Here is a 222,979-nt window from a genome sequence, read left to right as displayed (position 1 = left end):
CATGAGCTTGGCCATCGGCGGAGCCGAGATCTCGCCCCGCGCAAGCGCCCCGAGGTAGTCGATGCCCGCCATGGTGGCGCCCTGACGAGCGCCGGCGACGGGGTCGTCCCACTCGACGAGGCGGCTGCGGTGCACGGCGTCTTCGCTCATTCCCTCAGGCTACGCCCGCGGTGACCGGGGTGGCTCGTCGCCCGCGACGTCGGCCGGATGCCGGGCGGCACCTGCGGTGAGGTGGTTCCCGTCACCTCGGATCGCGGTCTCGAACCCGCGCTCAGACCACGTCGGCGATGAGGTCGCTCGGTGCGACGGGGCCCGTGGTCACCGTGCGCCAGGCGGCGGCGAGCGCCTCGACGCCCCGCACCAGTTCGGGGTTGCCGTAGCCGATGGGGATGCGGAGGAACCGCTCGAACGCGCCATCTATTCCGAAGCGCGGCCCGGCCGTGATGAGAAGGCCGTGGCTGCGCGCGGCGAGGGCGAGCTGTGAGCTCAGCGGGGCCCCGAGATTCGCCCACACGGCGAGTCCCCCGTTCACCCGTGGCACCTTCCACTCGGGAAGATGGAGCGCGAGCAGGCGCTCGAGTTCGTCGCGCCCGGTGCGCAGCTGCTCGGAGCGCAGGCGGATGACGGGTTCGAAGTCGCGCAGCAGCTCGGCGACGACGAGCTGCTCGAGCACGGGTGTGCCGAGGTCGCCGGCGAAGCGCTGAGCAGCGAGCTTGCGGATGATCGCGGGGGTGGCCCTGATCCACCCCACCCGGAGGCCTGCCCACACGGTCTTGCCCACCGAACCCACGAGGATCGCCGAGTCGGCTGTCGACTCGTCGCCGTAGGCGGCGAAGGGCAGGTACTCGCCCGGCCGGTCGATGTCCATCTCGGCGGTGGTCTCGTCGGCGATGACGAGGGAACCCTGCCGGGCGGCATCGTGCAGCACCCGCGCCCGCAGTTCAGCGGGCATGGACTCGCCGGTCGGGTTGTGGAAGTCGGGCATGAGGTAGGCCAGCGCGGGACTGGTACGAGCGAAGGCCTGCGAGAGGCCGGCGGCGTCCCACCCGTGCAGCTCGTCGGGCTCCTGGCCGCTGCCCGCGGCCGCGACGGTGACGGGAACCAGCCGCGCCCCGGCCATCCGCAGCGCCTCGTACGCATGGGGGTAGCTCGGCAGCTCGACGACCGCCCGGTCGCCCCGGGCCATGAGCGTGCGGGCGAGCAGGAAGATCGCGTGCTGGGCGCCGATGGTGATCATCACCTGGTCGACGCTCGTGGGCAGGCCGCGGGCCGTGTAGCGGGCGGCTACCGCCTCGCGCAGCACCATCGAGCCGAACGGGTCGATGCCGGTGCCGCCGAGCTCGGCGGCGTAACGTTCCATCGCGGCCTGGGTGGCGGCGAACAGGCCCGGGTAGCTCGCCGAGGTCGCCTTCGCGAAGTCGATGAAGTCGCCGGGAGCCTCCTGCCCGCTCACCGGGGCGCGACCGGGCAGCCGCGTGACGCTTCCTGAGCCGCGGAGGCTCGTGGTGTAACCGGCGTCGCGCAGCTCGCGGTATGCGGCCGACACCATGGTGCGGCTCACACCGAGGGCCTGGGCGAAGTCGCGTTCGGCCGGAAGGCGGGTGTCGGTGGGGATGCGCCCGTCGAGCACCAGCAACCGGATGCGATCGAACAGGGCGAGGTACGACGGCCCGGCCGACGAGACACGCCAGTCGCCGAGGAGTGCCATGAGAGCCCGGGTTCCGATTCGCGCGTCAGCCATGACGCCACTCTAGCGATATTGGCCGCTTGATTTGAAGCCAATCGTGAAATTGGATTGGCGACATGACGCACCGGCTCGCCCTCCGCATCCCCCAGCTCGTCGTGGGCCTGGTGCTCTACGGCTTCGCAGACGCCCTCATCATCCGTGCCGCCATCGGCGTCGCGCCGTGGACCGTTTTCGCCCAGGGGCTGTCGAACGTGACGGGTCTCGGCATCGGTCTGCTCACGAACATCGTCGGGCTGTGCGTACTGGCGTTCTGGATCCCGCTGCGACAACGACCGGGCCTCGGCACCGTGCTCAACGTGCTCCTCATCGGACCCTCGATCGAGCTCGGGCTCTGGTTGCTGCCGACCGTGAGCGAGCTGTGGCAGCAGGCGCTGCTCTTCGCGGCGGGCCTGCTGCTGCTCGCCGTCGCGAGCGGCATCTACATCGGCGCGAGGATGGGGCCGGGGCCGCGCGACGGACTCATGACGGGGATCCACTCCCGGCTCGGGTGGCCCATCTGGCGCGGTCGCGCGCTGGTGGAGGGCTCCGTGCTCGTCGTGGGCTGGCTGCTCGGCGGGAACGTGGGGGTGGGCACGGTGCTGTTCGCGGTGCTCATCGGGCCGCTGTGCGGCGTCACGCTGCGGCTGTTCGGGGTGACAGGGAAGCGCGAGACTCAGCCGGCGGCGCGCGCCTTCGCCGCTGCCTTCGCCTCGCGCTTGGTCTCGCGTACGCGGGTGAGCGAGTCGGCGTCGACGATGTCGGCGACCGAGCGGTAGGAGCCCTCCTCGCCGTAGGCACCCGCGGCGGCGCGCCAGCCCTCGGGCGTCACGCCGTACTGCTTGCCGAGCAGGGCGACGAAGATGCGCGCCTTCTGCGCGCCGTACCCGGGCAGACTCTCGAGGCGCCTGAGGAGGGTCTTTCCGTCGGGGTCGCCCTCCGTCCAGAGCGCCGAGGCGTCGCCGCCCCAGTTCGCGACCAGCTCGGCGCAGAGCGCCTGCACACGCGCGGCCATCGACCCCGGGTAGCGGTGCACCGCGGGGGTCTGCCTGAACACCTCGACCAGTGCATCCGGATCGTAGGAGGCGAGGTTCTCGGCGTCGAACGGGCCGCGGATGCGGTCGGCGATCTTCTTCGGGCCCTCGAACGCGGTCTCCATGGCGATCTGCTGGTCGAGCAGCATGCCCACCAGCAGGGCGAGCGGGTCGGTCGAGAGCAGCTCGTCGGCGTCGGCGTTCCCGGTGATGTGGAGCTTCGCGGTCATGTGTCCATTGTGGTGGCAGGATCGCCTTCGGCCCAGAGGGCGGCTCGCGTGAGGCTGCGATCGACGATGGCGCGGGCGTCGGCCGGGATGCTCGCGAACAGGCTGTAGAGGCGGTCGAACTCGAGCTGCAGCAGGGTGTCACGGATGCGCCTGGTCACCCGGGCGGGCATCGGGATGTAGTTGGGGTAGCTGCGCATGATCCCCACCGAGGCGCGATCGGCTCCGATGGTGACGGTGTCGCCCGTGAACAGCACCCCCCGGCCCTCGGCGCCCGCTGCCCAGTGCGCGACGGCGCTGCCCGGGAAGTGGCCGCCGCAGCGCACGAGCCGCACCCCTGGCACGGGTTCGAATTCGTCGTGCCAGAGCCTGATGGCCGGGTCGGGCCTGCGCACCCAGCGCTCGTCGGGGGCGGCGACCCACACCGTGGCGCCGAAGGCGTGAGCCCACTGGATCGACGAACCGGTGAGGTGCGGGTGGCTCGACGCGACGGCGGCGACCCCGCCGAGGGCTCGCACCGCCGCCACTCCCTGGTCGTCGAGGAAGCCGGGCGGCTCCCAGAGCAGGTTGCCGCCGCCCGTCTGCACGAGGAGGCCGCGCTGGCCGATCCCGAGCCGGTGGTCGGTCTCGACGGCGTGCAGCCCCGGTTCGAGCTCGGTGAGCGTGATGCGGTACCCGTCGGCGGCGAGCTCGTCGCGGGTCGTCCAGCGCTGCCCACCCTCGGGCACCCACTGCCGCTCGTCGGTGCAGATCTCGCAGACCGCCGGGGGCTCGTCGGTGTCGGGATGCTCGATCGCGCAGGTCCAGACCGTCATGGGTTCCGTTCTACCGCGGCGCGTAGACCGAGCGGAAGGCCCGCGCGCCCGCGAGGGCCTTCGCGTCGATGCGGGCGGGGTCGAGCACGGCGGGGTCGAACAGCGCGCGATCGAGGGTCGCGCCCAGCACCAGATACGCGAAGTGCTCGGCGGCGAGCTGCGGGTCGGGCACCTGCAGGTGCCCCTCGTCGGCGAGACGCCCGAGCATCGAGGCGATCGCCGCGATGACGCGGCCGGGCACGCGCTCGACGTACTCGACGGCAAGCTCGGGGAAGCGTGCCGACTCGCCGATCAGCATGCGCCGGGTGGCGAGCACACGAGGGGTCAGCACGGCCCGGGCGTGGGCGACGGCGAAGTCGTCGAAGTCCGCCGCGAAGGTCGCGCCGGGCGTCTCGAGCACCTCCACGTGCTCGGCGACGAACGACTCCGCCGTGGCAATGGCACGCCCGACCGCGGCGCGGAACAGCTCGTCCTTGCTCTCGAACAGGTTGTACACGGTGCGCTTGGCGACCCCGGCCTCGGCGGCCAGCACGTCGATGTTGCCGGCCAGGTAGCCGTGACGGAGGAAGTGCTCGGTCGCGGCGTCGAGGATGAGGGCGCGGGAGCGCACCTGCCTGGGGTCGAGGCGAGGGGTCGGATGGGTTGCGGTGCGGTCGTCCACGATGCCATCATGCACTCACCCGTGCAGTAATGCACTCACGGGTGCAGTGCGTGTCGTCACCCCCGGCACCCGACCGGCCCTGGACCACCCGGAGGATCACCATGAGCGCAGCCCCCGCCGACCCCGCCGACCCCGCCGACCCCGCCCCCGATGCTCCTGAGCTCGACAAGGCGGCCGCCGTCACCCGGTCGATGCTCGGCTGGGGCGCCGTCGCGGGGCCGTTCTACCTGGTCTTCGGCCTCATCCTCGCCCTCACCCGGCAGGGATTCGACCTCGGTCGCGATGCCCTCAGCCTGCTCATGCTCGGCGACGGCGGGTGGCTGCAGATGCTCAACCTCGCGCTCGCGGGGGTGATGACGCTGGTAGCGGCGATCGGCCTCGCCCGCACACCCGCCTGGTCGCGGGTGGCAGCCGTGCTGGTCGGCGTCTACGGGGCGTGCCTGGTGCTGAGCGCGGTGTTCCCGCCCGGCGCGACCGCCTCGTTCCCGCCCGGCGCCGGCGGGGGCGGGTCGTTCTCGGTGTCGGGGCTCCTGCACCTGGCCTTCGGCGGGCTCGGCTTCGTCGGCCTCGGGGTCGCGGCCATCGTCGCGGGGTCGTGGGCGGCGCGCACGGTGTCGCCGGCCGCCGGTGCGCTGTCCCGTGTCGCGGGGGTGGTCGTCATCGTGGCGTTCGCGGCCGGCGGCGCGTTGTCGAACGGACCCGCCGGGGTCGCACTGCTGTGGCTCGCGGTGGCCGTCGCCTGGCTCTGGCTGGCGCTCGCGAGCGTCGCCGCCTATCGGGCTGTGCCGCATCCGTTGTACGCCCGACGCTGAGGTGCACGCCCGACGCTGAGGTGCACGCCCGACGCTGAGTCCCCGCACCTGCGCGAACCCTCCCGGTGTGCTCCGTCGACGGGCGGGTCGGTGGAGGTAGGGGGACACTGGGCGCAGCGAGGGTCCGAACTGCGGGCCGCAGGGATGGTGCGTCATGAAGGTCGTGATCGTCGGGGCATCCGGCAACCTGGGAACGGCGCTGCTGAGGCGTCTCGGCGCCGAGGCCGGAGTCGAGGTGGTGGGGGTGTCGCGGCGGGTGCCCGACCGGTCGGCGGGTCCCTACGACCTGGCAGCCGAGTGGCACCGCCTCGACATCGGGGAGTCGGGGGCTGACGCCCGGCTCGCAGCCGTCTTCGGTGGGGCGGATGCGGTGGTGCACCTCGGGTGGGCGCTGCAGCCGAACCACGACGAGGGCGCGATGGCGCGCACCAACGTGGCGGGAACGCGCGCGGTGCTCGAGGCGGTCGCGGTCGCCGGTGTTCCGCAGGTGGTGGTGGCGTCGTCGGTCGGCGCCTACAGCTTCGGCCCGAAGTCGCGGCGCGTCGACGAGCGGTGGCCGACGGGCGGCATCCAGACCTCGCACTACGGCAGGCACAAGGCGATCAACGAACGGGAGATGGACGCGTTCGAGGCCGCGCATCCGTCGGTCGTGGTGACCCGCATGCGTCCTGGACTTGTCTTCCAGCCCGACGCCGCGCGCGAGATCGCGCGACTGTTCGCCGGGCCGCTCGTGCCGGTGCCCCTGCTCGGGCTGCTGCGGCACCTGCCGGTGCTGCCGCTGCCGACGTCGCTGGTGTCGCAGGCGGTGCACGCCGACGACGTCGCCGACGCGTTCTGGCGGGCGATCGAGCGCCGAGCGGGCGGCGCGTTCAACCTCGCCGCCGAGCCCGTGCTCGGCCCCGAGCAGGTTGCGGAAGCGCTCGGGGTGCCGCGCACGGTTCCGCTGCGTCGGCAGGTGCTGCGTGCCGTGGTCGACGTCAGCTGGCGGCTGCGGGTGCAGGCCACCGACCCGGGTTGGATCGACATCGCCACCTCGGTACCCCTCATGTCGACCGATCGTGCCCGATCCGAGCTCGACTGGGTGCCGGCGGTGTCGTCGACCGAGGCGTTGCGCGCGATCGTCGAGGCGTTCGCATCGAACCGTGGCGTGGGGGCCTCGCCGTCGCTGCACCGGTGAGGGAGACTCGTCACCATGACTCAACCCACGCATGACCAGCTCGAGGCGTCGCAGCACACCGAGAAGCGCACCGTCGGCGGCGAGCTGCGCTACTACCTGAAGGATGCGGCGTCGCACCTGAAGAAGCTGAACGAGCCGTTCGATCCCGACGGCCTCGAAGCCTGGTTCACCCCCGACGGCACCTTCCACGCTCAGGGCCTGAACGCCAACGCCGGGCTCTACGCCACCATGGGCGCCGCCGCCGGCGCCGCCATCGCCGCCGGCTGACCCCGACCCGCTGCCGCGCCGCCGGATTGCGCCTACCTCACACTCGGCGGGGGCTCGGGATGGGGTGCGGATAGGCTCGGCGCCGTGGGGACGCGCGGAGGGGTGGGGCGGCCGGGCGACGGCGACGCCGGGTTCGCGCGCGCCATGGCGGAGGCGCGGCGGCCGACGGGGATCGCGCTCGGCACGGTGGTCGCCGTCGCGGTGACCGTGGCGATCTTCCAGCTCGGGCCGGTGCTGCGGTTCGTGCTGCCGGCGGAGCTGCTCGAGCAGGGCGGCATCGTCGCCCTCGCCCCCGCGTTCCTCGTCGCATGGCTGCTGCTGTGGGCGTGGCTGCGGTTCAAGGAGCGACGCGCCTTCGCGAGCATCGGGTTCCGCGAGCGGTCGAGCGCTGGCGGGCGCATCGCCCGCGGGGCCGGAGTCGCGCTCGCCCAGATGGGCGTGTACCTCGTGGTCGGCGTCGCGACCGGCAACCTCGTCTTCGTCGCCACCCCCGCCGGCTCGCTCGTGCACGCGCAGGCGCTCGGCTGGGCTGCGCTCGCCCTCCTCGCCTTCGCGGTGCAGAGCGGCGCCGAGGAGATCGTCGCCCGCGGCTACCTCGTGCAGGTCTGGTACCCGCGCACCGGCGTCGTCGGCGCCGTGATCGTCTCGGCCCTCTACTTCACGGTGGCGCACTCCCTCTCCGACGAGTTCAGCATCCTCCCACTGGTCGACATGACCCTCTACTCGGTGCTCGCCGTGTTCTGGGTGCTCACCGAGCGCTCACTCTGGGGTCTCATCGCCTACCACGCCACCTGGAACTGGGCGCAGGGCAGCCTCTTCGGCGTCTCGGTGTCGGGAACCGAGGTTCCGAACTCCGTCTTCGTCGTGAACCCCACGCCCGGCGCATCGACCCTCGTCAGCGGCGGCGACTACGGCGCAGAGGGCAGCCTCGTCGACATCGCGGCGCTTCTGGTGCTCACAGCGATCGCCGCCACCGCGTACCGCCGCGGTCGCGGTTCCCGGGGTCTCCCGAGAACACCGGATGCGCGCACCAGCACCAGCACCAGCACCAGCACCAGCACGGACACAGAGATGACGAGGCCATGATCGACCGACCACCCCAGCCCACCGTCCGCACCCGGCGGCTCGAGCATCCGGGCGCCCTGCTCGCCCTTGTCTTCACGCTGGCCTTCGCGCTCGTGGTGGGTGCGCCTTTCGCGGTGAACGCGGCGATCGTCGACCCCCGTGTGCACGACATCCCCGCCGACGGCGCCACCATCTCGTATGATCCGCCCGACGGCACTGCTGGGGTGGAGTACCGCGCGCCCGGCGGGTGGTTCTACCGGGAGTCGGAGCTCGACAGCGACCGCCAGGTGTTCAACGCCCCCGACGACTCGGCGACGATCGAGGCGAGGTTCGTGCCCGCGGGCACGTCGGCCCGGGCGACGCTCTCGGCTGCGCTCTCGACCGACGACGCGGGCCTCGTGCTCGGCCCGGTCGACCCGTCGACCGAGGCACCGGCCGACGCCACGACCGGCGCGACGGGCGAGCGCCTCTGGGGAACCAGCGGCGACGGCGGCGTCGTGGGAGTCGCCGTGGTGCCCGGCACGACGATGGCCGTCGTGGTGACCGCTCAGGGCACGCCACCCGGCGGCAGCTGGGCCGCGGTCGAGAGGCTGCTCGGCAGCGTGACGGCAAAGGCGGCGGCATGAGCACCGCATCCGAGCTCGACACCCGCACACCGTGGTGGAACCCGGTCTGGCGCCTCGCCCAGCCGATGAGCTGGCTGCTCGTCCCGCTCACGCTCGCGGGCGTCGTCGCCCTGCTCTGGTACCGCCTCCCGAGCTTCGTCGCCGATCCGGTGGTGACGATCGCCGCCGTGCTGGCCCAGGTGGTGCTGGGGGGCCTGCTGTTCCTGCTGCTGCGGGCCGTCGACCCGTTGCGTTCCCTCGGCAGGCCGCGCATCCTCTTGGTCACCGCGGTGGCCTGGGGCGGCGGGCTCTGCGTCTTCCTCTCCGGGTTCCTCAACGAGCAGATCGACGCGATCGGGGCGAAGCTCGGTCTGGCGAGCGGCCTCATCCTCTCGGCACCGATCATCGAGGAGGGCGTCAAGCTGCTCGGGGTGCTCGCCCTCATCGGGGTGGGGCGGCGCTGGGTGCGCGACCCGATCGACGGTCTCGTGCTCGGCGCGGCGGTGGGCATCGGCTTCCTGACGGTCGAGAACGTCACCTACGCCCTCACCGCGTCGAGCGACGCCGTCGCCGCCGACTTTCCGGTGTGGGAGGCGGTGACGCAGAGTCTGCTCGTGCGCGGCGCGCTCGGCGTGGGGTCGCACTCGCTCTACGCGGGGATCGCCGGGTTCGGGCTGGCGGCGCTTATCGTCGGCCACCAGCGCCGACGCACGGGGCGCGGGGTGCTCGTGTTCGCGGCGTCGCTCGTGACCGTGCTCGCCGCCCATCTGCTGTGGGACGCGGAGTGGGGCCTCGCCTCGCCGGCGAACGTCGTCCCGCCGGCGATCATCGCGGCCGCCCTGGTCGTGATCGCCGCGGTGCTGCTCGTGCGGGCGCGCCGCCGGGTGCGCGAACGCGGCCTCGTACCCGCCGCCGACCGGGCTGCCCGGGCGGGAGACACCGTCTCGGAGTAGCGTCGCACCCACGGGGCCGACCGGAGGGAGATCGCGTGGACGAGTCGACGGATGCGAAGACGGCGAACACCCCGGATGCGCGTGCCGACACCGCAGATGCGGCCGCGGTCACGATCGGCGAGACGGATGCGGAGCGCTGGCTGGTGATCGACGGCCGCCGCTGGCGGCGCACCGACCCCGAACTCCCTCCCGAGCTCGTCGACGCGCTCAAGTCGGAGCTCGGCCGCGGCCGGGCCGGGGTGCGCGCAGCGCGCCGCTCCGACGACGGCACCCGGCTGAGCGCGGCGCGTCGGCGGGTCGACCTCGCGAAGCGGGGCCTCGGCGAGCGGGGGCCCGCCTGGTGGGATCTCTCCCCCATCGACCGGCTCAGCCGCGCCGAGGCCGCACTCGCCCAGCTGCGCAGCTCAGGCGTCAGCGGAGCCGGGAACGGGAACGGGAACGGCGGCAGCCACTCGTGACGAGCCTGGCCGCCGACGACCTCGGCACCCGCCTCGAGTCGACAATCCTCGACCTCCTCGCCCGGCGCGCCCCCTCGACCATCTGCCCCTCCGACGCGGCCCGCGCCGCGGTCGAAGGAACCGACGAGCCCTGGCGCCCCCTCATGGAACCCGTCCGCGACGCCGCCCGTCGCCTCGTCGCCCGCGGTGAGGTCGAGGTCACCCAGCACGGCGAGGTCATCGACCCCACGTCCCCGAAGGGCCCCATTCGCATCCGCCTCACGGAGCGCTGAGGGCCTCACGCACCAGGCGACTGAGGAGGGGGACGGTGTCGGTCTCGAACCAGGGATTGCGCAGGCGCCAGCCCTGAGTGAGGGGGGACGGGTGCACGATCGGGAAGTACGGCAGCCGGGTGCCGGCGGCGCGCACGGTCTCGGTGAGCGAGAGCGCGGGCCGTGAGGGGAGATAGCGGCGCTGGGCGTAGGCGCCCACCAGCACCGTGAGCCGCACCGAGGGCAGCAGCTCGAACGCCCGCGGGTGCCACTGGGCGGCGAAGCCGGCGCGCGGGGGCGCGTCGCCGCTGGCCGCCTTGCCCGGGTAGTAGAAGTCCATCGGAACGATGGCGAGCCGGTCGGGGTCGTAGAACTCCTCGTCGCTCACTCCGAGCCAGGAGCGCAGGCGCACACCGCTCGGGTCGTCGAAGGGGATGCCGCTGGCCTGGGCCCGCCGTCCGGGCGCCTGGCTCACGATGAGCACCCGTGAGCGCTCAGAACCCACCACGAGCGGCGCGTACCCCCGCTCGCGCGCCCAGTCGTTCGAGGGGTGGGCCGCCACCTCGTCGCGGAACCGATCGAACTCCATCACCCCACCATCCTGCCCCGACCCGCTACCCTGGTGCCGCGGCGCGGCCACGGTGGGCGCGGGCAGCGACGGGGGTGGGGATGCCTGAGCAGACTTCGACGGCACGGGTGACGGCGGCGCGCCTCTGGTTCGGCGCCATCGCGGTGATCGTGTTCGCCGCCCTCGTGGTGCAGATCGTGCTCGTGTTCACCGGCGGGCAGGACGTCAACTCCACCCAGCCACAGGGCAACCAGAGCCTCGGCGAGAAGTTCGTGAACCTGTTCAGCTACTTCACCATCCAGAGCAACCTGTTCGTGCTCGGCACCTCGACGGCGCTGGCGCTGAACATCCACCGCGACGGGCGGCTCTGGCGCATCCTCCGTATGGACGCGATGCTCGGCATCATCATCACGGGCATCGTCTACGACTTCGTGCTGGCACAGCTGGTGCACCCCACCGGCTGGGCGCTGGCCGCCACCATCGGGTTCCACTACATCTCCCCGTGGGCCACGGTGCTCGGCTGGCTGATCTTCGGGCCGCGCCCTCGCATGGGCTGGAAGACGATGGCACTCGCCTTCGTCTGGCCGATCGCCTGGCTGCTCTACACCTTCATCCGCGGCGCGATCACCGGCTGGTACCCGTACCCGTTCCTCGACGTCGACCTCATCGGCTTCGCCGACTCGGTGCGGAACTCCGCGGTCATCCTGCTCGTGGCCATCGGCATCGCCGCCGTGCTCGTCGTTCTCGACAAGCGGATGCCCGCCCTCGTGCGCGAACCCGTCACGCGCGACTGAGCCCGGGTTCCGCAGCCGCGCCGTCGACCCGTTCGAGCAGGTCGTCGATGGCGGCGGTGGCGAGGATGCGGTCGACGGTGATGAGCGCGAGCCCCGTCACCCCCGCCACCTCGCCGAGGTCGGAGACGCCGATGACGAGGTTGCGGGTGGCCAGCGGCTGCGAGCGCTGGTAGACCCGCTCGCGCACCCCACTCAGCAGCACCTCGCCGCACTCGGCGAGCTGACCCGAGATGACGATGGTCTCGGGGTTGAGGATGCTCACCAGGTCGGCGACGGCGTCGCCCAGGATGCGGCCCGCCTGCCGCACCAGCCGCACGGCGCCGAGATCGGCCTGGCGCACGAGCGCGACCACCCCGGCCACGTCGACCACCTCGCGCCCGTCGAGCTCGAGGTCGCGGATGAGCGCCCAGCCGCTGGCGTAGGCCTCCACGCATCCGGTGTTCCCGCAGCGGCAGGGCAGCCCGTCGGCGGAATCGGCGATCGCCGCCCTGGTGTGGCCGATGTCGCCCGCCGCCCCCTCTCCCCCGCGGATGATGGAGTTGTTGAACACCAGCCCCGACCCGATTCCGGTGCCCACCTTGAGGCTGATGAGGTTGTCGTGGCGGCGCACCCGTGCCTCGGCCACGGCGCGCGAATTCGCGTCGTTCTCGACGACGACAGGGGCCCCGCGGGGGGCGAACCAGCCGGCGATGTCGAAACGGTCCCACCCGGTCATGATGGGCGGGTTCACCACGCGCCCCGCGGCGAACTCGACCGGCCCGGGCACACCCACGCCGATGCCCCACACCTCTTCGCCGTCGAGCAGCTCGTCGAACGCCTCGTCGACGAGCGAGAGCACCGGATGCGGGCCCTCCCACACGTTCACCGCTCGCGAGGTGTGCCGGAGGGGCTCGCCCGCGAGATCGCAGACGGCAGCGACGAAGCCGGTGGCCCCGATGTCGGCGGTGAGGATGACGGCGCGCGATCGATTGAGGGCGAAGCGGCTCGAGGGGCGACCCCCGGTCGACTCGCCTCCGCCGATCTCGGTGATGAGCCCTGCGTCGTGGAGGGCGCCGAGGCGCTGGTTCACCGTCGAGCGGGAGAGACCCGAGAGGTCGATGACCTCGGTGCGCGACAGCTCGCCGTGCTCGCGGAACAGCGCGAGGACTTCACCGACGTGGGTTCGCACATCCTTCACTTTACGCAGAGCTCCATCGCTGTTGTGACCGTCATGGTCGGGTTCCTGGCTCAATTCAAACACATGTTGGAGAGAAGTTGGGTCACTTTTGGTTTGCAATAAATCAAAAGTGGGCGTAGTTTCAGATCGACGGCACGTAGTGGTGCCCCAACCCGCCAAGGATCACAATGTTCAGCAAAGACGCAACGTGGATGCGCTCAGCGCGCATCGCCCTCCCTCTCGGAATCGCCGCCCTCGCCCTCGCCGGTTGCGCGGGCAGCGGCTCGGGCGACGGCGGTGACGGCTCCTCGTCGAGCAAGGTCGCCGCGGTCATCAAGGGTCTCGACAACCCGTTCTTCCAGGCCATGGAGTCGGGAATCCAGGAGACCGCCGACACCGACGGCGTCGACGTCACCATCCAGGCCGCCGCCGACATCGGCGACACCACCGGCCAGGCCGACAAGCTCACCACGCTCGCCGGGCAGGACTTCGGCTGCTTCATCGTCAACCCGATCTCGGGCACCAACCTGGTGCAGGCGCTCGCCACCATCGGCACCTCGGGCAAGCCGATCGTCAACATCGACAACCCGATCGACTCGGATGCCGCGAAGTCGGCGAACCTCGACATCGCCACCTACATCGGCACCGACAACGAGGCGGCCGGCGGCAAGGCGGGCGACTTCGTGAAGGAGAAGGTGGCAGCGGGCTCCGAGGTCGCCATCATCGGCGGCGTCGCCGGCGACGTCACGAGCGCAGCCCGCGTCGACGGCTTCAAGGCCGCCATCGGCAGCGACCTCGACGTCATCCAGGAGTCGGCGGCCGACTGGAAGCGCGAGGTGGCGCTGACCACCGCGACCGACATCATCGCGGCCAACCCGAACGTGAAGGCCTTCTTCGCCGCCAACGACGACATGGGCCTCGGCATCGTCAAGGCCGTCGAGAACGCGGGTCTCACCGGCCAGATCGTCGTCGTGAGCGTCGACGGCAACAAGGATGCGCTCCAGTCGGTGAAGGACGGCGGGCTCTCCGCCACCGTGGCGCAGTACCCCTACGCGATCGGCACCCTGGGCCTGCAGGCCTGCGAGGTGGCGACCTCGGGCGGCGAGCTGCCCAAGGAGATCGAGTCGCCGACCGCCCTCGTCACGCCCACCGAGGCCGACGACGCCATCTCCGCCTTCCCCCAGCCCTTCGCCCCCTTCGAGAACCCCCTCGAGCCCCTCCTCCCCACCAACTAACCCCCCTCCCTCTCTACCGGCGGTGCACCTGCCCTGGTGGGTGTCGATTCCGGTCTGAGGCGCCTTTGAGCTCCGCTCAACCCCTAGCCTCAGACCGGAATCGACACCCGCCGGGGCCCCGCCTCCACCACAGAAACGTGACCTCATGACCAGTACCGCCACCCCCAGCCCCACCAGGCTGCAGGCGATCGGCCAGAACGTGCGCCAGATCTCGTTCTGGGCCGAGAACGCCGCCCCCATCGGCCTCGTCGCCCTGGTGATCGTCTTCGCCAGCCTCAGCCCGACCTTCCTCACCCTCGGCAACATCAAGGCGATGCTGGTCGCCGCCGCCATCCTCGTCATCCTGGCGATCGGCCAGTCGTTCGTCATCACGACCGGCGGCATCGACCTGTCGATCTCGGCGACGATGACGTTCGGCGCCATCGGCTTCGGTCTCGCCTTCCAGGCGGGCGCCGGCTTCTGGCTCTCCGCCCTCGTGGCCATCGTCGCGGGTCTCGCGATCGGCCTCATCAACGGGCTGCTGATCGCGAAGGGCAAGGTCACCGACTTCATCGCGACCCTCGGTACGCTCTCGGTGGCCACGGGCCTCGCGCTCATCGTCTCGAACGGCAAGCCCATCACGGTCACCAGCCCCGAGCTGCTCACCCTCACCTCGGGCTCGCTCGGCATCTTCGGCTACCCGATCATCCTGGCGGCGATCGTCGCCGTGCTGGCCTGGTTCTTCATGTTCCGCACCCGCTTCGGTCTGCACGTGCAGGCGGTGGGCGGCAACGAGGAGAGCGCCGTGGCCAACGGCATCAGCGCCACGCGCATCCGGATGGCCGTCTACCTCATCTCGGGTGGCCTGGCCGGGCTCGCCGCCCTCCTCCTGGTGGCCCGAGTCGGAGCCGCGGAGCCCGCCATCAACACGCAGTTCCTGCTCAACTCGATAGCCGCCGTCGTGCTGGGCGGCGTGAGCCTCACGGGCGGCAAGGCCAAGATCGTCGGCCCCGTCATCGGCGCCCTCCTGCTCACCGCCCTCACGAACGGTCTCACCCTGCTCGGTGTCTCGCAGTTCTACCAGCCGCTCGCCGTCGGACTCGTCGTGGTCCTGGCCGCCCTACTCACGAGGTTCCAGAAGAAATGACCGATCAGTACAACAGCCGCCCCGAGGGCTCGCCCCATACCGGCACCACGCAGACGCGCGACTTCATCCTCAAGGCCACCGACATCAAGAAGTCGTTCGGCGGCGTGCACGCTCTCAAGGGCGCGTCGATGACCATGCGCCGCGGCGAGATCACCGCGCTCATCGGCGACAACGGCGCCGGCAAGTCGACGATGGTGCGCTGCCTCTCCGGCATCCACCGCCCCGACTCCGGCAGCATCGTGCTCGACGGCGAAGACGTCACCTTCGAGACGCCGAACGCCGCTCGCGAGCGGGGCATCGAGACGGTGCACCAGACCCTGGCGCTCGTCGAAGACCTCACCGTGTGGCAGAACTTCTTCCTCGGCCGCGAGAAGACCCACGGCGTGGGCCCGTTCCGCACCCTCGACCGCAAGCTGATGAAGGCGACGGCGGGCGACCTGCTGAAGAACCTCGCCGTGAACGTGCCGCCGGTGACGAGCAAGGTGCGCCGCCTCTCCGGCGGTCAGCGCCAGGCCGTGGCCATCGCCCGTGCGGCGGGTTGGGGCTCGAAGATCGTCATCATGGACGAGCCGACGGCCGCGCTCGGTGTGCAGGAGACCGCGCGTGTTGAGGGCGTCATCAACACCCTCCGCGACTCGGGGGTCGCGGTGCTGCTCATCAGCCACAACTTCGACCAAGTGATGCGCCTCTCCGACCACGTCTGGGTGATGCGCGCCGGCATGGCCGTGGCGGAGCGCCGCACCGAGGAGACCGACGGCGACGAGCTGGTCGCCCTCATCACCGGCGCGAAGGCCTCCTGACATGGTGGTCGACAGCCGCATCCCGTTCCGGAGGGCCGCGGCGCTCCCCGCCGTGCCGCTCGGCGTGCACGCCGGGGTGTGGGTGAAGGACTGGTCGCCCGCCTCGGCGCGGTTCGCGTTGGAGGGCAGCGCGGCTGCGGGATTCGATCTGGTCGAGATCCCGGCTCCGGCCCCGGTCTCCGAGGGTTCGCTCTCGGCGGCGGGCACCGTGGCCCTGCTCGACGACACCGGCCTCGACGCCGTGGTGTCGCTCGCGCTCGACCCCGCCTCCGACATCAACACCACGGATGCTGCGGCCTCGGCCCGCGGCGAGCGCCGCCTGCTCGACGCCGTCGAGTTCGCGCACGCCATCGGGGCGGGCTACGTGGGCGGGGTGACCTACTCGGCGATGACCAAGTACGACCGGCCCGCCACCGCCGCCACCCGGGCGAACGCCCTGGCCGTGCTGGAGCGGGTGGCCGCGGCGGCCCGTCAGGCCGACGTGCGCATCGGCCTCGAGTACGTCAACCGCTACGAGAGCAACCTGCTGAACACCGCCGCGCAGACGGCCGAGTTCATCGGCGAGCTGCAGGCTCGCGGCGTCGACAACGCGCTGCTGCACCTCGACACCTACCACGCCAACACGGAGGAGCTCTCGCTCACCGACGCCGTGCACGACGCGGGCGAACTGCTGGCGTACCTGCACCTCTCCGAGAGCCACCGCGGGCGGCTCGGCACCGGGTCGCTCGACTGGGCCGGGCTGTTCCGGGCCCTCGCCGACACCGGCTTCCGCGGCCCCCTCACGGTCGAGTCGTTCTCCCCCGCCGTCATCTCGGCGGCGACCCGCGACGAGATCGGCGCCTGGCGCACGCTCTGGAGCGACCCCGTCGACCTCTCCCGCTCCGCCGCCGCGTTCGTGCGCGAGCAGCTCACCGCATCCGCTCTACTCACCCCCATCGACTGAAGGACCACCGCATCATGACCACGAACAAGCTCGGCGTGCACGCCCTCGTCTTCTCCGGCGGCACCACGCCCGCCGAGGTCGAGTACATCATCGCCCAGACCAAGGCCGCCGGGTTCGACCTGCTCGAGCTCTCGCTGCACGACGCCGCGAACCTCGACGTTCCCGCCGCCCGCGCCGCCCTCGACGCGGCGGGCCTCGGCATCGTCACCTCGCGCGGGCTCGCCTTCGAGGCCGACGTGTCGAGCGACGACCCCGAGGTGGTGGCGCGCGGCGCCAAGCTGCTGCACGACTCGCTGCAGATCACCCACGGTCTCGGCGGCACCCACTTCACCGGGGCGCTCTACAGCGCGCTCGGCAAGTACGGTCACGCGCTCTCGGCCGCGGGCCGGGCGAACGTCGTGGCGACGCTGAAAGACCTCGCCGTCGAGGCGCAGGGACTCGGCATGACCCTCGGGCTCGAGATCTGCAACCGGTACGAGACCAACGTCATCAACACGGCGGCGGATGCGCTGCGACTGGCCGACGACATCGGTCACGACAACGTGCTCATCCACCTCGACACGTACCACATGAACATCGAGGAGGACGACCTGGTGCGCCCGGTGCACCTCGTGGGCGACCGCCTCGGCTATGTGCACATCGGCGAGAACCACCGCGGCTACCTCGGCTCGGGGCACCTCGACTTCGGCGCCTTCTTCCACGCCCTCGCCGACATCTCCTACGACGGGCCGATCACCTTTGAGTCGTTCTCGTCGGCCGTCGTGTCGCCCACGCTCTCGAACGACCTCGCGATCTGGCGCAACCTGTGGAACGATGGTCCGGCTCTGGCGGCGCACTCGCACCGCTACCTGACGAACATCATCGAGGGAACCCGTGTCGCACTCTGACCCCACGCTGCCCGCTGCATCCGTCGCGCCTGCCGAGATCGCGGGGCTCGACGAGCTGGCGCGTCGCGCGCTCGCCCTGGTCACCCCGGGTTCGCGCGCCATCCTGGGCATCGCGGGCAGCCCCGGCGCGGGCAAGACGACGCTGGCGAGCCGGCTCGCGGCGCGCGTGAACGAGCTGAACGAGGCGGCGGGCGGTGCCGGAGCACCGTTCGCGGCCCACGTTCCTATGGACGGCTACCACCTCGCCGAGTCGACCCTGAAGCGCCTCGGCCGCATCGACCGCAAGGGCGCCATCGACACCTTCGACGGCTGGGGGTTCCTGGCCCTGCTCGGCCGGCTGAAGGCCGAGACCGATCACACGGTGTACGCGCCGAGCTTCGACCGCGCCATCGAGGAGCCCATCGCCGGCGAGATGGCCGTCGAGCCCGAGACGCAGCTCGTGATCGTCGAGGGCAACTACCTGCTCGTCGACGACGGCCCGTGGTCGGGTGTGAAGGCGCTGCTGTCGGAGTCGTGGTTCTGCGAGACCCCCGACGAGGTGCGCGTGTCGCGCCTCGTGGTGCGGCACGAGATCGGCGGCCGCTCGCACGAGGCCGCGCTGGCCTGGGCCGAGACCGTCGACGGCAAGAACGCCATCCTCATCGAGTCGACAGCGCCGCGCGCCGATCTCGTGGTGTCGGGCGTGACGGGAGCCGTCGTCTCGGGCGCGTGACGCCGGGTACGCGCTGGCGGGAGCACTCCGCCGGGGACGCTCCGTCGAGGGCGCTCCATCGGGGCAGAATGGCCCCATGGATCACGCTGACGCCCGACAGACCGTCTTCGCCGGAGGCTCGTACTTCACCGCGGGGATGACCCGGAGCGTCGACGGCGCTGTGCTGGTGCGCGAGGGCCGCATCCTCGCCGTGGGCTCGTCGGCCGAGGTGGAGGCGGCAGCACTCGCCGCCACCGCCGACGGGCCCGCGCCCTCCCGCGGCGAGACCCGGCGCGTCGACCTCGCCGGCGGTCTCGTCGTTCCGGGCTTCCAGGACTCGCACGTGCATCCGGCACCCGCGGGGCTCGAGATGCTGCAGTGCGACCTCAGCGCGGCCGAGTCGGCCGACGAGGCACTGGCCATCGTGCGGCGCTACGCCGCCGAGACCCCGGGCGAGTGGCTGTTCGGGGGCGGGTGGAGCATGGACCACTTCGCCGGCGGCACCCCCGACCGCCGTCTGCTCGACGAGGTGACGGCGGGCCGGCCGGCGTACTTCATGAGCCGCGACCACCACAGCGCCTGGGTGAACACGGCGGCGCTCGAACGGGCGGGAATCACCGCAGCGACCCCCGACCCCGCCGACGGGAAATTCGAGCGCGACCCCGACGGCACCCCGAGCGGCACCGTGCACGAGGGCGCCCTCACCCTGTTCGAGACGGTCAAGCCGCTGCCCGACGCCGACCTCGCCTACCGGGGCCTGCTGGCCGCGCAAGACCACCTGCTCTCCCTCGGCATCACCGGCTGGCAGGACGCCCTGGTCGGAGAGGGGCTCGGCTTCGGCGATGCCCTCCCTCTCTACCTCAGGGGCGTCGACGAGGGTCGGCTGCGCGCCCGGGTGACCGGAGCGCTGTGGTGGAACCGCGACGCCGGCCTCGAGCAGCTCGACTCCCTCATGGAGCGACGGCGGCGCGCCGCGGCGCTCGGCCGGCCCGAGCTGTTCGCGGCCGACACGGTGAAGATGATGCTCGACGGCATCGTCGAGAACCACACGGCGTCGATCCACGGACGGTATGCGGTGCCCGGGCTCGCGCCCGAGGTGGCGTCGGGGCTCGACTTCGTATCGCCCCCGCACCTCGCGGAGTACGTCGCGGCGCTCGATGCTGAGGCCTTCTCGGTGCACTTCCACGCCCTGGGCGACCGGGCCGTCAGTCAGGCCCTGGATGCGCTGGCGGGGCTGGCGAGGTCGGCCCGGGCCGCGGGGGCCGACGCCCCGTCGCTCCGGCCGCCGCGCCGGCACCAGCTGGCCCACCTGCAGATGGTGGCCGACGCCGACATCGCACGGTTCGCATCCGTCGGCGCCATCGCGAACCTGCAGGCGTTCTGGGCGCGCACCGACGACCAGCTGCGCGACCTCTGCCTGCCCATCCTCCCTGCGGGGGCGCGGGAGCGGTCGTACCCGTTCGGCAGAATCGCGCGGGCCGGTGCCGCCCTGGCGTTCGGCAGCGACTGGCCCGTGTCGAGCGCGTATCCGCTCGACGCCGTTCAGGTCGCCGTGACACGCACGGGTTTCGGAGCCGAGCCCGAACCGCTCGGCGGCGACCGCGACAAGCTCGATCTGGCCACGGCTCTCGCCGGGTACACCGCGGGCAGCGCGCACGCCAACGGGCGGGGCGACACCACCGGCCGTCTGGCACCCGGCCACCTCGCCGACCTCGCGGTGCTCGACCGCGACCCGTTCGACTCAGGGCCCGAGCGCATCGCGGAGGCCCGAGTGGTGTCGACGTGGATCGGCGGGGTGCGCGTGCACTGAGCTCGCGCGGCCGGGTCACACCGGCTGGTGCCGGGCGGCGAGGCGCTGGGCGCCGAGCACGGTGAGCAGGGCGAGCTTGTCGGCGCTCGGAGTGCCCGGGGTGGCGGTGAACACGAGCAGCGATTGCCACTGGTCGGGGTCGAGCACCACCTGGCAGTGCAGCGACAGCTCGCCCACCTCGGGATGCACGAAGCGCTTCTCATCGGTGTACCGCAGGCCCACACCGCCGAGCTCCCACATCGCCCTGAACTCCGCGCTCTCGTCGAGCAGCCGGTCGACGAGAGCGGCGACCTCCGATCCCGGGCCGGCCTGGGCTGCCGCGGCGCGCAACTGCGCGGCACGCACCCTGCTGTGGTGCTCGTGGTCGTCAGCGGGGTAGATGGAGCGTGAGGAGGGGTCGGTGAACCACCGGTAGTAGCCGCTCCTGGCGGCGCCCGTGTGCTTGGTCTGCTCGCCGAGCAACGCGACGGCGGAGTCGGTCTGCACGAGCGTGTCGCCGAGCGCTCCGAGAATCTCGGCCGGCGTGTCGGCGAGGCGGTCGAGAATGCGCATGAGCCCCGGGCTCACATGGTCGCTCGAGAGCGCGCGCCCGGGCGGCCGGTGGCCGGCGAGGAGGAAGAGATGGTCTCGTTCGGCGAGCGTGAGCCGCAGCCCGCGCGCGAGCGCCGCCACCATCTGCTCGCTGGGCTGCAGTCCCGAACCGCGTTCGAGGCGCGCCAGGTAGTCGGCCGACATGCCCGAGAGCTCGGCGACCTCTTCGCGCCGAAGCCCGCTGGTGCGGCGTCGCGGGCCGCGGCGAAGGCCCACGTCTTCGGGCTGGAGGGCTGCCCGGCGAGTGCGTACGAAGTCTCCGAATGCGGCGGTGTCCACTCCTCCACCTTGACCCCTCGAGCGCGACTTATCCACTGATCGTCGATCAGCGGATGCCCCTGTCCTGGTTCGGCTGGAAGATCGGAGGTGTACTCGAATCACGGATGCTCCACCGCGTCCGTGAGAGATCAGAAAGCGAGAGCCGTGAACATCCAAGGACACACGATCTTCATCCCCGGTGCGACCTCGGGCATCGGCCTGGGGCTCGCCCAGCGGCTGCAGGCAGCGGGCAACACCGTCATCGTGGGCGGGCGCCGCACCGAGCTGCTCGCCGAGATCGTCGAGCAGAACCCGGGGCTCGAGGCGCAGCTCATCGACACCACCGACCCCGACTCCATCGACCAGGCCTTCCGCGCGGTCACGTCGGCACATCCCGAGCTCGACGTGCTCGTGGCGATGGCGGGAATCATGCAGCCCGAGAACCTGCGCGACCCCGGCTTCCTCGAGGTCGCCGAGCGTACGGTCGCGACGAACCTGCTCGGCCCGATCAGGCTCGTCGCTGCCTTCCTCCCGCACCTGCTCGAGCAGCCCTCGGCGGCGGTGCTCACGGTGTCGTCTGGCCTCGCATTCGTGCCGCTGCCCGCCACACCCACCTACAGCGCCACGAAGGCGGCGATCCATTCCTTCACCGACTCGATGCGGGTGCAGCTCGCCGGCACGTCGGTGCAGGTGATCGAGCTCGCTCCCCCGGCCACCCAGACCACCCTCATGAACCTCAAAGACAACCCGCATGCCATGCCGCTCGACGACTACCTCGACGAGACGATGCACCTGCTCGAGACGCAGCCCGAGGCGCAGCAGATCCTCGTCGAACGCGTGAAGCGCCAACGCTTCGCCGAGGCGGAGGGCCGCTACGCCGAGGTGCTCGAGGCGCAGAGCGGCCGCGCCAACTGACCTCCGCTCCGGCGGAGCTCCCGCGTGGTCGTCAGGGTGCAGCTGAGCGGTGTCGGGCCGGGCGAGGGCGGGCCGCAGGCCGGCGTCGTAGAGTCGAGGCATGTCGCAGCGAGGGTTCGAGGTGAGGCGCACCACCGAGGACGACTGGGCCGAGGTGCGGGCGTTGCGGCTCGAGATGCTCACCGACACCCCGCTCGCCTACCTCGAGACCCTCGAGCACGCGCACCGCCGTTCGGAGGCCGAGTGGCGGGCGTGGGCGCGCGAGGGCTCGTCGGCATCGTCGATCACGGTTGCCGCCATCGCCGACGACGGCCGCTGGGTCGGCACGATGCTGTCGAAGGTTCCCGTCGGCTCGCCGGGCGCGTTCCTCTACGGCGTCTACGTGGCGCCGAGCCACCGCGGGCGTGCGGCCGGGGTCACCGATGCCCTGCTCGACGAGATCGAGGCCTGGGCAGCCGGGCGCGGCGACACCCTCAGCCTCGAGGTGCACGAGCACAACGCCCGCGCCATCGCCGCCTACCGCGCCCGCGGCTTCACCGAGACCGGCACCACCCGCCCCTACCCCCTCGACCGCACCACCCGTGAACTCGAGATGCGCAAGCACCTCACCTCACCAGCCCGCTGACAGCCCCGAGTTCTCCACCCCTCCCGCCGACCGACACGCTGACGCCACGCTCCGGCGCGAAGGTCGGAGAGTCCGCCCGGCCGGACAATGACCACCGTGACCCCCAGCCGCGACCTCAGGGCGGCAGTCAAGCCGTGGTCGAGCAAGCCGTGGTCGAGCGATCGCGCACGACCCGCTCAGTAGCGGATGGCGTCGATCACCTTGACCCGCACGGCGACGAGCGCAGGCAGCAGCCCCGCCAATGCGCCGACGGCGGTGGCGGCGATGAGTCCGAGCACGGCGGCGTCGACCGGGAACGGCGGGAAGTCGGTCACCATCCCCTGCCCGACGAAGTCGTGCATCATGGGCGACTGCACGATGAGCACGGCGGCGACCACCCCGGCGGCTCCCGCCGCGACGGTGGCGACGACGCTCTCCATCATCACGGCGAAGAACACGCGCCCCGCGGTGGCGCCGAAGCTGCGCCTGATGCCGATCTCCCGCACCCGCTGCTTCACGGTCACGAGCGCGATGTTCACGAGCCCGAGCGCGCCGAGCAGCAGCACCAGCACTGCGATCCCCCCGACGATGAGCTTCGTCACGAGGAACGGGTCGTCGCCGTACTGCGCGTAGTCCTGCCGGTTCACGTCGACCTGCACCCCCTCCCCCAGCGCCGCGCTGAAGTCGCGCTTCACGAGCGAGGTGAGCTGATCGGAGATCTCGGGCGGCACCCACATCTCGTACTGCGTCTGACCACCACCGCCGAACGGGTCGGACGACGCGCCTCCTCCGGACGGGTCGGCCGCCTGGATCGCCTGCAGCTGATCGGCGAGCATGTACATCGACGGCTCGGTCTCCCACGTGGCCACCGGGTACACGCCGACGACGACGGCCTTGGTGCCTTTGTCACCGCCGAGCATGACGGTCGGATGCGTGCTGAGGTCGGGCCGGCCCAGCCTGTCCCAGAAGATCTCGTTCACCACCAGCGCGGGGGCGAGCCGTTCGGTGTCGGCAGCGGTGAACCACGACCCCTCCGTGATGCGCACCCGGTGCATCTCGCCGTAGGGCTGGTCGACCGCCTGGGCGCCCACCTGCACGCCTCCCGTCACGAACGGCACCAGCTGGCTCGTCTGCATCACCCGGCTGGCGTAGTCGACCTTGTAGCGCGAGATCGTCTCCGCCCAGGTCGCGTCCATCGTCTCGGCGTCGATCTGGCTGCCGTCGTCGGTGTACGCGTACACGTAGAGGGTCGCGGGTCGCCCGCTCGACCGCTCGCTCAGCTCCTCGTTGGCCTGCTGCACGATGGCGCCGAGCGCCACGACCGTGGTGAGCGAGCAGACCGCGACAGCGACCCCGATGAGCGAGAGCAGCACCCGGGTGCGGTGCACCCTGAGCTCCTGCCACGCCTCGAGCACCGCGCCCACGAGGCTCGTCAGCGCGCGCTTCATGCAGCGCCCCCTGCGACAGCCGACGGATGCGCTTCAAGGGCCCCGGCATCCGTCACCCCCGCCCGGGTGAGCACCCCGCGGTCGAGCAGGTAGTGGTCGCGCGAGCGCTCGGCGATCGCGGGGTCGTGGGTGATGACCACGAGTGCCGCACCGGTGCTGGTGGCCACCTCGTCGATGAGCTCCATGACGCTCTGCCCGGTGTCGAGGTCGAGCGCGCCGGTCGGTTCGTCGGCGAGGATGAGGCTCGGCCCGCGCACGAGCGACCTGGCGATCGCAACGCGCTGCTGCTCACCTCCTGACAGCCGGTCGGGCATGCTGTCGAGCCGGTGCCCGAGACCGACCTGCTCGAGCATCTCGGCGGCGAGCGCCTTGCGGCGCCAGAACTGTCGTCCTTCGGCATAGTGCAGGGGCATCGCCACGTTCTCGAGCGCGGTGCGCCCTGCAAGCAGGTTGAACTGCTGGAAGACGAAGCCGATGCGGGCTCCGCGCACGCGGTCGCGCGCGGCGCCCGAGTACGACTTCACGGGCTTGCCGTCGAACTCGAGGGTGCCGCTCGTGGGGATGTCGAGCAGGCCCATCAGGTTGAGCAACGTCGACTTGCCCGAACCCGATCGGCCGACGATCGAGATGCGGTCGCCGGGTTCGACGGTGAGGGTCACCCCGTTGAGGATGGTGAGTGCCGGCTGATCGGGCGGCAGCACCGTTCTGGTCACCTCGTCGAGTCGCAGCAGGCTCACGAGATCGAGCCGCACATCATGCTGCCGTCGGGCATCGCGGTGCAGTCGCCCATGTCGCCGCCGCCCGGTACGGCCATGGCACCCGGGGCGAACTCGAGGATCTCCTCACCCTCGCTCAGCCCGCCGGTGACCTCGACCTGGGTGCCGTCGCTCAGCCCCAGTCCGATTGAGCGTTCTTCCGTCGCGCCGTCGGCGGTCGTCACCCACACCGTTCCCGTCTGGGCGGCGCCGCGCACGGCGGTGGTGGGCACGACGAGCACGTTCTCGGCTTTGCCGCCCGCGATGGTCATCTCGGCGGCAAGGCCGGGGAAGACGGTGACGTCACCGGGAATGGCGCAGCTCACGGTGGTTCCGCCGCTGCCGCCGCCCGTGCCCCCTCCGCCCGCGCCGCCTCCGGTGCCGCCCGTCCCACCGCCGGTGCCGCCGTCGCCGCCCTCGCCCGCCCCGGCCAGCGGGGTGGTGATGCGCAGGTCGCCGCAGGTGAACGGTGCGGGCCCACCCGTGATGGCGATGCTCGCCTCGGTGGGCCGGTCGAGCAGGCGGTACTGCTGAGCGGGCTGGAGGCTTCCCGACACCGAGAAGCTGGGCGGCGCGATCTGACCCGCCACCATGCCGATCGTCACGTCCTGCCCTTCGATGACGCCGAGGGAGCTCAGGGTTCCGGATGCTGCTGCCGTCACCTCCACGTAGGTGAAGATCGCGGGCAGCGGCTTGCCCTCGGCGTCGACGCTCTCGGAGGGGTCGCGCACGATCGGCACCTTCACGTCGAACACCGTGTCGCCGGCGGCGACCTGGGCGCCCTGGGCCACGAAGATCTCGTCGACCGTGCCGGCCGCCGTCGACTTGAGCGGCACGGCGGGGTCGGCCGAGACGGTCGCCTGCACGACGACGTCGTTCGTGATCGACCCGAGGGCGACGACGGTGTGGGGCTCGACGATCTCGCCGGTGGGGACGGCGGGGTTCGCCTCGGTCGCCTGGTCGGGGAAGAAGGCCAGCTTGCCGAGCGCGACGGCGATGGCGGCGATCAAGACGATCCTGAGGATCGGGAAGACCCAGCGACGCGCGATACCCACAGACACTCTCCAGACTGCTCGACGACAGTCGTCGAGCGCACGCAGCCACCCTAGGGGATGGGTGTGACGGCCGGATGTCCGGCACGTCAAAGCTGTCCTTCGGTACGAGAGGAACGGCACCCAGGTACCAGGCTCCCGCCGCGCTCTGCTGTTGCCGGCTCTCCCGTAGGCTGGGCCGAATGGGCGCAAGGAGCAGGCGCACCCCCGTGGTGGCCATCGGTTCGCTCGTCGCGGCGACCCTGTTCTGGGCCGGCAACTACGTGGTGGGGGCCGCCGCGGTGGCGGAGCTCGACCCGGTGAGCCTCGTGCTGCTGCGCTGGGCGTTCGCCGCGCTGCCCCTCGTGCTGCTGGCCCAGTTCATCGAGCGGCCCCGCTGGCGCGAGGTGCTGAGGGCCTGGCCGTGGCTCGTGGCACTCGGCGCAACCGGCCTGCTCGGCTACACCCTGCTGCTCTACTCGGCGTTGCAGTTCACCGACCCGTTCAGCGCCTCGCTCATCAACGCCTTCAATCCTGCGATGATCAGCCTCGCCGCCGTGGTCGTGCTGCGACAGCGGCTCTCGGCGACTGCGATCGTCGGCATCGTCGTGGCGCTCGTCGGGGTGCTCATCGTCATCAGCCGGGGTTCTCCCGCGGCACTGTTCACGGGCGGATTCGGACTCGGCGACGTGCTGATGCTCTGCGCCATCCTCAGCTGGACCGCCTACACCGTGCTCGGCCGGAAGGCCCCCGCCCTGCCGCCGATCGCCTCCACGGCGGCGCAGGCGGTCATCGCGACGCTCGTGCTCGCCCCCGTCTCGTTCCTCACGGGTGGCCCCGCCCTGCCGCAGAGCACCACCGTGTGGGGCGCCCTCGCCTTCATCGTCGTGTTCCCCTCGGTGCTGTCCTACCTGCTCTGGAACCGGGCCCTCGACGTCATCCCGCCCGCACGAGCCGGCGTGTTCCTCAACCTCATCACCGTCTTCACAGCGGTGCTCACCCTGCTTCTCGGGCATCCCTTCAGCCTCGCGCAGATCGTCGGCGGACTGATCGTCGTGGGCGGCATCGCCCTTGCCAACGCCGCCGCGTTCCGACCCCGGCCGACCCCCAGCGCGTTCGGAGGTCAGCCGGGCACCGGTGGGTAGTAACGTCGAAGGATGGCACGGTTCAGCAGGAAGCCCACACCCGCGGCGCCCGACGCCGAAGGTGCCGTGGCCTCGCGTCGCGCCTTCCTCAAGGCGGCGGCGATGGGCGCGGCAGGCGCAGCGGCGGGAGGCGTCGCCGGTGCTGCCATCGGTGCGGGCGTCTACGCCGAGGAGTCGTCGCTCGACTTCGCCGCCGAGCAGAAGGAGACGAAACCCGGCTTCGACCATCTGGTCGTGCTGATGTACGAGAACCGCTCCTTCGACAACGTGCTCGGCTGGCTCTACAAAGACGAGGAGCTGAAGAAGGGCCAGAGCTTCGAGGGCCTCCACCAGGGCGATCATTCGAACCCGGTGCCGGGCACCGACGAGGTGATCAAGGCCCACGCCTACAGCGGGTCGACCGACGAGATCATGTCGAGCCCCGATCCCGATCCGGGCGAGGAGTACCCGCACGTCAACACCCAGCTGTTCCAGAAGGTCGACCCCGAGCAGAACCGCGACCTTCACGCGAACGGCCTGCAGTATCCGTACAACGCGCCCGGCCCGAACGCGCAGCCCACCATGAAGGGCTTCGTCGAGGACTACATCATCAACTACCGGCACATCACGAAAGACCGCAAGGAGCCGACGCGCAAGGAGTACGAGGTCGCCATGGGCGGCTTCACGCCCGAGATGCTGCCGGTGTTCAGCACCCTCGCGAAGAACTTCGCGGTGTTCGACCACTGGTTCAGCGCCGTGCCCTCGCAGACCTTCTGCAACCGGCTGTTCTTCCACGCCTCCACCTCGCACGGCTTCGTCACGAACAAAGGCGACGGCGGGTACCGCAAGTGGCTCGACGTGCCGCCCGAGGAGTCGACGACGATCTTCAACCGCCTCGAGGAGGCGGGTCTTTCGTGGCGGGTCTACTACGACGCGGCGCAGCTGGTGTCGATGACCGGCGTGCTCCACGCGCCCGCCCTGCAGCCCTACTGGAAGTCGAACTTCCGCGTCATGGAGCAGTTCTACGACGACGTCGAGAACGGCGACCTCCCCGACTACGCGTTCATCGAGCCGCGCATGATCTACAACCACAACGACATGCATCCGCCGCACGGGGTGCTGCGCGAGAGCGACGACCCGTCGGGTGCCGGCGACGTCATCGACGGGGCGGTGTCGGATGCGCGGGCGGCCGATGCGCTCTTGCACGCGGTCTACTCGGCGATCAGGCGCAGCGACAGCCCGTCGGGCTCGAACGCGATGAACACGATGCTGTTCGTCACCTTCGACGAGCACGGCGGCACCTTCGACCACGTGCCGCCGCCGGCCGCGATTCCGCCGCGCACCGGCGACGCGGGCGAGATGGGCTTCACCTTCGACCGGTTCGGCTGCCGGGTGCCCGCTATCGCCATCTCGGCGTACACCGCGGAGAACACGATCGTGAACGAGCAGATGGACCACGGCTCGGTCATCGCCACGCTGAGCAAGCGGCACGGCCTCAAGCCCCTCACCCGGCGCGACAAGGAGTCGCGTGACATGTTCGGTGCGATCACGCTCGACAAGCCCCGGCCGGTGAGCGACTGGCCGCAGACGCTGCCGCAGTACACGCCGCCGAATCCCGAGGTGAGCTTCGACGACACCTCCGACGCCGAGCGGGTGAAGCCCATCAGCAATCCGGCCAAGGGCCTGCTCGGTCTCCTCATCGCGAAATACGGCGTGCCGGGCGAGACCGAGCCCTCCACCTACGCCGAGGCGTACGCCGCACTCATGCAGACGCAGGACGAGAACGGTCAGTTGTTCGGAACCCTCGACTCGGTCGACGGCACACCGACCCCACCACCCACGCCCGCACCGTCACGATAAGGTCGATCGTCGCTATAAGATGGCGCAATGAACGACGTAAGTGGGGCCCGTGACGCAGGAAACCCGGCCAACACCAGCGATCTGTTCCAGATCATGCGTGACGGGCAGGCGCGCACGCGCTCCGAGCTGTCGGCCCTCACCGGCCTCGCCCGTTCCACCGTCGCCCTGCGGGTCGACGCACTGATGAAGCTCGGCCTCCTCCGCCCCGTGAACGACGCCATCTCCACCGGTGGACGGCCGTCGACCCAGTTCGCACTCAACTCGACCGGCCACAGCGTGCTCGCCGTCGACGTGGGAGCCTCGCACGTGCGGGTGGCGACCACCGACCTCGGCGGAGCGGTTATCGCCGAGGAGCTCGAAGAGCTCGACATCGCCAGCGGCCCGACGGTGGTGCTCGACCGCGTCAGGGCGATCGGCTCCGCCCTCGTCGAGTCGACCTCCGCCTCGGCGGGTCACCTGCTCGCGGTCGGGGTCGGCCTCCCGGGCCCGGTCGAGCACGCGACGGGGCGCCCCATCAACCCGCCGATCATGCCCGGTTGGGACAGGTACGACGTCGCCGGGTCGTTGGGCGAGCACTTCGGGGTGCCGGTGCTCGTCGACAACGACGTGAACATCATGGCGCTCGGCGAGCGCGAGCTCGCCTGGCCCGAGGTCGACGACCTCATGTTCGTGAAGGTCGCGACGGGAGTCGGCGCCGGGGTCATCTCGGGCGGGAGCCTGCAGCGCGGCGCCCAGGGCACCGCGGGCGACCTCGGGCACGTCTACGTCTCGCGCGGCGCCGAGATCTTCTGCCGCTGCGGCAACCGGGGCTGCCTCGAGGCCGTCGCCTCGGGCTCCGCCGTCGCCCGTGCGCTCAGCAGTGCCGAGCGCAGCGTGCGCTCGAGCGCCGACGTGGTGGAGCTGGTGCGACGGGGCGACATCGAGGCGATCCAGGCGGTGCGCCAGGCGGGGCGCGACCTGGGCGAGGTGCTGACCACCTGCGTGAGCCTGATGAACCCGTCGACGATCGTCATCGGCGGCAGCCTCTCCGCGGCGGGCGAGTTCCTCATCGCCGGGGTACGCGAGGCCATCTACACGCGCGCGATGCCGTTCGCCACGCAGCACCTCGAGATCACCCGGTCGCGCATCGGCGCCGACGCCGCCATCGCGGGGGCCGCGGTGCTCGCCATCCAGTACGCCCTCTCGGCCGAGCGGGTCGAGGCGATGGTGGGCTCGCTCAACGATCGCTGATACGGTCGCTGCCGGGCTCAGCGGGCGCCGACCGGGAGCACGGCGCCGAGCAGCGCCGCGCCGTCAGACCTCAGCGCGTGCTGAACGCCGCGTCGAAGGCCGCCGCAGGGGCGTCGAACGCGAGCCGGCGCACGAACCCGAGCGCCTCGGGTGCACCGACCAGCCGATCCATCCCCGCATCCTCCCACTCCACCGAGATGGGTCCGTCGTAGCCGATGGCGTTGAGCGCCCGGAAGCTCTTCTCCCACGGCACGTCGCCGTGCCCGGTCGAGACGAAGTCCCACCCGCGGCGCAGGTCCGCCCACGCCAGGTGCGACCCCAGCCGCCCGTTGCGCCCGTTGCCGACGTTCAGCTTCACGTCCTTGCAGTCGACGTGGTAGATGCGGTCGCTGAACTCGAGCAGGAACGACACCGGGTCGAGCTCCTGCCAGACGAAGTGCGAGGGGTCCCAGTTGAGGCCGAACGCCTCGCGGTGGCCGATGGCCTCGAGGGTGCGCACCGTCGTCCAGTAGTCGTAGGCGATCTCGGAGGGGTGCACCTCGTGTGCGAACCGCACGCCCACCTCGTCGAAGACGTCGAGGATGGGGTTCCATCGGTCGGCGAAGTCCTGGTAGCCCGCGTCGACGAGCTCCTGCGACACCGGCGGGAACATCGCCACGTACTTCCAGATGCTCGAGCCGGTGAAGCCGACGACGGTCTTCACCCCGAGCGCCGCGGCGAGCCGCGCGGTGTGCTTCATCTCCTCGGCGGCGCGCTGCCGCACTCCCTCGGCGTCACCGTCGCCCCACACCCGGTCGGAGAGGATGCCGCGGTGGCGCTCATCGATCGGGTCGTCGCAGACGGCCTGGCCCTTCAGGTGGTTCGAGATGGCCCAGACCTTCAGCCCGTACCGGTCGAGCAGATCGAGCTTGCCCTGCGCGTAGCCCGGCTCGTCCCACCGCCAGGGGTCGAGGTGGTCTCCCCAGCAGGCGATCTCGAGGCCGTCGTAGCCCCACTCCGAGGCCAGTCGTGCGACCTCTTCGAAGGGCAGGTCGGCCCATTGCCCCGTGAACAGGGTCACCGGTCGTGTCACAGTGCCATCTCCTTCTCGTCGATCTCGGTCCAGGCGCTCCGTTCGGCGGAGCTGCGTTCCACGGCCTCGAGCACGCGCTGCACCCGCAGCCCGTCACCGAAGTCGGGGCTCGGGTTCTCGCCAGAGGCTAGCGCGATCACGAGGTCGCGCACCTGGTGCGAGAAGCCGTGCTCGTAGCCGAGGCCGTGGCCCGCCGGCCACCAGGCGTCGATGTACGGATGCTCGGGCTCGGTCACGATGATCTTCGAGAACCCCTGCACGGCCGGGTCGAGGGTCGCGTCGTAGAACCGCAGGGAATTGAGGTCTTCGAGATCGAACGAGAGGGCGCCCTCAGACCCCGAGATCTCGAAGCGGAGGGCGTTCTTGCGCCCGGTGCTCATGCGCGTGGCCTCGAAGGCGCCGAGCACACCGTCGTCGAAGCGCGCCGAGAAGACGGCCCGGTCGTCGACGGTCACCGCTGCGGTGCCCGCGTCGCCGCCGCTCCCCGACGACGACAGGCCGCGCCCGTCGCCCGAGAGCGGACGCTCGGCCACGAGGGTCTCGAGGGTGCCGCTGACCGAGGTGATCGACCGGCCGGTGACGAACTGTGCGAGGTCGATGGCGTGGGCGCCGATGTCGCCGAGCGCCCCCGACCCGGCGAGCTGCTTGTCGAGCCGCCAGGTGAAGGGCGAGAGCGGGTCGACGAGCCAGTCCTGCAGGTACGACACCGAGAGCTGACGGATGACGCCCAGCCGGCCGGCGGCCACGAGCTCGCGGGCGAGGGCGACGGCGGGAACGCGGCGGTAGGTGAAGCCGACCATGGCCCGCACCCCCGTCACCGCCGCCTCCTCGGCGGCCCGTGCCATGGCCTCGGCCTCGGCGGTCGTATTGGCGAGGGGCTTCTCGCAGAGCACGTGCTTGCCCGCCTCGAGGGCAGCGATCGCGATCTGGGCGTGCAAGTCGCCCGGAGTGACGATGTCGACGAGGTCGATGTCGTCGCGCTGCACCGCCGCCCGCCAATCGTCGCTCGACTCGCTCCATCCCCAGCGCTCCGCAGCGTCCGCCGCACGACCGGCGTCACGACCGACGAGGAGTGTCATCTCGGGTGCGAGCGGGAGATCGAAGAAGCGGGGGGCGGTGCGCCAGCCCTGGGAGTGGGCGGCGCCCATGAAGCCGTTGCCGATCATGGCGACACGGAGTGGTGCGGTGGGAGACACGGGGCTGATCTTTCTGTCGACGGGACGAGGTGGTGGGTTCCGGGCGGGCGCACCCGCCCGGAACCACTCAGGACTCGAAGGCGGTCGGCAGGTAGATGTCGACGTTCTCCTTCGTGACGACCGGGGCGTCGAGCTGCACGACCCGCGGCACCGACGACTCGACCAGGTCGCCCAGGCCTTCGCCCTTCACCAGGAGCCGAGCCAGCGCGATGCCGTCGGCGGCCTGGGTGGAGGGGTAGATGACGGTGGCCTTCAGAACGGTGTCGTCGGCCTGGATGCTGCGCATGACGTTCGCCGAGCCGGCACCGCCGACCATGAAGAACTCGTCGCGCCCTGCCGCGTCGATGGCGGCCAGCACGCCGACACCCTGGTCGTCGTCGTGGTTCCAGATGGCGTCGATCTTCGGGGCGGCGGAGAGCAGCTGCGACGCGGCGGCCTCGCCGCCCTGCACGGTGAAGTCGGCGGCGACGCGGTTGGTCACCTCGAGGCCGCAGTCGTCGAGGGCGTCGGCGAAGCCCTGGCTGCGGTCTTGCGTGAGCGGGAGGCTGTCGATGCCGGCGATCTCGGCGATCACCGCATCCTTCGTGTCACCCAGCTGCTCGCAGATGTAGGTGCCGGCGCTCACACCCATGCCGTAGTTGTCTCCCAGCACGGTGGTGCGGGCGGCGAAGGTGCTCGAGAACTCGCGGTCGACATTGATGACGGGGATGCCCGCCTCCATGGCGCGCGTCGCCACATCGGTGAGTGCGGCGCCGTCGGTGGGGAGCAGCACGATGGCGTCGACGCCGTCGTTGATGAAGGTCTCGACCTGGCTGATCTGCAGGTTGGCGTCGTTCGTGCCCTCGGCGACGATGAGGTCGACCTCGGGGTACTTCTCGGCCTCGGCGATCGCCGCGGTATTGATGGCGCCGAGCCAGCCGTGGTCGGCGGCGGGGCCGGAGAAACCGATGGTGATGGTGCCGTCGGAAGCACCCGAGCCGCCTGAACTCGACTCGCTGCCGCCCGAGGTCGCTGCGGGAGCCGCGGGTTCGGGCGAGCTCGAACCCGGCGTGCAGGCGGTCATGAGAGCGAGTGTTGCCGCCGCGCCCCCGGCGGCGAGGATGAATCGCTTCGTGTGCGAGCTTCGCATGGTGTTCCTCCTGGTCGGTGCTGCTGCTGCGGGAGTCAGCTGAGACCGCTGCAGAGACCCAGGGGTGCATCCGCTCGTCCGCGCTGACAATCGAAACAGTAGCAGAAGTAGTTCGATGTGGATCAACTTATTTTTGTCAATCGACGTAAGTGGAATCGAAGGCCGTCTGTTATGTTGATGCCGTGATCAAAGTCGACCATGAATTGTCATTACTCGAGGTGAGGGGTCTCGAGAAGTCGTTCGCGGGCGTGCGCGCCCTGCGCGGCGTCGACCTCGAGGTGCGGCCCGGAGAAGTGCATTGCGTGCTCGGCCAGAACGGCGCAGGCAAGTCCACGCTCATCAAGACCCTCGCAGGCATCCACCAGCCCGACGGCGGAGAGATCTTCTGGAACGGTCAGCCCATCGCGCTCGCCGACCCCGTCACCGCCATCCGCACCGGAATAGCGACCATGTACCAGGAGCTCGACGTCGTCGACGGGCTCTCCGTGGCCGAGAACATCTTCCTCGGCCACGAGCACGCGACAGCCGGCGTCACCCGTCGTCGCACCACGGCGAAGGATGCGGCGGCGCTCATGCAGCGGCTCGGCCATCCCGGCATCGCTCCCGGGCGCGAGGTCGGCACCCTCTCGGCGGCCAACAAGCAGATCGTGAGCATGGCCCGCGCCCTCTCGCACGACGCGAAGCTCATCATCATGGACGAACCCTCCGCCGTGCTCGACTCCGAAGAGGTGGAGAACCTCTTCCGGGTGGTCGGCGAGCTCACCTCGGCGGGCATCGCCGTCATCTACATCTCCCACCGCCTCGAGGAGATCCGCCGCATCGGCGACCGCATCACCGTCATCAAAGACGGGGCGACCGTCGCGACGAACCTGCCGGTGGCCGAGACGCCCACGAGCGAGCTCATCCGGCTCATGACGGGCCGCTCGCTCGAGAACGTCTTCCCCGACCGTGTTCCCCTCGCCGCCGACGCCCCGGTCGTGCTCACCGTCGAGGGCCTCGGCCTCGACGGGGTCTTCGACGGCGTCGACTTCACCGTGCGCGCCGGCGAGATCGTCGGGCTGGCCGGCCTCGTCGGCTCCGGCCGCTCCGAGATCGTCGAGACCCTCTACGGCGCGCGCAAGAGCAGTCGCGGCCGGGTGTCGGTCGACGGCAAGGCGCTGCCCGCCGGCTCGGTGCGGGCCGGCGTGCACGCGGGCATGGGGCTCTCGCCCGAGGAACGCAAGAGCCAGGGACTCATCCTCGACGAACCGGTCTACCGCAACGTCACCCTGGCGAGCTTCGGGCGCTGGGCGCGCGGTGGCGTGCTGCGCGAACGCGCCGAGCGCGAGGTGGCGCGCGCGCAGCTCGAGGCGCTCGAGCTGCGGCCCGCCGACCCCGACCGGCCCGCGCGCACGCTCTCGGGCGGCAACCAGCAGAAGATCCTGCTCGCCCGCTGGCTCGTGCACGGCACGCGCGTGCTCCTCCTCGACGAGCCCACCCGCGGCGTCGACGTCGGCGCCCGCGCCGAGATCTACTCCCTCATCCGCGCCCTTGCCGCCCAGGGCACCGCCATCGTCGTCATCTCCAGCGAGATCGACGAGGTGATCGGACTCTCCGACCGCGTGCTCGTCGTCGCCGACGGCCGCATCATCGCCGAGAGCCCCGCCGACTCCATCGACGAGCACCGGGTGCTCGACCTCGTCATGAAAGGAAGTGCCGCATGAGCACCCAGACCGCCGCACCGCACACCGAGGGCGCCCGCTCCACCCTCAACCGCGTGCTGGGAGGCTCGGCCGGGCGCAGCCTCGGGCTCGTCATCGCCCTGCTCGTGCTGTTCGCCGTGGGAACCATCACGGCCGGCGACCGCTTCGCGAGCTGGGAGAACATCCTCACCATCGTGAGGTTCGCCTCGATCATCGGCGTCATCAGCATCGGCATGACCTTCGTCATCACCGCCGGCGGCATCGACCTCTCGGTGGGCTCGGTGATGGGCCTCGCGACCGTCGTCGCCACGCTCTCCTGGGTGCAGCAGTTCGCCTCGTCGACGAACTGGATCGTGATGGTCGTCGTCGCCCTCGCCGTCGGCGGCGCGGCGGGCCTCATCAACGGCATCGTCATCGCCTACGGCAACGTCGTCGCCTTCATGGCGACCCTCGCCATGCTCGTCGCCGCGCGCGGCCTCGCCGAGGTGCTGGCGAACCGCACCACCCAGATCGTCATCGAGCCGGGCTTCCTCTCCGCCATGCGAGGCGAGTTCATCGGCGTGCCGGTACTCATCTGGATCTTCGTGCTCGTCGTCGTCGCCGGCTGGTTCCTGCTCAACCGCACCACCTTCGGCCGGCGCACGGTCGCCATCGGGGGCAACCTCGAAGCCGCCCGCCTGGCCGGCATCAAGGTGAAGCGCCACCTCATGTACGTGTACATCCTGTCGGGACTCACCGCCGGCATCGCCGCCGTCATGATGCTCGCGCGCACCACAGCGGGCACCTCGACGCACGGCACGCTCTACGAGCTCGACGCCATCGCCGCCGTGGTGGTGGGTGGCACGCTGCTCATCGGCGGGCGCGGCACCATCATGGGCACCGTGCTCGGCGTGCTCATCTTCTCGACGCTCACCAACGTGTTCACGCAGAACAACCTGTCGACCTCGGTGCAGGCGATCGCCAAGGGCGTCATCATCGTCATCGCGGTGATGCTGCAGCAGCGCTTCGCGAACCGCGCGAAGCGCTGAGGCCCGGACAGAAACACGAAGACGCCGGATGCGCGTGGGAGTTTCCACGCGCATCCGGCGTCTTCGTCGTCGTGAGGGCTCAGGCGCCGACGAGCCGCTCGGCGAGGTAGCCGGTGAGGCGGTCGAGCGAGATGCGCTCCTGGCCCATGGTGTCGCGCTCGCGCACGGTGACGGCGTTGTCGTCGAGGGAGTCGAAGTCGACGGTGATGCAGAACGGGGTGCCCACCTCGTCTTGACGACGGTAGCGGCGGCCGATGGCGCCGGCGTCGTCGAAGTCGACGTTCCAGTTCTTGCGCAGGTCGGCGGCCAGGGTGCGCGCGAGCGGCGAGAGCGCCTCATTGCGCGACAACGGCAGCACCGCGGCCTTCACCGGCGCGAGGCGCGGGTCGAGCTTCAGCACGGTGCGCTTGTCGACACCGCCCTTCGTGTTGGGCGCCTCGTCTTCGTGGTACGCGTCGACGAGGAACGCCATGAGCGACCGGGTGAGGCCGGCGGCCGGCTCGATGACGTACGGCGTCCACCGCTCGCCCGTGGTCTGGTCGAAGTACGACAAGTCGGTGCCCGAGGCCTTGGAGTGCGTCGCGAGGTCGAAGTCGGTGCGGTTGGCCACACCCTCGAGCTCACCGAAGGCGCTGCCGGTGAAGCCGAACTTGTACTCGATGTCGACGGTGCGCTTGGAGTAGTGCGACAGCTTCTCCTGCGGGTGCTCGAACAGGCGCAGGTTCTCGGGGTCGATGCCGAGGTCGGTGTACCACTGGAAGCGCTGGTCGATCCAGTACTGGTGCCATTCCTCGTCTTCACCCGGCTTCACGAAGAACTCCATCTCCATCTGCTCGAACTCGCGGGTGCGGAAGATGAAGTTGCCCGGCGTGATCTCGTTGCGGAAGCTCTTGCCGATCTGCCCGATGCCGAACGGGGGCTTCTGACGGCTGGAGTTCAGCACCGCATTGAAGTCGACGAAGATGCCCTGCGCCGTCTCGGGGCGGAGGTAGGCCATCCCCGACTCGTCGTCGACGGCACCGAGGTAGGTCTTCATGAGGCCGGAGAAGTTCTTCGGCTCGGTCCACGAGCCGGGCTGACCGGTGTCGGGGTCGCGGATGTCGGCGAGCCCGTTCACGGGCGGGTGACCGTGCTTCTCCTCGTAGGCCTCGAGCAGGTGGTCGGCGCGGTAGCGCTTGTGGGTGTGCAGCGACTCCACCAGCGGGTCGGTGAACACCTCGACGTGACCCGAGGCCTCCCACACGGCGCGGGGCAGGATGACGGCGGAGTCGAGGCCCACGACGTTGTCGCGGCCCTGCACCATGAACTTCCACCACTGGCGCTTGATGTTCTCCTTGAGCTCGACGCCGAGGGGCCCGTAGTCCCACGCGGAGCGGGTGCCGCCGTAGATCTCTCCCGTCGGGAACACGAAGCCTCGGCGCTTGGCGAGGGCGATGACGGAATCGAGACGGGATGCAGGCATGTAGTGGCTCCGATTTGTCTCCGCGCGGCCGGCTGCTCGCGCTGGATCAGCGACAATTCTACTGGGAGCGACCGGCCGCCCCGACGACCGAGGAGGGCGAGATGGGAGACGCGCTGCTCCACCTCCGTATCGTCGACGGCCCCTTCCTCTGGGGCACCTACGTGCTCGCCGGAGCCGTCTTCCTCTTCCTGCTGCTCCGGCGGCCGACACGGGGCTGGGTCGTCACCGCCGCATCCGCCCTGCTCGGCGGCACCCTCGCGTCGCTCGCCGCCACCTTCGTGGTGCAGGACGTGCTCGACCTGTTCAACTCGCCGATGACGCTCACGGCGCGGCTGTGGATCGTCGCGGCCGGAGCATCCATCGCCCTCGCCGTCGTGAATCTCTGGCGCTCGCGGTGGTGGCGCAAGGCGATCGCGGTATGGGCGATCGCCCTGTTCGCGTGGACGGCGACGCTCGGCGTCTCGGCCGACTTCGGCATCTTGAAGAACCTCGGCGACCTGCTCGACATCGAGGTGGAGCAGCCGATCGACCTCGCCTCGCTCGCGCCGCACTCGGTGAACCCCGACGGCCCGTTCACCGAGTGGTGGAGCGCTCCCGTCTCGATGCCGACGGAGAGCACGCACGGCACGGTCGCGATCCCGGCGAGCGACCCCGACTTCCACCCGCGCGACGCCGTCGTGTACCTGCCGCCCGCTGCGCGGCTGGCTGATGCACCGGCTCTGCCCGTTGTCGTCTTCTTGAGCGGGCAGCCGGGAGCCCCCGACGTCGCCGACATCGGCGAGGTGCTCGACGACTTCGCCGCGGAGCACGACGGGCTCGCCCCGATCGTGGTGTCGATCGATCACCTCGGCGGCGACGGCGGCAACAACCCGCTGTGCGTCGACGGCTACCAAGGCGACGCCTTCAGCTACGTGAACGTCGACGCCCCCGCGTTCATCGAGTCGCACTTCAACGTGCTGCCAGGGCGCGAGAACTGGACCATCGCCGGGTTCTCGAACGGCGGCGAGTGCGCCATCGCCTCGGCGGCGGCGAACCCCGAGACCTGGGGTGGCGTGATCGACATCTCGGGGGAGCTCGAGCCCGACCTGGGCAGTGAGCGGGAGACCCTCGAAGAGGGCTTCGGCGGCGACCAGCAGGCCTACGACGCAGCGAAGCCGGTGACGATCCTGGCGGCGGGTGCCGCCGACCCCGCGACGGCAGCGCTCTACGCCGGCACGCTCGCGGTGTTCGCCGACGGGTCGGAGGACGAGCCCTACCTCACCGCCACCCACACGCTGTTCGCGGCGGCGGGCGAGGCCGGCATGCGCTCGAACCTCGTCATCTCCGAGGGCACCGGGCACGAGTCGGCGACCATCGAGTACGCCTTCGAGCACGCCTTCGAACTCTTCTACCCGCGCTGGGGCTTCGCGCCCTGAGAATGGATCCCGCGTGCCCCGATCTGGGGGCGGGGCACAGCACGGACCGCCGCTAGTGTCGGATTACCCGACCCCCCGAAGGATTCCCGTGCCCGGACTGTCTCGGCGCCAGTTCATCGCCGCCGTCGGCGCGCTCGCCGCGGCGAGCGCCATCCCGCGTGAACTGCTCGGCCCGGCGCTGGCGGGCGAGGCCTCGCCCTTCGGCGCAGGCGTCACCGCGCAGCATCCGCTCGCCTCCGCCGCGGTAGTCGACCCCGCCGCCGCCGCGGCCACGGCCCCGAACACCCTGCAGCAGACCATCCTGCAGGGGGCGGTTCAGAAGGGTTCGTACCGCACACTGGTCACCGGCCCGGGCGAGCCCTACCTGACCCGCCTCGACGTGCTCGGCCGGGCACCGGATGCGGGCAGGGCGGCGGCACGGCGTTCACTGCTCTATCTCGGCCACCTCTCCGACATGCACGTCATCGACGCCCAGTCGCCCGGGCGCATCGAGCCGATGATCGTGCAGGACCACTCCGCCTGGGGCTCGGCGTTCCACCCGCAAGACCCGCTCAGCCCGCACGTCACCGCCTCGACCGTGAAGTCGATCTCCGACCTGCGCTTCAGCCCGCTGACGGGGGCGCCCATGGGCGCCGTCATCGTCACCGGTGACAGCGCCGACATGCACTCCCACCGCGAACTGCGCTGGTACATCGACCTGCTCGACGGGCTCTCGGTCGACCCCAGGACGAGCAGCATCTTCGAGGGGGTGCAGGCCTGGGCCGAAGCCGTCTGGGCCTATCGGCCGGGCGACCCGGCGGGTGGGTCGTTCGGCGACTACGGCTTCCCGACCCTGCCCGAGCTGCTCGACCAGTCGATCGCCCAGCCGGTGCCCTCGGCCGGCCTCCCGGCGCCTTGGTACACGGTCTACGGCAACCATGAGACGCTGCTGCTCGGCACCTTCGGCCTCGACTCGCAACTGCGCGACCTCGCCGTCGGCGGTCAGAAGTCGTACACGCTCGAGGGCACCGCGAGCGCCGCCGTCGCCGGCTACGCCGCCCAGACCGGGGCCGCTCAGCGTGCCCTCGACGCCCTGGGGCTCGCGCTCGGGCTGCGCCCGGGGTTCAAGAGCGTTCCCGCCGACGCCTCGCGCGCCCTTTTCAGCCAGCAGGAGTTCATGCGGGAGCACTTCGAGACCGAGACGGCCCCCGGGCCGGTGGGCCACGGCTTCACCGATCACAACCTCGCGAGCGGCGAGACCTGGTGGAAGGCCGATCTGAGCCCGACCGTGCGCGCCTTCGGCCTCGACACCTGCAACCAGGTGGCCGGGCCCGACGGGGCGGTGCCCGACGACCAGCTTCGCTGGCTGCGCGGCGAGCTCGAGACGGCGACCGCCGAGAACAAGCTGGCCCTGGTGTTCAGTCACCACAACAGCGACACCCTCGAGAACCGGGCCCAGCGTCCGGGTCAGCACGAGGTGCTGCACGGCGCGGAGGTGTTCGTGGCGATGCTGCTGGAGTTCCCGGTCGTGGTCGGGTGGCTGAACGGGCACACCCATCTCAACCAGATCCTCGCCCATCGCGCGCCTGGCGGGGGGCGGGTTCTGGGAGATCACCACCGCATCCTGCATCGACTTCCCGCAGCAGCAGCAGGTGGTGGAGCTCGTCGACAACCGCGACGGCACGCTCTCGATATTCACCACCGTGGTCGACCACGCGGCGGATGCGGTTCCCGGCGCATCGGGGTCGTACCTCGACCTGGCCTCCCGCAGTCGCGAGCTCGCGTCGAACGACTGGGCCGAGACACCGCTCATGCGGCGAGGCTCGCCGCTCGACCGCAACACCGAGCTTCTGCTGCCCGCGCCGTTCGATCTCGGCAGCATCAGCGACGCGCAGCTGGAGCTGCAGCATCTGGTGGAGCGCACGCGCATCCTGCAGCACGAGACGCGGCTCGCCCAGGCGGAGGGGCGCTCGTGAGCGCGGGCGCCGCGGGCGTGGAGGTCGCAGGCGGGGCCGTCGCGGGCGGGGAGGTCTCGGGCGGGGCCGTCGCGGGCGGGGTCGCCGTGAGCGGGGCCATCGTGAGCGGGGCCATCGTGTGCGGGGCCATCGTGAGCGGGGCCGTCGTGAGGCGGGCCGTCGTGAGGCGGTCGGTCTTGGGCGGGGCTGGCGTCGGTGGGGTCGCCCGAGTCGCTGCGGCCGGGGCAGCGGGGGTGCTCGCGGTGGCGGCCCTCACCGGGTGCTCGCAGCTCGCCGCCCTCGCGCCGGTCGGCGGCGATCAGCTCGCCGAGGTGCGCTTCGCGGCGGTCGACGTTCTGCTCGAGAACGACGTCGACGTGCTCGAGGCACCAGTGTGCTCGCTCGACGGAACGGCGATCTCCTGCACGGGCAGCACCGTCGGCGGCGGGGCGATCGAGGTCACTTCGAGCACCTCCCTTAGCGCCGAGCTCACGGTGCTCGTCGGCGGCGATCAGCTCTTCTCGGGCCCGTTGCAGTCGGTGCTCGACAAGGCGGCCCGGCCATGACGGGGGCGCTCGGCGAGTGGGGGCCGGGCGAGTCGACGCCCGGCGCGACGGCGCACGACGGGTCGACGCCCGGCGGCCCGGCGGAGGGCGAGTGGGGGCCCGGCGGGTGGGGCACGCTGTGGCGGGCCGGCGGGTGGCTGGCGTCGGTGGTGGTCGTGCATGCGGCGGTGCAGGCGGCACTGGTCGCGCTCTCCCCACCCCTCGCCCTCTCGACGGTGGGCGTGCTGCTGGCGGCGGCGTCGGCCGTGGCGCTGCTGGTCGCGACCGGCGCACTGTGGTCGCTCGCGCGCCGAGTGCACCCCGGGGTGTCGCCGAGGCGCACACTCGGGTGGGTCGTCGTCACCGGGATCGTCGGCGCCCTCGCCGCCGTCGTCTCCCCCTACCTCGTGCCGGTCGTCGCCGCCCTCGGGTGTCCCTTCATCGCCGCGGGAAGCCCGCGCGGCGTCGCGCGCCTCGCGCGAGCCCACCCCGTGCGGATCATCGCGCTCCTCGTCGTGACCGCCGTGGTCGTGGTCGGGGCGTTCCTGCTCTCGCTGCTGCTCGGTCTGTTCGTGACCGGCTGGCCCGCCGCGGCAGGCACCTGGCTGGGCGCGGGCGTCGCTGCGGCGGTGCTCGTCTGCCAGTGGGTGGCGCTGGCGCGCCGCCCGGCCAAGCCCGAACGCGCCGACCGGGGGTGATTTCTCCGCAGCCTTCGCGAGCACCGGCCGTGCGCCCGGGTGACAGAATCGAGGAGGAGGGGTGCGCATGACCGGGCAGGGCGATCGGGGAGCCGAACGCGAGGTCGAGCGCTGGCTGCGGCGCGAAGGACTCCCCGCGTTCGTGCGACGCGAGTCACGGGGTGACCTGCTGCTGGCGCGCACCCTACCGTTCCTGGTCTTCCTGCTCATCACCTCGGTGGTGACCTCGGGGCTCGTCCGGGGCCGCATCACCCTCGAGGTGAACAGCACTCCCCTCGGGATCGCGCTCGGCCTCCTCGTCCTGTTCGCCGCACTGGTGGCGCTCGCCCTCCCCATCGTGGTCGGCGCGCTCACGGCCCGACTGCTGCACCGCTCCCCCGGCGCCGCCGTGCCGATCGCGGTGGCGGCCGGTGCGCTCTACCTCGTCGCGGTGCCGATCGCCGTGGCCGTGTGGCAGTCGCCCACGGCGGGCGCGGCGACGGCGGCCTCGCACATCGCCCTCACCGCGCTCAGCCTCGCGCTCACCTGGCTCGGTGCCGGCTCGCTCGTCGCCTCGGCCCTGACCACCGCATGGAGGCAGACAGCGGCCGTGGGTCTCCTGGTGACACGGGCCCTGCCCATCCTCATGCTCGTCATCGTCTTCGCGTTCTTCTCCCGGCCGGTGTGGGAGGTGACGAGCACCATGTCGGCGGAGCGCCTCCTCGCGGTCGCGGTGTTCTTCGGCCTGCTCGGACTGCTCTTCGTCGTGCCGATCAGCCGCAGCGAGATGCGCGAACTCGAGAACGCGCCGAGCGAAACGGATGCACCGGGCCACACGGATGCATCGGCCGGCACTCCACCCACCGGCGCGCCCCCGCTCTCCCGCGGGGAGCGCCTCAACCTGCAGGCAGGGCTCGTGGTGGCCCTGGTGCTGCAGACCGTGCTGTTCTCGGTGATCGTGTGCCTCATCCTGCTGCTGCTCGGCGTGCTCGCGCTGTCGGAGGAGGTGCTTCACGAGTGGGTGGGCGACCGGCTCGTCTTCGTGCGGATCGTAGGCATCGAGGTTCCGTTCACCTGGGCACTCGTGAAGACGGCGGTGTTCCTCAGCTGCATCTCGTCGCTCAACTTCCTGGTGTCGGCGACGACCAATACGAGCTACCGCGAGGCCTTCTTCCATCCGATGGTCGATGGCGCCCGCACTGCGCTCGGCGTGCGGGCGGCGTACCGCGCCGGACGAACGGATGTCGCGCTGCCGCGCCGCGTCGTGACCCCGCCGGGGCGCAGGCGACCCGGGCACTCCGGCCGGCCGGCCGACGAGCAGCCCGACGCCGAACCGGGCATGGTGGAACCCGGCGCGGGCAGCGCGGGTTGACGAGGCACATGATGACGATGACGATGCACACGACGACGGGCGACACCACGGTGGAAGAAGGAGAACGATGAGCCAGTACACACCCGGTCAGCGCCCCCCGGTGGGCCCGCCGGAAGACCCCGACAAGACCCTCGGCTTCGTGGGCCTCGGCCTCTCCTTCGTCGTGAACATCGCCGGGCTCATCGTCTCCGCGGTGGCCCTGCAGAACTCGCGCAAGGCGGGGTACCGCAACTCCCCCGCCCTCGCGGGGCTGATCGTGAGCGCGTCGACCCTCGTGCTGGGCTTCGTGATGGCGATCGTGATCACCGTGCTCACCTTCACCATCACCTTCGGGGTGCTCGCCATGGCCGCAGCCTCGGCGGTCGCCTCCGACGGCCTGCCGGGTGAGACGTCAGAACCGTACGACCCCGCCGTCCCCCCGAGCCCGCTGGGCGAGGGGCCTGGCGACCCGGCCGGCGGCCCGTTCGCCTACGACATCGGCGACTGCTTCCTCGAGCCCGAGCCCGGCTCGAACGACGTCGACGTGGTGGACTGCGACGAGCCCCACGACTACGAGGTCTACGACGAGTTCGAGGTGCCCGACACCTCCGACGGGGCCTACCCGGGCGACGACCGCATGGACTACGCCGCCGACGAGGGCTGTCTCGAGCGCTACGAGGACTTCACCGGTATCGCCTGGGAGGACTCGATCTACGACTTCACCTACGCCGCGCCGACCGAGACCACCTGGACCGAAGACGACGACCGGCTCGTGCTGTGCGCCGCGTTCGACCCCGAGGGCCCCCTCCGCGGCAGTCTGGAAGGCGTCGAGGAGTAGAGGGGCCGCCAGGGTCAGGAGGCTTTGGTCGTCTTCTTCGCCGGGGCCTTCCTGGCGGCCGTCTTCTTCGCCGGCGGCTTCTTCTCCTCGGCGGAGGCCTTCGAACCCGACCCCGACGACTTCGACCCCGACCCGCCCGAGCGGCTCTTGTCGACCGAGCGCCGCAGCGCCTCCATGAGGTCGAGCACCTCTCCCCCGCCGTCCTCGTCGCCGGGCTTGCGGCCGAAGGTCTCGTCGGTGTCGACGGCGTCGCCGGCCTCGAGCTTCGCCTCGATGAGGGTGCGCAGCTGCTCCTGGTAGTCGTCGGTGAACTTCTCCGGCGCGAAGTCGCTCGAGAACTGGTCGACCAGCGACATTGCCATCTCGAGCTCCTGCGACGACACGCGCGTGGGCTCGTCGAGCGACGGGAACGCGGCCTCGCGCACCTCGTCGTCCCAGAGCAGCGACTGCAGCACGAGCACGTCGCCGCGCACGCGCAGCGCACCCAGCCTCGTCTTCTGCCGCAGCGCGAAGTGCACGATCGCCGTGCGGTCGGTGGTCTCGAGCGTCTTGCGCAGCAGCGCGTAGGCCTTCGGCGACTTCGAGTCGGGCTCGAGGTAGTAGCTCTTGTCGAGCATGATGGGGTCGATCTGCTCGCTCGGCACGAACTCGACGACTTCGATCTCGCGGCTGCGCTCCTCGGGCAGCGACGCGAGATCGTCCTTGGTGAGGATGACCGTGCGCTCACCGTCGTCGTAGGCCCGCGCGATGTCGGCGTAGTCGATGATCTTGCCGTCGATCTCGCACCGGCGTTGATATCGGATGCGCCCCCCATCCGCTTCGTGCACCTGGTGCAGCGAGATGTCGTGGTCTTCCGTCGCACCGTAGACCTTCACCGGCACGTTGACCAGGCCGAAGGTTATCGCGCCCTTCCAGATCGATCGCATATGCCATTCAACCCCGATCCCGGGCCAGGATGAAAGCATGGCCCCGAAAGGCACAGGCTCGAACGGATCGGCGCAGACGGTCACCGTCGGCGGCCACCGCCTGCGCATCACGAACCTCGACAAGGTGCTCTACCCCGAGACCGGCACCACCAAGGCCGACGTGCTGCGGTACTACGCCGAGATCGCCACCACCCTCATCCCGCACTCCCGCAATCGCCCGGCCACCCGCAAGCGGTGGGTGCACGGTGTGGGCACCGCCGACGAGCCCGGCGAGGTGTTCTTCCAGAAGAACCTCGGCGAGGGCACGCCCGACTGGGTGCGCCGGGCGAGCATCCAGCACTCCGACCACGTCAACGTCTACCCGCTCGTGAACAACCAGGCCACCCTGGCGTGGCTCGCCCAGATCGCGGCGCTCGAGATCCACGTGCCGCAGTGGCGGGTGGATGCTCACGGCCGACCCAAGAACCCCGACCGTCTGGTGATCGACCTCGACCCGGGTGACGGGGCCGGCCTCCCCGAGTGCGTCGAGGTGGCGAAGCTCGCCCGTGGCATCCTCACCGACATGGGTCTCGACCCGGTGCCGGTGACGAGCGGGTCGAAGGGCATTCACCTGTATGCGGCGCTCGACGGCCGGCAGAGCTCCGACGAGGTCTCCGCCGTCGCGCACGAGCTGGCCAGAGTTCTCGAGGCCGACCATCCCGAGCTCGTCGTCTCCGACATGAAGAAGGCGCTGCGCACCGGCAAGGTGCTCGTCGACTGGAGCCAGAACAACGCGAACAAGACGACGATCTGCCCCTACTCGCTGCGCGGCCGTGCGCGGCCGACCGTCGCCGTGCCGCGCACCTGGCGGGAGCTCTCGTCGGCGTCGTTAAGGCAGCTCGAGCTGGACGAGGTGCTCGATCGCATGAAGCGGCGGGCCGATCCCCTTGGCGCGGCGTCGGATGCGCCCGGCTCGGTCGAGGCTCCTGGCGGCGAATGGCACTCGAACAGAGGGGGGACCGAACCGAGCCGCTCTCGCTCGAGCTCAGACACCTCCCCCCGCGACCGTCTCACCCTCTACCGCTCCAAGCGGGACGGTTCGAAGACCCCTGAACCCGTGCCCGACGTCACCCCCGCCGCGACCGACGGCCGCTCCTTCGTCATCCAGGAGCACCACGCGTCCCGGCTGCACTGGGACTTCCGCCTCGAACACGACGGCGTGCTCGTCTCCTGGGCTCTCCCGAAGGGCGTACCCACCGACACCGGCCAGAACCACCTCGCGGTGCAGACCGAAGACCACCCGATGGAGTACGGCAGCTTCGAGGGGTCCATTCCGAAAGGGGAATACGGCGCGGGAACGGTTTCCATCTGGGACTTCGGCAGCTACGACCTCGAGAAGTGGCGCGACGGCGAGGAGATCATCGCCACCCTGCACGGCCAGCCCACGGGGGGCCTCGGAGACCCGAAGCGCCTCGCCCTCATCCACACCGGTGGCAGTGGAGGCCGTTCGAACGACCAGTGGCTCATTCACCTGATGAAGGATCAGACGCCCGTCGACTGGGATGCAGAACCCGGTTCCCCGGGCGGCCCACCGGCGAAGAACGGGCGGGCGCAGAAGCCGACGAAGAGCATCCGCGCGTCGATGGCTTCCGCCGACGCCTCCCGTCCCCCCAAAGCCATGCTCGCCACCCTCGCCGAGCAGACCCCGTCGGGCTACCTCGGAATCGACGACGAGAGCGACTGGGCGTTCGAGATGAAGTGGGACGGCATCCGTGCCCTGGTGCAGAGCCACGACGGCGCCGTCACCCTCACCACCCGCAACGGCAACGACGTCACGGCCGCCTACCCCGAGCTGGTCTCGGCGGTCGCGCACCAGCTCGACGGCCGCGACGCCGTGCTCGACGCCGAAGTGGTCGCCCTCGACCGCAGCGGCCGCCCGAGCTTCGGCCGGCTGCAGCAGCGCATGGGGCTGTCGAAGCCGCGCGACGTGGAACGGGCGCAGAAGGAGGTACGGGTCGACCTCATGGTGTTCGACCTGCTGCGCCTCGACGGCGAGTCGCTCGAACGTCTCGGCTACGACGCACGGCGCGAGGCGTTGCTCGAGCTGCTGCCCGAGTCGGCGGGTGCTCTGCATGTGCCGCCCGCCTTCGACGGAGGCCTCGCCCACGCGCTCGCCTCGAGCCGGGAGCTCGGTCTCGAGGGGGTTCTGGCGAAGCGGCGCGACAGTTCCTACGCGGCAGGGCGGCGCTCGTCGCTCTGGCTGAAGATCAAGCACCACCTGGCGCAGGAGGTGGTGATCGTGGGCTGGCGGCCGGGCAAGGGTCGCCGCGCGGCCCAGGTGGGCTCGCTGCTCACGGCGGTTCCGGATGCGCGGGGGGAGCTCCGCTACGCCGGTCGCGTCGGCACGGGGTTCAGCGATCGCGAGCTCGACGACGTCGCCGCGAAGCTCGCGCGGCTGGAACGCGCGACCGCGCCGCTCGACGACGTGCCCGGGGTGGATGCGCGCGACGCGCACTGGGTGACGCCGAAACTCGTCGGCGAGGTCGAGTTCGCTGAGTGGACAGGCACCGGACGGCTCCGCCAGCCCTCTTGGCGCGGTTGGCGCACCGACAAGGCGCCCGGCGACGTCGTGCGCGAGGGGTGAGCCTGGGGAGAACGGGTGCGTTCTGCACATCCGTGCGCAGCTCTGGTCCGTCGTTCGCGCGAGTGGTAGCTTCGCGACGAGACCGCAGTAGAGCCACGACATCGAGGAGGATCTCATGACCGAACGACGCGGAGAACGCGACGGCGAGTACACCGACACCGAGGCCGACGACGTCGACGTCCCCGAGCCCGAGGAGGGCGAGTACACCGACAGCGACATCCCCGGGGAGAACTGACCCCGGAGACCGGGAATAACGCCGCTCCCTGCCGACTTGACTCTGGGTTGGCAGGGAGTAGTGTTCTCGCTCGTGGTCAACGAAACCCGCTCGCCGAAGCGCTGGCTCATCGGCGAACCGCTCCCGAGCGACAAGCTCGAGGGGCAGCTCCTCCCGAAGCGCCTCGCCCTCCCGATCTTCGCGAGCGATCCCCTCTCCTCGGTCGCCTACGCCCCGCAAGAGCTGCTGATGATCCTGCTCATCGGCGGGCTCTCTTTCCTCACCTTCGCGCCCTGGGTCGCTGCGGCCGTGGTGCTGCTCCTCATCGTGGTGGTGGCCTCCTACCGCCAGCTCGTGAAGGCCTATCCGAGCGGCGGCGGCGACTACGAGGTGGCGCACAAGAACCTCGGTGAGAAGGCGGGCCTGGTCGTCGCCTCCGCCCTGCTTGTCGACTACGTGCTCACCGTCGCCGTGTCGGTGGCCTCCGGCGTCGACAACATCATCTCCGCCCTACCCGAGCTCAACCCGTTCCGCGTCGAGATCGCCATCGGCTTCGTCGTCCTTCTCATGGCGGTGAACCTGCGCGGTGTGCGCGAATCGAGCAAGGCGTTCGCCATCCCCACCTACCTCTTCGTCGCGAGCGTCGCGGCGATGATCGTGATCGGCCTCGCCCGCACGGCCCTCGGCGACGCCCCGGTAGCCGAGTCGGCGGCCTTCGAGGTGCGGGCAGACGAGCTCACCCAGGCGGCGATGGTGCTGCTTCTGCTGCGGGCCTTCTCGAGCGGATGCTCCGCGCTCACCGGCGTCGAAGCCATCTCGAACGGTGTGCCGGCGTTCCGCACCCCGAAGATCAAGAACGCCCAGCGCACCCTCGTGCTCATGGGCTCGATCGCGATCTGCCTGTTCGCCGGGCTCACCGCCGTTGCCCTCATCTCGAACGTGCACTACGCCGAGAACGCCTGCCACCTCATCGGCTTCGCGAACTGCGAGACCACGCCGCAACGCAGTCTCATGGCACAGGTCGCGGCGGCGACCTTCGGCAACAACTCCATCATGTTCTTCGTCATCCAGGCCGCCACCGCCGCGGTGCTGCTGCTGGCGGCCAACACGGCGTTCAACGGCTTCCCCCTGCTCGGCTCGGTGCTCGCCAAAGACTCCTACGCCCCGAAGGCGATGCTCACCCGCGGCGACCGCCTCGTGTTCTCGAACGGCATGATCGTGCTGGCGCTCGCCGCCACCGCCATCCTGCTGGTGTACCAGGCGAACCTGACCCAGCTCATCCAGCTCTACATCATCGGCGTCTTCGTCTCCTTCACGCTCGGTCAGACCGGCATGGTGAAGCACTGGCTCACGATGCTGAAGAACGGATGCGCCGACCGCGGCGCCGTCTACCGCTCGCTGGCCATCAACGCGGTGGGCGCGGTGTTCACCGCCGTGGTGCTCATCGTCGTCACCATCACGAAGTTCACCCACGGCGCGTGGCTGGTGTTCGCGATCATGCCCGTGCTGTTCATCCTCATGATGGGGGTGAACCGCTACTACCGCGACGTGAACAAAGAGGTCGAGGTCGACCCGCACACCACCTTCGGCTCCACCGGCGACCACGCGATCGTGCTCGTCGGCCGCATGCAGAAGCCGGTGCTCAAGGCCCTCGACTACGCCATCGCCGCCCGGCACGACTCCATCGAGGCGGTGCACCTGTCGATCGACGAGGAGCAGACCCAGAAGCTCGAGGCCGACTGGCAGGCCATGAACATCGAGGTGCCGCTCAACATCATCGAGTCGCCCTACCGCGACGTGGCCGTGCCCCTCGCGAAGTACATCATGAAGCACCAGGCCGAGCACGGCTCAGAAGTCGTGACCGTGTACACGCCGATCTACATCGTGGGTCACTGGTGGGAGACCATCCTGCACAACCACAAAGCCAGGCGCATCCGCAAGAAGCTCATGCTGGTGCACGGTGTGACCATCGCACTCGTGCCGTGGCTGCTCGATTCCTCGGAGCTGCTGTACGGCAGACGCTCGCGGCCGCTGCCCGGCCAGGAGCGCCGCGGCGAACCCGTGCGACCGGTGCCGCGGCGCCCGCACCAGAGCCCGGCGGCCGGCCACCGGAGGCACCGGGGCTGAGAGTCGTCGGCGCACTTCGCTCCCCGGCCGAAGCCACGGGCGACTCGCAGGGGGGCGTCGACCCCTGCGTGCTAAACTGACCCAAGTTTTCGTAGTTGTTCGTCTCATCCGGGTGGCGTGGCCCCCGGCCCGAATCGTGAGGGGGTCTGGCATGGGGCGTGGCCGTCAGAAAGCCAAGCACACGAAGGTCGCACGCGAGCTGAAGTACTTCAGCCCCGACACGAACTATTCGGCACTCGAGCGCGAGCTCACGGGCAGCCAGTCGAGCGAGCCCGACTACTCGAAGTGGATCGACGACGACGACGAGAACGACGACGTCTACGAGCCGAGCGACGAGCAGAAGCGCGCCTGATCGTTCCGGTGGCGCGCCGATGCCGCGCGCCGCGACGAGGTGGAGGGTCTGACCGAGGTCAGGCCCTTTCCTCTTTCGCGGGGTCAACCGCGGGGGCGTCGAGCGTGGGATTCGTGGCGGGGGCGGGCGCGTCGCGCTCGACCACATGTTCCATGGCGACAGTGCGGGCTCGCCGACGGCTCACCCGGTCGAGCACAATGGCCACCAGGGCCCCGAGCGCCACGCAGATGGCGACCACGAAGATGCCGGTGAAGCCGAGCACCTGCAGCTGGCTGAACTCCTCGTCCTCCTGCTGGGGGAACGAGTAGGTCGCGACGACCGTGATGATCACACCGACGATGAGTCCGACGGCCATGAATCGGTAGTACCGCGGGGCCCGCCGCACCGTCACCGAGTCGACCGACTCCCTGACCACCCGCTCGGCGGGCAGGGCAGCGCTGTGGTCTCGGGCGGGGTCGTGCTGATCGCTCACCCCTCCATTGTCGCGCACCCGGCTGGGGGATGGATGCGCGTTCGGCGCTCGCCAGATCGACCCGTCGTGGAGGTGGCGGGCGTACACTGTCGTCCGTGCATCCGTCAGCTGTGCCCTCGGGGCGTCTGGAGGTCGTCGGCGGTTCCCACGCCGACGGCAGAGAGTAGCGCGCGCTCGCGCACCTCTCCATTCCTCCATTTCCCGACCGCGCTCTGCGGTCGGTCCAGACCGACAGATTCGGATTCACCATGCTCCCCTTCAGCGATGCCGCCATTCGCGCATCCTTCATCAACGCCTCGCAGCGCGAGCGCCGCGACCTCTCCCTCCCCGCCGGCTTCGACGAGCTCGACTGGGAGTCACTCGACTACCTCGGCTGGCGCGATCGCAAGTTCCCGCAGCTCGGCTACGTCGTCGCCGCGATCGACGGCGAGCCGGTCTCGGTGCTGCTGAGGCAGGCCGAGGGCCGCATCCGTTCGCGCCCCCAGTGCGCCTGGTGCGAAGACGTGCACCTGCCCAACGACGTCGTGCTGTTCAGCGCGAAGCGCGCCGGCAAGGCCGGGCGCAACGGCGACACGGTGGCGGCACTCGTCTGCGCCGAGTTCCAGTGCTCGGCGAATGTGCGCAAGCGCCCGGCCGTGGCCTACGCGGGCTTCGACGTGGAGGCCGCACGCCGGCAGCGCATCGATGCCCTGCGCGCGAACGTCGACGCGTTCGTGCGACGCCTCGCCGTCGGCGGCGACGGGGCCTGACGCGAGCTGCGGGTGCCCGACAGGTGCCGGGGCCGCCGCGCGCACTAGCGCGTCGTGCGGCGGCTCTGGCACCCTGACATCCATGACGAACGACACCACCTCGCGCCACGTGCGCTCGCTCTGGGGCGCCCCCGCCCAGCACCGCAGCGAGCTGGGCAGCATCACGCGTCTCACCGCCGACGAGTTCCCCTTGCTGCGGGGCCTGTCGATCAAACGGCTGGTGCTCGCGCCGGGCAGCATCCGCGAACCGCACTGGCACGCGAACGCCGATGAGATCGGCTACTGCATCGCGGGCGACGTGCTCGTCTCCATCCTCGACAACGCCGACGTATTCTCCTCGTTCACCATCTCGGCGGGGCAGATGTTCACCATCGGCTCGGGCTCGTTGCACTACATCGAGAACCTCGGCGACACCGAGGCCGAGATCATCGTGGCGTTCTCGCACGAGCGACCCGAAGACTTCTCGCTGCACGCCGCCTTCGGCACGATGACGGATGCGGTGCTCGGCAACACCTACGACCTCGCCTCAGCAGCCTTCGCCCCGCTGGCCCGCGACACCGGGTCGGCCGACATCGTGGCGCGCACGGGGCCTGCTGTGGTTCCCGACACCGCGGGGTTCGGCAACCCCCACAAGTTCGACGTGGAGGGCCAGAACCCACCGCTCAGCTATCCGTTCGCGCACGTGAAGCTCGCTCGCAGCCAGTTCTGGCCGGCGCTCGAGAACCTCTCGATGTACTCCCTCACCATCGAGGAGGAGGGGATGCGCGAGCCCCACTGGCACCCGCGCACGGCCGAGATGGGGTACGTGCACAAGGGGCGGGCGCGCATGTCGGTGCTCGACCCCGACGGCAGCGTCGACACCTACCTGCTCGAGCCGGGAGACGTGTACTTCATCCCCAAGGCCTACCCCCACCAGATCGAGGTGGTGGGCGACGACGAGATCCACTTCCTCATCTTCTTCGACCAGCCCACGCCCGGCGACATCGGCTACCGCGCCTCGGTGTCGGCGTTCTCCCGCCCCGTTCTCGCGGCCACCTTCGGCGTCGGCGTCGACGAGCTGCCCGAGTTCCCGTTCACCCCGATCGACCCGCTGCTCGTCGCCCGCCGCAACCCGGTCGACCCGGTGGCGTGAGGGCTGGGGCGGGCCGCCGCGCCCGCCGCTGCACGTTCTTCCGGACAAAGTCCGTTCAGAACGCCGTGATGACGGACTTTGTCCGCACGAAACGAGTCTCAGGGGCGAGGGAGGCGGAGGATCGGGAGGTGGGCCGAGAGGTCGGCGCGCTGACCGGAGGCGTGCACCCGAGCGGATGCGCGGGCCTCGTCCCACGAGAGGGTGCCGGTGGCGAGGGCGAGCCAGGTCTGCGCATCCGTCTCCACCACGTTGGGCGGGGTGCCGCGGGTGTGGCCCGGACCCTCGATGCACTGAACGGCGCCGAAGGGCGGCACGCGCACCTCGACCGAGTTGCCGGGAGCGGCGTCGCTGAGGCACTGCAGGAGGAAGCGCACGGCGGTGGCGCGGAGTTCGCGGCTCGCGCCGTCGAAGTCGTTCGCCACGGTGGTGACGGCGGAGGTGCCGGCCGCCGCGTCGATTCTCGCCTTGCCCATGACTCCACGGTACCCGTCACTTCTCCACAACGCTCCCGGCCGCTGAGTCCTTCACAGATCCGTTCCGTTCGGGGGTGCCCTGCCGCCGCTCGGTAGGCTGGGCAGCGTGAAAATCCTGGTTCTCGGTTCCGGCGCTCGTGAGCACGCCATCATCACCGCTCTACTCAGGGAGGGCGACGTGCACGAGATCGTCGCCGCGCCCGGCAACGCCGGCATCGCCGCCGACGTGCCCGTCGTGGCTCTCGATGCGAACGACCCGCAGGCGGTCACGAACTACGCGCTCGCCGAAGACGTGCAGTTCGTGGTGATCGGCCCCGAGGCTCCCCTCGTCGCCGGAGTCGCCGACGCCCTGCGCACTCGGGGCATCCCGGTGTTCGGGCCCGGCAGGGAGGCCGCCGCACTCGAGGGCAGCAAGGCCTTCGCGAAGCGCATCATGGATGCGGCGGGGGTTCCCACCGGCCGCGCCACGAATGCCGGCACTCTCGCCGAGGCCGAAGCGGCGCTCGCCGAGTTCGGCGCGCCCTACGTCGTGAAGGCCGACGGTCTCGCTGCGGGCAAGGGCGTGCTGGTGACAGCCGACCTCGCCGAGGCCACCGAGCACGCGCGCCAGTGGCTGCAGCACGGCGACGTGCTCGTCGAGGAGTTCCTCGACGGCGAGGAGGTCTCGCTCTTCCTGCTCTCCGACGGCCACTCCGTGGCGCCGCTGTCGCCGGCGCAAGACTACAAGCGCCTGCTCGACGGCGACGCCGGGCCGAACACCGGGGGCATGGGCGCCTACTCCCCGCTGCCCTGGCTCGACGAGGGCTTCGGCAGCGAGAAGGCATTCGTCGACGAGGTCATCGAAACCATCGCGCTGCCCACGGTGCGTCAGCTCGCAGCCGAGAGCACGCCGTTCATCGGGCTGCTGTACTGCGGCCTCATTCTCACGCCGAAGGGCATCCGGGTCATCGAGTTCAACGCCCGGTTCGGCGACCCCGAGACCCAGGTGGTGCTGCCGCGCCTCGAGACCCCGCTCAGCGGACTCCTGTTCGCCGCGGCCACGGGAACTCTGGGCGAGGTGGCCCGGCCGGAGTTCTCGAACGACGCTGCGGTCACCGTGGTGCTCGCGAGCGAGAACTATCCGGGGTCGCCGGTGACGGGGAGGGTGGTGTCGGGCCTCGAGTCGACGGTGGGTATCGAGGGTGTCAGCGTCATGCACGCGGCCACCGATCGCGACGGCGACGTCATCAGGGCGACGGGCGGGCGCGTGCTGAACGTGGTGGCGACCGCCCCCACCTTCGAGCTCGCGCGCGACCGCGTGTACGGCGCGCTGGCCGGCATCAGGCTCGAGGGCTCGCAGCACCGCACCGACATCGCGGCCAAGGTCGTCGGAGAAGCGTGGTGAGCGGCGCCGACTCCGGCCTCCCCGGCGGCGGGGTGCAGCTCGAGGGCTGGCGACACGTCTACAGCGGCAAGGTGCGCGACCTCTACGAGCCCGCCGCTGCGCCCGGAGACGACCTCACGTCGAAGGGGCTGCTCGTCGTCGCCAGCGATCGGGTGAGCGCGTTCGATCACGTGCTCGAGCCGGGCATCCCGGGCAAGGGCGAGCTGCTCACAAGGCTGTCGCGCTGGTGGTTCGACCGGCTCGGGGTGGCGAACCATCTCGTGGCCGACGCCTCGGCCTATCCGCCGGCGCCCGAGGAGGTCGCCGGCCGGGCGATGCTCGTGAGGTCGCTCGAGATGTTCCCCATCGAGTGCGTGGTGCGCGGCTACCTCTCCGGCAGCGGCTGGAAGGAGTACCAGGAGACGCAGAGCGTGTGCGGGGTCGCTCTGCCCGCGGGGCTCCGCGACGGCGACAGGCTGCCGGAGCCGATCTACACCCCGGCTCACAAGGCGCCGTACGGCGAGCACGACGAGAACATCAGCTTCGAGAAGACCGTCGAGCTCGTGGGTGCCGACGACGCCGAGGCGCTGCGCTCGCTCTCGCTCGAGATCTACCGCACGGCGGCGCAGATCGCCGAGGCCCGCGGCGTCATCCTCGCCGACACCAAGTTCGAGTTCGGGCGCGAGCCCGAGACCGGTGAGATCACCCTCGCCGACGAGGTGCTCACGAGCGACTCCAGCCGCTACTGGGATGCAGCGGCCTACGACTCCGGCGAGCGCACGGCGAGCTTCGACAAGCAGATCGTGCGCAACTGGCTCTCCGCGAACTGGAACCAGCAGGGCACCCCGCCAGAACTCCCCCCGGCCATCGTCGAGCAGACCGTGGCCCGCTACCGCGAGCTCCTGGAGCGCCTCACCGGCGAGTGACCGGTGGTGTCGGTGGTGCGGCGTAGGGTCGGGGCATGAACGTCACCGTGGTCTTCGTCGCAGGGTTCTGGTTGCCCGGTTCGTCGTGGGAGGAGGCGGTCGCACCGGTGCGGGATGCCGGGTACACCGTCCTCACGCCCACGCTGTCGGGGCTGAACTCGGTCGACGACGATCGGAGCGGGATCACCCTCGCGACGCACGTCGCCGAGGTGCGCGAGCTGGTCGAGGCGATCGACCCGGCCGAGCAGGTCGTGCTCGTCGGCCATTCCGGCGGTGGGGCGATCATCCACGCCGTCGTCGACGCCCTGCCGGGTCGCATCGCCAGGGCGATCTACGTCGACAGCTGGCCCACCGCCGACGGTGTCGCCATCAACGCCGAGCTGCCCGCCGAGGGCGACGGGGTTCCGCTGCCCGACTGGGATGCGTTCGGCGAGGTCGACCTGCGCGACCTCGACGACGAACTGCGCGAGCACTTCCGGCAGATCGCCGTCCCTCAGCCGGTGCGCGTCGCGCGCGACGAGCAGCAGCTCAGCGACACTGCCCGCTACGAGGTGCCCATCACCCTCATCGCCACCACGTTCACCGGGGAAGAGCTCGACGGTTATATCGAGTCGGGCCACCCGATGTTCGCCGAGTTCCCGCCGATGAGGTCGGTGACCGTGATCGAACTCCCCACCGGCCACTGGCCCCAGCTGACGAGACCACGAGCGCTCGCCGACGCTCTCCTCACTGCTCTCCCGGGCTGAGTGTCCCACCCGCCGCACGTGCCGGCGACACGCGCCAACGGTAGGAGAATCGCACCACCGAGCGCAGAGGAGCTCGAGTGCGCGATTCCCATACCCGACGACCCCGCACCGAGCGCGGCGAGAAGCGGTCAGCTCGCGCTGCCCTCGCCGCCGCTCGGGGAGTACAGCTGGCCGATGCGGATGGCGTTGCCGAACGGGTCGCGGATGCCGAAGTCGATCCCGTAGGGCCGCTCGGTGGGCTCGTCGGTGATGTCGACGCCCTTCGCCTTGAGGTCGGCGAACGCGGCGTGGGCGTCGTCGGTGGAGATGCACAACCAGCCGCCCATCGCCCCCTTCGAGACGAGTTCGCGCACCTGCTCGGCGGTCGCCGGGTCCATGGCGGGAGGGCCGGGCTTCTCCAGCAGGATCTGCGGATGCGGATGCCCGGGCACGTTCACGGTGAGCCAGCGCATGAAGCCGAGGTCTTGGTCGACGCTCACTTCGAGGCCGAGCGTGCCGACGTAGAAGTCGAGCGCCTCATCCTGGTCGAACACGAAAATCTGGGACTGGGTGATCTTGTCGAGGTTCATGGTGCTCATGCTAGAAGCGCCGCTCAGCGCTGCGCTTCTCCGAAACTGCTCGCCTGGGCGGGATGGCCGAGACTGTCGATGGCGACCGACGAAGCGAGGCTGCTCGGGCGTGCCCAGGTCTTCACGAAGCATGTCGGCACGTATCCGACCGGCCCGCGGCGTCGGCACTCCGTCGCGTCTCGCCCGCGATGTCGCGGAAGGTGCGGCCGAACGTGCCGAGGCTGGCGAAGCCGACCTCGAGGCAGATGTCGAGGATGGGCCGGTCGGTCTCGCGCAGCAGGAACATCGCCCGTTCGACCCGCCGGCGCTGCAGGTACCGGTGCGGGCTCTCACCGAACGCCGTCTTGAAGGTGCGGATGAAGTGCGCCTCGGAGACCAGCGCGATACGCGCGAGCGTCGCGATGTCGAGGGGCTCGGCGTAGGAGCGGTCGATCGCGTCGCGGGCACGCAGCAGCCGCCGGTTGCTCTCCTCGCGCTCCTTCGTCATGCGTCCATGCTGCCACGCGCATCCGTCACCGTCGGGCCCGCGTCACCACGCGCATCCGCGCCGCCCCTACCGCGCGATCTCCGGCGGGAAGTTCTCGTACCAGTGCCGCGCGATGTCGGAGCGCCGCGCCCACCACACGGCCTCGTGCCCGCGGGCGTAATCGAGAAAGCGAGCGACCCCGGCCGAACGCCCTGCGTGGCCGCTCACCCGCGGGTGCAGCGTGACGGTCATCATGCCCGGCGAGCGCTCGCCCTCGGCGTAGAGCACGTCGAAGGTGTCTTTCAGGGTGGTGAACAGGTCGTCGCCTGTCGCCCACCACCCCTTAGAGAACTTGTCGTCGTTGGCGGCGTCGGTGTTCGGAATGACCAGGTGCTTGCGGCCGCCCACCGCCGACCAGTAGGGCAGCTCGTCGTCGTAGGCGTCGGAGTCGTAGAGGAAGCCGTGCTCGACGAGCAGTTCGCGCGTGACCTCGCTCGGCCCGTAGCGGCAGTACCAGCCGTCGGGCTCGGCCCCCCAGATGCTCTTGAAGCTGGCCAGGGCCATCTTGAGGTGCGCACGCTCCTCCTCTTCGTCGAGCAGGTAGTGCTTCGTGTAGCGGTAGCCGTGCCCGAGCAGGTCGTAGCCCGCGAAGCGCGCGTGCACGGCGATCTGCGGGTTGTACTCCAACGCCACCGCGCACGCCGCGATGGTGGCGGGCAGCCCCCTCTCCTCGAGCAGCCGCTGCAACCGCCAGAAGCCGACGCGGCTGCCGTAGGCCATCATCGACTCGGCCGTGAGGTCGCGGCCGGGAACGTCGGCGCCCGCACCCTCGGCATCGGTGAGCGGCGCCTCGCTGTGCTCGAAGCCGTCTTCGACGGAGTCTTCCGCCCCTTCCTCCACGGCGAGGGTGATGTTCACGGCGAGGCGCGCACCGCCCGGCCATTGCGGGTCGGGTCGGTTGCGGCCGTAGCCCACGAGGTCGCGCACGGAGTCCTCCGTCGGGTTCGGATGAGAGCGGATGCCGGGGGCCGGGTGAGCCTCCAAGCTTCCTGACCATACCGTCTCCAGGCCGCATCGCGGGTGAGGCTGGAAGTCACGATCGACTCCGGAGGAGGCAGTCATGCAGCAGCTGACCGAGCTGTTCCCGATCCTGTTCGTCGTCGCCGCGGCGATCATCGCGGTGGTCATCGCCGTCATCGTGGTGCAGGCGGTGGCCAACGCCCGCGCCGTGCGGCGGGCCGGCCACAACCCGCTCACGCTGCAGGCCGACCTCGCCACCCGGCTGCTCGACAGTCAGGCGCTGAGCGCTGCGCGCAGCACCGAGGAGCGCCTGGACGCCCTCGACCGGATGCGCGACGAGCGCTCCATCAGCGACGACGAGTACCGCGAGGCGCGCGCCCGCGTGTTGAGCGACCATTGAGCGGACCGGGGAAGGCCGGGCCTGGTGAGGACCGGCCGGGTGCGCCCGGGCCGGGCGAGGCCAGGCCGGGTGCGACCGTGCCGGGCGAGGCCAGGCCGGGCGACGCCAGGCCCGGCGAGGTCAGTGCCGGCCGCTCCCGTCTCTCCGACTGGACGGAGGCGCTGGCCGAAGCGCACGGCGACCCCGGAGGCGGCGCGGCATCGGCGGTGATGCTGTCGATGGCCGCGGCGCTGACGGCGATGACCGCCGGGTACTCCGCCGCCGGCCGGTTCGGCGACGCCCCAGACGACCCCGAGTGGGAGCGCCGCCGGGCGGCGATCGAGCACGACGCGCGGCGACTCCGCGCCACCGCCCTCGAGCTGGCCGACACCGACGCGGCCGTGTCCGGAGCGTTCGCACCGGCCTACGCCCTCGACGACCGGCAGGAGCGGCGAGAAGCCGTGGCCGAGGTGAGCGCCGCCGCGACCCGCACCTCGCAGCTCATTGGCGAGGCGGCACTCACCCTTCCCGACCACCTCGACTGGCTCGCCCGCCACGGCAACCCGGCGCTCCACGCCGACGTCGCCGTGGCCCGCGCCGCCCTGCGAGGCGCCTTGAGCGGGGCATGCACCAACCTCACCGCCGACGGCGGTGACGAGCTCACCGGTGACGAACGCGCATCCCTCGCCCGTTTCGAGGAGGCGATCGCCCGGCTCGACGCCTCCGCCGGCTGAGCAGGAGACGCCGAGCCACGACGAGCCCAGCGCGAGCGCGAGCGCCTACCGCGCCCCGAGCAGGTGCTCGAGCGCCAGCTGCTGCAGGCGCACGAAGCCGAAGCCCTTGCCGTCGAAGTAGGCGTTCGCGTCGAAGTCCTCATAGGAGGCGGTGTCGGCGAGCAGCTGGTCGTACGACTCCCCCTCGCCGAGCGTCGGCTCCGACAGCTCGGGCACGCGGGCGGCGGCGAGCGCCTCCTGCACCTCGGGGTCGGCGCGGAACGCCGCGGCGCGCTCCTTCAGCAGCAGGTAGGTGCGCATGTTCGCTGCGGCAGACTCCCACACGCCCTTCTCGTCTTCGGTGCGCGAGGGCTTGTAGTCGAAGTGGCGGGGGCCGTCGTACGAGGGGCCGCCGTTGGGTCCGCCGTTCTCGAGCAGGTCGACGAGCGCGAACGCGTTCTGCAGGTCGCCGTGGCCGAAGACGAGGTCTTGGTCGTACTTGATGCCGCGCTGGCCGTTGAGGTCGATGTGGAAGAGCTTGCCCTGGTAGAGCGCCTGGGCGATGCCGGCGGCGAAGTTGAGCCCGGCCATCTGCTCGTGGCCGACCTCGGGGTTCACCCCCACCAATTCGGGGCGCTCCAGGCTCTCGATGAAGGCGAGGGCGTGGCCGACGGTGGGGAGCAGGATGTCGCCGCGCGGCTCGTTCGGCTTCGGTTCGATGGCGAAGCGGATGTCGTAGCCCTTGTCGGCGACGTAGTCGCCGAGCATGTTCACGGCCTCGCGGTAGCGCTCGAGGGCGGCGCGGATGTCTTTGGCCGAGTCGTACTCGGCGCCCTCGCGGCCGCCCCACATGACGAAGGTCTTCGCGCCGAGCTCGGCCGCCAGGTCGAGGTTGCGCAGCACCTTGCGGAGCGCGAAGCGGCGCACGGCGCGGTCGTTCGAGGTGAAGCCGCCGTCTTTGAAGACGGGGGCCGAGAACAGGTTCGTGGTGACCATCGGCACGATGACGCCGGTGTCGGCGAGCGCGCCCTTCAGGCGGTCGATCTGGGTCTGGCGCTCCGCATCCGTCGAACCGAAGGCGAACAGGTCGTCGTCGTGGAAGGTGAGGCCGTAGGCGCCGAGCTCGGCCAGCTTCTCGACGGCGTGCACCACGTCGAGCGGGGCGCGGGTGGGGCCGCCGAAGGGGTCGGCGCCGTTGTAGCCGATGGTCCAGAGACCGAAGGAGAACTTGTCGGCGGGGGTGGGCGCGTCGGCCATGATGACTCTCGTTTCAACGTCGTCGGTGATATGTTCTGGCTCACAACATATTCGAGGCACCGCCCGGTGTCAACGGGCTCGCCCGCTGCGTATAGGTTCGTCGTGGCGGTGATGGGCGACGGAGGGAGCGTGATGGCGGGCAACGAAGACACCCGACGGCAGAACCTCTCTGCGCTCCTGACGAACCTGCACCGCGACGGCCCGCGCTCTCGCGCCGAGCTGACCCGGTTGCTCGGCCTCAACCGCTCGACGGTCTCAGCCCTGGTGGGCGAGCTGACCGCTCTCGGCCTCGCCTATGAGACCGCCCCCGCCGAGAGCGGCGGAGTGGGCAGGCCCAGCCCGATCGTGCACGCCGACGACACCGTGTCGATCATCGCGGTCAACCCCGACCTCGACGCCGTGACCGTTGCGCTCGTCGGGCTCGGCGGGATCGTGCACGACCGTGAGCGCGTGGCGACCCAGGGCGTCCCCACGGCCCGCGAGGCGGTTGAGCTCGCCCGGGTCGCAGCCGAGCGGATGCGCGCCAGAGCCGCCACCACGTACCGCGTCGTCGCGGTGGGCGCGGCGGTTCCGGGGCTCGTGCGCGTCGACGACGGCACCGTCGTGCTGGCCCCGCACCTCGGCTGGCGCGACGAGCCGTTCGCCGCGATGCTGGCCGAGGCGACGGGCCTCCCCGCGGTCGCCGCGAACGACGCCAACCTGGCCCTCCTCGCCGAGTGCAGCCGTGGCGCCGGCCGCGGCCTCCGCGACGTCGTCTACCTCAACGGCAGCCCCTCGGGCATCGGCGGAGGGGTGCTGGTGGGCGGAGCGCCGCTCGTCGGCACGCAGGGCTTCGGCGCGGAGCTCGGGCACACGCTCGTCGAGCGCGGCGGTCTCGCCTGCGACTGCGGACGGATGGGGTGCCTCGAGACCGAGGTGCACCTGTCACGGCTGCTCGCGGTGCTGGGGCGCGACGCCATCGACTCCGACGAGCTCGACCGCCTGCTCACCGGCCCGCGGGAGCCCGCGGTGGAGGCCGAGGTCGACCGCCAGATCGGGGTGCTCGTCACGGCCCTCGCCGGGCTCGTGAGCGTGTTCAACCCCGAGCGCATCGTGCTCGGCGGGTTTCTGGGGTCGCTGTTCGACGCGCATCCGGAGCGGTTCCTGCAGGGTGTTCCCGCGGCGTCGTTCGCTCCGCTGGCCGCGAGGCTCACCATCGAGCGGGCGCGCCTGCGCTCGCGGGTGCTGCTCGTGGGCGCGGCGGAGGCCGCCTTCCGGCGCCTCCTCGACGACCCCGCCGGCGCGAGCGCTCTGGCCGGCGCGAGCACGCCGCCAGCCGCGACCACCCCCGCCGCCGCGAGCATCCCGGCCGCCGCGCCCGCCGCGAGCACCTGAGCAGCCCGCCCCGCCCCTCCCGGCCGGCCTCAGCCCGCCAGATCGTCGGGCGCCGGGATGGCGCGGGTCTCGATGAGCCGCTTCAGCCACAGCGCGCTGTCTTTCGGCGTGCGCTCCTGCGTGTCGTAGTCGACGCGCACGATGCCGAACCGCTTGGAGTAGCCGTAGCCCCACTCGAAGTTGTCGAGCAGGCTCCACACCTGATAGCCGCGCAGGTCGACACCGGCCTCCCGCGCCCGATGGGCCGCGGTGAAGTGGCGCTGCAGGTAGTCGACCCGCAGCGGGTCGTGAACGCGCGGGGTGCCGTCCGCATCCGTCGTCACGACGTCGTCGAACGCTGCGCCGTTCTCGGTGATCATGAGCGGCTGCTCGGGGAACTCGTCGCGGAGCGCCAGCAGCAGCTCGTACAGCCCCGACGGGTCGATGTTCCAGCCCATCGCCGTGTACGGCCCCTCCTGCGGCAGGAACTCGACGTCGTCGGCTCCCGGCCAGGGCGAACCGCCCATGTCTTTGTGCCCGTCGGCCATGAGGCGAGGAGAGCTGCCGTCCCACCGGCGCACCAGCGTGGTGGCGTAGTAGTTCACCCCGAGCACGTCGAGCGGCTGCCGGATGCGCTCCAGGTCGCCGTCGAGCACGAACGACCAGTCGGTGATGCCCGCCGTGTCGGCGAGCAGATCGACCGGGTAGGCACCGTGCAGCAGCGGGCCGGTGAAGGCCCGGTTGGCGAGCGCATCGATCTGGCGCAGCGCATCCGCCCCCGACTCCCCCGAGCCGGCCTCGGCCCGCAGCACGTGGAGGTTGAGGGTGATCGAGTACTGCGGGTCGTTCGTCACCACCTCGCGGAGCGCCTCGATGGCGAGCCCGTGGGCGAGGTTCAGGTGATGCACCGCCTGCAGGGCTCCGAGCGCCGTGGTGCGGCCGGGCGCGTGCGCCCCCGAGCCGTAGCCGAGGTACGCCGAGCACCAGGGCTCGTTGAGCGTCGTCCACACGGCGATGCGGTCGCCGAGCGCCTCACCCATGATGCGGGCGTAGTCGGCGAAGGCTAGCGCTGTCGAGCGCACCGTCCAGCCGCCCTCGTCTTCGAGCGCCTGCGGCAGGTCCCAGTGGTAGAGCGTGGCGATGGGGGTGATGCCGCGCGCGAGCAGCCCGTCGACGAGCCGCGAGTAGAACGCGATGCCCTCGGCGAGCGCCGGCCCCCGGCCGGTGGGCTGGATGCGCGGCCACGCGATCGAGAACCGGTACGACTCCAGCCCCAGCTGCTGCATGAGGTCGAGGTCGGCCTCCCAGCGGTGGTAGTGGTCGTCGGCGACGTCGCCGGTGTCTCCGTTCCAGACCTTGCCCGGGGTGCGGCTGAAGGTGTCCCAGATCGACGGCCCGCGGCCGTCTTCGTCGTGGGCGCCCTCGATCTGGTAAGAGGCGGTGGCCGAGCCGATGACGAAGCCGGGCGGGAATGTCAGGCCGGTCTCGCGGTAGTCGTCGCTCATGCCTGTGCCTCCTGGGCGGTGCGCAGCGTGAACGTCACGTCGGCAGCATCCGTCGTCACCTCGACGGTACCGTCGTCGCCCCGCGTCACGTCGAACGACACCGTGCGCCCCTCGGGCGAGGTCACCGACACGGTCGACGGCCCGCCCTCGCCCGGGTAGGTGGTGAAGGTCAGCGACTCGAAGTAGTCGTGGTCGGGCCGGTCGACGCGCGAGGTGGTCGGCAGCACGGAGCCGCCCCGCACCCACACCGGCAGGCTGAACACGTCGTGGGTCTCGCGGCGCCAGGTGCCGACCGGCTGGGTGACGGTCTCGCCGGTGAGCAGCTGGGTCCAGGTGCCCGCGGGGAGGTAGTACTCGACAGCGCCGGAGGCCGAGAACACCGGGGCCACGAGCAGCGACGAGCCGAGCATGTACTGCCGGTCGAGGTAGCGCACGGCGGGGTCGTCGGGGAACTCGAGCAGCATCGGCCGCATGAACGAGACGCCCGTCTCGGCGGTCTCGAGACCGAGCGAGTAGAGGTACGGCATGAGGGAGAGCTTCAGGGTCGCGAAGCGCCGGGTGACCTCGACTGCCTCCTCGTCGAAGGCCCACGGCACGCGGTAGCTGGTGGAGCCGTGCAGCCGCGAGTGCGACGACAGCAGGCCGAACGCCACCCAGCGCTTGAACACCGCGGGGTCGGGTGTGCCCTCGAAGCCGCCGATGTCGTGGCTCCAGAAGCCGAAGCCGCTGAGCGCGAGGGAGAGCCCGCCGCGGAGGGTCTCGGCCATCGACACGAAGGAGGAGGAGTTGTCGCCGCCCCAGTGGATGGGCATGCGCTGCCCGCCCGTGGTCGCCGAGCGGGCGAACAGCACGGCCTCGCCCTCGCCCCGCTCCTCCGACAGCACCTCGAACACCGCCTCGTTGTAGAGCTGCGTGTAGAGGTTGTGCATGGTCTCGGGAGACGAGCCGTCGTGCCACACCACGTCGAGCGGCACGCGCTCGCCGAAGTCGGTCTTCAGCGCGTCGACGCCCTGGCGGGCGAGAGTGCGCACCTTCTCCTGGAACCAGGCCCGGGCATCCGGGTTCGTGAAATCGACGAGGCCCATGCCGGCCTGCCACATGTCCCACTGCCAGACGGTGCCGTCGGGCCGCTTCACGAGGTAGCCGGCCTCGGCGCCCTCGGCGAACAGCGCCGAGCGCTGCGCGATGTAGGGGTTGAGCCACGCCGAGACGCGCAGCTCGCGCTCGTGCAGGCGCGCGAGCATGCCCTCGGGGTCGGGGAAGGTGCGGGCGTCCCAGTCGAAGTCGGTCCAGTTGAACTCGCGCATCCAGAAGCAGTCGAAGTGGAACACCGACAGCGGCAGCTCGCGCTCGGCCATGCCCTCGATGAAGCTCGTGACCGTCGCCTCGTCGTAGTCGGTGGTGAAGGAGGTCGACAGCCACAGCCCGTACGACCAGGCCGGCACCCGCGCCGGGCGGCCGGTGAGCTCGGTGTAGCGCGCGAGCACGTCTTTCGGCGTCGGCCCGTCGATGACGAAGTACTCCAGCGCCTCGCCCGCTGTCGAGAACTGCACGCGCTCGACGGCCTCGGAGCCCACCTCGAACGAGACGTGCTCGGGGTGGTTGACGAGCACGCCGTAGCCGTTCGACGAGAGGTAGAACGGGATGCTCTTGTACGACTGCTCGCTCGAGGTTCCGCCGTCGGCGTTCCAGGAGTCGACGGTCTGACCGTTCTTCACGAACGGGCCGAAGCGCTCGCCGAGACCGTAGATGGTCTCGCCCACGCCGAGTTCGAGCTGCTCGTGCACGTAGTGGGTGGCGGGGGCGAGGCCCGTGGAGGTGACCCCCGCGATGCCGGTGGGTTCTGCGGCGACGGGGGCATCCGGGGCCAAGGTGATGTAGCCGACGGACTTGTGGCCGCTGGCGGTGAGGGGGCGGGTGCCGCCCTCTGCGGCGCCCGCGGTGCCCGCGGTGCCCGCCGCGCCCGCCGCGCCCGCGGTGCCCGCCGTCGACTCGAAGCTCAGCGACCACGGTGCACCCTCCGCGACCGTCGCAATCAGCGACCCGGTGGTGAGCGCCACCCCACCGTCGACGGATGCGGTGCTGCCGATCCCGGTACCACCCTCCACCGCGCCGACGAGCTCGAAGCCCGGCGAGCGGCGCGCGCCCTGGAAGTGCTCGATGCGCACCCGCACCACACCCTCGAGGGGCGAGGAGAGGGTGACGGTGAGCAGGGGTCGGTTGAGCACGTCGCCACGCTTCTCGATCACCTTGGTGGGCGCCGACACGACGAGGCTGTCGCCCCGGTCGTCGATGTCGTAGGCCTCCTGGGCGTAGAGGGCGGTGACTCCTGGGCGCACGTGCCAGAAACCGTCGGTGAACTTCATGGATGTCCTTCGTGGGGGTGGTACGGAAGCTGGGGGGTGTGTCTACTTCACGGCGCCGGCGGTGATGCCGCGCGTGAGGGTGCGCTGGAAGATGAGGAAGAAGACCAGGGTCGGAATGAGACCGAGCAGCGCCGAGGCGCTCGTGGTGGTGACATCCATCAGTCGGTCGCCCTGCAGCACGCTGATGGCCACCGGAACCGTCTGGTTCGAGTTCGAGACCAGGAAGGTGAGCGGGATGAGGAACTCGTTCCAGGTCCAGATGAAGAAGAAGATGAGGAGCACGGCGAGCGTGGGCCGCGAGATCGGCACGATCACCCGCCACAGCGTCTTCCAGCGCCCGGCGCCGTCGAGCGCCGCCGCCTCGAGCACCTCCTTGGGGAAGGTGCCGAACACCGACGACAGCAGGTACGTGCCGAACGCGCTCTGGATGACGGTGAAGATGATGATGACGCTCCACACGTTGTCGTAGAGACCCACCTGCTTGAACATGTAGTACAGCGGGTAGAGCAGCGCCTCCTGCGGCAGCAGGTTCGCGAGCAGGAACAGCACGATGATCGAGGTGCGCGCCCTGACCCGGCCGATGCCGATGGCGAAGGCGTTCAGCACCGAGATGAGCACGGCGAGAACGGCGACGGCGCCCGAGATGAAGATGCTGTTCCACAGCTTCTCGGGGAAGTCGACGCGCTCCCAGAACCGCACGATGCCGTCGAAGTAGAGCTGGGTGGGCAGCTGCAGGGGGCCGGTCGCCGCATAGTCCTGCGGCGACTTGAACGAGTTGATGAGGATGAGGATGAACGGGAAGGCGATGAGCGCGGCCACCACGATCGCAGCGATCAGCAGCACCCAGTCGGTCACCGTGCGGGGGCGTTTGCCGTTCTTCCGGCGCTTCACCGGGGCGGGGCCGTCGGTCGGCGCTGCCGGGCGGACGGGAGCAGTCGTGGCGGTCACAGGCCGGCCCTCTCCTTCTCTTCACCGCGCAGCTGGGCACGGATGAACGCGATGGCGACCACCGCGATGATGACGGTGAGCGCGGTGGCGATGGTGGCGCCGTAGCCCACCTGCTGCGCCTGGAAGAACTCGCTGTAGGCGTAGTAGGCGGGAACCAGGGTGGAGGTTCCCGGGCCGCCGCCCGTGAGCACGTAGATGGGGCCGAACACCTTGAGCGCGGCGATGGTGCAGGTGAGCGCCACCACGTAGATCTCGGGACGGATGATGCTGATGGTGATGGAGCGGAACCGCTGCAGCCAGTTCGCGCCGTCGAGCTCCGCCGCCTCGTAGAGCTCCGGGTCGACGCGCTGCAGTGCCGCCATGAAGATGACAACCGGGTAGCCGATCTGCACCCAGACCATCACCACCATGATGCTGGCGAGCGCGGTGTCGGGGCTGCCCAGCCAGTTGTGGGCGAGCTGGCCGAGCCCGATCCCCTCGAGGATCTGGTTGAGCGCACCGTCATTGCCGGGCCGGAGGATCCAGCCGATCACGATGCCGGCCACCGCCACGGGGAGGATCTGCGGCAGGTAGTAGGTCGCGCGCAGGAAGCTCGCCAGCCGGCCCCCGAAGCGACGGCCGATGAGGTCGAACAGCAGCGCCGCGAGCAGGAGGCCGAGCACCGTGGGCACGATGACCATCGCGATGATCATCGCGATCGAGTTGCGGAACGAGGCCCAGAAGGCCGCGTCGCCGAACAGCTCGATCCAGTTCTCGAGACCGATGAACTCCGGCGGCTTGATGCCGCGCCACTCCGTGAAGCTGAGGTAGACGTTCCATCCCAGCGGGATGAGCACGATCACCGTCAGCAGCACGAAGCCGGGCAGCAGGTAGAGCCAGTAGGCGCCGCGGCCGCGGCCGCCCCGACTCGGGATGAGTGGTTCATCCGGAGTCGGGGCGACCCGGGCCGCGCGCTTCGCCGGGCGGACGAAGGGCACGGAGGTTGCCATGAGGGGCCTTCCTGCTTCCTTGGTGCTTCTTGGTGTGTCTTGGTGTGTCTCGTGAGCGCGCTTCTCAGCGCGCCGACTCACTTGCGGAAGTCGTCGACGTACGAGTCGTAGTCGTCGCCCAGCGTGGTGAGCACGGTGGTGGAGTCCTCCGTGCCGTTGATGAGGTTCTGCAGCTCGCCGTTCAGCTCGTCGTAGAACGTGGGGGTGGGCCAGTCGGGGTAGAAGGCCAGGCCGTCGCGCTCGTTGATGGTGTTGAACTGGTCGATCAGCTCCTTGCTCTTCTCGTCGGTGATGTCGGCGATGTCGGCGGCCACCGGGAGGCCTCCGTTGTTTCCGAGGATGGCCTGGATCTCGGGCCGCATCGTGATGTCGATGAACTTGTAGGCGAGGTCGGGGTTCTTGGCACTGGTCGGCACCACCCACATGTTGCCCGCCGAGCCGAGGTTCAGCTCCGACTCCGGGAACTCGAAGATGCCCCAGTCGAAGCCCGTGATCTCCTCGGTGAAGCGGCCGTACCACCAGCTGCCCGAGACGAACATCGGGGCGTCGCCGTTGATGAACGACACACCCGCGTCTTCGGCCTTGAGGCCGGAGGCGTCGGGCGAGATGTAGCCCTTGTCGACGTAGTCCTTCACGGTGTCGGTGGCGTAGGTGAGCGGCTCGCCCTGCCAGTCGACGGGGTTGCTGTAGAGCTGGTAGTCGTCGACCCAGGAACGGTCGGCCTTGCTGAGTGCCAGCTGGTACCAGAGCTGACCCAGGGGGTACTCCTGAGCGGCTTCGGCCAGCGGCGTGGTGCCGGCGTCCTTGAACGCCTTCATGTCGGCTTCGAACTCGGCGTAGGTCGTGGGCACCTCGAGGCCGGCCTCGGCGAAGGCGTCCTTGTTGTAGTACACGGTGACGAACTCGCCGTAGTTGGGAACGCCGTACCAGGGGCCCGAGCCCATCACGCCGTCCTCGTCGTAGCGCGCGGTGGTCTGCAGCGCCGGGGCGAGCTTGTCGTCCCAGCCGTACTCCTCCACCGCATCCGTGATGTCGGTGAGAAGGCCCTGGCTGGCGAGCAGGCCCGCGGTGCCGTTGCCCTTGGCGTACTCGAGGATGTCGGGCGCCTCGTTCGAGTTGAGAACCTGGCTGGCGGTCGAGCGGATCTGCTCGAAGCCCTTCTCCTCGAACTCGACGGTGGCGCCGGTCTCCTCCTCGAAGACCTTGATCGCCTCGTCCCAGGCCTTGCCCATGGCGCTGTCGGCGCCTTCGTAATGCCAGAGAGTGAGCGTCTTGTCGTCGCCGGAGTCGCCGGAGCCGCTCGAGCAGCCGGCGAGAACCGTGGTCGCGGCGGCGAGGGTCGCCATTCCGGCGAGGACGCGGGTGCGTCGTTTCACTGTCTACCTCCTTGTAGTGAGCAGGATGCTCGGTGTTCTGGGTGTGGTGCGGTGGTGGGGTCCGGATTGTCGAAGCGCTTCGATCGTGTGCGACGACACTCGCGGGACAACGCCTGCGGGGTCAGGTGACTGTGGCGGTCGACCCTTTGGCGATGTACGTGGGCGGAACCAGTTCGACGACCGGGTCGGTCGACCCGCTGAGCTGGCTCATGGTGAGCTCGACCCCTCGGCGCCCGGTGACCAGGGCGGGAAGAGGGATGACGTCGAGCGGGGGATCGAGCTGATCGGTCGGGAAGCTGGAGCAGGCCGAGACGATCGACAGATCGCCCGGAACGCTCCGGCCCTCCTTGCGGAGCAGCTCGAGGAGCATGGTGTGCACGGGCTCGTTGCAGTTGAGCACGAGGGCCGTGAGATCGGGGAGGGATGCGCAGAGCTCGGTGAGAGCCGATCTCACGCTCGCCGGGTCTTGCTCGGGCATCACGAACAGGGTGTCGACACCGAACTCGACGGCGGCCGCGGCGAAGGCGTCACGGAAGCGGATCGGGAAGTTCGAGCCGCGCTCGTAGAGCTCGGAGGGGTGGCCGATCAGGCCGATCTGGCGGTGGCCCTGGCTCACCAGCCGCTCCACCGACAGGCGGGCGGCCGACTCGAAGTCGAGGTCGACGCAGGTGAGGCCTGAGGTGTCGCCCGGAATGCCGACGAGGGTGACCGGGATGTCGAGCTCGCGCACGAGCGGCACCCGGGTGTCGTCGCGGTCGACGTCGAGCAGCACGATGCCGTCGACGAGCTTCGAGGAGACCATGCGGCGCAGGCCGTTCACCGCCTCGTCCTGCACGAGCAGAACGGTGTCGTAGTCGAACTCGCGGGCGGCTTCGGCGATCGCGAGCACGAAGGTCATATGAGCCGGAGCGTAGGTGTCGGCGTGCAAAGGGGCGCTCAGGGCGAGCAGGTTCGTGCGGCTGCCGGCGAGCATCCGCGCCCCGGCGTTCGGTCGGTAGCCGAGCTCGGCGACGGCGGCGTCGATGCGGTCGCGGGTGGCTGCGGCGATGGTGCGCTTGCCGCTCAAGGCGTACGAGACCGTCGAGATCGATACACCGGCCGCGCGGGCGACGTCTTGGATCGATGCCATCTCGCGCCCTCCCTGTCGTCTCTGCCAGCAGTGTCGAAGCGCTTCGCGGAAGCGCTTCGACACCACGGTAGATACTCATCGGCGCTCGGTCAACCTTTTCACCCTAATTTGTTGCCAGTGAGCACAAATAGCTCGGCGCTCTTCTTCAGGTGGCGGCAGCCGGCGACTCGATCGCGGCGGCGACGACGCGGGCCATCCGCGGGCGGATCATGTGGTCGCTCACGTTGACGACGTGGGTCGTGACGTTGCGCATCTTCTCGATGATGGCGAGGTTGCCGGGCACGAGGAACTCGTCGAGGCGGCCGTAGACGACCTCGACCGGGCGATCGACCTGCGCGAGATCGCTGATCACCGTCTGCGACTCGATGCAGTGCTCGAGCGACTTGACGAAGGCGTCCCAGTTCTCCTCCGTGATCTCCATCACGTGCTCGACCGGAAGCAGCCTCGAGACGATGGCCGCGTGGGCGATCGTGAAGTCCTTGTTCTGCCGGAAGAACTGATACGCCTGCAGGTAGCCGCTCACCCGCTGCCGCACCCGGGGGTCGCCGATCTCGTTCGGCGAGAGGTAGACCGGCGGGCTGACCAGCACGAGCTTGTCGATGTGGGATTCGTGGGTGGCGGCGTAGCGGCTCGCGATGAGGGTGCCGAGCGAGTGGCCGACCAGCACGAAGGGATGTTCGAGGTGCAGCGACCGGATCGTGTGGGCGAGGGCCGCCACATGCTCGTCGAGAGTGTACTCGGCGTGCTCGGGGCGGGGCGAACCCCCGAAGCCGAGCAGATCGATGGCGATCACCCGATGGGTCTTCGAGACGAGCGGCTCGAGGTAGTGGAACGTCGCCGACGACGAGGCGATGCCATGGATCATCACGACCACGGGTGCGCGGCCCGGGGTCGAGCTCGCGCCCGGCCCGGTGTCGTACGCGACGGACAGCAGGGGTGCCCGTGGGTCGCGGAGGGCCTCGATCACGTCGTCAAGCCTCGACATGTGTTCACTCTGCCCGCGCCGGAGGCCCGGCGCAACGACCGGTGACCCGAACGCGGCCCGCTCTCGAGGTGACCTCTCCCGGGCAGTCTTCCGTGGGGGCTCCTCGAGGCGCCGCGGCGCGCGCTGAGGTCACGACTGCGTCGACGCCCACTCCGCGACGCGACGGGCGCTCTCCTCGGGCGAGATGTCTTCCACCCGCGTCATGATCGACCAGCGCACCCCGAACGGGTCGAGCACCGAGGCGAACCGGTCGCCCGAGACGAAGCTCATCGGCTTCTCGCGCACGGTGGCGCCTTTCGCCTCGGCGGCAGCGGTGACCTCGTCGACGGCCTCGACGTACACCGCGAGCGAGTAGCTGGCGCCGCGCTCGGGGTCGGTGAGCACGAGCCCGTACGACTCCAGCGGGTCGCTCAGGGTGAGCATGCCCGTGCCGAAGTCGAGCACCGCGTGCGCTACGAGTTCGGTGCCGGCGTCGCCCGGAAAGCGTGTGACGTCGACGAGACGGGCACCGAACACCGCCGAGTAGAACTCCAGCGCGTCGGCGGCAGGCGACACCACGATGTGCGGGGTGATCGAGGTGGAGCCGTGGGGCAGACCGTCGGTCGTGTGCTCGCCGGTGACTCCCGTGACGGGGGTGTGTGATTCAGTGGTCATGGCGCCATCGTAGGAAGGCTGCGCGGGCCCGTCTTGAACTTTCGCGACACTGTGGAGAGATGCCGTTTCGGCGCTCTCTGGGGAGGAGGCGCATCCGATGTCGGAACCGACCTCGAAGGGGCATCTCAACCCCGGCGATGCCGGGGTCTCGTTCGACCGTTTCGAGCTGGGCCCCGGTCTCGGTGAACTCGTCCGCCACGTCTGGGTGGTGCGCTGGAGCCTGCCGGTCGGCGAGACCCGGCCGCAGCGCGTGCTGAGTTATCCCGCCCTCAACGTCGTGGTGCAGGCCCACGGCGCGGTGCTGGCGGGGCCCGACCCGAGGGTCTCTGTGACCGAGCTCCAGGGCAGCGGCTGGGGCGTCGGCGTGCTGTTCCGGCCCGCCGCCGGGCCGCTGCTCGCGACGGAGCCGCCGCGCGAGCTGGTGGGGAGGGTGGTTCCGTTCCGGGGTGCGCCGTCGGGGCGCATCACCGCCCTCCTCGAGCGCGGCGGATCACGCCACGAGCTCATCGCCGCCCTCCGCTCGTGGCTCGTCCCGCTCGGCGCCGCTGTCGACGAGAGCGGGGTGCTGGTGAACCGGATCGCCCACGCTGCCGAGTCGGAGCCCGACCTCGTGCGTGCCGCCGACCTCGCCGAACGAACGGGTATGGGGCTGAGAACGCTCGAACGGCTCACGCGGGAGTTCATCGGCGTCACGCCGAAGTGGCTCATCGAATGCCGCAGGCTGCAGGAGGCGGCGACGCGGCTGCACGCGCATCCGTCGACCGCGCTCAGCCCGCTCGCCGCCGAGCTCGGGTACGCCGACTACGCCCACTTCGCGCGCCGGTACAGCGCGATCGTCGGGGAGTCGCCGAGGGCGACGGTGCTCTCCGCCGAACGACGTGCAGACGCCGCGACGGAGGGCTGACGACGGCGAAGCGGGCGCCTGCGCCGCTTCAGCCTCGGCGCGTGGCGCCGACCGTGCCGGCGCCGTCGCGTGCTCGTCGCAGCCGATCAGTGCTCGTCGTACTTGCCCTCGAAGAGGATCTCGGAGACCTCGTTGAAGCGGTAGTTCGCCGTCGCCGGGCCGTCGGTGCCGTCGGTGGCGGAGACGAAGCGGTAGACGAGCTGGCCCTCGCTGTACGGCAGCACCAGTTCTTCGGGCGCGCCGTCGTCGAGCGGGATGGTCTGGTCGTCGAGCGGGCCGCCGGAGAGGTGGGCGAGTGCGGGAGTGGTCATCGTCCCAGGCTACCCGGGCAGGCGCCCTTTGCGGATGTCGGTGGTGTACCCCAGGATGTGCGCAGGAGGCGATCATGAGCGGAGCACCGAACGCGGGCGGCGGCCCGGCCCAGCCCCGCGGGTCGTTCACGATCGAGCCGCGGGGCGGGTACTCGCTCGCCGCGAGCATCCGGTTCCTCGAGGGCTTCGAACCCGCCGCCTTCCCGTCGGCGCCCGAGGGTGCGCCCGCGGTGCTCGACGCCGCCTTCGCGCTCGAGGGTTCGTGGCTGACGGTGGGGGTGTCGGTCGAGCAGAGCGAGTCGGGCGCGGTGAAGGGGCGGCTGTTCTCCGAGCGCGCGCTGGGGCGGGCCGAGCTGTCGGCGGCGAAGTCGCAGGTGGAGCGCATCCTGTCGCTCGACGTCGACGGCAGCGGCTACGCCGAGGTGGGCGAGCGAGACCCGGTCATCAGGCGCCTCCAGTCCGCCTTTCCTGGGCTCCGGCCGGTGTGCTTCTGGTCGTGGTACGAGGCGGCGGCGTGGTCGATCATCGGCCAGCGGATGCGCATGGGCCAGGCCGCGGCCGTCAAGGCCGGGCTCGCCACCGAACTCGGAACGCAGGTGCAGGTGGGCGGGTCGCCGCAGCGGGCGTTCCCGGCTCCCCGGCAGCTGGCCGAGCTGCAGTACTTCCCCGGGCTCACTGCCGCGAAGGTGGAGAGGCTGCGGGCCCTCGCCGAGACTGCGCGGGTGAACAGGTTCGACAGCGCGATGCTGCGCTCGCTGCCCCGAGCCGAAGCGCTGGCGGCGCTGCAGGAGCTGCCCGGCATCGGCCCGCTCTCGGCCGAGCTCGTGCTGCTGCGCGGGGCCGGCGACCCCGACCACGTTCCCGAGCACACCGCCCGCCTCACGGCGGCGGTGCAGTGGGCCTACGACCTCGACACTCCCCCGACCGCCGAACACATCGCCTCGCTCGCCGAAGCCTGGGCCCCGTACCGCACCTGGGTCGTCGTGCTCCTCCGCTCCGCCCACTACGAGGCCACGCGCGGCTGAGGCGGCCTGCCGCCCGCCGCGTCGGCTCACCCCGCGTCGCTCCGGCCGAACGACGGAGCCTCCCTCCGAGGCGGGAGGGCGACGGATCCCGGTGCCGCCGCATCCGGCTCGAGATTCGGTCGTGTCGTGCGAGGAGTGTGGGGCTGGTCAGTGGGCGGCGACGTGGGCGAGGGCGAAGCCCGCGAAGGTGACGCAGTCGTCGGCGAGGTCGACGGGGATGCTCACCCAGTCTTTGAAGGGGCGTTTCGCTCCGCCGGGGTCGAAGAGCTCGGCCCCGGGGAGGGCCAGGGCGCCGGAGTGCTCGGGGGTGCCCGCGCCGAGCTTCAGCCCGATGAGCTCACCGTTCAGGCAGGCGAACATCGTGCCCGAGAGCTTGAGGATGGGCCGACCCATCATGCGCCCGCGCTCGATGGCGGTGTCGCCGAGCTCGGCGGCCACCCGATCGAACACCTCGAGCGCCTGCTGCGACGGAACGGGTGCGGCCATGCGTCCTCCCGGAATCGGCACCCCGCGCCGCGGGGCTCAGCTGTGCCGCCAGCGTACCGCCCACCGCGTGCAGCCGGCCGCGCGCCGCCGCGGATCAGGGGGCGTAGCTGCCGACCAGGCGCACGGCGCCGCCGTCGACGCCCTTGGCGCCCTGCTCGAATCCCGCGAGGCCGTCGGGGCGGGGTGCCGTCGACACGGTGCCGACGGGCCAGGTGCGGATGCCCTCCGCCTCGATCGCCGCCGCCACCGCCGACGCGGTGCGGGCCGAGACCACGGCGAAGAACCCGACGCCGAGGTTCCAGGTGCCCTCCGAGCTCTCGAGCGAGCTGCCCGCCAGCGACGACAGCACGCGGAACACCGGCGCCGGCGACCAGCTCGACCGGTCGACCTCGACCCACGAGCCCTGCGGCAGCACCCGCGCCAGGTTGGCGGCGATGCCCCCGCCGGTCACGTGCGACAGCGCGTGCACGGCCCCCGCGAGCACCGGGTCGCCGAGCACCCGCACGAGCGGGCCGGTGTAGAGGCGGGTCGGCTCGAGCAGCACCTCGCCCACCACGCCGCCGAAGTCTGCCGAGGTGTCGCCGTAGCCGAGCGAGGCCCCCGCGAGGATGTGCCGCACCAGCGAGAACCCGTTCGAGTGCAGTCCCGACGACTCCAGAGCCAGCACGACGTCGCCGTCGACGACCCTGTCGGCGCCGAGCAGCGCATCCGCTTCGACCACGCCCACCGCGGCTCCCGCCACGTCGTAGTCGTCTTCGCCCATGAGGCCGGGATGCTCGGCCGTCTCGCCGCCCACGAGCGCCGTGCCGGTCTCGGCGCAGGCGTTCGCGATGCCGGCGACGATCGTGGCGATGCGCTCCGGCACGACCTTGCCGCAGGCGATGTAGTCGGTCATGAACAACGGCCGGGCGCCCACCACGACGATGTCGTCGACGACCATGCCCACCAGGTCTTGCCCGATGGTGTCGTGCTTGTCGAGCGCCTGCGCGATGGCGATCTTGGTGCCGACACCGTCGGTCGAGGTGGCCAGGAGCGGATGCGCGTACCCCTTCAACGCCGCCGCGTCGAACAGTCCGGCGAAGCCGCCGACCCCGCCCAGCACCTCGGGGCCGTGGGTGCGCTGCACCGCGGCCTTCATCAGCTCGACCGCGCGGTCGCCCGCCTCGGTGTCGACCCCGGCCGCCGCATAAGAGTTGCTCATGCCCCTATTGTCGCGGATGCGGCGCCCGGAGTCCCGCCAGGCGACGCGGGCCGACGCCAGAGGCCACCGGTCACCGCCCGGCGTCGGCCGCGCGGCGGTCACTCAGCGGCGAGGAGCGCCACGGCGTCCTGCACCTGGCCGAAGAAGGTGGCCTGGTCGGCGAGCTCGGCCGGGTCGTCGGAGCGGCCCTGGATCGAGATCGTGAACGCCCTGCCGTCTTCGCGCTCGAGGTACCACGAGCCCGCGAGCACCCCCACCGAGCTGCCGCCCTTGAAGGCCACGTAGCTCCAGTCGTCGCCGAGCGCATCCGCCCCGAGCCCGGGGTTCACGGCGAGGATCTCCCGCACCGGCGCCCCGGCCTCCGTCTCGGCGAGCTGCTGCAGCCCGAGGTGCACGGCGGTGAGGTCGTCGGCGGTGGTGAACCAGTCGAGCCCGTACTGCCAGACCGGCGTGGTGACCGCCGACGCCTTCACGTCGGGCAGACCGCCGGGCAGGGAGTCGAGCAGTGCCTGTCGTTCCGAGGAGTCGGCATCGTTCCAGGCGTCGCGCCCTGCTGTCTCGGCAGCCCCCTCGCCCCAGCCGAGCTGGAACAGACCGCGAGTGGTGAGCAGCGGGTCGGCCTCGGAGGGATCGTGGTGGCCGAGTTCGGTGAACGCCTGTCGCACCGCATCCGGGCCGACCGCCTCGATGAGGAGATCGGTCGCGGTGTTGTCGCTGATCGCGATCATCTTCTCGGCGGCGTCGCGCACGGTGACCTCGGTGCCCGACGGCTCGTTCTGCAGCTCGCCCGAGGGGAGGCTCTTCACGTCGTCGGTGATGGCGAGGGGCGTCTCCCAGGTGATGCCGCCGTCGGCGACCGTCTGGGCGACCGCGCCGAGCACGTAGAGCTTGAACATCGAACCGGAGGGCATCGGCTCGTCGGCGGCAAGGCCCGACGCCGACACCACCCGCTCGTCGGTGGGCGAGGTCACCTCGGTGACGACGAGTCGGCCGTCGGCGGCGAAGGACTCCACGGCGTCTTCGAGCTCCTGCCAGCTGGCGGCGGGCACCCGATCGGCAGCGACCGGGGTGAAGAGCAGGCCCGCGAGGCGGTCTTCGGCGTCGAGCGCGAGCTGCATGTCGAGGGCATCGCCGGAGGCCGGGGTGATGGTGATGACGGCCTGGGTCCCCAGGGCTTCGACCGCGGTCGGCACCCAGGGGGCCTGCGCCCCGAGCTGACCGAACACCGCGACGAGCTCGTCTGGGCTGATCGACTCGAGCGCCTCAGGAGCGAACCGGGCCTCGACATCGGCCCGCTGGTCTTTCTCGGTGATGTCGCCGTTGATGGCCTTCAGCACCCACGCGGCCTGCTCGCCGAGCGCTCCTGCCGGCAGTTCGACCTCGCTCGCCGCGACGGCGGTGGCCGATGCTGCGGCCCCCGGGTCGGTTGACCCGGCGGGCGTGCAGGCGGCCAGCGTGAGCGCGAGTGCCGCTGCGGTCGCGGTGGCGGCGGCGGAACGGGCGGCGGCGGACGCGCCGACGCGCCCTGCCCGTCGGCGGCGGGTGGGGCGGTCGCGCGCGGCGCCACGGTCACCTCGCAGGGTCGTGGTGGGCGATTGGTCGAAGATCTCGTCGCTCATACCCCGAGTCAACAGGCCGGCGTCGTCCCGCACATCCGGCCAGAGGGGGAACCCGCTCCCCCACAGGGATGATGGCCGGAGGTGATGGACGGGGCATCATCCCACCCGCGGCCGGGGCGCGGGGCTCTTGCGCGTCACTGCGTCGGCGGCCCCGCCGGGAAGCCGGAGGTGCCGCCGGGGAAGCCGCCGCTCGGGACGGTGCCCGCGGTCGACGAGCCGCCGAGGCCGCTGAGTCCCGAGGTGCCGGTCTCCGAGTCGGAGTCGAGCACGTCGGAATCGAGGTCGGCGAGCACGACGACGTCACCCTCCGAGACGCCCGAGGTGATCTCGGTGCGTTCCGCTCCCATCGCGCCGACCTCGACCGGGGTCGGCTGCGAGGTGCCGCCGACGAGCAGGTCGACGGTGTAGTCCGTCCCGGAGCGGTGCACCGCCGAGGTGGGCACTGTCAGCACCGATGCCTGCGACGCCACCGCGACCTCCACCTGCGCCGACGCCCCGGTGAGGAGCGTCTGGTCGGTGGGATCGAGCGCGATCACCACGTCGTAGGAGGGCGTCGACGAGTCGGTCGACACGTCGAGCACGCCGATCGAGCTCACGACACCGGTCAGCGGCATGTCGCCCTCACCGCTCGCCAGAGGAACGGATGCGGTCTGCCCGACCGCGAGCTTCGGCACGTTCGCGAGGGTGACGGTGGTCGACACGAGGTAGCCGTCGTCGCCGAGCACCGTGATCGCGGCGGAGGTCGAGGCCGCCGTGACGGTGTCGCCGACCGCGAGGGAGACCGCAGCGACCATGCCCGCGATGGGGCTGGTGAGAGCGGCCAGCGTGAGCTGCTGCTGAGCGATGGCGAGGTCGGACTTCGCCACCTCGATCTCGGCCTGGTCGGCGACGATCGTCTCGGCGGTGATGGTGCCGGTCGTACCGGTGCCGGATGTGCCCCCACCGCTGGCGGCGGCCGCGCCGGAGCTCGACCCCGTGTCGACCGCCGCCACGAGCGCCACCGTCGTGGTGGCTGCGGCCGAAGCCGAGCCCGAGCGGGAGGCCGTCGCCGCCGCGGGCGCGGCCTGGGGCGTGGGTTCGGCGGAGGCCGTCGGCGTCGGGGTCGAGGTCGAGGTCGGGGCCGGGGTCGCGGTCGCGGATGCGCCGTCGGAACCCGCCGACCCGCTGCTCGAGCCGTCGGCCGAGCCCGCCGCCGCAACCGCGGCGGCGACGGCGGTCTGGAGGCGGGCGACCGCGTCGTCGAGGGCAGTCATGAGGTCGAGCAGGGTGGATTGAGCGGCCTGCACCGCGACCTGCTCGGTCTGCACCTCCCCGATCGCCGTCTGGCAGGCGGCGAGATCGGACTTGATCGCGTCGAGCGCAGCCGAACCGTCTGCGGTGCCCGCGTCGCCGCCGGTGCCGGCCCCGGCATCCGCATCGTCGTCGGACGCATCGTCACCGGCGTCGGACTCGCCGTCCGACGAACCGGTGCCGCCTCCGGCGACGATGTCGTCGATCGTGGCCTCGAGGAAGGGGCGGCACGCGGTGTCGCTCGACGCGATGGTCTCCTGAGTGGCGTCGGTCGCCGCCCGGGCAGTGGCGTACTGGTCGAGAAGGGCCTGCTGCGCCGCCTTCACCGCCGCGACGGCGGTGTCGATGGCGGCGGAGTCGAAGGTGGATCCGCCCGAGCCCGCCCCACCGCTCGAGCCGGAGTCGCTGCCGCCCCCTGTCCCGCCGGAAGGCGTCGCACCCGAAGACCCACCCGCCCCCGATGGCGCGTCGCCCGCCGCCCCCGCTGCCGCATCGCCCGAGACCCCCGTCTCGGCAGAACCTCCGGCGCTCGTCGAGCTGCTCGTCGACCCCGAGGACTGCGCTTCGAGATCGCTCGCCAACTGCTCCTCGGCCGCCGTGACCGCCTCCTGGGCCTCATCGACAGCATCCTGCAGATCGGAGGTGTCGAGCGTCGCGAGTCGCTGCCCCGCCGCGACGGTGTCGCCCACCGAGACCGATACCCCGTTCACCGTGCCGCCCACCTGGAACGACGTGTCGCTGCGGCTCACCGACGCGACCGTGCCGCTCAGCGCGAGCGTCTCGTCGACCGTGCCGAGCTCGGCGGTCGCGGTGCGGTAGTTCCCACCCGACCCCTGCGAGAGGGCGAAAGCCGCCCCGCCGCCGACCGCGCACAGCACCGCCGTCGCGGTGAGAACGGCGACGACCCGCCGATTGCGGCGACGTCGCGCCGTCGCCTTCTTCGCAGAGGGAGGTGTCGGTTGCTTCGCCGGCACCTCGGATGCGGTGAGCAGGTTCGAAGACCCCTTCGCCGGGTCGTCGGCCCCTGTCGCGATCGGCGGCGCCGCCGCGACGCCGCGGTCGGCCTTCCGCCACCGGCTGCCCCTCTCGCCTGGCTTCCTCATCGTCAGCTCCCGTTCGACGTCGACGAACCGGCACCGGAGCCTGAGCCCGAGCCCGACGGCCGCTGCCCGCTCATGCCGCCGGGGCCGCCCGGTGTGCCGCCGAAGCCGGTGGAGCATCCGTTCTCGCCGGCCTCCGAGACCGTGAGCGAGGTCGCCGTCACCGCCCCGCTGTCGTCGGCCTCGCCCTGCGCCGTGACGCAGGCCCCCACGACGAGCGCCGAGGAGTCGGCCGTGACGGTCGAGGTGTAGCTCGTCGAGTCGTCGACGGCGACCTCGGTGCTCGAGCTCGCGCCGTCGGCGTCGGTGGTCTCGACGGTGATCGTCGAGCCCGACACGGCGGTGACCAGTCCGCTCGTGAACCCGCCGAAGCCCCCTCCGCCGCCCGCGCCCGAGTCGCCGGGTGCGCCGGTGGGCATCACGCCGTCGGGAGCGTCCGTGGGCGGGGTGGCACCGTCGGGGAGGTCGGTAGGAGGCGCCCCGTCGCCCCCGGGGAACCCTCCCCCCGCCCCGCCGGGGCCCGCAGTCTCGCACGCGCCGTCGGCCGCCGCGCTGATCACCACCGAGGTCGCCGCGCCCGTCGAGTCGGCGGCCGCCGAGTCGGTGCCCGCCGAATCGTTACCTGCCGCGTCGGCGCTGCCGGCGCCCGCATCCGTTCCCCCGCCGAACGACAGGGTGGTGACGCAGACACCGGCTGTCACATCGGAGAGCGCCGCGGCGACGGTCTTCGAGATGCTCGTCGAGTCGGAGTAGCTGACCGCTGTCTGCGAGTCGCTCGACTGCACCTGCAGAGTGGTGCCGGTGATGGCGGCGATCTCGCCTGAGATGCCGCCGCCCCCGGGCGCCCGGCCCCCGGCCTGCGACGGAGCGCTGGTGGCCGCCGGGGTGGAGGATGCGGTGGTCGAGCTGGCGCAGGCCGAGAGCGTGAGCACGCCGGCGGCGGCGAGCACGAGGCCCGCGCGCACGGTGAGGGTTCGAATGAGTGTCATCGTCGTAACCGTTTCTGTGGGAGGGGTTGAGGGGAGGAAGGATCACTCGCTGCGGAGCGCGTCGATCGGGGCGAGCCTGGCGGCCCGGGTGGCGGGGTAGACGCCGAACACCAGGCCGATGGCGAGGGCCACACCGATCGAGACCCCGACGGCGGCGGGTGACACGACGATGGACGAGCCGATCACCCCGGGCAGCACGAGCGCCGCGCCGATGCCGAGCACGGCGCCGAGGAGGCCCCCGGTGAGCCCGAGGATCGCGGACTCCACGAGGAACTGCCGTCGGATGGCCCACGGCGGAGCACCGAGCGCCTTGCGCAGGCCGATCTCACGGGTGCGCTCCGTGACCGAGACCAGCATGATGTTCATCACCCCGATGCCGCCGACGAGGAGCGACAGGGCGGCGATGCCGGTGAGAAGCACGGTGAGGGTCTGGTAGATCGAGGTCGCCGTGTCGACCAGGGCGTTCTGCGAGCTGATGGTGAAGTCGGCCGAGTCGGCGTCGGCGACGGCGTGCAGGTTGAGCAGCACCGTCTGCACCTCCTGGTACGCCGCTGCGAGCTGCGCATCCGACGCCGCCTTGACGTAGATGGTCGAGACCGAGCTCGAGTCGGTGCCGCCGATGAGCTGGTTCGCCGCGGTCGACAACGGCACGACGGCGAGGTCGTCGAGGTTCGACGAACTGTCCGAGCCCGCCGAGGCGAGCACACCGACGATCTCGAAGGAGCGACCGTCGATGCTGACGCTCCGGCCCACCACGTTCGTGGTGCCGAACAGCTCGGTCGCCGTCTCGGATCCCAGCACGACGACCGCGGCCTGGGTCGCCTCGTCGTCGGCGGTGATGAACTCGCCTGCCACGAGCTCCCGCGAACGCACCTCGAGCCACGACGGGGTGGTGCCGGTGACGGTGGTGGTCCAGTTGGTGTCGTTCGCCTCCAGCGCGAGCGAGCTCGTCTTCTCGGCGGCGACGGATGCGACGTCGGGCGCGTTCACCGCGGAGTCGAGCGCCTCGGCATCGGCCGCCGTGAGGGTCGACCCGGTGCCGAAGCCTCCGCGCATCCCGGAGCTGTCGGTGCTCGACCCCGGTGAGACGATGAGCAGATTGCTGCCGAGCGAGCTGATCTGCTCGCTCACGTCCTTCTGGGTGCCGAGGCCGAGTCCGACCGTCATGATGACGGCGGCGATGCCGATGAGGATGCCGAGCACCGTGAGCAGGGAGCGCAGCGCATGCGCCCGCACGGCCGCCCAGCTCGTGCTGAGGGTCTCCGCCCAGTTCATGCCGCACCCGCCGATCCGGCGCGCGCCGGGCCTCCGGCCGCAGCACCGCCGTCACCGCCGCCTTCGCGCGCGGGGCCGTCGCTGCGGATCTCGCCGTCGCGCACCCACACGATGCGCCGCGCCCGTTCCGCCACCTCGAGCTCGTGCGTGATGAGCACGATGGTGCGGCCGAGCTCGTTCAGCTCGTCGAACAGCCCGAGCACGTCGGCGGTCGAGACCGAGTCGAGGTTGCCGGTGGGTTCGTCGGCGAGGATCATCGTGGGTTCGGCCACCAGCGCCCGCGCCACCGCGACGCGCTGCTGCTGCCCGCCGGAGAGCTCGCCGGGCTTGTTGGCCAATCGCGAACCGAGCCCCACTCGTTCGAGGGCGCGCTCAGCCCGCCGGCGTCGTTCGGCGGCCGGCACCCCCGCGTAGATGAGCGGGAGCTCGACGTTGCGCCAGGCCTCGAGCGCGGGCAGCAGGTTGAACTGCTGGAACACGAAGCCGATCTCGGTGTTGCGGATCTCGGCGAGCTCGGCCTCGGCGAGATCGTCGACGTCGTGCCCCGCGAGGCGGTAATGGCCTGCGGTGAGCGTGTCGAGGCAGCCGAGGATGTTCATGAGCGTCGACTTGCCGGAGCCCGAGGGGCCCATGATGGCCACGTACTCGCCCTCGCCGATCTGCAGGTCGACGCCGCGCAGGGCCTCGAACTCGATCGCGCCCGAGCGGTACACCTTGCGGGCCGCCGCGAGCTCGATCACAGGCGTGCGGTATTCCTCCAGCGGCATACGCCGCTCGGTGACGGTCGTCATCAGTTGCCGCCCGTCGTTCCGCCGGGGAACTGCCCGCCGCCGGCCCCACCCATCTGGGACGGATCGAAGCCCTCCGGGAGCGTTCCGCCGCCGGGGAATCCGCCGGAACCGCCCTGGTTCGAGCTGCCTCCGGTGCCGGTGTCGCCCTGGCCCGGGGTGAACAGGGTCACCTGGACCTCGTCGCCCTCGGCGATCCCCGCGGTGATCTCGGTGAGGGAGCCCGAGGTCTCACCCACGGCGACGGTGGTCACCGTCTCCGCCCCGTCGGCACCGACCACCGTGACTGTGGAGGTGCCATCCGCATCCGTCGACACGGCAGCGCTCGGCACCGTGAGCACGTCGGTGCGGCGCTCGTAGACGATGGAGGCGGTGACCGAGACGCCGTCGTACAGCCCCTCGGGCGACCCCGTCACGGCCACGGTCACGGGGTAGGTGGCGGCGCCCGAGCTGGTGGAGGGCAGCATGCCGACCTCGGAGACGGTGCCGAAGAACGACGTGCCGTCGTCGGTGGCGAGCTCGACCTGGTCACCGACGGCGATGTTCTTCAGGTCGGTCTCACCCACCTGGAGGGAGACCTGCCAGGAGTCGGTGCTGACGATGGTGAACTGCGCGGTACTGCTCGAGCTCGAGCTGCTGCTGCCCGTCCCGCCCGCCGCCGTGCCTGTGCCCGTGCCCGATGACCCCGACCTCGAGCCCGAGCTCGAGCTCGAGCTCGAACCCGACGATGACGCGGAGCCCGACGACGACCCGCTCACCGCGTCTCCGACCTCGAGACCGACCGCGGTCACGAGCCCCGCCACCGGAGCCACCAGCGTCGTGCCGCTCACGGCGGCCGCCGCCTTGTCGGCCGCCGCTTGGGCCACGGCGACGGCGGCCTCGTCGGAGGCGATCTGGGCGGCGGCCGCATCCGTGCCGTCGTCATCCGCCTCCGCCGACGCGAGGGTCGCCTGCGCCTTGGCGAGCGTCGCCTGCGCCGCGAGCAGATCGGCCTGCACCGTGAGCGTGTCGACGGTCGCCAGCACGTCGCCGGCGGCGACCATCGAACCCGCCTGCACGTTCACCGCCGTGACGGTGCCCCCGACGGAGAAGTCGACGCTCTCGTTCACCGTGGGGGCCAGCGTGCCCGAGGCGTCGACGGTCTTCTCGAGCGTCTCGAGACTCGCGGCGACGGTCGTGGTGGTCGGGGCGACCTGGGCGGTGGCCGACGAGGTCGTCGACAGCACGGCCCAGGTCGTCCCGCCCCCGACCACGACGAGCGCGGCGAGGCCGGCGATGATCCAGGTGCGGGGGCGGAGGCGCTTGGCGCGTTCGGCGAGTTTCATGGTCTCCCTCTGAGGGACGGACAACTGACTCGTCGACGCTATGAACGCCGTCTATCAGCACCATTGACCACTCCTTGGGCGACACTATGAATGCATCGTCACCCTCGGATGCGCATCACCGCACGCTCTCCAATCAGCTCGCGCAGGCGGTGAGCTTCTGCACCGCCGGCGTCAGCGAGTTCGGCCCGCCGAGCAGCACCACCTCGGTCGCACCCAGGCTGCCGATGTCGCTCAGCACGCCCTGCGGCACGCAATCGGTGGGCACCACGTAGAGCGGAGCGTCGTCGAGGCCCGCGAGCACACCACCGGCCAAGGCGTCGGGGAAGTTCAGACCCGTCGCGAGGTACACCGTGCTGCTCGTCTCGAACGACGCCCGGTTGAGTGCGATCGAGGTGAGGTAGCGGTTCTCGGCCGACACCCGGTCGACGGCCGCGGGCACGGTCTTCAGCGAGTCGGCGACGCCGCTCGAGACCGAGTTCGGCCCGCCCACGACGGTGATCGACTGCGCCTTCAGGTCGCGGAAGAGGTCGAGCGTGGGCTTGTCGGCCGCGGGCTGGGATCCGTTCACCAGCACGACCGGCTCGAGCGCCGACCCGGCGGCTCCCCCTGCCGAGAGCGCGTCGGGGAAGTTCGTCCCGGTCGCCGCGAACGAGTGCGCTGCCTCGGGGAAGACCGCCGAGACCACTGCGCGGCTGGCCGCATAGCGGTCGGCCCCCGCCAGGCGCTCGACGCCGACGCCGGGCACGAGCGTCTTCAGCGTCGCTACGACGCCGCCCGACACCGAGTTGGGACCGCCGACCACCACGATGCGCTCGGGCTGCAGCGAACGGATCTCGTCGGCGACCACCGCCGGCACCTCGTTCTGGGTGACGAGCAGCAGCGGGCCGCCCTGAGCGACGGCGGCGGGGCCGGCACTCAGCGCATCCGGGTAGTTGAGACCGGTCGCCACGTAGACCACGGGAGCGGTGCCGGGGAACGCGCGCTGCGCGATCGCCACCGCACCCGAGTACCGGTCGGCGCCCGCGATGCGGTCGACCGAGCCGACGAAGAGCGAGCCCGACACGGAGCCGCTCTGCGACTGCGCGTCGCCCGGACCGAAGGTGGAGTAGGCGGTATAGCTGTGGATGCCGGGCGTGAGGCCCGGGACCGTGAGGTTCCAATTGAGGTCGGGCATGACGTCGGCGATGAGCGGTTCGCCGCCGTCGACGGCGATGCGCACCGCGTAGTTGCCCGTGCCGCCCGGGAGCGTTCCGGTGACCAGCCCGTTCGGCCCCACGACGGTGTTCACCGCCGGCCCGGGGGCGGCGACCTTCAGCCACCAGTTCGTGGCGAGCGTGACGATCGAGCCGTAGGGCTGGCCGTTCTCCGAACCGCCGATCATCGGGAACACCGCGGTGATGCCGCCCGAGCAGGCGTCTGTGGTGCCGCCCGAGATGAGCCCCATCGCGTAGGCGCCGGAGACCACCGCGCCACCGCTGTCGCCGTGGTCGCTGCACAGCCCCCGCACGATGTCGGCGTTCACCTGCACGTCGTCGACGCCCACGAGCTGGTCGACCGCGGCGACCTTGCCGCAGGTCCAGCCCGTGGTGCGGCCCGACTTGCAGACGGTCTGGCCGGTGACGGCGTCGCCGTAGTCGCGCACGAGCTGCGGCGTTCCGGCGGTCACCGCGCCGTTGTTGGCACCCGAGTTCCAGGTGCCCACGAAGCCGCGGGCGTTCCAGCCGGATGCGGTGGAAACCAGACCGCCGTCGAACTCGTTGCCGAAGCGGTAGCTGCCCGCGACCTGCTGGCCGAGGCGGCTGCCGAGGCGGCCGTCGGGGTCGTTCGGGCGGTTCTCGACGATCTGGTCGATGCGACCGTTGCCACCCGCGCCCTGACAGTGGCCGGCGGTGACGAACTGCTCACCACCACCCGAGCGGTCGAGTCCGTTGAAGGCTGTCGAGCATCCGTAACCCCGGCCGGAACCGTCGGTGAAGTAGTAGCCCTGACCACCGACGAGATCGGCGAACGACGCGATCGACGCGTCGGCGTATCGGTCGCGGCCAGGAGCCTCGCCGACCTCGGCGACCGCGTTCGCGGCCTCGACGGCCGGCACCTCGGCGTCGCTCAGCACCGTGACGACGAGGGTCGTGCCGTCGAGCCGCGAGTCGGCGACGACGACGCCCTGCGCCTCGAGACCGTCGATCACCGCGCTCGCGGCGAAGGCCGCGTCGGCCCCCGCGAGGTACTCCTCGGCGCTCTCGCCGACATCTGCGGCGAGTGCCTCGGTGAGCTCGGCGGGAAGCCCGGCGGCTGCGGCGCTGTAGGACTCGAGCGAGAAGTCGGGCATGGCGCTGAGCACCTCACCCCCTGCCGGATCGGGCTCGGTGCTCGCCGAGGCCGGCGCGACGCCGAGGGCGGAGACCGCCACGAGTGCTGTGCCGGTGAGCAGGACGGTTGCTGTGGCGCGCGCGGAGCGCAGCGTGATGCGGAGCATCGGTGCCTCTCGATAAGCCGGGCCCCCCGGTCCGGATGCGCTCATCCTAGGGCACCACCTCCCTCCCCCGACAAGACACCCGGATGCGCACGATAGAATCGATGCAATGTGCGGCATCGTGGGCATCGTTTCGGCCGAGCCCGTCAACCAACTCGTCTACGACTCACTCCTCCTGCTTCAGCACCGGGGGCAGGACTCGACGGGAATCGCCACGGCCGAGGGCAGCATCTTCCACAGCGTCAAGGCCAAGGGCCAGGTGCGTGAGGCCTTCCGCACCCGCGACATGCGGTCGCTGCTCGGCACCATGGGCCTCGGGCACGTGCGCTACGCGACGCAGGGCTCCGCCGCCAAGGAGCAGGAGGCGCAGCCGTTCTACGTGAACGCGCCCTACGGCATCATCCTGGTGCACAACGGCAACCTCACGAACACCCGCGAGCTCACCGGCGAGCTCTACAACATCGACCGCAGGCACCTCAACACCGACTCCGACACCGAGGTGCTGCTGAACGTCTTCGCCAACGAGCTGCAGTCGCAGATCACCGGCCTCTCGCTCGACCCCGAGCAGATCTTCACCGCGGTGTCGCGGGTTCACGAGCGCGTCGAGGGCTCGTACGCGACCATCGCGATGATCGCCGGGCACGGGTTGCTCGCCTTCCGTGACCCGTTCGGCATCCGCCCCCTCACCATCGGCGGGCGACTGCTCGAGAACGGGCAGATGGAGTACATCGTCGCCTCGGAGTCGCTCGTCATGGAGAGCCTCGGCTACGACATCGTGCGCGACGTCGAGCCGGGCGAAGCGGTGTTCATCACGCTCGACGGCGAGCTCATCGCCAAGCAGTGCGCCCCGCAGCACGCTCTGGTGCCGTGCTCGTTCGAGTACGTCTACCTGGCCCGGCCCGACTCGGTGATGTCGGGCATCTCGGTGTACGAGGCGCGACTGCGTCTCGGCAACTACCTCGCCGACACGGTCGCCCGCTACACCCCGATGGGCGACATCGACGTGGTCATGCCCATCCCCGACTCCTCGCGGCCGGCCGCCATGCAGGTCGCCCAGAAGCTCGGCGTGGAGTACCGCGAGGGCTTCTACAAGAACCGCTACGTCGGGCGCACGTTCATCATGCCCGGGCAGGCGGCCCGGAAGAAGTCGGTGCGGCAGAAGCTCAACGCGATGTCGACCGAGTTCAAGGGCAAGAACATCCTCATCGTCGACGACTCCATCGTGCGCGGCACGACCTCGAAGGAGATCGTCGACATGGCGCGCGCCGCCGGAGCGAACAAGGTCACCTTCGCGAGCGCCGCACCCCCCGTGCGCTTCCCGCACGTCTACGGCATCAACATGCCGTCGCGGCACGAGCTCGTGGCGCACGACCGCAAGATCCCCGAGATCGCCGCGGCCATCGGCGCCGACCATCTCATCTACCAGGAGGTCGACGACATGCGGAAGGCCATCACCGAGGGCTCCTCGCTCGTCACCGACCTCGAGATGAGCTGCTTCACCGGCGATTACGTGACCGGCACCGTCAGCCCCGAGTACCTGGCCTGGGTCGAGGTCACTCAGAACAGCTAGGAGCAGGCGATGGCGACCCCCGATTTCGTGCTCGAGCTGCGGGAGAAGATCGGGCACGCACCCCTGTGGCTCACCGGGGTGACCGCGGTGGTGGTGCGCGGCGACGAGGTGCTTCTGGTGCGGCGCAGCGACAACGGAGCGTGGACGCCTGTGACCGGCATCGTCGACCCCGGCGAGGAGCCCGCGATCGCCGCCGTGCGGGAGGTGCTCGAAGAGGCCGACATCCACGCGAAGGCGCAGCACCTGGCCTGGGTGCATGTGATCCCCACGATCGTCTACCCGAACGGCGACGTGTCGCAGTACCTCGACATCACGTTCCGGCTGAGCTACGTCTCGGGCGAGCCCTTCCCCGCCGACGGGGAGAACACGGACGTGCGCTGGTTCCCCCTCGACGCCCTTCCCGAGATGAGCGACGAGATGCACGCCCGCATCCGTCACGCCCTGGACGGCGTGGAGGCTGCCCGCTTCGTCAGCTGAGCGGGGCGGGCCCCTACGCCACGAGCCCCCGCACGAACGCCGCCTGGCCTGCGTGTTGGAGGTCGTCGGAGACGACGCTCACGAGTCGTACCGCCATCGTCACCGGAGGGGTCCAGTTCTCGTCGACGACCGTATCGAGTCGCGCCTCGGCTCCGGTGGCGAGCGAGCGCAGGAACGCGACTGTCGCGGCGTACACCGCCTCGTGGTAGCCGACGAGCGACTCGCTCGTGACACCGGCGCCCGCCACCTGCCCGACCTCCTCGGAGGAATGCCCGTACCCCGTCGCATCCGCGGCGAAGGGCAGCGCGAAGCGCTCGCGCCACCCACCCGACTCCCACTGCTGCGGCGTTCCGGCGAGCTCGGCGACGTGGTCGTCCTGCACGCGGGTGAGGTGCCAGACCAACCACGCGATGGTGTTCGCCTCAGGTGCCACCCGGGCGGTGAGCTGCACATCGGTGAGTTCTCCGGCAGCACGTCGGACGGTGTCGCGGATGCGCGTGAAGGCATCTTCGAGAAGATCGATGGTGGTCGTCATGCCGCCAGCATAGGCACACGCGCCCAGCGCGCGGACGGGCCCTTTTCAGCGTCTTCACCATCACGCGCCGTACCCTGGCCGATATGCCCGAAAGTCCCCTCCGCGTCGTCAGCGCCTTCCAGCGCCTGATCGACGGCACGAAGCGCCCCCTCGGCATGATGCTGGCTCTGAGCATCGCCGCCGCCCTGCTCGTCACCGTGCTCGCCGTGCCCGCCATGGCGGTCACCGGCGTCTACGCCTCGCGCACCGCGACCGCCCTCGACACGCTGCCCGATTCCATCCGGCCCGGCGAGCTCGCTCAGAAGTCGGAGATCTACGCCACCAACAGTGACGGCTCGAACACCCTGCTCGCCACCGTGTTCGACCAGAACCGTCAGGAGGTGGGCTGGGACCAGGTGTCGCAATTCGTGAAGGATGCCGTCGTCTCCACCGAAGACCCGCGTTTCTACGAGCATTCGGGCGTCGACGTGGCCTCCACCCTGCGGGCGGCCGTCGGCAACGTGGCATCCGGCGGCGTCTCGAGCGGAGCGTCGACGGTCACGATGCAGTACGTGCGCAACATCCTCGTGCAGCAGGCCGAGATGATGGACACGAAAGCCGAACGCGACGCCGCCTACGAAGCCGCCACCACCGAGTCGCTCGACCGCAAGATGAGCGAGATGCGCCTAGCCATCGCGCTCGAGAAGCAGTACTCGAAAGACGACATCCTGCTCGGCTACCTCAACATCGCGAACTTCGGCGGCTCCGTCTACGGCATCGAGGCCGCCGCGCAGTACTACTTCGGCGTGAGCGCCGCCGACCTCACGCTGCCCCAGGCGGCGACCCTCGCCGCGACCGTGAACGAGCCGAACGGGCTGCGCATCGACGAGCCCGAGAACATCGAGGCCAACAAGGCGCGGCGCGACGAAGACGTGCTCGCGTCGATGCTCAAGCAGAAGGCCATCACGCAGCAGCAGTACGACGAGGCGGTCGCCACCCCCGTCACACCGAACATCACGCAGCCCACCACCGGCTGCCAGGCGGCGGCCGACGGCGCGGCGTACTTCTGCGACTACGTCACCTGGATCGTCAAGAACGACCCCACCTTCGGCGACACCGCCGACGAGCGCTGGCAGCACTTCAAGCAGGGCGGGTACGAGATCTACACCACCCTCGACACGCAGCTGCAGGCCAACGCCCACGAGACGATGACCGAGTACATCCCCGCCACCTACGCCGGCGCCGACCTGGGTTCCACGATCGTGACCGTCGAGCCCGGCACCGGGCGCATCCTGGCGATGGCGCAGAACACCACCTTCGACGACGACCCCGACACGCAGGTGCCGGGGGCCACCGCGGTGAACTACAACACCGACATCGACTACGGCGGCTCCTCGGGGTTCCAGGTCGGCTCGACCTACAAGGTGTTCGCGCTGGCGGAGTGGCTGAAGCAGGGCCACACCCTCTCCGACCGGGTGAGCGGCAACGAGACCACGTGGGACATGGCGACCATCCCTAACAGCTGTCAGCCGGTCAGCGGCAGCTGGGAGCCCGCCAACGACGGCAGCTCGCGCCCCGGCACGATGTCGGTGCAGAGCGCCCTCACCAACTCGGTGAACAACGCCTTCGTGGCCATGTCGCAGCAGCTCGACCTGTGCAACATCAAGAAGACTGCCGAGGAGCTCGGCGTGCATCGCGCCGACGGGAACGAGCTCGACTCGCAGCCCTCGTCGGTGCTCGGCACCAACGAGATCGCGCCGGTGACCATGGCCGCCGCGTACGCGGGCATCGCCGCGAACGGCGTCTACTGCGCCCCTGTCGCCATCGACCGCATCGTCGATCCCTCCGGTCAGGAGATCGCGACGCCGAACGCCGACTGCCACCAGGCCTGGGACCCGACCATCGCCTCCACCGTGGCCTATGCCATGCTCGGGCCCATCGAGAGCGGCACGGCCACCGCCTCCAACCCCTACGACGGCATCACCCACATCGGCAAGACCGGCACCACCGACAACGAGAAGGACACGTGGATGGTCGGCGCCTCCACCGCCGCCGCCACGGCAGTCTGGGTGGGCAACGTCAGTGGCAACGTGTCGATGACCGAGGTCTATCCGAACGACTGGACGGGCTCCTCCGTGCGCCACCGCATCTGGCGGGCCGTGATGACGGCGAACGACGATCTGCGCGGGGGCGGCGAGTTCCCCGAGCCCGACGAGGCCCTTGTCGACGGCTCGAGCTCACGGTTCGACAGCTCCGACGACTCCGACGCGCCCGACCCCATCCCGTCGGTGACCGCCACCCCGGCGCCCGTTCCCGCACCGGCTCCCGCGCCGGCCCCCGCGCCCACGACTGCCCCCGACCCGGAGCCCGCGCCCGACCCGGAGCCGGTCGACCCCGCGCCCCCGGCGCCCGCCGCGCCCACCCCGACACCTGCCGCCGGCGCGGGCGGCTGACGCCGCTCCCCCTCCGGGACCATCGGGGTGCGGATGCGCATCCGGAGTCCGCGCGTGACGGCAGGTCGCCGGGGTGGGCTTACCGGGAAGTGCGTACTTACGCCCGGGCGGCGCGAGCCGTAGGGTGGCGGAGTCACGACGAGAGAAGGAACGGCAATGGCACGCATCACGGTCTTGGGCGGTACGGGCTACGCGGGAGCGGCTATCGTCGCCGAGGCGAAGAAGCGCGGGCACGAGGTGACCGCGGTGAGCCGCACGGCCGCCGAGCAGCCCGTCGACGGGGTCGATTACGTCGAGGGGTCGGCGCTCGACTCCGCGGTGCTCGACCGGGTCGTCGAGGGTCGCGACGCCGTCGTGATCGCGCTGTCGCCGCGGGGCGACATGGCGGGCAAGCTCGAGCCGATCGTGTCGGAGCTCGTGGAACGCCTGGCGGGCACGCCGACGCGTCTCGGGTACGTCGGTGGAGCATCTTCGTTGCAGGTCGAGCCCGGCGGGCCGCGGCTCTGGGACGTCACCCACGAGGAACTCCCCGCCGAGGTGAAGCCCGAGATCGAGACCGGCCTCAACGCCCTCGAGCTGCTGGGTTCGAGCCCCGAGTCGCTCGACTGGTTCTACGTGAGCCCCCCGGCCGACTTCGGGTCGTGGCTCGGCACCGACACGAAGGGCAGCTACACCCTCGGCGGCGACGTGCTGCTGCGCGACGAGTCGGGGGCGTCGACCATCTCGGCCGCTGACCTGGCCCTCGCCATCGTCGACGAGATCGAGAGCCCCGCCCACCACCGCGCCCGCTTCACCGCGATCGCCTGAGGCGGTCGGGGCGGCCCCGGCCGCCCCGACCCCGCCATCCCGCGTTTCTCACGGACAAAGTCCGTGTAAACGTCGTTCTTCACGGACTTTGTGCGTGAGAACCCGGGGATGGGTGAGCAGACGGGCCTCCCGTCAGGCGGAGAGCTCGGTGAGCTTCTGTTCGATGACGGTGGCGGCGTCGTCGATGAGCTCCTCGCTGATGACGACGGAGGGCAGGAAGCGGAGCACGCTGTCCCAGCTGCCCGCGTCGAGCACGATGACCCCCTGCGAGGCGGCGTACTGGATGACGGCCTTCAGCGCCTCGGGGTTCGGCTTCTTCGTGCCGGGCAGCACCAGCTCGACACCGATCATCGCGCCCTTGCCGCGAACCTCGCCCACGATGGGGAAGCGCGAGGGCCAGTCGCCGATGCGGTCGAAGAACGCCTTCTCGACGCGCTGCGCCTCGCCGATGAGGTTCTCACGCTCGACCAGGTCGAACACGGCGAGCGCGGCGGCGGTGGAGACGGGATTGCCGCCGAAGGTGCCGCCGACGCCGCCGGGCTGCACAGAATCCATGATCTCGGCCCGGCCGGTGACCGCGGCGAGCGGGAAGCCGCCCGCGATGCCCTTCGCGCTGGTGACCAGGTCGGGCACGACCCCGTGGTGCTCGATGGAGTACCAGGCACCCGTGCGGGCGATGCCGGCCTGGATCTCGTCGGCGACGAACACGATGCCGTTCTCGGTGCAGAACTCGCTGAGCCGCTTGAAGTAGCCCGGTGCCGGGATGATGATGCCGCCGTCGCCCTGGATCGGCTCGACGAAGAGCGCGGCGAGCTCGGTGGCGCCGATGTGAGTGACGATGTAGTCGATGGTGCGCTCGGCGGCCTCCTCACCCGTCATGCCCTCGGGGTCGCGGAAGGGGTAGCTGATCGGCACGCTGAAGATGTCGCCCGGCATCGGGCCCATGCCCGCGCGCTCGGGCCAGGGGCGGTAGGTCATCGCCATGGTGAGGTTGGTGCGGCCGTGGAACGCGTGGTCGAGCGCGGCGATGACGCGGCGGCCGGTGTACTTGCGGGCGATCTTCACGGCGTTCTCGACTGCCTCCGCACCCGAGTTCACGAGGATCGACCGCTTCTCGAAGTCGCCCGGCGTGATCTCGGCGAGCTTCTCGGCGACCTTCACGTAGTTCTCGTACGGCGTGACGGTGAAGAGGGTGTGGGTGAGCTTGTCGGCCTGAGCGGCGGCGGCCGCCGCGATCTCAGGATGCGCGTGGCCGATGGTGGTGACGCCGATGCCGCAGCCGAGGTCGATGATCTGGTTGCCGTCGACGTCGACGAGGATGGCGCCCGACCCGTGGTCCATGTAGATGTCGGCGAGGGTACCGGCTCCGCGCGAGACCGCCGCACGCCGCCGGGCGTGGAGTTCCCGCGAGCGGGGGCCGGGGAGCTCGGTGACGAGCTTGCGCTGCTGGGGCACGGAGAAGTCGCTGGAAGCCATGACCCGAGCCTATCCGTCGAGGTGCCCGCCGGCAGCGAGGCGTGCGCGTTTGTCTGACAATCGGGCGGATGCGCTTGTCATCGCCCGACTCCCTTGCGAGGGCAGGTGTCGACATGGTCGTCGACCACCCCGGTCGACTGGAGGTACGCGTAGACGATCGTCGACCCGACGAAGGTGAAGCCGCGCTTCTTGAGGTCTTTGCTCAGCCGGTCGGAGAGCTCGGTGGTGGCCGGCAGGTCGCCGAGGCCGCGTGGATGGCCGACGATCGGCTCACCACCCGGCGCCCACCCCCACAGGTAGGCGGCGAAGGAGCCGAACTCCTGCTGCACCCGTTGGAAGGCCAGCGCGTTCTTGCGCGCGCCGAAGATCTTGAGGCGGTTGCGGATGATTCCCGGCTCGGCCATGAGGTGCTCTAGCTCGTCGTCGCCCATCGTCGCCACCGCATCGACGTCGAAGTCGTGGAACGCGGCGGCGTAGCCGGAACGGCGACCGAGGATCGTCGCCCACGACAGGCCCGCCTGCGCCCCCTCGAGCAGCAGCATCTCGAACAGATGGCGGTCGTCGCGACTCGGCACCCCCCACTCCGCGTCGTGGTAGCGGCGCATGGCCGGGCTGCCGTTGGCCCAGCCGCAGGTGCCGTCGTGGGGGTCGAAGGCGTCTCGGTCGGCGTCGCTCATGCACCCATCCTGGCGGTCACCACCGACATCGTGGCGGGCCCGCGCATCCGCTCAGCCGCCCACGGTGGAGCCGAAGCCCGACTTGCCCGACGAGCCGAAGCCGCTCTTCAGCGGCGCGCGCTCCCCGGTCTGCGCACCCGCGGGCGCGGGCGACACGACGTCGCTCTGCAGCTTCGAGCCGGGGGCCGCGAACCCACCCGACGCCACGTTCGACCAGCCGGCCACGTTCGGCGAGGCCCAGCGCGACCCCGCGAACAGGATGGGGCCGAGCCAGGCGTGGCCGTAGTGCGCGTTCGGGTAGTTGCTCGAGGGCTCGCAGAGCTCTTCCGGTGTGTCGACGATCTGCTCGCCCTGCCGCTCGAGGATGGCGATCTGCTCGGTGACATCGGCGATGCAGGCCTCCTTCGAGTCGTACATCGGGCGTTCGGCGCTGTCGGGAACCACGTACTTCTGGCCGTCGGCGCCTTCCAGCACGATCCCCTCCTCGGTCGGGGTGCACCCCGAGAGGGCGAGCACCGCGCCGGCGATGGAGGCGACGGCGACTCCGCGCGTCGCGGCGGGCGAGAGGCCGACGCCCCCGGCACGCGCTCGGGCGCGGTGGGCCGCGCCGATGCCGCTCAGCTCGAGTCTGCCGGTACGAGCTGCCATCAGATCGTCTCCGTTCCCGCCGGGAGGATGAGGTGGGGCACGAACTCGGCGAGGTCGCCCGTGATGGGGCCGCCGGTCTCGCGCAGGTCGACGCCGGCCGGGGTCTCGCCGACCACCCAGCTGCCGACCACGGCGGTCTTGCCGTCGATCGGAGTGAAGCGCGCGCGTTCCTGGAACACGAAGCCCTCCTCGCCGTAGCCGCCGTCGTTCTCCGCCACGACGGAGCCCGAACCGTCGATCACACGCACGTTCGCGCCCTCGCGGCCTAGGCGGGGTTTGGCGACGTAGCCCGCTCGTCGATCGGGCAGCGCATCCGGTGACGCGAACGCCGGGAGGAGGTTCGGATGCCCGGGGAACAGCTCCCAGAGCACCACGAGCAGCTGCTTGTTGCTGAGCAGGAGCTTCCACGGCGGTTCGACCCACCGCGTGACGAAGCGGCTGTTGGGGAGGAAGGCTCCGAACTGCTCGGTGATCATCCACTCCCACGGGTACAGCTTGAAGATGCGGTGCACCTCTTCGTCGTCGGCGTCGAGGAAGACGCCGCGGTCGATGCTGAACGCGAGGTCTTCCATGAAGACGAGCTTCGGGTCGAAGCCCGCGGCCTTCGCCGTCTCGGCCATGTACGCGACGGTGTCGAAGTCTTCGACGATGAGCTCGCCGTCGCCGGTGTCTCGCAGGGAGGCCAGGTGCAGACGGGTGCCGGGCGCGACTCCCCAACGGGCCGAGCGGATGTGCTCCCACTGCTCGACGAGCAGCTCGTGCACGGCGTTGAACTGGTCGGCGCCTTCGGGGAGCACACCCCGGGACTTCTGCTCCTCGAGCCACTGCCACTGCGCGGCGGCGGTCTCGACGAGGGAGGTGGGGGTGTCGGCGTTGAACTCCAGCAGGGTGACGGTGGGGGCGGATGCGCGGTGGGCGTCGCCCGGCCGGGCGCGGCCGTCGTGGTAGGCGAGGTCGAAGCGGCCGTAGACGGTGGGGTCGTCGTCGTCCCACGAATCGCGCACGAGAGCGTGGAACTGCGGGGGGATGCCGAACTCGTCGAAGCGGCCCTGGCGGACGACGAACTCCACGGCGTCCATGCAGCGGGCGAACAGCTCGGTCGTCGCCTGCTCGAGCAGCTCGATCTCGGGCGGCTCGAACACGTAGGCGGCGGCTTCGCTCCAATACGGTCGCCCGCCCTCCGACTCGAGGTCGTAGAAGGTGAACCCGACGGCGTCGCAGCGTTCGCGCCAGTTCGGTCGCGGTGAGATCTCGGTGCGGCGCATGACACGGTGAGCCTACCCGAGCGACCGGGCGTGAGCGCGGGTGATGAACGGATGCGCACGGCACGTCGGCCTGGGGCCGAACCCGGCTCTACTCCGCGGACTCCACGGCCTCGAGCCGCACCGTGCCGTCGGGGTCGACGCTCCAGCCGGGGTTGTGGGCGATCTCCCACAGCACACCGTTGGGATCGAGCACGTGCCCATGGCGACCTCCGAACGCGGCGGTCTGCGGGGGTTTGCGCACGGTGCCGCCGGCCGCGCGCATCCGCTCGACGACCTGGTCGACCTCCTCGGGAGAGGAGACGTTGTGCGAGAGAGTGAAGCCGGCAGGGGCCGCCGGTGCGTTCGGCACCGGAGCGGCGTTCTCGGGTGCGGTCGGGTCGCCCTCGAGATCGCGGTCGAAGGCGTGCGCGTCGAACAGGCCGAGCACGAGGCCGTGGCCGATCTGGAAGAACAGGATCTCGCCCGGCACGTCGAGCAGCGGCTGCCAGCCGAGCCCGTCGCGGTAGAAGGCGCGTGCCGCATCGAGATCGGAGGTGGACACGGTGAGGAAGTCTGCCCGCTGCTGCATCGTCGCTCCTTTGTCGTGGTCGTCGTGGTCGTTGTCGTCGGGGTCGTCAGTGTCGTCAGTGTCGTCAGGGTCGTCTCGGCGCAGGTGCGCGTGGACGCGTGCGGGCGCCGCCGCGCGGGCGCGTGTGCGCGTCGCCGCGCGGGCGCGTGTGCACCTGCGAGGCGGTGGGCGCGTGCCACCCACCCTGCACCACGGGCACTCATGTCGCCAGAGCCTTCACGAGGCCGCGCCGGTCGGGCGGGCGGCCGGAGAGGTCGAGCGCCCGGGTGAAGCAGGCCGTGACGAGCGAGGGAACCGGGGCCGGCCAGGTCGGCGCCTCGAACAGCGGCTGCCACTCCGCGGGCGGGGAGCCCTCGGGCCAGGGCGCGTCGTATCGGTAGTCGAGCCCGTGCCGGAGCCCACAGGCGCGGGTGTCGCCCTGCACCGTGACCCATCGCCACGCCTCGGTCTTCTCCGCCTCCGGCCACCCGGCCGGCACCTCCACCACCACCGGATCGGGATCGTCGACCGGCGCCGGCGGCCACGGCGCATCGCCGGGGCTACCGGCCCCCGCACCACCCGCCCCCAGGGCGCACAGGGTGGCCACCATCATCGCCAGCACCTGGTGCATGTATCTCCTCTCGACCGGTTCGACTGATCGGAGAAGCTACAGACTTCCGAGGTGCGTCAGGTGCCACCGAGGAGGATCTGTGGATAACTCTCGCGGAGGTGCAGCTGTGCACGAGGCACCGCCGAGCGGGCCGGCGGTGTTACATGGAGGCATGAGCGACGATCCCGGCCGAGGCGGAAGCGCCCGCGTGCTGGTCGTCGCGATCGTCGTGGTGGGCGTGGCGCTGCTCGCGGTCTTCGCCGTGGTGCCGCTCGTGTTCACCGCGGTGAACGGCAACCCTGCCGGCCTGCTGCTGTTCGGCGGGCTCTTCGCCCTCGCGGTGGTGGTCGCACGACTGCGCTACCCCGGCCTCTGGCGCACCCCGGGCGACCGCCGCCGCAGACGCTGACGCCAGCGCACGCACGCACGCTCGCGCAGGCCGCGCCGACCCTCACACGGCTTGCGCGAACCCCGCCTCGGCCCCGGCCCCCAGCCCCGCGAGCGCCGGCGGGATCTCCCGGCCCTTCCGCCGCATCGACTGCGCCCAGAGCCGCCCGGCCCGGTACGACGACCGCACCAGCGGCCCCGCCAGCACGCCGAGGAACCCGATCTCCTCGGCCTCCTCCTTGATCTCGACGAACTCCTCCGGCTTCACCCACGACGCCACCGGCAGGTGCCGCGGCGACGGCCGCAGGTACTGGGTGACCGTGATGATGTCGCATCCGGCACCGTGCAGGTCGGCGAGCGCCTGCGACACCTCCTCGCGCGTCTCGCCCATGCCCAGGATGAGGTTCGACTTCGTGATGAGCCCCGCCGCCCGCGCCTGCGTGATGACGTCGAGCGACCGCTCGTACCGGAACGCCGGCCTGATGCGCTTGAAGATGCGCGGCACCGTCTCCACGTTGTGGGCGAACACCTCGGGCCTCGACGAGAACACCTCCGCGAGCAGCTCCGGGTCGCCCGAGAAGTCGGTGGCGAGGATCTCCACCCCCGTGCCCGGGTTCAGTTCATGGATGCGCCGCACGGTCTCGGCGTGCAACCACGCCCCCTCGTCGGGCAGGTCGTCGCGGGCGACCCCGGTCACCGTCGCGTAACGCAGACCCATCGCCCGCACCGATTCCGCCACCCGGCGCGGTTCGTCGCGGTCGTAGTCGGCGGGCCTGCCTGTGTCGATCTGGCAGAAGTCGCAACGCCGCGTGCACTGCGAGCCGCCGATGAGGAAGGTCGCCTCCTTGCCCTCCCAGCACTCGAAGATGTTGGGACATCCCGCCTCCTGGCACACGGTGTGGAGCTCCTGGGTCTTCACGAGAGACTGCAGGTGCTGGTATTCCGGGCCGAAGCGAGCCTTGGTCTTGATCCACTCCGGCTTCTTCTCGATCGGCGTCTCGGCGTTGCGCACCTCGAGCCGCAGCATCCGTCGCCCACCCGGCGCGTGCGCCGGAGCCGCGGGCGCCAGCAGAGAACCGGATGCCACGGCACCGCCCGCAGGCCCGCATCCGCTCATCGCGCGACCTCCGCCAGCTCGCGCACGGCGCCCGGGGCCACGAATCGCGCCCGCACCTCCGCCACGACGTCGACCGGCTCGACCCTTCGGCCGAGCACCTCGCTCATCGTGGTGACCCCCGCATCCCTGATGCCGCACGCGACGATGGCGTCGTAGGCCTCGAGGGAGTTCGAGCAGTTGAGGGCGAAGCCGTGCGTGGTGACGCCCTGCGCCACGCGAATGCCGATCGCCCCGAGCTTGCTCTCGCGTGGGCGAGTGCCCCGGCCACCACCCCCGCCGCCTTCGGTCACCCAGATACCCGACCGCCCCTCCACCCGGTGCGCGTCGATGCCGAACGCCCCCACGACATCCAGCAGCAAGGCCTCGAGCGAGCGCACGTAGGCGACCACGTCGATCGGGTCGGGAAGCCGCACGATCGGGTAGCCCACGAGCTGGCCCGGCCCGTGCCAGGTGATCTTGCCGCCGCGATCGACGTCGACGACGGGGGTTCCGTCGACCGGCCTCTCCGACGGCTCGGTGCGCCTGCCCGCGGTGTAGACGGGCTCGTGCTCGAGCAGCACGACCGTGGGAGGCGACACTCCCGCCGTCACCTCGTCGTGCAGCCGTGACTGCAGCGCGAGACCCTCGGCATACGGCACGAACCGCCGCCCCACTCCTTCGTCGACGAACACTGTCATAGCGCCAGCCTAGGTTAATTGGTCTGGGTACAGAAATAGCAGAACGCTCGGGCGTAGGGTCAATGGAGAAGATGCAGCAGCGACTCGGCATTGCGTACCGCGTTGCCCTCGCCGTCGTTGTTGAAGTAGACGAGCACCTCGCGGCCGCCGCCCTCCCACTCCCGCACCCGGTCGGCCCACCATCGCAGGTCGTCGTCGGAGTACGAGCCGCCGTAGAGGTGTTCATGGTCAGGCCCGTGCATCCGTACATAGACCACCTCGTTCGTCGCGCGCAGCACGCACGGCAGTCCGGCTCCGCTCAGCACGCAGTACGACGCTCCGGCGCGCTCGAGCAGCTGGAACACGGCCTCGTCGTTCCAGCTGGGGTGCCTGAACTCGACGGCGACTCGCATCCAGCCGGGCAACGCCGCGAGGAAGTACCCGAGCCGCGCGTCGTCGCGCACCATCGTCGGGGGCAGCTGCACGAGCAGCATCCCGCGCCGGTCGCCGAGTTCGTGCAAGCCGCTCGTGAGCCTGCCGATCCACGTCTCGGGTTCGAGCAGTCGCTTGGCGTGGGTGAGGCCACGGGGTGCCTTCACCGAGAGCAGGAAGCCCTGCGGCAGCCGCTCACGATAGCGGCGGAAGCCGTCGTCGCGCGGCCAGCGGTAGAAGCTCGCGTTGAGCTCCACCGTGTCGAAGCGACGCACGTAGTGCTCGAGGCGGGCGGCCGACAGCGTGCCCGCGGGGTAGAGGACGTCGTTCCAATGGTCGTAGCTCCAGCCCGAGGTACCCACCCGAATCATGCCGGTCACCGTACTCCGGCGGCCGGGTGGGTGTGCGCATCCGCGCGGGGCTTGACAGCCGCGAAAGATCGGGCGATCTTCCGGGGTGATCGATGGGAAAAGGGGCCTGAATCTCGTCGCTCGGCTGGCATCCTGAGGACATGAACGACAGCGTGACCCTCCGCTTCCTCGCCGCACCCCAAGACACCGCGGCGGGCGGGCTCACCGTCGCCGCCGGTCGGGTGCTCGAGTGGATCGACAAGGCGGGCTTCGCCTGCGCCGTCGGCTGGAGCGCGTCGTACTGCGTCACCGCGTACGTCGGCAACGTGCACTTCACCCGGCCGATCGCCGCGGGCGACATGATCGAGGCGCGGGCGCGCGTCATCCAGACCGGGCGCACCAGCATGCAGGTGCTCGTCACCGTCGCCGCCTCCGACGTGCGCAGCCGCGAGTTCACGCCCGCCACGCACTGTCTCCTCGTGTTCGTCGCCGTCGACGCCGAGGGCCGGCCGCAGGAGGTGCCCACCTGGCACCCGTCGACCGAGGGCGACCGGATGCTGCACGACCGCGCCGAGGAACGCCTGGCCCCGCGGCGCGCCATCCGCGACGCCATGCTCGCCCAGGAGTACTCCGACGCCGGCACCACGCCGCGCACGGTGTTCCGCTTCCTCGCCGCCCCGGCCGACGCGAACTACGGCGGCAACGCGCACGGCGGCACCGTGATGCGCTGGATCGACGAGACCGCGTACGCCTGCGCCGCGAGCTGGAGCTCGGAGGCGGCGGTGGCGGTCTACTCGGGCGGCATCCATTTCTTCCGCCCCATCCGCATCGGCGACATCGTCGAGGTCGACGCGCGACTCATCCACACCGGCGAGCGCAGCATGCACGTCGCCGTGCGGGTGCGCTCGGGCTCGCCGCGCACCCCGCACGAGCTGCAACTCACGACGCAGTGCATGAGCATCTTCGTCGACCTCGGCGACGAGGGCGCGAGACCCGTCGCCCCGCTCCCGCTGAACTCGGCCGAAGACCTGCGCCTCGACGCTCACGCCGAGGAGCTGATCCGGATGCGCGGGGCGCTCGAACGCATCCCCGTAGGCTGAGTACGGGCTGTCCGTGTAGGCCGCTCGCGTCAACCCCAGGCGCGCTGTCAGTGGATGATGTTACCGTCGTAAGGCTCTAGAGCGCGGAAGACTGCCGTGCCGAGAAAGGCAGGGCATGGATTTCCGAAGCAAAGAGGTTCTCGAGCAGTGGCTCGAAGACTTCCGCTCCTCCCGCGAAGGCGGGATCCTCGTGAACGTCATCATTCAAGACGGCACAGACGGCGCCGACACCGGTCTCGTCGTGGTGCCCTTGCGCAACGCTCCGACCGATGTCTACATGCAGCCGGTCGGTATCGGCGAGTCGCGCTGGACGGTCACCCTCAACGCACGCACCGAAGACGTCGAGCTCGACGCGGCGCAGCTGCACGCCCTCGCCTCCGAGCTCGAGGTCGCCGCCTCCCTCTGCTCCTACCTGCAGGAGCGTTCGGCCGAAGGCTGAGCTGAGCTGCGGCGCACCGCCGCCGAGACCCGTCTTGCGCCCGCCTCGCCGGGCGATCGGGCAGCGCGCTCATAGATTTCCTCACTAGTGTGTACTGGCGCACGCCCGCCCCACGACCGAGGAGAAGCCTCCGCATGAGCCCCGCGAAGTCCGAGAAGGACCTCTACGACGGACTGTCGAAGAAGGACCGCCAGGCGCTCTCCCGCGAACTCGCCCGCATCAAGCGCGAGGAGGAACGGGCGAGGCGCCGGCGCAACCGCATCCTGTTCGTGACCGGCTCGGTCGTGGTGGCCGTGGCCATTCTGGCCGGGGTGGGCTTCGCGGTGTACAACGGCATCCGCGCCACCTTCGTCGGTCCCGCCAACATGTTGAGCGACGGCGTGCTGTTCACGGGCGACGGCAGCAGCGTGAGTGCCACGACCACCGACGCGCTGCAGCCCGGCGAAGAGCCCATCGCCTCCGAGCTCGACACCTCCCAGGTGCTGCGGCTCACCGAGTACGTCGACTACGCCAGCGCCGACGTCTCCACCTTCGAGACCACGAACGGCGCCGCACTGCAGGGCTACGTGTCGGCCGGCTACGCCAGCCTCGAACTGCACCCCGTCGCCCTCGAGGGCCCGGGCAGCTACGCCGCGCGCGCTGCGAACGCCTTCGCGTGCGTGGCGAACGGCCTGCCGAACGCCGCTCTCGTCGCCCACAACGCACTCGTCGCCGCGCAGCCCACGCTCCCCGACGGCGGGCTCAGCAACGACGAGCTCGTCAAGCTGATGGAGGATGCCGGGATCACCGACGACGGCATCGCCTCATGCATCCGGGGCGACGAATTCTCCGACTGGGTGACGGGGGCGACCGACCGGGCGAAGGCGAGCATCCCGAACTCCGACGTCACGGCGCTCAGCACGGTTCCGCTCCTCGTCGTCGACGGCACCGCCTACACGGGGGCGCTCGACGACACGGAGGCGCTCAACACCTTCATCACCGAGGTGTTCACCGAGAAGTCGGCGGCCGCCGCGGGCGACGGGACGACGGAGGATGGCGCGACCGACGGCGGTACGGGCACCGAGGGCAGCACTCCTGCTCCGTCCCCTGCTCCCGCCGGGTAGCGGCGGAGCACGCGGTCAGCGGCTCGCGAGCCAGTCGTCGTAGCTCTGCCGACCGAGCACCGCATCCCGCCCGGGCAGCAGGGTGCCGTCGCGGAGCGCGCGCCCGAACGGCCCCGGCAACGCGATCTCGAGCACCGCTCGTCGCCGGCCCGCGGCGCGATCGTGCGCGCGCATCATGCGGGCGAGGTTCTCCTCGCGTGGCCCGGCCAGGGGCGCGATCTCGCCCGCCGGACCGGCCTCGGCCAGCGTCACGAGGTGCTCGGCGACCTCGCGCGCCGCGATCGGCTGCGTGCGCATCCGGGGCGCGAGGGCGACCGGGCCCACTCCGAGCCGCTTCAGCATCTGCGGGGCGAACTCGTGGAACTGCGTCGCGCGCAGCAGCGTCCACGGCACCGCGCCCTCGGCCACCAGCAGTTCCTGCGCGCGCTTTCCCGCGTAGTAGTCGTGCGGCGCGAGGTCGGCGCCGACGATCGAGAGAACGAGGTGGTGGCCCACGCCGGCGCGCTGCTCGGCCTGCTGCAGCATCCGGGACACCGTCGTGAAGAAGGCCGTCGACGCCCTGGCCGACTGGGTCTGGATGCTCGTGGTGTCGATCACCGCGTCGACCCCGTCGAGCGCGTGCTCGAGCGAGCGGCCCGTGGTGAGGTCGATGCCCGCCGAGCGGGCCAGCACCACCGCCTCGTGACCGCGAGCGCGGGCCTCGTCGACGACGAGGGCGCCGACGGCACCCGTTCCTCCCGCGACGGCGATCTTCATGCGCACTCCACCTTTTCCGCCCGCTGGTTGACGGGCTCCTCACTCTTTCAGACGACGGAGCCCTGGGCGATGTGACGCGCATCCGTACCCCCGGCCGAGCCGGGGTCGCGCGCGTCGTCGAGAAGCCTTCGGTCAGCTTTTCGCGGGTGCGGACGGCGCGACGCCCCTTGTCTCGTGGCTGCCGACCGGGCGGCGCAGGAAGTCGCCGATCCACGCGATCGCGTCGCGCGACTCGGGCAACACCGGCACGGCGGGAAAGTTGTGGAAGCCGTCGGGATAGACGCGGGTCTCGACGTCGACGCCGGCCCGCCGCAGGATGCGCGAGAGCATCTGCGTGTCGGGCAGCATCACATCGCGCCCGCCCTGCACGATCCGCACCGGCGGGAGGCCGGTGAACTCGTCGGGCTCGGCGAAGAGCGGGCTCACCTCGGGGTCGCGCACGTCTCGTTTCCCGGCCCACAACCTCCCGCACACCCGCAGGCGGGCGGGATCGAGCATCGCGTCGCGGCGCGCGAGCTCCCCCACCCGGGCATCGCCGAGACCGGCGTCGAGCCACGGCGCCACGAGCACCACTCCGGCCACTCCCTGGGCGCCCGGTGCCGGCTGTGCGCCCGGCGCCTGGGGTGTGCCAGGGTCGGGTCGACCTTCCACCGCTCGGCCGCCGCCCGGCCGCGGTCGGGCACGCACCGCCTGCCGCAGCGCCAACGCGCCGACCGCCGAGTCTCCCGAGAAGAACACAGGCGCGCCCTCCGCTTCGGCGAACACACGGCGGCGCACCTCGTCGAGGAACGGCAGGACATCGTCGACCGTGAACTCCGGCGCGAGCCCGTACAACGGCACGGTCACCGTCGCCCCACTCGCAGCCATCACCGCCCCGAGGAGCCACCAGTGCTGCACCACGAGCGGATGCACGTACGAGCCCCCGGGAATGTGCACCACCCGCACCCCGCTCGCACCCTCCCGCGGCGTCAGCGTGATCACCCGGTACGCGCCGACCGTCTCCTCCCGCACGTGGCACCGCTGCCGCAGTCCCCGCGGCACCTCCGCCGACTCCGGGTACACCCGACCCCGCAGCATCCGCTCGAGTTCCTCCACCCGCCGCGGCCTCTCCCCCACCATCCGCCGCACCCTCAGCACCGGCCCCATCACCCTCATCACCGCCGACACGCCCACCCCTCCCTCGTGTGGCCACCCTACGACCGTGTGCACACTGTCGTGCCGCAGATGCCAGTCCCCGTCGAGAACGTCGCGTTCCGGGTCGACGGGTCACTCGCGCCGCAGAGATCGCGCGCGACCACGTCATGCGTACCCACCTCGAGCGACCGTGGGACGATGGGTGGGTGGCGACTCGGGTGGTGGTGGTGGCGGACACGCACGTGCCGAAGCGGGCGAAGGTGCTGCCGCGGGAGGTGCTCGAGGCGATCGAGCGGGCCGACGTGGTGGTGCACGCGGGCGACTGGGTCGACGTCGAGACGCTCGACCTGCTCGAGGGGCTGAGCCGCAAGCTCGTGGGGGTGTGGGGGAACAACGACGGGCCCGCGCTGCGGGAGCGGCTGCCCGAGGTGGCGCACGAGGTGATCGACGGGGTGCGGATGGCCGTGATCCACGAGACGGGCGCCGCGACGGGGCGGGAGCGCAGGATGGACGCACTGTTCCGGCCCGACCCGGCCGACTCCTCCGCGGCGCAGCTGCTCGTGTTCGGGCACAGCCACATCCCGTGGGACACCGTGACCCCGAACGGCCTGCGCCTGCTCAACCCGGGCTCGCCGACCGACCGCCGTCGTCAGCCCTTCCGCACCTACCTCACCGCCGTGGCCGACGCGGGCGCGCTCCGCGACGTCACCTTGCACGAGCTGTCCTGACACATCCTGGTCGCCCAAAGTGCGCCCATTTCCCGCCTTGGTGACACTTTGCGCGACCACACGCCCGATCTTCTATGCTCGACCTTCTCGCGGGCGGCGCCGGTCACGCCGGAGGCACGCTCACTGCGCGGTGTAGCCGCCGTCGATCACGAGCTCCGCCCCGGTCATGTACGACGACTCGTCGCTGGCGAGGAACAGCACGCCGTTGGCGATCTCGCGGGGAGTGCCGAGTCGCTTCATCGGGGTGATGTCGACGATGCCCGCGGTCACGCCGGCGTCTTGCGCCTCGATCATCGGGGTGTCGATGATGCCGGGGTGGATCGAGTTGCAGCGGATGCCGTCGCCGACGTACGACAGGGCGACGTTCTTCGACAGCGACCGCACCGCGGCCTTGCTCGCCGTGTACGCCGAGACCCCCGCCGCCCCGGCGATGCCCCAGATCGACGAGGTGTTGACGATCGACCCACCGCCGTTCTCCCGCATCACCGGGACGACCTGGCGCACGCCGTAGAAGCAGCCGTTGAGGTTGATGTCGACGATGCGCTTCCACAGCTCGGGGTCGATCGTGTCGATCGGCTCGTACGAGCCCACGGTTCCGGCGTTGTTGAACAGCACGTCGACGCGACCGTGTCGCTCGACGACGCCCGCCACGAGCCGGCGCCACGACTCCTCATCGGTGACGTCGTGCTCGACGAACTCGATGCCGTCGGCCAGCGGGGTGTCGACGGAGAGGTCGGCGACGACGACCGTCGCTCCTTCCTCGGCGAACAGCTCGGCGGTCGCCCGGCCGATGCCCCTCGCACCTCCGGTCACGATCGCGATCTTGTCGGTGAGTCTCATCTCGGTGCTCCATTTTCTGCGTGGGTCGATGGGGTGGCACCCGGCCTGACGAGCACCTTGATCTCGTGACGCGAATCCTCCGCCCGCCTCACGGCTTCCGCGATGTCGGCGAAGTCGAGGGTCGACGACACGAGCACGCTCAGGTCGATGCCGCGCCGTTCGACGAACCTGATTGCGGGGGCCCAGTACTCCGGCGGTGCCCCGGTCGAGCTCGACACGGTGAGGCCGCGCTGCTGCACGAGCCCGAGCCGCGACGGCACGGCGCGCGGCACCGAGACGCCCATGAGCAGCACCCTCCCCCGGTCGTCGGCGCTCTCGAGCGCTGCGGCCTGGGCCGAGGGCGCTCCGGATGCTTCGACGACGAGATCGGCGAGACGCCTGCCGGTCTCCCGCTCGACGACCTCGAGCGGGTCGCCGTCGGCCTCCGCCCCGAGAGGGTCGACCGCGACGGCCGCGCCGAGTGCCAGCGCCAGCTCTCTCCGAGGCGCACTCGGGTCGAACACGACGACCTCGGCTCCCGCCGTCGCCGCCTGGATGACGGCGGAGAGGCCGATGGCACCGAGCCCGTACACGTGCACGGTGTCGGAGGCACTGACACCGCCGACCCGCTGCAGAGCTGTGAAGACGCAGACGAACGGCTCGATGATGGCGGCGGTCTGCAGCTCGACCGACTCGGGCACGGCGAAGCACATCGTCTCCGAGACCGTGAACAGCTCGGCCATCGCGCCGTCGTGTGTGACGCCGAACCAGGAGTTGCCGCCGAGGTCTCCGTGCCCGAGCACGCGGTCGCCCGCCGAGAAGCGTGAGGCGCCCGGGCCCGTCTCCACCACCACGCCGGCCCACTCATGTCCGAGCACGTGGGGGTAGGCGATGACGAACGACTCCGGCATGCCGCCGTGGAGCTGCTCCAGGTCGGAGCCGCAGATGCCCACGAAGGCGGGGCGCACGAGCAGCTCCCCCGCGCCGGGCACCGGGCGGGGGTGCGCTCGGTAGCTCACCCCGACCGTTCCCGACGCGTCTCGGTCGACGATCACCGCACCGATGGCGCCGGCGAGGGCACCACCGACGCCGCCGGAAGCGGTGTCACGCCTCGAGCTCTCGCTCATGCGATGCCCCTCCCCGCACCGACGCCGACACCGAGTGCGGCTGCATCATCGCGGGCGAGCGCGGAGAGGTCGACCAGTACCTTAGGCTTCGCGTCGCCGGCTGGCACTCCGAACGCGTCAGGCGCGTCTTCCCATCCGATGACGTGCCGGATGAGCAGCTCGGGCCGGATGACACCGGCGGCGATGAGCCCCACGGCCCGTGACAGATGCGCCACCCCTCCGAGCACGCCGGTGATGGTGAGCCCCTTGGCGACGATGGACGAGCCGTCGACCGGCACATCGGCACCGCCGGGAATGCCCACCTGTGCGATGCGGCCGCCGGGGCCGGTGATGCGCGAGGCGGTGAGCAGAGCCGGAGTGGCACCCGAGGCCTCGACCGTCGCGTCGAAACGGTCGCTCGGCGCCTCTTCGGGGCGGGCGATCGCCACGGCACCGCACTCCTCCGCCCGCGCGAGTCCGTGCTCGTCGATACCGACGGCGGTCACCCGGGCACCGAGCGCCGAGGCGATCTGCACGACGAGCAACCCGATCGTGCCGGTGCCGATCACGGCGACCTCGTCGCCCGGCATCACTCTGATGGCCTCGAGGGCGCCGAGCGCCGTGACGGAGGGTTCGGCGAGCACAGCGGCATCGGGTCCCACCCCTTCGGGCACGACCGCGAGGTTGGCGGCGGGGGTGCGCACATAACGCGCGGCGGCCCCGGGAACGTTGCCGCGCACGCCCTGCTCGGCCCGGTTCGGGCACAGGTTGATGGCACCCGAACGGCAGACCGGGCAGGCCAGGCACGGGAGGAAGGGCTCGCCCACCACCCTGTCTCCGACGGCCACCGAGCGCACCCCGGGAGCTACGGCGACGACGCGGCCGACGAATTCGTGGCCCGGCTGGAAGGGATAGGTGGTGAGTCCACTCCTTATATATGCGGAGTGCCCCGAGTGGAGGTGCTCGTCGGTGCCGCAGATGCCGAGGCGCTCCACCTCGACCAGCACGTGACCGGTTCGTTCCCCGGGCACCGGCACGCGCATCCACTCTGCTCGGCCGGCCGCGACGAACTGGAGTCCGGCCATCTCACCCGTCGGCCAGCGCGCCGGCTCGTCATGCTCGACGCTCATGCGCGACCCAGCTTCGCGGAGCGGAGCAGATTGAGGCGACCGGAGAAGTGACCGAACACCAGAGCGGCGAGGATGATGAGACCGTAGATCGCGCTGATCCAGAACGACGGCACGTTGGTGAGCGTGAGGATGTTCTGGATGATGCCGAGCAGCAGCACGCCTGTGGCTGCTCCGACCATGGTGCCCCGGCCGCCGTCGAGCGAGATGCCGCCGATGACGGCGGCGGCGAAGACAGTGAAGATCATGCCGTCGCCCTGGTTGGCGGTGACGGACGCGATGCGGCTGGTGAGCATGAGGCCGGCGAGGGCCGCGAGCATGGCGCCGACCACGAACAGGCCGATGGTGATGCGCACCGTGTTGATGCCCGCCGCCTTCGACGCCTCTTCGTTGCCGCCGATGGCGTAGATCTTGCGGCCGACGGGATGCTTGCGCATGAACAGGGCGACGACGACGAAGGCGACGACGACGATCCACACCTGCACCGAGATGCCGAAGATGTAGGAGTTCCCCAGCGCGGTGAACTCGGGCGGGAGGCCGGAGAGGGTCTGGCCGCCGGAGATGCCGAGGGTGAGCCCGCGGAGGAAGATCAGCATCGCCAGCGTGACGATGAAGGCGTTCAACCTGAGCACGGCGATGAGGAAGCCGTTGAACAGGCCGATCGCGATCGACGCCACGAACATCACGCCGAAGGCGGCCCACGGCGAGAGGCCGAGCCCAGACCCGCCCACCGCGGCGGGGAGCACGAGCCAGGCAGCGAGCATCGGCGCGAGGCCCACCGTCGACTCGAGCGACAGATCGAAGTAGCCGGCGATGAGGATCATGCTCTCGGCGATGACGACGACGCCGAGCACCGCTGAGGTCACGAGCACCTTGTTCACCAGGTTGTTGACGGTGAAGAAGTTGGGCGTGAGGATCGAGCCGATGATCATGACCAGGATGATCACCGGCAGCAGCACGAGTTCACGGAGTCCGCCGAAGCGGTCGGCGAGCGGCGTCCGCCGCGGGGCGGTGGCGACCGCCGTCTGATCTGTCATCTGGGTAGCCTTCTCGGTATCGCTGGTCGTTCGGGAGTGTCGAGTGGGGGTGCCTGCCTCACGGGTCATGCTGCTTCCCCTTGCACGGCGGCGACGAGCTCTCGTTCGTCCCAGCCCGCCGGGAGCTGGGCGTGCACGCGGCCCTTGAACATCACCAGCACGCGATCGCAGACGGCGAGATCGGCGTCGTCGCTCGACACGACGATGACCGAGCGTCCGGCCGCCGTGAGCTCGGCGATCGATTCGTAGATCGAGGCCTTCGCTGAGACGTCGACGCCGGCTGTGGGGTTGATGAGCACCAGCACGGCCGGGTCGGATGCGAGGGCACGCGCGAGGACCACCTTCTGCTGGTTGCCGCCGCTCAGCTCTTCGATCGGCTGGGTCGGGCCGGCCGCCTTGATGCTCCAGGCCGCCTGGAGGCGGTCGTAGTACTGTCGCCGCCGCGACCCGCTGATGAGGCCGGCGCGGTTGCGGATGCGGTCGAAGATCGTCATGGTGGCGTTCTCCTCGACGCTGAGCGCCGGGATGAACCCGCTCTCGTGCCGGTCTTCGGGAACGTAGCCGATTCCGGCACGGATGTTCGCCCCGATCGAGGAGGTGGAGATTCGGCGTCCCTCCAGGGTGATGACGCCCGCGGTGGGGACGGTGAGGCCGGCGATGGCCTCGGCGAGCTGCACGTGACCTGCACCGTCGAGCCCCGTGAGACCGAGGCATTCCCCCCGGCGGAGCACGAGGTCGGATCCATCGACCGCCCCGTCGACCGAGACGCCCTCGACCGCGAGGACGGTCTCGCCGAGCTCGGCGCGGCGCCGCGCTGCCGGGTCGGCGGCGAGGGAATCGGTGAGGGCGGGCCCGACCATGGCATCGACGATCGAATCGATCGTCATCTCGGAGACCGGCGCGTGCAGCACATCCGTGCCGTCGCGGAGGATGGTGACGGAGTCGCAGACCTCGAACACCTCCTCGAGGTGGTGGGAGACGTAGATGACGGTCACACCCCGTCGCCTGGCCTCAGCGATCTTGGCGAACAGCTCCTGGCTGCCGCCCTCGTCGAGACCGGCGGTCGGCTCGTCGAGCAGCAGCACCTTGGGCCCCTGCGAGAGGGCACGACAGATCTCGACGATCTTGCGCTCGACCGGTTCGAGTTGATCGGCCACCCGATCGGCGACCCTTCCGATCCCCCACTCGTCGAGCAGGGAACGCGCATCCGCCATCAGCCTGCCCCAGGCCACGCCGCCGAGCCGGTCGGTCGGGTACCGTCCGAGCCAGATGTTCTCGGCGGCGGTGAGGCCGGGGATGAGGGTCGACTTCTGATAGACGCAGCCGATCGCGTCAGAACCCGCGCCCTCCATCGCACCGTCGGCGCCCAGCACGCTGATGGTGCCGCCGTCGGCACGGCCGAGCCCGGAGAGGAGGCCGATGAGGGTGGACTTGCCGGCGCCGTTGCGGCCGAGCAGCGCTCGCGACTCCCCCACGGCCACCGTGAGGTCGACGCCGTCGAGTGCGCGGGTCGATCCGTAGATCTTCGTGAGCCCGCTGATGCGGACGGCGATGTCGTGGCGCTCCCGGCCGTCGGTCGTCGTCATCGTGCCTCCTCCTCCGGTGTCCGTCAGCCCTGCGAGTTGCCCCAGAGGGCGGGGTCGTCGACGTTGTCCTTCGTCACCACGGGCGAGGGGAGCAGGTCTTCGAGGATGCCGTTCTCGTCTTCGACGATCTCGCTGTCATGATCGGTGGGGCCGGCCTCATAGGTCTTGCCGTCGATCGCGTCCTTGACGTACTGGGTCGAGTACTTGCTGTACAGGTCGGCCGGCTGCGACACGACGGCATCGAAATAGCCGTCGCGCACGAACTGCAGCGCCTCGCTGCCGCCGTCGATCGCGGCCAGGAAGATGTGGTTCGGGTCGTCTGACGTCGTCCACTTGCCCTGGGTCTGCAGCACCTGCGCGATGCTCGGACCCATCACGGTGTCGCTGGCCATGAAGATGCCGGCGAGGTCGGTGGTCGAGGCGACCGCCTGTGCCGCGTCGGCGGCTTCCTGGGCGACCCAGTTGGTGGGGCGGGAGATGACCTCGACGTCGGGGAACTTCTCGGTCATGCAGTCGGTGAAGCCGTCGGAGCGGTCGAGACCGTTCACCGATGCCAGGTCGCCCTGCAGGTTGAGCACGGTGCCCGTTCCGCCGATCGCCTCGCCCATCGCTTCGCACGCCGCGGTGCCCATGTAGTAGTTGTCGGCACGCACGACCATGTAGACATCGCCTCCGTTGGGGGCCACGTCGACGGTCACCACCGGCACGCCCTGGTTGTTGGCCTGTTCGATGCCCGGGATGACCGCACTCGAGTCGACCGGCACCACGATGAGTCCGTTGACGTTCTGGGCGAGCAGGTTCTGGATGTCGGTGATCTGCTGGGCGGGATCGGCGTCGGCGTTGGTGGCCGGCAGCAGGTCGAGCCCGATCTTCTCGGAGTCGACACCGATGCCGTCGACCAGCACCACCTGGAACGGGTTGGTGAGGAACGAGCCGGCGAGGCCCACCGTGGCGGAGTCGCCGGAGGCGGTCGAGCCCCCACCGGTTCCGATGGGCGTGTTGCTGCAGCCTGCCAGGACGGCGGGGACGAGCGCTGCGGTGAGCAGCACCGGGGCGATGCGGCGGGGCCGGTGGCGTCGTGCATGGTTCATCCGTGAACTCCTTTGTTCGTGGTGCGACAGGGTCGGGCCTGAATAGACCGTTCCAGTAGACCGTTCCATTCTCGTCGTGTCAAGTCCCGATCACGCGGTGGCACGGATCGTGCCACCGTCGACGCCATACACCGAACCTGTCGTGTACGAAGCCGCGGGCGAGGCCAGGAACACGATCGTGCGGGCGACCTCCTCGGGGAGGCCCATTCGGCCGAGCGGGATGCCGCGGTCGGCGATGAAGGCATCGATGGCCTCCTGCCCCTCGGCCCCGTAGGTCTTCTCCATGGTCTCGGCGAACCCGCCTGGCGCGTACCAGAACGGGGTCCAGATGGGGCCGGGGCAGACGGAGTTGACCCGCACCGAGGGTGCATAGGTGAGAGCGAGCGACTTGCTGACACTCAGCATCGCCGACTTGCTCGCGGCGTAGTCGACGATCACCGGCTCCGCCTGGCGTGCCAGGTCGGAGGCGACGTTCACGACCGCCCCGCCGCGCTCCGCCATGCGGGGCACGACCACGCGGCAGGTGCGCACCATGGCGAACAGGTTGAGCTCGAGGGTGCGGTGCCAGAGCGCATCGTCGATCTCCTCGAAGCCGAGCATCTTGCCCGCCCCGACGTTGTTGACCAGGATGTCGGGTGCCGAGCCGAAATGACCGAGCATGGCGTCGGCCGCCGCGTCGACGCCCGCCTCGGTCGACAAGTCGAACTCGCCGACCGCCACCTCGCCCGACTCGAGCTCGTCGACGTAGGCGCTCAGCGTCTGGCCCTGGATGTCGACGGCGTAGACCGCCGCACCCTCTGCGGCGAGCGCCTCGACTGTCGCCCGCCCGATGCCTGTGGCCGCGCCGGTCACGTACGCCGTCTTGCCTGCAAGTCCGAGATCCATCTCATGTCTCCTTCGTCATCGAAGGGCCCGCTGCACGGGCCCGCTGAGGCCGGGACGTCGCTCTCGGCGGGAGTCGCCGACCCGTCGGGCCCCGGCGTGAGGATTGCATCATCGTTCAACTGAGCTTGTCAACTGTGCAGTCTGGAAATACATTGAGGGGCATTCGTTTCACCCGGACTCAACGACGAGGAGATTCCATGCCAGAGCCCGAGCTCATCGCATCCTGCTGGACCACGGCCGGCGATGCCGCCCCGCAACGAGGCGACGAGACCAGCCCGTTCGCGCTCCTCGACCGCATCCGCGCCGCCGGCGCCGCCGGATGGTCGGGTTTCGGGCTGGTGCACGCCGACCTCAAGACTGCTCTGACCACCCTCGACTACGCCGACATCAGGGGCGCCCTCGACGACGCCGGCCTCCGCTACCTCGAGCTCGAGTTCCTCGGCGACTGGTGGACCGACGGCGACCGCCGCGTCGTCTCCGACGCAATGCGGGGCGAGTTGTTCGAGGCCGCACGAGCGCTGTCGCCCCTCCACATCAAGTGTGCGGGCGACTTCTCGGGCGGGGTCGTCGACGACGAGCTGCTCGTGCGCGAGTTCAGGAAGCTGGCCGAGGAGGCCGCCGATGCAGGAACCCGCCTGGCGCTGGAGGCGCTGCCGATGACGAACTTCTCGACCATCGAGGCCGGGCAGCGCTTCCTCAGCGAGGTCGCGCATCCGGCGGCCGGGCTGTGCATCGACATCTGGCACGTCTACCGCGGCGGAACGCCGATCGACGAGCTCACGGGCTTCGTCGACCCGGCCACCCTGTTCGCCGTCGAGCTGAACGATGCCCGGGCGGCGCAGCCGGCCGACCTCTGGATCGACACGGTCGACGAGCGGATGCTGCCCGGCGAGGGCGAATGGGACGTCGCAGGCTTCATCAACGTCATCCGCGGCCTCGGTTTCGACGGCCCGTGGGGAGTCGAGATCCTCTCCGCGGCCCACCGCTCCCGCAGACTCGACGAGGCGCTCGACGCCGCCCGATCGGCCACGCTCGGCGAGTTCGCCAGGGCCGACGAAGCACTACGCGGATGAGGTCCCGGAAGCGCTCACTCCCCTGAAGCTCGAGCCCCGTACCACCAGACGCGGCCGCACGACGTCGGTCATGAACGGCGCGCCCGGTTGCTCGAGCCTGGCGAGCAGCGCCCGGGCCGAACGCTCGGCCATCTCGGCGTTGTTCTGGTCGACCGTGGTGAGGTCGATCTGGCTGAGGGCAGACATGGCGATGTTGTCGTACCCCGTCACCGCCACGTCGAGGCCGAGGTGGGCGACTGCCGACATCACACCCATCGCCGACATGTCGTCGGCGCAGGTGATGGCGGTGGGGGGCTCCGGGTTGTCACGCAGCAGATGCATCGCTGCCGCATGACCGGCGCTGATGGTGTAATCGGCCTGGATGACCGACAGATGCTCGCGGAGCCCGTGGCGCTGCATCGCCTTGCGGTAGCCGTCGGCCCGATCGGTGGCGACGGCGCCGGGGATTCCCGAGACGTGGACGATGCGGCGATGGCCGAGACCCACCAGGTGGTCGACCACGAGCTGCAGGCCCAGCTGGTCATTGCCCCGCACGGCGTCGGCCGTCGGCCCGTCGGGGCCCCAGCCGGAATAGACCACCGCCCGCGCGAAGTCGACCCGGTTGAGCGCCGGATGATCGTGCATCGACCCGATGAACACCAGCCCGGTCACCCGCAGGTCTCGCAGCACGTCGAGCGCCGAGAAATCGAGACGTCGGCTGCCGTTCGTGGGCGAGAACAGGGTGAGCAGCACCGTATAGCCGGCGTCTTCGATGATCGGCTTGATGATGTCGACCACGTCGGACGCCCAGGGCTGCTCGAGGTCGCGGATGACGAAGCCGACGAGCTTGCCGGAACGGGGATTGGCGGTGAGGGAGCGGGCCGCGAAGTTGACGCGGTAGCCGAGTTCGTCGGCGGCTCGCAGCACCATCGCGCGCCGTTCGTCGCTCACCCCGGGCGCTTCGCGCATCACGAGCGACACGAGCGACTTCGACACCCCGGCCTTCTTGGCGACGTCGACGATCGTCGGTCGTTTGGTCGCCATACCAGGTGCCCTCCTTGCGCAAACACGGGTGTGCTGATTGTTGCACGAGAAGTTCGCCCGCGTGACGGGAGGGGCGGCCCGGCCGCGCTAGGCGAGGCCCAGTTGGGCGCGGAGCCGCTCGGCCGGGTCGTCGGGGGTGCGGGAGCCCCGCTCGGGGGCGCCGGCAGGCGCGAGGCGCTCGGTCATGGCCAGCAACGATCCCGGAATGGCGATGCGCGACTGGATGGCCCATCGGCCTTCCTTGCGCACGAAGTGGTCGGCGTAACGACCCGACGAGATGGCCTCTTGGCTCCCCCCGCCGTCGACCGCGGCGCCGGTGCCGGGGCTCACGCTCTGCCAGGCGAGGAAGTAGGTCTCGACGAAGGCGGAGTCGTCGTCGGCGAACTCGATGAAGGTGTTGGTGACGTGGTGCGAGGAGAAGCCGATGGCGCGGTGGCGCTCGCCGATCCACTCGATGAGGCCGTCGACCCCGCCCTGGTAGGAGCCGTGGTCGTCGTGCGCGTCGTCGTGGTAGACCTCGCGCAGCATCTCGAGGTCGAGCCGGTCGATGGCCCGGCAGAACTGGTGCACCCGGTGCTGGATCTCAAGCCGGTCGCCCAGGCGGTCGCTCGAGAAGGTGTCGGTCGGGGTCATCGTCGTCCTCCGTTCGGGTCTAGCAAATCACGGACCGGCACCCGCTGGCTATCGACAGCCTGATTGAACACCCATACGATAGTGTTTAGTCTGTTTGAACACACCGAGGGAGTTGTGGTGGCTATGAGCGCACGCAGGATCGCAGTTGTCGGAACGGGAGCCAACGGCGCCTCGATGGGAGCCGACATGGTCCGCGCCGGCCTCGACGTGACCTTCATCGAGCAGTGGCCGGCCCATGTGGAGGCGATGCGCGAGCACGGCCTCACCGTGCATCTGCCCGACGGCTCCACCGAGATCACCCCGGTGTCGGCCTACCACTTCTGCCAGGTCGCCGAGCTGCGCGAGCCCTTCGACATCGTCTTCGTCTCCGTGAAGAGCTACGACACCCGCTGGGTGACCGAGCTCATCAAGCCACTGCTGCGGGAGGACTCGGTGGTGGTGGGGCTGCAGAACGGCATGACCATCGACGCCGTCTCCGATGTCGTGGGGGCCGAGCGCACGGTGGGCGCCGTGCTGGGCATCGCCGCGAACATGTTCACCCCGGGTGTCGTGGTGCGCCAGGTGGCTCCCGCGGGCACCTGGCTCACGGTGGGTACCCTGAGCGGCGCTCGCACCCCGGCTCTCGAGCACGTCGTGGAGGCGCTCGGGCACGCCGGGAGCATCTCGGTCTCGCCCGACATCAGGGCGTCGAAGTGGATGAAGCTCATCGCCAACATCCCCGAGATGCTGCCCTCCGCCATCCTCAACGTGCCGCTGCTGACCGCGGCGGGCATCGAGGGGGTTCGCCCGGTGATGGACGAGGCGTCGCGCGAGGCCTACCGGGTGGCGACGGCCCTCGGCATCGCCATGGTGCCGATCTTCGGCAAGACCGAGGCCGATGTGCCGGGCGACGACCGCTACGGCATCGACCTGCTCGAGTCGGTGCTCGAGTCGTATTCCCTTCCCGACACCCGGGTGGCCGTGCTGCAGGACTGGGACAAGGGTCGCCGCGCCGAGCTCGACGCCTTCAACGGCTACATCGTGGCCCGGGCCCGCGAACTCGGCGTCGCGGTGCCGGTGAACGAGGCGATCCTTGCCATCGCGGAGCGCATCGAGCGCGGTGAGCTCACGCCCGACCCGGCGAACTCGACCCTGCTCGTCGACGCTCTGGCGGCGACCCGCGTCTGAGCGGGGTGGCCCTCAGCCCGCGAGCTCGAGCAGCAGCTCGAGGTTGTGCGGCCCGGGCTCGAGCTCGCCCCGCTCGATGCGGTGGGCGAGCTCGACGACCGCCTCGTTCACCGGTGCCGCCTGCCCGTGCTCGCGCAGGGTGCGGGCGACCAGGCCGTTCAGCTCGTCGACCTCGCTGCGCCTGCCCTTCATCCAGTCCTGCAGGACCGTCGTCTTGGAGTCGGGCATGACGAAGCCGCCGAGCAGGGTGTCGAGCAGCGTCTCGACCACGGTGGCGGGGTCTTCGACCGCCTCCGGGGTGAGGCCGAAGATCGGGAGCACGGGGTTCCCGAGCGCTGTCGTGGCGGCGAGCGCCTCCTCGCCCGAACGCAGCATGAGTGCGCGCATCTCCGGGATGGCCGCCGCCTCCACCATCGGGAGCCCGAGGATTCCGGTGGTCACGAGCGTCGTGGCGTTGCTCACGAGCTTCATCCACTTGGCCGCCCGGATGTCGTCGACCACCTCGACCGACCCCACGTGCTCGAGCAGCGCCGTCACCTCACCGACCCGATCGGCAGTCGCAGGGTCGATGCTGCCGACGGCGAACCAGCTGCGGTCGTGGGCGGAGTGGCGTTGCACCACACCGGGTTCGAACATCATCGACGTGATCTCGATGACGCATCCGATCGTGCGCTCCGGGCCGACGACGTCGGCGATGGTGTCGACGGTCATCCCGTTCTGCACGCCGACGAGCAGTCCTTCGGGGGCGAGCACCGAGCTGATGAGCTCAGCGGCCCAGCGTGTGTCATATGCCTTCATGAGCATGAGCACGATGTCGAACCGTTCGCGCACCTCGGCGACCTGGCAGAGATGCAGCACCCGCACCTCCTGGTGCAGGGTCTCCTCGGGCATCACGATGGTGGCGCCGGATGCGCGCATCGCCTCCACATGGGCGGGCCACTGCTCGATAAGGGTCACGTCGAGCCCGGCGCGGGTGAGGTCGACGCCGATGGAGGCGCCGTTCGCTCCGGCGCCGAGCACGGCGATCTTGGGTGCGTTCGTCATTGGTCTCCCTTGTGGAGTTCGCTCAGCACGTCGACCGCCGATTGCAGCGGCCGGGTTCCGGCACGGGAGATGCCGTGCTCGGCGAGCAGTTCACTGCCGTCGTCGCCCTCGTGGCGGCCGAGCACGAACCACATGCCCTGCGTCTCCTGGTCGGTGTGGTTGATGTAGAGGTGGGGCCGCAGCGAGTCGAACGCCATGGAGTCACCCGGCCTCAGGATGTAGGTGTCGAAGTCGAGCTTCAGCGTGAGCTCGCCGTAGAGGATGAACCCGTACTCGATGCCCGAGTGCCGCATCAGCCGGCCCTCGATGGAGCTGGAGCCGCCGGGCGCGTAGGTGGTGATGAGCGGGTCGACGATGCTGTAGCCGCCCACGGCGAGGCGCTGCCAGGTCACCCCGTTCTCCATCTCGATGGTCGGGTTGTCCTCCACCCGCTGGATGGGTGAGACGCGCGGACCCGGGAGGGGGAGCGCACGACCGCGAGGGTCGCCGCCGTCGACCGGGGGCACGGGTGCCGCACTCGTGCCGAGTGCCTCGTCGATCGACATGCCGAGGTAGGTCACGATCGCGTACAGCGTGCTCACCGAGGGATGCGTCTTTCCCGTCTCCACCTGCGACAGCAGGCTCGGCGAGATGCCCACGGCTGCCGCGACCGCGCGCAGACTGAGCCCCTTCGCTTCGCGGACAGTTCTGAGACCAGGGCCAAGATCGCTCTTCATGTGCACTCCGTCGTCGATTCGTGACGACTCTAGCGGCCAGTCGCGACAAGGGCCTCAGCGGGCACCTCCCCGTCGGTGGCCACGATCTCGCGCAGCCGGCTGAGCCGGCGGCGGCGCACGGCCTTGGCGATGAAGAAGTCGGCGACCAGGAGCAGCACGAGCAGCACGCCGAGCACCAGGTTGCTGAGGTACGACGGCGCAGCGAGCGTCGCCATGCCGGCGGTGAGGGTGCCCGTGATCGCCACACCGATGACGACGTGCCAGATCGTGCCGACACCGCCGTAGAGCCCGATGCCTCCGATGAGCGCCGCGCCCACGGCGAGCAGCAGCAGGTCGGGGAATCCCTCGGGAGCGGCGCTGCCGCCCTTCAGGCAGGCGATGGCTCCGGCGAGACCGGCGGTGGCTCCGGAGAGGGAGAACGCGAGGGTCATCGAGCCGGTGACCGGCACTCCCGCGGCGATGGCCTCGGTGCGCGCCCCACCGATGGCGTAGATGTGCCGGCCGGGCCGGGTGAACGCCAGGAAGAGACCGACGACGACGAAGGCGATGATCGCGATGACGCTCGACGGCGAGAAGAACGTCGCGAACCGGGTGTGCAGCGGGTCGGAGATGGCGAAGTCGGTGAGCACCACGGGCGAGTTGTTGCTCGCGATGTAGGCGAAGCCGCGGATGGCGATGAGGCTGCCGGCCGTGAACACCAGGGAGTTGATGCCGAGGCGTGCGATGAGCCAACCCTGCAGAGCACCGAGCACCGCCCCTCCGGCGAGCGCCGTCACGATGGCGACGACCAGCCCGAACTGGGCGACCTCGATGGCGATGACTCCCATGAGCGCCGCCGTCGATGCGACCGAGAGGTCGAGCTCACCGGCGATCATGGTGACCGAGAGGCCGAGGGCGACGATGCCGACGAAGGCGAACGACTCGAGCACCGCGTAGACGGAGGAGGGCCCCGCGAAGCTCTTCGAGACGATCAGGAACGTCACGATGACGGCCAGGAGGATGACGATCCGCAGACCGTACTCCCGCAGGGTGGTGGTGAGTGCGCCGCGCATCAGATCGCCTTCTTTCGGATGACGTGGAGGACGGAGACCATGACGACGACGAGCAGTCCCACCGCGGCGAGCCGCACGCCGTGCGAGAAGTCGTGCAACAGCATGACCTGACTGAAGATGGCGATCATGAGAGCGCCGAGCGCCGAGCGCAACGGTGAGCCGAAGCCGCCCTGGATGGCGGTGCCGCCCACCAGCACGGCGGCGATCACGTTCGAGGTGAGCGTCGGCAGGTCGAGCGTGGTGGCCTGACCCGCCTGCGCGGCAACGACGATGCCCGAGATGGCGGTGCCGATGCCGAGCACCACGAAGGCGGCGATGGTTGCCGCTCGGAACGAGACGCCGCTGAGACGGGCCGTCTCGCGGTTGGCGCCGGCGAGGGAGATCTTGCGGCCTGTGACGGTGCGGTCGATGAAGAAGGTCGTGAGGATGGTGAAACCGACGAAGATGTAGATCGGCAGCGGCAGCCCGAGCGGGCTGGCGAGCGCGATCCACCTGGTGTCGACCTCGGGCGCCGAGACCACGCGGCCGCCCGTGACGAGCGTGGCGAGACCGAAGATGATCGCGCCCGCGGCCAGCGTCGTGATCATCGGGTTGAGGCCGAGGGCCACGAACGCGCCCTGGGCGAAGCCGGTCGCCGCGAGGATGAGGATGACCAGGATGATCGCGAGCGGCAGCGGGACCCCCACCGCGAGGAGGGGGAAGAACACCACGGCCGCGAGCATCGCCTGCTGGGTCACCGCGAGCGAGACCAGGTTGCCCGAGAGCGTCACGGGCGTGAGCCCGACGGCCGCGATGCCGATGACGGAGGTGTTGATGAGGATGCCGCGGAGGTTCTCGAACGAGAGGAAGCCGGGCGTGGTGGCGGTGGCGATCACCAGGGTGATGAGGAGGATCAGGGGCAGCGACCACCTGATCACGAACTCCGCCGCGCGCCGCGAGGGCGCGGGTGGGGCGGTCGTCGCCGACAGCGACGCCGTGTCGGTCTGCAGGGTCACTTCTCGCTCCTGTTCATGACGGCCGCCACGAGGGCGTCCTCCGTCCAGTCGTCGGCCGGGCCCACGCCCACCATCTCGCCGTGGTAGAAGGTGGCGATGGTGTCGCAGAGGCCGTGGATCTCGTTCGTGTCGGAGCTCGAGACGACCACGGTCATCCCCTGCTCGCAGAGACCGCGCAGCTTCGCGTAGATGTCGGAGCGCGCCCCGACGTCGACGCCGCGCGTGGGCTCCTCCACCAGGAAGAGCGTCGGGTTGTTGCCGAGCCACTTCGCCAGGGCGACCTTCTGCTGGTTGCCGCCGGAGAGCTTGCCGACGCTGGAGCCGAGGCGCTTGCTGTCGATGGCGAACGCCGACGCCAGCGCCTCAGCGGCGCTGCGCTCGCGCCGGGTGCTCACCGTGCCGGCGGTGGCCACCGACGACAGCCACGACGACGAGAGGTTCCGCACGATCGACAGACCCGCGAAGATGCCGCTGCGCTTGCGGTCGGGCGAGCAGTAGGTGATGCCGTCGGCGAGGCCCTTCGACCGGTCCTTCGCCTTGAGGGGCGAGCCGTCGACCTCCACCACGCCGCCGAGGATGGGCGTCTCGCTGGCCAGGGCCTTCACCACCAGATCGGCGCCGGATCCAAGCTGGCCGGTGAGGCCGAGGATCTCGCCCCGGCGGGCGCTGAGCGACACCGGCGCGCTGAGCCCCGAGATGACGACGTCGCGCAGCACCAGCCGCTCGTCGCCCTCGACCGGCCTGCGCTCGGGGTACATGGTCTCGAGGGTGCGCCCGAGCATCATCTGGATGATGCCGGCCACGTCGATGTCTCCGATCGCAACGCTCGGCAGGCTCCGGCCGTTGCGGAAGATGCTGACGCGGTCGGCGATGGCGAACACCTCGGGGAGGCGGTGGGTGACGTAGACGATGCTGATGCCCTTCGCGGCGAGGCCGCGCACGACCGCCAGCACCTTCTCGGTCTCGGCGTCGGAGAGTGCGGCGGTGGGTTCGTCGAAGATGACGACCCGGGCCTCACGGGCGAGCACCCTGGCCACCTCGAGCAGCTGCATCTCGGCGACCGACAGCTCCTCGACCTTGGTGGAGGGGTCGATGTGCCCGAGACCCACCTCGCCGAGCAGGGCCTGCGCCTCGGCGCGCAGGCGCCCCCGCGTCCAGAGGAAGGGCGAGTTCGCCTTGCCGAGCACCAGGTTCTCGGCAACCGAGAGGGCGCCGACGGTGCTGTACTCCTGCTGCACCACGGCGATGCCGGCCGCCTGCGAGCGGGCGCTCGAGGAGATGTTCACGGGCTCGCCGTCCATCGTGATGGTGCCCGTGTCGGGGGTCACGAGCCCGGAGAGAACCTTCACGAGGGTGCTCTTGCCGGCGCCGTTCTCGCCGAGCAGGGCCACGACCTCGCCCGGCCTCAGGTCGAAGTCGACGTCGGCGAGCGCCTGGACGGCGCCGTAGCGCTTGCTCAGGCCGGTCGCGACGAGTCGCGCGGGGGCGGCGGGGGTGCCGTCAGCCATGGTGTTCCTTCCTTCCGTCGGTGCGCCGGATGCGGGGTGCGCCGGGCCCTGGTGCGGGCCCGGCGCATCCCGTCGTGTTACTGGCTGCCGAGCTGCTCGTAGCCGAGGCCCCAGAACTCGAAGCCGTCGATGTCGGCGAGCCGGATGGGCGGGTTGGGCATGTAGGTCGTCTTGGCCGGCGGGTCGGCGGTGAGCTCCGGCTCGGCCGGCTCCAGCTCGAGGTTGACGACCTCGTCGGTGACCTCGCCCGAGGCCAGGTACTTCGCCACGGTCTGGATGATGAGCTTGCCCTCGACGACGGGCGACTGGATGACGGCGCTGTAGACCTTGCCGTTCTTCAGCGGCGTCTTGTCACCGGCGTCGTTGCCCGCGATGACCCAGACGTCTTCACCGGGGGTGAGGCCGTTCTGCTCGAGCGCCGTCACCACACCGGCCGCCATCGACAGGTTCTGGGCGAACACGAAGTCGATGCCCCCCGACGAGAACTTCGGGATGACCTGGCTGGCGATGTCGAACGCGGCCTGCGAGTCGAAGCCCGCGGCGGTCGGCTCGCTGGCGAGGAGGTCGAACGGCTCGTCCTCGGTGGCGGCGAGCATGCCGTCGTGGCGGTCGATGCCCGACTGGTACCCGGCGGGGAAGGTGATCTCGATGAGGTTGCCCTGCTCGGAGTGCAGCTGCTTGCCCGCGGCCAGCGCGTCCTCACGCGCCGCCTTCAGCATCTCGCCCGCGGTCTCACCGATGCCGTAGGCGCGCACGCCGGCGTAGGCGGTGATGTAGTCCTCGCCCTCCGGGAGCACCGACTGGTTCACCTGGAAGACGGGGGCGATCTGCGAGAGCAGACGGCTGGAGTTGATGCCGGCCTGTGAGTTCGAGGGCCACCAGACGAAGGCGGCGGGAACCTCGCCGGTGGCGATGAACTGCTGCACCTGCTGGTCCTGCTCGGTCTGGTCGGTCTTGTTTTCGAAGATCTTGACCTCGTAGCCGAGCTTCTCGGCCTCGGCCTTGACGGAGGCGGCCTCGTCGGACTGGTAGATGGTGGCGGTGGAGGGCATGAACATGACGATGGTCTTGCCGTCGCCGTTCAGCGAGCCCGTCCCCTCACCGGCGGCGCTGGTCGATCCAGCCCCTGCGCTGGTGCCGTCCGACGAGCAGGCGGCGAGCCCGAAGCCCATCACCGCCGTCAGTCCGATTGCCGCTGCCACGCGTACGAGACGCGATGTCGATTGCCTCATTGCAACTCCCAGTGATGTGTGGATCAGCGTCGCCGATGACGCTGTTCATAATTACTACACGATGTGTTTAGTTATGTCGATCAATTCGGGTCACAAATCGGTGTCGTATTTCAATTTGCGACAGCCGGGCTGAACGCATCGGGCTGAGATCGTCCGAGGAGAGGTCGCGCCACAGCGCCGCGCGGATCGATCAGCGTCTTGATCGCGCGGGGCCTGCCCTCGCTCATGGGCAGCAGCGCCTCGTCGATGACCTCGTCGAGCGGCACGACCCGCGGCGCGATGACCCCCCAGTCGCGCCGGCTCGCGACGAGCTCCAGGGCGCGGGGGAAGTCGGACTCGCGCACGAGCGCGTTGGTGCCGATGAGCGTCTTCTCGTCGAGGGTGAAGCGGGCCAGGTCGATCTCGACCGGTGCCTTCTGGATTCCCACCAGCACGATCCGGCTGCCGCGCGGCGCCAGGTCGAGGGCGGCGAGCACCCCGGGCCGCGATCCGCTCACCTCGAACACCACGCGCAGCTCCGCGCCGCCCACCGCCGCCGCGATGAGTTCTCGGTCCGCGGCGGCCTCGCCCGTCACGAGCACGGTCTCGTGCGCGCCCAGCTGCCTGGCGATGGCGAGCCGCTCCGCATCCATGTCGCTGGCGACGACCCGCGCCCCGGCGTCGACGAGCGCGCAGACGAGGAACGCGCCGATGCCCCCGACACCCTGCAGCAGCACGGTCTGCCCGTCGACGTCACCCGCGCGGGTCACGTTGTGCACCGCGATCGACATCGGTTGCACGAGCGCCGCCTCGTCGAGCGAGAGACCCGTCTCCTCGAGGGCGAGGCAGCATTCGATCGGCGCCGTCACGTAGCCCGCCAGGGCGCCGTCGCGATGCAGGCCCACCCCCGCGTAGCTGCGGCAGAGGTTCGTCTCGCCGCGCAGGCAGGCGGGGCACCGTCCGCAGGCGACCGAGCCGCAGGAGGCGATCGACGAGCCCAGCCAGCGCTCGTCGACCCCCTCGCCGAGCGCCACCACGACGCCGGAGAACTCGTGCCCGGGGATGATGGGGCCGTGGTGCCCGGTCGCCGGATGCGGGGTGTCGACAGGATGCTGGTGCGGCCCGTGCGCCCACTCCCCCACGTCGGAGCCGCACACCCCCACGGTGCCGACCTCGATGAGCAGTTCGCCTGGCCCCGGCGAAGGCACCGGCACCTCCTCGAAGCGGAGATCGCGGCGGCCGTGGTAGACGGCGGCGCGCATGGTCTCGGGAATCGTCATCTGAGTTCCTCCGGTCGCAACTGATGGCCCGCATCGCGCGCCACCTCGAGGATGAGGGCGGCGAAGTCCTTCCCCTCGCCGAGTCCGCCCGAGACGAGGCTCGAGTAGGCCACCTCGGTGGTGGCGAGCACGGGCAGCGGCACCTCGAGCGCTCGGGCGAGCTCGAGCGCGAGCCGCACATCCTTGCGCTGCCCCTCCGGTGTGAAGGCCGGCGGGAAGTCGAGGGTCACGACGGGCGCGGTCTTGTACCGGGTGAACGGCGAACCGATCGCGCTGTCGTTCAGGAACTCCATCAGCAGCGCCCGGGAGACTCCGGCCCGGTCGGCGAGCACCGCCACCTCGGCCAACGACTGCATCGTCACCGAGAGCAGGGCGTTCACGCAGAGCTTGATGACGGATGCTTCGGTCCGCGACCCGACGCGGTGCACGGCCCGCCCGATGGCGAGCCCGATCGCCTCGGCCACCTCGAGCCCGGCGTCGTCGCCCGAGATGGCGAAGATGGCCTGGCCCGCCTCGACGACAGCCGGGTTGCCGCTGATGGGCGCGGCCACGAAGGCGGCGCCCGCCTCGGCCGCCGCTCGGGCGGCCCGTTCCGATGCCGCGGGCGACACCGTGGAGCCGTCGATCCAGACGCGGGCGCTCCCCGCCCCCGGGTGCGCCGCCCCGAACAGGCCGCTCTCGCCGTCGTGCAGCGAGTCGAGGGCCGCGTCGTCGAGCACCATCGAGAACACCACGTCGCAGGCACCGGCCTCCCCGAGCGACCGCAGCCTCCGCGCGCCTCGGGCGACCAACGCATCCGCTCGCTCGGGCGTGCGGTTCCATACCGCGAGGTCGACGCCACTCGCGAGCAACCGAGAGGCCATGGCCGAGCCCATGCGGCCGAGCCCCACCCAGGCGATCTCGACCCCCTGCAGGGCGTCTGCGTTCGTCATCCGAGTCCTCCCCCGTCCGTCCCGGCTCAGTACTCGTTCGCCACGAACAGTTCCTGGGCCGGGAACTTCGTCAGCACCACGGGCCCGTCGTCGGTGACGACGATCTCCTCCTCGATGCGGGCCGCCGAGACGCCGTCGGAGGCCGGGCAGTAGGTCTCGAGCGCGAACACCATCCCCGCCTCGAGCTCCACCGGGTTCTCCAGACTGTTGAGCCTCGAGATGATCGGCCGTTCGTGCAGCCCGAGCCCGAGCCCGTGCGCGAACTGCAGACCGAACGCCTCCATCTCGGTCTCGAACCCGAACTCGGTCGCCTTCGGCAGCAGCGCGGCGATCTGGTCGGTGCCCGCACCGGGCCTGATGCCCTCGATGCCCCGGTCCATCCACTCGCGGGCGCGCTTGTAGGCGTCGCGCTGCGCGGTGGTGGCGCTGCCCACACCGAAGGTGCGGTAGTAGCAGGTGCGGTACCCGTTGAACGAGTGGATGATGTCGAAGAACGCCTGGTCGCCCGGCCTGATGATGCGGTCGGTGAAGTTGTGCGGATGCGGGTTGCAGCGCTCCCCCGAGATCGCGTTCACCGCCTCGACCTGGTCGGAGCCGAGCTCGTACAGCCGCTTGTTGGCGAGCGCGACGATCTCGTTCTCGCGGATCCCGGGCTTCAGCACGTCGACGATCTCCTGGTAGACCCCGTCGACCATCGCCGCCGCCTGGTTGAGCAGCACGATCTCGTCGTTCGACTTGATGACCCGCGCATCCAGCATGAGCTGCTGAGCGTCGACGACCGTCAGGCCCTGCCGCTGCATCTCGAACAGGAAGGGCGGTTCGACGATGTCGACGCCCACGGGCGCACCCGCCACCCCTGCCTCGACGAGCAGCGCCTTGATCTCGGTGACGGCGGCGGCCATGAGCCCGGCATCGGGAGCGACGGCGCCGCGGAACCCGAGGAACCCGGCCCGCCAGTTCTCGTCGGGCAGCCACTTGGAGTGCAGCTTGTGGTGCTTGACGGCGGAGCCGAAGTCCCACAGCACGGGTTCGCGGTCGCGGGTGAGCAGGCAGTAGCGGATCATCTTGTCGCCGAGGGCGCCGCCGATCCAGGTGCTCGTGGTGTAGCGGATGTTGTAGAAGTCGAACAGGAGCAGAGCGCCGCACTCGCTCGACTCCAGGGCGGCCTTGGCCCGGTCGATGCGGTAGCGACGCAGGCGGTCGAAGTCGACGCGTTCCTCGTAGTCGACGCCCATGTGGCCGGGGGCGGGAACAAGGCGGGACGTGGTCATGCACACTCCTAGGTCGAGCGGAGGCAGCGCCCGTCGACCCGGAAGGCCTGACCGCGACGTCGCGATGACCTCGAGTGTACAGCAAGGTTGAACGAGTGTTTACCCCTGTGACACAGGCGACGCATCCGCCCACGCCAGCTCGCGCAGCTGCGCCGCACTCACCGACGCCCGCGGGTACACGACGCCGTCGCACGACCCCGAGCGGAACACCGCGATCGAGTCGGCGAGCTCGGTCAGCTCCTCCTCCTCGGAGGACACCACGATCACCGCCACGTTCTTCTCGGCGGCGAGGGAGCGGATGATGCCGTAGATCTCGCGCTTGGCGCCGATGTCGACGCCCTTGGTGGGCTCGTCGAGCAGCAGCAGGAGCGGCGCCTGCAGCGTCGCCCTGGCGAACAGCGCCTTCTGCTGGTTGCCTCCCGAGAGCGAGGTGATGGGCGCCGAGACCTCGCCGCGGATGGTGACCTGGGCGAGCACGTCGTCGGCCGAACCCTTGAGGGCACGCCAGCGCAGCAGCCCGCCGCGGATGTACTTGCCGAGCACCGGAAGCACGACGTTCTCCACCGACGACATCTGCGGCACGAAGCCGTCGAACTTGCGTTCCTCGCTGAGGAAGGCGACGCCCGCCTTGATGGCCTGGGCAGGGTTGCGAGGCTTGTAGTCCTTGCCGAGCAGGCGCAGCTGGCCGGCGGCCAGCGGGAACGCACCGTACACGGTGCGGAGGAAACGGGTGCGCCCCGAGCCGACGAGCCCGTAGATGCCGAGGATCTCGCCGGCATGCACCGTGAGATCGATGCCGTCGAGGTTGTTGCCCGAGACGCCGACGGCCTCCAGCACGGGAGCGCCGAACTCGCGGGCGCGCTCGGCCTCGGTGAGCACCTGCACGTCGTCGAGCGGGGTCTCGCCCACGCCCTCCCCCACGATGGCGGCGACGGCGGCGGTGTCGACGGGGCCGTGGTCGCCGACGATCGCTTCGATGACGGCTGCACGATCGACGTCGTCCACCGATCCGTCGAGCACGATCATGCCTCCCGAGAGGCCCACGATGTGGTCGGCGACGGCGAACACCTCGTCGAGCTTGTGGTCGACGAGCAGCACGCCGATGCCCTGCTCGTCGACGAGCCGGCGCACGATGGCGAGCAGGTGGTCGACCTGCTCCTGCTCGAGCGCCGTCGTGGGCTCGTCGAGCAGGAGGTACTTAGCGTTCTGGTTGATGGCTCGCGCCACCTCCACCATCTGACGCTGCGCGACGGGCAGGGCCGAGACCAGGTCGGTGGAGTGGGCGTCGATGCCGTACTCGGCGCAGAGCCGGTCGGCGGTGCGGTTCATCTCGCGGCGCGAGAGCACACCCCCCGATACCTGCTCTTGCCCGAGGAAGATGTTCTGGGCGACGGTCAGCTGGTCGACGAGCGACAGCTCCTGGTACACGCAGGCGATTCCCGCAGCCGAGGCGTCGCGCGGGCCGTGGAACTCCTGCGCCTGACCGTCGATGCGGATGCTGCCCTCATCGGGCACCTCGGCACCCGACAGCGAGCGCAGCAGCGTCGACTTCCCCGCACCGTTGTGGCCGATGAGCGCCGTCACCTGACCGGGCCTGATGGCGAGGCTCACGTCGGTGAGCGCCTTCGTCGGCCCGTAGCTCTTCGAGATGCCGTCGACGAGCAGTCCTTCGCCGGTCATGAGCGGTCTCCTTCGGTGTGGTGCGGATGCGGGTGGTGCGCGCATCCGTTCGGTCACGGACGCGGGTGGTGCGGATGCGACGGTGGCCGGGCCGAGCGGGCCCCGGCCCGGCCACCGTCACGGGTGGTGCGGTCTAGCCGAATTCCTTCGCGCCGACCTCCTGGCCGGTGGTGTAGATCTTCAGCGGCTGCAGAATCTCGGCCGGCACGTCGTCGCCGGCGAGGTAGCTCTGCACATTCTCGAGCACGATCTTGGCGTACTCGTAGGGCTCCTGCGCGGCGCAGGCCACGTACTCGCCCTCGAGCGGGGTGTCGGCGGCGCAGAAGCCGTAGACCTTGATCTGGTCCTGCTTGCCGGCCTCCTTGATGGCCTGCAGGGCACCGACCACGGCGGGGCCGGTGTCACCGAAGATCACGTTGACGTTCGGGTTGCCCTGCAGCAGCTCGCCCGTCACCTGCAGCGACACGGCCGGGTCGACGTTGGTGTCGAGGGTCGGCAGGATCGTGGTGTTCGGGTTCGCCTTGAGCGCCTCGATGAAGCCCTCGTCGCGCTGGTTGGTGGGGATCTGCGACGGCTCGCCGAGGATGCCGACCACCAGAGGGGTCTCGGTGCCGAGATCCTTGATGGCCACCTCGCCGAGCTGGGTGCCGCCGGCGGTCTGGTCGGCGCCGACGTACTGCACGATCGTCGCGTTCTGGTTCTTCAGGCCCTCGGGGTCGATGGTGACGTTCACCGAGAACACCGGGATGTTCGCGGCGTTCGCCGCCCGCACGCTCGACACGCCGGTGTCGGAGTTCACGGCGTTCAGCGCGATGGCGCACACGCCCTTCTGCACGAACGCGTCGATCTGCGCGAGCTGGTCGCTCTCGCTGTCGTTCGCGATGGCGATGTCGACCGTGTAGCCGAGCTCCTTCGCGGTGTCCTCGAAGCCCTCCTGCATGGCGATGTAGTAGGGGTTGATGGTGTTCGGCAGCGCCACACCGATGGTGGGGTTGTCGTTCGAGCACGACGCGGGCAGCGCGCCGGCCTCGTCGGTGGAGCTCCCCGCGCCGTCGCCGGTGGCGGCATTGCTGCACGCGGCGAGGCTGAGAGCCAGGACTCCTACGGCGACGGCGCCGAGTGCCTTCCTCTTGATCATGATGTTCCTCTCGTTGGTGTGATTCAGGATGTGGTGGTGGGGGGAGGCGAGACGGCGGGTGCCGCCTGGCGCTTGGAGAAGACGGGTTTGCCGGCGCGGGAGCGACGCAGCGTGTCGAAGGAGACGCCGACGAGGATGATCACGCCGATGACGAGCGACTGCCAGTAGCTCTGCACGCTCAGCACGTTCATGCCGTTCGACACCGCGGCGATGAGCACGGCGCCGATCATGGCGCCGAGCACGGTGCCGACACCGCCGAACAGCGAGATGCCGCCCACAACCGCCGCGGCGATGGAGTAGAACAGCTCGTTGCCGGTACCGGTGGCCGGGAAGCCGACCATGAGCCTGCTGGTCACGATCATGCCGCCCATGCCGCCGCAGAAGCCCGAGATGGCGTAGACGAGGATGGTGGTGCGGGCGATGTTCACACCGGCCAGGCGCGCGGCGTTCTTGTTGCCGCCCAGGGCGTAGACGTGAACGCCCTGGCGGGTCATGCGCAGCCACAGCCCCGCGATGACGGCGGCGACGAGCAGCAGCAGCACGGGCAGCGGCACACCGGCGATGCGGCCCTGGCCGATCCAGCTGAAGCCGATGTCGCGCACCTGGATGGAGTTCGCCCCCGTGATGATGAGCGGGATGGCGAGCGCCACGCCCTGCGTCGAGAACGTCGCGATGAACGGCGGGATGCGCACGAAGTGGATCAGCGCCCCGTTCAGCACGCCGAGCGAGGTCGCCGCGAGCAGCGCGATGAGCACGGCGACCGGCCACGGCACCCCGGCCTGCATCACGAGGGCGACGAGCACACCCGACATGGCGATGTTCGCGCCGGTGGAGAGGTCGATGCCGCCCGTCAGCAGCACGAAGGTCTGGCCGAGGGCGAGGAAGCCGATGACCGTGCCGTTGACGAGCAGCGTGAAGCCGTTGTCGATGGTGCGGAAGTTCGGCGACAAGATACTGAACACCAGCAGCACGGCGACCAGCACCATGAAGATGCCGGCTTCGTCGGGCACGCGACGCTTCTTCACGGGGCCCCCTTTCGTGGTGGTGGCTGGCTTGCGGGTGAGGGAACCGGAATCGGTCATCAGAACGCTCCGTCGAGCTCGGTGATGTCTGCGGCGCGGGTGTAGCGCTCACGGACCTGGCGGTAGTCGACGCCCTGGGGTTCGGCGACGACTCGGGATGCGGGCGCCCACTCGGAGCGCAGGGTGCGGATGTCGGCGCCCTGCGCCACGGCGGCGGCCTGCACGGCGGCGCCCGCGGCGACGGCGTCGACGGCGTCGGTGATCTCGACCGGGCGGCCGGTGACGTCGGCGACGATCTGGCGGTAGGCGGCCGAGGCGGCGCCGCCGCCCGTGACGAGCCGACGGCCGTCGAGGGAGAGGCCCATCGCGGCCATGCGACGCTCGCCGCGTTCCATGCCGAGCACGACGCCCTCGTAGGCGGCGAGAGCCAGGTCTTCGCGCGAGGTGTCGTTCGACAGGCCGGCCAGGATGCCCCGGGCGGCTGGTCGGTTCGGCGTGCGCTCCCCGTCGAGGAAGCTCACCAGCACCGGGCGGCGGGCGTCGCGCTCGGCCGAGAGGGCGAGGCGCTCGAGCTCAGCGTGGTCGACGCCGAGCAGGCGCGCCATCGTGTCGGTGACCTTGGCGGCGTTGAGGGTGCAGATGAGAGGGAGGTAGGCGCCGGTGGCGTCGGCGACGGAGTTGACGATGCCGGTGTGGTCGAACACCGGGAACTCGCTCGTCGTGAACACCACGCCCGAGGTGCCGAGCACGTAGGCGAGCTCGCCGGGCGCGATGCCGAGGCCGACCGCGCTCGCGTGCTGGTCGCCCGCGCCCGCGCCGACCACCGCATCCGCCCGCACCCCGATCTCGGCGGCGACGGCGGCGGGGACGGTGCCCGCCTGCTCGGAGGGGCCGAGCACCTCGGGGAGCATCGCCGCCCAGTCCTTCTCGGCGTCGACCAGCTCGAGCACCTCGGTGAGGTAGCGGCCCTCGGGCGCGCTGTAGTAGCCCGTGCCGCTCGCGTCGGAGCGGTCGGTGACCGCGCGGCCGCCGGCCGCCCCGCCGGTGAGGCGCCAGGTGAGGTAGTCGTGCGGCAGCAGCACGGTGGCGAGAGCAGCGAAGTTCTCGGGCTCGTGCGCCTTCAGCCAGGCGAGCTTTCCGATGGTGAAGGAGGGCGGGGGGAGGGTGCCGACGCGGTCGGTCCAGGCGTCGCCGCCGAGGCGGGCGGTGAGCTCGGCGATCTCGCCCGCGGCCGTGGTGTCGTTCCACAGCTTCGCGGGACGGATGACCTCGCCGCGCGCGTCGAGCGGCACCAGGCCGTGGCACTGCGCGGCAACGCTCACGGCGACGATGTCGTCGGGCACCACGCCCGCCGCGGTGCGGGCCACGGCGAACGCGGTGGTCGTGGCGGCCCACCATTCGGCGGGGTTCTGCTCGCTCACCGGCGGGAACGTCGGCGTGTGCGGCGCCCTGCCGGAGCCGAGGGTGGCTCCGGTGTCGGCGTCGCGCAGCACGACGGTGGTGGATTGGGTCGAGGAGTCGACCCCGGCGACGACGGGCATGGTCAGCGGCTCTCCGCCGGCTCGGCGACGGCCTGCGCCTCGGGGATGACGAGACCGTCGAGCTGGTCGGGCAGCTGGGCGAGCTGGCCCACCGCACCACCGGGGTGGGTGAAGTGCACCCGCTCCCAACTCACCGCACGCGCTCGCATGAGCACGACGGCGAGCGCGTCGAGCCAGGCGCTGTGCGCGAGGGTCGAGCCCATGGCGAGCAGGTTGCCGGGGTCGGCGGCGGGGTAGTTGCGGATCTCGACAGTGATGTCGGCGAGTTCGCCGAGCGGCGAGGCGGCGTTGGCGGTGAGGGCCACCACGCGGGTGCCGACGTCTTTCACACGGGCCACGAGGTCGTTGAGCTCCGACGAGGAGCCGCCCTTCGACAGCGCGATCATCACGTCGTCGCCCTCGACCGCGCCCATCGAACCGTGCAGCCCGTCGCCCGGGTTCAGGAAGAAGGCGGGGGTTCCCGACACCGAGAACAGGTGAGCGGAACGGCGGGCGATGAAACCCGAGGTTCCCGAGCCGGTCATGACGACCTTGCCGGTCATCGACTGCAGCAGCGAGGCGACGCGCACGAAGCGCTCGTCGATCTGGTCGAGCACGTCGGCGAGCGCCTCGGTCTCCACACGGATCTGCTGGCGGCCTGCCTCGATCACGGCGGTGGTCTCAGGGGTGAGGGTCATTCCAGCTTCCTTCTCGCACGGCGGTGTACCGGCCATCAGTATGAGCATGCGTCTGCACATCTGTCAAACAGCCCGCTCAAATGAGCACATCGTTCCCGGGGGTGAACCCCTAGGATGGGCTGCGTGCCATCAACGCTGAGTCCCGGTGCGGCGATCCTCGCCGCGACTGTGGCGCGCCGTTTCTACATCGACGGCAGCACGAAGTCGGAGATCGCCGACGAGATGGGCCTGTCGCGGTTCAAGGTGGCGAGGCTGCTCGAGCAGAGCGTGCGTGAGGGCATCGTGAGGTTCGAGATCGCCACCCCGAACTCCTTCGACGCCGAGCTCTCCGAAGAGTTGCGCAAACGCTTCGGCCTGCGCCGGGTGATCGTGATCGACGTTCCCGAGGAGGAGCGCACGGCAGCCGGCATCCGCCAGGCCGTGGGGCGCGGCGCCGCAGCCGTGTTGAGCGAGCTGGTGACCGAGACCGACGTGCTCGGCATCGGCTGGGGCCGCACCCTCAGCGCGATGTCGCAGGAGCTCACCGAGCTGCCGCGCAGTCTCGTGGTGCAGATGGGCGGCATGGTGGGCTCGGTCGCCGAGAACTCGCTCGAGCTGGTGCGGAAGATCAGCGAGGTCGGAGGGGGCCAGGCCTACCCGCTGTTCGTGCCGCTGGTGGTGCAGGATGCGCTCACCAAGAAGAGCCTCAGCACCCAGCCCGGCGTGGCGGCCGCGATGAAGCTGTTCGAGTCGATCACGGTGGCGGCGGTCGCCGTCGGCAGCTGGGACCCGCCCGACTCGCAGATGATGGCGAGCCTGCCGCTGCACGAGCGCGAGGCGCTGGTGGGCAAGGGCGTCGCCGCCGAGGTGCTCGCCACCCTCATCAAGCACGACGGCACCGTGCTGCCCGACCTGCAGGACAGGTCGATGGCCACCGGCATCGACGTACTGCGCACCATCCCCGAGCTCGTGCTTATCGCGGGCGGCGAGTCGAAGGCCGAGGCGGTGCACGCCGTGATCAACGCCGGCCTCGGCACCACCCTCGTCACCGACAACTCGCTCGCGGAGCTGCTGCGCACGATGTAGCGCGGGCGCCGGGCGCGGGGCGCCGGGCGCGGCGCGGCCCCGTCGCGCCGCGCGGGTCGGCGATCGCCCGGTCAGTGGCGGTGGGCGGTCGCGGTCTCGCGCAGCAGCGCGATCTGGTCGGCGGCGCTCTCGGCCCCGAATACGCTGGAGCCGGCGACGAAGGTGTCGGCACCGTTCTCGGCGGCGATGGAGATGGTGCGCTCGTCGATGCCGCCGTCGACCTGCACGCGCACCTCGAGGCCCGAGGCGTCGACGGCTTCGCGCAGCCGGGCGAGCTTCGGCATGGTCTCGGGCATGAAGGCCTGCCCGCCGAAGCCCGGCTCCACGGTCATCACGAGCACCATGTCGATCTCGGGCAGCAGCTCGAGGTAGTCGTCGACATCGGTCCCCGGCTTGAGGGCGAGCCCCACTCGGGCCCCCGCGGCACGGATCGCCTTGGCGACCTGGGCGGGCGACTCGGTGGCCTCGGCGTGGAAGGTGACCGACTCGGCGCCGGCCTCGGCATAGCCCGGCGCCCAGCGCAGCGGGTCGCTGATCATGAGGTGCACGTCGAGGGGCAGCGGCGAGTTCGCGGCGATCGACTCGAACAGCGGCATGCCGAACGAGAGATTCGGCACGAAGTGGTAGTCCATGACGTCGAAGTGGATGAGATCCGCCGTGCGGATCCTCTCGAGATCGTCGGCGAGGTGGGCGAAGTCGGCGGCGAGGATGCTGGGGTGGATTCGAACTGACACGCCATCGACCCTAGTGCGCCGCCGCCAGCAGCCCCGTCGCCGTGTGCGAATCGGTCACCAGGGTGCGCACCAGTCCGCTGCGCAGCGCCGCCGCGATCGCCGCCGTCTTCTCGGAACCGCCCGCCACCGCCACGACCTCGGGCACACGGCGCAGCTCGGCCGCCGAGATCCCCACCGATCGGGAGAGGGCCGACGACTCGATCTCGCGGCCCTCGGCGTCGACGACGATGGCGCAGATGTCGGCCACGGCACCGGCGGCGGCGAGCTCGGCGCGCTCGGTCTCGGTGAACTCGCCGAACAGCGACGACCGCGGGGGCTGCCACGAGCCGATGCCGACGAGCGCGACGGAGAGCCTGTCGAAGCTCTCGATGACGTCGGCGAGGCTGGGGTCGCGCCGCAGCTCCTCCGCCATCGCGGGCGTGCGCACGAGCAGCGGCGCATGCAGCGGATGCGCGCGCCCCCCGGTCTTGCGGGCGAGCCGGCGCACGAGCTCGACCCCCGAGACCTCGAGCTCGGCCGCGCGCACACCGCCGACCAGCTGCACGACCTCGGCCGGGTCGAGGTTCGAGACGGCGTCGACCAGCGCGGTGAGGCTCGTTCCCCACGAGATGCCGAGCACGTCGGAGGGCCCGACGATGCCTCGCAGGTACTGCGCGGCGGCATCGCCGATGAGCCCGGGGGTGGCGCCCGGCGCCGCGTCGATCGCGCGCACCACGATGGCGCGGGTGATGCCGTAGGCGCGGGCGAGCTCCTCACCGACAGGGAGGTCGATGTCGGCAGGCATGTCGACGGTGATGCGCACGATGCCGCTTGCCTTGGCCTCGTCGAGCAGCCGGGCCACCTTGAAGCGGGAGATGCCGAGTTCCTCGGCGATCTCGTTCTTCTGTCGGTCGTCGATGTAGTACCGGCGGGCCACGATCGCCGCCTCGAGGGAGACGGGCGTACGGGCGCGGGCACCTGGATCGCTCATTTTCGCCCTCCCGGCCGGATCGGGTCGACCTTTGACGCGACCTCGAAGTCAGTGTACTGTGAACAGCGCGCTCCTATGAGCGCTTTATGCACATTTGAGCAACGCGAGAGAACGGAGCGCGATGTCGATCGACGTTCGTGTCCCCACCACCGGGAACGCCGGAGAAGACGCCGTGATCGTCGACTGGAACGTCGCGGTCGGCGACCGGGTGAGTGCCGGCGACGTGCTGGTCACCCTCGAGACCGCGAAGGCGACGATCGAGGTCGAGGCGCCCGAGGCCGGCGAGGTGCTGCGCGTGCTGTTCGGCTCCGGCGACGAGGTGCCCGAGCACGAGGTGCTCGCTGTCATCGGCGCCGCAGGCGAGGTACTGGGTGACCCCTCCGATCCGGGCACGACGGCTCCCGCCGAGCCCACCCCTGCGATCACCGAGACGGTCAGAACCGCCGAGGTCGTCGGCGAGGGGAGCTCCACCGAGCCCGATCGCGCCGATCGGCACCGCGCCTCACCTCGAGCGCGCATCCTGGCCGAACGCAACGGCATCGACCTCTCGTCCGTCGTGGGCTCGGGGCCGGGCGGCCGCATCATCGTTCCCGACGTGCTGAGTGCAAAGAAGACACAGGCACCCGGACCCGCACCCGGGGCCGAGGTCGGGGCGACCCGAGCATCCGCAGCGCCCGAGACGCCCGAAGCCGAGTTCGACCTCGTGCCGGTTCGCGGTGCACGCAAGGTCACGGCGCAACGGATGCACGCCTCGCTTGCCGGCACCGCCCAGGTCACGCTCACCCGCTACGCCGACGCCACGGCGATGCTCTCGTACGTGAAGCGGTTGCGCACCCTCACCGAGGCGCAGGGGCTGCCGAAGATCGGCGTCAACGACGTGCTGCTGTTCGCGACGGCGAAGGCCGTGGCGAGGCATCCGGAGGCCAACTCGGTGTTCGACTGGGACGGCATCCGCCAGTACCGCCGGGTGAACATCGGCTTCGCCGTCGACACCGGGCAGGCACTGCTCGTCCCCGTCATCCCGAACGCCGACGCTCTCAGCGTCTCGGCCGTTGCCGCTGCAGCGGCGAACGCCATCGAGAAGGCGCGGGCCGGCAGGCTGACCGCGGCCGAGATGGAGGGCGGCACCTTCACCGTGTCGAACCTCGGCTCGCTCGGCGTCCACTGGTTCACCCCGGTGCTCAACACCCCGCAGAGCTGCATCCTCGGGGTCGGGGCCGCGCACCGGTCGCATCCCGACGCCCCCAGCCTGCTGCCGCTCTCCCTGACCTTCGACCACCGGGCCCTCGACGGGGCGGCTGCCGCGAAAGCGCTCGCCTCCATCGCCCAGGCCATCGAGACCGTCGACGTGCTGTCGGCGTTCTGACCCCCGCTCCCCTTCACCCGGAAAGACGTCACCACCATGGCAAAAGAACTGCTCATCGACCCGGCGGTCACCCGTTCGCAGGCAGAGCTGACTTTCGAGACCATCGCGATCAACAACTACCGGCCCGATCTCGCCGCCGAGCGAGCGCTGCACGGTGACGCCGCGCTCGAGCGCATCGGGCGCGACATGATCCTGGTGCGCGAGTTCGAGCTCATGCTGCAGTCGATCAAGCGCGACGGCGCCTACCGCGGCACCTCCTACGTGCACGCCGGCCCCGCCCACCTCTCCATCGGCCAGGAGGCGGCGGCCGTCGGCCAGGCCTTCACCCTCGGCGCGGTCGACAAGGTGTTTGGCAGCCACCGCAGCCACGGCGAGGTGATCGCGAAGGGTCTCTCGGCCATCCACTCCTCGTCGAAGGAGGCCCTCCTCGAGGCGTTCGAGGGCTGGTCGGAGGGCGCCATCTGGAACGTCGTTAAGGATCGCCTCGCCGACGACGACTTCGAGCAGCAGGCCGTCAACTACCTGGTCTACGGCATGACCGCCGAGACCTTCGGCCGTCGCACCGGTTTCAACCGCGGCCTCGGCGGCTCGATGCACGCCTTCTTCCCGCCCCTCGGCATCTACCCGAACAACGCCATCGTCGGCGGCTCGGCGCCGCTGGCCACCGGCGCAGCACTCTACAACCGCCTGCAGCGACAGCCCGGCATCGTCGTCGCCTCCATCGGCGACGCCTCCACCGGCACCGGCCCGGTGTGGGAGTCGTTCAACCTCGCGAGCATGGGGCAGCTCACCACGCTCATGGACGAGAAGCACCGCGGCGGCCTGCCCGTGGTGTTCTTCGTGGTGAACAACTTCTACGGCATGGGCGGGCAGACAATCGGCGAGACCATGGCCTACGACCGCCTGGCCCGACTCGGCGCCGGCGTGAACGCGCAGAACATGCACGCCCAGACGGTCGACGGCAACAACCCGCTCGCCGTCATCGAGGCCATGACCCTCGCCCGAGAGCACCTCGAAGCCGGCGACGGCCCCGTGCTCATCGACTGCCAGACCTACCGGCAGACCGGACACTCCCCCTCCGACGCCTCCTCCTACCGCACCAAGGACGAGGTCGAGCTGTGGGCGTCGATCGACCCGATCGACAGCTATTTCGCTCGCCTGGCGGAGGGCGGCGTGGTGGCCGCCACCCGCCAGGCCGAGCTCAAGCAGTGGGCGGAGGAGACCGTGTCGGCCTCCCTCGAGGTGGCGATCGACGCATCCGTGTCGCCCCGCCTGTCACTGCGCCGCGACCCGAAGGTCATGGCGGGGCTCACCTTCAACGACACCTCGATCGAGCTGGCGGATGCGCCGGCCGGCGAGACGACGATCCCGGTCGAGGAGCTGCAGCACGCGGCGTCGCTCGCTCGCAAGTCGCGCTCGGGGCTCTCCGACGGGCCGGGCAGCAAGCCGCACTCGGGCGCCAAGGCGATCACCTTCCGCGACGCGCTGTTCGAGGCCGTGCTCGCGCACGCCGTCGCCGACGACCGGGTGACGCTGTGGGGCGAGGAGAACCGCGACTGGGGCGGGGCGTTCGGGGTCTACCGGGGTCTCACCGACATCCTCCCCCGGCACCGCCTGTTCAACTCACCCATCTCGGAGGCGGCCATCGTGGGCGCCGGCGTGGGCTTCGCGCTCTCGGGCGGCCGGCCGGTGGTCGAGCTGATGTACGCCGACTTCATCGGGCGCGCGGGCGACGAGATCTTCAACCAGATGGCGAAGTGGCAGCCCATGTCGGGCGGTCTCACCACGGTTCCGATGGTGCTGCGGGTCTCGGTGGGCGCGAAGTACGGCGCCCAGCACTCGCAGGACTGGAGCTCGATGGTGGCGGGCGTGCCCGGCCTCAAGGTGGTGTTCCCCGCCACCGCCCACGACGCGAAGGGCCTGCTGGCGTCGGCGCTCGCGGGCAACGACCCGGTCGTGTTCTTCGAGAGCCAGCGTCTCTACGACACCGTCGAGACGGTGTTCCCCGACGGCGTGCCCGCGGAGTACTACCGCACCCCCATCGGCGAGGCTCGCATCGCCCGGGCCGGAACCGACCTCACCATCATGACGGTGGGCGCCACCCTCTACCGGGCGCTCGAGGCCGCCAGCGCCCTGTCGGAGCAGTACGGCATCGAGGCCGAGGTCATCGACGCGCGCTCGATGGTGCCGTTCGACTACACGCTCCTGCTGGAGTCGGTGGCGAAGACCGGGCGTCTGCTGCTCGCCTCCGACGCCAACGTGCGTGGCAGCTGGCTCAACACGGTAGCCACCCGCGTGCAGACCGAGGCCTTCGACGAGCTCGACGCCCCCGTCGTGGTGCTCGGCACCCGCAACTGGATCGCCCCGCCCGCCGAGCTCGAGTGGGAGTACTTCGTCACCCCCGCCGACATCGTCGACGCCGTGCACTCCCGCATCGTGCCCCTCCCCGGCCACGTCGTGCAGGAGGGCCCCGGCGCCGAGGGCACCCTCGAGGAGTCGGCCCTGGGCCTCTGAGCCCGGGCGCTCACTCGCCCCGCGCATCCTGCCCTCGCCCCCCTACGCTCGCGTTGGTCGCTCGGATGCGCAGGGTCGCGCGTCAGTAAGCGACGGTCAGGGGCAGCGCGACGGGGTCGAACCCGGGCGCGGTGAGGGTGAGGATCGCGACCGGATCCGGGGTCGAGCCGGGATCGGTCTTGCCGACGAGCAGGAGCAAGGTGCCCGCCTCCTCGCCGGGAGCGATGACGTCGTTGTAGACGAACACGACGGTGAGGCCCGACGGGTCGTCGCCGTAGACCCACCGCACGTCGCCGGAGTAGCCGCTGTAGAAGTACCCGGGCCCCGGGTCGGGGAGGCCGGCCATCAGGGTGCCGGCGGCGATCGGCGCGGCGCTGTCGTTGGTGACCCAGATGAGCCACGAGGTGACTCCTGCCAGGGGCGAGGGCCCCGAGAGGCGCACGGAGAGGGTCGGCGACGCCGGGCTCGCCGCCGCCGAGGGCGCCGCTGCAGCCGCGACGACCACGGGTGCCGCCCACGCTGCACCGAGCAGCGTGCGACGTGCGACGGGATGGGGGCCGGGTTCGCTCATGCCGCGAGGCTATCCAGTCGGGGCCGCCCTGATGAGGACATGTCCGCAAGCGGGCCGCCCTGGGCTGGCGTTGGTCGCTCAGAGTGCTCTGTCACGGGGCGGGAAGAGCGCTGTGCGCGACCGACGTGGGCCCGGATGCACGGGGTTGCGGATGCGCGGGACGGTCGTAGCGTCGGGGGCATGGGTATTCAGAGCGGTAACGACGAAGAGACCGTCGAGAAGGACATGTCGTACAGCCCGGCCAGCGGGCAGGAAACGGAGGAGGCGCAGGAGGATCCGCGCGGCTCGACGCACCTCGACGACCCCGAGATCGACGCGAGCGCCGTGAAGACGGTGCCGGGCGAGGGCGGTCCCGACGACGTGGGCGAGATCGACGTCGACGAGGAGGCCATCCGCGCCTCGATCGCGGAGCGGTCGGCTCAGACGCGGCCCTGAGGCGCCGGCGCAGGCCCCGGCACGGCTTGGCGCCCCGACGAGAGCGCAGGCGGCCCGACGCGGCGCATGGTCACGCCCGAGCGCTCGGCGAACCCGGTGGCGGTCGCCGCGATCGTGCGCTGCATCACGCCGACGGCGGCAGCCGGTGCCACATCGGCAGGTCGCGCGAGGCTGATGGTGCGGGTGAGTACCGGCTCCACCAGCCGCACCGACCGCAGCGCCGGGCGGTCGAGGAGCACCATCGCCGGCACGATCGCCACACCGAGACCGCGTTCGACGAAGCGCAGCACCGCATCCATCTCTGCGCCCTCGAGCACCACCTCGGGCACGAGCCCGGCGAGGCCGAACGCTGCGTCGGTGGTGCTGCGCAGGTCGTAGCTCGAGCTGAACACGATCTGCGGCAGCTGGGCGACTTCGGCCAGCGTGATCGTCTGACGTCGCACGGGAGGCGGCGCCGACGCCGCCGAGACCACCACGAGCTCCTCTTCCAGTAACGGCGTCACCGTGAAGCGCTCCGCCGCGTCGGAGGACGAGGTGGTGATGAGCGCCAGGTCGAGCTCTCCCCCGGCCAGCTCGTCGAGGAGCCCCCTCGAACCCTGTTCCGACAGGTGCAGTTCGACCGAGGGATGCGCGGTGTGGAACGCGCTCAGCACCTCGGCCACGAGGCTGATGCACAGCGTCGGCGTCGCGCCGAGGCGCACCCGCCCGCGCCGGAGGCCGGCCAGCTCGGCGAGTTCGCGACGCACCGAGGCGGCGTCGGCGAGCATCCGTCGCGCCAGCGGGAGGAGTGTCTCACCCGCACTCGTCAGGGTGCTGCCTGAACGCGCCCTGTGAAAGAGCTCGGCCCCGAGCTCCTGCTCGAGCGAAGCGATCTGCCGGCTGAGGGAAGGCTGGGCGAGGTGGAGGGCATCCGCAGCCCGCGTGAAGTTGCCGAGGCGGGCCACCTCGGCGAAGGCGCGGAGCTGATCGAGATTCATCACCATAGCGTAGCCGCATCGTATCGACCGAATATATGCATTGGAGTAATCAGACGATGCTGCCTACGGTTCAAGCATGCGACCTTCCGAACGCCAGATCTCCACCACCGTCCTCGTCATCGGCACCGGCGGCTCCGGCCTCCGCGCCTCGATCGAACTCGCCGAAGCGGGGGTCGACGTGCTCGCCGTCGGCAAGCGCCCCCGGTCGGATGCGCACACCTCACTCGCCGCCGGCGGCATCAACGCGGCCCTCGGCACGATGGACGAGGACGACAGCTGGCAGCAGCACGCCGCCGACACCCTCAAGGAGTCGTACCTGCTCGCCAACCCGCACACGGTGCAGATCGTCACCGAGGGCGCGGCGCAGGGCATCGACGACCTCGAACGCTACGGCATGCCGTTCGCCCGCGAAGACGACGGGCGCATCTCGCAGCGCTTCTTCGGCGCCCACACCTTCCGCCGCACAGCGTTCGCGGGCGACTACACGGGGCTCGAGATCCAGCGCACGCTTGTCAACCGGGCGGCGCTCCTCGACATCCCGATCCTCGACCGGGTGTACATCACGCGCATCCTCACCAATGACGACGGAGCGGTGTTCGGCGCCTACGGCTTCGACCTCGAAGACGGAACGCGTTACCTCATCCATGCGGATGCCGTCATCCTCGCCGCCGGCGGACACAACCGCATCTGGCGCCGCACCTCCTCGCGTCGCGACGAGAACACCGGCGACTCCTTCCGCCTCGCCGTCGAGGCCGGCGGCCGGCTGCGCGACCCCGAGCTCGTGCAGTTCCACCCTTCAGGCATCATCGAGCCCGAGAGCGCGGCGGGCACCCTCATCTCGGAGGCCGCGCGGGGCGAGGGCGGCATCCTGCGCAACGGACTCGGCGAGCGCTTCATGCACAAGTACGACCCCGAGCGGCTCGAGCTCTCCACCCGTGACCGCGTCGCCCTGGCCTGCTACACCGAGATCAAGGAGGGGCGGGGCACACCGAACGGCGGAGTCTGGCTCGACGTCTCGCACCTTCCGCGCGAGACCATCATGACCAAGCTGCCTCGGGTGTACCAGACCATGCTCGAGCTGCAGATGCTCGACGTCACGAAGGAGCCGATCGAGATCGCGCCCACCGCGCACTACTCGATGGGCGGGGTGTGGGTGCGGCCCTCCGATCACGGAACCGACGTTCCAGGACTGTATGCGATCGGCGAGGCGTCGTCGGGGCTGCACGGGGCGAACCGGCTCGGCGGCAACTCGCTCATCGAGCTGCTCGTGTTCGGGCGCATCGTCGGTCAGGCCGCCGCCGCGTACTCGGCAGCTCTGCCCGCGCAGAAGCGCTCGGCTGCGGCCGTCGCCGTCGCGCGCGAGGAGATCGCGAGGCTGCTCGCCTCCGACGGGCCCGAGAACGTGCGCGCGCTCCAGCGCGCCCTCCGCAACACCATGACGGAGCACGCCGGCGTGGTGCGCGACGAGGCGGGGCTGCTCGCGGGGCTCGCCGAACTCGACGCCATCGACGAGCGCATCGCACGGATCGGGGTGCACCCCGACATCGCCGGGTACCACGACCTCGCCCACGCCTTCGACCTCAAGTCGTCGTCGCTCGCGGCGCGCGCCACGCTGCTCGCCGCCCTCGAACGGCGTGAGACACGCGGCTGCCACAACCGCAGCGACTACCCCGAGCTCGACCCCGAGCTCCAGGTGAACCTGGTGTGGTCGCCGTCGACCGGCGTGGTGCGGGAGTCCATTCCCGAGATCCCCGCTGACATCGCCGCGCTGATGCGCGACGTGTCGACCGTGGGAAAGCTGGTCGAGTAGCGCGGGGTGGGTGCCGGCTGCGATCGGCAGCGGAACGACGGATGCTGTGCCGGGTTCGAAGGGTCGGCATCCGTCGTCCTGCCGAAAGGGAGGGAGACCCGGTAGCTCGGGCGAGGTTCGGCCCGCTCCGCTCAGTCGGTGACGGGCTCCGTGGGCGCGGTGGCGGGAGCGACCGGCGCGGCTGGCACGGGGCGGCCCGTGGGGCGGGTGGAGCGGAGGGTGCGGTGCACGACCGCCCAGGCCGTGGCGATGAGCACGACCGCGATCGTGGAGGTCACCCCGATGCCGCTTTCGAACGCAGCTTTCGCCGAGGCGACGAGCGCGTCGCCCGAGCCGCCCGGCAGCGACGTCGACGCGCTCATCGCACCGCCCAGGGTCTCGCCCGCCGCACGTTCGGCCGCCGGGTCGAGCCCGGCCGGCACCACAACGTTCGCACGGTAGAACGCCGAGAGCACGGCCCCGAGCACCGCGGTGCCGAGCACGACTCCGAGCTCGTAAGCCGTCTCGGAGATGCCGGCGGCGGCCCCCGCCTTCTCCTCGGGAACCGAGGCCAGGATGACGTCGTTCGAGATGGTCTCCGCGAACGAGACGCCGAACGACAGCACGACGAAGGCGACAGCCACCACCATCGCCACGAGGTCGTGCTGGAACAGCACCACCATGGCGAACCCGGCAGCCGTGCAGCTGAGGCCGCCGAGCACCACCGAGCGCGGGCTGAAGCGGCGCACGAGAACGGCCGCGAGCATCCCGGCGCCGATGCCGACGAGGGTGGCGGGCAAGAGCAGCAGACCCGAGTCGAGCGGGCTCAGCCCGAGCACCAGCTGCAGGTGCTGCGAAGCGAAGAAGAGGAAGCCGACCAGGCTGAACACACTGAGGAAGTTCGCCACGATCGACCCGGCGAACGGCGCGTTGGCGAACAGCGTGAGGTCGAGCAGCGGGTTCGGGATGCGGCGCTGCCGCCGCACGAACAGCACACCCACCACGAGCCCCACGATCACTGCCGCCACCCCCACCACGGTGACGCCGTCGTGGGCGAGCTGCTTGATGCCGAAGACGAAGGGAGTGAGGGCGGCGAGCGAGAGCACGACACTCACCAGGTCGATGCGCCCCGGGTTCGGGTCGCGCGACTCGGGGATGAAGACGAAGCCGAGCGCAAGCAGCGGAATGAGCACGGGCACCGCGAGCAGGAACACCGAGCCCCAGGCGAAGTGCTCGAGCAAGATGCCACCCACGATCGGGCCGAGGCTGGAGCCTGCGGCGAAAGCACCCGCCCAGATGGCGATGGCCATGGTGCGTTCGCGAGCATCCGTGAAGATGTTGCGCAGCAGCGACAGCGTCGAGGGCATCAGCATGGCGCCGAAGAACGCCATCAGGGCGCGAGCGGCGATGAGCAGCTCGGCGGTCGGGGAGAACGCCGCGGCGGCGGAGACGAGGGCGAACCCGGTGGCGCCGATCATGAGCAGGCGGCGCCGGCCGACGCGGTCGCCGACGGTGCCCATCGCCACCAGGAGGCCGGCGAGGATGAGCGGGTAGACGTCGACGATCCAGAGCAGCGTCGTGCTGCTCGGGCCGAGGTCGCGGCTGATCGAGGGCAGGGCGAAGCTCAGCACGGTGTTGTCGACCGAGACCAGCAGCACGGGCAGCATGAGCAGCACCAGAGAGATGTACCGGTGCTTGTAGAGGGGTGCGGCGGCGCGGTCGAGGGCGGGCGCGGGCGTGGCGGACTGCATGGGTGACCTGTTACGTGCGGGTTTTACTACACCACTTGGTGCAGCAAATTCACTGTACCAAACAGTGCAGTAAACTTCAACGATGGCCCAGCACAAGGACAACGCCCGAGAAGCCATCCTCACGGCGTTCCAGAATCTGCTGATCGAATCGCGAGGCACCTCGGCGAGCCTCGACGAGGTCGCCCGTCGCGCCGGTGTCACGAAAGGCGGCCTGCTCTATCACTTCGGCTCCCGCCGCGCACTCGAAGACGCCCTCGTCGACCACCTCGAGGCAGTCGCCGCGGAGGACTTCGAACGGATGCGCACCGCACCGGGCGGCGCCCTCGCCTACTACCTGCCCCTGCGCGACTACATCGACAGTCCGCTCGATCGCGCGACCGTGTCGGTGGGGTTCCTCGCCCACGACCATGAGCGAGCGCGCACCCTGCTCGCGATGATGCGCTCCCGCTACCAGGAACTGATCGCCGCCGACGTCGGCGACCCGCTGCTCGCGCGCGTCGCGCTGCTGCTCGGCGACGGCCTCTATTACGAGACGCTCACCACGGGGGCGGTGCCGGGCGACGAGGTCGACATCATCGACTTCGTCAACCGCCTCCGCGCCGCGCCGCCGGACGCCGGCTGACGACGCCGGTCGTTTGGGGCGGGTGCCGGAATTTAGTTGTGGCTACAAGTGTTTGAAGTGACATGACGAACGCCGCCGACCTGCTCGCCCCCGACACCGCGATGGGAGCCGTCACCCTGCGCGTCGGCGACCTCGACCGCATGATCGGGTACTACCGCGACGCCGTGACCCTCGACGTGATCTCGCAGCAGGGCGGCTACGCGCTGCTCGGGCGCGGCGGCCGGCCGCTTCTCGTGCTGCAGCACGCACCCGAACTGAGGAGCGCGGAGCCGCGCTCGGCCGGGCTCTTCCACACCGCCATCGTGTTCGACACCGAGGCGGCCCTCGCCGCGGCCGTGTACTCGGTGGCGTCACGCCACCCTCACGGCTTCACCGGTTCATCCGATCACCTGGTGTCGAAGGCCTTCTACTTCACCGACCCCGAGGGCAACGGCGTCGAGCTCTACTGGGACCGCGACCGCACCGAGTGGAGCTGGGCCCACGGGCAGGTCGAGATGTCGACCCTCTTCCTCGACCCGAACCGCTACCTGCAGGAGCACCTCACCCCGGAAGCGCTCGAGTCGCCGAGGGCGGGAGGCGCCTCGATCGGGCACGTCCACCTCTCGGTGGGCGACGTGCCGCAGGCCCGCGACTTCTACGTCGACAAGCTCGGCTTCGAGGTCACCGCCACCTACGGGCCGCAGGCGCTGTTCGTGTCGGCGGGCGGCTACCACCATCACATGGCGATGAACACCTGGAACTCGGCGGGCGCCGGTCGGCGCGGGCTCGCGCTCGGGCTCGGGCAGGTGGAGATCGTGCTCCCGGATGCCGATGAGGTCGCCGCCGCCGACGCCAGGCTGCGGCATCACGGCCTGCAGACGGCCGACGACGGGCTCACCGTGACCGTGAACGACCCATGGGACAACACGATCGTGCTGCGCCCCGCGGCGAGCTGATCGAGCCTACGACCGTTCGGCGACCAGCTCGCGCGCGGCCTCAGCACCCTCAGGGGTGAACGTGTAGACCCGCCGCCGGTGCAGCTGCGTGGTGACGTTCTCCTCCCACGCCGAGCTGATCCACCCCTGTGCCTCGAGCCTTTCGAGGATGGGGTAGACGGTGCCGGAGGGGCGGCCACTTCGCTTCATGATCTCGAGCCCGAAGGCGGTGCCCCCGCTCTCGAGCAGCAGCGACAGCACGTCGAGGGTGGGGGCGGTCACCCGCTTCAGCGGTTCCATACCCCCACCCTGCCATCGATCAGGCCGGGATGCCGGCCTGCTCGGGCGAGACGTCGGCGCCGGGGGCCGAGGGCTCGAGCGCCGCTGCGACACGCTGCGAGAGCTCCGGGTCGACCTTCGCCCAGTAGTCGAGCACGCGCACACGCAGCTCGGGGATGGTGACCTTCGAGACGTGGCCGGCGATGTTCTTCACCAAGCGCTCGCGCGCCGCGTCGTCGAGCACCTCGCGCACGAGCGTTCCGGCCTGGCCGAAGTCGTCGTCTTCGGGGTGGAGGGTGGCCGCGCTGCGCACGAGCTCGCCGTCGGACTCCCAGCCGGAGTCGTCGCCATGCCTGGCCGGGTCGGCGTGCGGGCCGCCGTAGGAGTTCGGCGCGTACACCGGCTGCGACGGGTCTTTGAAGCCGAAGCGCATGGCACCGTCTTTGGAGTAGCTGTTCTCGTGCAGCGGCGCGTTCACCGGCAGCTGGGCGTGGTTCGTGCCCACGCGGTAGCGGTGCGCATCGGCGTAGCTGAAGATGCGGGCGAGCAGCATCTTGTCGGGGCTGGCCGCGATGCCGGGAACGAAGTTCGACGGAGCGAAGGTGGCCTGCTCGATCTGCGCGAAGTAGTTCTCGGGGTTGCGGTCGAGGGTCATGGTGCCGACCTCGATGAGCGGGTAGTCGCCGTGCGGCCACACCTTCGTGAGGTCGAAGGGGTTGAACCGGTAGGTCGCGGCGTCGGCATAGGGCATGACCTGCACCGAGAGGGTCCAGCTGGGGAAGTCGCCGCGGTCGATGGCCTCGGAGAGGTCGCGGATGTGGAAGTCGGCGTCTTCACCGGCGATCTGGTCGGCGGCGGCCTGGGAGAGGATCTCGATGCCCTGGTTGGTCTTGAAGTGGTACTTCACCCAGAACTTCTCGCCCGCGGCGTTGATCCACTGGTAGGTGTGCGAGCCGAAACCGTCCATGTGACGCCAGGAGGCGGGGAGGCCGCGGTCGCCCATGAGCCAGGTGACCTGGTGGGCCGACTCGGGTGAGAGGGTCCAGAAGTCCCACTGCATGTTGTGGTCGCGCAGGTGGCTGCCGGGGAGGCGCTTCTGCGAGCGGATGAAGTCGGGGAACTTGATGCCGTCGCGGATGAAGAACACCGGGGTGTTGTTGCCGACGAGGTCGTAGTTGCCCTCCTCGGTGTAGAACTTCAGCGCGAAGCCGCGCGGGTCGCGCCAGGTGTCGGGCGAGCCCTGCTCGCCGGCGACGGTCGAGAAGCGGGCGAGCATGTCGACCTTGGCGCCGGGCTGGAACAGCGACGCCCGGGTGTAGGCGCTCACGTCGCCGGTGGTCTGGAAGGTGCCGAACGCGCCGCCGCCCTTCGCGTGCACCACGCGCTCCGGAACCCGCTCACGGTTGAACTGGGCGAGCTTCTCCACCAGGTAGTGGTCGTGGAGGACGACGGGGCCGTCGGCGCCGACGCTCTGCGAGTGCTCGTCGCTCGCGACGGGGGCTCCTGAGTTCGTGGTCGTGAAGTTCTGGTCGGTCATCTAGTCCTCGGTTCCGTATGACGTGACGTGGTGTGTCTGCTGATCTGCCCGGCGCTCGTGCGCCGGTCGGTGCTGCTGCGGCTGGCAGGCGGGGCACAGGCCCCAGAAGGTGACCTCGGCGGTGTCGATGACGAAGCCGCCTGTCGACGACGGCGCGAGACAGGGCGCCGCCCCGTGCACGCAGTCGACGTCGGCGACGGCTCCGCACGAGGTGCACACCACGTGGTGGTGGTTGTCACCGATGCGCCGCTCGTAGAGCGCCGGCGAGCCCGCGGGCTCGATGCGCCTGATGAGCCCCGCGGTCGCGAGCGCGTTCAGCACGACGTAGACGGCCTGCAGAGAGGTGCCCGGAAGCTCCCTCTGCACGGCGCGGTGCACCGTGTCGGCGTCGGCGTGCGGCGCGCGCTCGAGGGCGGTGAGCACCGCCAGTCGCTGGCCGGTGACCCTGAGGCCCGCATCGCGGATGCGCGTCTCCAGATCGGTGGCCATGACACGACGATACCCCCTAATTATGAACAGTTCATAATTAGGGGGTATCGCTCAGGTGACGCTAGCCCGCTGCGCAGGCGGTGAGCTCGGCCACCGCCGGCGAGAGGGTGAGGTCGCCACCCAGCAGGGTGACCTGCGTGGCGCCCAGCGCGGTGATCTGCGCGAGCGTGTCGGCCGGCACGCAGGTGCCCGGCACGGTGAACAGCGGTGCGTCGACCTTCGGTGCGAGGCCCGAGCCTGAGAGGGCGTCGGGGAAGCTCTCACCCGTGGCGAGGAACACACGGTTCGCGCTCTCGAAGAAGTGCGCGTTGATGAGGCGCGACGACTCGTAGCGGTCGACACCGCCGAGGCGCACGGCCTTGGTGATCGCGCCGACCTCGCCGTAGATGCCCTTCGAGACCGACTTCCCGCCGCCGACCACCGAGATCTCGGCGGAGTCGAGGCCCTTCAGCAGGGCTTCGGTGGCGTCGTCGAGCGAGCCCGCGGTGCCGTTGACGAGAACCACGGGGCCCTCGCCGTCGATCGCCGCACCCGCCGACAGCGCGTCGGCGAAGTTGGCGCCTGCAGCCACGACGGCGACCGGCGCACCCGAGGGGTACGCGGTCTCCGCGACCTTGCGCGAGGTCTCGAAGCGGTCGGCGCCCTCGATGCGGGTGACGTCGGCGAGGCCCGCCAGCTGCTCCTCGACCCCGGCCGAAACCGAGTTCGGGCCACCGACGATCACGACGTTCTCGGGCGCGAGGCGCTCGATCTCGGCGGCGACGTCGGCGGGGAGCGCAGCGGCGGCGGTCAGCAGGATGGGCGCGTCGTCCTGGGCCGCGGCGGGAGCAGCCGACAGGGCGTCGGGGTAGGTCTCGCCGGAGGCGACGTAGACCGTCGCCGCACCGCTCGGGAAGCCGGCCTTCGAGGCGGCGACCGAGGTGGCGTAGCGGTTCTCGCCCGAGACGCGGTCGGTCGACGGCAGGCCGTCGGGAACACGCACCGGGATGCGCACCACGGTGCCGCTCGGCTGCGCGGTGAGCACCAGCTCGCTCGCGACATGGGCGTCGGCGGGAACCTCGACGGTGATCGTCGCGGAGCCGTCGGCCACCACGGCCGGCTCGAAGGTGGCTGCGGAGCCCTCCCACGAGATCTCGAGCGAGGTGTTCTTCGGGCTGCCGAGCGAGGTGAGGTCGAGCTGCGACACGGTCGCCGAGACGTCGGCCCCGATGACGGCCTCTCCCGTCACCCCGGTGACCTCGGCCGCGTGACGGGCGAAGTCGGGGGTGAGGTTCGGATTGGCCTCGAGGTAGGCGATCCACGCGTCGCGGTCGATCAGACCCGAGTCGCGGGTGTCGGTGCCCTCCGAGAACTCGCGGAAGTTGTCGCCTCCCTGCAGCAGGAAGTTGAACGAACCGATGCGGTAGCTCGCGGCGGGGTCGATCGGCTGACCGTCGACCCAGATGCCGGTGACGTGCTCGCCCTGGGCGGCTGCGCCGTCGAAGGTGTACTCGACGTTGTCGGAGAGGCCGAGCTTCAGGAACGGGCGCGACGGGATGGTGCCGTCAGGGTTCGTCTGCCACTGCTGCTCGAGAACGGTCTTGAACTGGGCGCCCGTGAGGGTCGTGGTCCAGAGGTTGTTCACGAACGGCAGCACGGCGTTGGCCTCGGCGTAGGTGATGACACCGTCGTCGCCCTTGAACAGCTCGGCACGGAGGCCGCCGGGGTTCACGACGCCGATGGTCGCGCCGCCTCGCTCGGGCGAGCCGAGCGAGGAGACCAGCGAGTCGGCCACCAGGTTGCCGAGGGTCGACTCCGAGCCGCGGTCGTCGCGGGTGCCCCCGGTGTAGACGCCGTCGACGTAGGAGCCGCCCGCGAAGGCGGTGGTGATGTCGGCTGTGACCGAGCCCTTCGGCTGGTTGCCGATGACTGCGGCCTCGGCGAGCGCCGCGTCGGTGATGGTCTTCACCTCGGCTACGCGCGGGTACGCGGCGACCAGAGCGGCGTCGTCGTCGGTGGTGCGCGCCACGTTCGTGGCGGTGTACGACGACACCTCCTTGGTGGCCGGGTCGACCGTGAGCACGACGTTGCCGATGTTCTCCCCGTAGGAGCCGGTCTGCACGACCGGACGGGTCGTGCCCGCCTCGCCGGGAACCGGGCCGTCCCACGCGTACTGCTTGTGGGTGTGGCCGGTGAAGATGGCGTCGACGGAGGCATCGGTCTTGGTGACGATGTCGGTGAAGGCGTTGTCGAGCTCGAGCTCGTCTTCGAGGCTGGCACCGTCGGGGGTGCCCGCGCTCGCGCCCTCGTGGTAGCTCGCGACGATGACGTCGGCCTCGCCGTTCGACTCGTCGCCGTCGGTCAGCTGGGCTGCCACACGGTTCACGGCCTCCACGGGGTCGCCGAACTCGAGGTCGGCGATACCGCCGGGTGAGACCAGCGTCGGGGTCTCCTGGGTGATGGCGCCGATGACGCCGACGCGCAGGCCCTGCACCTCCTGGATCGAGTACTCGTCGAGGGCGGGGGTCGTCGTGCCCTTCTCGTAGACGTTCGCGCCGAGGTAGTCCCACTGCGCGTTGCGCGCGCCGTCGGCACCGATGATGCGATCGGTGAGGTCGGCGTAGCCCTGGTCGAACTCGTGGTTGCCCACGGCACTGGTGGCCAGGTCGAGGGCGTTCAGCACGTCGATGGTGGGCTGGTCTTCGGCCACGCTCGAGGCGAACAACGAGGCGCCGACGTTGTCGCCCGACGAGACGAACAGCGAGTTCTCTTCGCCGTACTGCTCACGGAGCTTCTCGATCGTTCCGGCGAACTTCACGGTGTTCGCATCGATACGGCCGTGGAAGTCGTTGATGTCGATGAGGCTGATCTGGACAGGGTCGCCGGGGGCGGCCGATGCCGACGACGCGACCCCGATGAGGGGCGCCGCCATCAGCGCACCTCCGAGGACGGTCGCGAGGGCCGCCTTGAGCGGCCTCGACGCGGTGTGGGACATGGAACTCCTCTGTGATCGCTGGTTATCGGAAGGGGTCGTGGGAAGGATGCGCGCCACGGTCGGTCACCCGGCTGCCGTCGCGCAGGCGGTGAGCTCGGCGACGGCCGGCGTGAGCGTGTTCTCGCCGCCGAGGAGGGTCACCCGGTCGGCGCCGAGGGCGTCGATCTGGGCGAGCGTCTCGGCCGGCACGCAGTCGCCTGGAACCGTGAACAGCGGGGCGTCGAGCTTCGGGGCGAGACCCGACCCCGACAGCGCGTCGGGGAAGCCCACACCCGTGGCCAGCACGACCCGGTCGGCCGACTCGAAGAAGTGGGCGTTGATGAGTCGCGACGACTCGTAGCGGTCGACGCCGCCGAGTCGCACGGTGTCGGCGAAGGTGCCGAGCTGGCTCACGATGCCGGCCGAGACCGACTTCTCCCCGCCCGCCACGGCGATCTCGTCGAGCCCGAGCTCGTCGACCAGCGACGCGGAAGCCGCGTCGAGCGAGCCCGCCGTGCCGTCGACGAGCAGCACCGGCCCGCCTCCGTCGATGGCGGCGCCCGCCGAGAGCGCGTCGGCGAAGTTGGCCCCTGCCGCCACGACGGCCTGAGTGGCGCCGGCGGGGAACGCCGCCTGGGCGACCAGGCGCGAGGTCTCGTAGCGGTCGGCACCCTGGATGCGCGTCACCGGGGCGATGTCGCCGAGCGCCGTCTGCACGGCGGCCGACACCGAGTTCGGTCCTCCCACCACGACGATGCTCTCCGGGTCGAGGCGCTCCACCTCGGCGCGGACGCCCTCGGGCAGCTGAGCCTGCGGGGTGAGGAGGATGGGCGCGTCGGCCTTCGCGGCGGCCGGCGATGCCGACAGCGCGTCGGGGTACACCTCGCCCGAGACCACGTAGACCGTGTCGGCGCCCTCGGGGAAGCCCTCGAGCGAGGCCTCGACCGAGGTGGCGTAGCGGTCTGCTCCGGCGACACGATCGGTGACCGGCTCGACGGGCTCGTCTCCGACGGCGTAGCCCACGATGACCGGGTCGTGGTCGCTCGACCGGAACACGCTCTCGTCGTAGAAGTCGGTGGCGTTGTAGTTGTACCGGCTGTACTCCTTCGCGATGGACTCGCCGGAGTTGATGTTCCAGATGTCGACCCCGGTCACCTTGGCGTCGGCGGCCGCCGAGGCGAAGATGTGGTCGAGCGAACCGCTCTGGCCGCTGAACGAGTAGCTGTACTCGCCGGTCTTGCCCCCCTGATCGACGTAGCCGGCGTCGGTGATGACCTTCACCGGGTCTTCCTGCGAGTAGGCGTTGAAGTCGCCGATGAGGAAGACCTCGTCGGTGCCGAGCTCGGTCTGCAGCTCGTCGGAGAACGCGACGAGAGCACCCGCCTGCGCCACGCGGGAGGCGTTGGAGCCGCCCTGCCCGTCGCCCTGGTCGGCGTCGGCCCCGCTGCCCGAACCCTTCGACTTGAAGTGGTTGACGATGGCGATGAAGGCGTCGTCGTCGCTGCCACCCGCGGGGATGAACTCCTGGGCGAGCGGCTGCCTGGCGTTGGCGAAGGCGGCGTCGAGGAGCACCCGCGACGCGCCGACGGGCTCCACGACGGCCTTCTTGTAGATGAAAGCCGTGCGGATGACGTCTTGAGCGGCGAGCGGGGGAAGCTGATCGGCCGCCGGCGAGGGCACGAACGCCCACTGCTCGGCCGGCGCGAGGCCCTCGTTCAGAGCGTCGACGAGGGTGGAGAGGGCTTCGTCGCGGTCTTTGCCGAACTTCACCGAGTTCTCGATCTCCTCGAGCGAGACGACGTCGGCGCCGAGCCCGTCGATCGCCGCTACGATCTTCGCCTGCTGACGCTCGAGGTCGTCTGCCTCGGCGGCGCCACGGGCGTCGCAGCCCTCGTCGACGGTGACGTTGTTGCCGTCGCGGTCGGTGTAGAAGGTGCAGCCCGTGAGCTGGTCGCCCGTCGTGGTGAAGTAGTTCAGCACGTTGAAGCCGGCGATCACGATGTCGCCGCCCACCCCGTCGGGTGCCTGGGGCTGCACGTCGCTGAAGGTCGCGGGCAGCGTGTCGCCCGCGTCCAGCTGGGTGGTGGGCTGGAACTTCCAGGTGTTGTTGCGGTAGTCGAAGATGACCGGCGAGGTGAAGGTCGCCGTCGAGCCGACCGTGATCGACCGGTCGTCGGTGAGGTACGGGAGGGGCAGCGCCTGGTTCGCGGCCGAGCCGAGGAAGTTGATGCTCGCTCCGTCGTCGAGGGTGACGGCGCGGGCGGCGTTCTCGGCCACGGCGGCGGTGTAGTCGGGGGTGCCCGGTCGCGCGATCTCGGTGGGGGTGATGAGCGGGGTGCTGCCCGAGGCCAGGCCGATCTCGGCGTACTGGTTGGTGGAGTAGGTGTTGCTCACGGTGAACTCGCCCTGGGGTGCAAGCAGCATGCCCTCGAGCGACTCGCGCTTGGCCTCCTCGCGCGGCAGCGCGACCGTCGCGGGAGCGACGGGGTCGACCTCGTCGGTGAGCTTCTCGAGCCCGGCCGCCGAGGTGACGACGAACTCGGTCAGCCCGTTGAACTCCTCGACGTGACCGGTGACCTTGACGAGGTCGCTCACGGCGACGGAGCCCACCGTCGACTCGGAGAAGACGAAGATCGCGTCGGACGCCGTGTGGGTGGCGAGGTCGATGGCGCCGCCCGTGCCCGGGGTCTGGATGTAGTAGCCCCGGAACCCTCCGGTGGCATAGGCGGCGGTCACCACCCCGGTCGTCGTGACCGGGGGCTTCTCGGGGGTGGCGAACGGCGACGCGTCGCCGGTGCCCTGGAGCTCGGCGATGGTGTGCTCGGTCGGGTCTCCCGGCTCCTCCGGCTCGGTCGGACCACCCGTGCCGGTGGAGTTCTGCGGCGTGACGGTGGCGGTGGAGGCGAAGTCGGCGGAGTTGTCGTCGGTGTCGACGAAGCCGGTGCGAGCGAGCGAGTTCGGCACGGCGTTGCCGCCGTCGACCGCTGCTGCCGCCTGCTCGAAGGTGTTGGAGGTGCCGTAGCCCAGCAGATCGACGACGCCCTCGGCCTCGGTGACCGAGCCCGGGGCCGGGGCCAGCGGCTCCGCGACGTCGGCCAGGACCAGGGTGCCGTTAGTGCCGGAGGGGGTGATGGCAGAGCCCAGATCGAGGTCGGGCGTGGGGAGTGCGGCACCCGTGGCCCCGTTGCCCTGCACGGCCACGAGGAAGTAGCCGCCGGCGGCGATCGACCCGCTGAGGAGCCCCACGCCGTTGACCGTTCCCTCGCCGCCGGCCGAGCGGTACTGCAGCGACCATCCGTCGAGCGAGACGGCGGCGGCGCCGGGGTTGTAGAGCTCGACGAACTTCGAGCTGAAGGGGGCGCCTGCACTGCCGCCCTTGAGGTAGGCCTCGTTGATGACGACACCCGTGCCGTCGACGGAGGCCTGGGCCGCCGCGGCGACCCCGACGAGCGGTGCCGCGAGCACGGCTCCGGTGGCGATCGTGGTGAGTGCCGCCCGGAGCGACCTCGTGGACTTCTGCGTCATGGATCTCCTCAGACGGTTCACACGGATTCGGCCATCGTAGGGACCCGAAGTAACGAAAGGCGAGCTTCACGTTTCTATTAGGTAAATTAAGTGAAACTGATAGAACGTCACCCCCTCGGGGGACAAAAGGCTAACCGAGGCGCCAGACGCACCGCAAGACTCAGCTCGGTAATTCTCGGTAGTCGACGAATTGAGTAGCGTCGGTGGGAGGCAATCCGCCGGCGGGGTCGATGCCCTCGGTAGTCTGGGGCAAGCTCTGTACGAGGAGGCTCGGGATGACGGGTGACGATGAGGCCGTCACAGCGGGCTGAGGCCGGGGTGCGAGAGGTGATCGGCGCCGACCGCAGCGTGCGCGTGCTGACCGAGCGCCTGCTGTCGGGCGAGAGCGTCCTGCTCGCCGGGGCGTTCGGCTCGGGCAAGAGCCACCTCGCCGCAGCGGTCGCCGCCGAGTTGGCACGGCTCGGTCACGATCCCGTCGTGGTGCACGGTTCCGCCGCCCTGCGCTCCGCGCCGTACGGCGCCCTCGACGTCGCCGAAGACGACCGTCTCGAGGCGCTGAGGCCAGGAGAGCAGGTGCGCCAGGACGCCCCGACGATGATCGTCGTCGACGACGCCCACCTCCTCGACGAGTTCTCGCTCCAGCTGCTCACCCGGAGCATCCTGCGCGGGCGATCCGCCGCGGTCTTCGCCGTCGGCGCCGACCCCGATGCCGGCGACGTGCCGGGAACCCCGACCCCCCTCAACGAGCTGTGGCTGGAAGGCAGGCTGCATCGTGTCGACCTCGCCCCGCTCGACCCCGACACCTCCGAGCAGCTGCTCGCCGATTTCGTGGGCGCCGGCCTGCTCGACTCGGTCACGCGCCGCGTGCTGCACGTGAGAGCGCACGGCTCACGGCGGTTGCTGCGCGAACTCGCGTTCGACGCCGCCGCCGAGTCCGTCGCCGGGCGCGACCCGATCGCCCCCGGTCGTGAGCTCCCCGCGGGTTCGCGGGTGGGCGACGTGCTCGCCGCCGCCGTCGCCGACCTCGACGACGAGCAGCATCGTGCGCTCGCCGTCGTCGGACGGCTGCGAGGCATCGCCTCGGCGACCGCGTGCCGCTTCATCGACCCCGTCGTCATCGACTCGCTCGTGCTGCGCGGCGCGGTGCACGTCGACGACCGCCCCGACCGCGGCCTCTACGCCGACCCCTATCTCGCCGCAGCCTCGACGGCCCGCCTGGCGACCGGCCGTCTTGAGGTCGCCCTCGACGTCATCGTCACCAGGGCACTCGCCACCCCCGAGCACCCCAGGGGCGCGGCCCTCGACCGCCTGATCGCCGCCTCGTGGCACTCCGCCCGGCCTTCGACGCCCCCGCCCGAGAGCGTCGACCCCGAGACGAGACGACGCATCCTCGCCGGGGCCGCACACAGCGCCAACTCCGCGGGCAGGAGCGACCTCGCCCTGGCGTACACGGCGATGGCCCGCAGATATGGTGACCACGCCTCCTTGCGCCTCGAGGCATCGCGAGCCCGCGCGGGCCTGCAGGACTTCGCCGCGGCGTTCGCCGAGCTGACCGGCATCGACGCCGCCGGCGTCGCGGCCGCCGACCTGCGACGCATCGTGCGCTGGTGGGGCTCGCTCACGACCTGGCTGCCCGTCGAGGGCGTCGGGGCGTCGCTCACCGCCTGGCTCGAGGCGTCGGGGATCGATGACCCGAGCATCCTCTGCGAGATCGAGGTGCATCGCGCCGAGGCCGCCTGCCTCGCGATGGACTGGAGCACCGCGGTAGCGGTGGCTGATGCCGTGCTCGAGGTCGACGAGGTCCACACCCTCGCGCGGGTGCGCGCCGCGATCATGTCGGCGTTCGCCGACACGCAGCGCGGACGATTCGAGGAGGGCCTCGCGAAACTCGCGGCCGCCGACCGCGCCAACCGCGACCCGGTGACCGGAAGACCGGTGTCGCTGATGGTGGAACTCGCCCTGCTCTGCTTCGAGGGCGGCGCCGCCCTGGCCGCCGGCAGGGCGATGCCGGCGCACGCGCAGCGATTGAGAGCGGTGACACTGCTCGCCGCTCAGCGCGACGATCGGTCGAGCCTCTCCCTCGCGGGCGTCGCCGCCGCCGTCGTGCTCGGCATCGCGGCGCACGACCCCGACGTCACCGACCTCGAGCTCGAGGCGGCGCTGCGACGCCTCGAGCGCATCGAGCTCGCCGTCTGGCGGCCGCTGCTGGCCTACCTCAGGGTGACGGCGCTGGCGAGGAACGGGCGCGCCGACGACGCCAGGGCGGCGCTCGACGAGATCGACGACCAGCTGCTGTCGCACCATCTCATCTACCGCTATTCGCGCGAGACGACCGCGGCGGAGATCTCGCACCGGCCGGTGGGTCGTCGGCCGGTGGAGACGAAGACCTCGCCCGACACCTACTTTCCGAGACGTCGGGGATTCGCCCGCGGAGGCGGACCGGGCGAGCGGGCCCGGGCCGGGGTGCACCCCACCTCATCCGTCCCGCCGCGAGCGACCGTGACGCGGCCAGATCCCGCGGCCACGTCAGCCCCGGTGGGAGCACCGGCGGCAGCACCGGCACCCGCAGGCCAGGGCTCGGCCGACGAGGCCGGGCAGCGCGACGGTGCCCGCGCGATGGGCGCCGTGCTCACCGAGCGGGAACTCGAGGTGGCGCTGCTCGTGGCGCGACAGCTGAGCAACAAGGAGATCGCCCACCAGCTCTACCTCTCGGTGCGCACCGTCGAGTCCCACGTGTACACCGCCAGGGGGAAGCTGGGCGCGCGCACGCGCCGGGAGCTCGGCAGGATCGTCGCCGGGGCCGATGAGTCGCAGCGCAGCGGGGATGCTCCGGGCGGCGGGTAGACTGTGGTCGTCCTCCCCCGCCGACCGCAGGAGCAGCACGTGCCGAAGATCGTCGTCGACGTCATGCCCAAAGCAGAACTTCTCGACCCTCAGGGCAAGGCCGTCGCCGGCGCCCTCGCCCGCCTCGGCCACCAGGCCTTCACCGACGTGCGCGTCGGCAAGCGGTTCGAACTGACCGTCGAGGGGCCTGTCGACGAGCAGATCCTGAGCGCCGTGCGCGAGGTCGCCGACGAGCTGCTCTCGAACTCCGTGATCGAAGACGTGGTGAACATCACCGTGGTCGACGCGGCGGGCGAGCACAGCGCCGCTGCCGCATCCGGGGCCCTGGCGTGACCCGGGTCGGAGTCGTCACCTTCCCCGGCTCGCTCGACGACCGCGACGCGCAGCGTGCGGTGAAGTTCGCGGGTGCCGAGCCGGTCGCGCTCTGGCACGGCGACCACGACCTGCAGGGCGTCGACGCCGTCGTTCTCCCCGGCGGGTTCAGCTACGGCGACTACCTGCGCTGCGGCGCGATCGCCTCGCACTCGCCGCTCATGCGCGAGGTCGTCGCCGCGGCGGAACGCGGAGTGCCGGTGCTCGGCATCTGCAACGGCTTCCAGATGCTCACCGAGGCGCACCTGCTGCCCGGTGGCCTCATCCGCAACGACCACGGCAGCTTCATCTGCCGCGACCAGGTGCTGCGGGTCGAGAACGCCTCGACGGCCTGGACGAACGGCTACACCTCGGGCCAGGAGATCACCATCCCGCTGAAGAACGGCGAGGGCGGCTACATCGCCTCGGCCGAGACGCTGGAGCGCCTCGAGGGCGAGGGCCTCGTGGCATTCCGCTACGTCGGCGTGAACCCGAACGGCTCGCTCAACGACATCGCCGGCGTCACCAACGAGCGCGGCAACGTGGTGGGGCTCATGCCGCACCCCGAGCACGCCATCGAGCCCGGCTTCGGCCCCGACACCGCTGCCGCCATGCGCTCGGGCGTCGACGGCCTCACCATGTTCACGAGCGCCCTGCAGAGCCTGCTCTCCGCCTGAACGCCTCCTCGGCCTCGGCGCTGAACAGCGCGAAGGTCACCGACCCGTCGTAGGGGCTCGCACGCACCGACTCCACGGCGATGCGCGCGGCGTCGTCCATCGGCCAGCCGTAGACCCCGGCCGACACGGCGGGGAAGACGATGGATGCCGCCCCGAGTTCGACCGCGACCTCGAGCGACCTGCGGTACGCCGACGCCAGCACTGCCGAGCGGTCGTCGCGCGCGCTCCACACGGGTCCGACCGTGTGGATGACCCAGCGGGCGGGAAGATCGCCCGCGGTGGTGTGGACCGCGTCGCCCGCGGGAAGCCCGTCGGGCAGCACGGTGCGCCTGAGCTCCCGACAGGCCTCGAGGATCGCTGGCCCGCCGCGGCGGTGGATGGCGCCGTCGACCCCGCCGCCGCCGAGCAGCGAGCTGTTCGCCGCATTCACGATGGCGTCGGCCTCCACCGTCGTGATGTCGGCTCTGACGATCTCGATCGCATCCGTCATGCGCCCGAGCCTACGACCGCCCCGGAGGCACCGCAGCGGGGCAGCGGGCAGTTAACCTTGGGCGTGCATAATGCGGGCATGGCGAAAAAGACCCGGACCGCGCTCAAGGAACTCGTGAAGGCCCTGGAGAAGCACGTCGACGTACTCGAAGACCCGAAGAGCAATCGCGGCAAGCGGGATCGCGCCACCGCGAAGGTGCGCGCCGCCGCGATCGCCTATGCCTCGATGCTGCACTCGCGCACCGGGAGCGAGAGCCCTTTCCTCGACATCCCCGACCCCCGACTCGACGAGTCGACCGTGGCGTCGCTGAAGGCCGAGAAGGAGGCCCTCATCGCCAAGCGCGCGGCCAAGCGCGCCGAGAAGGCCAAGCACGCGGCCGACGACTGACGCCCCGCGCCCGGCGTTCCTCGCCCCGCCGACGGGTGGGCAACATCCGCCCGCCCGGGTACGGTCGTGCGCATGGACGAGACGGATGCCCGCGACGGCGACTCGGTGACCGCAGAGCTCGATCGACTGGATGAGGCCTGCCGGGCCGCCCCTCAGGAGATCGAGCCGCAGATCGCGCTCTGGAGCGCCGTCGCGTCGCTCGAGGAGTGGGTGTTCGTCAATCGCGGCAGCGCGGAACAGCCGCGGCCCTACGCCCTGGCCGCCGAGGCCGGACACCTCGTGTGCGTCTACAGCACCCCCGAGCGCGCTCGCGCCGGAGCACTCGCCAACGGCCTGGTGCCGGAGGACGAGGCGGTTCCGATGTTCAGCATGCCCCTGCCCGCTGCGCTCGAGTGGGTGCTCGGGCTGGAAGCGGCCGGCGTATCGGGCGTGACGGTCGACTACCCGCAGCTGGGGGCGTGGACGCCGCTGCCGAATCTCGCGCGGTTCCGTCAGCCATGACGGGCGCGTCGACTCGCCCCGACTCGCCCCGACGCACTCCTCCGCGCGGGCTCAGGCGCCGTCGGGCGCGGAGTCGGCCGTCGACCCGCCGTTCACCATCCAGGCCACGCCGAACCTGTCGGTGAACTGGCCGTAGTAGTCGCCCCACGGCGCCTTCTCGAACGGCAGTGTGACCGTGCCGCCCGCGGAGAGCGCCTCGAACCAGCCGCGCAGCTCCTCGGTGTCGTCGCCGCTCAGCGATATGGTGATGGCGCTGCCCGGCGTGTACTCCATCGAGCTCGGGGTGTCGGAGGCCATCAGCACGAGGCCGCCCGGCGTCACCAGCTGGGAGTGCATGATGAGTGAGCCCTCCCCCTCGTCGACCGGCATCTGGAACTCGTCGAAGGTGTTCGAGCGGAGCTCGCCGCCGAACACCGACCGGTAGAACTCCATCGCCTCCTTCGCGTCGCCCTTGAACGCGATGTAGGGGTTGAGGTTGGTGGTCATGACGGCTCCTCCCGCTCGGAACACACCCTCGCGGCGGGCTCCCGCGTCCCACCCTAATAGCAAATGTGAACGCTGTACACATACTTGCGGCGACGATCCTCCCGCCCGGCGCAGCGGCGGCGGATGCGCGGGGTGACGCCGATCGACACGGCCGCGTGGTGGCGAAGCGCATCGGTCACACGGCGGCAACGGTGGCGAAACAGGGCACTCCTACGCTTCGGGCATGAGCTTCACGGCAGACCGTCGGGCCCGCGTGGTGATCTTCTCCGGCCCCCGAGCGACCATCCAGAACAGCGCCGCCCTGCGCACGAGCCAGTCGGTGCGCCGGACGAGGGGGCTCGCGGGAGCCGACCCGGCCGCCCCCGAGTCGTTGCGTTCGCAGCAGCTCGCCGCACCCGTCACGGCGTACGTCGCCGCGTTCTCGGCGCATCCGCTCGAGCGCGATGCCGCCGAGCTCTACGGCCCGGTCGACGGCTGGCTCGACCCCGTGTCGGGCGAGTTCCTCGACGCGGCAGAGGCCGAGGGCGACGACGACGCCACCCGACCCGACGGCTGGACCCCCGTCTACCGGGTCACCCTCGACCCCGCCGACGGCCCCTACCCCCTCCCCTACGCCGCCACCCAGGCCAACGGCGAGCCCTGGAACGGCCCGTTCGACGACGCCGGCAACGCCCGCCAGCTGTTCTACCCCGATGCCTCGCGCATCGTGCGCGAGATCGACCACTTCGGGCTCGACGGCTACGGCGGCAACAATCTGCTCGGCAGCCTCGCCGACTTCGATTTCGTGCGGGCAGCACCCTCGGGCGGCTACACCAAGGGGCAGCCGGCGGCCGAGCGTACCGACACGCCCACGCCCGCGGGCCACCGCGGGGAGCCGGGCGATCTCGCCCCCGAGGTGCTCGGGGAGAACTTCTTCCCGTACATGCCGATGCGCCAGGAGCCGGCGCTCCCCACCCTCGCCACGCTCACCAACATCGTCTACGACACCTTGGCCGAAGGCGACTACGACGGCGCCATCTGGCTCGAGGGAAGCCCCACCACCGAGGAGACCGTCTACTGGTTCAACCTCCTCATCCCCACCCGCCGCCCTCTCATCGGCAACTGCTCGCAGTACGGGCACGGAGTCTTCGGCAACGACGGCGACCACAACCTCGTGCAGTCGACGGCCTACATCGCCTCCCGGGTCTGGGCCGACGCGAACGGCGACGACCGCGTCGGCACCGTGATGATCCAGAACGGGCAGGTGTTCACCTCGCGCGAGGTGCAGAAAGCGGATGCGCGGCCCGGCGGGTACATCGCCTACGGCGGTCACGGCGGCATCGTGGGCAACACCGTCGAAGACCCCGTGCTCTCGTTCGTGCCGGTCGCCAGGCACACCCACACCTCGGCGCTCACGCTCGACACCTTGCCGACGAGCGTGCCGGGCATCCACGGCTCGCCCGTCGAGACCGTCGACGGCGAGGGCCACCTGCTGCCGGGCGCCCTGCCGAAGGTCACCATCGCGCGCTACGTCAACTACGGCCAGGACGACTTCTCCGACTCCGCCGACAGCGAGGTCGAGATCCTCGCCCGCATCGCGAAGAACCTGCGCGACCATCCCCTGTCGGGCATCGTCGCCGAGGGCTCCGCTCCCTACGGCGGAGTGTACGAGTCGATGCGGGCGGCACTCCTGCAGGCAGTCTTCCGCGGCATGCCGGTGGTCGCCGTCGGGCGCGGTGGAGGCGGCTACGCGTTCGGGCAGTCGACCATGGGCGGGCTGCTCGTTCGCGGCAGCAACCTGTCCGCTCCGAAGGCACGCATCCTGCTCATGGCGAGCCTGCTGAAGTTCGGCGCCCTGCCGGTGCCGGGCGACCCGGATGCGCCTACCGCGACCGAGCTCGACGCCATCCGCTCGAAAGTCGCCGAGTACCAGCTCGTCTTCGACACCCACTGATCCTTTCGACCCGCCCACCTCCCGAAGGAGCACCCCATGGTCAGCTACGGCGTCTTCCTCCCCGTCGGCAACAACGGCTGGATCCTGTCCACCACCTCGCCGCAGTACGAGCCCACCTTCGAGCTGCAGCGCGCGATCGTCGACCGTGCCGAGAAGCACGGCCTCGACTTCGCGCTGGCGATGCTGAAGTACCGCGGGTACGGCGGGGAGACGCAGCACTGGAACCACACCATCGACCCCATGACCCTGATGGCAGCCCTCGCCCCGATCACCTCGACCATCAAGCTCTACGCCACGGTGTCGCCGCTCAGCTACAACCCCATCGTGGTGGCGAAGATGGCGCAGCTGATCGACGAGATCTCGGGCGGCAGGTTCGGCATCAACCTCGTGGCCGGATGGAACCGCAGCGAGTACGCCCAGATGGGCGCCTGGCGCGGCGACGACTACTACGGCTACCGCTACGACTACCTCTCGGAGTTCACCCAGATCCTCCTCACCGCCTGGGAGCGCGGAAGGGTCACCTTCCACGGCGACTACTTCGACATCGACGACTGCGAGGTGGCGCCCGTGCCGACGGGCCACATCGACCTCATCTCCGCCGGAACCTCACCGCGCGGGCGCCGCTTCGTGGCCGAGTACGCCGACTACCACTTCGGGGCGGGCGGCGACGCCGAGGAGGTCGCCGCCTCGAACACCGCGCTGGCGGCCGCGAGCGCCGAGCTCGGCCGCACCCCCGGCGCGTTCGCGCAGACCCTCGTGGTGCTCGGCGACACCGATGCCGACGCGCGGCGCAAGGCCGAGCTCTACCAACGGGGCGTCGACCTCGGCGCCGTGGCAGGGATGGTGCGGGAGTACTCGAACGACACCTCGACCGACGGCTCGAGCGCCATGGTGGCGGAGAGCCACCGCGCCGACGTGTCGCCCTTCTACGGCGGGCGCGCGCTGGTGGGCTCGCCGCAGACCGTCGCCGACCACCTCAACGCCATCGCCGCCGTGCCGGGCACCGCCGGCGTCATGCTCACCTTCGACGACTTCCTCGAGGGCACCGACCGCTTCGGCACCGAGGTGATGCCGCTGCTCGACCACCTGCCCGCACGCACTCCTTCTCCGCCGTCTGCGAGCACCCGCTCCTCCGAGCCCGCCTCCTCTCCGAAAGGCTGACCCGTGCCCTACCAGATGAGCCTCGCGCTCGACCTCTCCTTCTCCCACCACCAGGGCCGGTGGCGACTCCCCGGCTCCTGGGCGGGCCGCGACTTCCCCGACCTGCGCATGTACCGCGAGCTGTTGCTCGCGGCCGAGCGCGGCTGCCTCGACATGGTGTTCTTCGGCGACGGCACCGGCATCCCCTCCACCTACGGCGGCACCATCGACACCGCCCTCGAGTGGGGCATCGGGTTCCCGCGCCAGGACATGAGCCCGTTCATCGCCGCCCTCGCGCAGCAGACCAGCAACATCGGTTTCGGACTGACCTACTCGTCGACATTCATGCATCCCTTCTATGTCGCCCGGCTGCTCAACTCCCTCGACATCGTGACCGCCGGGCGGATGGCGTTCAACGTCGTCACCTCTTCACGCGGAGCCGACGCCGCGAACTACGGTTTCGACTCGCTGATGGATCACGACGCACGCTACCGACGCATGGAGGAGTTCGTCGGGGTCTGCCAAGAGCTGTGGAGAAGTGTCGACCGAGACGCCTTCGTGTGGGACAGGGAGACCGGCATGGTCGCCGAGCCGGGCAGCATCCGCCCCATCGACCACCACGGCGAGTTCTTCGACGTCGCCGGCCCGCTCAACACGGTGCCGAGCCCACAGCAGGCGCCCGTGCTCATCCAGGCCGGCGGGTCGCCGCGCGGCATCCGCGCCTCAGCGGGCTTCGCCGACCTCGTGTTCGGCGGTGCATTCTCCGACGCCGATCGCCTCCGCCACCGCACCCTGCTCGACGAGGAGCTGCTCGCCGCAGGGCGCGACCCCTCGCGCGTCGGCATCCTCTGGGACCTCCAGCTCATCGTCGGCGAGACCACCGACGACGCACGCCGCCGCAAGGCCCAGCTCGCCGATCTGCTGCCGCCCGAGGCCTCCGCTGCGCAGTTCGCGCACAACACCGGCTACGACTTCCAGACCCTCCCCGAGCGCTTCACCCTTGAGGAGCTGCAGGCCGAGGTGATCGCGAAGCAGGCCAGCCCGATGGGCTTCCGCGACCTGGTGAACGAGCACGGCGCCACCACAGAGCTCACCCGCGAGGAGTTCTTCGAGGGGCTCTGGAGGGTGGCCACCGGATACGAGCACACGGTCGCCGGCAGCGCCGCCGAGGTCGCCGACTACCTCGAGCACTCCTACGAGGCCAGCGGCAGCCGGGGCGGCTTCATGATCGCGCACCCGCAGGTCACCCCGCGCGACCTCATCGACGTGGTGGGGCTGCTGGTGCCCGAGTTGCAGCGCCGCGGCAGGTTCCGCACACGCTACGACGGCTCGACGCTGCGCGACACCTTGGGGGTGCCGGAGTTCGCGTGAGAGGCTCGACGCGATGACGCCCTCCGAACCCGCCAGGCCGCCCCACCCCCCGCGGCGGCGGAGCTTCACCGACGACAAGATCCTCGACCTCGGCCGCCACCGCAGGCAGGACGAGGCGAGGCGGCTGCGCGACCTGGTGTCGGCCTTCGTGCTCTCCGCCGCCGAGAGCGGCCAACGGCTGCCCTCCGACGAGGAGATCGCCCGCGAGTTCTCCTGCACCCGCAACACCGCGCGCATCGCGATGCAGATGCTGGTGCAGGAGAACTCGATCGGTCGCGCGGCCGGCCAGGGAACGCATGCCCGCACCCCTCCCACCACCTGGCGCACCGACCGGCTGCTCGACAAGCTGCGCATCTCGCCCGAGCCGGTCGACCACGACTACCTCCTCATCGGCTGGCACGAGACCTCGGCGATCCCGGCCCCCATGGCCGCGGTGTTCGACCCCCGAGCGGTGCGGATGGCCGTGTTCGAGCGGGTCGTGCTCTATCGCGGGCGCCCCGGCTCGCTGCGCACCTACTACCTTCCGCTGCGCGCGCACGACGAGTTCGGCCAGGCCGATGCGAACGACGACGTGCTCGAGGCGCTCGAGCACCGCTTCGGGCACAGCCCGCTGAGCGCCTCCCGGCAGATCAGCGCGATCTCGGCCGACCTCTCCGCGGCGGAGCTGCTCGCGGTGGAGGTGGGCACGCCGCTGCTGTTCATCGAGACGACCGTGCGCGCAGCCTCCGGCCACGTCGTGATGGTGTACCACGGGCGGCAGCGCTCCGATCAGGTGCGGGTGGCCCTCGACCCGTCCCGCGACGAGCTCTGAGCGAGGCGCAAGCCGCGCACGATCGGCACCACGAGCACGATCAGGGCAAGCACCAGGGTCGCGGCGATGACGCCGACCGCGGGCACGGGCCCCGCGAGGTCGGCCACCGCGAACACCAGGATGGGCCCGAGCGCCGCGCCGATATCGCCCGCCGAACGGGTGAAGCCGATGATGGTTCCCGCCGTGGCAGGCGGGAACCGCTCACCCGTCACCACGTTCGGCACGATGCCGGCCACGCTGGTGGCCACGTAGTAGAGCACGAGCACCGCCGAGAAGGCGAGCGGTGCCGTCATGGCGGGGAAGAGCATCACGGCACCTGCCGCGACGAGGGTGGAGGGGATGAGCACCGTGAGCCGTGCTCCCCGGTCGACAACGCGCCCGATGAGCGGAAGGGCGCCGATGCTCACCACTGTACCGATGGCCATGACGACACCGAGGCCGAACGGGTCGAGCCCGCCGATGTCGTAGGCGAGCACCGGGATGAGGCCCTGCTCGCCCGCGAAGCGGGCGAAGAAGGTGGCGAAGGCGACAGCCACCAGACCCACGGCCAGGAGGCGCGAACCCGGAGGGCGAGGCACACCCGTCGCGACCGGCGTGCTCGGCCGCAGCCGCGCATCCGGTGCCGGACGATCGGCGAACGCCGACCAGAACCAGCTCGCCGGGCGCACCAGATCGACGCAGAGGCACACCACGAGCGGCAGCACGGCCACCGCGAACGCCCACTGCACACCCCACGCACTCACCGCGGCGCCGCCGATCAGCGCGCCGATCGCCCCACCGCTCATCTGCACGACGGTGGCCATGGCCATGGTGCGGCCGCGGCGCTCGGGCGGGGCGCCCGCCACGATCACCGCGAAGCCGATCGTCACCGCGGCTCCGCCCAGCACTCCGGCCACCAGCCGTGCGGCGAGCAACGCCGGCTCGTTCGGCAGCAGACCGGTCACCGCGGTGACCGCGATGAGCAGCACGCACACCACCTGCAGGAAGGGGCGGGGAGGGATGCGGCGGAGCGCGAGACCGGCCGGCACGTTGGCGATCACCCGGCCGATCGCGAACGCGGCGATGAGCACTCCGATGCTCCCCGTGGCGAGACCGAAATGCTCGACCAGCACGGGGAGCGCCGGAACGATCACACCCCAGGTCATCTGCACGCAGGCGATGAAGGCGCACACCAGAACCGCCTGCCCACCGATGCCCCAGGTGCCGCGGGGGCGACCCGACGACTCGGCGAGCCGGTCGCCCCCGGTGCCGCCCGGCGCGGCCTCCGCAGACGCCGGAGCGGCCGGCTCGGGCGCTGTACGCTCCGAACCGGCCGCATCCGACCGCGGGGGACGACTCACGAACTCACTCCGCCAACCCGATCGACGGGTCGATGAACTCGTTCGTCACCAGGTCGCCGGGCGTGAGACCCTCGGCCACGGTGACGCCCTGCGCCTCCCAGACCGGGATCATCTTGTCCATCAGGTCTTGCACCCGCGCCTCGTCGAAGTCGCCGAGGGTCGCGTTCTCACCGTTGCCCGAGATGCCCTCCGCGAGCATCGTCTCGACCGAGTAGTCGGCCACACCCTGGGTGTAGACCCACCCGGTGTCGTACTGCTCGACCAGGTCGAGGATGAGCGCGTTCGTCGCCGCGGGGTCGGCGAAGTAGTCGACCTCGGCCTGCTGCAGCACGGGCACGAGCGCCTCCAGGCACGACGCCGAGCCCTCCACGTCGGCCGAGCGCACCACCACGGGGTCTTGGTAGGGGCGGAAACCGAGGTCGTCGATGAGCTGGTAGGCGACGGGCTTCATCCAGCTCTCCACTTCGTTCTCGTACACGTAGGGCTCCGCCGAGGCGTACCCCTGCTGGGCGTCGGCGCCACCCGAGGCGACGAACGACGCGGGCGTGCCGTCGTAGGAGGCGTCGAGCTGCGACTCGGGGACGATCCCGGCCGAGGTCAGGTACTCCATGTAGGCCGAGCCGCCGAAGTAGCGGATGATCGCGCCGGCATCGACGAGATCGCTCACCCCCTTCACCTCAGGATACGTGGCCGGGTCCCACATGATCATCAACGGGCTGATGTCGTGCGAGGCGAACACCGCGGTGGTGGGCATCTCGGCCGACTGGGCGATCGACTCGTCGGTCGAGACGTAGCCGAGGAGGATGTCGGGGTCGGTGTACATCAGGCTGGTCACCGTCTGGTAGCCGGTCGCCGGGCCGCCCGCCCTGATCTCGACGTCGACGCCGGTGTACTCGCCGCTCGCCATGAGCGGACCCGAGACCACCTTCTTCGAGGCGTCGATGGCGGGGTCGTCGCCGAGCAGCTGGTAGAGGTGCCCGTGCTCGGCCTCCGGGTTCCAGCCGGTCTGGATGACCACGGTGGCGGGGCAGCCGGCCGCCGCCAGATCGACGGCTCCCACGGTCAGGCCCGCGGCTGAGGACTCGGCGCCCTCCTCCGTCGCCGACGACCCCGAGCTGCAGGCGGTGAGCAGGAGGGCCGTGGCGGCGGCGGCGCCGATCGACACCGCCGCTCGCGAACGGGAGGGGCGACGGCTCGGGCGGGAGGTGGTGCGGCGCATGGGATCTCCATCTGTCGGTGGTGCAGTGGGGGTGCGGGGCGCTGCCAGTCTCGCCGCCGGCCGTTGCACCCGTGTTTCCCTGCCGCGAACTCCCGGTTGCGCCACTCACCGGGTCGTCGATCGGTGCCGTGGCGCGCATCCGTCGCCCCTGCGCCACCTCGGGCCGGGCGCCGGGGTGTGCGGCTCAGCCCGCGCAGGCTCCGGATGCGACCGGCCCGGTCGACGACACCGCAGCCAGCACCGGGGCGATCTCGTCGAGCGTCATGGCGTAGCCCGTCTCGGTGTCGAGGGTCGACCTGGCGAAGACCACCCCCACCACAGTGCCGTCGGCGGCGAACAGCGGCCCGCCGGAGTTGCCGGGGCGCACCACAGAACGGAGCGAGTAGATCTCGCGGGTCACCGCATCCTGCTCGTAGATGTCGCGGCCGACGGCCTGGATCACCTCGCGCACGCGGGCCGACTCGGTGTCGTACGGGCCGTTCTCGGGATAGCCCGCCACCACGGCGGAGTCGCCGGCGGCGAGCTCCGAGCCGAGCGGCAGGGGGTCGACGCCGAGTCCGGGCACCGCCAGCACCGCGAGGTCGCGTTCGGGGTCGAACACGACGAGCTCGGCCTCCCGCAGCTCCCCCGTGCCGCCGAGCTGCACGTACGTCGTCTCCGAGCCCGCGACCACGTGCGCGTTGGTCATGACGCGGTCGCCCGCCACGACCCAGCCGGTGCCCTCCGCGTCGGAGCCGCAGCCGGGCGCGGAGGCGAGGATGCGCACGACGCCGCCGGCGGCGTCGTTGACCGCCTGCGGGATCGAGGGATCGGGTGCCGGGGCGTCTTGGATGGTCTCGGGACCGAACGCGAACACCTGCGGGAACCCGGAGTCGTCGAGCGCCGAGTTGAGGGTGCCGAGGGCCGTCGACGAGGGCACCGGTGCCACCGCGTCGAGCGCGGCGACCACGCGCGAGGAGCCGACGACCTGGGTGACGGCGGGGATGCCCGTGGTCTGAAGGAAGCCCGCGAGCAGCCACACCACGACGGCCCAGGTGAGGAGTCCGAGCACGGAGCCGCCGAGCGCGTCGATGCCGCGGCCGATGCGCACCGAGCCGATGACGCGCCTCAGCAGCTGGGCGACGATGGTGAGCGCCGTGATGGCGAGGCCGATGCTGAGCACCAGCACGGCGCCGGTCGCGACGGCGCGCTGCACGGGCGTGTTCCAGCCGAGGCTCGCCAGCCAGTCGACCAGTCCGGGTGCCACGGCCGTCGCGAGCAGGGCGCCGCCGACGAGGCCCACGAGCGATGCGGCGGTGACGAGGGCGCCACGGCGCCACCCTCCGAGCACGGCGAGAACCGCGATGAGGATGAGGACGATGTCGACGAAGAGCTGCATGTGGTGGTCATGCTACGGCGGCCGTTCCGCGCGCACCTGGGAGACGGGTGTCGAGACGTTCCGGGCCCGGGCGTAGAGTGACGATCGTGACCTCGAGCATCGACGACATCCCCCTCACCACCATCGACGGCGGCACCGCGACGCTCGCCGAGTACGCACCCGTGAAGCTCATCGTGAACGTGGCCTCGCGCTGCGGGCTCGCCCCGCAGTACGAGAAGCTCGAGGAGTTGCAGAAGAGGTACGGCGATCGCGGGTTCACGGTGCTCGGCTTCCCGAGCAACCAGTTCCTGCAGGAGCTCGGCGACACCGAGAAGATCAAGGAGTACTGCTCCATGACCTGGGGCGTGACCTTCCCCATGTTCGACAAGGTCAAGCTCAACGGCCGCAGCGCCCACCCGCTCTACCAGGAGCTCAAGAAGACACCGGATGCGTCGGGCAAGGCCGGGCGCGTCACCTGGAACTTCGAGAAGTTCCTCGTCACCGCCGACGGCGCCGTCCACCGCTTCCGCCCCACCGTGCAGCCCGACGACCCCGAGATCATCGCCCTGATCGAGGCCTCCCTGCCGTCGGCCCCGGCGGCGGAGTAGCAACTACTCATCCCGCCGGCGGCCCTCCCGCGCCTACCGTCGGGGGATGACCCCATCACGTTCCCTCCGCCTCGGAGTCGTCGCCCTGCTCGCCGGCGCCCTCGCCGCGCCCCTCCCCACCACCCTCGCCTCGGCCACGGAAGTCCCCGCACCCGACGCCACGGCAGCAACCGAAACCCAGCAGACGACCGACCCTGGCGTGATCCGGCTCGGCGGAGCCAATCGCTTCATCGTCGCCTCCTCGATCGCGGCGAATACGACCTTCCCCCGCACACCCGTCCCTGTGGTCTACATCGTCTCCGGCGAAGTCTTCCCCGACGCCCTCTCCGCGTCGGCCATCGCGGGCAACCTCGGCGGCCCTGTCCTGCTCGTCACGAAGAACTCCATCCCCGACATCGTCGAAGTCCGGTTGACGGCTCTCAAGCCGAAGAAGATCGTCATCCTCGGCGGCCCGAACACCATCGACCCCTCGCTCGACGCCCAGTTCAACGTCTACGGCGCACCGGTGAGCCGCATCGAGGGAGCCGACCGCTACGAGGTCTCGGCCAAGGCCTCGGCAGGAGCGTTCAAGCAGAACCCGACCGACATGGTCAAGACCGTCTACGTCGCCTCCGGCGAGAACTACCCCGACGCGCTCGCCGGCGCCGCAGGCACCGCCGCTCCCGAGAACGGCACCGCGCGCGGGCCGCTGCTGCTGACGCGCAAGGGCGAGCTCCCCGCCTCGGTCGATGCCGAGCTGCAGCGGCTGAGTCCCGAGCGCATCATCGTGCTCGGTGGGCCGGGCAGCGTGTCCGACACCGTGCTCGACCGACTCCGCGCCATCCAGCCGAACGTCACGCGCATCGCGGGAGAAGACCGCTACTCCACGGCGGCTCAGGTCGCCGGCAAGTTCACCCCGGGCGGCACCGTCGTCGTCGCCTCGGGTCAGAACTTCCCCGACGCGCTGGCCGGCGGTCCGCTCGCCATCAATGAGCAGGGGCCCATCGTGCTGGTGCAGCCCGACGCCATACCCGCCTCCGTCTCCGACTACCTGACGGCGGCGAAGCCGAAGCACATCGTCATCCTCGGCGGTGACCTCTCCGTCAGTCAGAAGGTCGCCGGCCAGCTCGCAGGGTTCATCGTGCCCTGACGTGGCCCTCGGTTCCTCGCTGACCCGTAAGGGGCCACAACGCCCCTGACACGCACCAGGAGTAAAGTGCCGCCTCGTGAAGAACGAGGCGGCACTTTTCGTGGGGGCGGTGGAGGCATTGCGGGTGGCGGGGTGCGTGTTCGCCGAGGAGGAGGCGCGGCTGCTCATCGCGGCGGCGGGGTCGGAGCGGGAGCTCGATGGGCTCGTGGCGCGGAGGGCGGCCGGGGAACCGCTCGAACCGTTGCTCGGGTGGGTGGAGTTCTGCGGGCGCCGGATCGCGATCGACCCGGGGGTGTTCGTGCCGCGCCGGCGCACCGAGCTGCTCGCCGAGCGCACGGTGGCCGAGGCGGAACGGGTGCGCGCCGAGCGCGCCTCTCGCCTTCGGCCCGGCACCGACGGCCGAACGACCGGCGCTGCCGGTGTCGTCGTGCTGGAGCTCTGCTGCGGGGCGGGCGCCGTGGCGGCAGTCGTCGAGGCCGCGGGTGGCTTCGAGGTGGTGGCCGCTGATGTCGATCCGGCAGCCGTCGCCAACGCCCGCACGAACCTCGCCGATGCGGCGAGCGTGTTCGAAGGCGATCTGTACGACGCGCTACCGGAGCGGCTGCGGGGGCGCCTCGACGTGATCGCGGCCAATGCGCCCTACGTGCCGACGCAGGCGATCGCGACCATGCCCCCCGAGGCCCGCGACCACGAGAAGCGGGTGGCTCTCGACGGCGGAACCGACGGGCTCGACGTGCAGCGTCGGGTGATCGCCGAGGCACCTCGTTGGCTCACGGCGAGCGGCACCCTGCTCATCGAGTCGAGCGAGCGGCAGGCACCGTCGACCGCCGCCCTGATGACCGCATCCGGGTTCGATGCCGAGATCGTGAGGGACGAGGAGCGCGACGCCACCGTCGTCATCGGGCGAATACGGTAGCCCGCGCGTCGGCCCGGGGCGTGCTACTTGCGGTAGGGCGTCTTCGCCATCTCGACGATGGCCATGATGCCGAGCACGCCACCGACGAGGGTGATGAGGCCGACGACGCCGAGCAGTATTTCCGCCACCATGAAGGTCTCCGTTCCCTGGGTCGCTCCCAGCGTACCAAGAGCCGACGCGAGCCGCCGTCGCCTCAGCGGCGCCGGGCGGTCCACCCGAGCAGGCGCGGCAGCTCCCAGGTGGTGACCACCCGCTCGGCGGGCACGCCGGCGGCGGCAGCACGCGCCGCGCCGTGGTCGAGGAACGACAGGTGACCGGGCGCGTGCGCGTCGGAATCGATCGAGAACAGGCAGCCCGCGTCGAGTGCGAGCGCGAGGAGCTCGTCGGGCGGGTCCTGCCGCTCGGGCCGCGAGTTGATCTCGACCGCGACCCCCTCCTCCGCACAGGCGGCGAAGACGGCCTCCGCGTCGAACTCCGACGGAGGCCGGGTGCCCCTCGACCCCTGCACGAGCCGGCCGGTGCAGTGCCCGAGCACGTCGGTGTTCGGGTTGCGCACGGCAGCGAGCATCCGTGCCGTCATCGTGGCGCGGTCGGCGCGCAGCTTCGAGTGCACGCTCGCCACCACGACGTCGAGCGACTCGAGCAGCGCGAGCTCCTGGTCGAGCGAGCCGTCGTCGAGGATGTCGACCTCGATGCCGGAGAGCAGGCGGAACGTGCCCGACGTCGCGAACTCCTCGTTCAGCGCGTCGACGACGTCGAGCTCCTCCTCCAACCGTTCGGGCGAGAGCCCGTTCGCGATGGTGAGGCTCGGCGAGTGGTCGGTGAGCGCTTGATACTCGCGCCCCAGTCGCTGCGCCGCCCGCGCCATCGTCGCGATGTCGGTCGTGCCGTCGCTCCAGTCGCTGTGCGCGTGCAGGTCGCCCCGGAGCGCCTCGAGCAGACGCGTCGCCGCGGGCTCGAGCTCGTAACCGCTGCGCGATCGGAGATCGGCGAGGTAGTCGGGAACCCGCCCCTCCAGCGCCTGCGTCACGATCTCGAGCGTGCGCGCGCCGATCCCCTTCGTGCCCTTCAACCGCCCATCGGACGCTCGCTCCGCGATCTCCTCGGGCGTCAACGAGGCCAGTACCCCGGCCGCCGTCCGGAATGCCTTCACCTTGAACCCCGGCGCCAGCTCGCGCTCGAGCAGGAACGCCGTCTCCTCGACAGCTTCGCGTGCATCCATGCGCCCGACCCTACTGCGCGGCGTGTCGCGCGACACCGAGCCGCGAGACAAGCGCTCGGTAGACTTCGAGGGGCGTCGGAGTGGAGCAACGGATGATCGTGGTGACGGGGGCGACGGGCTTCATCGGCTCCTACACGGTGCGCGCTCTGCGCGATCGCGGGCACGAGGTGGCGGTGCTGAGCCGCTACGACTACCGGCCTGAAGCGCTACGGGTGATCGGCGACGACCCGCCGGAGATCATCCGGGCCGAGCTGCACGACAGCGAGGCCATGGGCCGCGCCCTCGACCGGCTGCGGCCCGACGCCGTCGTGCACCTCGACGCCTACGTCAACCCGGTCGCGCTGAAGGACGACCCGGTGAAGGCGCTCGAGATGAACGTCGACCCGACTCTCGAGCTTCTCGAGCTGTGCCGCACCCGTGAGGTGGGGCGGTTCGTGTTCGCGTCGTCGGTGTCGGTGCTGCCGACGGTGAGGTACCAGCCGATCGACGCCGCGCATCCGCTCGTGACGAACCGGGAGGGGCCGGCCGGCGGCTTCTACGGGGTGTCGAAGGCGGTGTCGGAGATCATCGCGCTGGGCTACGCGGATGCGTTCCCGCTCGACGTGCGCATCGCCCGGCCGAGCGCGGTGTACGGCTTCGGCATGCAGTGGCCGGTGGGGGTCAAGCCCGTGGTCGAAGGGATCGTCGAGGGGCGCGAGGTAGCGGTGGCGAGCCGGGGCCCGCTGCGCGACTTCACGCCCGTGCACGACGTCGCCGCGATCTTCGCGGCCCTCGTCGACTGCGACGCGTCGTGCGATCGCGTCTTCAACGCGGGAACGGGCCGCCCGCTGCTGTCGCCGCTCGAGTTCGCCGAGGTCGTGCGGGAGACGTTCCCGGAGGCTCGGCTCGAGGTGACCGACGACGACCTCGACCCCACCGGCGTCGAGAGCCGCTACCGAGGCGTGCTCGAGATGGCCCCGGTGCGGGACCAGCTCGGCGTGCACTCCGCGTTCGACTCCCTCGCCGAAGGGCTGCTCGCGTACGCGGCCGAGTACCGCGCGTTCCTCGACGGCAGGGCGTGACCGTCGGAGCGGTATGAGAATCGCACGCTCGAGCCCTGGGGAGGCTCGGCGGCCCGATTCTCATACCGCTCGAACGGTCACGCCGGGGCGGGCCGCTCGGGGGCGGGACGGGCGCCCCGCGCGTCTGCGGCGCGCAGCCAGCGGACGGCGTGCTCGGCCCACTCCGTCTCGCAAGCGACGGTGCGGGCGGAGTCGCCCTGCCACGGCACCCACTGCTCGACGATGCGGCTGATACCGCGCCGTCCGGGCTGCACGGCAGCCATCAGCCCGTCGTAGTCGAGCAGTCCTTCCCCCATCGGACAACCCGCGAAGCGGAACCCCACCATGTCGGGGCTGCGGGTGAACGCGAAGTCCTTCACGTGGAGGTTGCGCACCCACGGCGCGGTGAGCGCCACGACGTCGGCCGGGTGCTCGAGCCGCGCGACGACGTTGCCCGGGTCGAGGCAGATGCCGAGCCGGGGCGAGTCGATCGTCGCGACGAGGTCGACGAGCTCGGCGGTGGCCACCTGCTCGTACGTCTCGAGGGCGAGCGTCGCACCGGCGGCCTCGTAGGCGGGCAGCACGCCGCGCAGGGCCGTCTCGGCCTCGACGGGCGTGGGCCGATGGGCCGGGGTGACGAGCATCGACCGCACCAGCGGGCTGCCGAGCTCACCGGCGATGTCGAGGTAGGCGAGCAGGTGCGCCGGCGCGATGCCCTTGGTGCCCACCTCGAAGCGAACCCCGAGCTGGTCACCGAGCCGCCGCAACTGCGCGAGACGGATGCGCGACACACCCTCCCCGGCCATCCGGTCGAGCTCCGGCAGGTCGCACAGCTGCACCAACCCCACTCCGAGCCGTGCTGCATCCTCGATCACCCGCTCGATCGTCCAGCGGTCGCCGGCGCCCGCGTCGAGGCGCCACTGGTAGGCGTAGCTCGACAGGCCGATCATCAGGCCCGCCGGTCTCCGAAGGTGGCCAGTGCCGCTGCGAGCTCAGGATGCGTCTCGGCGTAGTCGACGAGCGTGCGGCCCGCGAGCGCTGCATCCCACGCCTGCCTGATGCTCGTGACGCCCGCGGCGACCCCGTCGGGGTGGGCCATGATGCCGCCGCCGCACACGTACAGCAGGTCGGCCGAGCCGAGGGCGGCGTAGGTGTCGGCGGCCTGGTCGGCCGATTGGGCGGAGGAGAACACGGGAACCGCGGCCGGTCCGCCGTTCATGGGCTCGAGCACCGAGCGGGCCGAGGCGATGACCGAGTCGTCGGGCTCCCAGAACTTGTTGCGCAGGCCGTTGACGTGCACGTGGTCGGCTCCGGCAAGCCGCCACAGCTGCTGCCACACGCGGAACGAGTAGCCGAGCGACGGGTCGCGGGTGAGCGCTCCCCAGCCGGCACGGTGCGCGTGGATGGGCAGGCTGCTGTGCAGCCGCACGTCGCGCAGGCCCGCGATGCCCACCGCGTTCACGTTCACCATCACGCAGTTGCCGCCCCGCGCGGCGACGAGCTCGGTGCGACGGCGCATCTCGTCGATCTCGCCGCTCACGTTCGCCGCGTACAGCGGCCGTCGCCCCGTGACCTCGGCGGCCCGGTCGAGCCCGCGGAGCACGGCGTCGAGGCGCTCCTCGAAGGGCGAGTGCGGCGAGTCGGCCATGAGCTCGTCGTCTTTGATGAAGTCGAGCCCCGCGAGGGCGAGCTGCTCGGCGAGCTCGCCGGTCTGCTCGGGGGTGAGCCCGACGCTCGGCTTCACGATGGTGCCGATGATGGGGCCGGTCGCCACTCCGGCGAGCTCCCGGGTTCCCTCGAGCGCGAACTGCGGGCCGGGGTGCGCCTCCCCGAACGCCGCCGGCAGCTCGAGGTCGATCAGCCTGATGCCCGAGAGCTGCTGCAGCTCGAACAGGTTGCCGGCCACGGTGGCGAGCAGGTTCGGCAACTCGGTGCCCATGTTGTCGGGCGGGAACGAGAGCACGACCTCGCCGCGCACGTGGGGCCCGGGCCCCGTGGCGCCCGCCAGGGAGGGATGCTCGACCTCGCCGAGCGGCACGACCTCCTCGACCCGCGCCGCGTGCTCGCGGTGCAGCTCCGGCGTCTCGCCGGGGAGCGCGATGAAGGTGCCGGTCGACTGCTCCCCCGCCATCGCCTCGGCGGCGGCGTCGAGCCCGCGGGGGGTCTCGATGAGGTAGCGGGCACGGATGCGGTCTGTCACGTCGTGGGGCCTTCCGGGAGGAGTCTGGTCTGGTAGGGGGAGAACGGATGCGCGACGCCGGCCACGACGATCGTGCGGTCGCGCGGGGCGAGGTTGGCGACGAGCACGGATCGCCCGCCCGGTGCCTCGAGCGGGAGGGCGGCGATGTCGGTCGCGAGGTCGACGACCGGAGTGCCGAGGCGCCGCGCCCCGGCGAAGGCGGCGAGCGCCGCCCCAGCCGGGGACAGGGCGAGGTCGGCGATGTCTGCCTCGTCGGAGCCGCCCGACCCGCCGCGCGCGGTGCCCGGGAGCACCACTCCCGCCGGAGACGGGACGAGGTCGGAGATGCCCACCTCGTCGGGGACGCCCGACCCGCCGCGCGCGGTGCCCGGGAGCACCACACCGCGCGGCCCGGTGAGCTCGAACGCGGTGACGCTGTCGACGCCCGCGGCGGCGAGCGCGGCGAGGGTCGCGACGAGCCAGGCTGCGGCGAAGTCGCCGTGCTGCCGGGGGTCGACGGAGTCGTCGTCTCGCCCGAGGCGGTCGATCGGCCCCGGACGGTAGATCACCCGACGCGGACGCAGCGTCAGTGCCCCGATGCCGATCGGAGTGCCGGCGGGCGCGAGGGAGCGGGCAGTCTCGATCATCGCGGGCAGCGCTTCCACCGTCTCGAGGACGGCACGGTCGCGCCGGTCGTGCACCTGGGGGTTGAGGGCGAAGCTGAGGCCACCGTCGTCGACGGTCGCCGGAGCGTTGCGGGAGAGCTCGGCGAGATTGTCGTCGGATCCGACGGCGACGGGCACCCCCTCGAGCAGCGTGCCGAGGGCTCCTCTCAGCGCGTCGAGGGCCTCAGAGCGCGTGGCGGGGTGCTCCAGGTCGAACAGCAGCACCGAGGAGAGGCGAACACGGTGCTCGCGCAGCAGGGCGGCGAGCCTCCCGAGTGCTTCCCCCGGCCGAGGGCCGAGGTGCACGACGAGCTCGACGGGCCACGACGCGACACGGGCGAGCGCCTCCCCACCGCCCAGCCGGTCTCCGGCAGCCTCCACGTCGACTCGGAGATGATCCACGCCGAGCGCCTCGATGAGCTGGTCGCGTCCGGCGGCCCCGAGGGCGAGGTCGTCGGGGCCGAGCATGACGCCCACCCTCGGTCGCTCCACCGGAGCCGCCCAGCCGGCGGCCACGGCGACCGAGACGCCCTCGTCGTCGCGAACCACCGCATCCGGTGCCCGCGTCTCGTCGGCGGCAGGCGTCGAGCTGACCCGCACGGTCACGGCCTGCCGCACGAGGTCGCCGTCGGCGAGCTCGTAGGGATACGGGAGCGCGAGCGGCCGGCTGTAGCTCTTGAACGACGCATCCGACCAGTTGCGCTGGTCTTCACTCTCGAACACCTCGCCCTCGAACGCGATGTCGACCGTGGTGCCGGCGGCACCGGGCAGCGGATGCGCGAGGCCGGCCAGGTCGAGGAACGGCTGGTGCGGTGACACCAGGCGCGGGAACGCCGACACCTCCGTCGATCCGTCGCCGTGACGCACCTCGACCGGTGCCCCGGCAAGGGTGAGCGGATGCAGTGCCACGAAGCCGATGCGGTTCGTGAGCACGGTTCCGGTCACGCGCACGTCGACCTCGTAGCGGAGCTCGGTCGGCGTGACGACGAGGGTGGCCACCGACTCGGCCCTGCCCTCGGGGAACCCGTAGGAGCCGGTGGCCTCGAAGCGCGCGCCGGGCGTGCCCTCGACGTCGGCGAGAGCGCGGGGCACCTCGGCGACCTCGCGGTCGCCGGCGATGGTGCCCCACGCGTCGTCGCGCACCACGAACTGGAGCCCGCGCAGCACCTCGCGGCCGTCGAAGGCGAGGTGCTCCACGTCTCCCGCCGCGGAGAGCGTGAAGCTCCACGCGCCTAGCCGGTGTGCCGCATCCGTCATCGTGGTCCGCTCCTCGCCCTGATGCCTAGTGGTTGACGATCTCGTCGACGCTGGCCGCGATGACCTCGTCGTCGAAGACGCGCTTCCAGTCCTCCTTGAACAGGATGTCCTTGGCGGTCTCGATCGCCTTGAGCGCCCCGTCGGAGAACGGCGAACCGATCTCGCCGAACACGATGGCGAGCTCGACGTTCACGTGACCCAGGATGAAGGCGCGCGCGGCCTCCTGCGGCACGCCCCGGCGCACCGCCTCGTCCATCGCCTCCTTGATGATGACGACGCAGGTGGCGGCGGTGGTCTCGGCGAGCACCGGCTCGAGCAGCACCATGTTCTCGACGGTGATGCGGTGCGCGGTGAGCACGGGGGCGAAGAACGCGCGGACGACATGCTCGGCGCGCTCGTAGTCGGCGTCGGTTCCCGAGATGAGGGCGATCACCACGTCTTGGCGAGCCGCGACGCCGCCGAAGTAGTCGGTCTGCGCCGCGGCCTCGGTCTCGTCGTTGTTGAACACCGAGGGGTGGCAGGGGTGGCAGGCGACGAAGCTCACGTCGTCGCGCTCGGGCAGGTGCCCGGCATAGGGGGCTGCGGCGTCGAGCACGATGAGGGTGGCGCCCGACTTCATGAGCGGAACCGCCTGCTCGGCGACGACACCGATGCGGTTGTCGGGAACGGCGAGGATGACGACGTCGGCAGCGCCCACAGCGGCCTCGAGGCTCGTGGGGGTGCCGCCGCGCTCGGCGAGACGGGCGATGCCGGCTTCGCTCGGTTCGACGAAGAGCAGTTCGTAATCGGTCTTCAGCAGGTTGTCGGTGAGGCGCGAGCCCATCTTGCCGCCGGCTCCGATGAGGGCGATCGTGGTCATGAGGTTCCTTCCTGAGGGGTTGAGCCCAGCTCGGCGAGCAGGACGAGGTAGTCGGGGTCTCCGATCTGGCCCGCCTTGAGGCACAGTTCGAGGTCGTGGAGCGCGGGGTCGGGGCTCACGGCGCGGCACAGCGGCGCTCCGGGAGCCAGGCGGCGCACGAGCCGCAGCGCCTCGATGCCGAGCGCCTTCGCGACGTAGCCGGAGGTGTCGCCGCCGGCGACGACGAGTCGCGGCACCGAGGTGAGTCGCACGACCTCGGCGGTGACGGCGCCGAGCGCGGCGGCGAGCGCGGTGCCGTCGACGGGCGCGGAGTCGGCGAGCGCGGTGCCGTCGACGGGCGCGGAGTCGCCGCCCGCACCACCCGCGCCGCCGCCCGCGGCGGGAACGGGCGTGCGCAGCAGCACGCGGTCGTGGCGGCCGAGCGCCGCCACCGTGCGGGCGACCGCGTCGGCGCACGCCGCCGCGCTGCGCTCGGGGTCGACCAGGGCGTGGTCGTCGACCTCGACGAGGGCGAACCCGGCGTCGAGCGCCACCTCCACCTGCGCCCGGGTCGCCGGAGCCAGCGATCCCACGACGGTGAGCGTCTTCGTCGGCTGCCGCACAGGCAATGACTCGGCGGCGCCACTCGCGCCCCAGGCCGCGCCCAGCGCGTACTCGACGCCCGAGGAGCCGACCACCCCCACCGGCGAGCCGGTCTCACGGGCGGTCTCGAGCATCCGGTGCAGTGCCCTGCCCACCTGGCGCTGCGAGCCGAGGTCGTCGACGTCGAGCAGCACGAGCCCCTCGGCCTCGGCGAGTCGCGAGGCGACGCTTCGCCCGACGGTGTCGTCGTCGCCGTCGAGCTCGCGCAGGTCGACGAGCGCCACGGGCAGCGCGGTCTGCGGGCGCAGGTGCTCGCGGAGGTCGGCCTCGTGCATGGGAGTCATCGGATGCACGGTCATGGTGGGGTGCCGATCCAACCGGTACACCTCGCTGCCGTAGCGGGCGAACAGGGTGCCGAAGGCGGTGTAGCGGCCGAGCTGCGGCACCCCGACGACGAGCGGTGTCGGGCCGTCGCCGAGCTCGGCGCGCAGCAGTTCGGTGGCGCGCCCGATGCTGCCGACCGTGGGCGAGGAGTCGAAGGTCGAGCAGATCTTGTAGTGCACGAGCGGGGCGCCGAGCGCGGCGAGGGCACGGAACGCCGGTGGCAGCTCCTCGTGCATCTGCGCCGGGGTCATGGTGCGGCTGACACCCGCCACGCCGACGGCCCTGGCCTCCGGGTGCGCGGCGAGCTGCTCCGGAGTGGGCGGCTCGAGGAAGAGCAGGGTGGGCAGCCCTGCATCCTCGAGGGTCTCCATGACATCGGTCGACCCGGTGAAGTCGTCGCCGTAGAACGCGACGACGAGGCCGTCGGCGGGCGGATCGAGGGGCGCGAGGTCGGTGTTCACGGGGTGAGCTCCTCGGTGCGCTCCGACATCACCACGCGGCGCGTGAGCTTCTCCAGCCTGCCGGTGCGCAGCGCGTCGACGAACACGGCGAGCAGGATGATGCCGGCCTGGATCATCGGCGTGACATAGAGGTCGACCTGCAGGAACTGCAGCCCGGTCTGGATGAGCTGGATGAGCAGTGCCCCCACCACCGTGCCCGGGAACACCGAGCCGCGACCACCGAACAGGCTCGTGCCGCCGAGCACCGCCGCGGCGATGGCGTCGAACTCGTCGCCCGAGCCGAAGCCCGGCGCCGCGGTGCGCAGCTGCGTCATCGCGACGAAGCTGGCGAGACCGGTGAGCCCGCCGGCGATGACGTAGACGGTGAAGAGGATCCGGCGCACCGGTATCCCCGCCCGCTCGGCGGCGGCGCGGTCCTCTCCCGTCGCGAGCAGCTGCCGTCCGAACGGCGTCCGGGTCACCACGATGTGGGCGATCAGCACGACGATCGCGAAGACCCACACCGGCAGCGGGATGCCGAGGATGGGCTGCGAGCCGAGCGCCCCGATGACGTCGGGGTAGTTGACCTCGCGCGAGTCGGAGAGCCCCAACCCGATGCCACGGAACACGGTGAGCATCGCCAGCGTGACGATGAACGGGATGACGCGCAGGAACGAGATGGCGAACCCGTTCACGGCGCCGAGCACGAGCCCGACACCGATGGCGAGCAACGGCACCACGAACACCGGGATGGCCGCCGTGTTGATGATCTGTCCCACCACCACGGCGACGAGATAGAGCATCGAGCCCACCGAGAGGTCGATGCCCGCCGTCATGAGCACGAGCGTCATCCCCACCGCGACGATGCCGATGTAGGCGGTGCTGCGGGCGATGTTGCCGAGCGTCTGCAGGTCGAAGAAGCGCGGGTCGAGCAGCGAGAAGATCACGAACACCACGACGAGCAGGATGATCGGCACGTTACCGAGGGCGAGTTGACGGAGCTTCGACATCAGCGTGCTGCCTCCTGGTCGAGGGGAACGGGGGTGGTGGCTGCGGCCGCGCCGCTCTCGGCTGCACCGCCCGACTCGCCGAAGGCGGCGCCGAGGATGCGGCGGGCGTCGAACTGCGAGCGGTCGAACTCGCCGACCAGCCGCCCCATCCGCATCACCAGGATGCGGTCGCAGATGCCGATGAGCTCCGGCAGCTCCGACGAGATGACGAGCACGGCGGTCCCCTGGTCGGCGAGCTCCAGCGTGGTGCGGTACACCTCGTACTGCGCCCCCACATCGACCCCTCGGGTGGGTTCGTCGAGGATGAACACGCGCGGCTTCGTGAGCAGCCACTTGGCCAGCACGACCTTCTGCTGGTTGCCGCCCGAGAGCGAACGCACCGGGGAGCGGTCGAGATCGGCCGACTTGAGCCGCAATCCGCTCGTCACCTCGGCGACGTCGCGGGCGACGGCTCGCCGCCTGATGGGCCCGAGCACCCCGCCCGCCCAGCGCTTGAGCGACGGCAGCGCGGCGTTGGTGATGACGGAGAAGTCCATGAGCAGGCCCTCACCGCGCCGGTCTTCGGTGACGAAGGAGAGGCCGCGCGCGATGCGTGAGCGGGTCGACCGGCTCGAGACGTCGGTGCCGTCGACGACGACGCTGCCGCGGTCGACGGGGTCGAGCCCGTAGACCATCCTGGCCAGCTCGGTGCGGCCGGCGCCCATGAGCCCGAACAACCCGACGACCTCGCCCGAGTGCACGGTGAGGTCGATGCCGTCGACCACGCCCTTGGCCGAGAGGTCGGCGACCTCGAGCACGGGCGTGCGTTCGGCGTGCCCGTCGCGGGAGGGGAAGCGGTTGTCGAGGCTGCGGCCCACCATGAGGGTGATGACCTCGCCGACCGGCAGCTCGGGTTCGGGTCGCACGTCGACGAGCGCGCCGTCGCGCATGATGGCGATGCGGTCGGAGAGCCGTTTGATGTCTTCGAGGATGTGGGAGACGTAAATGACGGAGGTGCCGCGCTCGGTCAGCTGTGCGATCAGCTCGAACAGCCGGGCCGTCTCACGCGAGGTGAGCGAGGTGGTGGGTTCGTCGAGGATGACGAGCTTCGGGTCGCCGACCGCCGCCTTGGCGATCTCGAGCATCTGCCGCTGGCCGGGGCTGAGGTCTTCGACGAGGGCTGAGGGCGAGAACGGCAGGTCCATCAGGGCGAGCGCCTCGCGGGCCTTCGCCCGCGCCGCCCGCTTGTCGGTGAAGACGCCGAGCCGCCTGGGGTAGCCGGTGAGGAACATGTTGTCGGCGACCGTGAGGGGCGCGAACAGGTTGAGCTCCTGGTGCACGTGGGCGATTCCCACCTTGCGGGCCTCGGCGGGGCTGCGCGGTTCGTAGCGTTCCCCGTCGACCCAGAGCGAGCCGGAATCGGGCTGCAGCACGCCGCCGACGATGTTCATGAGCGTGCTCTTGCCCGCACCGTTCTCGCCGACGAGACCGAGCACCTCGCCGGCGGCCACCTCGAGGCTCAGGTGCTTGTTGACGGTGACGCCGTAGAAGCTGTGCGAGACGTCGTCGATGCGCAGGCGCGGCTCGGTCATCGGGTGCCTCCCAGGATGCGGTTGCGCACGACGTCGAGCAGGGCTGCGGCCACGATGACGAGGCCCTTGACGATGAACACGACGGTGAACGGCAGGTTGAGCAGATTCAGGCTGTTCGAGAGCACCACGAAGAACAGTGCGCCGAGGGCGGCGCCGAGCACCGAGCCCTTGCCGCCGAACAGCGAGACCCCGCCGATCACCGCGGCGCCGATGACGTCGAGCAGCAGGTCGTCGGCGAGCGTCGGGCGCCCGGCCTCGAGACGCGTGGAGTAGAGGATGCCGCCGATGGTGGCGAACACGCCCGAGAGCGCGTAGGCGAGCACGACGACGCGGCGGTAGGGCACTCCCGAGATGATGGCGGTGTCGCGGCTGGTGCCCGCGGCGTAGAGCCAGGCGCCGAAGGGGGTCTTGCTCAGCACGAAGTGGGCCGCGACGCCGAGCACGACCGCGATGATCGCCGGAACGGTGATGGCGCCCCAGATGCGGCCCTGACCGATCTCGATGTACGCCTCCGGCAGGTTCGGCACGTTCTCGCTGCGGGTGAGCCAGACGGCCACGGCGCTGAACAGCAGCATGGTGCCGAGCGTCACCATGAACGGGGGCATCTTCAGCCGGGCGATGAGGAGGCCGTTGACGGTGCCGAGAACGGCGCCGATCACGACCATGAGCACCACGGCGAGCGCGATGCCTCCGCCACCGCCGAGCGGACCGCCGTCCGGCCCCACGACGCTGCCCCAGAGGGCCGACTTGTCGAACAGCGACGGCTCGAGCGCCTGCGTCACGAGCAGCGCGCCGACGGTGTTGGTGAGGTTGATGATCGCCGACTGCGCGAGGTCGATACCGGCCAGCACGAGCACGAAGGTCTGCCCGATGACGATGATGGCGAGAGGCCAGAAGTTCGACAGCACGTTGAGCGCATTGCGCTCGGAGAGCAGCCCCTGGGCGAAGGGTGCCATCGCGACGACATAGACGACGATGAGGATGGCGACGAAGCCTTCGCCGGCGAAGAGTCGGCGGAGCACGGCTCCGCGCCGGGGCCGGGTGGTGCCGGGCGGCGGCGGAGCGGCGGGCGAGCTCGCGACGGGTGGTGCAGCGGTCACGACGAGGTCCTTCCGGAGGAAACGTGGGGGGCGCCGGCGCCCGGTGCTGAGCATCCGGGCGCCGGCGGGGTGACGGTCGGGCCGATCAGCTGCTCGGGGGCGTGATGACGCAGCCCCACATGTCCTTCTCGCGCTCGTCGAAGTTCGACTGCGTCAGGGCGAAGCCGGGGTCGACGATGGTCTCGTCGGGGTCGGACTCGTTGTCGGCGATCGCCTGGCCGAGCGCCTCGAGCAGTGAGGAGGCCTCGTAGAAGAGGTCCTGCACGCCGGTCGCGTCGACGTAGCCGTCGCGGATGAGACCGCAGGCGCGGTTGTCGCCGTCGAGCCCGCCCATCAGCACGTGGCCGTCCTCGCCGACGGGCTTCCACTTGCCGAGGGGCTCCAGCACCGCCTGGATCTGCGGGAACAGGAAGTCGCTCGAGGTGAACAGCACGTCGATGTCGGGGTTCGCCTGCACGGCCGCCTGGAGGTTCGCCTGGCCGGTCGCCGCATCCCAGTTGGTCTGCACCTCGATGGGGGTGAGGAACAGGTCGGGGTTGGCGTCGATCACCTCGTAGAAGCCGTTGCGGCGCTCGACCGCGTTCTGGTCGCTGAGGTTGCCCACCATGATGAGCGGCTGCACCTTGCGGCCGAGCTTCTTCGCCTCGTCGGCGAGGTACTGCGTGGTCTGTGCCGCGACGTCGCGGTTGTCGGCGACGGCGACGATGGCCGCGCCGTCCTCGGTCGCGGGCGGACGGTTGAAGATGCCGATCGGGATGTCGGCGTCGTTGGCTTCCTTGATGATGGTGTTCGCGCTCGACCCGTCCTCGGGGATCACGATGATGCCGTCGACGCCCTGGGTGATGCAGTCGCGCACCTGCTCGAGCTGGCGGTTGGGGTCTTCGTTCGAGTTGTGCTCGATGACCGTGGCGTTGGCGGCCTCGAGCGAGTCGCTGATCGACTTGATGCCCGCCGCCCAGAACTCGGTCTCGCTGCCGGAGAAGCCGAAGCAGATGCGCTTGCCGCTGAGGTCGGCGCCCACCTCGACGCTGATGTCCTCGGTGGCGGCGTCGGTGCTGCTGCCGCCTCCGCCGGTGGTGGTGCCGCAGGCGCTGAGGGTGGCGACGAGGGCGAGGGCTGCTACCCCTGCCATCGCAGTGCGGAATCGTGTCACGAGGCCTCCTTGACTCGGGGATGCGACGAACCATTTCGCCGCTGGTACGAGAGAACATAGCCACGGCGGGCCGAATTAAGCAAGTCGCAACAGGGATCTGGACACGGGGTTCCTCCGTCTGGACTTTGGTATACCAAGTGCATGCTAGTGTTCGTGCGAGGTCATCGATGATGATGGGAGCCGAGGAAGGTGGACAGATGGCAGAGTTCGTGCCCTTGACGCGACAGCCGTCGCTCGCGGTGCGCGTCACCGAGGAGTTGCTCGAGGCGATCGCCGCGGGCCGGTTTCGGCCGGGTGAGCGACTTCCCAGCGAGCGCGACATGAGCGATCAGTTCGGTGTGTCGCGCACGGTCATCCGCGAGGCCGTCCGCGGGCTGCACGCCAAGGGCGTGCTCGAGATCACGACGGGCAAGGGCGTGCAGATCGCCACCGTGTCGTCGAGCCGGGTCACCGAGGCGCTCGAGCTGTACCTGCGCGGTGCGCAGTCGCAGGAGATCATCCGGCCCGAGCACATCGCCGAGGTGCGTGAGACGCTCGAGACCCGCCTGGTGGAGATCGCCTGCGAGCGCGCGACCGCCGACGATCTCGCCGCCATCGAACGCGAGCACGAGCTGATGTCGGCGGCGCACGACCCCGAGACGGCGGCACGGCACGACGCCGAGTTCCACCGGCTACTCGCCGTGGGAACCCACAACGCGCTCTACCTCACTCTGATCGAGTCGATCAACGCGACGATGCGCACCATCCGCGCGAACAGCTTCACGGTCGAGGGCCGGCTCGCCGTCGCCCTCGAGGAGCACGAGGCCGTGCTCGACGCGGTGCGCGCCCGCGACGCGGCGGCGAGCCGCGAGGCGATGCAACGTCACCTCGACGACTCGCAGAAGTTCTACGGCCAGGGCTCGGGGGCGACCTCGTGACCGGCCGGCTGACGGGCAAGATCGCCGTGGTCACCGGCGCCGCCTCGGGCATCGGCCTGGCGACGGCGCTGCGCTTCGCCGCCGAGGGGGCCGAGGTTCACGGCCTCGATCGCGACGCCGACCGGCTCGCCGAGGCGTTCTCGGAGACCGAGCACGTGCATCCACTGGTCGCCGACATCACCGACGAGCGGTCGGTCGCCGACGCGTTCGACGCCGTGCTCGCGCGGCACGGGAGGCTCGACATCGTGGTCGCCAACGCCGGGGTGCAGCTGTTCGGGCACGACGCGGCCATCGCCGACCTCGACCTCGCAGTGTGGCGGCGCACCGTCGACATCAACTTCACCGGCACCTTCCTCACGATGAAGCATGCCGTTCGGGGAATGCTCCCGACGGGAGGAGCGATCCTCGTCACCGGGAGCCCCACCGGGCTCACCGGGGAGGGCGGAGGGTTCACCGCCTACTCGGCGACCAAGGCCGGCGGGTTCGGCCTCGTGCGCACGGTGGCCGCCGACTACGCGAAGGCGGGCATCCGTGTGAACAGCGTGGTACCCGGGTTCACCACGACGCCCCTCGTCACTGCGATCTCCGACAACGAGGAGCAGCGCGCGGGCATCGTGTCGCGCGTGCCGCTCGGCCGGCCGGGCACACCGGAGGACGTCGCGGGGATGATGGTGTACCTCGCCTCCGACGAGGCCGCCTTCACCACGGGGAGCACGTATTTCATCGACGGGGGCATGAGCACGCTCTGAGCCCCCCGCTCCGGTGGGTGAGCGATCACGCCGAGAGGTGCGTGGGGGGCAGAGGCCGGGGCTGGAGCCGGAATGGAGGGCTCGAGTCCAGGGCCGGAGGCCGAGTCAGGCCGCTGAGGCGACCCGCCCGCGCGGCATGCGCAGCGCGAACAGGGCCGCCGCCGCCATCAGCACCACCGCCGACCCGAAGGCCGCCTCGAAGCCGAACGCGTCGACGAGCAGGCCCGCCACCAGCGGCCCGGCGATGGCCCCCGCGTCGCCGAACGCCTCGAACACGGCGACGGGCTGCCCGCCCCGCGCACCCGCGGCGTCACCCACGGCGGCGGCCGGTGCGGTGCCCATGAAAGCGGCGGCGACGCCGTAGACGCACAGGAGGAGGACGAGCATCCAGAGCTCGGTCACGAAGGGGATGGCGATCATCACCACCGACCCCACGGCGAAGGCGGCGACGATCGCGGGGCGGCGACCGACGGCGTCGACGAAGCGTCCCGCCGGCAGGAGTGCGAGTGTCTGGGCGACGGCCGCGATGGCGAACGCGATGCCCGTCCAGGCAGGCTCACCGCGTAGCACCTCCACCACGAGCACCGGGATGAGCGCGCTCCGCACCCCCATCGCCGCCCACCCCTGCGCGAGGTTCGCCAGCAGGGCCGACTGGTAGCGACTGTCACCGAGCACCTCTCGGAAGGGGCGGAGCGGGAGCGTGCTCACCGCATCCGCCGTCCGGTCGTGGCGGCGGAGCAGCGCGAGCCCGACGGCACCCGCGACGACGAGGGTGCCCGCATAAAAGAAGAACGGCGCGTGAAGCGAGATGCCCGACAGGAGGCCACCCACCGCCGGGCCCGCCATCCCTCCGATGAGGAAGCCGCCCTGGTAGAAGCCGACGGCACGACCTCGGGTACTCGGGTCTGAGGAGGCGAGCAGCAGGGTCATGGCGGCGACGGTGAACATGGCCGAGCCGATTCCGCCCACCCCGCGTAGCAGCAGAACCTGCAGGTACGAGTCGGCGAGTCCGACCAGGGCGCTCGACACCGCGACGATACCGATCCCCACGGCCAGGATGACGCGCTCGCCGGCGATGTCGAGCAGCTTGCCCACGAACGGGTTGGCGATCAGACGCATCACCGCGAACGCCGAGACCACGGCGCCCACCTCGAGGTAGCCCACGCCGAAACTGCGCACGTACACCGGGAGCACGGGGATGACGACGCCGAAGCCGAGCATCACGAAGAAGGCGACGACACCCAGCACCACGACGTCTCGCGGCAGCGCCGGCGCTCCGCCCCAGAGGAGGCGGCGGAGGCGTTCGGATGCTCGGGTCACCGAACAAGCGTAGGAGACGCGGGAGGGGTGGGCGTCACGGGCCTGCCGGCTCGACTCCGCGGGCGGGCGGCGCATCCGGAATTCCGGGTGACACAGAAGGAGGCGCGTGCGGCGGGCTCGGGAAAGCCCAGGGTGTTGCCGCACGCGCCTCGGCGGCATATGGGGGTTGCCGCCGGCGATCCACGGTCGGGGTCTCCGTGATCGCCAGGTCTGTGTTCGAGAGCGACACTACTAGCGGGTCGAGAGCGGATCGAGTGGCTCCCAGGGAGGCCGGGCCGCCTCGGCGGCGCCGGTGGTTCATTCGGAATTGCTTCTGCTGATCAGGCATTTCGCGGGCCGTCAAGCGCCGATCGAGCCTCGAACTTGAGGCGCAGCTGAGCCGATCTTGATCGAAACCTCAGGCAATCCTGCGCCAACGTCGAGCGGCGAAGACGGTCGGGCCTACTCTCGAAGGGTGCCCGACTCCTCCACACCACTTCGCAGGCTCGGATTCCTCACCATCGGCCTGTTCGATCCGGCCGACCCGGCGGCCGGCCACGAGGCGACACTCGAGATCATCGAGCACGGCGAACGGCTCGGGTTCGACAGCGCCTGGGTGCGTCAGCGGCACCTCCAGTACGGTATCTCATCGCCGACCGCCGTTCTCGCAGCCGCCACCCAGCGCACCAGCCGCATCGAGCTGGGCACCGCGGTGGTGCCCATCGGGGCGGAGAACCCGTTCCGGCTCGCCGAAGACTTCGGCACGGTCGACGTGCTCTCCCACGGGCGCCTCAACCCGGGTTTCTCGGCCGGCGTGCCGATGAACTTCGACAGCTACCGCGACGCCATCTACCCCATGACGGCCGAGCATGAAGATCTCGACTACGGCAGGTTGCTGCGGTTCCGCGACCTCGTGCGCGGCGAGATCGCGAGCGATTTCCAGGGAACCCAGGGCATCGAGGTGTTCGCGAACACGGTGCAGCCGCACGCGGCCGGGCTCTCCGAGCGCCTGTGGTACGGCGGCGGCAGTACGCGCTCGGCGGTGTGGGCGGGCTCGAACGGCTTCCATCTGCTGACCTCGAGCGTGGTGCAGGGCGAACTCGGTGACGACTTCGCCGAGAACCAGCTCGCCCAGGTGCGCGCCTACCGGGAGGCGGGGGGCTCCCGGGTCTCGCAGGGGCTCGTCGTCATCCCCACCGACTCCGCCACGCCGGCCCAGCGCGCCCGCTACGAGGAGTATGCCGCGAGCCGGTCGGCGCGGGTGGGGGTCCCCCACGGGCCGAAGCGGATGCTCTTCGCCCGCGACCTCCTCGGCGGCTCAGCCGAGATCGCCGACACCCTGCACTCCGACCCCGCCTTCCGCGAGATAGACGAGGTGGCGTTCGCGCTCCCCTTCTCCTTCGAGCACGACGATTACCTGCAGCTGCTCGGCGACATCGCCGAGCACCTCGGCCCCGCACTCGGCTGGCGCCCCGCGGCGGCGTGACGAGCCGCCGCCGTCACTCGTGACGAGCGGATGCGGATGTGCGCTCAGCGCTCCGACGTGCGGTTCTCGCCCACGGCCCTGATGCTGCGGAGCTCGTCGGCGAGCTCCGAGTCGGGCGTCGGCGCGATCGTCTCGAGCTCGTCGTCAGCGTGCTCCGAGCCGGAACCGGCGGCCGCACTGGAGGCATCGGTCGCCTGCCCGTCGCCAGCGCGCTCCGGCCCGGGGTCAGCGGCCGGATGCGGCTCGTCCGACGGGTGGGCAGCATCCGTGTCGTGGTGCTCGGTCATGCGCCGCGGCCCGTCTTCTGCTGCAGGCGGTCGATGTGCTCGGAGGCCTCGGCCTTCGTGAGGTCGGCCGGGAGCTCCTCCCCCGCCTCACGGGCCAGCGTGTCGAGGTAGCTCTTCTGCGGACCGGTCATCGGCTCGTCGCCCGTCACCCACTCGCTCGGGTCTTTGCTCGCCGGCTCCGCCGGATCGGGCCGCTCGCCACCGAGCGTCTCCTGCTGAGGCTCCTGGGCCTCCGCACCTTCCCCGGGCGCGGTCGCGAGGGCCTCGTCGCCCGCACCACCCGCGGTGGCCGGGTCGTACTGCTGGTCATTCTGCTGCTGGTCGTCGCTCATGCGGAGGAGCGTACGCCGCTCCCCTCTCCTCGCCAGGGGTTGCCGCCCCCGCGCGCTCGTGCCGCGCGCCCACGGCCCCCCATCGGGCCCCCACGAGTTTCTCGCGCACGAGGACCTCTCCACCCGCCACCCGAGACATTTCTCGCGGACAAAGTCCGTGATAACTGCGTTCTTCACGGACTTTGTCCGCAAGAACGTGCGGGGGCCCGAAGAGGTCGCGCGCTCAGGCGGTGCGGCGGAGGCGACGGTCCAGGGCCGGCACGAAGGCTGCGGACCACACACGGTAGCCACGGTCGTTGGGGTGGAAGAGGTCGCCAGCGAACTGGGTCGTCACGCCCCAGAGCCCCTGCCGCTCGGTGAGCGCGTGCAGCGGAACCACTTCGAGCCCCGCCCGGTCGGCCGCAGCCCGCAGCAGCCGGTTCGCCGCGCGGGCCCTCTTCTCTCCCGGCAGGAAGTAGAAGCTGGGGATGTCGGCGACCACAGCATCCGGAGCGAGCGCGGCGACACCCGTCAGCAGCCGCGCGATCTCGGTGCGGAAGCGCTCGGGGTCGAACTCGGCCATGTCGTTCGCACCGATGGCGACGGTCACGATGTCGGGTCGGCGACCGGATGCTCCCTCCGAGCCGTTCACGATGCGCTCGAGCTTCGGCAGCTGCAGCTCGAGGGCCTCGCGCAGGCGGGCTCCCGAGACGGCGAGGTTGATGACGCGCACGGGCCGGCCGGTGCGCTCGCCGAGGTGCCGGAACAGGAAGCCGACGTAGCCGTGGGAAGGCCGGCTCGCGCCGATGCCCTGGGCGGCGGAATCACCGATCGCGACGTAGAGAAGCTCGTTCTCGCGGAGTGGGCGGGAGGCCTGGTCACGCCAGAAGGAGGAGTGCACGGGGATGGCGTCGGAGAGCCGCCCGCGCCAGTGGTGCTGGCGGCGCGAGAGGTAGCTCGCCCAGGCGGCGATGCCGCCGGCGGCCGCGAGCGACGACGCCGCGACGGCGATCACTCGGGGTGCGCGCAAGCGGCGGGGCTTCGGGAAGGGGCTCGACCGGCGGGGCATGTCGCAACCCTATGACGGCCTGTGCCTTCTCCACAGGGCGCACAGCGCGCATCCGTCGTGCACAGGCGGTCGAGACCAGCGGATGCGCTGTGTGCGCCCGGTAGAATCGAGGCGCATCCCACCCCGCACTTCCAAGGAGCCTGGCCGCGTGAGCACTGCCGATACCGTCGAGAACGCCATCGCGACCCCCGACCGGGAACAGCCCTACGAGGCCCTCGGGCTGAAGAGCGACGAGTACGCCAAGATCAAGGAGATCCTCGGCCGGCGCCCCACGAGCGGCGAGCTCGCCATGTATTCGGTGATGTGGAGCGAGCACTGCTCGTACAAGTCGTCGAAGATCTATCTGCGGCAGTTCGGCCAGAAGGTCACCCCCGCCATGAAGAAGAACCTCATGGTCGGCATGGGCGAGAACGCCGGTGTCGTCGACGTGGGCGAGGGCTGGGCCGTCACCTTCAAGGTCGAGTCGCACAACCACCCCTCCTACATCGAGCCCTTCCAGGGCGCCGCCACCGGCGTCGGCGGCATCGTGCGCGACATCATCTCGATGGGTGCCCGCCCGGTCGCCGTGATGGATCAGCTGCGCTTCGGCAAGATCGACGAGCCCGACACCGCGCGCGTCGTGCACGGGGTCACGAGCGGCATCTCCTTCTACGGCAACTGCCTCGGCCTGCCGAACATCGGCGGCGAGACGTACTTCGACCCGGTGTACCAGGGCAACCCGCTGGTGAACGCGCTCTCGGTGGGTGTGCTGCGCCACGAAGACCTGCACCTCGCCAACGCCCGCGGCGTGGGCAACAAGGTCGTGCTGTTCGGGGCGCGCACCGGTGGCGACGGCATCGGCGGCGCCTCAATCCTCGCCTCCGACACCTTCTCCGCCGGCGGGCCCACCAAGCGCCCCGCTGTGCAGGTCGGCGACCCGTTCGCCGAGAAGGTGCTCATCGAATGCTGCCTCGAGCTGTTCGCGGGCGAGCTGGTCGAGGGCATCCAAGACCTCGGTGCCGCCGGAATCTCCTGCGCCACCAGCGAGCTCGCCTCCAACGGCGACGGCGGCATGTTCATCGAGCTCGACAAGGTGCTGCTGCGCGATCCGTCGCTCACCGCAGAAGAGATCCTCATGTCGGAGAGCCAGGAGCGCATGATGGCGGTGGTGAAGCCCGAGAAGCTCGAGGGCTTCCTCGCCGTCACCGCGAAGTGGGATGTGGAGACCAGCGTGCTCGGCGAGGTCACCGACACCGGGCGCCTCGTCATCAACTGGCACGGTGAAGAGATCGTCAACGTCGAGCCGCGCACCGTCGCGGTCGACGGGCCCGTGTACGAGCGGCCCGTCGCCTACCCGTCGTGGATCGACGAGCTTCAGGCCGACTCCGCATCCCGTCTTCCCCGCTCGAGCGACGGCGAGGCGCTTCGCGACGAGTTCCTCCGGGTCGTGGGCTCGCCGAACATGGCGTCGAAGGAGTGGATCACGAACCAGTACGACCGCTACGTGCTGGGCAACACGGCGCTGTCGTTCCCCGACGACGGTGGAATGATCCGCGTCGACGAGGAGTCGGGGCTCGGCTTCGCGCTCGCCTCCGACGCCAACGGGCGCTACTGCCAGCTCGACCCGTACCGCGGCGCGCAACTCGCGCTGGCCGAGGCCTACCGCAACGTCGCCGTCACCGGCGCCACCCCGGTCGCGGTCTCCGACTGCCTCAACTTCGGGTCGCCCGAGAACCCCGAGGTGATGTGGCAGTTCTCGAAGGCCGTCGAGGGGCTGGCCGACGGATGCCTCGAGCTCGAGATCCCGGTGACGGGCGGCAACGTGTCGTTCTACAACCAGACCGGGTCGCAGCCCATCCACCCCACGCCCGTGGTCGCCGTGCTCGGCGTGATCGACGACGTCGCCCGCCGTGTGCCCTCGGGGTGGCAAGACGAGGGGTCGAACCTGTACCTCCTCGGCACCACCCGTTCCGAGCTCGACGGCTCGGCCTGGGCCGGGGTGGTGCACGGGCACCTGGGTGGGCTCCCGCCCGAGGTGTCGCTGCCCGGCGAGGCCGCGCTCGGCGAGCTGCTGCGCGCCGGGGCCCTCGAGGGTCTCATCGACTCGGCGCACGACCTCTCCGACGGTGGGCTCGCGCAGACCCTCGCCGAGTCGGTGCTGCGCTTCGGCATCGGGGCGCGGGTATGGCTCGACGAGATCGTGGAGCGCGACGGCGTCTCGATCTCCGACGCGCTGTTCAGCGAGTCGACGGGGCGGGTGCTGGTGGCGGTCCCCCGCGAAGACGACGTCAAGTTCAAGGGCCTCGCTGCGGGCCGGGGCATCCCGCTGCTGCGCATCGGCGTCACCGACGCGCTCTCGGGCTCCCTCGAGGTGCAGGGCCTGTTCGAGGTGCCCATCCCCGAGCTCGCCGGCATCCACAGCGCCACCCTCCCCGACCACTTCGGCCCCGTCGTCGGCGGCTGACCCGCGCGCGCCCTGCGCGCCGAGTTGGTCGCGCAACCTGCTCCCGAAGCGCCCCAAGGGAGCACTCTGCGCGACCAACACACCTAGCGAGAGACCCCCGCAACTCGGAGCCACCCACCCACCCCCAGTTAGTCGCACAAACTGCCCCAAGCGCCCCGACGGAGCACTCTGCGCGACCAACACCCCGCACGACGTGCTCTCACAAGGTCGCGAGAGAGCACTTTGCGCGACCAATACCCGAGCGGGTGACCCGCTCAGGTCGACGCCACTCATCGGCATCGAGCTGGTCGCAGAAATTGCTCACACCAGGGCCCCAAGGGAGCGGTTCGCGCGACCGACGCGCGGGGTGAGCAGGGCGCGGGGCGCGCAGCGCCCGCTCGGGAGCGGGGGTGCGCTACGCGGCGGGGGTGGCGGGGGGCGTGTCGGCGTCGGCGGCGATGCGTTCGTGGTGGTGGATGACTTCGGCGACGATGAACCCGAGGAACTTCTCGGCGAAGGCCGGGTCGAGGTGCGACTCTTCGGCGAGGCCGCGCAGACGCTTGATCTGGCGAGCCTCACGGTCGAGATCGGCGGGCGGCAGCCCGTACTCGGCCTTGAGGCGCCCCACGGTCTGCGTGAACTTGAAGCGCTCGGCCAGCATGTGGATGAGGGCGGCGTCGATGTTGTCGATCGACTGGCGGATGCTCTCCAGCCGCTCGTAGACATCCGCACTGGTGTCGAAGCCCCCCGCGGGCGTTTTACGCTCGTCGTTCATAGGTAGAACTCTAGCCAGCTTCGCGCGGCGACTCCTGCGCGGAAGCCGTGCGCGCGGAGCGGCGGCCCGGCAGCCGCAGCCTGCCCTGCGCGAGCAGGATGCCGAGGAACACCAGAAGGGCCCCGAGCGGTGCGTTCCAGCTGAGGCTCTCCCCGAGCAGCACGATGCCGAGGAACACCCCCACCACCGGCGTGAGGTACGTGACGGTCGACGTGGCCGTCGGCCCCCACGCCCCCAGCACGTTCATGTACCAGTAATAGGCCACACCGGTGCCGAGCACACCGAGCAGCACCAGGCTGAGCACGATCGGCAGGTCGAGCACGATCGGCCCGAGGGCGACGAACGGGGTGAGCACGAGCAGGATGACCGCCCCCATGCCCACCTGCAGGAAGGCTGCTGTGAGGCCCGAGACCGGATGCCGCGCCGTGATGAACCGGCGGATGTAGCCGAAGGTGAACCCGTAGCAGACCGCCGAACCGAGGCACGCCAACTGGCCGGCGAGCTCGAACGCGAGATCGCCGTGGGCCGCCTGGTTCACCGCGAACGACCACGGACCGATGATGACGACCACCCCGACGATGCCGGCAACCACCCCGAGAACCCGCGAGCGGCCGAGCTTCTCGACCCGGAAGACCAGCGTCACCATGAGCGCTGTGGCGATGGGGGTGACGGCGTTGTAGATGCTCGCGAGCCCGGAGGTGACATACTGCTCGGCCCAGGCGAACAGGAGGAAGGGCACCGCGCATCCGAATGCCCCGATGACGACGAAGTGCAGGTAGACCGCGGGGGTTCGCGGCAGGCGGGTGCGGGTGACGAGCAGCAGCACAGCGAGGGTGAGGGTGCCGAGAACGAGTCGCGTCCATGCGACCTGCCCGAAGGAGAGGCCGTCGAGCGCTACTTTCATGAAGAGGAAGCTCGCACCCCAGATGAGGCCGAGCGCCGAGAATTGGAGGGCGACGGCGAGACGGTTCTTGGGCACTCTGTGAGGTTATCGCGAGCATCCGACACCGATGCTCGTGAAACGAGCGAGCGCCCCGGAGTGGCACTCCGAGGCGCTCGCGTGTCCGTTTCTCGACGGTGAGACGACGCGTCGACGAGCCGCCGGGATGACGTGTCGCCGAGACGCCGACCCGCTATTCGACGACCGAGAGCGTGACGTCGATGTTGCCGCGCGTGGCGTTGGAGTAGGGGCAGATGGTGTGCGCCTTCTCCGCGAGCTGACGAGCCTCGTCGGGGCTGACGTTCGGCACGTAGACGTCGAGCTCGACGGCGAGACCGAAACCGCCCTCGCCGTTGCTGCCGATGGAGACGCTCGCCGAGACGCCGGCGTCGGTGGTGTCGAGCTTCAGCTCGCGACCCGCCGCGTGCAGAGCGCCGAGGAAGCAGGCGGAGTAGCCCGCCGCGAACAGTTGCTCGGGGTTCGTGCCCTCGCCCGAGCCGCCCATCTCTTTCGGGGGGCGGGTGTCGAAGTCGAGGCGGTCGTCTTCGCTGCGGACGTGTCCGTCACGGCCTCCACCGGAGGCGTGGGCGATTGCGGTGTAGATGGCTTCCATGGTTCTAGTTGATCACTTCCGGCCGCCGTCGGCCAAGCTCACAGGCACTCCCCCGCCTTGATTCGCCACACGTTCAGCAAGCGACTCGCGGATGGCGGGCCACTCGTCGACGATGATCGAGAACACGGCCGAGTCGCGCCAGCTGCCGTCTGCCCGCGGCACGTCGCGGCGGCTGATGCCCTCGAAGGTGGCGCCGAGCCGTGCGATGGCAGCGCGGGAGCGGGCGTTCAGCACGTCGGCCTGGATCTTCACCCGCCCGAAACCGTGGTCGAAGGCGAGCCCGAGCAGCAGCAGCTTCGCCTCGGGGTTCACGACGGTGCCCCAGACGCGGGGGTCGTAGGCGGTCCAGCCGAGGTGGGCGTACTCGAGTCGCTCGTTCAGGTCGCCGAGAGTGGAGGTGCCGACCAGCACGCCGTCGTCGGGTCCACCGACGAGACGGATGGCGTAGGCGTTGCCGCCTGACCACTGGTAGTAGCCCTCGGCCCAGGCGACGAAGTCGTCGACGTCGGCGCGGTAGCCGGCGGGCCCTCCCCCGTACCCGCCCGCGAACACCTCGGGCCGGCCGATGGCGGCATGGAGCTCGGGGAGCAGTTCGCGGGTGAGGGGCTCGAGGCGGATGTAGCGACCGGTGAGGATGCTCGGCTCGGGTGAGATGGCGACCATGCTTCGAGTCTCGCACTTGCGAGGGCGCGGCTGCGCCGGCGCGCCCCCGCCCGACTCGCGCCCCGCCCCGCGGCGCGGCTGGCCCCGCCCCGCGGCTGGCCCCACCCCGCGCCGCCGCCCCGCGGCTGGCCCCACCCTGCGGCTGGCGCCGCCGCGGAGCTGTGCCACGATGGTGCCATGGGCAGCGCAGCCATGTTCTTCCACTCCGCCTCAGCGTTCCACGAGCTGGTGGCGGCCATCGGCGACGACCAGTGGGAGCGCCCGGCCCTCGGCGACTGGACGCTGCGCTCCCTCGTCGGCCACACCACCCGCGCCATCCTCACGGTGGAGAGCTACCTCCAGCTCGACGACCCCGGCTTCCCCACCGTGTCGAACGCCGAGGGCTACTATGCGCGGGTCTACCGCGACCTCACCGATCCCGAGGCGGTTGCCGCCCGCGGCGTGGAGGCGGGGATCTGGCTGGGCGACGACCCGGCCCAGGCCGTCGGCGACGCCCTCGTGCGCGCGATGGCGCTCGTCGACACCGCCCCACCCGAGCGCATCGTGTCGATCGGCGGCCTCGGCATCGAGCTCGGCGAGTACCTGCGCACACGCGTGTTCGAGCTCGTGGTGCACTCGATCGACATCTCCCGCGCCACGGGCCTCCCCCACGGGCAGCCCTCCGAGAGCGTGAGGGCGACGCTCGAGCTCGCTGCCGGTGTCGCGGCGGCGAAGGGCGACGCCGAGGTGCTGCTGCTCGCTCTCACGGGCCGAGGCGAGCTCCCCGCCGGCTACTCGGTGGTCTGACCGAGCGCGCGCACCACGGCACGCAGCGCCTCGACCGCCGACGCACGTTCGGTGTCGGGCAGCGCGCCGAACAGCTCACGCTCGCGCGCCAGCAGCTCGGGGAACACCCCGTCGATGAGTTCGCATCCCTCGTCGGTGAGCCGGATGAACGCCCCCCGACCGTCGACCGGGTTCGGCGACCGCACGACAAGGCCTCGCTGCTCGAGCGCCTTCAGCCGTTTGGTGATGGCGGGCCCGCTGGCGAGCGAGACGGTGCGCAGCTCTCCGGGCGACCGCGGCCCGCCGGCGCGCCGGAGCGCGGAGAGCACGTCGAACTCGCCGCGGGTGAGGTCGTAGCGGGCGAGGAAGTCGTCGCCGGCCCGGGTGACGACCGCCGCGCTGCGGAGGATGCGCCCGGTGAGCTCGATCACCTCGGTCTCGAACTCGGGATGCAGCGCCGCCCAGTCGGCACGGATGCGATCCACGTCGTCGGGCTGGCGGGGGCTGCCGTGACTCATGCGGCAACCGTACACTAGTTCACGAGTAAACTATCTCGGATGACCACCTCGACGACCCGCACCTCTGTGCGTTCCGCACTGCCGCATCCGCGCCGTCTGGTCGAGTTCGGGCCGCACGGGGGCGCCCATCGGGTCGCGGTGCGGGCCGGCGTCGCGATGGCGGTTCCGCTCGTTGGGCTGCAGCTCACGGGCCACATCGATCTCGCGCTGTACGCGGTGTTCGGCGCGTTCACCGCACTGTACGGGCGCGCGCACACGCACCTCGCACGACTCCAGATGCAGGCCGCGGCCGGGGCGGCCCTCGTCACCTGCGTGGTGATCGGCACGGCGATCGGGGCCTCCGTCGCGCGGGAGTGGATCGTGGTGCCGGTTGCGGCAGTGGTGGCCGGGGTGGCGACGATCGTCTCTGACGCGCTCGACTGGCACCCGCCCGGCGCACTGTTCTTCGTGTTCGCGCTTGCCGCGTGCGCGTCGGTTCCGGCCGAAGCCTCGCGCATCCCGGTGGCGCTGGCCCTCGCGGCGGCGAGCGCGCTGGTGGCGATGGCGGTGTCGACTGCCGGTCTCGTGCGCCCGGCAGCGCGGGAGCGGGCGCGAGCGGCGAGGGAGTCGCGGTCGCACACGGCCGCGGGCTCGCGAGCGCACGCCGCGGCGGGGTCGCGGGTGCGCGCCGCGGCGGCGCAGGAGCGGGCGCGAGCGGCCAGCGAGTCCCGGGCACACGCGGCGGCGGCGCGGGAGCGGGCGCGAGCGGCGACCGAGTCCCGGGCACACGAGGCGGCGAGGTCGCGAGCGCGCGCTGCGGCGGCGCGGGAGCGGGTGGCGACGCGGTTCGGCGGGTTGTTCGCGGCGGCCATCGCGCGACCGCACGAGCTCGGCAGGGTGGCGGCGATCGCTGTGGCGGTGCTCGTGGCGGGGGCGATTCCCACGGCGACGGGGCTGGGGCATCCGTACTGGGCGATGGTGTCGGCGGTCGCAGCGCTGGGAGCCGCCGATGTGGCGGGGCACCTCGTGCGCGCCGGGCACCGCGTCGGAGGCACCTTGCTCGGGGTTGGTCTCGCGGCGGTGCTGCTCGCGGTGAGCTCGTCGCCCGTGGTGCTCATCGCGTTCGTGGTGCTGCTGCAGGTGGCGGCCGAGCTGTTCGTGATGCGCAACTACGGACTCACGATGGTGTTCGTGACGCCGCTCGCGCTCATCATGGCGCAGCTCGCGCACCCCGGAGACGAGTGGGCGCTGCTGCGCGACCGCACCCTCGAGACACTCCTCGGTGCGGCGGTCGGCGTCGCGGTGAGCGTCGCGCTGGCCACGCTGCGCGCGCGGCGCGCGGCGGCGGAGCGGCCGAGCGCCTAGGCGGGATGTGACCCCACGCTTCTTGCGGATGAAGTCCGTCCGAACGCACATCCCGACGGACTTTGTCCGCAAGAAAAAGGACTCGCCGACGGAGTCTCACGCGATTCTCACGGGAAAAGTCCGTGAAGAACGAGGTCTTCACGGACTTTTCGCGGGAGAACCGCCCGGCAGGGTGTGGGGCCGGGCGGAAGCGCGCGGCCGGTGCCCTACTCGAGCAGGTCGTGACGGGTGACGATGGCGTCGCGGTCGGGGCCGACGCCGATGGCGGAGATGCGCGATCCGCTCATCTCCTCGATCGCCAGCACGTAGCGCTGCGCGGCGGCGGGGAGGTCTTCGAAGCGCCGCACACCGGTGATGTCTTCCGACCAGCCCTCGAACTCCTCGTAGATGGGCTGCGCGTGGTGGAAGTCGCTCTGCGACACGGGCACCTCGTCGACTCGCACGCCGTCGACGTCGTAGGCGACACAGACGGGGATGCGCTCGAGACCCGTGAGCACGTCGAGCTTCGTGAGCACGAAGTCGGTGACGCCGTTGATGCGTGCGGTGTAGCGGGCGATCGGCGCGTCGTACCAGCCGGTGCGGCGCGGTCGACCTGTGGTGGTGCCGAACTCGAAGCCCTTCGAGCGCAGGAACTCGCCCGACTCGTCGAACAGCTCGGTGGGGAACGGGCCCGCGCCGACGCGCGTGGTGTACGCCTTCACGACGGCGATGACCCGGTCGATGCGGTTGGGCGCGACACCCGAACCGGTGGCGGCACCGCCCGAGGTGGCGTTCGAGGAGGTGACGAACGGGTAGGTGCCGTGATCGACGTCGAGCATGGTGGCCTGGCCGCCCTCGAACAGCACGGTCTTGCCGTCGCGGAGAGCGCGGTCGAGCACCAGCGAGGTGTCGGCCACCATGGGGCGGAGGCGCTCGGTGTACGACAGCAGGTCGTCGATGACCTGGTCGGCGAGCACGGCCCGCCGGTTGTAGACCTTCACCAGCACGTGGTTCTTGAGATCGAGGGCCGCCTCGACCTTCTGCCGCAGGATGCCCTCGTCGAAGAGGTCTTGGATGCGGATGCCGACCCGGTTGATCTTGTCGGCGTAGGCCGGCCCGATCCCGCGCCCGGTGGTGCCGATCTGCCGCTTGCCCAGGAAGCGTTCGGTGACCTTGTCGAGGGTGCGGTGGTAGGCGGTGATGACGTGCGCGTTCGCCGAGACCAGCAGACGCGACACGTCGACCCCGCGGGACCCGAGCGCCTCGAGCTCGTGGAACAGCACCTCGACGTCGACGACGACACCGTTGGCGATGACCGGGGTGACGCCCGGGGTGAGGATGCCGGAGGGCAGCAGGTGCAGGGCGTACTTCTTGTCGCCCACCACCACCGTGTGGCCGGCGTTGTTGCCGCCGTTGAACTTGACGACGTAGTCGACACGGCTGCCGAGCAGGTCGGTGGCCTTACCCTTGCCCTCGTCGCCCCACTGGGCGCCGATCAGGACGATCGCTGGCATGTGGATTCCCTCCGGAAGCGGATCGAGGTTCCGATGTCAGTGTCCGGCGAGGGTGCCGGTTGACAGTCGATTCTATCGTGCGGTGGTCTCGGCGCCCCGGATGTGGGCCACGCCTGGGGAATCAGGATGCGCATCCGCTGGTTGTGGAGAACATGCCCGAGCTCCATCTCACGCTCTACTCGTCGAGCTTCTGCGGGGCGTGCAGCAGCACGCGCGCGACCGTGGAGCGCGTCGCGGAGCTCGTCGGCGACCGCCTCGACTGGAACGAGGTGAACGTCGCCGACGCCCCCGACGAGAGCGAGGCGAGCGGCATCGTCACCACGCCCACCGTCGTCATCACCGGCGCCGACGGGGCCGAGCTGATGCGCGCCTCCGGCGTGCCCACGACCCCCCAGCTCCTCTCCGCCGTGGCTGCCGCCCTCCCCTGACCCGCGCCGCCCGCCGCGCGGCGACGATGATGAGCGGCCGGAGTCCGTCAGGCGGCGGGGAGGAGCATCGACGGGGTGCCGAGGGCCAGCCGGTGGGTGATTCCCGCGGAGAGGCCGGTGACGAGGTCGAGGGCGTGCGTGGTGACCTCGTTCGAGCCCTGGTGGGCGATGTGGAGCAGGGCGCCGCCGACGACGTGGTGTCGCGGGATCGCCCCGCCGCTCGCGAACTCGCCCGCCCTCACCAGCTCGCCGTCGGGCGAGGAGCGGCGGAGCACCGCGATGACGTCGCTCCCGCGCACGCCCGCGTAGAGCAGGCGCCCGTCGGCCGAGGCGCACAGATGGGCGGCGGTGTCGCCGGGGCGAGGGCCGCCCTCGCGGAGGGCGAGACGCTGCGCGATCCGGTACCCGCCGTCGGAGGGCTCCAGCACGACCGCCTCGCACGAGTACTCGGTCACCACGATGAGGCGGGGGCCGTCGGCGACGAGGTGGCGGGGGCCGCTGCCGAACGGCAGGGCGGTCGAGCCGAGCACCACGGGCGCGCCGTCGACCAACTCGATCTCCCGCAGCAGGTCGAACCCGAGGTCGGTCACCACGAAGCGCGTCGCCGACACCCAGTGCACGAAGTGCGCGCGGCTGCCCGGCTCGAGGCCGAACGGCGGCGGTGTCTCGCGTCGCGCGCCGGCGTGCGGGTCGACGACGGGTGCGACCGCCAGCGGCACCCCCGGCAGCCCGTCGTCGCCGAGCGGGTAGACGAGCACAGCCCCGTCGCCCCAGCACGCCGCGGCGAGATACGCGGCGTCGGGCGACACCGCCACGTGGCACACCAGCGGCCCCGCCGGCTGCGACGCCACCGCCGTGAGCGCCACGGGGTCGGGCGACTCGATCCGGTGCGCGGTGACCGTGCCGGCCACCTCGTCGGCCGAGTACACGAGGGGCAGCACGGGGTGCCGCGCCAGGAAGCTCGGCGAGCTCCACGGATGCACGGGCCCGGCCAGCCGCAGACCGGTCACCTCCGAAGACACCACCCGGGCGATGCCCTCAGCGTGCCCGCCCGCATCGCTCGTGTATCCGCCCACCCAGAAGGCGCTCTCGTGGTCGTCGGTCATCGAGGGGCATCCTCCAGTCGCAGCACGTAGAGCGCGTCGCCGAGGAATTCGGGCTGCTCCACCCGGAGGCCGGCGTCGACCGCGGTGGTGCGCACCGCATCCGTCTGCCTCCGTTCGAGATCGTAGACGGCGATCGACGCGACCGGGCGGTCGAGCCGGAGGGTGAGGGCGAAGGGTTCGGGGGCGTAGACCACGACGGTGTCGCCGACGCGACCCGCCACGGCGCCCGACGGCTCGGGCTCGAGCAGCGAGGGGTCTTCGACCAGCCCGAACAGGTTCTCGGCTTCGACGACCCGACGCACGAAGGCGGCGTCGAAGGCCCCCTCGAAGCCCGCCGCGACCGAGAACGGGAACGGGGTGCCGTGCACGGCCTCCGCCGTGAACGACGCTTCGCGCCGGTGCCACGACCAGACGCCGTGCGCGCCGTACCCGAGCCCGGCGCTCGCACCGGCCACCACGCCCGTCCAGCTGGCACGGCGCACGTCGGCCCGGCGGTGGCGGGAGGCACCGGCGAAGCGGCCGAGGCCCTCGTAGCACGGCTCGAGGTTCACGACGGGGCGCTCGACGTCGAGGGCGCGGTAGTAGCGGGTGAGGTCGGCAGGCAGCGTGTCCCAGGCTTCGTTGTGACCCGACTGCAGGCCGTGCAGGTCGATGAGCGGGCCGTCGGCCACCTCTTTCGGCATGCGCGCGGTGGGCGTGTCGTGCCAGGTGATGAGCGCATCCGGGGCCTCCTCGCGCACGACGCGCGCCGCCAGCGAGTAGCGCTCGATCGCCTCGGCGTCGTTCAGGTCGTCGTCGCCCGAGATCGCGAACACCGGGTCGAAGCGACCGAAGGTGCGCACGGCGCGTCGCACGTAGTCGACGGTCTGCTGCTCGGTGAGCACATGGTCGGGGGTGAGGCCGGCACCCCAGGTGCCGGGCACGAAGTTGTTCCAGAGCAGCACCAGGATCGGCGTGAGACCGTGCTCGCGCGCTTGTTCGAGCACCCACTCGGCGTGGCTCCAGAAGTCGGCGTCACCCCCTCCGAAGTCGACGGCACCGTCGGTGATGGCGAACGGGCTGCGGGCGGCGTCGGAGCGGTCGTGGGCGATGGGCAGCACGCTGATGAGTAGAGCATTGAAGCCCTGCCGACGACGGAGCTCGAGATGGTCGAGCCATTCCGCGTCGGTGGGCGAGGTGAACGCCGCCCAGGTGGTGTCGGCGAGGAGGAAGCGATGCTCGCCGTCGGCGAGGAGGCTTCGGTGGTCGGGGGCGATGCTCCAGCGGGTCATTCGTCGTCCTTTCGGGGGAGTCGTTCGGGTGTGTCGTTCACGGGAGTCGTTCGGGGGTTCAGGGGTTTCGGAGAGCGTTAGGGTGGTCTGGTCTGCGCGTCTGGCGTGCGAGGAACGGGAGCCGAGAGTGGTCGACGAGAGCACCGGAACCCCCGAGCGTTCGGGGGTGAAGTCGTCGTTGCGCACGCTCGAGATCCTCGAGCTGCTCGCCTCCGACGACCAGCGCCGCACCATCACCTCGATCGCCCGCGAGCTCGGCAGCCCCAAGTCGAGCGTGCACAGCATCGTGCACACCATGGCCGACCGCGGCTGGCTGCAGGTGAGCGCCGACGGCACCCGGTACGGGCTCGGCATCCGCTCGCTGCTCGCGGGAACCTCGTACATCGAGACCGACGACGTGGTCACACTCACCCGCGGAACCCTCGATGCCGTCGCCGAACGCACGGGCGAGACCGTTCACCTCGGGCGGCTCGACGGGGCCGACGTGGTGTACCTCGCCAAGCGCGAGTCGGTGCATCCGCTGCGCCTGTACTCGGCGGTGGGGCGCCGGCTTCCCGCCCATGCCACCGCCCTCGGCAAGGCGCTGCTGGCGCAGCTCGAGCCCCAGGCGGTCGACGCCGCGCTCGGCCCGGGGCCGCTCCGGGCGCTCACTCCCGCCACCATCACCGACAGAGCGCGGCTCGACGACGAGCTCGCCTCGGTGCGCGAGGCCGGCATCGCTCACGATCGCGGCGAGAACAGCGCGGGAATCTCGTGCTTCGCGGTGGCGATCGGCAGGGGCTCGTCGCTGAACGCGATCAGCTGCTCGCTCCCGGATGCGCGGCTCACCGACGCGCACCGCGACGAGATCGTGACGGCGCTTTCCGAAGGGGCGCGCGAGGCGGACTCGCTGCTCAGCCGCTTCGGGGCCTGAGACCGCCCGCGAGCACGGCGGCGCCGCGGGGGCCGACGGCGGTGCGTACGCCCACGCGCCCTCGCCCGAGCGCTCGCGCGCGCGCATCCGCGACTCCCTTGACACTCTCCTGCGCCTTTCGTATCGTCCCTGTATATGAACGCTATCCTCATACTCGTACGGACGTCCACCTCGTGACCCGTGTCGCGACGGTCGGCGAGGCGCTCGCCACGCTCGACGTGGGCCGGCTCGACTCCCCGGTCGAGGTCGGTCTCGCCGGCGCCGAGCTCAACACCGCCGTCGGCCTGGCCCGGCTCGGCGTGCCCGTGTCGTGGTCGTCGCGTGTCGCCGACGACGCGTTCGGAGCTCAGGTGCGCGACGCACTGCACCGCGAGGGCATCGACGCCCAGCACGTGCTGAGCGCCCCCGCAGAGAAGACGGGCCTCATCGTCACGAGCCGTCTCGACGAGCACACCGTGCGGAGCGAGCACTACCGCTCGGGTTCGGCTGCCTCCCGCCTGTCGCCCGCCACGGTCGACCCGGCCCGCCAGACGCGGATGCTCGACGGCGCCTCCCTCCTCCACCTCACCGGCATCACCCCAGCCCTCGGCGACGGCCCCCGCGCCCTGGTCGGCGAGCTCGTCGCGCTCGCCCGCACCCGGGGCATCGCGGTGTCGTTCGACGTGAACCACCGGCCGCAGCTCGTCGACGCCGACGGGATGCGCGCCATCGTCGACGAGGTCATCGACGCGGTCGACACCCTGTTCTGCAACGAGGTCGAGGCCGAGCTGCTCACCGGGGAGAACGACCCCGGGCTCGCCCTGCGGGCGCTCGCCGCTCGGGGCCCGCGGGTCGTCGTGGTGAAGCTGGGGCGACGGGGCGCGATCGCGCTCGTCGACGGGCTGACGCTCGGCACGGGCGTCTGGCCCGTGCCGCTCCCCACCTTCCCGGTGGGTGCCGGTGACTCGTTCAACGCCGCCTGGATCGCCCTGCAGCTCGAGGGCGTCGGGCCCGCCATCGCGCTGCCGTTGTCGGCGTGGGTGGCCGCGCAGGTGGTCGCGCATCCCGGAGACCATGAGGGGTTCCCCGCACGCGTCGCCTTCGACGCGGTGCTCCGCGAGCTCGAGAGCGGCACGACCCGCGCGCCCGAGCTGGGCGGCCCCGCAGACGCCCTGGGCGACGCGACCGTTGACGGCCCGACCACCCGCGACGTCGTCGACGGCCACCCGGCCGGTGGCGACGCGACCGTCGAGACCATCACCGAGACAGAGGAGGTCGCGCGATGAGCGCATTCATCGAGGCACTGCGCGCAGCGCGCGTGGTCGCCGTGCTGCGGGCCGCCGACGAGGCGGCACTCGCCGCCCAGCTCGATCACGCGGTGGGGGGTGGGGTGCGGGCGCTCGAGATCACCACGACCGGCGCCGGTTGGGAGAAGGTGCTCGCCGCCGCGGTCTCCTCGGCACCGGCGGGCACCCTCGTGGGCGCAGGCACCGTCACGACGACGGGGCAGGTGGAGCAGGCGCTCGAGGCCGGCGCATCCTTCCTCGTCTCGCCCTACCGGGTCGACGCGGCGGTGCTTCGGGCGGCCGGAGACACCCCGTTCGTCCAGGGCGGCTTCACCCCCGCCGAGATCGCGGGGGTGGCGGCCCTTCCCGGCGCAGGCACGGGCGTCGCGAAGCTCTTCCCCGCCACCACCGGCGGCATCGCACACCTGCGCGCGGTGAAAGACGTGCTCCCCGGCGTCGCGATCATGCCCACGGGCGGCATCGCGCCGGCGACGGCTGCCGACTGGCTCGACGCCGGGGCGGTGGCCGTGGGCATCGGGGGTGCGCTGTTCCGTGAACCGGTCGAGAGCATCCGGGCTCTTCTGGGTGCCGTCGGCGCGACGGGCGACGCGACTGCGGGCGGCACGGCCATCGGCGGGACGGGCGACGGGACTGCGGGTGGCACGGCCGTCAGCGCGACGGGCGACGCGAGCGCGGGCAGCGGTTCCGGTGCCTGACCAGGGCACCGCTGCGCCGGCGCGTCCCACCCGCATCGAGTTCTCCTCCCCCGACCTCACCGCGGTCGTGGAGGCGGAGGGTGCCCGGCTCTCGTCGCTGCGCCTCGCCGGCACCGACCCGGCGACGCCCAGCCCGACGCCCGACCCCGGCGCGGGCCGCGAACTCCTCCTCGTCACCCCTTGGTCGGGCGACACCGACGGCGCGTGGACCATGCCCGTCAGCAGCCACGAGTGGCACCGCCGTTACCCCGGCGGCTGGCACGTGCTGCTCCCCCGTTCGGGCGACCCCGTCGTGATCGACGGCGTGGAGCAGCCGTTCCACGGCGAAGCCGCCTGGCGGCACTGGCGGCTCGAAGCGGTGGAAGACGGATGCGACGCCACCGTCGACCTGCGCACCGTCCCCCTGCGGCTCACCCGCCGCTTCCGCCTCGACGGCGACACGCTGAGCGTCACTCAGGAGGTGACCTCGTTCGGGCCGGTGGCTGTGGACTTCGGCTGGGTCGAGCATCCGGCTTTCGACGGCGCGCTCTTCGACGGTGCGACACTCGCCCTCGGCGAGGAGGCCCCGCGCGCCTTCGTCGAGCCTCCCGCCACGGCCTTCGCCGACCTCGACTCCCCCGTCGGCACCTGCACCGTCGAGGCGCCCGCCATCGCGCGGCGGCTCACGCTCGACTGGGACGCCGCAGTCTTCCCCCGCCTGCAGCTGTGGCAGGAGCGGCGCGGGTCGGCCGGGTTCCCGTGGTGGGGGTCGGTCGACGCGGTCGGCATCGAACCGGCGTCTCAGCCCTTCGACTTCGGCGGCGATCGGCTCGGGGCGCTCACCGTGGCGCCCGGCGAGACCCTGTCGTCGACGCTGAGCCTGACCGTTCGACGGATGCCCGCCGTCTGACGCGACCCCGCGACACGCGTAGAGCGAGGTCCGCCGATGGGCTTAGAATCGGTCAACGATGGAGAGAAAAGCGGTTTCCCTGCGCGACGTCGCGGCGGTGGCGGGCGTGTCGCTGTCGACGGCGTCGAAGGTGCTGCGCGGCCAGGGCAAGGCCTCTGAGGCGACGCGCAAGCGCATCCTGGAGGCGGCCGAGCGACTCGACTTCCAGCCCAACGCGCTCGGGCAGTTCCTCGCGCAGGGGCGGAGCGCGACCATCGGCATCCTCGCCGAGAACGCGCCGGGTGCGTTCACGATGCCCGTGCTCACCGGTGCCACCACGGCGTTCGGCGAGCGCGACCTCTCGGTGCTCGTGTACGACTCGCACCTCGACCGCACCGTGCTCTCGTCGACCGTGCGCAAGCTGAAGGCCCGCAAGGTCGACGGGCTGCTCATGATCGGCGACGGCACCGGAACCGACATGCACTCCGTCTCTGAGGGGTTCTCGGTGCCCGTCGTCTACGCGTACGGCGTCTCCGACGACCCGCACGACGCCTCGTTCATGCACGACGGGTTCCTGGCGGGCAGGCTCGCCGCCGAGCACCTCATCGGGTTAGGCCGCACCCGCCTCGCACACATCACGGCGTCGCCGAGCGACCTCTCGGCGCTCGCCCGCGCCGAGGGCCTGCGGGCGGGGCTCGCCGACGCCGGCCTGTCGCTGGTGTCGGGCCAGCCCCTGCACGGCGACTGGAGCCGGTCGTGGGGCATCGAGGCGGCCCGACGCCTCCTCGCCGGCGGCGAGAGCTTCGACGCGGTCTTCTGCGGAAACGACACCATCGCCTCCGCCGTGCAGGAGGTGCTGCGGGATGCGGGAACGCGGGTACCCGAAGACGTCGCCATCGTGGGCATGGACAACCTCAGCGGCCTCTCCGGCCAGCACGACGGCCTTCTCACTACCATCGATCCGCACCTCACCGAGCTCGGCGCCGTCGCGGCCCGCTACCTCGCCGACGCCATCGAGGGCGGGGAGTACGAGGGCGGGGTGCACACCATCCCCTGCACCCTGATCCCTGGCGAGTCGACGGGCGTGCGCCCCCGCTCAGCCGGAGCGCCGGCGGCGGCCTGAGCCCGCGCGAGGCCGTGCCGCATCCGGTGCCGACGCCTCAGCCGCCCGATGTCACCTGTGCCGGATGCGTGAGGTGCGAACCCGCCTCGCCCGGCTGCTCCATCACGGTGGCGAGCAACTCCGCCGCCGAGACGCCGAACCGCCGCGCGTCGAGATCGACAAGGACGTCGTAGGGGTAGTGGGTGTTCACCCTCGAGTCGATGAGGGTCGCCGTCGCCCAGCGGGGTGCCTCACCCCGCCGGTCGAGGAGGAGCGCGTGCGACCGATCGGCGATGTCCTGCCAGGAGAAGAACAGACTGTCGAACGTCCCGTCTGCCTCGACCGTGTCGAGCGCCTCGCGCAGCCGTTCATTGGTCGCGTAGGACGGGAGCCTGATCACGAGAGGCCGGATGCCGCGCTCGGAACACACCTCGTCGTAGGTCGCGACGATCTGCTCCGACCAGGCCAGGGGATCGCGGGGCTCGGGCGCCAGGAGCGCCGGCCGGTGTCCGCCTCTGGCATCGAGTCGATCGAGCGCAGCCCTGATCGTGGCGGGGTAGTCGATCGAGATCGACGAGATCGCAGGGTTCTCGGCGCTCGCCAGCCGGCCCGCGGAGACCAGGGGAACACCTGAGCGGAGCAGGCTCTCGAGCACCGGATCGTCGGGCAGAGCGTCGATCACGAGCAGGCCGCCGACCTGCACGGCCGAGGAGTTCGCCGGCGCGTGGGAGATGAGCGTCGTGTCGAGGCCGCGATTGGCAAGCTCCTCCATCACGCCGAAGGTGAAGGGCATGTAGAACGGCATGTTCCGCACGTCGGAGCCGATGTAGAGGCCCACCGCTTCCGCCGAACCCGTGCGCAGCTGCCGAGCCGATCTGTTGGCGCGATAGCCCGCCGATTCCGCGTAGCGCTTGACACGCTCCCGGGTCGACGCCGCGACGCGCCCGGTACCCCGCAGTGCGTCGGCGACAGTGGTGTTGCTGAGACCGAGTTCTTTCGCTATCTCAGGGATGGTGGGCGCTGCCACGGCCTCCTCCAATCGCGCTCGTCGAAGCCTATTCGAGAACGAGCGCTTGACGCCATCGAGGAAGTGGCCGCATACTCTCTTGCATGCCGTAACGTTACGGCAATCAGGAAAGGCCGGATTCCATGCGCGTCGCGCTCTTCCAAGCAACAAGTCGCTCCCGCAACGAGAATTCCCGCGCCCTCGGTCGCGCCGCCGGTGAGGCGAGGGCGCTGGGCGCGTCGGTGCTCGTCACTCCTGAGCTCTTCCTGAGCTCCTATGCACCGCGCGACGTGGCCTCGACCGACGGACGGGCCGATCGCGCCGAGCTGGCTGAGGCCGCGCGGCGGGAAGGGCTCTGGGTCGTGGGGTCGACGGTCGAACGGATCGACGACGAAGCGCGCATCACGGCATCCCTGTTCGACCCGCGCGGTCGCGAGGTCACCCGCTATCGCAAACGGAACCTCTTCGGCATCGACGAGCGCACGATGTTCCTTCCGGGTGACGAGCGGCCGGAGATCGTCGAGATCGACGGCTGGGAGGTCGCTCTCGGCATCTGCTTCGACGTCGAGTTCCCCGAGTTCGTGCGCGACGTCGCCGTGCGAGGGGCGGAGTTGCTGCTCGTACCCACCGCCGTTCCCTTGCGGCAGCCCACGTCGAGCGGGCCCAACCCGCTCGACACGCGCCAGGTCTCGCTCATGGTCGTCCCGACCCGGGCGTTCGAGAGTCAGCTCTTCATCGCCTACGCGAACCATGCCGAGCCCGCCTTCTCGGGGTCGAGCGTGCTGGCCGACCCCTACGGCCGGAAGGTCGTCACCGCCGGGCCGCACGACCAGCTCGTCGTCGGCGACGTCGAGCGCGACGTGCTGGAGGGGGCTCGAGCCGCGGTCGACTACCTCGCGATCGTCGAGCAGGCCACCCTGCGCGCCGCATCTCGATCCACCTGACAGGATGCGCGGCCGCCACCGCGTGCGCGCTCACCGTTCCGCACACCAGACCCGACCCGGGTCGCACCCCACGCCTCAGAAGAGCGCCTGCACCGACGCACCACTCCCTTCCACCCACACAGATCGGAAAAGATCATGGATATGTTCATCGGATACGCGGGGATCGGCTTGTTCCTGGTCGCCGTGACGCTCGTCATGGAGTTGACCCGCAAGCGCGACGCCGACTTCAGCGAGTACGCCACGGCCGGCCGCTCGTTCGGGCCGTTCTACGGGACCATGGCCTACCTCAACACCTTCCTTCCCGGCACCGTCTTCATCTCCTTCGCCGGGCTCGCCGCCGCGTCGGGGTTGATCGGCTTCTACCTGGTGGCGTACGCCCTCCTCGGAATGTTCTTGATGCACGCCTTGGCCCGGCACGTGCACACCTGGGGACGCAAGCACGACCTCCGCACCCAATCCGACCTGCTCGGGCTCCGCTACCGGTCGAAGCCGGTGCAGGCGGTCTCCGCCGTCATCGGCATCATCGCGACGATCCCCTGGATCATCCTCGGCATGCAATCGCTCGCCCTCGTCTTCGACGTGCTCTCCTTCGGTGCGGTCGGCCCCCTGCTCGCGGTGATCATCAGTGTCGTCGTGATCGGCGTGCGCCAGATCTGGACGGTGCGCTTCGGTATGCGCGGCATCATCATCAGCGACATGGTGCAGGGCATCGTCGCCTACTTCGGGGGCACCCTCGTCGCCATCGGCCTCATCGTCTGGCTGCTCACCAACGGCCACGGCTTCGCCGAGGTCCCCGCATCCTTCTTCACCCTCCCCGGCCCCGACAGTGAGCTCGGCCCGCTCTACGCCCTGTCGATCACGGTGACCGGCGCACTCGGCACCTGGTGCTGGCCCGACATCTTCATGCGCCTGTTCACCGCGAAGAGCGCGCGCACCGTTCAGCGCACCGCCTGGCAGGCCGCCCCGATCCTGCTGGTGTTCGGCACGGCGGTGCTCCTCGTGGCCTTCCTCGCCGGCAGCATGCCCGAGGTGGCGGCGGCACCCGACCGGGTCTGGTTCACCGTCGCCCAGGTGGGAGGGGTCGCGCTCCTCACCGTCGCGAGCATCTGCGTCGTCGCCGCGACGATGGGGAACGTCGGCGCGAACCTGCAGGCGGTCGGTACACAGACCGCGAACGACATCGTGGGCCCGCTCACCAGAACGCGCATCCAGAGTGCACGGGCCGGCAGGATCGCCGTCGCGGCGGTCACCCTGGTGTCGGCGATCGGTGCGCTGTTCACCGTCAACGTCAGCGCGGGCCTTCTCTCGCTCGCCCTCATCTCGTACCAGGGCATCGTGCAGCTCGCTCCGACCCTGCTGCTCGGGGTCTTCTGGCGACGGGGCACCGCCACCGGCGCAGTGCTCAGCATGATCACGGGATTCGTCACCGCGGCTGTTCTGCAGTATTTCTATCCCGTGTCGATCCCGTGGCTCGGCGGCCTCACCTCGGGCGTCGCCGCCCTCGTGGTGAACACCGCGGTGTACGTGATCTGTGCCTACGCCGCGAAGCCTGACGCCGACCGCGACGCGTGGACGGAGCGGCTCTGGCGCGAGAGCGCGGCCGCCCACGACGACGAGGACGAACTCGTCACGACCACGGCACACTGACCGCCGCGCCGGCCGCGGCGTGACGACCCGCGGCCGGCGCGGCGGCACGGAGCAGGAGACACCATGAAGCTCGATCTGGTCGTCGAGAATGCGACGATCCGCACCTTTGACGACGACACGCCTCGCGCGTCGTCGATCGGCATCCTGAACGGCCGCGTCGTCGGTCTCGACGACGACCTCCGGGGCGTCACGAGCCGCGACGTCATCGATGCCGGGGGGCGCGCCGTCTTCCCCGGTTTCATCGATGCGCACTGCCACACCAGCTGGTTCGGGCTGAGCATCCTCGAGCCCTCGGTCGAGCACTGCCGCTCCCTCGACGAGCTCTACGCCGCGCTCGACGAGGCCGCCGCCGATCGCGCCGGCGCTGCAGGCGACTGGCTCCTCGTCAACGGCTTCGATCACACCGTGGTGGGCGGTTACCCGGATCTGCTCGCCGTCGACCTCGTGACCGGCGACACCCCCGTCTTCCTGCGGCACAATTCGGGCCACCTCGCGTTCGTCAACAGCGCCGCCCTGCGACGGGTGGGTGCTGTCGATGCTCGCTATCCGAACCCCGTCGGGGGTGAGATCAGCCGCGACGAGCACGGCGCGCCGACCGGGAGGGTGGAGGAGACGGCCCAGGAGATCTTCCAGGAGCAGTTCCGGCCGAGGCCCCTCGAGCTGTTGCAACGGGCGGTCGAAGTGGCGACCCGGAGGTACGCAGCGCAAGGCATCACCAGCTTCACCGACGCCGGCATCGGAGGGGGGTGGATCGGCCAGAGCCCGGTCGAGCTCGCCGCCTACCAGCGCGCCGCGGCAGCGGGGTCGCTCGCCGCCCGCGCCCAGGTCATGCCCGTGCTCGACGCGCTTCACGGGCTCGCCGCCCATCCCGACGACGGCGGCGGGACCGGGCTCGATCTGGGCCTGCACAGCGGGTTCGGGTCGGAGCTCCTGTCGCTCGGGCCCGCCAAGGTCTTCCTCGACGGCTCCCTGCTCGGGCAGACGGCTGCGGTCAGCGAGCCCTACTGCTCGCATGCGGGGTCGGGATACTTCCAAGACGACCCGGAGCAGCTCCGGCACACCATGGCCCGCGCCTACGCGGCCGGCTGGTCGCTCGCGGTGCACGCCATCGGCGACAGGGCGATCGACCTCGCCCTCGACTGCCTCGAGGAGCTGCAGCAGCGCGGCCGGCCGAGAACGATGCCGAACCGGATCGAGCACGCGTCGATCGTGCGCCCCGACCAGCTGTCGCGAATCGCACGCGCCGGCCTCGCGGTCACCCCCCAGGCGAGCTTCTTCGAACACGGCGGAGACGCGATGACGAAGTCCCTCGGGCCGCGACGCACCGGATGGGCGTATCGCGTGAAGTCGTTCCTCGACAGCGGCGTGGTGGTCGGCGGCAGCTCGGACCGCCCCGTCGCCGACGGCGACCCCTTGCGCGGGATGGCGGCGTACGTCGAGCGGCTCACGGCGGGTGGACAGCTCTTCGGCGACCCCGCCGAGAGGGTCACCCCACGTGAAGCCCTCGCGCTCTACACGACCGGCAGCGCCGCGGCCTGCGGCCTCAGCGCATCCCGCGGCTCCCTCACCCCGGGCAAGCTCGCCGACCTCGTGCTCCTCGACGAGGATCCCCTCGCCACCGGCGCCTTCGACACCTCGGTCGCCCTCACCATCACCGGCGGCGAGATCACGCATCAGGCCTGACCCGTCGGGCCCTCCTGGCGCCCCTGTCGCTCGGCCACGGTCGATGGTGTGCGGCCGACGTCATTGACATCGCTCGAGAGTCCATGCATGATTCAGGTGCGGGAACGCTCCCGCAACACCCGGAGATGGTCTGAAAGGCTCAATGATGCGCATTACCACGAAGCTGTCCGCTGTCACCGTCGGAGCATCCCTGATGCTCACACTGGCGGCCTGCTCTCCCCCCGAAGGGCAGGGTGCGACGACGACGGCACCCCAAGCCACCGGCTCCCTGAACATCGCCTGCTCTCAGCAGGAAGACTTCTGTCAGGCGATCACCGCCGCCTTCTCGGCCGCCACCGGCATCGACGCCACCTACGTGCGCCTCGGCTCCGGTGAGGTGCTCGCGCGCCTCGAGACGACCCCGGGCGAGTTCGACGTGTGGTCGGGCGGTCAGGCCGAGAACCACCTCATCGCCGACGACCGCGGGTTCATCGAGCCCTACGTCTCCCCGAACGCCGCCGCGCTGGCCGCTGAGTACAACGACACCGACGGGGTGTGGTCGGGTTTCTACACCGACTCGGTGGGGTTCTGCTCGAACAAGGCTGAACTCGACAAGCTGGGCATCGACGCGCCCACGTCATGGGACGACCTCCTCGACCCCGCGCTGAAGGGCACCGTCTCGATGCCCCACCCCGCTACGGCCGGCGTCGGATACATGGCGATGTTCGCCGTCGACACGTTGAACGGCGGTGCCGAAGACGAGACGATCGACTACTTCAGGCAGCTCGACGAGAACGTGCTGCAGTACTCCAAGTCGGCAGCCTCGGGCACCGAGCTCGCCGGCCGAGGCGAGGTCGCCGTGGCCATCTCGCTCGATTCCGACTGCGTCAAGGCCAAGGAGGCGGGGTACTCCGACCTGGTCACGAGCTACCCCGAAGAGGGCACCGGGTACGAGGTCGGCGCCGTCTCCATTCTGAAGGATGCCCGCAACATCGACGGCGCGAAGGCCTACATGGACTGGATCCTCTCGACCGACGCCCAGAACCTCTACGCCGACGTCCCCTCCTACGCGGCACCGACACTCGCCGATGCGCAGCAGGGGGCGTCCGTTCCCGATCAGGATGCGGTGAACAAGGTCACGTGGGACCTCCAGAAGGCGGCCGACAGTCGCGAACCGCTTCTGGCGCGCTTCGAGAGCGACGTGGCGTCGCAGACCTCCGCCACCGAGTAGCCGGTCAACTCCACCGACCGGGGTTCGGTGGCCGTCGAGTGGCCACCGAACCCCTCCCCCCATTCTCGAACAGGACGAGGACATGAACCTACCTCTTGCGCTTCCGCCGACACAGAAAGCCCGCAGAAGCCGGCCCACCCGCGCGACGTCCCATCGCGGAACGAGCGTCTGGCTCGTCCTCGCGATCGTGCTCGTCGCCATGACCCTGCTCCTCGGACTGCCGGTGAGCAAGCTCCTCGCCGCCGGGACGTCACCGGCCGGTCTCGAGGCCATCGGGGCATCCTTCACCACCGATGTCACGACCCTCACGAACTCCCTCCTGCTCGGTGCCCTCGTCGGCATCGTCGGAACGATGATCGGCCTGGTCTCCGCCTTCGCCCAGGTGTTCCTCGTCTTCCCCGGGAAGAAGCTGTTGCACTGGCTGACCCTGTTACCGCTCATCTCGCCTCCGTTCGCTGCCGCCACAGCCGTCATCACCCTGTTCGGTCGGCGAGGCATCGTCTCGTACCACCTGTTCGGGCTGGAACTCGACATCTACGGCCTCGGCGGGCTGGTGCTCGTCGTGTCGATGACGTTCACGCCCCTGGCCTACATGAACATCCGGGGGATGCTGGAGAACCTCGACCCGTCTCTGTTCGAGGCGTCGGCCGCGCTCGGCTCCAGCGAGATCCGGACGATCTTCCGGGTGATGCTCCCGATGATCGTGCCCTCACTCCTGACGTCGTTCCTGATCCTCTTCGTCGAGGGGATCGCCGACCTCGCGAACCCTCTGGTTCTCGGCGGGTCGTTCCGTGTGCTCGCGAGCCAGATCTACTTCGCGATCGCCGGGAGCGGAGACATCGCCGCGGCAGCGGGGATCGCACTCGTGCTGCTCGTTCCCGCCCTCCTGGTGTTCGTCATCCAGAAGTACTGGGCGGGCAAGAAGTCGGTCGTCACGGTGACGGGAAAGCCGACCGGTCGCATCCGCCCCATGGAGAGTCTCGCGGTGCGGATACCCGTGCTCACGGTCGTCACGGCATGGATGGCGCTCGTCATCCTGGTCTTCGGCACCATTCTCGTGGGCGGCTTCGTCAGCATCCTCGGGGTCAACAACTCCTTCACCTTCGAGCACTACGAGTTCGTCTGGAGGCTCGGTTCCGATGCCATGCGTACGACGCTGACGATGACTCTCGTCGCGGCGCCTATCGCCGCAGCCCTCGCCGTCTGCATCGCGTGGCTGGTGGTACGGCACTTCCAGCGCTTCGGCCGGGTGCTCGACTTCGTGGGCATGCTCGGGTCGGCTATCCCGGGCACCGTTCTGGGCCTCGGCTTCGCCCTGGCCTACTCGCAACCGACCTGGTTGTTCGGGCAGCAGGTCCTCCCCGCCCTTGCCGGCGGCCTGGCCGCGGGCGCCGGTTCCGTCGCCATCGTGATGGTCTTCATCGCCCGCGGCATCCCCACCGGCCAGCAGGCCTCCATCTCGTCGCTGAAGCAGATCAACCCCCAGGTCGACGAGGCCGCCATCTCGCTGGGCGCCAACCAGTTCACGACGTTCGTCAGGATCTCCGTCCCGTTGATCAGCCCCGCCATCATCACGGCGGTCACCTATGCGATCACGAAGTCGATGACGACGATCACGGCGATCATCTTCATCACGACGCCGCAGACCAAGGTCATGACCGCCCAGATCCTCGATGAGGTCGATGCCGGGAGGTTCGGCAACGCCTTCGCCTACTGCACGGTGCTCATCGTGATGGTGCTGGTCATCCTCAGCATCACCTCGCTCCTTCTCCGCCGCCTCAACCGATCCAAAAGGACAACCAGCTCATGACCACCACCACCTCGACCGAGAAGACCGACCGGCGACCGGCGACGGGGAGGAAGTCTCAGGGCGCACTGGAGCTCATCGGTGTCGCCAAGTCGTACACCACGGGCAGATCCGATGCGCGCGCCGTCGACGACTTCACCCTCGTCCTCGAACCCGGCCAGTTCGTCACCCTGCTCGGCCCCTCCGGCTGCGGGAAGACGACGACCCTTCGCATGATCGCCGGCTTCGAGACCCCGACCAGCGGCGACATCCGGGTCGACGGGAAGTCGATCGTCAAGACGGCGCCGAACAAGCGCCCGATGTCGATGGTGTTCCAGTCCTACGCCCTGTTCCCTCATCTCTCCGTCGAAGACAACATCGCCTTCGGTCTGAAGATCAAGCGCGAGCCCCGGCAGAGTCGCACTGAACGCATCGCGACCGTGATGGACCTGATGGGCATCCAGCAGTACGCGAAGCGGTTCCCCCACGAGCTCTCCGGGGGCCAGCAGCAGCGGGTCGCCCTGGCGCGGGCGGTGGTGATGGAGCCGAGCATCCTGCTGTTCGACGAGCCCCTCTCGAATCTCGACGCCAAACTGCGGATGCGGATGCGGGAGGAGATCCGGTCGATCCAGCAGCGGCTGGGGATCACCTCCGTCTTCGTCACGCACGACCAGTCGGAGGCGCTGACGATGTCGGACGTCGTGGTGGTCATGAGAGAGGGGAGGATCGAGCAGGTGGGGACTCCCGAGGAGATCTATCACCGACCCGACTCGCTCTTCGTCGCATCCTTCCTCGGCACGGCGAACTTCCTCGACGTCGAGGTCTTCGCGGTGAACGACGGCGTGGCGGGGGCTCCGCGCACGGCAACGATCGGGATCGCCGGAACGATGATCGACGTACCGAGCGACGACCGGGCCGTACAGGGGGGACAGGGCAAGGCGCTCGTCCGCTCCGAGAATCTCCACGTCGGGCCTCCTGGGCACGGCATCCCCGGTACCGTCCTCTTCTCGGCCTTCGACGGGGCGATCACCCGCTACACCGTCGACACCGCCTACGGAAAGCTGCAGGGCCAGGCGAACGGAATCGAGCGCCAGCTCGAGGCAGGCACCGAGGTGAGCTGCCAGTTCTCGGCATCCGAGGTCTGGCTCATCACCGAATGATCGACGCCACCACACCAGCTCAGCTCGAGACCGACCCGAGGCGGAGCAGGTAGATGCAACGATTCTTCGACCGCGCCGACACCGAATGGCGAAGGCCATCGGGGTGCCTCCACTTCTACGCGCTTCCCGCTGAAGGCGAGCAGCTCCGCCGGGACTTCCGCTCGGTCTCGTCGGCCCTCTCGACGGTCCCGGGTCTGGGGCGTATGCCGGAGGAGTACCTCCACGTCACGGTGCAGCGACTCGATGCCTACGCCGACGACCTCGACGACCCCGAGTGGGTGTCGACCCTCGATTCCCTCGGGCCGGCCCTCGGGCTGCTCCCCGGGTTCGAGGTCAGGTTCGCGCCTCCGACCGTGAGGTCGCATGCAGTGGAGGCCGTCGGCGGCCTCAGCCTGCACTGGTCTGCGCTTGTCGCGACGATCCGGCAGACGCTCGCCGACGCGGGTCTGCGGCAGACTCTCACCGCGTCACCGTATGCACCGCACTACACGGTCAGCTACTGCATCGAGGAGACCGACGATGCCGTGATCCGGCATCACCTCTCCCCGGCCGCGAAGCCCACGGCCATGGGTCTGTCGTCGGTGAGCCTGGTGGCGGTCGACCAGGACAGGGAGGCCGGCGTCTTCCGCTTCGAGACGATCAGGGAGTGGGCGCTCGGACATTAGACTGCCGGGCAGACGAAGGGAGTACCGCACCGTGAACCACCGCGCTCGAGTCGGGCTCACCGACGTCGCCGACGCCGCCGGTGTCTCGAAGTCGACGGCCAGCCGAGCGCTCCGGGGCGAGTCTCGGGTCAGCGCGGAGACCATCGAGCACGTGCTCGCGACGGCGGCCCGGCTGGGGTACGTGCGCGATCGTCGGGCGGCGGAGCTCGCCAGCTCGGCACCGACGACGGTCGGGTTGCTGCTGCGCGGTGCCGAGCGGTCGTTCTACGGGGAGATCGCAGCACGGGTGCAGGCGGTCACCGACGCGCGTGGCATCGACCTGCTCATCGTCAACGGCGGTGACGATCACGCCATGCAGATGCGTGCGCTCGACAACCTGCTCGGGCATCGGGTCGCCGGCATCATGATCGCCTCGGGGCGAGCGTCGCTGGCCGCAGCTGAACACGCGGCCTCCTTCGTGCCAACCGTCCTGGTCGGTCTACCCTCCGACGACGACGCCTTCGACTCCGTCTCGATCGACGCTGCGAGCGAGATCGAGATGGCATCACAGGTGTTCCAGGCAGGGCATCGTCGGGTTGCGCTCACGGCGGGGCACTCCGCCGCCTCGATCGTGCTGCAGCGGCGCACCGATCTCTATCGCGAGGCCCTCGAGTCGCTCGGCGCGACCGTCACGATGATTCCCGGTGTCGGTATCGACGGGTTCGCCGAGGGTTTCCGCAGCGCGCTCGACGACGGTGCCACCGCGATCATGGCCGGCGACGACCCGTCTGCCGTCGCCATCCTCGAGACCCTCGACACCTGGGGCGTCCCCGCTCCGCAGAAGGTGTCGGTCACCGGATTCGACGGCGTCGGCGTCTACCGTTCGTCGCTGTTCGGTCTGGCGACCATGCGTCAGCCCGTCGAGGAGATGGCCGTCGCCGCGACCGACATCATGATGCGCCGCCTCGACGGCACCCAGACCACCCCCGCCCACGAGACGTTCCGCGGCGAGTTCATCGCCGGCACCACCCTCGCCTCTCCTCACCGCACGTGATCGGCCGGCATCTCCACACAGGGGCAGAGCTCTCGACCTCGAACTGCCCGAGCACGCTCTGAGCGTGAGCGCTCAGAGCACCAAGAAGGCGGTCGGCACCCTCGCACTTCAGGAGTTCATCGCGCGCCGCGAGCAGGTGAAACCGCGGAACGCGGGTCGACCCGTCGCAAAGTGCCGCTTCGCGGGCGGTGAGGCGGCACTTTGTGACGGGTCGGCGAAGGATGCGCGGGACGCGCGAGCGGCGCGCGGCGGGCGGGCTGGGGCGGGCGGCGCGGGGCGCGGCGGGCGGGCTGGGGCGGGCGGCGCGGCGGGCGCGGGACGCGCGCGCTACGGGGCGAGCAGGCCGCCGTCGGGGGCGCGCACGCCGGCGGCCCAGCCGTCGTGGCCGGAGAGGCCCGCGGGGAAGCGGGCGGCGGCCCGCTCGTCGAGGTCGATGCCCCAGCCCGGGGCGTCGTTGGGGGTGAGCCAGCCGTCGACGATGTCGATCATGCCGGGGAACACCTCGTGGGTGGCCTCGTTGTAGACGTGCCCCTCCTGGATGCCGAAGGCCGGGCTCGACACGTCGAGCGCCACGGCCGCGGCCACCGCGAAGGGAGACGCGTCGCCGGGCGAGTGCCAGGCCGTCTTCACGCCCTCGAACTCGGCGAGCACGGCGAGTCGGCGGCCGGCGCTCAACCCGCCGATGTCGGAGAGGTGGCAGCGGATGAAGTCGACGGCGTGGGAGCGCACCAGCCGCGCCGCCTCGGTGGCGCTCGTCGCGAGCTCGCCCACGGCGAGCGGCACGGGTGAGGCGGCACGCACCTCGGGGAGGCGGTCCCAGAACTCGGGTGCGAGCACGTCTTCGAGGAAGAACGGCCTGAACTCTTCGAGCGAACGGGCGAGCATGACGGCGGTCTTCGGAGTGAGCCTCGAGTGCGCGTCGTGCAGCAGCTCGACCTCCTCGCCGAGCAGCTCGCGCATGCGCGCGAACAGCGCGGGGGTGCGGCGCAGGTACTCGTCGACGCTCCAGCCCGTCGGCGTCTTGGCCCAGGTGTACTCGTCGCCAGAAGGCGGCGCGCCGTAGTGGCCGATGCCCGGCTGGCCGGTGTGGATGCGCACGTGCCGCAGCCCCGCATCCATCAGTTCCCGAGCGTGCTCTGCGGTCTGCTCGGGCGTGGCCCCCTCGGCGTGCAGGTAGGTGTCGGCGGCGGCGCGCACGCGCCCGCCGAGCAGTTCGTAGACGGGGGCGCCGGCGCGCTTGCCCGCGATGTCCCAGAGAGCCATGTCGATGCCCGACAGCACGTTGTTGCCGACGGGCCCTTCGCGCCAGTACCCGGTGAAGCGGATGACGCGCAGCAGGTCTTCGATGTCA

General features: G+C 70.7%; 207 protein-coding genes and 2 pseudogenes (2 of these 209 running past the window's edge). 93 read left to right on the top strand and 116 right to left on the bottom strand.

Annotated features, from left to right (window positions below):
• Nucleotides 1–150 carry the beginning of a PaaI family thioesterase gene (locus ABFY20_RS03115; RefSeq protein ID WP_368498494.1) on the bottom strand. 357 nt of this gene lie to the left of the window's left edge, so the window shows 150 of its 507 coding nt (coding positions 1–150); the start codon lies at nucleotides 148–150; its stop codon lies beyond the left edge, outside the window.
• 121 nt (nucleotides 151–271) lie between these two features.
• A complete protein-coding gene (locus tag ABFY20_RS03110; protein WP_368498493.1) occupies nucleotides 272–1,741 on the bottom strand; it encodes a PLP-dependent aminotransferase family protein in 1,470 nt (489 codons plus the stop codon).
• Nucleotides 1,742–1,803: 62 nt separating this feature from the next.
• Here ABFY20_RS03110 and ABFY20_RS03105 point away from each other — a divergent pair, with 62 nt between their 5' ends.
• Nucleotides 1,804–2,502, top strand: coding sequence for a YitT family protein (locus tag ABFY20_RS03105; protein WP_368498492.1), 699 nt, complete (start codon nucleotides 1,804–1,806; stop codon nucleotides 2,500–2,502).
• Here the strand turns inward: ABFY20_RS03105 and ABFY20_RS03100 are convergent.
• Genes ABFY20_RS03100 through ABFY20_RS03090 form a run of 3 tightly spaced genes read right to left on the bottom strand, consistent with a single transcriptional unit; the run spans nucleotide 2,400 to nucleotide 4,460 of the window.
• Nucleotides 2,400–2,987, bottom strand: coding sequence for an HhH-GPD-type base excision DNA repair protein (locus tag ABFY20_RS03100; protein ID WP_368498491.1), 588 nt, complete (start codon nucleotides 2,985–2,987; stop codon nucleotides 2,400–2,402). The two genes, ABFY20_RS03105 and ABFY20_RS03100, sit on opposite strands and share 103 nt — an antisense overlap.
• The gene (locus ABFY20_RS03095; RefSeq protein ID WP_368498490.1) at nucleotides 2,984–3,799 is read right to left on the bottom strand and encodes an MBL fold metallo-hydrolase; all 816 of its coding nucleotides are present in this window, start codon (nucleotides 3,797–3,799) and stop codon (nucleotides 2,984–2,986) included. Before ABFY20_RS03095 ends, ABFY20_RS03100 begins: the two co-directional genes overlap by 4 nt.
• A 10-nt stretch (nucleotides 3,800–3,809) precedes the next feature.
• A complete protein-coding gene (locus ABFY20_RS03090; RefSeq protein ID WP_368498489.1) occupies nucleotides 3,810–4,460 on the bottom strand; it encodes a TetR/AcrR family transcriptional regulator in 651 nt (216 codons plus the stop codon).
• Between the two features lie 101 nt (nucleotides 4,461–4,561).
• Here ABFY20_RS03090 and ABFY20_RS03085 point away from each other — a divergent pair, with 101 nt between their 5' ends.
• The 8 genes from ABFY20_RS03085 to ABFY20_RS03050 all read left to right on the top strand — a co-directional run bounded on the left by ABFY20_RS03085 (nucleotide 4,562) and on the right by ABFY20_RS03050 (nucleotide 10,069).
• Nucleotides 4,562–5,272, top strand: coding sequence for a DUF998 domain-containing protein (locus ABFY20_RS03085; protein WP_368498488.1), 711 nt, complete (start codon nucleotides 4,562–4,564; stop codon nucleotides 5,270–5,272).
• A 154-nt stretch (nucleotides 5,273–5,426) separates the two neighbouring features.
• Nucleotides 5,427–6,449, top strand: a complete 1,023-nt coding sequence (locus tag ABFY20_RS03080; RefSeq protein WP_368498487.1) for an NAD-dependent epimerase/dehydratase family protein — start codon at nucleotides 5,427–5,429, stop codon at nucleotides 6,447–6,449.
• Nucleotides 6,450–6,464: 15 nt separating this feature from the next.
• Nucleotides 6,465–6,716, top strand: coding sequence for a hypothetical protein (locus tag ABFY20_RS03075; RefSeq protein WP_368498486.1), 252 nt, complete (start codon nucleotides 6,465–6,467; stop codon nucleotides 6,714–6,716).
• Nucleotides 6,717–6,800: 84 nt separating this feature from the next.
• Complete coding sequence (locus ABFY20_RS03070; protein WP_368498485.1) at nucleotides 6,801–7,802, top strand: lysostaphin resistance A-like protein; 1,002 nt, start codon at nucleotides 6,801–6,803, stop codon at nucleotides 7,800–7,802.
• Nucleotides 7,799–8,407 (top strand): hypothetical protein, encoded by a 609-nt coding sequence (locus ABFY20_RS03065; RefSeq protein WP_368498484.1) that lies wholly within the window; start codon nucleotides 7,799–7,801, stop codon nucleotides 8,405–8,407. Before ABFY20_RS03070 ends, ABFY20_RS03065 begins: the two co-directional genes overlap by 4 nt.
• Entirely contained in the window at nucleotides 8,404–9,339 is a 936-nt protein-coding gene (locus tag ABFY20_RS03060) for a PrsW family intramembrane metalloprotease (RefSeq protein WP_368498483.1), read from the top strand. The genes ABFY20_RS03065 and ABFY20_RS03060 overlap by 4 nt, the downstream gene beginning before the upstream one ends.
• Before the next feature lie 113 nt (nucleotides 9,340–9,452).
• On the top strand, nucleotides 9,453–9,797 hold the full coding sequence (locus tag ABFY20_RS03055) for a biopolymer transporter Tol (protein WP_368499855.1): 345 nt from the start codon (nucleotides 9,453–9,455) through the stop codon (nucleotides 9,795–9,797).
• Nucleotides 9,794–10,069, top strand: a complete 276-nt coding sequence (locus ABFY20_RS03050; protein WP_368498482.1) for a DUF3253 domain-containing protein — start codon at nucleotides 9,794–9,796, stop codon at nucleotides 10,067–10,069. The genes ABFY20_RS03055 and ABFY20_RS03050 overlap by 4 nt, the downstream gene beginning before the upstream one ends.
• Here ABFY20_RS03050 and ABFY20_RS03045 read toward each other — a convergent pair.
• Complete coding sequence (locus ABFY20_RS03045; RefSeq protein WP_368499854.1) at nucleotides 10,056–10,637, bottom strand: uracil-DNA glycosylase family protein; 582 nt, start codon at nucleotides 10,635–10,637, stop codon at nucleotides 10,056–10,058. The two genes, ABFY20_RS03050 and ABFY20_RS03045, sit on opposite strands and share 14 nt — an antisense overlap.
• Nucleotides 10,638–10,717: 80 nt before the next feature.
• On the opposite strand from ABFY20_RS03045, the gene ABFY20_RS03040 reads away from it, so the two are divergent.
• Nucleotides 10,718–11,410 (top strand): Pr6Pr family membrane protein, encoded by a 693-nt coding sequence (locus tag ABFY20_RS03040; RefSeq protein ID WP_368498481.1) that lies wholly within the window; start codon nucleotides 10,718–10,720, stop codon nucleotides 11,408–11,410.
• Here the strand turns inward: ABFY20_RS03040 and ABFY20_RS03035 are convergent.
• Nucleotides 11,397–12,578 carry an ROK family protein gene (locus ABFY20_RS03035; RefSeq protein ID WP_368498480.1) on the bottom strand — a complete coding sequence of 394 codons (1,182 nt, stop codon included), beginning with the start codon at nucleotides 12,576–12,578 and terminating at the stop codon, nucleotides 11,397–11,399. The genes ABFY20_RS03040 and ABFY20_RS03035 overlap by 14 nt on opposite strands.
• 176 nt (nucleotides 12,579–12,754) lie before the next feature.
• Between ABFY20_RS03035 and ABFY20_RS03030 the strand changes: the two genes are divergently transcribed.
• The 7 genes from ABFY20_RS03030 (at nucleotide 12,755) to ABFY20_RS03000 (ending at nucleotide 20,058) form a co-directional block, all read left to right on the top strand.
• Nucleotides 12,755–13,801, top strand: a complete 1,047-nt coding sequence (locus ABFY20_RS03030; protein WP_368498479.1) for a substrate-binding domain-containing protein — start codon at nucleotides 12,755–12,757, stop codon at nucleotides 13,799–13,801.
• A 145-nt stretch (nucleotides 13,802–13,946) separates the two neighbouring features.
• Nucleotides 13,947–14,927 carry an ABC transporter permease gene (locus ABFY20_RS03025; RefSeq protein ID WP_368498478.1) on the top strand — a complete coding sequence of 327 codons (981 nt, stop codon included), beginning with the start codon at nucleotides 13,947–13,949 and terminating at the stop codon, nucleotides 14,925–14,927.
• Nucleotides 14,924–15,727, top strand: coding sequence for an ATP-binding cassette domain-containing protein (locus ABFY20_RS03020; RefSeq protein ID WP_368498477.1), 804 nt, complete (start codon nucleotides 14,924–14,926; stop codon nucleotides 15,725–15,727). The genes ABFY20_RS03025 and ABFY20_RS03020 overlap by 4 nt, the downstream gene beginning before the upstream one ends.
• A gap of 1 nt (nucleotide 15,728) precedes the next feature.
• Nucleotides 15,729–16,670, top strand: coding sequence for a sugar phosphate isomerase/epimerase family protein (locus ABFY20_RS03015; RefSeq protein ID WP_368498476.1), 942 nt, complete (start codon nucleotides 15,729–15,731; stop codon nucleotides 16,668–16,670).
• A gap of 14 nt (nucleotides 16,671–16,684) precedes the next feature.
• A complete protein-coding gene (locus ABFY20_RS03010; protein WP_368498475.1) occupies nucleotides 16,685–17,557 on the top strand; it encodes a sugar phosphate isomerase/epimerase family protein in 873 nt (290 codons plus the stop codon).
• Nucleotides 17,544–18,269 (top strand): nucleoside/nucleotide kinase family protein, encoded by a 726-nt coding sequence (locus tag ABFY20_RS03005; RefSeq protein WP_368498474.1) that lies wholly within the window; start codon nucleotides 17,544–17,546, stop codon nucleotides 18,267–18,269. The genes ABFY20_RS03010 and ABFY20_RS03005 overlap by 14 nt, the downstream gene beginning before the upstream one ends.
• A 76-nt stretch (nucleotides 18,270–18,345) precedes the next feature.
• Nucleotides 18,346–20,058 (top strand): amidohydrolase, encoded by a 1,713-nt coding sequence (locus ABFY20_RS03000; RefSeq protein WP_368498473.1) that lies wholly within the window; start codon nucleotides 18,346–18,348, stop codon nucleotides 20,056–20,058.
• 15 nt (nucleotides 20,059–20,073) lie between these two features.
• Here the strand turns inward: ABFY20_RS03000 and ABFY20_RS02995 are convergent, their stop codons facing one another.
• Complete coding sequence (locus ABFY20_RS02995; RefSeq protein WP_368498472.1) at nucleotides 20,074–20,928, bottom strand: helix-turn-helix transcriptional regulator; 855 nt, start codon at nucleotides 20,926–20,928, stop codon at nucleotides 20,074–20,076.
• 144 nt (nucleotides 20,929–21,072) lie between these two features.
• Between ABFY20_RS02995 and ABFY20_RS02990 the strand changes: the two genes are divergently transcribed.
• Together ABFY20_RS02990 and ABFY20_RS02985 are read left to right on the top strand one after the other, a co-directional pair.
• Nucleotides 21,073–21,822 carry an SDR family oxidoreductase gene (locus tag ABFY20_RS02990; RefSeq protein WP_368498471.1) on the top strand — a complete coding sequence of 250 codons (750 nt, stop codon included), beginning with the start codon at nucleotides 21,073–21,075 and terminating at the stop codon, nucleotides 21,820–21,822.
• Between the two features lie 100 nt (nucleotides 21,823–21,922).
• Complete coding sequence (locus tag ABFY20_RS02985) at nucleotides 21,923–22,447, top strand: GNAT family N-acetyltransferase (RefSeq protein ID WP_368498470.1); 525 nt, start codon at nucleotides 21,923–21,925, stop codon at nucleotides 22,445–22,447.
• A gap of 176 nt (nucleotides 22,448–22,623) precedes the next feature.
• Here the strand turns inward: ABFY20_RS02985 and ABFY20_RS02980 are convergent, their stop codons facing one another.
• Genes ABFY20_RS02980 through ABFY20_RS02970 form a run of 3 tightly spaced genes read right to left on the bottom strand, consistent with a single transcriptional unit; the run spans nucleotide 22,624 to nucleotide 25,684 of the window.
• Nucleotides 22,624–23,874, bottom strand: coding sequence for an ABC transporter permease (locus ABFY20_RS02980; RefSeq protein ID WP_368498469.1), 1,251 nt, complete (start codon nucleotides 23,872–23,874; stop codon nucleotides 22,624–22,626).
• On the bottom strand, nucleotides 23,871–24,611 hold the full coding sequence (locus ABFY20_RS02975; protein WP_368498468.1) for an ABC transporter ATP-binding protein: 741 nt from the start codon (nucleotides 24,609–24,611) through the stop codon (nucleotides 23,871–23,873). The genes ABFY20_RS02980 and ABFY20_RS02975 overlap by 4 nt, the downstream gene beginning before the upstream one ends.
• The gene (locus tag ABFY20_RS02970; RefSeq protein ID WP_368498467.1) at nucleotides 24,608–25,684 is read right to left on the bottom strand and encodes a hypothetical protein; all 1,077 of its coding nucleotides are present in this window, start codon (nucleotides 25,682–25,684) and stop codon (nucleotides 24,608–24,610) included. Before ABFY20_RS02970 ends, ABFY20_RS02975 begins: the two co-directional genes overlap by 4 nt.
• A gap of 179 nt (nucleotides 25,685–25,863) precedes the next feature.
• Between ABFY20_RS02970 and ABFY20_RS02965 the strand changes: the two genes are divergently transcribed.
• Genes ABFY20_RS02965 through ABFY20_RS02955 form a run of 3 tightly spaced genes read left to right on the top strand, consistent with a single transcriptional unit; the run spans nucleotide 25,864 to nucleotide 29,874 of the window.
• Complete coding sequence (locus ABFY20_RS02965) at nucleotides 25,864–26,805, top strand: DMT family transporter (protein WP_368498466.1); 942 nt, start codon at nucleotides 25,864–25,866, stop codon at nucleotides 26,803–26,805.
• Between the two features lie 12 nt (nucleotides 26,806–26,817).
• On the top strand, nucleotides 26,818–28,644 hold the full coding sequence (locus ABFY20_RS02960) for an alkaline phosphatase family protein (protein ID WP_368498465.1): 1,827 nt from the start codon (nucleotides 26,818–26,820) through the stop codon (nucleotides 28,642–28,644).
• 27 nt (nucleotides 28,645–28,671) lie between these two features.
• A complete protein-coding gene (locus ABFY20_RS02955; protein ID WP_368498464.1) occupies nucleotides 28,672–29,874 on the top strand; it encodes an ROK family protein in 1,203 nt (400 codons plus the stop codon).
• Nucleotides 29,875–29,944: 70 nt separating this feature from the next.
• Here ABFY20_RS02955 and ABFY20_RS02950 read toward each other — a convergent pair whose 3' ends face one another.
• The 3 genes from ABFY20_RS02950 to ABFY20_RS02940 form a co-directional block, all read right to left on the bottom strand.
• Complete coding sequence (locus tag ABFY20_RS02950; protein ID WP_368498463.1) at nucleotides 29,945–30,946, bottom strand: sugar phosphate isomerase/epimerase family protein; 1,002 nt, start codon at nucleotides 30,944–30,946, stop codon at nucleotides 29,945–29,947.
• A complete protein-coding gene (locus ABFY20_RS02945; RefSeq protein WP_368499853.1) occupies nucleotides 30,943–32,112 on the bottom strand; it encodes a Gfo/Idh/MocA family protein in 1,170 nt (389 codons plus the stop codon). The genes ABFY20_RS02950 and ABFY20_RS02945 overlap by 4 nt, the downstream gene beginning before the upstream one ends.
• Before the next feature lie 97 nt (nucleotides 32,113–32,209).
• Nucleotides 32,210–33,271 carry a substrate-binding domain-containing protein gene (locus ABFY20_RS02940; RefSeq protein ID WP_368498462.1) on the bottom strand — a complete coding sequence of 354 codons (1,062 nt, stop codon included), beginning with the start codon at nucleotides 33,269–33,271 and terminating at the stop codon, nucleotides 32,210–32,212.
• Between the two features lie 182 nt (nucleotides 33,272–33,453).
• On the opposite strand from ABFY20_RS02940, the gene ABFY20_RS02935 reads away from it, so the two are divergent.
• Both ABFY20_RS02935 and ABFY20_RS02930 read left to right on the top strand, forming a co-directional pair.
• Nucleotides 33,454–34,974, top strand: a complete 1,521-nt coding sequence (locus ABFY20_RS02935; protein WP_368498461.1) for a sugar ABC transporter ATP-binding protein — start codon at nucleotides 33,454–33,456, stop codon at nucleotides 34,972–34,974.
• On the top strand, nucleotides 34,971–35,981 hold the full coding sequence (locus ABFY20_RS02930) for an ABC transporter permease (RefSeq protein ID WP_368498460.1): 1,011 nt from the start codon (nucleotides 34,971–34,973) through the stop codon (nucleotides 35,979–35,981). The genes ABFY20_RS02935 and ABFY20_RS02930 overlap by 4 nt, the downstream gene beginning before the upstream one ends.
• 79 nt (nucleotides 35,982–36,060) lie before the next feature.
• On the opposite strand, the gene ABFY20_RS02925 is transcribed toward ABFY20_RS02930, so the two are convergent.
• Nucleotides 36,061–37,443 carry a glycine--tRNA ligase gene (locus ABFY20_RS02925; RefSeq protein ID WP_368498459.1) on the bottom strand — a complete coding sequence of 461 codons (1,383 nt, stop codon included), beginning with the start codon at nucleotides 37,441–37,443 and terminating at the stop codon, nucleotides 36,061–36,063.
• A 101-nt stretch (nucleotides 37,444–37,544) separates the two neighbouring features.
• On the opposite strand from ABFY20_RS02925, the gene ABFY20_RS02920 reads away from it, so the two are divergent.
• From ABFY20_RS02920 to ABFY20_RS02900, 5 genes are all read left to right on the top strand, one after another.
• Entirely contained in the window at nucleotides 37,545–38,858 is a 1,314-nt protein-coding gene (locus ABFY20_RS02920) for an alpha/beta hydrolase (RefSeq protein WP_368498458.1), read from the top strand.
• A gap of 88 nt (nucleotides 38,859–38,946) precedes the next feature.
• Nucleotides 38,947–41,358, top strand: coding sequence for a hypothetical protein (locus ABFY20_RS02915; RefSeq protein WP_368498457.1), 2,412 nt, complete (start codon nucleotides 38,947–38,949; stop codon nucleotides 41,356–41,358).
• Nucleotides 41,355–42,035: a hypothetical protein gene (locus ABFY20_RS02910; RefSeq protein ID WP_368498456.1), complete on the top strand. Its 681-nt coding sequence runs from the start codon at nucleotides 41,355–41,357 to the stop codon at nucleotides 42,033–42,035. Before ABFY20_RS02915 ends, ABFY20_RS02910 begins: the two co-directional genes overlap by 4 nt.
• Before the next feature lie 67 nt (nucleotides 42,036–42,102).
• Nucleotides 42,103–43,386 carry a hypothetical protein gene (locus tag ABFY20_RS02905; protein ID WP_368498455.1) on the top strand — a complete coding sequence of 428 codons (1,284 nt, stop codon included), beginning with the start codon at nucleotides 42,103–42,105 and terminating at the stop codon, nucleotides 43,384–43,386.
• A 67-nt stretch (nucleotides 43,387–43,453) separates the two neighbouring features.
• Nucleotides 43,454–44,203, top strand: a complete 750-nt coding sequence (locus tag ABFY20_RS02900; protein ID WP_368498454.1) for a septum formation family protein — start codon at nucleotides 43,454–43,456, stop codon at nucleotides 44,201–44,203.
• 14 nt (nucleotides 44,204–44,217) lie between these two features.
• Here the strand turns inward: ABFY20_RS02900 and ABFY20_RS02895 are convergent, their stop codons facing one another.
• Nucleotides 44,218–45,129, bottom strand: coding sequence for a Ku protein (locus ABFY20_RS02895; protein WP_368498453.1), 912 nt, complete (start codon nucleotides 45,127–45,129; stop codon nucleotides 44,218–44,220).
• A gap of 37 nt (nucleotides 45,130–45,166) precedes the next feature.
• On the opposite strand from ABFY20_RS02895, the gene ABFY20_RS02890 reads away from it, so the two are divergent.
• The 3 genes from ABFY20_RS02890 to ABFY20_RS02880 all read left to right on the top strand — a co-directional run bounded on the left by ABFY20_RS02890 (nucleotide 45,167) and on the right by ABFY20_RS02880 (nucleotide 50,445).
• Nucleotides 45,167–47,752, top strand: a complete 2,586-nt coding sequence (locus ABFY20_RS02890) for an ATP-dependent DNA ligase (RefSeq protein WP_368498452.1) — start codon at nucleotides 45,167–45,169, stop codon at nucleotides 47,750–47,752.
• A gap of 307 nt (nucleotides 47,753–48,059) precedes the next feature.
• Nucleotides 48,060–50,093: an APC family permease gene (locus ABFY20_RS02885; protein ID WP_368498451.1), complete on the top strand. Its 2,034-nt coding sequence runs from the start codon at nucleotides 48,060–48,062 to the stop codon at nucleotides 50,091–50,093.
• A gap of 151 nt (nucleotides 50,094–50,244) precedes the next feature.
• Complete coding sequence (locus ABFY20_RS02880; protein ID WP_368498450.1) at nucleotides 50,245–50,445, top strand: DUF3073 domain-containing protein; 201 nt, start codon at nucleotides 50,245–50,247, stop codon at nucleotides 50,443–50,445.
• Between the two features lie 58 nt (nucleotides 50,446–50,503).
• Here ABFY20_RS02880 and ABFY20_RS02875 read toward each other — a convergent pair whose 3' ends face one another.
• On the bottom strand, nucleotides 50,504–50,917 hold the full coding sequence (locus tag ABFY20_RS02875) for a hypothetical protein (RefSeq protein ID WP_368498449.1): 414 nt from the start codon (nucleotides 50,915–50,917) through the stop codon (nucleotides 50,504–50,506).
• Nucleotides 50,918–51,165: 248 nt separating this feature from the next.
• Here ABFY20_RS02875 and ABFY20_RS02870 point away from each other — a divergent pair, with 248 nt between their 5' ends.
• Both ABFY20_RS02870 and ABFY20_RS02865 read left to right on the top strand, forming a co-directional pair.
• Entirely contained in the window at nucleotides 51,166–51,666 is a 501-nt protein-coding gene (locus ABFY20_RS02870; protein ID WP_368498448.1) for an FBP domain-containing protein, read from the top strand.
• Between the two features lie 82 nt (nucleotides 51,667–51,748).
• On the top strand, nucleotides 51,749–52,798 hold the full coding sequence (locus ABFY20_RS02865; protein WP_368498447.1) for a cupin domain-containing protein: 1,050 nt from the start codon (nucleotides 51,749–51,751) through the stop codon (nucleotides 52,796–52,798).
• A gap of 98 nt (nucleotides 52,799–52,896) precedes the next feature.
• Here the strand turns inward: ABFY20_RS02865 and ABFY20_RS02860 are convergent, their stop codons facing one another.
• A complete protein-coding gene (locus ABFY20_RS02860) occupies nucleotides 52,897–53,271 on the bottom strand; it encodes a sterol carrier family protein (RefSeq protein WP_368498446.1) in 375 nt (124 codons plus the stop codon).
• A 106-nt stretch (nucleotides 53,272–53,377) separates the two neighbouring features.
• On the opposite strand from ABFY20_RS02860, the gene purD reads away from it, so the two are divergent.
• Genes purD through ABFY20_RS02845 form a run of 3 tightly spaced genes read left to right on the top strand, consistent with a single transcriptional unit; the run spans nucleotide 53,378 to nucleotide 56,306 of the window.
• The gene (gene purD, locus ABFY20_RS02855; protein WP_368498445.1) at nucleotides 53,378–54,655 is read left to right on the top strand and encodes a phosphoribosylamine--glycine ligase; all 1,278 of its coding nucleotides are present in this window, start codon (nucleotides 53,378–53,380) and stop codon (nucleotides 54,653–54,655) included.
• Nucleotides 54,652–55,560 carry a phosphoribosylaminoimidazolesuccinocarboxamide synthase gene (locus ABFY20_RS02850; RefSeq protein ID WP_368498444.1) on the top strand — a complete coding sequence of 303 codons (909 nt, stop codon included), beginning with the start codon at nucleotides 54,652–54,654 and terminating at the stop codon, nucleotides 55,558–55,560. Before purD ends, ABFY20_RS02850 begins: the two co-directional genes overlap by 4 nt.
• Nucleotides 55,561–55,595: 35 nt before the next feature.
• Nucleotides 55,596–56,306 carry an alpha/beta fold hydrolase gene (locus tag ABFY20_RS02845; RefSeq protein ID WP_368498443.1) on the top strand — a complete coding sequence of 237 codons (711 nt, stop codon included), beginning with the start codon at nucleotides 55,596–55,598 and terminating at the stop codon, nucleotides 56,304–56,306.
• A gap of 128 nt (nucleotides 56,307–56,434) precedes the next feature.
• Here the strand turns inward: ABFY20_RS02845 and ABFY20_RS02840 are convergent, their stop codons facing one another.
• The 3 genes from ABFY20_RS02840 to ABFY20_RS02830 all read right to left on the bottom strand — a co-directional run bounded on the left by ABFY20_RS02840 (nucleotide 56,435) and on the right by ABFY20_RS02830 (nucleotide 58,328).
• The gene (locus ABFY20_RS02840) at nucleotides 56,435–56,875 is read right to left on the bottom strand and encodes a VOC family protein (RefSeq protein WP_368498442.1); all 441 of its coding nucleotides are present in this window, start codon (nucleotides 56,873–56,875) and stop codon (nucleotides 56,435–56,437) included.
• 121 nt (nucleotides 56,876–56,996) lie between these two features.
• Nucleotides 56,997–57,362: a helix-turn-helix domain-containing protein gene (locus ABFY20_RS02835; protein WP_368498441.1), complete on the bottom strand. Its 366-nt coding sequence runs from the start codon at nucleotides 57,360–57,362 to the stop codon at nucleotides 56,997–56,999.
• Nucleotides 57,363–57,428: 66 nt separating this feature from the next.
• Nucleotides 57,429–58,328, bottom strand: coding sequence for a polysaccharide deacetylase family protein (locus ABFY20_RS02830; protein ID WP_368498440.1), 900 nt, complete (start codon nucleotides 58,326–58,328; stop codon nucleotides 57,429–57,431).
• 133 nt (nucleotides 58,329–58,461) lie between these two features.
• On the opposite strand from ABFY20_RS02830, the gene ABFY20_RS02825 reads away from it, so the two are divergent.
• Complete coding sequence (locus ABFY20_RS02825; RefSeq protein ID WP_368498439.1) at nucleotides 58,462–58,761, top strand: hypothetical protein; 300 nt, start codon at nucleotides 58,462–58,464, stop codon at nucleotides 58,759–58,761.
• Nucleotides 58,758–59,474 (top strand): cyclodeaminase/cyclohydrolase family protein, encoded by a 717-nt coding sequence (locus ABFY20_RS02820; RefSeq protein ID WP_368498438.1) that lies wholly within the window; start codon nucleotides 58,758–58,760, stop codon nucleotides 59,472–59,474. Before ABFY20_RS02825 ends, ABFY20_RS02820 begins: the two co-directional genes overlap by 4 nt.
• A 45-nt stretch (nucleotides 59,475–59,519) precedes the next feature.
• On the opposite strand, the gene xylA is transcribed toward ABFY20_RS02820, so the two are convergent.
• Nucleotides 59,520–60,710 carry a xylose isomerase gene (gene xylA / locus ABFY20_RS02815; protein WP_368498437.1) on the bottom strand — a complete coding sequence of 397 codons (1,191 nt, stop codon included), beginning with the start codon at nucleotides 60,708–60,710 and terminating at the stop codon, nucleotides 59,520–59,522.
• 111 nt (nucleotides 60,711–60,821) lie between these two features.
• On the opposite strand from xylA, the gene ABFY20_RS02810 reads away from it, so the two are divergent.
• Nucleotides 60,822–62,084, top strand: a complete 1,263-nt coding sequence (locus tag ABFY20_RS02810) for an ROK family protein (protein ID WP_368499852.1) — start codon at nucleotides 60,822–60,824, stop codon at nucleotides 62,082–62,084.
• 29 nt (nucleotides 62,085–62,113) lie between these two features.
• Here ABFY20_RS02810 and ABFY20_RS02805 read toward each other — a convergent pair whose 3' ends face one another.
• The 8 genes from ABFY20_RS02805 to ABFY20_RS02770 form a co-directional block, all read right to left on the bottom strand.
• Nucleotides 62,114–63,568: a GH1 family beta-glucosidase gene (locus ABFY20_RS02805; protein WP_368498436.1), complete on the bottom strand. Its 1,455-nt coding sequence runs from the start codon at nucleotides 63,566–63,568 to the stop codon at nucleotides 62,114–62,116.
• The gene (yicI, locus tag ABFY20_RS02800) at nucleotides 63,565–65,934 is read right to left on the bottom strand and encodes an alpha-xylosidase (RefSeq protein WP_368498434.1); all 2,370 of its coding nucleotides are present in this window, start codon (nucleotides 65,932–65,934) and stop codon (nucleotides 63,565–63,567) included. The genes ABFY20_RS02805 and yicI overlap by 4 nt, the downstream gene beginning before the upstream one ends.
• A gap of 42 nt (nucleotides 65,935–65,976) precedes the next feature.
• Nucleotides 65,977–66,825: a carbohydrate ABC transporter permease gene (locus ABFY20_RS02795; protein WP_368499851.1), complete on the bottom strand. Its 849-nt coding sequence runs from the start codon at nucleotides 66,823–66,825 to the stop codon at nucleotides 65,977–65,979.
• 53 nt (nucleotides 66,826–66,878) lie between these two features.
• Nucleotides 66,879–67,871: a carbohydrate ABC transporter permease gene (locus ABFY20_RS02790; protein ID WP_368498433.1), complete on the bottom strand. Its 993-nt coding sequence runs from the start codon at nucleotides 67,869–67,871 to the stop codon at nucleotides 66,879–66,881.
• Between the two features lie 77 nt (nucleotides 67,872–67,948).
• Entirely contained in the window at nucleotides 67,949–69,247 is a 1,299-nt protein-coding gene (locus ABFY20_RS02785) for an ABC transporter substrate-binding protein (RefSeq protein WP_368498432.1), read from the bottom strand.
• Between the two features lie 121 nt (nucleotides 69,248–69,368).
• On the bottom strand, nucleotides 69,369–70,376 hold the full coding sequence (locus ABFY20_RS02780; RefSeq protein ID WP_368498431.1) for a LacI family DNA-binding transcriptional regulator: 1,008 nt from the start codon (nucleotides 70,374–70,376) through the stop codon (nucleotides 69,369–69,371).
• A gap of 145 nt (nucleotides 70,377–70,521) precedes the next feature.
• Entirely contained in the window at nucleotides 70,522–71,361 is an 840-nt protein-coding gene (locus ABFY20_RS02775) for an alpha/beta fold hydrolase (RefSeq protein WP_368498430.1), read from the bottom strand.
• 129 nt (nucleotides 71,362–71,490) lie between these two features.
• Nucleotides 71,491–72,015, bottom strand: coding sequence for a VOC family protein (locus ABFY20_RS02770; protein ID WP_368498429.1), 525 nt, complete (start codon nucleotides 72,013–72,015; stop codon nucleotides 71,491–71,493).
• A gap of 97 nt (nucleotides 72,016–72,112) precedes the next feature.
• Between ABFY20_RS02770 and ABFY20_RS02765 the strand changes: the two genes are divergently transcribed.
• Nucleotides 72,113–72,919, top strand: coding sequence for a helix-turn-helix domain-containing protein (locus ABFY20_RS02765; protein WP_368498428.1), 807 nt, complete (start codon nucleotides 72,113–72,115; stop codon nucleotides 72,917–72,919).
• Between the two features lie 86 nt (nucleotides 72,920–73,005).
• Here ABFY20_RS02765 and ABFY20_RS02760 read toward each other — a convergent pair whose 3' ends face one another.
• Nucleotides 73,006–73,230: a response regulator gene (locus ABFY20_RS02760; RefSeq protein ID WP_368498427.1), complete on the bottom strand. Its 225-nt coding sequence runs from the start codon at nucleotides 73,228–73,230 to the stop codon at nucleotides 73,006–73,008.
• Between the two features lie 74 nt (nucleotides 73,231–73,304).
• Here ABFY20_RS02760 and ABFY20_RS02755 point away from each other — a divergent pair, with 74 nt between their 5' ends.
• Complete coding sequence (locus ABFY20_RS02755) at nucleotides 73,305–74,255, top strand: DNA-3-methyladenine glycosylase (protein ID WP_368498426.1); 951 nt, start codon at nucleotides 73,305–73,307, stop codon at nucleotides 74,253–74,255.
• A gap of 147 nt (nucleotides 74,256–74,402) precedes the next feature.
• Here the strand turns inward: ABFY20_RS02755 and ABFY20_RS02750 are convergent, their stop codons facing one another.
• The 9 genes from ABFY20_RS02750 to ABFY20_RS02710 form a co-directional block, all read right to left on the bottom strand.
• Nucleotides 74,403–74,741 (bottom strand): hypothetical protein, encoded by a 339-nt coding sequence (locus tag ABFY20_RS02750; RefSeq protein WP_368498425.1) that lies wholly within the window; start codon nucleotides 74,739–74,741, stop codon nucleotides 74,403–74,405.
• Between the two features lie 94 nt (nucleotides 74,742–74,835).
• Nucleotides 74,836–75,942 (bottom strand): phosphoribosylformylglycinamidine cyclo-ligase, encoded by a 1,107-nt coding sequence (gene purM / locus ABFY20_RS02745; RefSeq protein WP_368498424.1) that lies wholly within the window; start codon nucleotides 75,940–75,942, stop codon nucleotides 74,836–74,838.
• Nucleotides 75,943–76,040: 98 nt separating this feature from the next.
• Nucleotides 76,041–77,561, bottom strand: coding sequence for a serine hydrolase (locus ABFY20_RS02740; protein ID WP_368498423.1), 1,521 nt, complete (start codon nucleotides 77,559–77,561; stop codon nucleotides 76,041–76,043).
• A gap of 134 nt (nucleotides 77,562–77,695) precedes the next feature.
• Nucleotides 77,696–79,954 (bottom strand): HlyD family efflux transporter periplasmic adaptor subunit, encoded by a 2,259-nt coding sequence (locus ABFY20_RS02735; protein ID WP_368498422.1) that lies wholly within the window; start codon nucleotides 79,952–79,954, stop codon nucleotides 77,696–77,698.
• Between the two features lie 2 nt (nucleotides 79,955–79,956).
• A complete protein-coding gene (locus ABFY20_RS02730; protein ID WP_368498421.1) occupies nucleotides 79,957–80,940 on the bottom strand; it encodes a DUF5666 domain-containing protein in 984 nt (327 codons plus the stop codon).
• Nucleotides 80,941–80,982: 42 nt separating this feature from the next.
• The gene (locus ABFY20_RS02725; RefSeq protein ID WP_368498420.1) at nucleotides 80,983–82,215 is read right to left on the bottom strand and encodes an ABC transporter permease; all 1,233 of its coding nucleotides are present in this window, start codon (nucleotides 82,213–82,215) and stop codon (nucleotides 80,983–80,985) included.
• Complete coding sequence (locus ABFY20_RS02720; protein WP_368498419.1) at nucleotides 82,212–83,006, bottom strand: ABC transporter ATP-binding protein; 795 nt, start codon at nucleotides 83,004–83,006, stop codon at nucleotides 82,212–82,214. Before ABFY20_RS02720 ends, ABFY20_RS02725 begins: the two co-directional genes overlap by 4 nt.
• Nucleotides 83,006–84,328, bottom strand: a complete 1,323-nt coding sequence (locus tag ABFY20_RS02715) for an efflux RND transporter periplasmic adaptor subunit (protein WP_368498418.1) — start codon at nucleotides 84,326–84,328, stop codon at nucleotides 83,006–83,008. Before ABFY20_RS02715 ends, ABFY20_RS02720 begins: the two co-directional genes overlap by 1 nt.
• 133 nt (nucleotides 84,329–84,461) lie before the next feature.
• Nucleotides 84,462–86,804 carry a cell wall-binding repeat-containing protein gene (locus ABFY20_RS02710; protein ID WP_368498417.1) on the bottom strand — a complete coding sequence of 781 codons (2,343 nt, stop codon included), beginning with the start codon at nucleotides 86,802–86,804 and terminating at the stop codon, nucleotides 84,462–84,464.
• A gap of 106 nt (nucleotides 86,805–86,910) precedes the next feature.
• Here ABFY20_RS02710 and purF point away from each other — a divergent pair, with 106 nt between their 5' ends.
• Nucleotides 86,911–88,371: an amidophosphoribosyltransferase gene (gene purF / locus ABFY20_RS02705; protein WP_368498416.1), complete on the top strand. Its 1,461-nt coding sequence runs from the start codon at nucleotides 86,911–86,913 to the stop codon at nucleotides 88,369–88,371.
• Nucleotides 88,372–88,380: 9 nt separating this feature from the next.
• Nucleotides 88,381–88,848, top strand: coding sequence for an NUDIX domain-containing protein (locus ABFY20_RS02700; protein WP_171706168.1), 468 nt, complete (start codon nucleotides 88,381–88,383; stop codon nucleotides 88,846–88,848).
• Nucleotides 88,849–88,861: 13 nt separating this feature from the next.
• Here the strand turns inward: ABFY20_RS02700 and ABFY20_RS02695 are convergent, their stop codons facing one another.
• Nucleotides 88,862–89,383 (bottom strand): DUF664 domain-containing protein, encoded by a 522-nt coding sequence (locus ABFY20_RS02695; RefSeq protein ID WP_368498415.1) that lies wholly within the window; start codon nucleotides 89,381–89,383, stop codon nucleotides 88,862–88,864.
• Between the two features lie 83 nt (nucleotides 89,384–89,466).
• Between ABFY20_RS02695 and ABFY20_RS02690 the strand changes: the two genes are divergently transcribed.
• Together ABFY20_RS02690 and ABFY20_RS02685 are read left to right on the top strand one after the other, a co-directional pair.
• Complete coding sequence (locus ABFY20_RS02690) at nucleotides 89,467–91,815, top strand: transglycosylase domain-containing protein (protein ID WP_368498414.1); 2,349 nt, start codon at nucleotides 89,467–89,469, stop codon at nucleotides 91,813–91,815.
• A 156-nt stretch (nucleotides 91,816–91,971) separates the two neighbouring features.
• Nucleotides 91,972–92,622 (top strand): NAD(P)-dependent oxidoreductase, encoded by a 651-nt coding sequence (locus ABFY20_RS02685; RefSeq protein ID WP_368498413.1) that lies wholly within the window; start codon nucleotides 91,972–91,974, stop codon nucleotides 92,620–92,622.
• Between the two features lie 132 nt (nucleotides 92,623–92,754).
• Here ABFY20_RS02685 and ABFY20_RS02680 read toward each other — a convergent pair whose 3' ends face one another.
• From ABFY20_RS02680 to ABFY20_RS02655, 6 genes are all read right to left on the bottom strand, one after another.
• Nucleotides 92,755–94,098 (bottom strand): aminotransferase class III-fold pyridoxal phosphate-dependent enzyme, encoded by a 1,344-nt coding sequence (locus ABFY20_RS02680; protein WP_368498412.1) that lies wholly within the window; start codon nucleotides 94,096–94,098, stop codon nucleotides 92,755–92,757.
• Between the two features lie 77 nt (nucleotides 94,099–94,175).
• Nucleotides 94,176–94,775: a DNA-3-methyladenine glycosylase I gene (locus tag ABFY20_RS02675; protein ID WP_368498411.1), complete on the bottom strand. Its 600-nt coding sequence runs from the start codon at nucleotides 94,773–94,775 to the stop codon at nucleotides 94,176–94,178.
• 51 nt (nucleotides 94,776–94,826) lie between these two features.
• Entirely contained in the window at nucleotides 94,827–95,423 is a 597-nt protein-coding gene (locus ABFY20_RS02670; RefSeq protein ID WP_368498410.1) for a hypothetical protein, read from the bottom strand.
• Nucleotides 95,423–96,688 (bottom strand): glutathionylspermidine synthase family protein, encoded by a 1,266-nt coding sequence (locus ABFY20_RS02665; protein WP_368498409.1) that lies wholly within the window; start codon nucleotides 96,686–96,688, stop codon nucleotides 95,423–95,425. Before ABFY20_RS02665 ends, ABFY20_RS02670 begins: the two co-directional genes overlap by 1 nt.
• Nucleotides 96,689–96,776: 88 nt before the next feature.
• The gene (locus tag ABFY20_RS02660; protein WP_368498408.1) at nucleotides 96,777–97,256 is read right to left on the bottom strand and encodes a VOC family protein; all 480 of its coding nucleotides are present in this window, start codon (nucleotides 97,254–97,256) and stop codon (nucleotides 96,777–96,779) included.
• Between the two features lie 199 nt (nucleotides 97,257–97,455).
• A complete protein-coding gene (locus ABFY20_RS02655; RefSeq protein WP_368498407.1) occupies nucleotides 97,456–97,866 on the bottom strand; it encodes a hypothetical protein in 411 nt (136 codons plus the stop codon).
• A gap of 151 nt (nucleotides 97,867–98,017) precedes the next feature.
• Here ABFY20_RS02655 and ABFY20_RS02650 point away from each other — a divergent pair, with 151 nt between their 5' ends.
• Entirely contained in the window at nucleotides 98,018–98,254 is a 237-nt protein-coding gene (locus tag ABFY20_RS02650; RefSeq protein ID WP_368498406.1) for a hypothetical protein, read from the top strand.
• A 42-nt stretch (nucleotides 98,255–98,296) separates the two neighbouring features.
• Here ABFY20_RS02650 and lipA read toward each other — a convergent pair whose 3' ends face one another.
• From lipA to ABFY20_RS02635, 3 genes are all read right to left on the bottom strand, one after another.
• Nucleotides 98,297–99,259 (bottom strand): lipoyl synthase, encoded by a 963-nt coding sequence (lipA, locus tag ABFY20_RS02645; RefSeq protein WP_368499850.1) that lies wholly within the window; start codon nucleotides 99,257–99,259, stop codon nucleotides 98,297–98,299.
• A gap of 86 nt (nucleotides 99,260–99,345) precedes the next feature.
• The gene (lipB, locus tag ABFY20_RS02640; protein ID WP_368498405.1) at nucleotides 99,346–100,026 is read right to left on the bottom strand and encodes a lipoyl(octanoyl) transferase LipB; all 681 of its coding nucleotides are present in this window, start codon (nucleotides 100,024–100,026) and stop codon (nucleotides 99,346–99,348) included.
• Nucleotides 100,027–100,085: 59 nt separating this feature from the next.
• Nucleotides 100,086–100,808 (bottom strand): DUF72 domain-containing protein, encoded by a 723-nt coding sequence (locus ABFY20_RS02635; RefSeq protein WP_368498404.1) that lies wholly within the window; start codon nucleotides 100,806–100,808, stop codon nucleotides 100,086–100,088.
• Nucleotides 100,809–100,948: 140 nt separating this feature from the next.
• Between ABFY20_RS02635 and ABFY20_RS02630 the strand changes: the two genes are divergently transcribed.
• The 3 genes from ABFY20_RS02630 (at nucleotide 100,949) to ABFY20_RS02620 (ending at nucleotide 103,429) form a co-directional block, all read left to right on the top strand.
• Nucleotides 100,949–101,887 (top strand): acyl-CoA thioesterase, encoded by a 939-nt coding sequence (locus ABFY20_RS02630; RefSeq protein ID WP_368498403.1) that lies wholly within the window; start codon nucleotides 100,949–100,951, stop codon nucleotides 101,885–101,887.
• Nucleotides 101,888–102,002: 115 nt separating this feature from the next.
• A complete protein-coding gene (locus tag ABFY20_RS02625; protein WP_368498402.1) occupies nucleotides 102,003–102,326 on the top strand; it encodes a hypothetical protein in 324 nt (107 codons plus the stop codon).
• Nucleotides 102,327–102,460: 134 nt separating this feature from the next.
• On the top strand, nucleotides 102,461–103,429 hold the full coding sequence (locus tag ABFY20_RS02620; RefSeq protein ID WP_368498401.1) for a DsbA family protein: 969 nt from the start codon (nucleotides 102,461–102,463) through the stop codon (nucleotides 103,427–103,429).
• Nucleotides 103,430–103,444: 15 nt separating this feature from the next.
• On the opposite strand, the gene ABFY20_RS02615 is transcribed toward ABFY20_RS02620, so the two are convergent.
• Both ABFY20_RS02615 and ABFY20_RS02610 read right to left on the bottom strand, forming a co-directional pair.
• Nucleotides 103,445–104,185 (bottom strand): SDR family oxidoreductase, encoded by a 741-nt coding sequence (locus ABFY20_RS02615; protein ID WP_368498400.1) that lies wholly within the window; start codon nucleotides 104,183–104,185, stop codon nucleotides 103,445–103,447.
• A gap of 132 nt (nucleotides 104,186–104,317) precedes the next feature.
• Nucleotides 104,318–105,352 (bottom strand): alpha/beta hydrolase fold domain-containing protein, encoded by a 1,035-nt coding sequence (locus ABFY20_RS02610; RefSeq protein ID WP_368498399.1) that lies wholly within the window; start codon nucleotides 105,350–105,352, stop codon nucleotides 104,318–104,320.
• Between the two features lie 173 nt (nucleotides 105,353–105,525).
• Here ABFY20_RS02610 and ABFY20_RS02605 point away from each other — a divergent pair, with 173 nt between their 5' ends.
• The gene (locus ABFY20_RS02605; RefSeq protein WP_368498398.1) at nucleotides 105,526–106,047 is read left to right on the top strand and encodes a metallophosphoesterase; all 522 of its coding nucleotides are present in this window, start codon (nucleotides 105,526–105,528) and stop codon (nucleotides 106,045–106,047) included.
• A gap of 120 nt (nucleotides 106,048–106,167) precedes the next feature.
• Here the strand turns inward: ABFY20_RS02605 and ABFY20_RS02600 are convergent, their stop codons facing one another.
• The 7 genes from ABFY20_RS02600 to ABFY20_RS02570 form a co-directional block, all read right to left on the bottom strand.
• Nucleotides 106,168–106,887 carry an SDR family NAD(P)-dependent oxidoreductase gene (locus tag ABFY20_RS02600; protein WP_368498397.1) on the bottom strand — a complete coding sequence of 240 codons (720 nt, stop codon included), beginning with the start codon at nucleotides 106,885–106,887 and terminating at the stop codon, nucleotides 106,168–106,170.
• Entirely contained in the window at nucleotides 106,884–107,993 is a 1,110-nt protein-coding gene (locus ABFY20_RS02595) for a zinc-binding dehydrogenase (RefSeq protein ID WP_368498396.1), read from the bottom strand. Before ABFY20_RS02595 ends, ABFY20_RS02600 begins: the two co-directional genes overlap by 4 nt.
• Nucleotides 107,990–109,102, bottom strand: coding sequence for a zinc-binding dehydrogenase (locus ABFY20_RS02590; protein WP_368498395.1), 1,113 nt, complete (start codon nucleotides 109,100–109,102; stop codon nucleotides 107,990–107,992). The genes ABFY20_RS02595 and ABFY20_RS02590 overlap by 4 nt, the downstream gene beginning before the upstream one ends.
• Nucleotides 109,099–110,136 (bottom strand): ABC transporter permease, encoded by a 1,038-nt coding sequence (locus ABFY20_RS02585; protein WP_368498394.1) that lies wholly within the window; start codon nucleotides 110,134–110,136, stop codon nucleotides 109,099–109,101. The genes ABFY20_RS02590 and ABFY20_RS02585 overlap by 4 nt, the downstream gene beginning before the upstream one ends.
• A gap of 65 nt (nucleotides 110,137–110,201) precedes the next feature.
• Nucleotides 110,202–111,722, bottom strand: coding sequence for a sugar ABC transporter ATP-binding protein (locus ABFY20_RS02580; protein WP_368498393.1), 1,521 nt, complete (start codon nucleotides 111,720–111,722; stop codon nucleotides 110,202–110,204).
• A gap of 23 nt (nucleotides 111,723–111,745) precedes the next feature.
• Nucleotides 111,746–112,813 carry a sugar ABC transporter substrate-binding protein gene (locus tag ABFY20_RS02575; RefSeq protein ID WP_368498392.1) on the bottom strand — a complete coding sequence of 356 codons (1,068 nt, stop codon included), beginning with the start codon at nucleotides 112,811–112,813 and terminating at the stop codon, nucleotides 111,746–111,748.
• A 90-nt stretch (nucleotides 112,814–112,903) separates the two neighbouring features.
• Complete coding sequence (locus ABFY20_RS02570; protein WP_368498391.1) at nucleotides 112,904–113,698, bottom strand: SDR family NAD(P)-dependent oxidoreductase; 795 nt, start codon at nucleotides 113,696–113,698, stop codon at nucleotides 112,904–112,906.
• Between the two features lie 197 nt (nucleotides 113,699–113,895).
• Here ABFY20_RS02570 and ABFY20_RS02565 point away from each other — a divergent pair, with 197 nt between their 5' ends.
• Nucleotides 113,896–114,771, top strand: a complete 876-nt coding sequence (locus ABFY20_RS02565) for a sugar phosphate isomerase/epimerase family protein (protein ID WP_368498390.1) — start codon at nucleotides 113,896–113,898, stop codon at nucleotides 114,769–114,771.
• Here ABFY20_RS02565 and ABFY20_RS02560 read toward each other — a convergent pair.
• A complete protein-coding gene (locus tag ABFY20_RS02560) occupies nucleotides 114,760–115,794 on the bottom strand; it encodes a LacI family DNA-binding transcriptional regulator (RefSeq protein WP_368498389.1) in 1,035 nt (344 codons plus the stop codon). The genes ABFY20_RS02565 and ABFY20_RS02560 overlap by 12 nt on opposite strands.
• Before the next feature lie 87 nt (nucleotides 115,795–115,881).
• Nucleotides 115,882–116,427 carry a nuclear transport factor 2 family protein gene (locus ABFY20_RS02555; RefSeq protein WP_368498388.1) on the bottom strand — a complete coding sequence of 182 codons (546 nt, stop codon included), beginning with the start codon at nucleotides 116,425–116,427 and terminating at the stop codon, nucleotides 115,882–115,884.
• 123 nt (nucleotides 116,428–116,550) lie between these two features.
• On the opposite strand from ABFY20_RS02555, the gene ABFY20_RS02550 reads away from it, so the two are divergent.
• Complete coding sequence (locus ABFY20_RS02550; protein WP_368498387.1) at nucleotides 116,551–117,594, top strand: ketopantoate reductase family protein; 1,044 nt, start codon at nucleotides 116,551–116,553, stop codon at nucleotides 117,592–117,594.
• A gap of 12 nt (nucleotides 117,595–117,606) precedes the next feature.
• Here the strand turns inward: ABFY20_RS02550 and ABFY20_RS02545 are convergent, their stop codons facing one another.
• The 14 genes from ABFY20_RS02545 to ABFY20_RS02480 all read right to left on the bottom strand — a co-directional run bounded on the left by ABFY20_RS02545 (nucleotide 117,607) and on the right by ABFY20_RS02480 (nucleotide 133,661).
• Entirely contained in the window at nucleotides 117,607–118,638 is a 1,032-nt protein-coding gene (locus tag ABFY20_RS02545; RefSeq protein WP_368498386.1) for a ketopantoate reductase family protein, read from the bottom strand.
• Nucleotides 118,635–119,354, bottom strand: a complete 720-nt coding sequence (locus ABFY20_RS02540) for a helix-turn-helix domain-containing protein (protein WP_368498385.1) — start codon at nucleotides 119,352–119,354, stop codon at nucleotides 118,635–118,637. The genes ABFY20_RS02545 and ABFY20_RS02540 overlap by 4 nt, the downstream gene beginning before the upstream one ends.
• A 29-nt stretch (nucleotides 119,355–119,383) precedes the next feature.
• Complete coding sequence (locus tag ABFY20_RS02535) at nucleotides 119,384–120,406, bottom strand: ABC transporter permease (protein WP_368498384.1); 1,023 nt, start codon at nucleotides 120,404–120,406, stop codon at nucleotides 119,384–119,386.
• Complete coding sequence (locus tag ABFY20_RS02530; RefSeq protein WP_368498383.1) at nucleotides 120,406–121,401, bottom strand: ABC transporter permease; 996 nt, start codon at nucleotides 121,399–121,401, stop codon at nucleotides 120,406–120,408. The genes ABFY20_RS02535 and ABFY20_RS02530 overlap by 1 nt, the downstream gene beginning before the upstream one ends.
• Nucleotides 121,398–122,909 (bottom strand): sugar ABC transporter ATP-binding protein, encoded by a 1,512-nt coding sequence (locus tag ABFY20_RS02525; protein ID WP_368498382.1) that lies wholly within the window; start codon nucleotides 122,907–122,909, stop codon nucleotides 121,398–121,400. The genes ABFY20_RS02530 and ABFY20_RS02525 overlap by 4 nt, the downstream gene beginning before the upstream one ends.
• A 77-nt stretch (nucleotides 122,910–122,986) precedes the next feature.
• Entirely contained in the window at nucleotides 122,987–124,111 is a 1,125-nt protein-coding gene (locus tag ABFY20_RS02520) for a sugar ABC transporter substrate-binding protein (protein WP_368498381.1), read from the bottom strand.
• Nucleotides 124,112–124,251: 140 nt separating this feature from the next.
• Nucleotides 124,252–125,400 carry a zinc-binding dehydrogenase gene (locus ABFY20_RS02515; RefSeq protein WP_368498380.1) on the bottom strand — a complete coding sequence of 383 codons (1,149 nt, stop codon included), beginning with the start codon at nucleotides 125,398–125,400 and terminating at the stop codon, nucleotides 124,252–124,254.
• Nucleotides 125,397–126,332 carry an NAD(P)-dependent oxidoreductase gene (locus ABFY20_RS02510; protein ID WP_368498379.1) on the bottom strand — a complete coding sequence of 312 codons (936 nt, stop codon included), beginning with the start codon at nucleotides 126,330–126,332 and terminating at the stop codon, nucleotides 125,397–125,399. Before ABFY20_RS02510 ends, ABFY20_RS02515 begins: the two co-directional genes overlap by 4 nt.
• 26 nt (nucleotides 126,333–126,358) lie before the next feature.
• Entirely contained in the window at nucleotides 126,359–127,603 is a 1,245-nt protein-coding gene (locus tag ABFY20_RS02505; RefSeq protein WP_368498378.1) for a M24 family metallopeptidase, read from the bottom strand.
• Between the two features lie 99 nt (nucleotides 127,604–127,702).
• On the bottom strand, nucleotides 127,703–129,283 hold the full coding sequence (locus ABFY20_RS02500) for a sugar ABC transporter ATP-binding protein (protein ID WP_368498377.1): 1,581 nt from the start codon (nucleotides 129,281–129,283) through the stop codon (nucleotides 127,703–127,705).
• 133 nt (nucleotides 129,284–129,416) lie between these two features.
• The gene (locus ABFY20_RS02495; protein ID WP_368498376.1) at nucleotides 129,417–130,421 is read right to left on the bottom strand and encodes a substrate-binding domain-containing protein; all 1,005 of its coding nucleotides are present in this window, start codon (nucleotides 130,419–130,421) and stop codon (nucleotides 129,417–129,419) included.
• A 23-nt stretch (nucleotides 130,422–130,444) separates the two neighbouring features.
• Entirely contained in the window at nucleotides 130,445–131,503 is a 1,059-nt protein-coding gene (locus ABFY20_RS02490) for an ABC transporter permease (protein WP_368498375.1), read from the bottom strand.
• Nucleotides 131,503–132,984 carry a xylulokinase gene (xylB, locus tag ABFY20_RS02485; protein ID WP_368498374.1) on the bottom strand — a complete coding sequence of 494 codons (1,482 nt, stop codon included), beginning with the start codon at nucleotides 132,982–132,984 and terminating at the stop codon, nucleotides 131,503–131,505. The genes ABFY20_RS02490 and xylB overlap by 1 nt, the downstream gene beginning before the upstream one ends.
• Nucleotides 132,985–132,986: 2 nt before the next feature.
• Nucleotides 132,987–133,661, bottom strand: coding sequence for an SIS domain-containing protein (locus ABFY20_RS02480; RefSeq protein WP_368498373.1), 675 nt, complete (start codon nucleotides 133,659–133,661; stop codon nucleotides 132,987–132,989).
• Between the two features lie 123 nt (nucleotides 133,662–133,784).
• Between ABFY20_RS02480 and ABFY20_RS02475 the strand changes: the two genes are divergently transcribed.
• Entirely contained in the window at nucleotides 133,785–134,726 is a 942-nt protein-coding gene (locus ABFY20_RS02475; protein WP_368498372.1) for a sugar-binding transcriptional regulator, read from the top strand.
• A gap of 71 nt (nucleotides 134,727–134,797) precedes the next feature.
• Here ABFY20_RS02475 and rpe read toward each other — a convergent pair whose 3' ends face one another.
• Together rpe and ABFY20_RS02465 are read right to left on the bottom strand one after the other, a co-directional pair.
• Complete coding sequence (gene rpe / locus ABFY20_RS02470; RefSeq protein ID WP_368498371.1) at nucleotides 134,798–135,460, bottom strand: ribulose-phosphate 3-epimerase; 663 nt, start codon at nucleotides 135,458–135,460, stop codon at nucleotides 134,798–134,800.
• 10 nt (nucleotides 135,461–135,470) lie between these two features.
• Nucleotides 135,471–136,430, bottom strand: a complete 960-nt coding sequence (locus tag ABFY20_RS02465) for a sugar-binding transcriptional regulator (protein ID WP_368498370.1) — start codon at nucleotides 136,428–136,430, stop codon at nucleotides 135,471–135,473.
• 121 nt (nucleotides 136,431–136,551) lie between these two features.
• Here ABFY20_RS02465 and ABFY20_RS02460 point away from each other — a divergent pair, with 121 nt between their 5' ends.
• Together ABFY20_RS02460 and ABFY20_RS02455 are read left to right on the top strand one after the other, a co-directional pair.
• Complete coding sequence (locus ABFY20_RS02460) at nucleotides 136,552–137,796, top strand: dihydrolipoamide acetyltransferase family protein (RefSeq protein WP_368498369.1); 1,245 nt, start codon at nucleotides 136,552–136,554, stop codon at nucleotides 137,794–137,796.
• A gap of 36 nt (nucleotides 137,797–137,832) precedes the next feature.
• Entirely contained in the window at nucleotides 137,833–140,310 is a 2,478-nt protein-coding gene (locus tag ABFY20_RS02455; RefSeq protein ID WP_368498368.1) for a thiamine pyrophosphate-dependent enzyme, read from the top strand.
• A gap of 82 nt (nucleotides 140,311–140,392) precedes the next feature.
• On the opposite strand, the gene ABFY20_RS02450 is transcribed toward ABFY20_RS02455, so the two are convergent.
• A complete protein-coding gene (locus ABFY20_RS02450; RefSeq protein ID WP_368498367.1) occupies nucleotides 140,393–140,881 on the bottom strand; it encodes a hypothetical protein in 489 nt (162 codons plus the stop codon).
• A 180-nt stretch (nucleotides 140,882–141,061) separates the two neighbouring features.
• Here ABFY20_RS02450 and ABFY20_RS02445 point away from each other — a divergent pair, with 180 nt between their 5' ends.
• Complete coding sequence (locus ABFY20_RS02445) at nucleotides 141,062–141,316, top strand: hypothetical protein (protein WP_368498366.1); 255 nt, start codon at nucleotides 141,062–141,064, stop codon at nucleotides 141,314–141,316.
• Here ABFY20_RS02445 and ABFY20_RS02440 read toward each other — a convergent pair.
• The gene (locus tag ABFY20_RS02440) at nucleotides 141,301–142,299 is read right to left on the bottom strand and encodes a LysR family transcriptional regulator (RefSeq protein ID WP_368498365.1); all 999 of its coding nucleotides are present in this window, start codon (nucleotides 142,297–142,299) and stop codon (nucleotides 141,301–141,303) included. The genes ABFY20_RS02445 and ABFY20_RS02440 overlap by 16 nt on opposite strands.
• Nucleotides 142,300–142,369: 70 nt before the next feature.
• Between ABFY20_RS02440 and ABFY20_RS02435 the strand changes: the two genes are divergently transcribed.
• Complete coding sequence (locus tag ABFY20_RS02435; RefSeq protein WP_368498364.1) at nucleotides 142,370–144,103, top strand: L-aspartate oxidase; 1,734 nt, start codon at nucleotides 142,370–142,372, stop codon at nucleotides 144,101–144,103.
• A gap of 131 nt (nucleotides 144,104–144,234) precedes the next feature.
• On the opposite strand, the gene ABFY20_RS02430 is transcribed toward ABFY20_RS02435, so the two are convergent.
• Complete coding sequence (locus tag ABFY20_RS02430) at nucleotides 144,235–145,833, bottom strand: MFS transporter (protein WP_368498363.1); 1,599 nt, start codon at nucleotides 145,831–145,833, stop codon at nucleotides 144,235–144,237.
• An 82-nt stretch (nucleotides 145,834–145,915) separates the two neighbouring features.
• Between ABFY20_RS02430 and ABFY20_RS02425 the strand changes: the two genes are divergently transcribed.
• Nucleotides 145,916–146,455 carry a TetR/AcrR family transcriptional regulator gene (locus tag ABFY20_RS02425; protein WP_368498362.1) on the top strand — a complete coding sequence of 180 codons (540 nt, stop codon included), beginning with the start codon at nucleotides 145,916–145,918 and terminating at the stop codon, nucleotides 146,453–146,455.
• 62 nt (nucleotides 146,456–146,517) lie between these two features.
• Nucleotides 146,518–147,390: a VOC family protein gene (locus ABFY20_RS02420; RefSeq protein WP_368498361.1), complete on the top strand. Its 873-nt coding sequence runs from the start codon at nucleotides 146,518–146,520 to the stop codon at nucleotides 147,388–147,390.
• Between the two features lie 6 nt (nucleotides 147,391–147,396).
• Here the strand turns inward: ABFY20_RS02420 and ABFY20_RS02415 are convergent, their stop codons facing one another.
• The 7 genes and pseudogenes from ABFY20_RS02415 to ABFY20_RS02385 form a co-directional block, all read right to left on the bottom strand.
• Nucleotides 147,397–147,669 carry a PadR family transcriptional regulator gene (locus ABFY20_RS02415; RefSeq protein ID WP_368498360.1) on the bottom strand — a complete coding sequence of 91 codons (273 nt, stop codon included), beginning with the start codon at nucleotides 147,667–147,669 and terminating at the stop codon, nucleotides 147,397–147,399.
• Nucleotides 147,670–147,688: 19 nt separating this feature from the next.
• Nucleotides 147,689–149,185: a catalase gene (locus ABFY20_RS02410; RefSeq protein WP_368498359.1), complete on the bottom strand. Its 1,497-nt coding sequence runs from the start codon at nucleotides 149,183–149,185 to the stop codon at nucleotides 147,689–147,691.
• A complete protein-coding gene (locus ABFY20_RS02405) occupies nucleotides 149,186–149,674 on the bottom strand; it encodes a Fur family transcriptional regulator (protein ID WP_368498358.1) in 489 nt (162 codons plus the stop codon).
• A 61-nt stretch (nucleotides 149,675–149,735) separates the two neighbouring features.
• Entirely contained in the window at nucleotides 149,736–150,029 is a 294-nt protein-coding gene (locus ABFY20_RS02400; RefSeq protein ID WP_368499849.1) for a cell wall-binding repeat-containing protein, read from the bottom strand.
• Between the two features lie 42 nt (nucleotides 150,030–150,071).
• Nucleotides 150,072–150,314, bottom strand: a pseudogene (locus ABFY20_RS02395) (cell wall-binding repeat-containing protein); the annotation flags it as partial.
• 54 nt (nucleotides 150,315–150,368) lie between these two features.
• Nucleotides 150,369–152,528 (bottom strand): annotated as a pseudogene (locus tag ABFY20_RS02390) (5'-nucleotidase C-terminal domain-containing protein); the annotation flags it as partial.
• 183 nt (nucleotides 152,529–152,711) lie between these two features.
• Entirely contained in the window at nucleotides 152,712–156,152 is a 3,441-nt protein-coding gene (locus ABFY20_RS02385; protein WP_368498357.1) for an ExeM/NucH family extracellular endonuclease, read from the bottom strand.
• 288 nt (nucleotides 156,153–156,440) lie between these two features.
• On the opposite strand from ABFY20_RS02385, the gene ABFY20_RS02380 reads away from it, so the two are divergent.
• The 3 genes from ABFY20_RS02380 to purQ are packed head-to-tail and all read left to right on the top strand — an operon-like array spanning nucleotide 156,441 to nucleotide 160,024.
• The gene (locus tag ABFY20_RS02380) at nucleotides 156,441–158,996 is read left to right on the top strand and encodes a LuxR C-terminal-related transcriptional regulator (RefSeq protein WP_368498356.1); all 2,556 of its coding nucleotides are present in this window, start codon (nucleotides 156,441–156,443) and stop codon (nucleotides 158,994–158,996) included.
• Nucleotides 158,997–159,035: 39 nt separating this feature from the next.
• A complete protein-coding gene (gene purS / locus ABFY20_RS02375) occupies nucleotides 159,036–159,329 on the top strand; it encodes a phosphoribosylformylglycinamidine synthase subunit PurS (RefSeq protein WP_368498355.1) in 294 nt (97 codons plus the stop codon).
• Nucleotides 159,326–160,024, top strand: coding sequence for a phosphoribosylformylglycinamidine synthase subunit PurQ (gene purQ / locus ABFY20_RS02370; protein WP_368498354.1), 699 nt, complete (start codon nucleotides 159,326–159,328; stop codon nucleotides 160,022–160,024). Before purS ends, purQ begins: the two co-directional genes overlap by 4 nt.
• Here purQ and ABFY20_RS02365 read toward each other — a convergent pair.
• Nucleotides 159,990–160,514 carry an O-acetyl-ADP-ribose deacetylase gene (locus ABFY20_RS02365; protein ID WP_368498353.1) on the bottom strand — a complete coding sequence of 175 codons (525 nt, stop codon included), beginning with the start codon at nucleotides 160,512–160,514 and terminating at the stop codon, nucleotides 159,990–159,992. The two genes, purQ and ABFY20_RS02365, sit on opposite strands and share 35 nt — an antisense overlap.
• Before the next feature lie 78 nt (nucleotides 160,515–160,592).
• Here ABFY20_RS02365 and ABFY20_RS02360 point away from each other — a divergent pair, with 78 nt between their 5' ends.
• A complete protein-coding gene (locus ABFY20_RS02360) occupies nucleotides 160,593–160,901 on the top strand; it encodes a hypothetical protein (RefSeq protein ID WP_368498352.1) in 309 nt (102 codons plus the stop codon).
• Nucleotides 160,902–160,973: 72 nt separating this feature from the next.
• The gene (locus tag ABFY20_RS02355; protein WP_368498351.1) at nucleotides 160,974–161,402 is read left to right on the top strand and encodes a hypothetical protein; all 429 of its coding nucleotides are present in this window, start codon (nucleotides 160,974–160,976) and stop codon (nucleotides 161,400–161,402) included.
• Nucleotides 161,403–161,453: 51 nt separating this feature from the next.
• Here ABFY20_RS02355 and ABFY20_RS02350 read toward each other — a convergent pair whose 3' ends face one another.
• Nucleotides 161,454–161,888 carry a VOC family protein gene (locus tag ABFY20_RS02350; RefSeq protein ID WP_368498350.1) on the bottom strand — a complete coding sequence of 145 codons (435 nt, stop codon included), beginning with the start codon at nucleotides 161,886–161,888 and terminating at the stop codon, nucleotides 161,454–161,456.
• Nucleotides 161,889–162,111: 223 nt separating this feature from the next.
• Here ABFY20_RS02350 and ABFY20_RS02345 point away from each other — a divergent pair, with 223 nt between their 5' ends.
• From ABFY20_RS02345 to ABFY20_RS02330, 4 genes are read left to right on the top strand one after another with little or no spacing between them, the layout of a single operon-like run.
• On the top strand, nucleotides 162,112–163,821 hold the full coding sequence (locus ABFY20_RS02345) for an asparaginase domain-containing protein (protein ID WP_368498349.1): 1,710 nt from the start codon (nucleotides 162,112–162,114) through the stop codon (nucleotides 163,819–163,821).
• Between the two features lie 36 nt (nucleotides 163,822–163,857).
• Nucleotides 163,858–164,982, top strand: coding sequence for an LLM class flavin-dependent oxidoreductase (locus ABFY20_RS02340; RefSeq protein ID WP_368498348.1), 1,125 nt, complete (start codon nucleotides 163,858–163,860; stop codon nucleotides 164,980–164,982).
• Nucleotides 164,983–164,985: 3 nt separating this feature from the next.
• Nucleotides 164,986–166,332: an NtaA/DmoA family FMN-dependent monooxygenase gene (locus tag ABFY20_RS02335; protein WP_368498347.1), complete on the top strand. Its 1,347-nt coding sequence runs from the start codon at nucleotides 164,986–164,988 to the stop codon at nucleotides 166,330–166,332.
• A gap of 13 nt (nucleotides 166,333–166,345) precedes the next feature.
• On the top strand, nucleotides 166,346–167,143 hold the full coding sequence (locus tag ABFY20_RS02330) for a GntR family transcriptional regulator (RefSeq protein ID WP_368498346.1): 798 nt from the start codon (nucleotides 166,346–166,348) through the stop codon (nucleotides 167,141–167,143).
• Here the strand turns inward: ABFY20_RS02330 and ABFY20_RS02325 are convergent.
• The 3 genes from ABFY20_RS02325 to ABFY20_RS02315 form a co-directional block, all read right to left on the bottom strand.
• Nucleotides 167,101–168,483 carry an MFS transporter gene (locus ABFY20_RS02325; RefSeq protein WP_368498345.1) on the bottom strand — a complete coding sequence of 461 codons (1,383 nt, stop codon included), beginning with the start codon at nucleotides 168,481–168,483 and terminating at the stop codon, nucleotides 167,101–167,103. The genes ABFY20_RS02330 and ABFY20_RS02325 overlap by 43 nt on opposite strands.
• Nucleotides 168,484–168,487: 4 nt before the next feature.
• A complete protein-coding gene (locus ABFY20_RS02320; protein WP_368498344.1) occupies nucleotides 168,488–169,702 on the bottom strand; it encodes an ABC transporter substrate-binding protein in 1,215 nt (404 codons plus the stop codon).
• 184 nt (nucleotides 169,703–169,886) lie between these two features.
• Entirely contained in the window at nucleotides 169,887–171,080 is a 1,194-nt protein-coding gene (locus ABFY20_RS02315; RefSeq protein WP_368498343.1) for a MarP family serine protease, read from the bottom strand.
• A gap of 86 nt (nucleotides 171,081–171,166) precedes the next feature.
• Between ABFY20_RS02315 and ABFY20_RS02310 the strand changes: the two genes are divergently transcribed.
• The 3 genes from ABFY20_RS02310 (at nucleotide 171,167) to ABFY20_RS02300 (ending at nucleotide 173,712) form a co-directional block, all read left to right on the top strand.
• Nucleotides 171,167–171,667, top strand: coding sequence for a glutathione peroxidase (locus tag ABFY20_RS02310; RefSeq protein WP_368498342.1), 501 nt, complete (start codon nucleotides 171,167–171,169; stop codon nucleotides 171,665–171,667).
• 46 nt (nucleotides 171,668–171,713) lie between these two features.
• Entirely contained in the window at nucleotides 171,714–172,796 is a 1,083-nt protein-coding gene (locus ABFY20_RS02305) for a cell wall-binding repeat-containing protein (RefSeq protein ID WP_368498341.1), read from the top strand.
• A 76-nt stretch (nucleotides 172,797–172,872) separates the two neighbouring features.
• Nucleotides 172,873–173,712: a putative protein N(5)-glutamine methyltransferase gene (locus ABFY20_RS02300; protein WP_368498340.1), complete on the top strand. Its 840-nt coding sequence runs from the start codon at nucleotides 172,873–172,875 to the stop codon at nucleotides 173,710–173,712.
• Between the two features lie 193 nt (nucleotides 173,713–173,905).
• Here ABFY20_RS02300 and ABFY20_RS02295 read toward each other — a convergent pair whose 3' ends face one another.
• On the bottom strand, nucleotides 173,906–174,934 hold the full coding sequence (locus tag ABFY20_RS02295; protein ID WP_368498339.1) for a PHP domain-containing protein: 1,029 nt from the start codon (nucleotides 174,932–174,934) through the stop codon (nucleotides 173,906–173,908).
• An 80-nt stretch (nucleotides 174,935–175,014) separates the two neighbouring features.
• Here ABFY20_RS02295 and ABFY20_RS02290 point away from each other — a divergent pair, with 80 nt between their 5' ends.
• Complete coding sequence (locus ABFY20_RS02290) at nucleotides 175,015–175,995, top strand: NAD-dependent epimerase/dehydratase family protein (protein ID WP_368498338.1); 981 nt, start codon at nucleotides 175,015–175,017, stop codon at nucleotides 175,993–175,995.
• Between the two features lie 77 nt (nucleotides 175,996–176,072).
• Here the strand turns inward: ABFY20_RS02290 and ABFY20_RS02285 are convergent, their stop codons facing one another.
• From ABFY20_RS02285 to ABFY20_RS02245, 9 genes are all read right to left on the bottom strand, one after another.
• Nucleotides 176,073–176,924 carry a sugar phosphate isomerase/epimerase family protein gene (locus ABFY20_RS02285; protein WP_368498337.1) on the bottom strand — a complete coding sequence of 284 codons (852 nt, stop codon included), beginning with the start codon at nucleotides 176,922–176,924 and terminating at the stop codon, nucleotides 176,073–176,075.
• Nucleotides 176,924–178,174, bottom strand: coding sequence for a ribulose-bisphosphate carboxylase large subunit family protein (locus ABFY20_RS02280; protein WP_368498336.1), 1,251 nt, complete (start codon nucleotides 178,172–178,174; stop codon nucleotides 176,924–176,926). Before ABFY20_RS02280 ends, ABFY20_RS02285 begins: the two co-directional genes overlap by 1 nt.
• Entirely contained in the window at nucleotides 178,171–180,075 is a 1,905-nt protein-coding gene (locus ABFY20_RS02275) for a hypothetical protein (protein ID WP_368498335.1), read from the bottom strand. The genes ABFY20_RS02280 and ABFY20_RS02275 overlap by 4 nt, the downstream gene beginning before the upstream one ends.
• A 25-nt stretch (nucleotides 180,076–180,100) precedes the next feature.
• The gene (locus tag ABFY20_RS02270; protein WP_368498334.1) at nucleotides 180,101–180,934 is read right to left on the bottom strand and encodes a phosphogluconate dehydrogenase C-terminal domain-containing protein; all 834 of its coding nucleotides are present in this window, start codon (nucleotides 180,932–180,934) and stop codon (nucleotides 180,101–180,103) included.
• Nucleotides 180,931–182,361, bottom strand: a complete 1,431-nt coding sequence (locus ABFY20_RS02265) for a four-carbon acid sugar kinase family protein (protein WP_368498333.1) — start codon at nucleotides 182,359–182,361, stop codon at nucleotides 180,931–180,933. Before ABFY20_RS02265 ends, ABFY20_RS02270 begins: the two co-directional genes overlap by 4 nt.
• Nucleotides 182,358–183,350: an ABC transporter permease gene (locus ABFY20_RS02260; RefSeq protein ID WP_368498332.1), complete on the bottom strand. Its 993-nt coding sequence runs from the start codon at nucleotides 183,348–183,350 to the stop codon at nucleotides 182,358–182,360. Before ABFY20_RS02260 ends, ABFY20_RS02265 begins: the two co-directional genes overlap by 4 nt.
• A complete protein-coding gene (locus ABFY20_RS02255; protein ID WP_368498331.1) occupies nucleotides 183,350–184,921 on the bottom strand; it encodes a sugar ABC transporter ATP-binding protein in 1,572 nt (523 codons plus the stop codon). The genes ABFY20_RS02260 and ABFY20_RS02255 overlap by 1 nt, the downstream gene beginning before the upstream one ends.
• Complete coding sequence (locus ABFY20_RS02250) at nucleotides 184,918–186,021, bottom strand: ABC transporter permease (protein WP_368498330.1); 1,104 nt, start codon at nucleotides 186,019–186,021, stop codon at nucleotides 184,918–184,920. Before ABFY20_RS02250 ends, ABFY20_RS02255 begins: the two co-directional genes overlap by 4 nt.
• A gap of 85 nt (nucleotides 186,022–186,106) precedes the next feature.
• Nucleotides 186,107–187,174: a sugar ABC transporter substrate-binding protein gene (locus ABFY20_RS02245; RefSeq protein ID WP_368498329.1), complete on the bottom strand. Its 1,068-nt coding sequence runs from the start codon at nucleotides 187,172–187,174 to the stop codon at nucleotides 186,107–186,109.
• A 197-nt stretch (nucleotides 187,175–187,371) separates the two neighbouring features.
• Here ABFY20_RS02245 and ABFY20_RS02240 point away from each other — a divergent pair, with 197 nt between their 5' ends.
• On the top strand, nucleotides 187,372–188,091 hold the full coding sequence (locus ABFY20_RS02240) for a FadR/GntR family transcriptional regulator (RefSeq protein WP_368498328.1): 720 nt from the start codon (nucleotides 187,372–187,374) through the stop codon (nucleotides 188,089–188,091).
• Nucleotides 188,088–188,840 (top strand): SDR family NAD(P)-dependent oxidoreductase, encoded by a 753-nt coding sequence (locus tag ABFY20_RS02235; RefSeq protein ID WP_368498327.1) that lies wholly within the window; start codon nucleotides 188,088–188,090, stop codon nucleotides 188,838–188,840. The genes ABFY20_RS02240 and ABFY20_RS02235 overlap by 4 nt, the downstream gene beginning before the upstream one ends.
• Nucleotides 188,841–188,945: 105 nt before the next feature.
• Here ABFY20_RS02235 and ABFY20_RS02230 read toward each other — a convergent pair whose 3' ends face one another.
• A complete protein-coding gene (locus ABFY20_RS02230; RefSeq protein ID WP_368498326.1) occupies nucleotides 188,946–190,160 on the bottom strand; it encodes an MFS transporter in 1,215 nt (404 codons plus the stop codon).
• Nucleotides 190,161–190,614: 454 nt separating this feature from the next.
• On the opposite strand from ABFY20_RS02230, the gene ABFY20_RS02225 reads away from it, so the two are divergent.
• Nucleotides 190,615–191,625 carry an LLM class flavin-dependent oxidoreductase gene (locus tag ABFY20_RS02225; protein ID WP_368498325.1) on the top strand — a complete coding sequence of 337 codons (1,011 nt, stop codon included), beginning with the start codon at nucleotides 190,615–190,617 and terminating at the stop codon, nucleotides 191,623–191,625.
• A gap of 44 nt (nucleotides 191,626–191,669) precedes the next feature.
• Here ABFY20_RS02225 and ABFY20_RS02220 read toward each other — a convergent pair whose 3' ends face one another.
• From ABFY20_RS02220 to ABFY20_RS02210, 3 genes are all read right to left on the bottom strand, one after another.
• On the bottom strand, nucleotides 191,670–191,912 hold the full coding sequence (locus tag ABFY20_RS02220) for a hypothetical protein (protein WP_368498324.1): 243 nt from the start codon (nucleotides 191,910–191,912) through the stop codon (nucleotides 191,670–191,672).
• Complete coding sequence (locus ABFY20_RS02215; RefSeq protein WP_368498323.1) at nucleotides 191,909–192,244, bottom strand: DUF3072 domain-containing protein; 336 nt, start codon at nucleotides 192,242–192,244, stop codon at nucleotides 191,909–191,911. Before ABFY20_RS02215 ends, ABFY20_RS02220 begins: the two co-directional genes overlap by 4 nt.
• Before the next feature lie 223 nt (nucleotides 192,245–192,467).
• The gene (locus ABFY20_RS02210) at nucleotides 192,468–193,292 is read right to left on the bottom strand and encodes an SGNH/GDSL hydrolase family protein (protein ID WP_368498322.1); all 825 of its coding nucleotides are present in this window, start codon (nucleotides 193,290–193,292) and stop codon (nucleotides 192,468–192,470) included.
• Between the two features lie 148 nt (nucleotides 193,293–193,440).
• Here ABFY20_RS02210 and purL point away from each other — a divergent pair, with 148 nt between their 5' ends.
• Nucleotides 193,441–195,735 (top strand): phosphoribosylformylglycinamidine synthase subunit PurL, encoded by a 2,295-nt coding sequence (gene purL, locus ABFY20_RS02205; RefSeq protein WP_368498321.1) that lies wholly within the window; start codon nucleotides 193,441–193,443, stop codon nucleotides 195,733–195,735.
• Between the two features lie 394 nt (nucleotides 195,736–196,129).
• On the opposite strand, the gene ABFY20_RS02200 is transcribed toward purL, so the two are convergent.
• The 4 genes from ABFY20_RS02200 to ABFY20_RS02185 form a co-directional block, all read right to left on the bottom strand.
• The gene (locus ABFY20_RS02200) at nucleotides 196,130–196,489 is read right to left on the bottom strand and encodes a chorismate mutase (RefSeq protein WP_368498320.1); all 360 of its coding nucleotides are present in this window, start codon (nucleotides 196,487–196,489) and stop codon (nucleotides 196,130–196,132) included.
• A 10-nt stretch (nucleotides 196,490–196,499) separates the two neighbouring features.
• Nucleotides 196,500–197,468 carry a DMT family transporter gene (locus tag ABFY20_RS02195; RefSeq protein ID WP_368498319.1) on the bottom strand — a complete coding sequence of 323 codons (969 nt, stop codon included), beginning with the start codon at nucleotides 197,466–197,468 and terminating at the stop codon, nucleotides 196,500–196,502.
• Nucleotides 197,469–197,622: 154 nt separating this feature from the next.
• Nucleotides 197,623–198,042 (bottom strand): organic hydroperoxide resistance protein, encoded by a 420-nt coding sequence (locus tag ABFY20_RS02190; RefSeq protein ID WP_368498318.1) that lies wholly within the window; start codon nucleotides 198,040–198,042, stop codon nucleotides 197,623–197,625.
• A 12-nt stretch (nucleotides 198,043–198,054) separates the two neighbouring features.
• Complete coding sequence (locus tag ABFY20_RS02185) at nucleotides 198,055–198,705, bottom strand: GNAT family N-acetyltransferase (protein WP_368498317.1); 651 nt, start codon at nucleotides 198,703–198,705, stop codon at nucleotides 198,055–198,057.
• A 177-nt stretch (nucleotides 198,706–198,882) separates the two neighbouring features.
• Here ABFY20_RS02185 and ABFY20_RS02180 point away from each other — a divergent pair, with 177 nt between their 5' ends.
• Nucleotides 198,883–199,491, top strand: coding sequence for a maleylpyruvate isomerase family mycothiol-dependent enzyme (locus tag ABFY20_RS02180; protein WP_368498316.1), 609 nt, complete (start codon nucleotides 198,883–198,885; stop codon nucleotides 199,489–199,491).
• On the opposite strand, the gene ABFY20_RS02175 is transcribed toward ABFY20_RS02180, so the two are convergent.
• Entirely contained in the window at nucleotides 199,476–199,988 is a 513-nt protein-coding gene (locus tag ABFY20_RS02175; protein WP_368498315.1) for a MarR family winged helix-turn-helix transcriptional regulator, read from the bottom strand. The two genes, ABFY20_RS02180 and ABFY20_RS02175, sit on opposite strands and share 16 nt — an antisense overlap.
• Before the next feature lie 39 nt (nucleotides 199,989–200,027).
• On the opposite strand from ABFY20_RS02175, the gene ABFY20_RS02170 reads away from it, so the two are divergent.
• On the top strand, nucleotides 200,028–201,332 hold the full coding sequence (locus ABFY20_RS02170; protein ID WP_368498314.1) for an FUSC family protein: 1,305 nt from the start codon (nucleotides 200,028–200,030) through the stop codon (nucleotides 201,330–201,332).
• 206 nt (nucleotides 201,333–201,538) lie between these two features.
• On the opposite strand, the gene ABFY20_RS02165 is transcribed toward ABFY20_RS02170, so the two are convergent.
• Nucleotides 201,539–202,825 (bottom strand): adenylosuccinate synthase, encoded by a 1,287-nt coding sequence (locus tag ABFY20_RS02165; protein ID WP_368498313.1) that lies wholly within the window; start codon nucleotides 202,823–202,825, stop codon nucleotides 201,539–201,541.
• A gap of 152 nt (nucleotides 202,826–202,977) precedes the next feature.
• Here ABFY20_RS02165 and ABFY20_RS02160 point away from each other — a divergent pair, with 152 nt between their 5' ends.
• Entirely contained in the window at nucleotides 202,978–203,253 is a 276-nt protein-coding gene (locus tag ABFY20_RS02160) for a thioredoxin domain-containing protein (RefSeq protein ID WP_368498312.1), read from the top strand.
• A gap of 47 nt (nucleotides 203,254–203,300) precedes the next feature.
• On the opposite strand, the gene ABFY20_RS02155 is transcribed toward ABFY20_RS02160, so the two are convergent.
• The gene (locus ABFY20_RS02155) at nucleotides 203,301–204,359 is read right to left on the bottom strand and encodes a lactonase family protein (RefSeq protein ID WP_368498311.1); all 1,059 of its coding nucleotides are present in this window, start codon (nucleotides 204,357–204,359) and stop codon (nucleotides 203,301–203,303) included.
• The gene (locus tag ABFY20_RS02150) at nucleotides 204,356–205,630 is read right to left on the bottom strand and encodes a DUF4038 domain-containing protein (RefSeq protein ID WP_368498310.1); all 1,275 of its coding nucleotides are present in this window, start codon (nucleotides 205,628–205,630) and stop codon (nucleotides 204,356–204,358) included. The genes ABFY20_RS02155 and ABFY20_RS02150 overlap by 4 nt, the downstream gene beginning before the upstream one ends.
• 127 nt (nucleotides 205,631–205,757) lie before the next feature.
• Here ABFY20_RS02150 and ABFY20_RS02145 point away from each other — a divergent pair, with 127 nt between their 5' ends.
• The 5 genes from ABFY20_RS02145 (at nucleotide 205,758) to ABFY20_RS02125 (ending at nucleotide 210,515) form a co-directional block, all read left to right on the top strand.
• Nucleotides 205,758–206,543 carry an IclR family transcriptional regulator gene (locus ABFY20_RS02145; RefSeq protein WP_368498309.1) on the top strand — a complete coding sequence of 262 codons (786 nt, stop codon included), beginning with the start codon at nucleotides 205,758–205,760 and terminating at the stop codon, nucleotides 206,541–206,543.
• A gap of 173 nt (nucleotides 206,544–206,716) precedes the next feature.
• Entirely contained in the window at nucleotides 206,717–207,808 is a 1,092-nt protein-coding gene (locus ABFY20_RS02140) for a sugar kinase (protein WP_368498308.1), read from the top strand.
• Nucleotides 207,805–208,524 carry a bifunctional 4-hydroxy-2-oxoglutarate aldolase/2-dehydro-3-deoxy-phosphogluconate aldolase gene (locus ABFY20_RS02135; protein WP_368498307.1) on the top strand — a complete coding sequence of 240 codons (720 nt, stop codon included), beginning with the start codon at nucleotides 207,805–207,807 and terminating at the stop codon, nucleotides 208,522–208,524. Before ABFY20_RS02140 ends, ABFY20_RS02135 begins: the two co-directional genes overlap by 4 nt.
• On the top strand, nucleotides 208,517–209,413 hold the full coding sequence (locus tag ABFY20_RS02130) for a hypothetical protein (RefSeq protein WP_368498306.1): 897 nt from the start codon (nucleotides 208,517–208,519) through the stop codon (nucleotides 209,411–209,413). Before ABFY20_RS02135 ends, ABFY20_RS02130 begins: the two co-directional genes overlap by 8 nt.
• A gap of 58 nt (nucleotides 209,414–209,471) precedes the next feature.
• Entirely contained in the window at nucleotides 209,472–210,515 is a 1,044-nt protein-coding gene (locus ABFY20_RS02125; RefSeq protein WP_368498305.1) for a LacI family DNA-binding transcriptional regulator, read from the top strand.
• Nucleotides 210,516–210,552: 37 nt separating this feature from the next.
• Here ABFY20_RS02125 and ABFY20_RS02120 read toward each other — a convergent pair whose 3' ends face one another.
• Nucleotides 210,553–211,521 carry a LacI family DNA-binding transcriptional regulator gene (locus ABFY20_RS02120; RefSeq protein ID WP_368498304.1) on the bottom strand — a complete coding sequence of 323 codons (969 nt, stop codon included), beginning with the start codon at nucleotides 211,519–211,521 and terminating at the stop codon, nucleotides 210,553–210,555.
• Nucleotides 211,522–211,643: 122 nt separating this feature from the next.
• On the opposite strand from ABFY20_RS02120, the gene ABFY20_RS02115 reads away from it, so the two are divergent.
• The 8 genes from ABFY20_RS02115 (at nucleotide 211,644) to ABFY20_RS02080 (ending at nucleotide 221,628) form a co-directional block, all read left to right on the top strand.
• Complete coding sequence (locus tag ABFY20_RS02115) at nucleotides 211,644–212,444, top strand: nitrilase-related carbon-nitrogen hydrolase (RefSeq protein WP_368498303.1); 801 nt, start codon at nucleotides 211,644–211,646, stop codon at nucleotides 212,442–212,444.
• A 135-nt stretch (nucleotides 212,445–212,579) separates the two neighbouring features.
• On the top strand, nucleotides 212,580–214,091 hold the full coding sequence (locus tag ABFY20_RS02110; RefSeq protein ID WP_368498302.1) for a sodium:solute symporter: 1,512 nt from the start codon (nucleotides 212,580–212,582) through the stop codon (nucleotides 214,089–214,091).
• 63 nt (nucleotides 214,092–214,154) lie between these two features.
• Entirely contained in the window at nucleotides 214,155–215,774 is a 1,620-nt protein-coding gene (locus ABFY20_RS02105) for an amidohydrolase (protein ID WP_368498301.1), read from the top strand.
• A 145-nt stretch (nucleotides 215,775–215,919) separates the two neighbouring features.
• Nucleotides 215,920–216,984, top strand: coding sequence for an ABC transporter substrate-binding protein (locus ABFY20_RS02100; protein ID WP_368498300.1), 1,065 nt, complete (start codon nucleotides 215,920–215,922; stop codon nucleotides 216,982–216,984).
• A gap of 82 nt (nucleotides 216,985–217,066) precedes the next feature.
• A complete protein-coding gene (locus tag ABFY20_RS02095; RefSeq protein ID WP_368498299.1) occupies nucleotides 217,067–218,794 on the top strand; it encodes an ABC transporter permease in 1,728 nt (575 codons plus the stop codon).
• A complete protein-coding gene (locus ABFY20_RS02090; protein ID WP_368498298.1) occupies nucleotides 218,791–219,930 on the top strand; it encodes an ABC transporter ATP-binding protein in 1,140 nt (379 codons plus the stop codon). The genes ABFY20_RS02095 and ABFY20_RS02090 overlap by 4 nt, the downstream gene beginning before the upstream one ends.
• 53 nt (nucleotides 219,931–219,983) lie before the next feature.
• Complete coding sequence (locus ABFY20_RS02085) at nucleotides 219,984–220,595, top strand: hypothetical protein (protein ID WP_368498297.1); 612 nt, start codon at nucleotides 219,984–219,986, stop codon at nucleotides 220,593–220,595.
• 31 nt (nucleotides 220,596–220,626) lie between these two features.
• On the top strand, nucleotides 220,627–221,628 hold the full coding sequence (locus ABFY20_RS02080) for a LacI family DNA-binding transcriptional regulator (RefSeq protein WP_368498296.1): 1,002 nt from the start codon (nucleotides 220,627–220,629) through the stop codon (nucleotides 221,626–221,628).
• 327 nt (nucleotides 221,629–221,955) lie between these two features.
• On the opposite strand, the gene ABFY20_RS02075 is transcribed toward ABFY20_RS02080, so the two are convergent.
• Nucleotides 221,956–222,979 carry the 3' portion of an enolase C-terminal domain-like protein gene (locus tag ABFY20_RS02075; protein ID WP_368498295.1) on the bottom strand. 245 nt of this gene lie beyond the right edge of the window, so 1,024 of the gene's 1,269 nt are visible here — the last part of the coding sequence; the start codon falls outside the window, past its right edge; the stop codon is at nucleotides 221,956–221,958.

The sequence above is a fragment of the Herbiconiux sp. A18JL235 genome (assembly GCF_040939305.1).
Taxonomy (GTDB): domain Bacteria; phylum Actinomycetota; class Actinomycetes; order Actinomycetales; family Microbacteriaceae; genus Herbiconiux.
The sequence above is the reverse complement of the archived record's forward strand: the minus strand, read 5'-3'. Positions and strand labels throughout refer to the sequence as shown.

What these genes read in the sequence shown, in the direction of transcription:
- ABFY20_RS02190 (WP_368498318.1), bottom strand. Translation starts at nt 198,042, where the DNA reads ATGGAAGCCATCTACACCGCAATCGCCCACGCCTCCGGTGGAGGCCGT.
- xylB (WP_368498374.1), bottom strand. Translation starts at nt 132,984, where the DNA reads ATGCCCGTCGTCGCCGGGGTCGACTCCTCGACCCAATCCACCACCGTC.
- ABFY20_RS02840 (WP_368498442.1), bottom strand. Translation starts at nt 56,875, where the DNA reads ATGAACCTCGACAAGATCACCCAGTCCCAGATTTTCGTGTTCGACCAG.
- ABFY20_RS02945 (WP_368499853.1), bottom strand. Translation starts at nt 32,112, where the DNA reads ATGATCGGCAACGGCTTCATGGGCGCCGCCCACTCCCAGGGCTGGCGC.
- ABFY20_RS02675 (WP_368498411.1), bottom strand. Translation starts at nt 94,775, where the DNA reads ATGAGCGACGCCGACCGAGACGCCTTCGACCCCCACGACGGCACCTGC.
- ABFY20_RS02240 (WP_368498328.1), top strand. Translation starts at nt 187,372, where the DNA reads ATGGCAGAGTTCGTGCCCTTGACGCGACAGCCGTCGCTCGCGGTGCGC.
- ABFY20_RS02430 (WP_368498363.1), bottom strand. Translation starts at nt 145,833, where the DNA reads ATGCAGTCCGCCACGCCCGCGCCCGCCCTCGACCGCGCCGCCGCACCC.
- ABFY20_RS02540 (WP_368498385.1), bottom strand. Translation starts at nt 119,354, where the DNA reads ATGAAGAGCGATCTTGGCCCTGGTCTCAGAACTGTCCGCGAAGCGAAG.
- ABFY20_RS02215 (WP_368498323.1), bottom strand. Translation starts at nt 192,244, where the DNA reads ATGAGCGACGACCAGCAGCAGAATGACCAGCAGTACGACCCGGCCACC.
- ABFY20_RS02495 (WP_368498376.1), bottom strand. Translation starts at nt 130,421, where the DNA reads ATGATCAAGAGGAAGGCACTCGGCGCCGTCGCCGTAGGAGTCCTGGCT.
- ABFY20_RS02725 (WP_368498420.1), bottom strand. Translation starts at nt 82,215, where the DNA reads ATGAACTGGGCGGAGACCCTCAGCACGAGCTGGGCGGCCGTGCGGGCG.
- ABFY20_RS02270 (WP_368498334.1), bottom strand. Translation starts at nt 180,934, where the DNA reads ATGACCACGATCGCCCTCATCGGAGCCGGCGGCAAGATGGGCTCGCGC.
- ABFY20_RS03110 (WP_368498493.1), bottom strand. Translation starts at nt 1,741, where the DNA reads ATGGCTGACGCGCGAATCGGAACCCGGGCTCTCATGGCACTCCTCGGC.
- ABFY20_RS02330 (WP_368498346.1), top strand. Translation starts at nt 166,346, where the DNA reads ATGACGCCCTCCGAACCCGCCAGGCCGCCCCACCCCCCGCGGCGGCGG.
- ABFY20_RS03030 (WP_368498479.1), top strand. Translation starts at nt 12,755, where the DNA reads ATGTTCAGCAAAGACGCAACGTGGATGCGCTCAGCGCGCATCGCCCTC.
- ABFY20_RS03060 (WP_368498483.1), top strand. Translation starts at nt 8,404, where the DNA reads ATGAGCACCGCATCCGAGCTCGACACCCGCACACCGTGGTGGAACCCG.
- ABFY20_RS02635 (WP_368498404.1), bottom strand. Translation starts at nt 100,808, where the DNA reads ATGATTCGGGTGGGTACCTCGGGCTGGAGCTACGACCATTGGAACGAC.
- ABFY20_RS02670 (WP_368498410.1), bottom strand. Translation starts at nt 95,423, where the DNA reads ATGGCAGCTCGTACCGGCAGACTCGAGCTGAGCGGCATCGGCGCGGCC.
- yicI (WP_368498434.1), bottom strand. Translation starts at nt 65,934, where the DNA reads ATGAAGTTCACCGACGGTTTCTGGCACGTGCGCCCAGGAGTCACCGCC.
- ABFY20_RS02580 (WP_368498393.1), bottom strand. Translation starts at nt 111,722, where the DNA reads ATGACGACGACCGACGGCCGGGAGCGCCACGACATCGCCGTCCGCATC.
- ABFY20_RS02570 (WP_368498391.1), bottom strand. Translation starts at nt 113,698, where the DNA reads ATGGATCTCGGACTTGCAGGCAAGACGGCGTACGTGACCGGCGCGGCC.
- ABFY20_RS02835 (WP_368498441.1), bottom strand. Translation starts at nt 57,362, where the DNA reads ATGACGAAGGAGCGCGAGGAGAGCAACCGGCGGCTGCTGCGTGCCCGC.
- ABFY20_RS02100 (WP_368498300.1), top strand. Translation starts at nt 215,920, where the DNA reads ATGCGCATTACCACGAAGCTGTCCGCTGTCACCGTCGGAGCATCCCTG.
- ABFY20_RS02700 (WP_171706168.1), top strand. Translation starts at nt 88,381, where the DNA reads ATGGCGACCCCCGATTTCGTGCTCGAGCTGCGGGAGAAGATCGGGCAC.
- ABFY20_RS03045 (WP_368499854.1), bottom strand. Translation starts at nt 10,637, where the DNA reads ATGGAGTTCGATCGGTTCCGCGACGAGGTGGCGGCCCACCCCTCGAAC.
- ABFY20_RS02940 (WP_368498462.1), bottom strand. Translation starts at nt 33,271, where the DNA reads ATGCGAAGCTCGCACACGAAGCGATTCATCCTCGCCGCCGGGGGCGCG.
- ABFY20_RS02115 (WP_368498303.1), top strand. Translation starts at nt 211,644, where the DNA reads ATGCGCGTCGCGCTCTTCCAAGCAACAAGTCGCTCCCGCAACGAGAAT.
- ABFY20_RS02665 (WP_368498409.1), bottom strand. Translation starts at nt 96,688, where the DNA reads ATGCGCCGCACCGAGATCTCACCGCGACCGAACTGGCGCGAACGCTGC.
- ABFY20_RS03105 (WP_368498492.1), top strand. Translation starts at nt 1,804, where the DNA reads ATGACGCACCGGCTCGCCCTCCGCATCCCCCAGCTCGTCGTGGGCCTG.
- ABFY20_RS02735 (WP_368498422.1), bottom strand. Translation starts at nt 79,954, where the DNA reads ATGAGGAAGCCAGGCGAGAGGGGCAGCCGGTGGCGGAAGGCCGACCGC.
- ABFY20_RS02355 (WP_368498351.1), top strand. Translation starts at nt 160,974, where the DNA reads ATGGACGAGACGGATGCCCGCGACGGCGACTCGGTGACCGCAGAGCTC.
- purF (WP_368498416.1), top strand. Translation starts at nt 86,911, where the DNA reads ATGTGCGGCATCGTGGGCATCGTTTCGGCCGAGCCCGTCAACCAACTC.
- ABFY20_RS02515 (WP_368498380.1), bottom strand. Translation starts at nt 125,400, where the DNA reads ATGACGATTCCCGAGACCATGCGCGCCGCCGTCTACCACGGCCGCCGC.
- ABFY20_RS02365 (WP_368498353.1), bottom strand. Translation starts at nt 160,514, where the DNA reads ATGACGGATGCGATCGAGATCGTCAGAGCCGACATCACGACGGTGGAG.
- ABFY20_RS02980 (WP_368498469.1), bottom strand. Translation starts at nt 23,874, where the DNA reads ATGAAGCGCGCGCTGACGAGCCTCGTGGGCGCGGTGCTCGAGGCGTGG.
- ABFY20_RS02160 (WP_368498312.1), top strand. Translation starts at nt 202,978, where the DNA reads ATGCCCGAGCTCCATCTCACGCTCTACTCGTCGAGCTTCTGCGGGGCG.
- ABFY20_RS03085 (WP_368498488.1), top strand. Translation starts at nt 4,562, where the DNA reads ATGAGCGCAGCCCCCGCCGACCCCGCCGACCCCGCCGACCCCGCCCCC.
- ABFY20_RS02445 (WP_368498366.1), top strand. Translation starts at nt 141,062, where the DNA reads ATGGGTATTCAGAGCGGTAACGACGAAGAGACCGTCGAGAAGGACATG.
- ABFY20_RS02865 (WP_368498447.1), top strand. Translation starts at nt 51,749, where the DNA reads ATGACGAACGACACCACCTCGCGCCACGTGCGCTCGCTCTGGGGCGCC.
- ABFY20_RS02925 (WP_368498459.1), bottom strand. Translation starts at nt 37,443, where the DNA reads ATGCCTGCATCCCGTCTCGATTCCGTCATCGCCCTCGCCAAGCGCCGA.
- ABFY20_RS02660 (WP_368498408.1), bottom strand. Translation starts at nt 97,256, where the DNA reads ATGCAGCAGCGGGCAGACTTCCTCACCGTGTCCACCTCCGATCTCGAT.
- ABFY20_RS02900 (WP_368498454.1), top strand. Translation starts at nt 43,454, where the DNA reads ATGAGCCAGTACACACCCGGTCAGCGCCCCCCGGTGGGCCCGCCGGAA.
- ABFY20_RS02825 (WP_368498439.1), top strand. Translation starts at nt 58,462, where the DNA reads ATGCAGCAGCTGACCGAGCTGTTCCCGATCCTGTTCGTCGTCGCCGCG.
- ABFY20_RS02720 (WP_368498419.1), bottom strand. Translation starts at nt 83,006, where the DNA reads ATGACGACCGTCACCGAGCGGCGTATGCCGCTGGAGGAATACCGCACG.
- ABFY20_RS02525 (WP_368498382.1), bottom strand. Translation starts at nt 122,909, where the DNA reads ATGGCTGACGGCACCCCCGCCGCCCCCGCGCGACTCGTCGCGACCGGC.
- ABFY20_RS02845 (WP_368498443.1), top strand. Translation starts at nt 55,596, where the DNA reads ATGAACGTCACCGTGGTCTTCGTCGCAGGGTTCTGGTTGCCCGGTTCG.
- ABFY20_RS02600 (WP_368498397.1), bottom strand. Translation starts at nt 106,887, where the DNA reads ATGAGACTCACCGACAAGATCGCGATCGTGACCGGAGGTGCGAGGGGC.
- ABFY20_RS02575 (WP_368498392.1), bottom strand. Translation starts at nt 112,813, where the DNA reads ATGAACCATGCACGACGCCACCGGCCCCGCCGCATCGCCCCGGTGCTG.
- ABFY20_RS03010 (WP_368498475.1), top strand. Translation starts at nt 16,685, where the DNA reads ATGACCACGAACAAGCTCGGCGTGCACGCCCTCGTCTTCTCCGGCGGC.
- ABFY20_RS02930 (WP_368498460.1), top strand. Translation starts at nt 34,971, where the DNA reads ATGAGCACCCAGACCGCCGCACCGCACACCGAGGGCGCCCGCTCCACC.
- ABFY20_RS02655 (WP_368498407.1), bottom strand. Translation starts at nt 97,866, where the DNA reads ATGCACCAGGTGCTGGCGATGATGGTGGCCACCCTGTGCGCCCTGGGG.
- ABFY20_RS03020 (WP_368498477.1), top strand. Translation starts at nt 14,924, where the DNA reads ATGACCGATCAGTACAACAGCCGCCCCGAGGGCTCGCCCCATACCGGC.
- ABFY20_RS02315 (WP_368498343.1), bottom strand. Translation starts at nt 171,080, where the DNA reads ATGCAGCTCTTCGTCGACATCGTCCTCATCCTCATCGCGGTTCTCGCC.
- ABFY20_RS02510 (WP_368498379.1), bottom strand. Translation starts at nt 126,332, where the DNA reads ATGACGAACGCAGACGCCCTGCAGGGGGTCGAGATCGCCTGGGTGGGG.
- ABFY20_RS02625 (WP_368498402.1), top strand. Translation starts at nt 102,003, where the DNA reads ATGGATTTCCGAAGCAAAGAGGTTCTCGAGCAGTGGCTCGAAGACTTC.
- ABFY20_RS02135 (WP_368498307.1), top strand. Translation starts at nt 207,805, where the DNA reads ATGAGCGCATTCATCGAGGCACTGCGCGCAGCGCGCGTGGTCGCCGTG.
- ABFY20_RS02910 (WP_368498456.1), top strand. Translation starts at nt 41,355, where the DNA reads ATGACGGGGGCGCTCGGCGAGTGGGGGCCGGGCGAGTCGACGCCCGGC.
- ABFY20_RS02780 (WP_368498431.1), bottom strand. Translation starts at nt 70,376, where the DNA reads ATGGCATCGATCCAAGACGTCGCCCGCGCGGCCGGTGTATCGATCTCG.
- ABFY20_RS03025 (WP_368498478.1), top strand. Translation starts at nt 13,947, where the DNA reads ATGACCAGTACCGCCACCCCCAGCCCCACCAGGCTGCAGGCGATCGGC.
- ABFY20_RS02890 (WP_368498452.1), top strand. Translation starts at nt 45,167, where the DNA reads ATGGCCCCGAAAGGCACAGGCTCGAACGGATCGGCGCAGACGGTCACC.
- ABFY20_RS02535 (WP_368498384.1), bottom strand. Translation starts at nt 120,406, where the DNA reads ATGCGCGGCGCACTCACCACCACCCTGCGGGAGTACGGTCTGCGGATC.
- purM (WP_368498424.1), bottom strand. Translation starts at nt 75,942, where the DNA reads ATGAGCAACTCTTATGCGGCGGCCGGGGTCGACACCGAGGCGGGCGAC.
- ABFY20_RS02565 (WP_368498390.1), top strand. Translation starts at nt 113,896, where the DNA reads ATGCCAGAGCCCGAGCTCATCGCATCCTGCTGGACCACGGCCGGCGAT.
- ABFY20_RS02425 (WP_368498362.1), top strand. Translation starts at nt 145,916, where the DNA reads ATGGCCCAGCACAAGGACAACGCCCGAGAAGCCATCCTCACGGCGTTC.
- ABFY20_RS02345 (WP_368498349.1), top strand. Translation starts at nt 162,112, where the DNA reads ATGAGCTTCACGGCAGACCGTCGGGCCCGCGTGGTGATCTTCTCCGGC.
- ABFY20_RS02405 (WP_368498358.1), bottom strand. Translation starts at nt 149,674, where the DNA reads ATGGCCACCGATCTGGAGACGCGCATCCGCGATGCGGGCCTCAGGGTC.
- ABFY20_RS02320 (WP_368498344.1), bottom strand. Translation starts at nt 169,702, where the DNA reads ATGCGCCGCACCACCTCCCGCCCGAGCCGTCGCCCCTCCCGTTCGCGA.
- ABFY20_RS02585 (WP_368498394.1), bottom strand. Translation starts at nt 110,136, where the DNA reads ATGACAGATCAGACGGCGGTCGCCACCGCCCCGCGGCGGACGCCGCTC.
- ABFY20_RS03040 (WP_368498481.1), top strand. Translation starts at nt 10,718, where the DNA reads ATGCCTGAGCAGACTTCGACGGCACGGGTGACGGCGGCGCGCCTCTGG.
- ABFY20_RS02590 (WP_368498395.1), bottom strand. Translation starts at nt 109,102, where the DNA reads ATGAGCGTCGAGCATGACGAGCCGGCGCGCTGGCCGACGGGTGAGATG.
- ABFY20_RS02165 (WP_368498313.1), bottom strand. Translation starts at nt 202,825, where the DNA reads ATGCCAGCGATCGTCCTGATCGGCGCCCAGTGGGGCGACGAGGGCAAG.
- ABFY20_RS02555 (WP_368498388.1), bottom strand. Translation starts at nt 116,427, where the DNA reads ATGACCCCGACCGACACCTTCTCGAGCGACCGCCTGGGCGACCGGCTT.
- ABFY20_RS02905 (WP_368498455.1), top strand. Translation starts at nt 42,103, where the DNA reads ATGACCGGGCAGGGCGATCGGGGAGCCGAACGCGAGGTCGAGCGCTGG.
- ABFY20_RS03000 (WP_368498473.1), top strand. Translation starts at nt 18,346, where the DNA reads ATGGATCACGCTGACGCCCGACAGACCGTCTTCGCCGGAGGCTCGTAC.
- ABFY20_RS02490 (WP_368498375.1), bottom strand. Translation starts at nt 131,503, where the DNA reads ATGACCGATTCCGGTTCCCTCACCCGCAAGCCAGCCACCACCACGAAA.
- ABFY20_RS02680 (WP_368498412.1), bottom strand. Translation starts at nt 94,098, where the DNA reads ATGGCTTCCAGCGACTTCTCCGTGCCCCAGCAGCGCAAGCTCGTCACC.
- ABFY20_RS02695 (WP_368498415.1), bottom strand. Translation starts at nt 89,383, where the DNA reads ATGACGACCACCATCGATCTTCTCGAAGATGCCTTCACGCGCATCCGC.
- ABFY20_RS02420 (WP_368498361.1), top strand. Translation starts at nt 146,518, where the DNA reads ATGACGAACGCCGCCGACCTGCTCGCCCCCGACACCGCGATGGGAGCC.
- ABFY20_RS02630 (WP_368498403.1), top strand. Translation starts at nt 100,949, where the DNA reads ATGAACGACAGCGTGACCCTCCGCTTCCTCGCCGCACCCCAAGACACC.
- xylA (WP_368498437.1), bottom strand. Translation starts at nt 60,710, where the DNA reads ATGGCCGACGCGCCCACCCCCGCCGACAAGTTCTCCTTCGGTCTCTGG.
- ABFY20_RS02650 (WP_368498406.1), top strand. Translation starts at nt 98,018, where the DNA reads ATGAGCGACGATCCCGGCCGAGGCGGAAGCGCCCGCGTGCTGGTCGTC.
- ABFY20_RS02180 (WP_368498316.1), top strand. Translation starts at nt 198,883, where the DNA reads ATGGGCAGCGCAGCCATGTTCTTCCACTCCGCCTCAGCGTTCCACGAG.
- ABFY20_RS02960 (WP_368498465.1), top strand. Translation starts at nt 26,818, where the DNA reads ATGGCACGGTTCAGCAGGAAGCCCACACCCGCGGCGCCCGACGCCGAA.
- ABFY20_RS02110 (WP_368498302.1), top strand. Translation starts at nt 212,580, where the DNA reads ATGGATATGTTCATCGGATACGCGGGGATCGGCTTGTTCCTGGTCGCC.
- ABFY20_RS02895 (WP_368498453.1), bottom strand. Translation starts at nt 45,129, where the DNA reads ATGCGATCGATCTGGAAGGGCGCGATAACCTTCGGCCTGGTCAACGTG.
- ABFY20_RS02500 (WP_368498377.1), bottom strand. Translation starts at nt 129,283, where the DNA reads ATGACCGGCGAAGGACTGCTCGTCGACGGCATCTCGAAGAGCTACGGG.
- ABFY20_RS02480 (WP_368498373.1), bottom strand. Translation starts at nt 133,661, where the DNA reads ATGACCCTCACCCCTGAGACCACCGCCGTGATCGAGGCAGGCCGCCAG.
- ABFY20_RS02275 (WP_368498335.1), bottom strand. Translation starts at nt 180,075, where the DNA reads ATGACGGATGCGGCACACCGGCTAGGCGCGTGGAGCTTCACGCTCTCC.
- ABFY20_RS02385 (WP_368498357.1), bottom strand. Translation starts at nt 156,152, where the DNA reads ATGACGCAGAAGTCCACGAGGTCGCTCCGGGCGGCACTCACCACGATC.
- ABFY20_RS02175 (WP_368498315.1), bottom strand. Translation starts at nt 199,988, where the DNA reads ATGAGTCACGGCAGCCCCCGCCAGCCCGACGACGTGGATCGCATCCGT.
- ABFY20_RS02200 (WP_368498320.1), bottom strand. Translation starts at nt 196,489, where the DNA reads ATGAACGACGAGCGTAAAACGCCCGCGGGGGGCTTCGACACCAGTGCG.
- ABFY20_RS02455 (WP_368498368.1), top strand. Translation starts at nt 137,833, where the DNA reads ATGGCAAAAGAACTGCTCATCGACCCGGCGGTCACCCGTTCGCAGGCA.
- ABFY20_RS02340 (WP_368498348.1), top strand. Translation starts at nt 163,858, where the DNA reads ATGGTCAGCTACGGCGTCTTCCTCCCCGTCGGCAACAACGGCTGGATC.
- ABFY20_RS02730 (WP_368498421.1), bottom strand. Translation starts at nt 80,940, where the DNA reads ATGACACTCATTCGAACCCTCACCGTGCGCGCGGGCCTCGTGCTCGCC.
- ABFY20_RS02260 (WP_368498332.1), bottom strand. Translation starts at nt 183,350, where the DNA reads ATGTCGAAGCTCCGTCAACTCGCCCTCGGTAACGTGCCGATCATCCTG.
- ABFY20_RS02685 (WP_368498413.1), top strand. Translation starts at nt 91,972, where the DNA reads ATGGCACGCATCACGGTCTTGGGCGGTACGGGCTACGCGGGAGCGGCT.
- ABFY20_RS02435 (WP_368498364.1), top strand. Translation starts at nt 142,370, where the DNA reads ATGCGACCTTCCGAACGCCAGATCTCCACCACCGTCCTCGTCATCGGC.
- ABFY20_RS03015 (WP_368498476.1), top strand. Translation starts at nt 15,729, where the DNA reads ATGGTGGTCGACAGCCGCATCCCGTTCCGGAGGGCCGCGGCGCTCCCC.
- ABFY20_RS02170 (WP_368498314.1), top strand. Translation starts at nt 200,028, where the DNA reads ATGACCACCTCGACGACCCGCACCTCTGTGCGTTCCGCACTGCCGCAT.
- ABFY20_RS02220 (WP_368498324.1), bottom strand. Translation starts at nt 191,912, where the DNA reads ATGACCGAGCACCACGACACGGATGCTGCCCACCCGTCGGACGAGCCG.
- ABFY20_RS02415 (WP_368498360.1), bottom strand. Translation starts at nt 147,669, where the DNA reads ATGGAACCGCTGAAGCGGGTGACCGCCCCCACCCTCGACGTGCTGTCG.
- ABFY20_RS02150 (WP_368498310.1), bottom strand. Translation starts at nt 205,630, where the DNA reads ATGACCCGCTGGAGCATCGCCCCCGACCACCGAAGCCTCCTCGCCGAC.
- ABFY20_RS02505 (WP_368498378.1), bottom strand. Translation starts at nt 127,603, where the DNA reads ATGACCACGTCCCGCCTTGTTCCCGCCCCCGGCCACATGGGCGTCGAC.
- ABFY20_RS02615 (WP_368498400.1), bottom strand. Translation starts at nt 104,185, where the DNA reads ATGAAGATCGCCGTCGCGGGAGGAACGGGTGCCGTCGGCGCCCTCGTC.
- ABFY20_RS02350 (WP_368498350.1), bottom strand. Translation starts at nt 161,888, where the DNA reads ATGACCACCAACCTCAACCCCTACATCGCGTTCAAGGGCGACGCGAAG.
- ABFY20_RS02440 (WP_368498365.1), bottom strand. Translation starts at nt 142,299, where the DNA reads ATGGTGATGAATCTCGATCAGCTCCGCGCCTTCGCCGAGGTGGCCCGC.
- ABFY20_RS02965 (WP_368498466.1), top strand. Translation starts at nt 25,864, where the DNA reads ATGGGCGCAAGGAGCAGGCGCACCCCCGTGGTGGCCATCGGTTCGCTC.
- ABFY20_RS02985 (WP_368498470.1), top strand. Translation starts at nt 21,923, where the DNA reads ATGTCGCAGCGAGGGTTCGAGGTGAGGCGCACCACCGAGGACGACTGG.
- ABFY20_RS02860 (WP_368498446.1), bottom strand. Translation starts at nt 53,271, where the DNA reads ATGGGCAAGGCGAGAATCGACGCGGCGGCCGGCACCTCCGCCGTCACC.
- ABFY20_RS02595 (WP_368498396.1), bottom strand. Translation starts at nt 107,993, where the DNA reads ATGAGCGAGAGCTCGAGGCGTGACACCGCTTCCGGCGGCGTCGGTGGT.
- ABFY20_RS02810 (WP_368499852.1), top strand. Translation starts at nt 60,822, where the DNA reads ATGGGCGACGGAGGGAGCGTGATGGCGGGCAACGAAGACACCCGACGG.
- ABFY20_RS02755 (WP_368498426.1), top strand. Translation starts at nt 73,305, where the DNA reads ATGAGCGGAGCACCGAACGCGGGCGGCGGCCCGGCCCAGCCCCGCGGG.
- lipB (WP_368498405.1), bottom strand. Translation starts at nt 100,026, where the DNA reads ATGACAGTGTTCGTCGACGAAGGAGTGGGGCGGCGGTTCGTGCCGTAT.
- ABFY20_RS02770 (WP_368498429.1), bottom strand. Translation starts at nt 72,015, where the DNA reads ATGACCACTGAATCACACACCCCCGTCACGGGAGTCACCGGCGAGCAC.
- ABFY20_RS02740 (WP_368498423.1), bottom strand. Translation starts at nt 77,561, where the DNA reads ATGAGCGACGAGATCTTCGACCAATCGCCCACCACGACCCTGCGAGGT.
- ABFY20_RS02765 (WP_368498428.1), top strand. Translation starts at nt 72,113, where the DNA reads ATGTCGGAACCGACCTCGAAGGGGCATCTCAACCCCGGCGATGCCGGG.
- ABFY20_RS02095 (WP_368498299.1), top strand. Translation starts at nt 217,067, where the DNA reads ATGAACCTACCTCTTGCGCTTCCGCCGACACAGAAAGCCCGCAGAAGC.
- ABFY20_RS02870 (WP_368498448.1), top strand. Translation starts at nt 51,166, where the DNA reads ATGCTCCCCTTCAGCGATGCCGCCATTCGCGCATCCTTCATCAACGCC.
- ABFY20_RS02210 (WP_368498322.1), bottom strand. Translation starts at nt 193,292, where the DNA reads ATGCCCCGCCGGTCGAGCCCCTTCCCGAAGCCCCGCCGCTTGCGCGCA.
- ABFY20_RS02560 (WP_368498389.1), bottom strand. Translation starts at nt 115,794, where the DNA reads ATGGCGACCAAACGACCGACGATCGTCGACGTCGCCAAGAAGGCCGGG.
- lipA (WP_368499850.1), bottom strand. Translation starts at nt 99,259, where the DNA reads ATGCTGCGGCTCGAGGTGCGCAACGCCGAGACGCCGATCGAGAAGAAG.
- ABFY20_RS02545 (WP_368498386.1), bottom strand. Translation starts at nt 118,638, where the DNA reads ATGACGAACGCACCCAAGATCGCCGTGCTCGGCGCCGGAGCGAACGGC.
- ABFY20_RS02085 (WP_368498297.1), top strand. Translation starts at nt 219,984, where the DNA reads ATGCAACGATTCTTCGACCGCGCCGACACCGAATGGCGAAGGCCATCG.
- ABFY20_RS02380 (WP_368498356.1), top strand. Translation starts at nt 156,441, where the DNA reads ATGAGGCCGTCACAGCGGGCTGAGGCCGGGGTGCGAGAGGTGATCGGC.
- ABFY20_RS02620 (WP_368498401.1), top strand. Translation starts at nt 102,461, where the DNA reads ATGAGCCCCGCGAAGTCCGAGAAGGACCTCTACGACGGACTGTCGAAG.
- ABFY20_RS02880 (WP_368498450.1), top strand. Translation starts at nt 50,245, where the DNA reads ATGGGGCGTGGCCGTCAGAAAGCCAAGCACACGAAGGTCGCACGCGAG.
- ABFY20_RS02410 (WP_368498359.1), bottom strand. Translation starts at nt 149,185, where the DNA reads ATGACCGACCAGAACTTCACGACCACGAACTCAGGAGCCCCCGTCGCG.
- ABFY20_RS03095 (WP_368498490.1), bottom strand. Translation starts at nt 3,799, where the DNA reads ATGACGGTCTGGACCTGCGCGATCGAGCATCCCGACACCGACGAGCCC.
- ABFY20_RS02285 (WP_368498337.1), bottom strand. Translation starts at nt 176,924, where the DNA reads ATGATCGGCCTGTCGAGCTACGCCTACCAGTGGCGCCTCGACGCGGGC.
- ABFY20_RS02760 (WP_368498427.1), bottom strand. Translation starts at nt 73,230, where the DNA reads ATGACCACTCCCGCACTCGCCCACCTCTCCGGCGGCCCGCTCGACGAC.
- ABFY20_RS02305 (WP_368498341.1), top strand. Translation starts at nt 171,714, where the DNA reads ATGACCCCATCACGTTCCCTCCGCCTCGGAGTCGTCGCCCTGCTCGCC.
- ABFY20_RS03075 (WP_368498486.1), top strand. Translation starts at nt 6,465, where the DNA reads ATGACTCAACCCACGCATGACCAGCTCGAGGCGTCGCAGCACACCGAG.
- ABFY20_RS02750 (WP_368498425.1), bottom strand. Translation starts at nt 74,741, where the DNA reads ATGGCCGCACCCGTTCCGTCGCAGCAGGCGCTCGAGGTGTTCGATCGG.
- ABFY20_RS02105 (WP_368498301.1), top strand. Translation starts at nt 214,155, where the DNA reads ATGAAGCTCGATCTGGTCGTCGAGAATGCGACGATCCGCACCTTTGAC.
- ABFY20_RS02775 (WP_368498430.1), bottom strand. Translation starts at nt 71,361, where the DNA reads ATGTCGAGGCTTGACGACGTGATCGAGGCCCTCCGCGACCCACGGGCA.
- ABFY20_RS02125 (WP_368498305.1), top strand. Translation starts at nt 209,472, where the DNA reads ATGGAGAGAAAAGCGGTTTCCCTGCGCGACGTCGCGGCGGTGGCGGGC.
- ABFY20_RS02550 (WP_368498387.1), top strand. Translation starts at nt 116,551, where the DNA reads ATGAGCGCACGCAGGATCGCAGTTGTCGGAACGGGAGCCAACGGCGCC.
- ABFY20_RS02805 (WP_368498436.1), bottom strand. Translation starts at nt 63,568, where the DNA reads ATGAGCGACGACTACCGCGAGACCGGCCTGACATTCCCGCCCGGCTTC.
- ABFY20_RS03080 (WP_368498487.1), top strand. Translation starts at nt 5,427, where the DNA reads ATGAAGGTCGTGATCGTCGGGGCATCCGGCAACCTGGGAACGGCGCTG.
- ABFY20_RS02460 (WP_368498369.1), top strand. Translation starts at nt 136,552, where the DNA reads ATGTCGATCGACGTTCGTGTCCCCACCACCGGGAACGCCGGAGAAGAC.
- ABFY20_RS02450 (WP_368498367.1), bottom strand. Translation starts at nt 140,881, where the DNA reads ATGAGCGAACCCGGCCCCCATCCCGTCGCACGTCGCACGCTGCTCGGT.
- ABFY20_RS02955 (WP_368498464.1), top strand. Translation starts at nt 28,672, where the DNA reads ATGAACGACGTAAGTGGGGCCCGTGACGCAGGAAACCCGGCCAACACC.
- ABFY20_RS02920 (WP_368498458.1), top strand. Translation starts at nt 37,545, where the DNA reads ATGGGAGACGCGCTGCTCCACCTCCGTATCGTCGACGGCCCCTTCCTC.
- ABFY20_RS02360 (WP_368498352.1), top strand. Translation starts at nt 160,593, where the DNA reads ATGGCGAAAAAGACCCGGACCGCGCTCAAGGAACTCGTGAAGGCCCTG.
- ABFY20_RS02155 (WP_368498311.1), bottom strand. Translation starts at nt 204,359, where the DNA reads ATGACCGACGACCACGAGAGCGCCTTCTGGGTGGGCGGATACACGAGC.
- ABFY20_RS02790 (WP_368498433.1), bottom strand. Translation starts at nt 67,871, where the DNA reads ATGGCAACCTCCGTGCCCTTCGTCCGCCCGGCGAAGCGCGCGGCCCGG.
- ABFY20_RS02690 (WP_368498414.1), top strand. Translation starts at nt 89,467, where the DNA reads ATGCCCGAAAGTCCCCTCCGCGTCGTCAGCGCCTTCCAGCGCCTGATC.
- ABFY20_RS02295 (WP_368498339.1), bottom strand. Translation starts at nt 174,934, where the DNA reads ATGGATGCACGCGAAGCTGTCGAGGAGACGGCGTTCCTGCTCGAGCGC.
- ABFY20_RS02710 (WP_368498417.1), bottom strand. Translation starts at nt 86,804, where the DNA reads ATGCTCCGCATCACGCTGCGCTCCGCGCGCGCCACAGCAACCGTCCTG.
- ABFY20_RS02090 (WP_368498298.1), top strand. Translation starts at nt 218,791, where the DNA reads ATGACCACCACCACCTCGACCGAGAAGACCGACCGGCGACCGGCGACG.
- ABFY20_RS02185 (WP_368498317.1), bottom strand. Translation starts at nt 198,705, where the DNA reads ATGGTCGCCATCTCACCCGAGCCGAGCATCCTCACCGGTCGCTACATC.
- ABFY20_RS03100 (WP_368498491.1), bottom strand. Translation starts at nt 2,987, where the DNA reads ATGACCGCGAAGCTCCACATCACCGGGAACGCCGACGCCGACGAGCTG.
- ABFY20_RS03065 (WP_368498484.1), top strand. Translation starts at nt 7,799, where the DNA reads ATGATCGACCGACCACCCCAGCCCACCGTCCGCACCCGGCGGCTCGAG.
- ABFY20_RS02465 (WP_368498370.1), bottom strand. Translation starts at nt 136,430, where the DNA reads ATGAGCGATCCAGGTGCCCGCGCCCGTACGCCCGTCTCCCTCGAGGCG.
- ABFY20_RS02255 (WP_368498331.1), bottom strand. Translation starts at nt 184,921, where the DNA reads ATGACCGAGCCGCGCCTGCGCATCGACGACGTCTCGCACAGCTTCTAC.
- ABFY20_RS02715 (WP_368498418.1), bottom strand. Translation starts at nt 84,328, where the DNA reads ATGAAACTCGCCGAACGCGCCAAGCGCCTCCGCCCCCGCACCTGGATC.